General features: G+C 66.9%; 223 protein-coding genes and 2 tRNA genes (2 of these 225 only partly in view). 110 read left to right on the top strand and 115 right to left on the bottom strand.

Translation table 11 applies throughout. The features are described 5' to 3' along the window. From KV697_RS13435 to KV697_RS13425, 3 genes are all read right to left on the bottom strand, one after another. Positions 1–1,072, bottom strand: the 5' portion of a protein-coding gene (locus tag KV697_RS13435; RefSeq protein ID WP_219018618.1) for a TonB-dependent receptor domain-containing protein. It extends 1,322 nt beyond the left edge of the window; 1,072 of the gene's 2,394 nt are visible here — the first part of the coding sequence; the start codon lies at positions 1,070–1,072; its stop codon lies beyond the left edge, outside the window. A gap of 13 nt (positions 1,073–1,085) precedes the next feature. Further along, complete coding sequence (locus KV697_RS13430) at positions 1,086–2,096, bottom strand: FecR family protein (protein ID WP_219018617.1); 1,011 nt, start codon at positions 2,094–2,096, stop codon at positions 1,086–1,088. Between the two features lie 103 nt (positions 2,097–2,199). After that, on the bottom strand, positions 2,200–2,727 hold the full coding sequence (locus KV697_RS13425; RefSeq protein WP_219018616.1) for an RNA polymerase sigma factor: 528 nt from the start codon (positions 2,725–2,727) through the stop codon (positions 2,200–2,202). 246 nt (positions 2,728–2,973) lie between these two features. On the opposite strand from KV697_RS13425, the gene KV697_RS13420 reads away from it, so the two are divergent. The 3 genes from KV697_RS13420 to KV697_RS13410 all read left to right on the top strand — a co-directional run bounded on the left by KV697_RS13420 (position 2,974) and on the right by KV697_RS13410 (position 6,292). Further along, on the top strand, positions 2,974–3,813 hold the full coding sequence (locus tag KV697_RS13420) for an outer membrane protein (RefSeq protein WP_219018615.1): 840 nt from the start codon (positions 2,974–2,976) through the stop codon (positions 3,811–3,813). Positions 3,814–3,964: 151 nt separating this feature from the next. After that, entirely contained in the window at positions 3,965–5,842 is a 1,878-nt protein-coding gene (locus tag KV697_RS13415; protein ID WP_219018614.1) for a DUF6055 domain-containing protein, read from the top strand. A gap of 141 nt (positions 5,843–5,983) precedes the next feature. After that, positions 5,984–6,292 carry a hypothetical protein gene (locus KV697_RS13410; protein ID WP_219018613.1) on the top strand — a complete coding sequence of 103 codons (309 nt, stop codon included), beginning with the start codon at positions 5,984–5,986 and terminating at the stop codon, positions 6,290–6,292. 271 nt (positions 6,293–6,563) lie between these two features. On the opposite strand, the gene KV697_RS13405 is transcribed toward KV697_RS13410, so the two are convergent. The 9 genes from KV697_RS13405 to KV697_RS13365 all read right to left on the bottom strand — a co-directional run bounded on the left by KV697_RS13405 (position 6,564) and on the right by KV697_RS13365 (position 19,970). Continuing rightward, entirely contained in the window at positions 6,564–7,211 is a 648-nt protein-coding gene (locus KV697_RS13405; RefSeq protein WP_219018612.1) for a glycoside hydrolase family 11 protein, read from the bottom strand. 115 nt (positions 7,212–7,326) lie between these two features. Further along, positions 7,327–7,485: a hypothetical protein gene (locus KV697_RS13400; RefSeq protein WP_219018611.1), complete on the bottom strand. Its 159-nt coding sequence runs from the start codon at positions 7,483–7,485 to the stop codon at positions 7,327–7,329. A 2-nt stretch (positions 7,486–7,487) separates the two neighbouring features. Beyond that, the gene (locus tag KV697_RS13395; RefSeq protein ID WP_219018610.1) at positions 7,488–13,604 is read right to left on the bottom strand and encodes a DUF3320 domain-containing protein; all 6,117 of its coding nucleotides are present in this window, start codon (positions 13,602–13,604) and stop codon (positions 7,488–7,490) included. A 552-nt stretch (positions 13,605–14,156) separates the two neighbouring features. Then, on the bottom strand, positions 14,157–14,936 hold the full coding sequence (locus tag KV697_RS13390) for a nucleotidyl transferase AbiEii/AbiGii toxin family protein (RefSeq protein ID WP_219018609.1): 780 nt from the start codon (positions 14,934–14,936) through the stop codon (positions 14,157–14,159). Next, complete coding sequence (locus tag KV697_RS13385) at positions 14,914–15,180, bottom strand: hypothetical protein (RefSeq protein ID WP_219018608.1); 267 nt, start codon at positions 15,178–15,180, stop codon at positions 14,914–14,916. Before KV697_RS13385 ends, KV697_RS13390 begins: the two co-directional genes overlap by 23 nt. 56 nt (positions 15,181–15,236) lie before the next feature. Continuing rightward, on the bottom strand, positions 15,237–17,255 hold the full coding sequence (locus tag KV697_RS13380) for an AAA family ATPase (RefSeq protein WP_219018607.1): 2,019 nt from the start codon (positions 17,253–17,255) through the stop codon (positions 15,237–15,239). A gap of 134 nt (positions 17,256–17,389) precedes the next feature. Beyond that, positions 17,390–18,358, bottom strand: coding sequence for an HNH endonuclease (locus KV697_RS13375; RefSeq protein ID WP_219018606.1), 969 nt, complete (start codon positions 18,356–18,358; stop codon positions 17,390–17,392). Next, positions 18,351–19,184: a DUF5677 domain-containing protein gene (locus KV697_RS13370; protein WP_219018605.1), complete on the bottom strand. Its 834-nt coding sequence runs from the start codon at positions 19,182–19,184 to the stop codon at positions 18,351–18,353. Before KV697_RS13370 ends, KV697_RS13375 begins: the two co-directional genes overlap by 8 nt. Before the next feature lie 3 nt (positions 19,185–19,187). After that, positions 19,188–19,970, bottom strand: coding sequence for a hypothetical protein (locus KV697_RS13365; RefSeq protein ID WP_219018604.1), 783 nt, complete (start codon positions 19,968–19,970; stop codon positions 19,188–19,190). A 518-nt stretch (positions 19,971–20,488) separates the two neighbouring features. Between KV697_RS13365 and KV697_RS13360 the strand changes: the two genes are divergently transcribed. The 4 genes from KV697_RS13360 (at position 20,489) to KV697_RS20135 (ending at position 24,606) form a co-directional block, all read left to right on the top strand. After that, on the top strand, positions 20,489–22,678 hold the full coding sequence (locus KV697_RS13360; protein ID WP_257575332.1) for a S8 family serine peptidase: 2,190 nt from the start codon (positions 20,489–20,491) through the stop codon (positions 22,676–22,678). Between the two features lie 34 nt (positions 22,679–22,712). After that, on the top strand, positions 22,713–23,360 hold the full coding sequence (locus KV697_RS13355) for a lipoprotein (protein WP_219018603.1): 648 nt from the start codon (positions 22,713–22,715) through the stop codon (positions 23,358–23,360). Positions 23,361–23,368: 8 nt separating this feature from the next. Next, positions 23,369–24,121 (top strand): hypothetical protein, encoded by a 753-nt coding sequence (locus KV697_RS13350; RefSeq protein ID WP_257575331.1) that lies wholly within the window; start codon positions 23,369–23,371, stop codon positions 24,119–24,121. A 224-nt stretch (positions 24,122–24,345) separates the two neighbouring features. Continuing rightward, the gene (locus KV697_RS20135; RefSeq protein WP_257575330.1) at positions 24,346–24,606 is read left to right on the top strand and encodes a hypothetical protein; all 261 of its coding nucleotides are present in this window, start codon (positions 24,346–24,348) and stop codon (positions 24,604–24,606) included. Positions 24,607–24,853: 247 nt separating this feature from the next. On the opposite strand, the gene KV697_RS13340 is transcribed toward KV697_RS20135, so the two are convergent. Next, entirely contained in the window at positions 24,854–25,990 is a 1,137-nt protein-coding gene (locus tag KV697_RS13340; RefSeq protein WP_219018601.1) for a hypothetical protein, read from the bottom strand. A 518-nt stretch (positions 25,991–26,508) separates the two neighbouring features. Between KV697_RS13340 and KV697_RS13335 the strand changes: the two genes are divergently transcribed. Together KV697_RS13335 and KV697_RS13330 are read left to right on the top strand one after the other, a co-directional pair. After that, positions 26,509–26,871, top strand: a complete 363-nt coding sequence (locus KV697_RS13335; protein WP_219018600.1) for a hypothetical protein — start codon at positions 26,509–26,511, stop codon at positions 26,869–26,871. A 90-nt stretch (positions 26,872–26,961) separates the two neighbouring features. After that, positions 26,962–27,915 carry a 3'-5' exonuclease gene (locus KV697_RS13330; protein ID WP_219018599.1) on the top strand — a complete coding sequence of 318 codons (954 nt, stop codon included), beginning with the start codon at positions 26,962–26,964 and terminating at the stop codon, positions 27,913–27,915. 277 nt (positions 27,916–28,192) lie between these two features. On the opposite strand, the gene KV697_RS13325 is transcribed toward KV697_RS13330, so the two are convergent. The 8 genes from KV697_RS13325 to KV697_RS13290 all read right to left on the bottom strand — a co-directional run bounded on the left by KV697_RS13325 (position 28,193) and on the right by KV697_RS13290 (position 33,803). Next, positions 28,193–28,381, bottom strand: coding sequence for a hypothetical protein (locus KV697_RS13325; protein WP_219018598.1), 189 nt, complete (start codon positions 28,379–28,381; stop codon positions 28,193–28,195). Between the two features lie 438 nt (positions 28,382–28,819). Next, positions 28,820–29,593, bottom strand: coding sequence for a hypothetical protein (locus tag KV697_RS13320; RefSeq protein WP_219018597.1), 774 nt, complete (start codon positions 29,591–29,593; stop codon positions 28,820–28,822). A 276-nt stretch (positions 29,594–29,869) separates the two neighbouring features. Continuing rightward, on the bottom strand, positions 29,870–30,196 hold the full coding sequence (locus KV697_RS13315; RefSeq protein WP_219018596.1) for a hypothetical protein: 327 nt from the start codon (positions 30,194–30,196) through the stop codon (positions 29,870–29,872). A 158-nt stretch (positions 30,197–30,354) separates the two neighbouring features. Beyond that, positions 30,355–31,485 carry a DUF6791 domain-containing protein gene (locus tag KV697_RS13310; protein ID WP_219018595.1) on the bottom strand — a complete coding sequence of 377 codons (1,131 nt, stop codon included), beginning with the start codon at positions 31,483–31,485 and terminating at the stop codon, positions 30,355–30,357. Between the two features lie 37 nt (positions 31,486–31,522). Next, positions 31,523–31,837: a hypothetical protein gene (locus KV697_RS13305; protein WP_219018594.1), complete on the bottom strand. Its 315-nt coding sequence runs from the start codon at positions 31,835–31,837 to the stop codon at positions 31,523–31,525. 84 nt (positions 31,838–31,921) lie between these two features. Next, positions 31,922–32,884 carry a hypothetical protein gene (locus KV697_RS13300; RefSeq protein WP_219018593.1) on the bottom strand — a complete coding sequence of 321 codons (963 nt, stop codon included), beginning with the start codon at positions 32,882–32,884 and terminating at the stop codon, positions 31,922–31,924. Further along, positions 32,884–33,519 (bottom strand): hypothetical protein, encoded by a 636-nt coding sequence (locus tag KV697_RS13295; RefSeq protein WP_219018592.1) that lies wholly within the window; start codon positions 33,517–33,519, stop codon positions 32,884–32,886. Before KV697_RS13295 ends, KV697_RS13300 begins: the two co-directional genes overlap by 1 nt. A gap of 210 nt (positions 33,520–33,729) precedes the next feature. Then, positions 33,730–33,803 (bottom strand) — tRNA-Gln (locus tag KV697_RS13290). Positions 33,804–33,973: 170 nt separating this feature from the next. Here KV697_RS13290 and KV697_RS13285 point away from each other — a divergent pair. Beyond that, on the top strand, positions 33,974–35,017 hold the full coding sequence (locus KV697_RS13285) for a Ppx/GppA phosphatase family protein (protein ID WP_219018591.1): 1,044 nt from the start codon (positions 33,974–33,976) through the stop codon (positions 35,015–35,017). Then, positions 35,014–35,706 carry an RlmE family RNA methyltransferase gene (locus KV697_RS13280; protein WP_219018590.1) on the top strand — a complete coding sequence of 231 codons (693 nt, stop codon included), beginning with the start codon at positions 35,014–35,016 and terminating at the stop codon, positions 35,704–35,706. Before KV697_RS13285 ends, KV697_RS13280 begins: the two co-directional genes overlap by 4 nt. Before the next feature lie 36 nt (positions 35,707–35,742). Here the strand turns inward: KV697_RS13280 and KV697_RS13275 are convergent, their stop codons facing one another. Together KV697_RS13275 and KV697_RS13270 are read right to left on the bottom strand one after the other, a co-directional pair. Then, a complete protein-coding gene (locus KV697_RS13275) occupies positions 35,743–36,219 on the bottom strand; it encodes a YcxB family protein (protein WP_219018589.1) in 477 nt (158 codons plus the stop codon). Between the two features lie 224 nt (positions 36,220–36,443). Further along, positions 36,444–36,806, bottom strand: coding sequence for a response regulator (locus KV697_RS13270; protein ID WP_042488334.1), 363 nt, complete (start codon positions 36,804–36,806; stop codon positions 36,444–36,446). A gap of 64 nt (positions 36,807–36,870) precedes the next feature. Between KV697_RS13270 and KV697_RS13265 the strand changes: the two genes are divergently transcribed. The 4 genes from KV697_RS13265 (at position 36,871) to KV697_RS13250 (ending at position 39,595) form a co-directional block, all read left to right on the top strand. Next, positions 36,871–37,113 carry a DUF3572 family protein gene (locus KV697_RS13265; protein ID WP_219018588.1) on the top strand — a complete coding sequence of 81 codons (243 nt, stop codon included), beginning with the start codon at positions 36,871–36,873 and terminating at the stop codon, positions 37,111–37,113. After that, on the top strand, positions 37,110–37,736 hold the full coding sequence (locus tag KV697_RS13260) for an HAD family hydrolase (protein WP_219018587.1): 627 nt from the start codon (positions 37,110–37,112) through the stop codon (positions 37,734–37,736). Before KV697_RS13265 ends, KV697_RS13260 begins: the two co-directional genes overlap by 4 nt. Positions 37,737–37,782: 46 nt before the next feature. Continuing rightward, on the top strand, positions 37,783–38,247 hold the full coding sequence (locus KV697_RS13255; RefSeq protein WP_219018586.1) for a RidA family protein: 465 nt from the start codon (positions 37,783–37,785) through the stop codon (positions 38,245–38,247). Between the two features lie 217 nt (positions 38,248–38,464). Next, positions 38,465–39,595 carry a GNAT family N-acetyltransferase gene (locus KV697_RS13250; protein WP_219018585.1) on the top strand — a complete coding sequence of 377 codons (1,131 nt, stop codon included), beginning with the start codon at positions 38,465–38,467 and terminating at the stop codon, positions 39,593–39,595. A gap of 24 nt (positions 39,596–39,619) precedes the next feature. On the opposite strand, the gene KV697_RS13245 is transcribed toward KV697_RS13250, so the two are convergent. Beyond that, positions 39,620–41,281 (bottom strand): hypothetical protein, encoded by a 1,662-nt coding sequence (locus tag KV697_RS13245; protein WP_257575329.1) that lies wholly within the window; start codon positions 41,279–41,281, stop codon positions 39,620–39,622. Between the two features lie 120 nt (positions 41,282–41,401). Between KV697_RS13245 and KV697_RS13240 the strand changes: the two genes are divergently transcribed. Continuing rightward, positions 41,402–42,613: a glycosyltransferase family 87 protein gene (locus KV697_RS13240; RefSeq protein WP_219018584.1), complete on the top strand. Its 1,212-nt coding sequence runs from the start codon at positions 41,402–41,404 to the stop codon at positions 42,611–42,613. Here KV697_RS13240 and KV697_RS13235 read toward each other — a convergent pair. After that, a complete protein-coding gene (locus KV697_RS13235) occupies positions 42,561–43,781 on the bottom strand; it encodes an argininosuccinate synthase (RefSeq protein WP_219018583.1) in 1,221 nt (406 codons plus the stop codon). The genes KV697_RS13240 and KV697_RS13235 overlap by 53 nt on opposite strands. A gap of 149 nt (positions 43,782–43,930) precedes the next feature. Between KV697_RS13235 and KV697_RS13230 the strand changes: the two genes are divergently transcribed. Continuing rightward, positions 43,931–44,296, top strand: a complete 366-nt coding sequence (locus KV697_RS13230; protein WP_219018582.1) for an EF-hand domain-containing protein — start codon at positions 43,931–43,933, stop codon at positions 44,294–44,296. A 240-nt stretch (positions 44,297–44,536) separates the two neighbouring features. Here the strand turns inward: KV697_RS13230 and KV697_RS13225 are convergent, their stop codons facing one another. Then, a complete protein-coding gene (locus tag KV697_RS13225) occupies positions 44,537–45,904 on the bottom strand; it encodes an ammonium transporter (RefSeq protein WP_219018581.1) in 1,368 nt (455 codons plus the stop codon). 16 nt (positions 45,905–45,920) lie between these two features. After that, positions 45,921–46,259, bottom strand: coding sequence for a P-II family nitrogen regulator (locus KV697_RS13220; protein ID WP_042488306.1), 339 nt, complete (start codon positions 46,257–46,259; stop codon positions 45,921–45,923). 226 nt (positions 46,260–46,485) lie between these two features. Between KV697_RS13220 and KV697_RS20130 the strand changes: the two genes are divergently transcribed. Continuing rightward, positions 46,486–46,812 (top strand): formate/nitrite transporter family protein, encoded by a 327-nt coding sequence (locus KV697_RS20130; protein ID WP_257575328.1) that lies wholly within the window; start codon positions 46,486–46,488, stop codon positions 46,810–46,812. 133 nt (positions 46,813–46,945) lie between these two features. Here KV697_RS20130 and tldD read toward each other — a convergent pair whose 3' ends face one another. Continuing rightward, positions 46,946–48,376, bottom strand: coding sequence for a metalloprotease TldD (gene tldD, locus KV697_RS13210; RefSeq protein WP_219018579.1), 1,431 nt, complete (start codon positions 48,374–48,376; stop codon positions 46,946–46,948). Positions 48,377–48,562: 186 nt separating this feature from the next. After that, positions 48,563–48,796: a zinc-finger domain-containing protein gene (locus KV697_RS13205; RefSeq protein ID WP_219018578.1), complete on the bottom strand. Its 234-nt coding sequence runs from the start codon at positions 48,794–48,796 to the stop codon at positions 48,563–48,565. Positions 48,797–48,894: 98 nt separating this feature from the next. Between KV697_RS13205 and KV697_RS13200 the strand changes: the two genes are divergently transcribed. Further along, positions 48,895–49,827: an ABC transporter ATP-binding protein gene (locus KV697_RS13200; RefSeq protein WP_219018577.1), complete on the top strand. Its 933-nt coding sequence runs from the start codon at positions 48,895–48,897 to the stop codon at positions 49,825–49,827. Positions 49,828–49,970: 143 nt separating this feature from the next. On the opposite strand, the gene msrA is transcribed toward KV697_RS13200, so the two are convergent. The 3 genes from msrA to pabB all read right to left on the bottom strand — a co-directional run bounded on the left by msrA (position 49,971) and on the right by pabB (position 54,172). Then, positions 49,971–50,612: a peptide-methionine (S)-S-oxide reductase MsrA gene (gene msrA / locus KV697_RS13195; RefSeq protein ID WP_257575873.1), complete on the bottom strand. Its 642-nt coding sequence runs from the start codon at positions 50,610–50,612 to the stop codon at positions 49,971–49,973. Positions 50,613–51,169: 557 nt separating this feature from the next. Beyond that, a complete protein-coding gene (locus tag KV697_RS13190; protein WP_219018575.1) occupies positions 51,170–52,369 on the bottom strand; it encodes a pyridoxal phosphate-dependent aminotransferase in 1,200 nt (399 codons plus the stop codon). Positions 52,370–52,423: 54 nt separating this feature from the next. Beyond that, positions 52,424–54,172 (bottom strand): aminodeoxychorismate synthase component I, encoded by a 1,749-nt coding sequence (gene pabB, locus KV697_RS13185; RefSeq protein WP_257575327.1) that lies wholly within the window; start codon positions 54,170–54,172, stop codon positions 52,424–52,426. A gap of 83 nt (positions 54,173–54,255) precedes the next feature. On the opposite strand from pabB, the gene KV697_RS13180 reads away from it, so the two are divergent. After that, a complete protein-coding gene (locus KV697_RS13180; RefSeq protein ID WP_219018573.1) occupies positions 54,256–54,927 on the top strand; it encodes an MBL fold metallo-hydrolase in 672 nt (223 codons plus the stop codon). A gap of 96 nt (positions 54,928–55,023) precedes the next feature. Here KV697_RS13180 and KV697_RS13175 read toward each other — a convergent pair whose 3' ends face one another. Together KV697_RS13175 and KV697_RS13170 are read right to left on the bottom strand one after the other, a co-directional pair. Then, entirely contained in the window at positions 55,024–56,664 is a 1,641-nt protein-coding gene (locus KV697_RS13175; protein ID WP_219018572.1) for a M28 family metallopeptidase, read from the bottom strand. Continuing rightward, a complete protein-coding gene (locus KV697_RS13170; protein ID WP_219018571.1) occupies positions 56,664–57,098 on the bottom strand; it encodes an MAPEG family protein in 435 nt (144 codons plus the stop codon). Before KV697_RS13170 ends, KV697_RS13175 begins: the two co-directional genes overlap by 1 nt. Before the next feature lie 204 nt (positions 57,099–57,302). On the opposite strand from KV697_RS13170, the gene rpmF reads away from it, so the two are divergent. The 5 genes from rpmF to KV697_RS13145 all read left to right on the top strand — a co-directional run bounded on the left by rpmF (position 57,303) and on the right by KV697_RS13145 (position 60,256). Beyond that, the gene (gene rpmF, locus KV697_RS13165) at positions 57,303–57,482 is read left to right on the top strand and encodes a 50S ribosomal protein L32 (protein ID WP_042488281.1); all 180 of its coding nucleotides are present in this window, start codon (positions 57,303–57,305) and stop codon (positions 57,480–57,482) included. Between the two features lie 40 nt (positions 57,483–57,522). Then, the gene (plsX, locus tag KV697_RS13160) at positions 57,523–58,551 is read left to right on the top strand and encodes a phosphate acyltransferase PlsX (RefSeq protein WP_219018570.1); all 1,029 of its coding nucleotides are present in this window, start codon (positions 57,523–57,525) and stop codon (positions 58,549–58,551) included. Then, entirely contained in the window at positions 58,548–59,516 is a 969-nt protein-coding gene (locus KV697_RS13155) for a beta-ketoacyl-ACP synthase III (RefSeq protein WP_219018569.1), read from the top strand. Before plsX ends, KV697_RS13155 begins: the two co-directional genes overlap by 4 nt. A 91-nt stretch (positions 59,517–59,607) precedes the next feature. Further along, the gene (locus KV697_RS13150) at positions 59,608–59,907 is read left to right on the top strand and encodes an integration host factor subunit alpha (protein WP_219018568.1); all 300 of its coding nucleotides are present in this window, start codon (positions 59,608–59,610) and stop codon (positions 59,905–59,907) included. Further along, positions 59,891–60,256, top strand: a complete 366-nt coding sequence (locus KV697_RS13145; RefSeq protein ID WP_219018567.1) for a MerR family transcriptional regulator — start codon at positions 59,891–59,893, stop codon at positions 60,254–60,256. Before KV697_RS13150 ends, KV697_RS13145 begins: the two co-directional genes overlap by 17 nt. A gap of 167 nt (positions 60,257–60,423) precedes the next feature. Here the strand turns inward: KV697_RS13145 and KV697_RS13140 are convergent, their stop codons facing one another. The 5 genes from KV697_RS13140 to pheS form a co-directional block, all read right to left on the bottom strand. Then, positions 60,424–60,936, bottom strand: coding sequence for a hypothetical protein (locus tag KV697_RS13140; protein ID WP_219018566.1), 513 nt, complete (start codon positions 60,934–60,936; stop codon positions 60,424–60,426). Positions 60,937–60,994: 58 nt separating this feature from the next. Then, positions 60,995–62,521, bottom strand: a complete 1,527-nt coding sequence (locus tag KV697_RS13135) for a peptide chain release factor 3 (RefSeq protein ID WP_219018565.1) — start codon at positions 62,519–62,521, stop codon at positions 60,995–60,997. 257 nt (positions 62,522–62,778) lie between these two features. Beyond that, positions 62,779–63,660, bottom strand: coding sequence for an aldose 1-epimerase family protein (locus KV697_RS13130; protein ID WP_219018564.1), 882 nt, complete (start codon positions 63,658–63,660; stop codon positions 62,779–62,781). Continuing rightward, positions 63,653–66,016, bottom strand: coding sequence for a phenylalanine--tRNA ligase subunit beta (pheT, locus tag KV697_RS13125; protein WP_219018563.1), 2,364 nt, complete (start codon positions 66,014–66,016; stop codon positions 63,653–63,655). The genes KV697_RS13130 and pheT overlap by 8 nt, the downstream gene beginning before the upstream one ends. After that, on the bottom strand, positions 66,013–67,089 hold the full coding sequence (gene pheS / locus KV697_RS13120; RefSeq protein WP_219021402.1) for a phenylalanine--tRNA ligase subunit alpha: 1,077 nt from the start codon (positions 67,087–67,089) through the stop codon (positions 66,013–66,015). The genes pheT and pheS overlap by 4 nt, the downstream gene beginning before the upstream one ends. A 264-nt stretch (positions 67,090–67,353) precedes the next feature. Here pheS and KV697_RS13115 point away from each other — a divergent pair, with 264 nt between their 5' ends. Continuing rightward, the gene (locus tag KV697_RS13115; RefSeq protein ID WP_219018562.1) at positions 67,354–68,496 is read left to right on the top strand and encodes a GGDEF domain-containing protein; all 1,143 of its coding nucleotides are present in this window, start codon (positions 67,354–67,356) and stop codon (positions 68,494–68,496) included. 71 nt (positions 68,497–68,567) lie between these two features. Here KV697_RS13115 and KV697_RS13110 read toward each other — a convergent pair whose 3' ends face one another. Then, positions 68,568–69,779, bottom strand: a complete 1,212-nt coding sequence (locus KV697_RS13110; RefSeq protein WP_219018561.1) for an LL-diaminopimelate aminotransferase — start codon at positions 69,777–69,779, stop codon at positions 68,568–68,570. A 120-nt stretch (positions 69,780–69,899) separates the two neighbouring features. Here KV697_RS13110 and KV697_RS13105 point away from each other — a divergent pair, with 120 nt between their 5' ends. From KV697_RS13105 to KV697_RS13065, 9 genes are all read left to right on the top strand, one after another. Then, complete coding sequence (locus KV697_RS13105; protein WP_219018560.1) at positions 69,900–71,615, top strand: PHA/PHB synthase family protein; 1,716 nt, start codon at positions 69,900–69,902, stop codon at positions 71,613–71,615. 85 nt (positions 71,616–71,700) lie between these two features. Beyond that, complete coding sequence (locus KV697_RS13100; protein ID WP_257575326.1) at positions 71,701–72,603, top strand: phasin family protein; 903 nt, start codon at positions 71,701–71,703, stop codon at positions 72,601–72,603. A gap of 316 nt (positions 72,604–72,919) precedes the next feature. Then, positions 72,920–73,240 carry a hypothetical protein gene (locus KV697_RS13095; RefSeq protein ID WP_257575325.1) on the top strand — a complete coding sequence of 107 codons (321 nt, stop codon included), beginning with the start codon at positions 72,920–72,922 and terminating at the stop codon, positions 73,238–73,240. Positions 73,241–73,254: 14 nt separating this feature from the next. Further along, positions 73,255–74,196, top strand: coding sequence for a bifunctional diaminohydroxyphosphoribosylaminopyrimidine deaminase/5-amino-6-(5-phosphoribosylamino)uracil reductase RibD (gene ribD / locus KV697_RS13090; protein ID WP_219021400.1), 942 nt, complete (start codon positions 73,255–73,257; stop codon positions 74,194–74,196). 1 nt (position 74,197) lies between these two features. After that, on the top strand, positions 74,198–74,800 hold the full coding sequence (locus KV697_RS13085; protein ID WP_219018558.1) for a riboflavin synthase: 603 nt from the start codon (positions 74,198–74,200) through the stop codon (positions 74,798–74,800). Beyond that, a complete protein-coding gene (gene ribB / locus KV697_RS13080) occupies positions 74,790–75,941 on the top strand; it encodes a 3,4-dihydroxy-2-butanone-4-phosphate synthase (protein ID WP_219018557.1) in 1,152 nt (383 codons plus the stop codon). Before KV697_RS13085 ends, ribB begins: the two co-directional genes overlap by 11 nt. Then, positions 75,941–76,360, top strand: coding sequence for a 6,7-dimethyl-8-ribityllumazine synthase (gene ribH / locus KV697_RS13075; protein WP_219018556.1), 420 nt, complete (start codon positions 75,941–75,943; stop codon positions 76,358–76,360). The genes ribB and ribH overlap by 1 nt, the downstream gene beginning before the upstream one ends. Continuing rightward, on the top strand, positions 76,357–76,905 hold the full coding sequence (locus KV697_RS13070) for a GNAT family N-acetyltransferase (RefSeq protein ID WP_219018555.1): 549 nt from the start codon (positions 76,357–76,359) through the stop codon (positions 76,903–76,905). Before ribH ends, KV697_RS13070 begins: the two co-directional genes overlap by 4 nt. Beyond that, on the top strand, positions 76,902–77,324 hold the full coding sequence (locus KV697_RS13065; RefSeq protein WP_219018554.1) for a hypothetical protein: 423 nt from the start codon (positions 76,902–76,904) through the stop codon (positions 77,322–77,324). Before KV697_RS13070 ends, KV697_RS13065 begins: the two co-directional genes overlap by 4 nt. Positions 77,325–77,626: 302 nt before the next feature. Here the strand turns inward: KV697_RS13065 and KV697_RS13060 are convergent, their stop codons facing one another. Next, entirely contained in the window at positions 77,627–78,721 is a 1,095-nt protein-coding gene (locus KV697_RS13060; RefSeq protein ID WP_219018553.1) for an alkene reductase, read from the bottom strand. 65 nt (positions 78,722–78,786) lie between these two features. Here KV697_RS13060 and KV697_RS13055 point away from each other — a divergent pair, with 65 nt between their 5' ends. From KV697_RS13055 to KV697_RS13030, 6 genes are all read left to right on the top strand, one after another. Beyond that, complete coding sequence (locus KV697_RS13055) at positions 78,787–79,761, top strand: DMT family transporter (protein WP_219018552.1); 975 nt, start codon at positions 78,787–78,789, stop codon at positions 79,759–79,761. A gap of 4 nt (positions 79,762–79,765) precedes the next feature. Further along, positions 79,766–80,440 carry a COQ9 family protein gene (locus KV697_RS13050; RefSeq protein ID WP_219018551.1) on the top strand — a complete coding sequence of 225 codons (675 nt, stop codon included), beginning with the start codon at positions 79,766–79,768 and terminating at the stop codon, positions 80,438–80,440. Positions 80,441–80,702: 262 nt separating this feature from the next. After that, on the top strand, positions 80,703–80,954 hold the full coding sequence (locus KV697_RS13045) for a FeoA family protein (protein ID WP_042488197.1): 252 nt from the start codon (positions 80,703–80,705) through the stop codon (positions 80,952–80,954). A 16-nt stretch (positions 80,955–80,970) separates the two neighbouring features. After that, positions 80,971–82,830 carry a ferrous iron transporter B gene (gene feoB / locus KV697_RS13040; protein ID WP_219018550.1) on the top strand — a complete coding sequence of 620 codons (1,860 nt, stop codon included), beginning with the start codon at positions 80,971–80,973 and terminating at the stop codon, positions 82,828–82,830. Positions 82,831–82,850: 20 nt separating this feature from the next. Further along, positions 82,851–83,450, top strand: a complete 600-nt coding sequence (ssb, locus tag KV697_RS13035) for a single-stranded DNA-binding protein (protein ID WP_219018549.1) — start codon at positions 82,851–82,853, stop codon at positions 83,448–83,450. Positions 83,451–83,555: 105 nt separating this feature from the next. Beyond that, a complete protein-coding gene (locus KV697_RS13030) occupies positions 83,556–85,088 on the top strand; it encodes a sensor histidine kinase (protein WP_219021399.1) in 1,533 nt (510 codons plus the stop codon). 112 nt (positions 85,089–85,200) lie between these two features. Here the strand turns inward: KV697_RS13030 and KV697_RS13025 are convergent, their stop codons facing one another. The 3 genes from KV697_RS13025 to metX all read right to left on the bottom strand — a co-directional run bounded on the left by KV697_RS13025 (position 85,201) and on the right by metX (position 87,411). After that, entirely contained in the window at positions 85,201–85,593 is a 393-nt protein-coding gene (locus KV697_RS13025; RefSeq protein ID WP_219018548.1) for a response regulator, read from the bottom strand. Between the two features lie 67 nt (positions 85,594–85,660). Then, positions 85,661–86,254 carry a methionine biosynthesis protein MetW gene (gene metW / locus KV697_RS13020; protein ID WP_219018547.1) on the bottom strand — a complete coding sequence of 198 codons (594 nt, stop codon included), beginning with the start codon at positions 86,252–86,254 and terminating at the stop codon, positions 85,661–85,663. Further along, positions 86,251–87,411 carry a homoserine O-acetyltransferase MetX gene (gene metX / locus KV697_RS13015; protein ID WP_219018546.1) on the bottom strand — a complete coding sequence of 387 codons (1,161 nt, stop codon included), beginning with the start codon at positions 87,409–87,411 and terminating at the stop codon, positions 86,251–86,253. Before metX ends, metW begins: the two co-directional genes overlap by 4 nt. Before the next feature lie 64 nt (positions 87,412–87,475). Here metX and hisC point away from each other — a divergent pair, with 64 nt between their 5' ends. Together hisC and KV697_RS13005 are read left to right on the top strand one after the other, a co-directional pair. Next, positions 87,476–88,594 (top strand): histidinol-phosphate transaminase, encoded by a 1,119-nt coding sequence (gene hisC, locus KV697_RS13010; protein WP_219018545.1) that lies wholly within the window; start codon positions 87,476–87,478, stop codon positions 88,592–88,594. After that, the gene (locus KV697_RS13005) at positions 88,594–89,505 is read left to right on the top strand and encodes a prephenate/arogenate dehydrogenase family protein (protein WP_219018544.1); all 912 of its coding nucleotides are present in this window, start codon (positions 88,594–88,596) and stop codon (positions 89,503–89,505) included. Before hisC ends, KV697_RS13005 begins: the two co-directional genes overlap by 1 nt. Before the next feature lie 97 nt (positions 89,506–89,602). Here KV697_RS13005 and KV697_RS13000 read toward each other — a convergent pair whose 3' ends face one another. The 4 genes from KV697_RS13000 to ftsE are packed head-to-tail and all read right to left on the bottom strand — an operon-like array spanning position 89,603 to position 92,474. After that, on the bottom strand, positions 89,603–90,313 hold the full coding sequence (locus KV697_RS13000; protein ID WP_219018543.1) for a lysophospholipid acyltransferase family protein: 711 nt from the start codon (positions 90,311–90,313) through the stop codon (positions 89,603–89,605). Next, positions 90,310–90,843: a YdcF family protein gene (locus tag KV697_RS12995; protein ID WP_219018542.1), complete on the bottom strand. Its 534-nt coding sequence runs from the start codon at positions 90,841–90,843 to the stop codon at positions 90,310–90,312. The genes KV697_RS13000 and KV697_RS12995 overlap by 4 nt, the downstream gene beginning before the upstream one ends. Beyond that, on the bottom strand, positions 90,844–91,743 hold the full coding sequence (locus tag KV697_RS12990; RefSeq protein WP_219018541.1) for a cell division protein FtsX: 900 nt from the start codon (positions 91,741–91,743) through the stop codon (positions 90,844–90,846). Then, on the bottom strand, positions 91,740–92,474 hold the full coding sequence (gene ftsE / locus KV697_RS12985) for a cell division ATP-binding protein FtsE (protein WP_219018540.1): 735 nt from the start codon (positions 92,472–92,474) through the stop codon (positions 91,740–91,742). Before ftsE ends, KV697_RS12990 begins: the two co-directional genes overlap by 4 nt. A 162-nt stretch (positions 92,475–92,636) precedes the next feature. On the opposite strand from ftsE, the gene KV697_RS12980 reads away from it, so the two are divergent. Further along, positions 92,637–93,398 carry a zinc-ribbon domain-containing protein gene (locus KV697_RS12980; RefSeq protein ID WP_219018539.1) on the top strand — a complete coding sequence of 254 codons (762 nt, stop codon included), beginning with the start codon at positions 92,637–92,639 and terminating at the stop codon, positions 93,396–93,398. A gap of 96 nt (positions 93,399–93,494) precedes the next feature. On the opposite strand, the gene KV697_RS12975 is transcribed toward KV697_RS12980, so the two are convergent. Further along, positions 93,495–94,850 (bottom strand): MATE family efflux transporter, encoded by a 1,356-nt coding sequence (locus KV697_RS12975; protein ID WP_219018538.1) that lies wholly within the window; start codon positions 94,848–94,850, stop codon positions 93,495–93,497. 282 nt (positions 94,851–95,132) lie between these two features. On the opposite strand from KV697_RS12975, the gene KV697_RS12970 reads away from it, so the two are divergent. Continuing rightward, a tRNA-Leu gene (locus tag KV697_RS12970) sits at positions 95,133–95,219 on the top strand. Between the two features lie 65 nt (positions 95,220–95,284). Here the strand turns inward: KV697_RS12970 and KV697_RS12965 are convergent. Beyond that, the gene (locus KV697_RS12965; RefSeq protein WP_219018537.1) at positions 95,285–95,875 is read right to left on the bottom strand and encodes a PilZ domain-containing protein; all 591 of its coding nucleotides are present in this window, start codon (positions 95,873–95,875) and stop codon (positions 95,285–95,287) included. A 219-nt stretch (positions 95,876–96,094) separates the two neighbouring features. Here KV697_RS12965 and KV697_RS12960 point away from each other — a divergent pair, with 219 nt between their 5' ends. Next, a complete protein-coding gene (locus KV697_RS12960) occupies positions 96,095–98,299 on the top strand; it encodes a transglycosylase domain-containing protein (RefSeq protein WP_257575324.1) in 2,205 nt (734 codons plus the stop codon). On the opposite strand, the gene KV697_RS12955 is transcribed toward KV697_RS12960, so the two are convergent. Genes KV697_RS12955 through KV697_RS12945 form a run of 3 tightly spaced genes read right to left on the bottom strand, consistent with a single transcriptional unit; the run spans position 98,275 to position 99,972 of the window. Beyond that, positions 98,275–98,943, bottom strand: coding sequence for a M48 family metallopeptidase (locus KV697_RS12955; RefSeq protein ID WP_219018536.1), 669 nt, complete (start codon positions 98,941–98,943; stop codon positions 98,275–98,277). The genes KV697_RS12960 and KV697_RS12955 overlap by 25 nt on opposite strands. Beyond that, on the bottom strand, positions 98,940–99,368 hold the full coding sequence (locus KV697_RS12950) for a YcgN family cysteine cluster protein (protein WP_219018535.1): 429 nt from the start codon (positions 99,366–99,368) through the stop codon (positions 98,940–98,942). The genes KV697_RS12955 and KV697_RS12950 overlap by 4 nt, the downstream gene beginning before the upstream one ends. Before the next feature lie 13 nt (positions 99,369–99,381). After that, positions 99,382–99,972 (bottom strand): SCO family protein, encoded by a 591-nt coding sequence (locus tag KV697_RS12945; protein WP_219018534.1) that lies wholly within the window; start codon positions 99,970–99,972, stop codon positions 99,382–99,384. Positions 99,973–100,041: 69 nt separating this feature from the next. Here KV697_RS12945 and KV697_RS12940 point away from each other — a divergent pair, with 69 nt between their 5' ends. Next, a complete protein-coding gene (locus tag KV697_RS12940) occupies positions 100,042–100,641 on the top strand; it encodes an ankyrin repeat domain-containing protein (RefSeq protein ID WP_219018533.1) in 600 nt (199 codons plus the stop codon). Between the two features lie 135 nt (positions 100,642–100,776). Here the strand turns inward: KV697_RS12940 and KV697_RS12935 are convergent, their stop codons facing one another. Beyond that, the gene (locus tag KV697_RS12935; protein ID WP_219018532.1) at positions 100,777–101,181 is read right to left on the bottom strand and encodes a DUF1489 family protein; all 405 of its coding nucleotides are present in this window, start codon (positions 101,179–101,181) and stop codon (positions 100,777–100,779) included. Between the two features lie 126 nt (positions 101,182–101,307). Here KV697_RS12935 and KV697_RS12930 point away from each other — a divergent pair, with 126 nt between their 5' ends. The 3 genes from KV697_RS12930 to KV697_RS12920 are packed head-to-tail and all read left to right on the top strand — an operon-like array spanning position 101,308 to position 102,716. Next, positions 101,308–101,607, top strand: coding sequence for a PadR family transcriptional regulator (locus KV697_RS12930; RefSeq protein WP_374011364.1), 300 nt, complete (start codon positions 101,308–101,310; stop codon positions 101,605–101,607). Further along, the gene (locus KV697_RS12925; RefSeq protein WP_219018531.1) at positions 101,604–102,236 is read left to right on the top strand and encodes a hypothetical protein; all 633 of its coding nucleotides are present in this window, start codon (positions 101,604–101,606) and stop codon (positions 102,234–102,236) included. Before KV697_RS12930 ends, KV697_RS12925 begins: the two co-directional genes overlap by 4 nt. A gap of 21 nt (positions 102,237–102,257) precedes the next feature. Then, positions 102,258–102,716, top strand: a complete 459-nt coding sequence (locus tag KV697_RS12920; protein WP_219018530.1) for a nuclear transport factor 2 family protein — start codon at positions 102,258–102,260, stop codon at positions 102,714–102,716. A gap of 78 nt (positions 102,717–102,794) precedes the next feature. Here the strand turns inward: KV697_RS12920 and rplT are convergent, their stop codons facing one another. Both rplT and rpmI read right to left on the bottom strand, forming a co-directional pair. Continuing rightward, positions 102,795–103,160 (bottom strand): 50S ribosomal protein L20, encoded by a 366-nt coding sequence (gene rplT / locus KV697_RS12915; RefSeq protein ID WP_042488147.1) that lies wholly within the window; start codon positions 103,158–103,160, stop codon positions 102,795–102,797. A 21-nt stretch (positions 103,161–103,181) separates the two neighbouring features. Beyond that, complete coding sequence (gene rpmI, locus KV697_RS12910; RefSeq protein WP_007406658.1) at positions 103,182–103,385, bottom strand: 50S ribosomal protein L35; 204 nt, start codon at positions 103,383–103,385, stop codon at positions 103,182–103,184. A gap of 166 nt (positions 103,386–103,551) precedes the next feature. Here rpmI and KV697_RS12905 point away from each other — a divergent pair, with 166 nt between their 5' ends. Next, positions 103,552–105,669 carry an AsmA family protein gene (locus KV697_RS12905; protein ID WP_219018529.1) on the top strand — a complete coding sequence of 706 codons (2,118 nt, stop codon included), beginning with the start codon at positions 103,552–103,554 and terminating at the stop codon, positions 105,667–105,669. A gap of 90 nt (positions 105,670–105,759) precedes the next feature. Here KV697_RS12905 and purH read toward each other — a convergent pair whose 3' ends face one another. From purH to KV697_RS12885, 4 genes are all read right to left on the bottom strand, one after another. After that, positions 105,760–107,379 carry a bifunctional phosphoribosylaminoimidazolecarboxamide formyltransferase/IMP cyclohydrolase gene (gene purH / locus KV697_RS12900; RefSeq protein WP_219018528.1) on the bottom strand — a complete coding sequence of 540 codons (1,620 nt, stop codon included), beginning with the start codon at positions 107,377–107,379 and terminating at the stop codon, positions 105,760–105,762. 223 nt (positions 107,380–107,602) lie between these two features. Continuing rightward, positions 107,603–109,345 carry a heparinase II/III family protein gene (locus KV697_RS12895; protein ID WP_219018527.1) on the bottom strand — a complete coding sequence of 581 codons (1,743 nt, stop codon included), beginning with the start codon at positions 109,343–109,345 and terminating at the stop codon, positions 107,603–107,605. Positions 109,346–109,361: 16 nt separating this feature from the next. Then, positions 109,362–110,018, bottom strand: coding sequence for a ribulose-phosphate 3-epimerase (gene rpe / locus KV697_RS12890; protein ID WP_219018526.1), 657 nt, complete (start codon positions 110,016–110,018; stop codon positions 109,362–109,364). 33 nt (positions 110,019–110,051) lie between these two features. After that, the gene (locus tag KV697_RS12885; RefSeq protein ID WP_374011363.1) at positions 110,052–111,398 is read right to left on the bottom strand and encodes an RsmB/NOP family class I SAM-dependent RNA methyltransferase; all 1,347 of its coding nucleotides are present in this window, start codon (positions 111,396–111,398) and stop codon (positions 110,052–110,054) included. Between the two features lie 68 nt (positions 111,399–111,466). Between KV697_RS12885 and KV697_RS12880 the strand changes: the two genes are divergently transcribed. After that, positions 111,467–111,628: a DUF1674 domain-containing protein gene (locus KV697_RS12880; protein ID WP_219018525.1), complete on the top strand. Its 162-nt coding sequence runs from the start codon at positions 111,467–111,469 to the stop codon at positions 111,626–111,628. A gap of 210 nt (positions 111,629–111,838) precedes the next feature. On the opposite strand, the gene argB is transcribed toward KV697_RS12880, so the two are convergent. Both argB and KV697_RS12870 read right to left on the bottom strand, forming a co-directional pair. Then, positions 111,839–112,738: an acetylglutamate kinase gene (gene argB, locus KV697_RS12875; RefSeq protein WP_219018524.1), complete on the bottom strand. Its 900-nt coding sequence runs from the start codon at positions 112,736–112,738 to the stop codon at positions 111,839–111,841. Positions 112,739–112,796: 58 nt separating this feature from the next. Next, the gene (locus KV697_RS12870; RefSeq protein ID WP_219018523.1) at positions 112,797–113,450 is read right to left on the bottom strand and encodes a queuosine precursor transporter; all 654 of its coding nucleotides are present in this window, start codon (positions 113,448–113,450) and stop codon (positions 112,797–112,799) included. A gap of 239 nt (positions 113,451–113,689) precedes the next feature. On the opposite strand from KV697_RS12870, the gene KV697_RS12865 reads away from it, so the two are divergent. From KV697_RS12865 to KV697_RS12855, 3 genes are all read left to right on the top strand, one after another. After that, on the top strand, positions 113,690–115,087 hold the full coding sequence (locus KV697_RS12865) for a M20/M25/M40 family metallo-hydrolase (protein WP_219018522.1): 1,398 nt from the start codon (positions 113,690–113,692) through the stop codon (positions 115,085–115,087). Between the two features lie 67 nt (positions 115,088–115,154). Beyond that, on the top strand, positions 115,155–115,670 hold the full coding sequence (locus tag KV697_RS12860; protein WP_219018521.1) for a hypothetical protein: 516 nt from the start codon (positions 115,155–115,157) through the stop codon (positions 115,668–115,670). 51 nt (positions 115,671–115,721) lie between these two features. Continuing rightward, positions 115,722–116,036, top strand: coding sequence for a hypothetical protein (locus tag KV697_RS12855; RefSeq protein WP_219018520.1), 315 nt, complete (start codon positions 115,722–115,724; stop codon positions 116,034–116,036). Positions 116,037–116,113: 77 nt separating this feature from the next. On the opposite strand, the gene rpoZ is transcribed toward KV697_RS12855, so the two are convergent. Further along, positions 116,114–116,458: a DNA-directed RNA polymerase subunit omega gene (rpoZ, locus tag KV697_RS12850; RefSeq protein ID WP_042486773.1), complete on the bottom strand. Its 345-nt coding sequence runs from the start codon at positions 116,456–116,458 to the stop codon at positions 116,114–116,116. A 148-nt stretch (positions 116,459–116,606) separates the two neighbouring features. On the opposite strand from rpoZ, the gene KV697_RS12845 reads away from it, so the two are divergent. Beyond that, positions 116,607–117,794, top strand: coding sequence for a phospholipase D-like domain-containing protein (locus KV697_RS12845; RefSeq protein ID WP_219021395.1), 1,188 nt, complete (start codon positions 116,607–116,609; stop codon positions 117,792–117,794). Positions 117,795–117,926: 132 nt separating this feature from the next. Here KV697_RS12845 and KV697_RS12840 read toward each other — a convergent pair whose 3' ends face one another. Next, complete coding sequence (locus KV697_RS12840) at positions 117,927–118,541, bottom strand: class I SAM-dependent methyltransferase (RefSeq protein ID WP_056438713.1); 615 nt, start codon at positions 118,539–118,541, stop codon at positions 117,927–117,929. A gap of 148 nt (positions 118,542–118,689) precedes the next feature. Here KV697_RS12840 and KV697_RS12835 point away from each other — a divergent pair, with 148 nt between their 5' ends. Beyond that, on the top strand, positions 118,690–119,010 hold the full coding sequence (locus KV697_RS12835) for an antibiotic biosynthesis monooxygenase family protein (RefSeq protein ID WP_219018519.1): 321 nt from the start codon (positions 118,690–118,692) through the stop codon (positions 119,008–119,010). A 137-nt stretch (positions 119,011–119,147) separates the two neighbouring features. On the opposite strand, the gene KV697_RS12830 is transcribed toward KV697_RS12835, so the two are convergent. Next, positions 119,148–121,439, bottom strand: coding sequence for a CDC48 family AAA ATPase (locus tag KV697_RS12830; protein WP_219018518.1), 2,292 nt, complete (start codon positions 121,437–121,439; stop codon positions 119,148–119,150). A gap of 262 nt (positions 121,440–121,701) precedes the next feature. On the opposite strand from KV697_RS12830, the gene KV697_RS12825 reads away from it, so the two are divergent. Beyond that, the gene (locus tag KV697_RS12825; protein ID WP_219018517.1) at positions 121,702–122,592 is read left to right on the top strand and encodes a LysR substrate-binding domain-containing protein; all 891 of its coding nucleotides are present in this window, start codon (positions 121,702–121,704) and stop codon (positions 122,590–122,592) included. Between the two features lie 253 nt (positions 122,593–122,845). Here KV697_RS12825 and rpmG read toward each other — a convergent pair whose 3' ends face one another. Then, complete coding sequence (rpmG, locus tag KV697_RS12820) at positions 122,846–123,013, bottom strand: 50S ribosomal protein L33 (RefSeq protein ID WP_007407030.1); 168 nt, start codon at positions 123,011–123,013, stop codon at positions 122,846–122,848. Between the two features lie 181 nt (positions 123,014–123,194). Between rpmG and KV697_RS12815 the strand changes: the two genes are divergently transcribed. The 3 genes from KV697_RS12815 to KV697_RS12805 all read left to right on the top strand — a co-directional run bounded on the left by KV697_RS12815 (position 123,195) and on the right by KV697_RS12805 (position 124,714). Continuing rightward, positions 123,195–123,545 carry a hypothetical protein gene (locus tag KV697_RS12815; protein ID WP_257575321.1) on the top strand — a complete coding sequence of 117 codons (351 nt, stop codon included), beginning with the start codon at positions 123,195–123,197 and terminating at the stop codon, positions 123,543–123,545. An 11-nt stretch (positions 123,546–123,556) separates the two neighbouring features. Beyond that, on the top strand, positions 123,557–124,114 hold the full coding sequence (locus tag KV697_RS12810) for a TMEM165/GDT1 family protein (RefSeq protein ID WP_219018516.1): 558 nt from the start codon (positions 123,557–123,559) through the stop codon (positions 124,112–124,114). A 102-nt stretch (positions 124,115–124,216) separates the two neighbouring features. After that, the gene (locus tag KV697_RS12805; protein ID WP_374011362.1) at positions 124,217–124,714 is read left to right on the top strand and encodes a Dps family protein; all 498 of its coding nucleotides are present in this window, start codon (positions 124,217–124,219) and stop codon (positions 124,712–124,714) included. Positions 124,715–124,787: 73 nt separating this feature from the next. Here the strand turns inward: KV697_RS12805 and KV697_RS12800 are convergent, their stop codons facing one another. Next, complete coding sequence (locus tag KV697_RS12800; protein WP_219018514.1) at positions 124,788–125,516, bottom strand: Crp/Fnr family transcriptional regulator; 729 nt, start codon at positions 125,514–125,516, stop codon at positions 124,788–124,790. Between the two features lie 185 nt (positions 125,517–125,701). Between KV697_RS12800 and KV697_RS12795 the strand changes: the two genes are divergently transcribed. Together KV697_RS12795 and KV697_RS12790 are read left to right on the top strand one after the other, a co-directional pair. Continuing rightward, a complete protein-coding gene (locus KV697_RS12795) occupies positions 125,702–125,887 on the top strand; it encodes a DUF1328 domain-containing protein (RefSeq protein ID WP_007407044.1) in 186 nt (61 codons plus the stop codon). 6 nt (positions 125,888–125,893) lie between these two features. Further along, the gene (locus KV697_RS12790) at positions 125,894–127,486 is read left to right on the top strand and encodes a cisplatin damage response ATP-dependent DNA ligase (RefSeq protein WP_219018513.1); all 1,593 of its coding nucleotides are present in this window, start codon (positions 125,894–125,896) and stop codon (positions 127,484–127,486) included. Here KV697_RS12790 and KV697_RS12785 read toward each other — a convergent pair. Continuing rightward, on the bottom strand, positions 127,483–128,010 hold the full coding sequence (locus tag KV697_RS12785) for a DUF2306 domain-containing protein (RefSeq protein WP_219018512.1): 528 nt from the start codon (positions 128,008–128,010) through the stop codon (positions 127,483–127,485). The two genes, KV697_RS12790 and KV697_RS12785, sit on opposite strands and share 4 nt — an antisense overlap. Positions 128,011–128,162: 152 nt before the next feature. Between KV697_RS12785 and KV697_RS12780 the strand changes: the two genes are divergently transcribed. After that, complete coding sequence (locus KV697_RS12780) at positions 128,163–128,924, top strand: LytTR family DNA-binding domain-containing protein (protein ID WP_257575868.1); 762 nt, start codon at positions 128,163–128,165, stop codon at positions 128,922–128,924. Positions 128,925–129,071: 147 nt separating this feature from the next. On the opposite strand, the gene murA is transcribed toward KV697_RS12780, so the two are convergent. Beyond that, positions 129,072–130,352, bottom strand: coding sequence for a UDP-N-acetylglucosamine 1-carboxyvinyltransferase (gene murA, locus KV697_RS12775; RefSeq protein WP_219018510.1), 1,281 nt, complete (start codon positions 130,350–130,352; stop codon positions 129,072–129,074). A gap of 158 nt (positions 130,353–130,510) precedes the next feature. Between murA and KV697_RS12770 the strand changes: the two genes are divergently transcribed. Continuing rightward, positions 130,511–131,251 (top strand): Crp/Fnr family transcriptional regulator, encoded by a 741-nt coding sequence (locus KV697_RS12770; RefSeq protein WP_257575320.1) that lies wholly within the window; start codon positions 130,511–130,513, stop codon positions 131,249–131,251. A gap of 145 nt (positions 131,252–131,396) precedes the next feature. Here KV697_RS12770 and KV697_RS12765 read toward each other — a convergent pair whose 3' ends face one another. Then, entirely contained in the window at positions 131,397–131,741 is a 345-nt protein-coding gene (locus KV697_RS12765) for a thiol-disulfide oxidoreductase DCC family protein (RefSeq protein ID WP_219018509.1), read from the bottom strand. 57 nt (positions 131,742–131,798) lie between these two features. Further along, a complete protein-coding gene (gene katG / locus KV697_RS12760; RefSeq protein WP_219018508.1) occupies positions 131,799–134,060 on the bottom strand; it encodes a catalase/peroxidase HPI in 2,262 nt (753 codons plus the stop codon). Positions 134,061–134,412: 352 nt separating this feature from the next. Between katG and KV697_RS12755 the strand changes: the two genes are divergently transcribed. The 4 genes from KV697_RS12755 (at position 134,413) to KV697_RS12740 (ending at position 138,641) form a co-directional block, all read left to right on the top strand. After that, positions 134,413–135,345, top strand: coding sequence for an NAD(P)/FAD-dependent oxidoreductase (locus KV697_RS12755; protein WP_219018507.1), 933 nt, complete (start codon positions 134,413–134,415; stop codon positions 135,343–135,345). Between the two features lie 182 nt (positions 135,346–135,527). Next, on the top strand, positions 135,528–136,787 hold the full coding sequence (locus tag KV697_RS12750; protein ID WP_219018506.1) for a NupC/NupG family nucleoside CNT transporter: 1,260 nt from the start codon (positions 135,528–135,530) through the stop codon (positions 136,785–136,787). 378 nt (positions 136,788–137,165) lie between these two features. Further along, positions 137,166–137,312: a hypothetical protein gene (locus KV697_RS12745; protein WP_157013673.1), complete on the top strand. Its 147-nt coding sequence runs from the start codon at positions 137,166–137,168 to the stop codon at positions 137,310–137,312. Positions 137,313–137,327: 15 nt separating this feature from the next. Continuing rightward, positions 137,328–138,641: a carbohydrate porin gene (locus KV697_RS12740; RefSeq protein ID WP_219018505.1), complete on the top strand. Its 1,314-nt coding sequence runs from the start codon at positions 137,328–137,330 to the stop codon at positions 138,639–138,641. Between the two features lie 135 nt (positions 138,642–138,776). Here KV697_RS12740 and KV697_RS12735 read toward each other — a convergent pair whose 3' ends face one another. Beyond that, a complete protein-coding gene (locus KV697_RS12735; protein ID WP_219018504.1) occupies positions 138,777–139,646 on the bottom strand; it encodes a 3-hydroxyacyl-CoA dehydrogenase NAD-binding domain-containing protein in 870 nt (289 codons plus the stop codon). A 111-nt stretch (positions 139,647–139,757) separates the two neighbouring features. Between KV697_RS12735 and KV697_RS12730 the strand changes: the two genes are divergently transcribed. Both KV697_RS12730 and KV697_RS12725 read left to right on the top strand, forming a co-directional pair. Then, complete coding sequence (locus KV697_RS12730) at positions 139,758–140,777, top strand: DUF1176 domain-containing protein (RefSeq protein ID WP_219018503.1); 1,020 nt, start codon at positions 139,758–139,760, stop codon at positions 140,775–140,777. Between the two features lie 11 nt (positions 140,778–140,788). Continuing rightward, a complete protein-coding gene (locus tag KV697_RS12725) occupies positions 140,789–141,409 on the top strand; it encodes a YbhB/YbcL family Raf kinase inhibitor-like protein (RefSeq protein ID WP_219018502.1) in 621 nt (206 codons plus the stop codon). 359 nt (positions 141,410–141,768) lie between these two features. Here KV697_RS12725 and KV697_RS12720 read toward each other — a convergent pair whose 3' ends face one another. After that, complete coding sequence (locus KV697_RS12720) at positions 141,769–142,821, bottom strand: GGDEF domain-containing protein (protein WP_219018501.1); 1,053 nt, start codon at positions 142,819–142,821, stop codon at positions 141,769–141,771. Between the two features lie 66 nt (positions 142,822–142,887). Beyond that, positions 142,888–143,421 (bottom strand): peroxiredoxin, encoded by a 534-nt coding sequence (locus tag KV697_RS12715; protein ID WP_219018500.1) that lies wholly within the window; start codon positions 143,419–143,421, stop codon positions 142,888–142,890. Between the two features lie 94 nt (positions 143,422–143,515). Between KV697_RS12715 and KV697_RS12710 the strand changes: the two genes are divergently transcribed. After that, complete coding sequence (locus KV697_RS12710; protein WP_219018499.1) at positions 143,516–144,340, top strand: inositol monophosphatase family protein; 825 nt, start codon at positions 143,516–143,518, stop codon at positions 144,338–144,340. 131 nt (positions 144,341–144,471) lie between these two features. Here KV697_RS12710 and mgtE read toward each other — a convergent pair whose 3' ends face one another. Continuing rightward, the gene (mgtE, locus tag KV697_RS12705; RefSeq protein WP_219021392.1) at positions 144,472–145,884 is read right to left on the bottom strand and encodes a magnesium transporter; all 1,413 of its coding nucleotides are present in this window, start codon (positions 145,882–145,884) and stop codon (positions 144,472–144,474) included. 116 nt (positions 145,885–146,000) lie between these two features. On the opposite strand from mgtE, the gene KV697_RS12700 reads away from it, so the two are divergent. Further along, the gene (locus KV697_RS12700) at positions 146,001–146,456 is read left to right on the top strand and encodes a peptidylprolyl isomerase (protein ID WP_056436311.1); all 456 of its coding nucleotides are present in this window, start codon (positions 146,001–146,003) and stop codon (positions 146,454–146,456) included. A gap of 215 nt (positions 146,457–146,671) precedes the next feature. Here the strand turns inward: KV697_RS12700 and KV697_RS12695 are convergent, their stop codons facing one another. Further along, positions 146,672–147,454, bottom strand: a complete 783-nt coding sequence (locus KV697_RS12695; protein ID WP_219021391.1) for a crotonase/enoyl-CoA hydratase family protein — start codon at positions 147,452–147,454, stop codon at positions 146,672–146,674. Between the two features lie 60 nt (positions 147,455–147,514). On the opposite strand from KV697_RS12695, the gene KV697_RS12690 reads away from it, so the two are divergent. Then, entirely contained in the window at positions 147,515–147,925 is a 411-nt protein-coding gene (locus tag KV697_RS12690) for a PaaI family thioesterase (protein ID WP_257575317.1), read from the top strand. Beyond that, complete coding sequence (locus KV697_RS12685; RefSeq protein ID WP_257575316.1) at positions 147,922–148,338, top strand: PaaI family thioesterase; 417 nt, start codon at positions 147,922–147,924, stop codon at positions 148,336–148,338. The genes KV697_RS12690 and KV697_RS12685 overlap by 4 nt, the downstream gene beginning before the upstream one ends. Here KV697_RS12685 and KV697_RS12680 read toward each other — a convergent pair. The 7 genes from KV697_RS12680 to KV697_RS12650 all read right to left on the bottom strand — a co-directional run bounded on the left by KV697_RS12680 (position 148,317) and on the right by KV697_RS12650 (position 157,002). Further along, the gene (locus KV697_RS12680) at positions 148,317–149,075 is read right to left on the bottom strand and encodes an SGNH/GDSL hydrolase family protein (protein WP_219018497.1); all 759 of its coding nucleotides are present in this window, start codon (positions 149,073–149,075) and stop codon (positions 148,317–148,319) included. The two genes, KV697_RS12685 and KV697_RS12680, sit on opposite strands and share 22 nt — an antisense overlap. After that, a complete protein-coding gene (locus KV697_RS12675; protein ID WP_257575315.1) occupies positions 149,072–152,518 on the bottom strand; it encodes a glycosyl hydrolase 2 galactose-binding domain-containing protein in 3,447 nt (1,148 codons plus the stop codon). Before KV697_RS12675 ends, KV697_RS12680 begins: the two co-directional genes overlap by 4 nt. A gap of 193 nt (positions 152,519–152,711) precedes the next feature. Beyond that, positions 152,712–153,959: an adenosylmethionine--8-amino-7-oxononanoate transaminase gene (locus KV697_RS12670; protein WP_219018496.1), complete on the bottom strand. Its 1,248-nt coding sequence runs from the start codon at positions 153,957–153,959 to the stop codon at positions 152,712–152,714. Next, positions 153,956–154,576 (bottom strand): dethiobiotin synthase, encoded by a 621-nt coding sequence (gene bioD / locus KV697_RS12665; protein ID WP_219018495.1) that lies wholly within the window; start codon positions 154,574–154,576, stop codon positions 153,956–153,958. The genes KV697_RS12670 and bioD overlap by 4 nt, the downstream gene beginning before the upstream one ends. After that, entirely contained in the window at positions 154,573–155,682 is a 1,110-nt protein-coding gene (locus tag KV697_RS12660) for an 8-amino-7-oxononanoate synthase (RefSeq protein ID WP_219018494.1), read from the bottom strand. The genes bioD and KV697_RS12660 overlap by 4 nt, the downstream gene beginning before the upstream one ends. A gap of 158 nt (positions 155,683–155,840) precedes the next feature. Beyond that, positions 155,841–156,569, bottom strand: coding sequence for a class I SAM-dependent methyltransferase (locus KV697_RS12655; protein ID WP_219018493.1), 729 nt, complete (start codon positions 156,567–156,569; stop codon positions 155,841–155,843). Positions 156,570–156,573: 4 nt separating this feature from the next. Next, the gene (locus tag KV697_RS12650; protein WP_257575314.1) at positions 156,574–157,002 is read right to left on the bottom strand and encodes a GtrA family protein; all 429 of its coding nucleotides are present in this window, start codon (positions 157,000–157,002) and stop codon (positions 156,574–156,576) included. Between the two features lie 74 nt (positions 157,003–157,076). On the opposite strand from KV697_RS12650, the gene KV697_RS12645 reads away from it, so the two are divergent. Further along, positions 157,077–158,846, top strand: a complete 1,770-nt coding sequence (locus tag KV697_RS12645; protein WP_219018492.1) for an AcrB/AcrD/AcrF family protein — start codon at positions 157,077–157,079, stop codon at positions 158,844–158,846. Between the two features lie 318 nt (positions 158,847–159,164). Here the strand turns inward: KV697_RS12645 and KV697_RS20340 are convergent, their stop codons facing one another. The 4 genes from KV697_RS20340 to KV697_RS12630 all read right to left on the bottom strand — a co-directional run bounded on the left by KV697_RS20340 (position 159,165) and on the right by KV697_RS12630 (position 160,790). Beyond that, positions 159,165–159,260, bottom strand: coding sequence for an IS1/IS1595 family N-terminal zinc-binding domain-containing protein (locus KV697_RS20340; protein WP_445190556.1), 96 nt, complete (start codon positions 159,258–159,260; stop codon positions 159,165–159,167). Between the two features lie 89 nt (positions 159,261–159,349). After that, positions 159,350–159,823, bottom strand: a complete 474-nt coding sequence (gene msrB, locus KV697_RS12640) for a peptide-methionine (R)-S-oxide reductase MsrB (protein ID WP_219018491.1) — start codon at positions 159,821–159,823, stop codon at positions 159,350–159,352. 22 nt (positions 159,824–159,845) lie between these two features. Continuing rightward, entirely contained in the window at positions 159,846–160,502 is a 657-nt protein-coding gene (locus tag KV697_RS12635; protein WP_219018490.1) for a DsbA family oxidoreductase, read from the bottom strand. A 78-nt stretch (positions 160,503–160,580) separates the two neighbouring features. Then, complete coding sequence (locus KV697_RS12630) at positions 160,581–160,790, bottom strand: hypothetical protein (protein WP_219018489.1); 210 nt, start codon at positions 160,788–160,790, stop codon at positions 160,581–160,583. Between the two features lie 194 nt (positions 160,791–160,984). On the opposite strand from KV697_RS12630, the gene KV697_RS12625 reads away from it, so the two are divergent. Then, positions 160,985–161,734, top strand: a complete 750-nt coding sequence (locus KV697_RS12625; RefSeq protein ID WP_219018488.1) for an SDR family NAD(P)-dependent oxidoreductase — start codon at positions 160,985–160,987, stop codon at positions 161,732–161,734. Here KV697_RS12625 and KV697_RS12620 read toward each other — a convergent pair whose 3' ends face one another. Continuing rightward, complete coding sequence (locus tag KV697_RS12620; protein WP_219021387.1) at positions 161,735–162,217, bottom strand: GNAT family N-acetyltransferase; 483 nt, start codon at positions 162,215–162,217, stop codon at positions 161,735–161,737. 42 nt (positions 162,218–162,259) lie between these two features. On the opposite strand from KV697_RS12620, the gene KV697_RS12615 reads away from it, so the two are divergent. Beyond that, the gene (locus KV697_RS12615; protein WP_219018487.1) at positions 162,260–162,682 is read left to right on the top strand and encodes a VOC family protein; all 423 of its coding nucleotides are present in this window, start codon (positions 162,260–162,262) and stop codon (positions 162,680–162,682) included. Between the two features lie 73 nt (positions 162,683–162,755). Here KV697_RS12615 and KV697_RS12610 read toward each other — a convergent pair whose 3' ends face one another. The 6 genes from KV697_RS12610 to hemC all read right to left on the bottom strand — a co-directional run bounded on the left by KV697_RS12610 (position 162,756) and on the right by hemC (position 168,448). Then, positions 162,756–163,490 (bottom strand): hypothetical protein, encoded by a 735-nt coding sequence (locus KV697_RS12610; RefSeq protein ID WP_219021386.1) that lies wholly within the window; start codon positions 163,488–163,490, stop codon positions 162,756–162,758. A 102-nt stretch (positions 163,491–163,592) separates the two neighbouring features. Then, on the bottom strand, positions 163,593–164,207 hold the full coding sequence (locus KV697_RS12605; protein WP_219018486.1) for a response regulator transcription factor: 615 nt from the start codon (positions 164,205–164,207) through the stop codon (positions 163,593–163,595). Next, positions 164,207–165,808, bottom strand: a complete 1,602-nt coding sequence (locus KV697_RS12600) for an ATP-binding protein (protein WP_219018485.1) — start codon at positions 165,806–165,808, stop codon at positions 164,207–164,209. The genes KV697_RS12605 and KV697_RS12600 overlap by 1 nt, the downstream gene beginning before the upstream one ends. Before the next feature lie 104 nt (positions 165,809–165,912). Next, a complete protein-coding gene (locus tag KV697_RS12595; RefSeq protein WP_219018484.1) occupies positions 165,913–166,851 on the bottom strand; it encodes a hypothetical protein in 939 nt (312 codons plus the stop codon). Then, complete coding sequence (locus KV697_RS12590; protein WP_219018483.1) at positions 166,848–167,531, bottom strand: uroporphyrinogen-III synthase; 684 nt, start codon at positions 167,529–167,531, stop codon at positions 166,848–166,850. Before KV697_RS12590 ends, KV697_RS12595 begins: the two co-directional genes overlap by 4 nt. A 5-nt stretch (positions 167,532–167,536) precedes the next feature. Beyond that, entirely contained in the window at positions 167,537–168,448 is a 912-nt protein-coding gene (hemC, locus tag KV697_RS12585; protein WP_219018482.1) for a hydroxymethylbilane synthase, read from the bottom strand. 65 nt (positions 168,449–168,513) lie between these two features. Here hemC and tsaD point away from each other — a divergent pair, with 65 nt between their 5' ends. Both tsaD and KV697_RS12575 read left to right on the top strand, forming a co-directional pair. Next, positions 168,514–169,539, top strand: a complete 1,026-nt coding sequence (tsaD, locus tag KV697_RS12580) for a tRNA (adenosine(37)-N6)-threonylcarbamoyltransferase complex transferase subunit TsaD (protein WP_219018481.1) — start codon at positions 168,514–168,516, stop codon at positions 169,537–169,539. Continuing rightward, complete coding sequence (locus KV697_RS12575) at positions 169,536–170,513, top strand: NAD(P)H-dependent glycerol-3-phosphate dehydrogenase (RefSeq protein ID WP_219018480.1); 978 nt, start codon at positions 169,536–169,538, stop codon at positions 170,511–170,513. Before tsaD ends, KV697_RS12575 begins: the two co-directional genes overlap by 4 nt. A 144-nt stretch (positions 170,514–170,657) precedes the next feature. Here the strand turns inward: KV697_RS12575 and KV697_RS12570 are convergent, their stop codons facing one another. Further along, the gene (locus KV697_RS12570) at positions 170,658–172,502 is read right to left on the bottom strand and encodes an AsmA family protein (RefSeq protein WP_219018479.1); all 1,845 of its coding nucleotides are present in this window, start codon (positions 172,500–172,502) and stop codon (positions 170,658–170,660) included. 119 nt (positions 172,503–172,621) lie between these two features. On the opposite strand from KV697_RS12570, the gene KV697_RS12565 reads away from it, so the two are divergent. From KV697_RS12565 to ribA, 8 genes are all read left to right on the top strand, one after another. Continuing rightward, positions 172,622–172,933 carry a YggT family protein gene (locus KV697_RS12565; protein WP_056438920.1) on the top strand — a complete coding sequence of 104 codons (312 nt, stop codon included), beginning with the start codon at positions 172,622–172,624 and terminating at the stop codon, positions 172,931–172,933. Beyond that, positions 172,933–173,235 (top strand): DUF167 domain-containing protein, encoded by a 303-nt coding sequence (locus KV697_RS12560; RefSeq protein WP_219018478.1) that lies wholly within the window; start codon positions 172,933–172,935, stop codon positions 173,233–173,235. The genes KV697_RS12565 and KV697_RS12560 overlap by 1 nt, the downstream gene beginning before the upstream one ends. After that, on the top strand, positions 173,232–174,110 hold the full coding sequence (gene folD, locus KV697_RS12555) for a bifunctional methylenetetrahydrofolate dehydrogenase/methenyltetrahydrofolate cyclohydrolase FolD (RefSeq protein WP_219018477.1): 879 nt from the start codon (positions 173,232–173,234) through the stop codon (positions 174,108–174,110). The genes KV697_RS12560 and folD overlap by 4 nt, the downstream gene beginning before the upstream one ends. A gap of 4 nt (positions 174,111–174,114) precedes the next feature. Then, positions 174,115–174,738 (top strand): MarC family protein, encoded by a 624-nt coding sequence (locus KV697_RS12550; RefSeq protein ID WP_219018476.1) that lies wholly within the window; start codon positions 174,115–174,117, stop codon positions 174,736–174,738. Positions 174,739–174,845: 107 nt separating this feature from the next. Further along, a complete protein-coding gene (locus KV697_RS12545; protein ID WP_219018475.1) occupies positions 174,846–176,246 on the top strand; it encodes a carbohydrate porin in 1,401 nt (466 codons plus the stop codon). Positions 176,247–176,313: 67 nt separating this feature from the next. Continuing rightward, positions 176,314–176,946, top strand: a complete 633-nt coding sequence (locus tag KV697_RS12540; RefSeq protein ID WP_374011361.1) for a LolA family protein — start codon at positions 176,314–176,316, stop codon at positions 176,944–176,946. Positions 176,947–177,322: 376 nt separating this feature from the next. Then, on the top strand, positions 177,323–178,105 hold the full coding sequence (locus tag KV697_RS12535; protein WP_219018474.1) for an exodeoxyribonuclease III: 783 nt from the start codon (positions 177,323–177,325) through the stop codon (positions 178,103–178,105). Next, entirely contained in the window at positions 178,102–179,151 is a 1,050-nt protein-coding gene (gene ribA / locus KV697_RS12530) for a GTP cyclohydrolase II (RefSeq protein ID WP_219018473.1), read from the top strand. Before KV697_RS12535 ends, ribA begins: the two co-directional genes overlap by 4 nt. Positions 179,152–179,297: 146 nt before the next feature. On the opposite strand, the gene holA is transcribed toward ribA, so the two are convergent. From holA to KV697_RS12510, 4 genes are read right to left on the bottom strand one after another with little or no spacing between them, the layout of a single operon-like run. Next, positions 179,298–180,317 carry a DNA polymerase III subunit delta gene (holA, locus tag KV697_RS12525; RefSeq protein ID WP_219018472.1) on the bottom strand — a complete coding sequence of 340 codons (1,020 nt, stop codon included), beginning with the start codon at positions 180,315–180,317 and terminating at the stop codon, positions 179,298–179,300. Between the two features lie 13 nt (positions 180,318–180,330). Beyond that, the gene (gene lptE, locus KV697_RS12520) at positions 180,331–180,858 is read right to left on the bottom strand and encodes an LPS assembly lipoprotein LptE (RefSeq protein WP_219018471.1); all 528 of its coding nucleotides are present in this window, start codon (positions 180,856–180,858) and stop codon (positions 180,331–180,333) included. Further along, positions 180,855–183,356, bottom strand: a complete 2,502-nt coding sequence (gene leuS / locus KV697_RS12515) for a leucine--tRNA ligase (protein ID WP_219018470.1) — start codon at positions 183,354–183,356, stop codon at positions 180,855–180,857. The genes lptE and leuS overlap by 4 nt, the downstream gene beginning before the upstream one ends. A 12-nt stretch (positions 183,357–183,368) precedes the next feature. Then, positions 183,369–183,803, bottom strand: coding sequence for a DUF3576 domain-containing protein (locus tag KV697_RS12510; RefSeq protein WP_056439008.1), 435 nt, complete (start codon positions 183,801–183,803; stop codon positions 183,369–183,371). A gap of 218 nt (positions 183,804–184,021) precedes the next feature. On the opposite strand from KV697_RS12510, the gene KV697_RS12505 reads away from it, so the two are divergent. Next, positions 184,022–184,732, top strand: coding sequence for a hypothetical protein (locus tag KV697_RS12505; RefSeq protein ID WP_219018469.1), 711 nt, complete (start codon positions 184,022–184,024; stop codon positions 184,730–184,732). Between the two features lie 38 nt (positions 184,733–184,770). On the opposite strand, the gene KV697_RS12500 is transcribed toward KV697_RS12505, so the two are convergent. Further along, entirely contained in the window at positions 184,771–185,250 is a 480-nt protein-coding gene (locus tag KV697_RS12500) for a hypothetical protein (protein ID WP_219018468.1), read from the bottom strand. A 25-nt stretch (positions 185,251–185,275) separates the two neighbouring features. Continuing rightward, positions 185,276–185,794, bottom strand: a complete 519-nt coding sequence (locus KV697_RS12495; RefSeq protein ID WP_219018467.1) for a thiamine phosphate synthase — start codon at positions 185,792–185,794, stop codon at positions 185,276–185,278. 52 nt (positions 185,795–185,846) lie between these two features. Here KV697_RS12495 and KV697_RS12490 point away from each other — a divergent pair, with 52 nt between their 5' ends. Next, entirely contained in the window at positions 185,847–186,506 is a 660-nt protein-coding gene (locus KV697_RS12490; RefSeq protein WP_219018466.1) for a YggS family pyridoxal phosphate-dependent enzyme, read from the top strand. Further along, positions 186,503–187,171: an HAD family hydrolase gene (locus tag KV697_RS12485; protein WP_056438800.1), complete on the top strand. Its 669-nt coding sequence runs from the start codon at positions 186,503–186,505 to the stop codon at positions 187,169–187,171. The genes KV697_RS12490 and KV697_RS12485 overlap by 4 nt, the downstream gene beginning before the upstream one ends. A 197-nt stretch (positions 187,172–187,368) precedes the next feature. On the opposite strand, the gene KV697_RS12480 is transcribed toward KV697_RS12485, so the two are convergent. From KV697_RS12480 to KV697_RS12455, 6 genes are all read right to left on the bottom strand, one after another. Continuing rightward, positions 187,369–188,295: a ParB/RepB/Spo0J family partition protein gene (locus KV697_RS12480; protein WP_219018465.1), complete on the bottom strand. Its 927-nt coding sequence runs from the start codon at positions 188,293–188,295 to the stop codon at positions 187,369–187,371. Further along, positions 188,292–189,083 (bottom strand): ParA family protein, encoded by a 792-nt coding sequence (locus KV697_RS12475; protein ID WP_219018464.1) that lies wholly within the window; start codon positions 189,081–189,083, stop codon positions 188,292–188,294. Before KV697_RS12475 ends, KV697_RS12480 begins: the two co-directional genes overlap by 4 nt. After that, entirely contained in the window at positions 189,080–189,694 is a 615-nt protein-coding gene (gene rsmG / locus KV697_RS12470) for a 16S rRNA (guanine(527)-N(7))-methyltransferase RsmG (RefSeq protein WP_219018463.1), read from the bottom strand. The genes KV697_RS12475 and rsmG overlap by 4 nt, the downstream gene beginning before the upstream one ends. Continuing rightward, positions 189,691–191,526: a tRNA uridine-5-carboxymethylaminomethyl(34) synthesis enzyme MnmG gene (gene mnmG, locus KV697_RS12465; RefSeq protein ID WP_219018462.1), complete on the bottom strand. Its 1,836-nt coding sequence runs from the start codon at positions 191,524–191,526 to the stop codon at positions 189,691–189,693. Before mnmG ends, rsmG begins: the two co-directional genes overlap by 4 nt. A gap of 81 nt (positions 191,527–191,607) precedes the next feature. After that, complete coding sequence (mnmE, locus tag KV697_RS12460; RefSeq protein WP_219018461.1) at positions 191,608–192,894, bottom strand: tRNA uridine-5-carboxymethylaminomethyl(34) synthesis GTPase MnmE; 1,287 nt, start codon at positions 192,892–192,894, stop codon at positions 191,608–191,610. 8 nt (positions 192,895–192,902) lie between these two features. After that, positions 192,903–193,127: a DUF6489 family protein gene (locus KV697_RS12455; protein ID WP_175311136.1), complete on the bottom strand. Its 225-nt coding sequence runs from the start codon at positions 193,125–193,127 to the stop codon at positions 192,903–192,905. Positions 193,128–193,197: 70 nt separating this feature from the next. On the opposite strand from KV697_RS12455, the gene KV697_RS12450 reads away from it, so the two are divergent. Then, positions 193,198–193,899: a dienelactone hydrolase family protein gene (locus tag KV697_RS12450; protein WP_219018460.1), complete on the top strand. Its 702-nt coding sequence runs from the start codon at positions 193,198–193,200 to the stop codon at positions 193,897–193,899. A gap of 167 nt (positions 193,900–194,066) precedes the next feature. Here the strand turns inward: KV697_RS12450 and KV697_RS12445 are convergent, their stop codons facing one another. Further along, on the bottom strand, positions 194,067–195,641 hold the full coding sequence (locus KV697_RS12445; RefSeq protein ID WP_219018459.1) for a lysine--tRNA ligase: 1,575 nt from the start codon (positions 195,639–195,641) through the stop codon (positions 194,067–194,069). 374 nt (positions 195,642–196,015) lie between these two features. On the opposite strand from KV697_RS12445, the gene KV697_RS12440 reads away from it, so the two are divergent. Beyond that, a complete protein-coding gene (locus tag KV697_RS12440; protein WP_219018458.1) occupies positions 196,016–198,757 on the top strand; it encodes an ATP-dependent DNA helicase in 2,742 nt (913 codons plus the stop codon). Beyond that, positions 198,754–199,287 (top strand): SixA phosphatase family protein, encoded by a 534-nt coding sequence (locus KV697_RS12435; RefSeq protein WP_219018457.1) that lies wholly within the window; start codon positions 198,754–198,756, stop codon positions 199,285–199,287. The genes KV697_RS12440 and KV697_RS12435 overlap by 4 nt, the downstream gene beginning before the upstream one ends. A gap of 72 nt (positions 199,288–199,359) precedes the next feature. Here the strand turns inward: KV697_RS12435 and KV697_RS12430 are convergent, their stop codons facing one another. Next, positions 199,360–199,887, bottom strand: a complete 528-nt coding sequence (locus tag KV697_RS12430; RefSeq protein WP_219018456.1) for a YceD family protein — start codon at positions 199,885–199,887, stop codon at positions 199,360–199,362. After that, a complete protein-coding gene (locus tag KV697_RS12425) occupies positions 199,884–200,417 on the bottom strand; it encodes a ubiquinol-cytochrome C chaperone family protein (protein WP_219018455.1) in 534 nt (177 codons plus the stop codon). The genes KV697_RS12430 and KV697_RS12425 overlap by 4 nt, the downstream gene beginning before the upstream one ends. Positions 200,418–200,565: 148 nt before the next feature. On the opposite strand from KV697_RS12425, the gene KV697_RS12420 reads away from it, so the two are divergent. Beyond that, entirely contained in the window at positions 200,566–201,057 is a 492-nt protein-coding gene (locus tag KV697_RS12420) for an outer membrane protein assembly factor BamE (RefSeq protein WP_219018454.1), read from the top strand. Positions 201,058–201,400: 343 nt separating this feature from the next. Here the strand turns inward: KV697_RS12420 and rho are convergent, their stop codons facing one another. From rho to hemE, 3 genes are all read right to left on the bottom strand, one after another. After that, positions 201,401–202,657, bottom strand: a complete 1,257-nt coding sequence (gene rho, locus KV697_RS12415) for a transcription termination factor Rho (RefSeq protein ID WP_007405231.1) — start codon at positions 202,655–202,657, stop codon at positions 201,401–201,403. A 304-nt stretch (positions 202,658–202,961) separates the two neighbouring features. Next, positions 202,962–203,423: a CopD family protein gene (locus KV697_RS12410; protein ID WP_219018453.1), complete on the bottom strand. Its 462-nt coding sequence runs from the start codon at positions 203,421–203,423 to the stop codon at positions 202,962–202,964. Further along, positions 203,420–204,388, bottom strand: coding sequence for a uroporphyrinogen decarboxylase (gene hemE, locus KV697_RS12405; protein ID WP_257575863.1), 969 nt, complete (start codon positions 204,386–204,388; stop codon positions 203,420–203,422). Before hemE ends, KV697_RS12410 begins: the two co-directional genes overlap by 4 nt. Positions 204,389–204,760: 372 nt before the next feature. On the opposite strand from hemE, the gene KV697_RS12400 reads away from it, so the two are divergent. From KV697_RS12400 to KV697_RS12350, 11 genes are all read left to right on the top strand, one after another. Further along, on the top strand, positions 204,761–205,579 hold the full coding sequence (locus tag KV697_RS12400; protein WP_219018452.1) for a pyruvate, water dikinase regulatory protein: 819 nt from the start codon (positions 204,761–204,763) through the stop codon (positions 205,577–205,579). After that, on the top strand, positions 205,576–206,163 hold the full coding sequence (locus KV697_RS12395) for a Maf family protein (RefSeq protein WP_219018451.1): 588 nt from the start codon (positions 205,576–205,578) through the stop codon (positions 206,161–206,163). Before KV697_RS12400 ends, KV697_RS12395 begins: the two co-directional genes overlap by 4 nt. After that, positions 206,163–206,975, top strand: coding sequence for a shikimate dehydrogenase (aroE, locus tag KV697_RS12390; protein ID WP_219018450.1), 813 nt, complete (start codon positions 206,163–206,165; stop codon positions 206,973–206,975). The genes KV697_RS12395 and aroE overlap by 1 nt, the downstream gene beginning before the upstream one ends. Further along, complete coding sequence (gene coaE / locus KV697_RS12385; RefSeq protein ID WP_219018449.1) at positions 206,972–207,565, top strand: dephospho-CoA kinase; 594 nt, start codon at positions 206,972–206,974, stop codon at positions 207,563–207,565. Before aroE ends, coaE begins: the two co-directional genes overlap by 4 nt. A 7-nt stretch (positions 207,566–207,572) precedes the next feature. Continuing rightward, the gene (gene dnaQ, locus KV697_RS12380; protein ID WP_219018448.1) at positions 207,573–208,268 is read left to right on the top strand and encodes a DNA polymerase III subunit epsilon; all 696 of its coding nucleotides are present in this window, start codon (positions 207,573–207,575) and stop codon (positions 208,266–208,268) included. A 56-nt stretch (positions 208,269–208,324) separates the two neighbouring features. After that, on the top strand, positions 208,325–208,915 hold the full coding sequence (hpf, locus tag KV697_RS12375) for a ribosome hibernation-promoting factor, HPF/YfiA family (protein ID WP_219018447.1): 591 nt from the start codon (positions 208,325–208,327) through the stop codon (positions 208,913–208,915). A gap of 64 nt (positions 208,916–208,979) precedes the next feature. Further along, positions 208,980–209,450, top strand: a complete 471-nt coding sequence (locus KV697_RS12370; RefSeq protein WP_219018446.1) for a PTS sugar transporter subunit IIA — start codon at positions 208,980–208,982, stop codon at positions 209,448–209,450. Then, on the top strand, positions 209,434–209,892 hold the full coding sequence (locus tag KV697_RS12365; RefSeq protein WP_257575310.1) for a PaaI family thioesterase: 459 nt from the start codon (positions 209,434–209,436) through the stop codon (positions 209,890–209,892). Before KV697_RS12370 ends, KV697_RS12365 begins: the two co-directional genes overlap by 17 nt. A gap of 3 nt (positions 209,893–209,895) precedes the next feature. Beyond that, positions 209,896–210,222 carry a DUF1491 family protein gene (locus tag KV697_RS12360; protein WP_219018444.1) on the top strand — a complete coding sequence of 109 codons (327 nt, stop codon included), beginning with the start codon at positions 209,896–209,898 and terminating at the stop codon, positions 210,220–210,222. Between the two features lie 191 nt (positions 210,223–210,413). After that, the gene (locus tag KV697_RS12355) at positions 210,414–211,031 is read left to right on the top strand and encodes a cell wall hydrolase (RefSeq protein WP_306822633.1); all 618 of its coding nucleotides are present in this window, start codon (positions 210,414–210,416) and stop codon (positions 211,029–211,031) included. A gap of 85 nt (positions 211,032–211,116) precedes the next feature. Then, a complete protein-coding gene (locus KV697_RS12350) occupies positions 211,117–211,605 on the top strand; it encodes an MmcB family DNA repair protein (RefSeq protein WP_219018442.1) in 489 nt (162 codons plus the stop codon). 161 nt (positions 211,606–211,766) lie between these two features. On the opposite strand, the gene KV697_RS12345 is transcribed toward KV697_RS12350, so the two are convergent. After that, the gene (locus tag KV697_RS12345; protein ID WP_257575309.1) at positions 211,767–213,257 is read right to left on the bottom strand and encodes a glycoside hydrolase; all 1,491 of its coding nucleotides are present in this window, start codon (positions 213,255–213,257) and stop codon (positions 211,767–211,769) included. 206 nt (positions 213,258–213,463) lie between these two features. Between KV697_RS12345 and KV697_RS12340 the strand changes: the two genes are divergently transcribed. From KV697_RS12340 to KV697_RS12325, 4 genes are all read left to right on the top strand, one after another. After that, complete coding sequence (locus KV697_RS12340) at positions 213,464–216,658, top strand: glycoside hydrolase family 2 TIM barrel-domain containing protein (RefSeq protein WP_219018441.1); 3,195 nt, start codon at positions 213,464–213,466, stop codon at positions 216,656–216,658. A 56-nt stretch (positions 216,659–216,714) separates the two neighbouring features. Then, positions 216,715–218,280 (top strand): alpha-N-arabinofuranosidase, encoded by a 1,566-nt coding sequence (locus tag KV697_RS12335; RefSeq protein ID WP_257575308.1) that lies wholly within the window; start codon positions 216,715–216,717, stop codon positions 218,278–218,280. Then, positions 218,280–219,629: a family 43 glycosylhydrolase gene (locus KV697_RS12330; RefSeq protein ID WP_219018440.1), complete on the top strand. Its 1,350-nt coding sequence runs from the start codon at positions 218,280–218,282 to the stop codon at positions 219,627–219,629. The genes KV697_RS12335 and KV697_RS12330 overlap by 1 nt, the downstream gene beginning before the upstream one ends. Positions 219,630–219,966: 337 nt before the next feature. Beyond that, positions 219,967–220,944 (top strand): alpha/beta fold hydrolase, encoded by a 978-nt coding sequence (locus KV697_RS12325; RefSeq protein WP_219018439.1) that lies wholly within the window; start codon positions 219,967–219,969, stop codon positions 220,942–220,944. Here the strand turns inward: KV697_RS12325 and KV697_RS12320 are convergent. Further along, positions 220,907–221,194: the 3' portion of a GIN domain-containing protein gene (locus KV697_RS12320; protein WP_219018438.1), read on the bottom strand. It continues 387 nt past the right edge of the window; 288 of the gene's 675 nt are visible here — the last part of the coding sequence; its start codon lies off the right edge, out of view; it ends in the stop codon at positions 220,907–220,909. The genes KV697_RS12325 and KV697_RS12320 overlap by 38 nt on opposite strands.

Raw genomic sequence — 221,194 nt, 5'->3', positions numbered from 1 at the left:
GGGCGTCTCGATGGTCGATCCGCTGAAAGGCTCCACCCGCTTCTATCGACCAGTCGCCGGCCAGTCGCGCTTCGACGACGGCGCGGCCACCCAGGATGCGGGATCGGCCCACGGCATGCAGGCCACGTTGGGTATCGTCCACCAGGCCCGGCGTCGTCCCTCCGTATGCGACGACCCGCGTCGCCACGTCCGTACCCAAGGGCACGTTCAGGACGCCAGCCAGGTCGCTGCCGATCCTGCCGTTCGCCGCAGCCGCCACGCTCGACAGGACGCTTCCCTCCCATCTGCCATGCACCGGACGGTTGGGCACGAGACGCAGGATGCCGCCGAGCGCTCCGGCCCCGTATAGGGTGGCCTGCGGCCCCTCCAGCAATTCGATACGGGAGAGGTCGTACAGCGCGAGACTCGGGTCGGGGGTGTTGTAGTTGAGGCGGACTTCGCCCAGATACTGGCCCACTGCAGCCTGCGTCGTGCCCGTGAAGCTGCTGTCGGCGATGCCGCGTACGAACAGCTTGTCCCTCCCAGGACCGAGCCCCGTCGACGCCATGACGGGTAGCTGGTCGACGATGGCCCCCGTGCCGCGTCCCTCGGTGTTGCGCATGCCGGCCTGATCGAGGTCGAGCACCTGCACGGTCCCGCTGAATGCGGCCAGCGGCTGCGGCAGCTTCGATGCGGTCACGACGATATCGGCGTCTGTGGCAGGGTGCTTCGGCGTGCGGGGGACAGGAGGTGCAGCGCGGGGGTCGGATCGTCTCGCTGCCTGTCTGCTCCGCCGTACGACGTATGTCGCGGCGTCGATCCTGATCGCCTCGAAACCGCTTCCCTGAAGCATCGCCCGCAAGGCTGCATCGATGGTCGGAGCGGCGCGCACCGCGCGGACGTGAACCTGCGCCGCGCCGGCTTCGCTGGTCGCGATGGTGACGCCGGCCTGCCGCGCCAGCGTGACGATCGCACGTGGCAGGGGACCGGCGGGCACGTCGAAACGCCCGCCGGCTCCATCCAGCGCTTCTGCCGGCGACGTAGCGGCGATCGCCAGTCCGATCGACGTCATCCCGGCCAGGATCGGCCTCACAATCTTCCGCAACCTATCTCTTGGCGATCTCACGCCCAGTCGAGGTCCTGACGATACGCACCGGCAGCAGTTCTTCAAGCTGACGGATGAGGTCGTTCTCGTCCCGGGCTCTGACGACGCCCGAGATGCGCAGCCGCGCGACGTCGGGAGCGACCGAGACCGGCTTGCCGATGTAGCGCTCGTAATCCCGCGCGACCGTTCCCAGGTCGCTGTCGAGGTACACCAGCCGTCCGTCCTTCCAGGCCAGCGCGTTGTCCGGATCGAAGCTGACGATCTGATCCCGGTCCTGGCCCGGCAGGCGAAGCAGCGCCCTTCCGGCAGGCAGCTTCACGTCGTCGCCGGGAGCCTTCGATTGGGACACCGAAACCAGTCCTCGACTCACCGAAACGCCGAAGGCGCCGTCTCGTGTCATCACGTCGAACGCGGTTCCGAGGACCCGGACCTGACGACCGCCGGCCGCGATGGTGAAGGGGCGGGTGGCGTCATGTCGTACGTCGAAGGCCACCTGGCCGGACGCCAGCACGACTGAACGCTCGTTGCCTTCGATTCGCACCGTTGCTTCGCTGTTCCGGTTCAGCGTCATCACGGAGCCGTCCGCCAGGACGACCTCACGCGTGCCTCTCGCATCGGTGCGGTAGACCGTCCCGGACGAAGGGAAGATGCCATCGATCTGCGGAACGGCGACCATGGCGACGAGCGCCGCGGCGACCGCCGTCGGAATCCAGACCATCGCGCGTCGGCGGGTGACGGCAGCCCGCCTATCCGCCAGATCGACCACGGTCCCGGACATGCCAGCCTCGTCCTGATGTGCCGTGATCTCATTCGACGAAGCGACGTGGGCCGGCAACGCCTCGGTTTCGATCCAGACACGCTCGACCGCCGCGTAGGCCGCTGCGTTCGCAGCGTTCGCTTCCAGCCAGTCCCGGTGGGCGATCCACGTCTCCTCGTCGTCGCAGTCCTGGAGGCGTAAGAACCAGGCGATCGCCTGGTCCTCACAAGACTGGATCTCGTACTCGTCGTTCATAGATCATTCACCCCGCCATCGAGACGTTTCGTCGTCAGGGACGAATTCATCGGCTCGGCACCGCAATCATCGCGCAGAATGCCTGGCATGCGATCGGATCGGATCATTCCGGCACCGACATCAGATGGCGCAGCGCTCGCATCATGTGCTTCTCGACGAGACTCTGCGAAACACCGAGACGGCTCGCCACCTCGCGGTGCGAGAGTCCCTCGATCTTGTGCATGTAGAACGTCCGTTCGACCGCTTCGGGCAGTTCTTCCAGGGCACGGCGAAGACGCTCCAGGCGATCACGGCTTATCAGCACTCGATCCGCTGGAATCGCATCGTCCATGTCCTCCCCCGATGCCGTCCTCGTAACGGTTGCGGAATGCCATCTTCCTTCCCGCGCTCCGCGTGCACGTGACTGGCGCAAACGATCGAGCATGATGTTGTTGGCGAGCTGATAGAGGTACGCAGAGGGCTTGCGGATCTCCAGCTTCGGATCCGAATGCACGATGCGCAGGTAGGTTTCCTGGACGAGGTCGTCCGCATCGTCACCTCCGACCCTTGCGGCGAAATAGCGGCGGAGGTCGGACCTCTTCTCGAGAAAGGCAGCCGTCAGCAGGTTCGGTTCCGTCATCAGCACCATCATCGTCAAAGGCCCTGTCAACAACTTGCCGAAGGTCCCGCCCGGACGGAGACGAAGTCGATCGGCCACGTCCTCAATCCCGACCGAAAAATTTGCGTTCGCCTTCGGTCGCGTTAGGCGCAGAGCGCGATCAGCACGAAAATGTCGTAATCCCTTGAGGTATCGCAGGCCTGGGTTCGTCCTCCGTTCATCGCCTGGTTGGCGACAGCCGATCCGGTGCGAGCCACTACTTGTAGAGCGGGATGACCCATGATTTCGATATTCCATTCGGGCGTGCCCATTCGCCGTGACGCACGGCGGACCAATCCGATCCTGATCACTGCCGCAGCGGTCGCATCGATGGTGTCCGTCGCTGGACCGGCGTTCGCTCAGGAGGTTGGTGCGCCTGGTGCCTACGGCGTCGTTCGCGCCGGCGCCCAACTCGATTCGGACCTCAAGTTCCCCAAGCAGCCGGCCTCGCCGGCAGCGAAGCCCGGCACGACACCGCCCCGCTCACCCGCCCGGACCGTCCCCCCTGGCTTTTCTCGCGATGTCGACGCCAAGGCCGCGTTCACCGGCGAGCTCGGCGCCGGTTACGACTTCGGCGGCTTCCGGTTGGAAGGCACCGTCGGTTACGGCAGTGCGAAGATCGATGCGTCGACGCTCGGCGACCGCGCGAACGTCGCAGCCGGACGGGTAAGGTCTCTCGATCTCGGGATTTCGGGCTACGCCGACCTGAATCCCGGTGGTCGTCTCAATCCCTTCGTGGGCGGCGGCATCGGCGCCTCGCGCGTCGATGCGAGCGTCACCCGTGTCGCTAACCCGACGACCCCGGCGACACCGGCCGCCCGTCGACCCGGCACCCGTCTCAACGATCGTGACTGGGGCTTCCGCTGGCATCTCGACGCGGGCCTCGGCTATCAGTTGAACCCGGCGACGACGCTTGAGCTCATGGGCCGCTATTCGCGGACGTCGGCGCTGTCGTTCGACGCGAAGTCCATCGCGGTGACGGGCACGGGTGCGTCCGCGACGGCGACGACCACGACGAGCAGCTACAAGCCGAAGCTTTCGTCCGCCTCGCTGATGCTGGGACTGCGTCAGAAGTTCTGACGAGGAATCCGGTCGACCTGCCCGATCGTGCTGTGGCTCCCGCTCCCTTGGGGCCTAGCGCGGCCTCCCCGAAAGCGCTGGCGCTCCGATCAACAGGTCGGCTGGGCGCGCGGGTACCCAAGCGGTACCCGCGCGCAACCGCGTGCGGTCGATGAGCCAAATCTTCTGCGAGAAGAGAGTGAGGCTCTCGGTGCACCGCTTCGTCCTGGCCGCAAAGGAGCACCTGATGAAGCGTGGAACAATGATCGTCTCGATCTCCCTTGCACTGAGCGCCTGCGGCGGCGAAGGTGCAGCTGGCACTTCGCCATCGTCATCGCCGCCGACTTCGGCGCCGGGAACGGTGCCCGCAGTCTCGGCCGATCCAGGAACGGGCTGTCAGGCGGTGTCCACGCGATATCCGTGGGGCAAGGCGGAGTTGCGGACCTGGTCTCCACGTTCGTCGGCAGCGCCGCAGCCCTCTGACAAACCTGGGGTCGCGACGGGCAGTCCCTTCGAAGCGAGGATGATATGGTCGTACGGACAGGACTCGGCATTCTCCAGCCGGACCGTGGAGCTCGAACTGACGGATGGCTGCCGGCGACGTTTCCGCGTGTCGTCCTTCTCCCCGAACGACGTCGCGCTGATCGATGCCGCAGTAGCAGCACATCCGCTCGAACCGGATCGCGCCTCCTATGCGGTGGACTATCGGGAGGGGCGTGCGACGCAGGCCGCCTTGGCCGCCCGGACGCTCGGCAAGTACGAGACGCAGCATTTCACGTTCTGGTACGGGACGAAGACCGAAGGCGAATCCTACAAGTGGCTGCAGGCCAGGAACGTCGCCCTGCCGCGCTTTCTGGTGGATGCCGGCGATTGGATGGAGAAGATCTGGCTGTTCGATCGGGAGCTGCTCGGTGCACCGATGCCGTACGCGAACGTGGCCGATCGCCGGAAGATCAACATCTACATCTGCGGTACGGGATTGGCCTTCGCCGAGGACGGCGGGTTGAAAGCTTGCGGAGCGAGCGCTTCGGATGCCGTCTGGATCGATCTGGAGGATCTTCAGTTCGGCTCGACGACCGCCATCCATGAGTTTGGTCACGTCATCCAGTACTACACCGGCGGCTTCCGCGACCGACCGGATGCCGGACCGATCTGGGAGACCGGGGCGGAATGGAACTCCTTCGTACTGAGTCCGGACTATTCGGGCTTTCTGCCGGTGTACCTCAACAATCTGGAGAACGGACCGCTCTGGTCGAATGCGCGGTACGCCGCGCACCCGTTCTTCTCCTTCCTCTACGAACAGGACCGTACCCGTCCGTTCTTCTGGCGCGCCTGGACGGAGAATCTCCGCAACCCCGACGGCAGTTCGAAGGAGGACTTCCTACAGGCGTTCGTCAGGCTCGGGCAGACGGCTGGCATCTATCCGAACGGCTTCGCCTCCTTCGCCGACGACGCGGGATGGTTCGGCGCCCGCCTTGCCGCGATGGACTTCATCGATCAGCGCGCGCTGCTGGACGTTCAGGCCGCCGCAGGCGGTCGGACTCTCATCTCGCACCTCGACACCCCCTTGCAGCAGGGCGGCTCCGGCGCTGAGTATCTGTCGCCGCCGGCACGACCTCTGTTGGAATTCGGTACTCATCTGGTTCGGTTGACCCCCACCGGAGGAACGGTCCGGGTCAGCCTGAGCGGCGCCACCGCCGCCAATCAGGCGGCGTGGCGTTTCGCACTGGTCTCAGTCGGCGATGACGGCCGGGTGCGATACTCTCGTTTGGGTGCGGCGAATGGGACCGGCGGAGGCGATGTCGCATGGACTCCTCCGACCGGCGGAAAGCTGTACCTCGCCGTGACCGCAACCCCTGGCGTGTATGAGACGCTCGGATGGCAGCCGCCCGGTCCGGTCAAGGGTACGCGCTTTCCCTATCGGGTCAGGATCACCGGCGCGACCCCCAGGACCGGCGATCCTGCCCGATGCGCTGCCAACCTCGAACCCGGCGTGACGTCCATCAACTACAACACCAACGGAAACTCGCAAGAAGGAAGGCCATGCTGATGGATGCCGGCGACTGACGATCACTCCTCTACAACTTTATGGACTTGGATGCGTTGAGCCGCTCTCGAGCGACCCATCGCTTCTTGGCGCAACCCGGTGCCGAGGCCGGCACCTTCAAGGAACATCACCATGAGACGTGTCATGCTATCGTTTGCCCTCCTCCCGCTGCTCTGCCTTGCAGCGCCGGTGGCCGCGCAGGAGGTCAACCAGAGTGACGGCGACTACCTGCAGGACCGTGCCGCCTCGTTGACCAGCCGTATCGATGGCGCGGTGACGAGGCACGAACTGTCGAGAAAGACGGGCGCTAGGCTGCGCCTGTCGGTCAGAAAGGTGCAGGTCCGCGCCGGCAACCTACAGACGCGAAACGGCACGATAGGCAAGGCGGAAGCAGACCGGATGAATCAACAACTGACAGACGTTGAGAGGACGCTCACCCACCAGCCGGACTGAAGGGTTGCTCCCGAATGCTCGCAACTGGGAGCGTCAATTCGGCAGGTTTCGGTACCGCACAGACGGAATGACGGAATGGTCCTCGGATCGGTAGTGCCGCCGGTCGGCAACCGTCGACTTGGCATGGTTGGGCGGGCACCTTGAGCATCGTCATCGGTGATGCTGCAGACGGATCCTCTTTCCTGTGGGTCCGTCTGATGGCTCAAGGCACATCGGTCGCCGCAAAACCAACGCGCGGCGATGAAGCGCATGCGGGACTGACCGACTCCGTTCAGTGGTTGTCCGGCGACCGGTTTTCCCTGCTCTTCCAGAGGTCGATAGTCGACGCTCCCGTGCTGCCGAAGCCTTCCGTCGCCAGGACCTGATAATCCAGACGGCCGAGCATCAGCCCGAGCCGCCGCCATGCGGCGACATGGTTCGAGAAGGTGATGGTGCTCACCGGCCCGATAGGCCTTCTATCAGTTCGGACGCTCCAGTACTGCTCGAACGTCGCGGTGCCTGCGATCGACGGCTGCCCGATCCGGCGGGCCCTGTAGATGCGGTACGTTCCGCCGTCGCTGCGCACTGTGCCCAGCGACACTGCGTCGGAGCCTGGCGGCTCGAATCCGCCCCAGGAGTCCACGACGTAGTATTCCACCAGTGGGTTCTTGGACCAGCCGTACAGCGCGAGATAGCCATTGCGTCCGGGCTCGAAGCGGCGGGCACGGTAGTGGACGATGCGATTTGTCGATCCATGCCTCCAGCCACGGCCGGCTACGAGGTTCCCGCCCGGCTCGAGGTCCCAGCCGGTGTCGTAGCCGCCTCTCCTGAGCGTCAGATGCCCTTGTCCTCCGTCATGCCAGAACGTGTGGAAGAACCCACCATGATCGCCGGTGGCGTTGCGGCGGATGTTCACGCCGGGCACGGCTGCGGTCAGCATGATCGCTGCGAACGCGGGCAATCCTGCCCTTCTCATGGATCGCATCGCTCGGATCTCGTGTACCTTCGACTGCACCATGCCTTGATCGCGAGCGACGTCGCAGCAGATCCCTCCGTCAGGCTGCGATCACCCCGGCATCCGCCTCGATGCGGGTCTGCGCCATGCCGCCCGCCGGGTCCGACGACATGGCCCGGCCGGGATCGGGGAGTTTCCTTCCCTCCCGACGGACGACGACGGTTCCGGAGGGAAGATTGCTGCGGTTGGGCCAACCCACGATCAGTTCCGCCTGGGGAAGCGCTGTCCGACATAGAGATGCATCTGGCTGGGCGTGAGCTCCTGGGTGGAGTTTCCCGACCTGACGAAGAAGCGCTCCGCGACGCTGCCGCCCCTGTCCGGCAACGACACGAACTGAGCCTCGACGGCAGGACCGACCTCGATCCGGCACACGTCGAGACCTTCGTGCTGTGGGAAGGTCACGCCGATCCTCGCCGCCCGAAAGGCCGATCCGAAGTGCTTTCCGAGCAGATTTGTCAGGTGTAGCTCCAGCTTGTCCCGATTGCCGCCGAGACAGGCGTAGTCGCGATCCAGCCCCTTGACCATGCCGTCGTCGGCGACGCCGACCAGGAGAGTCCCACCACTGCCGTTGGCGAAGCCCGCGATCGTCTTCACGACGACGTCCTCCAGCTTCTTGTTGAGGGCGTTCGTGGCGACGTCCCAGCGCAGCGTCTCCTTGAACTCCACCCGCTCGCTCTCGCCCGCCGCGATCAGCTGGAAGAGCGGACTTGGCGTCCGCACCGGTCCGCTGTCGTTCGCCGCCGCGGGACCGACCACCAGCATACCATTGCGGCGGGTCAGCCGTTCGCCCGACACCGCCGCTGCGATGACCTCCGCGAGTAGGTCCCGCAGCTGCCCGCTCGTCGCTTTGAAGCCAACGGCGCGGGCAGCAGCCTGCACTACCTGATCGTCGGTCGCACCGTAGTTCTCCCGCACCACGCCGAGGATGGCGGCCTCGAGTTCCGACGGTGGCAGGCTGTCGCACTTGCGGAGGGAGGCCGACCGCACCTCGCTGCGGTCCCGCACGCGAGGAGCCCTGCCCGGGATGGTCAGGAAGTCGCCGTCCTCGGCCAGCCTGCCCTCGCGCACAGAAACCTCGACGGCCCTCTCGACCGCCTCCTGAATGCGACCGCCAGCCCGCTTCAGCCCCCAAGCGTCGCGAATGCGGTTCACCACCTCGCAGACGTGAACGGGACCCTCGATCCCCACCACCTCTTCGGCAAGCGCCGACAAAGCGCCGCGCGGCGCCTCGTGGAGTTCGCAGACGAGGTGCCGGGGGCGCTCGATCATGGCCTCCTCGTAGAGGGCTGTTGCGGGTAACGCTTCTGCTTCCACAAGGCCCACCTCGGTGTGGCCTTCGCGTTCGACGGTGACGATCTCGACATGGCTTCTCCGACGGGCGGAGACGCCTTGCGCCTCGGCGTCGTGCTCGGCCTTCGCCGCCTCGATACGGGCAACGACGAGATCAATCTGCTCCTTGGGACGCTGGAACCAGTCGGTGCTCCATATGCGATGGATGGTCCACCCATGGCTTTCCAGCACCGACTGGCGCAGCCGGTCGCGATCGCGCGCGGAGCGGGCGTCGTGGTAGGAAGCGCCGTCGCACTCGATTCCGATCAGGTAGCGGCCGGGCCGGTCCGCGTCGGACACGGCGAGGTCGATGAAGAAGCCGGCCAGGCCGACCTGGCGGTGCACCTGATAGCCCCGCGCCTGCAGCGCCTTCGCCACCTGCTCCTCGAAGACGCTGTCGTGGTCGCGACCGGTGCTCTCTGCCATCGTCATGCGGCCGGTGCGGGCGAAGTGAAGGAAGAGCTTGAACGCAAGCACGCCCTTGCGCGTCGACGCGAAGTCGGGATCGATGTCCTCGTCGGACATGGACGCGAACACTTCGCAGCGTTGCTTGGCGCGGCTGATCAGCACGTTCAGTCGCCGCTCGCCGCCGTCCGTGCCCAGCGGTCCGAAGCGCATCGGCACCTTGCCGCCGGGGGCGGGAGGGCCATAGCCTACCGAGATGAAGATGACGTCGCGCTCGTCACCCTGGACGTTCTCCAGGTTCTTGACGAAGAACGGTTCGGCGGGATGCGACTGGAAGAAGGCCTCCGTCTCTGGCGGCAGACCGCGCCGCAGAACCTCGAGCTGGTCGAGGATCGCGCGCCGCTGGGCCGCGGAGAACGCCGCCACGCCGAGCGACAGTTCGGGATGCTCGCGCACGTGCGCGACGATCGCCTGCGCGACGATCTTCGCCTCGACCTGGTTCGTGCGCGTCCCCCCCGCGTCGAACACGCCCTGCGGCACGCGGTGGAAGCGCAGGCCCATGCCGGCCTCGGCAGTGTAGGGGCTGGGCACGATGAAGAGTTTGTTCTCGTAGAACTGCCGGTTGCTGACGGCGATCAGCGACTGGTGCTTGCTGCGGTAGTGCCAGCGAAGCATCCGCATTGGCAGACCTCGGGCGGTGAACAGGCCCAGGATGCTTTCGATGTCGGCGACGCGCGTGCCCCCGTCATCGTCGTCCTCCGGGGCCCCGCCGGTCATCTTGGAGAAGAACGCCGTCGGCGGCAGTTGCTTCGGATCGCCGACCACGACGACCTGCTTCGCACGGGCGACCGCGCCGAGGGCGTCGACGGGCTGAATCTGGCTGGCCTCGTCCATGACGAGCAGGTCGAAGTCGAAGATACCGGGAGTGAGGAACTGCGCCACCGAAAGCGGGCTCATCATGAAGACAGGCTTGAGCGCCTGAACAGCGGGGGCCGCTTTCTCCATCAGCCGCCTGATCGGCATGTGACCGCGCTTCCTGGCGATCTCGGCACGGAGCACGCCGAGCGGCCCGACCGAACCGCCATCGCGCGCCGGCACCTTCTCGTGATGTGCCCGGACGACCTCGAAGCTCGCACTCGCGATGCGTTGCCGGTCCATGTCGGCGAATTCGCGAGCCAACCTGCCGTGGAGCGTGCCGTCGAAGGTGCCGAGTTCCGCATCGGCGCGGATCTGATCGGCGTAGACGGCCTCGTAATATGCCATCTCGAACGCGGACACCGCGCCGTCGGTCGTGAGCCGTCCGTCACCAAGCCTAACGACGACGTCCTCGCATCCGAGCGTGATCGCGCGCCCTGAGCGATCGCGATAAGCGGTCCACTGGAAGAGCTGCTCTCCGGATGTCCGCCAGCGTTCCATGTGGCGGCTCAGCGCTTCGAGCGGAACTTCGGCGAAGGTGTTCGCCGCCAGGGCCGCGGCCATATCAAGATGAAGATCATCCGCCAGGGACTGCAGGTCCGCCCCCAACGACGAGGCCTCGGCACCGAGCTTCGCGGCCGTATCGGCTGCGGCCTGCCGGTCGGGAACTCGGCTGGCGAGCAGGCGGATGTCGTCGTTTGCGCTTATCCAATCGGCGGTGGACCGGAGGTCGCTCCAGTCGGACGACGTGCTGCGCCATGCCGTGCCGAAGGCGGACGTGCCGAGGTCGTGCAGATCGCGCAGCTTCGCCGCCTTCGATTGCAACTCGTCGAGTTCGGCCAGCCGCGCTCTACGAAGATCGAGGTCGTCCGGCACTTTGACGAACGTCGCCTCCGTGGCGGAGTCGGCGGAACGGATACGGACGACAAAGGTGAGTAGGGCAGGGAGATCGGCGCGTTCGGCCGCGAGGGCATCGCCGAATGCGATCGGCTGCGCGGAACCCAGCGCTGCCCACAGCCGCTCGACGGGCGGAGAAACCTGATCCAACAGGTCGGCCGCGCGCTTCGCCCGGATACCCACTTCGGTCCTGTCCGGCCGCCGAGCCGCTACGAGACGCGGCTCGTCCCCGAGTCCGCGTAGCGAGCGCATCCAGTCGACGATGTGACGGAGCGGTCCCGCAGTTGATCTAATGCCGCGCCAATCCGACCCGAACGCAGAGCGTGCGAACGTTTCCTCTCCCTCGATCGTCCGCCTGGCGGCCTGCCCGGCTGCAAGGGCGTCTAGAAGGACCAGAGTATCAGGGAGGGGCGTGCTTTGTTCGGTCATGACCGAGCGCACGAGGGCGTTGGCGCGACGCCAGTCGCCGCTGAAGAATCGGAAAAAGCCGGTGCCGTGCGAGGCCAGGGTCGACCGGGCGGCAGACAGATCGAGATCCCAGGACGCAACGGTGAGCTGGCCCTCGACGGTTGAGACCGCCTCCTCGTGAGCCGCCACGGCGTCGACGAGGTCGGACGCACGTTCCAGGCCGGCGATCCAAACGTCGGATGCGAGGGCCTCGGCGTCGCCTTCGGGTGCTTCGGCGACGCGTTCCGCCACGGCGGCCGTGCGGCGTGCGCCGTCCAGCGTATTCGGCGTATCCCGCGTCATGGAACGGGCGAGCGCCTCCGCCTCGGCCTGCAGCCGCGGCAGGAGATTGGAGAGCGTCTCCACGTCGCGGAAGTCTTCCGGCGAGAAGCCGGACGGCAGGATCGCGAGGGCGGCGATGGTTTCCGCGAGGTCTGCGGTCCAACCGGCCTCCAAGACGAGGTCCGCCAACTGACTTTGAAGATAGGAGTGCCGCTGTCCTGACGCGATCAGCCTTTCGATGTCGTCCACGCGGTCGGCCCACACGGCTTCGGCGAGCGCGGCGGCGTCCAAGTCCGGTGCACCGGCCACGCGTTCGGCCAGCGTCAGCAGCGGCTCAAGGTCAGTGAGGGACCGCGGTGGCGAGGTTTCCATGGTCGAAGCGAGCACAGCCCCGGCCTCATCGAAGGACGTCAGGCGGGCGAGAGTGGCGGCGATCCGATCCTCGAGGCGCTCCACGTCGGTCGGCAGGATCGACGACAGGCCCACGCCGCGCCAGGCATGATCCGCAGGCCGACCGATCACGTCGATGCGCTCTGCCAAGTCGCGGATCACGTCATGTCGCTCGGCGAAATCATCGGCGGACCAGGTTTCCGGTTCGATCAGAATGATGTCGTTGGGCTTCTCGCCGTCGAGGCGGAGTCGGCTGAGCTGACCGACGACCTGGAACGGCGTCAGGCCCGATGCCTGGTGCGGCGCGTGCATGCGCCTGGCGTGGTCGTTCAGACGGTCGCGCGCGGCGGTCAGCCGCGCATGAAGGCTACCGGGATCCTGGTGTCGGGGTGCGCCGAGCTCCCACGTGCGCCGCAGCTCCTCCAGCAGCGCCTTCTTATTGGCCTTGTTGCTGTGGAGTTCGAGGCAGGCGTCACCAACGCCGGTCGCGTCGAGCCTGCGCTTGACGACCTCCAGCGCCGCCATCTTCTCGGCAACGAACAGCACGGTCTTCCCGTCCGCCACGGCGGAGGCGACGATGTTGGCTATGGTCTGGCTCTTGCCGGTGCCTGGCGGCCCCTGGATGACGACGTCCCGCCCGCGCCGGACCTCGTGCACGGCGAGCGCCTGTGAGCTGTCACTATCCACGATGTGGAGCATTTCGGACGGCGGGATGAACGGATCAATGTTCGCGTCCTCGGGCACCATGCCCTCGGCCCCCGCGAATCCGTCCGACAGAAGGCCGCGCACGAGATCCCGGTCAGTGATCCTGCCCCCCTCCGGCCAGGTCTGCGGATCCAAGTCGCGATACATCAGGAACTTGGCAAAGGAGAAGAAGCCGACAGCGACGACGTTGGGCTGGACCTCCCATCCAGGCTTTGCCGACACGGCGTCGGCGACCTCGGCGAAATAGGCGCCGGGATCGAAAGTGTCGCCCGGCTCGAACGCGGGAAGCCGGATGCCGTGAACGCGATCGAGGAACGCCTCGAGTGAGAGGTTGGAGGCATAGTCCTCCTGCCGCATGCGCAGCTTGAACTTCTCGCCGGCGTTGCCGCGTTCCAATCGGACGGGGACGAGGACAAGTGGTGCGAACCGCACGTTCGCCGCATTGTTGGGATCGATCCACTTCAGCGCGCCGAGCGCGAGATAGAGGATGTTGACGCCCTGTTCCTCCTCCAAGGTCCGCGCGTCGAAGTAGAGTTCGAGCAGCCTCTTCTGCAGACCCTTCGGCGTCAGGCGGGTCTGGAGGCGAGTGTCGGCGTGCCGGGAGAAGACGCCGCGATCGTCGGCGACGTCGTCATCGGGTTGCGCCAGGTCCGCGATCTCGTCGACCTCGTCGACGGGAAGCTCGTCGCTCGCGGCCGCTTTGCCGGCCAAGAAGGTGAATGGACGCCCTTCGCTCACCAGAAGCCGAAAGATCTCCGTGCTTACCTCGTCTACGATCTCGACCGCTTTCGAACCTTTCGACGAGCGCGGCATATTCAGGAGTCGGTTTCGTGCGGACAGGTCCAGCAATTCGGTGCGAGCCCGGTCCAGCTTTTCGTCGAGCGGCAGATCACTCTGGAAGATCGAAGCCGGGATCTCATCCTGCTCCGTGATCGGACTCGTCGCCACCTGAAATCCCCTAAAGCATTTGTTTGAAGCGGATTAGGCGCGATAACTTCTTCCGTGTCTAGTCGGTCTCACTATGAGAACGTCTTCGAACGCAGTCCTGCCCTCTGGTTGAGCAGTCGGCATCCTACTCGAGTGGAAGCGTCATACAGTCGTCGGTCTTTCTGCAATGCGACCGCGGTCGATCAGGTGCCCCTTTCACGCCGATGTGCCGTGAGCAAGCAACAGGGCATTGCGGGCGTCGGGAGCGACGATCAATCGAGCGGCCTACGGGCGCGCCTGTTCGCACTCCATGGACCTGACCCGAGTGACGCACATTCGTCCAGGTGGTCGATTGACCGCAGGTATGAAGCGACGCACTTCATCACCACGTCTCCCACCCGGCGTGTCCGCGCCCCTATGTCAACTTCGACCAGAACGGATCGGCGGTTGAACGTGCGATCAGGACGCCTTCTATGCATGTCAGCCCTCCCCCCTCGTGGAATGAACACCGGAGCGGCGTTTGGATGGGCGAGTAATCGCACGGCAATCGTCATCTCATAGCGTCAACGACGCCTATCGGCCTCGGTCATCCCGGTCCTTCGGTAGTTCAGGGCCCTTCGGAGAATGCGAGAGGGCTGCGATCCGTGAAGCCATCTTCCGCCGATGATCCCATATGAGACCATTCACACGAACGACGAGTTCTGCCACGTTCTTGGGAGCCGAGGGGTCGGCATGCAGGAAGCCTGGATCGCCCTTCTTGAAAGGCTTGCCCCCGATCAGTCGCAGCCGGGCATCGAGGCCGTAGTATGGCAGCTTGGCTTCGAGTAGCCGATCGACGTCGGCGATCGACTTTCCCCGCCGTTCGATGAAGTGCCAGATGTCGAACAGGTCACGACTGGTGGTCCGCTCGGCGAGGACCATCGACTTCAGCTTGAACAGTGTCTCCGGATCGGCGACGCGAACGGCACCGTAGTTTGCCGGATCGGCGGCCTTCAGCACTTTCAACTCGTCGTCCTTCCACGGGCAGAAGAACGTCAGCTTGACGCCATCGACCTCCCAGTCCTGATGGACGTCCTCCAGGTCGAAGCCCTCGTCTGTCGTGATCTGGGCGGCAAGCGAGTTCGTGATCAACCGCGGAGGACGGATCGGTTGGATGGCCGTGAGTATTCTGCCGATCCGCGGCTTGTCCAACTGCGGGCCGAACTGCACGAAGTCGAGATCATCACTCGCACGATGTCCGTCGTGTAGCGTAAGGGCGCTGCCCCCGACGAGCAGATCGGGGGAGATTTCCGATATCTTCTTGATCCTGTCGAGCAGGTCCGAGGTCTTGCTAGGCAGCGAGGAGGTGAGCATCGCGCACTCCTTCACGAACCGGATCGTACATGAGGCTCAGCACACGGTTCTCCGCCTCGCTCCTTTCCGAAGCGGTGGCTGCTCGCACCGCGTCGACCCGGTCGATGCCCCAGAACAGCACCGCCTGGATGAGATCGAGCGTCGTCGGATCGTTGAGGATCAAGGCGATCATGACGTCGGGATCCGACAGGGCGCCATTCGACCACCAGCGGTTCTTCTCGAAGATCGGCAGTGCAGCAGTCATGACCCGTCCTCCTTTCCTCCGTGTTCCTGAGGCCACCCGATCGTCGTATCCAACGTCTACTTCAGTGCTCCGTTTATTCCTGCGATCAGCTTCTGCCATGATCCTCGTTCTTCATCGGTCAGGTCCGAAGCCGAGTGCTCCCGCGACCACCGCAGGAACGCCTTCGCGAGCTTGTACTTGCTGAACGTTCGATCGGCCTTGGCAAGCATGTCGATCAGCGGCTGCTGTCGTCGGTCTACAGCGGTCTGCACCACGTCGATCCCGAGTTCGTCACGTGCGATGATCGAGAGGGTCGTGCGCAGCATGTCCTCGATCTCTGGCTTGGAGACGCCCTCGACGTAGTCCTTCGTCCTGAGGATGCCCTTCGCACCCAAGGAGTGAACGAGTGTGTCCTGGCTAGCGGCGTTGTCGCCGGCAGCGTCGGAGTCGAGAAGTGCGGCGACCTTGAGGCTGTGCGAGGTGAGGATGGTCGCGAAGTAGACGACCTTGCCGGCCGAACTCGCGGTGACGAGCGAGATCTTGTCGTTCAGCGTTGCGAGGTCCGCCTCCTTCAGCAGTGCGGCCACCGCCTCCACGTACCAGGCGTCAGTGAGTCCTTCGAGCACGAGATTGCGCTGGGTCGCGAACAGGCTCTGCGCCAGGTCGTAGCCCAACGCCTCCTGCAGCGGCAGCAGGGCGGCCGGATCGCTCGACGTGATGGTGGTGTGGACCTTCGTCCCCTCCGAACGATCGTTCAATTCGACGACCCGCACGAGATCCAGTTCGTCGGTCCCGACGAGGAAGGGCGAGTGGGTCGTGTAGATCGTCTGGTTCTTCTTCGCGAGGCGTGAGAGCGTATCGCGGAAGTCCCGCTGCTTCAGGGCATGCAGGCTCATGCCCGGCTCGTCGAGCAGCAGGATGGCGTTTTCGTGCGCATCCATCGCCTCGGCGAAAAACACGACGAAGAACGACACCAGCCACTGGAATCCCTCGGACCGCTGGTCGAGTTCGACCTCCACGCCGAGATCGTCCTCGACGACGACCTTGAGGTACTGACCGTCGGCGACGACACGCAGACGATCGGCTTCCGGGCGGCTGCTACTGGGATGCCAGACGCCGCGTATTTCATTCGTCAGTCGAACGCTTGCCGCGTTGAGCTGGTAGGACCGGCTGTCGAGCTGGTCTCGAACGTTCTGCAGCTGCGTCTTCTGGTCGGCGGTCGGCTCGCTGACGTGACCAAGCGCTGAGAGGTCCTTCGCGGTGAAGCCGAGCAACTTGAGGAGACACGAGTTCCCGTAATCGTACTGGTCGTCGTCGAGGACATTCGTCGCCAATCGCTGGGCGAGATGCGCGAGGTGTATGAGGGGACGGACGCGGAAGTAGTTGCTGAACAGCACGAACACCGGGACGCGCCCATGCAGATAGTCGAGGGCTTCGTCCCGCTCGACGCCCTTTCGCACCGCGGCGTTCAGCCGATCAAGCCGTTCGTCCTGGGCGGTTTCAGAATCATCGATGAGCGTCACTGCGGCGGTAAGCCACACCCGGAGCTCCTTGGTCAGCGGCGCGGTGAGACGCGTGGTATCACGCCAACCTTGGGTCAATGCTGCGATCTTCGAAGCCTGCGTCGTGGAGGCGGGCTGACCTTCAGCGACCGCCGTTCGGCCGTCGATGTGAGCGGCGAGCCGCTGGAGATCCTTCGAGATCAGCGAGAAGGTCGGCAGTTCCGGAGCACCGACGAGGTGGTGCCTGGCTCCGTTGTCCAGATTCCGCGTGAGGCTGTAGCCCACGTCCCGAAGATCCTCGGGAAGTTCGGCACGCTCATCCTCATCGAGATCGAAGACTGCGGTCGCTACCGGTACGTCCTCGGGCTTCACCTTTTCGGTGGTGATGTCATTGTAGAGCGCCCGCGGATAGTCGCGTAGTGCGTGGAACCCCTTGGTGCCTTTCGGAGCATTGATCCGCTGCAAGGCCTGAAGAACCGCCGTCTTGCCAGCCTCGTTGGGCCCGACCATGATCGTCTTGTCGCGTTCGACATCGAATACGCCCGTGTCCCGGACGCTGCGATAGTTCTGAACGCGAGCGGATCGCAGACGCATCGGATTCCCTTCAGAAGAACAGTTACATCATGGCGAACATAGCGCGAACAGACTTCCTGGCCAAGACCCCTCCTCCGGGTCGCGCCTGATCAGCCTTAAGATACAGATGACCGGTATTCGCGTTCTTAGTCACCTCATGACTTTCTATCGGTCTTGTTCGACCGCCAGTGAGGCGACGAATGTGGCCGCTCGGTAAAATCTTCCGGAAGGTCGAACAGGATGTCGTCATCATCCTGGATCGGCGTGTCGACGCGCCAGGCGAAACCGTTGGTGGTATCCCCCCAGCTGAAGTCCGCGTGTACCTTCGGGATCGTGGCTACGAATTCCTCGCGCGCTTCCGCTGCACCGTGCAGTCCGAAGATGCGCAGTCGTCCGTTCCACTCGAGTGCCCACGATCGAAGTTCCAGCGTCGGGTGCTTCCTCGAGACATGGCGGAAGTATCCATCAGCCAGGACGGCGATGCAGATCGGTTCCCAGACGGCCGTCTCGTTCATGAAGTGGAGGAGGCGCGGATTCCCCCAGTCGGCGTCGATCAGATGCCCGAGCATGAGGAAGTCGCCAGGCTCGATCCAGCTGCCGCGCCGCAGCTCGGCGTTGAATGTGCCGAAGAATCGGAAGCCCTGCACGTGATAGTAGGCGAGACGTGCTACTCGCTGCTCATCGAGTGACGGCATCGCCGTGCCCGAGTAGGACAACGACACGCCGCCGCCGAGCGGCATGCTGGCATCGAAGCTGTTGTAGCTCTCTGCCGCAAGTCGCCTAGTCGCTGTACTGATCGATCCTCGCGACTTCCTCGCCACCGTCCGCCGCAGTCGCTCGTCGTCGCGAACGAGGTCACCGGCAGTGTCGGGAAGCATCGTGATCATCGAGATGTCGTCCTCGAGCGCAGCCTTCCGGTCGTTGCAGGGCCTGCAGGCCTTCACCTGCAGGAAGAAACCTGAGGCCAAGGTGCCTTCGGGGACGAAGTTGCGCGCGACCACGTGGTCGTTGGTCGACGAACGCCTATCCAGCGATTTGCCGCAGTAGGCACAGTACCGGTTCGGCAGACTGACCGGCTTGTCCGGATCAAACGCCGACATGTCATCCGCCGACATGTCATCCATCGCGGTTCTCCGACGCCGGGTCCTCGATGCCTTCTGCTTCAGCGGTGTCGGCAGCAGATGAAATCGCGGCGAGAAGGCGTTTACGAGCTGAAGGCGCACCACGATCCAGTCCGAACGTCGACGAGAAGACGGACAGCGATTTGTCCCAGTACTTGGCCGCCAGCAGCATGTAGGAGACGTCTGGCTCAAGGTCGGGGCTCATTGGAAGGCGGTGATGGCGGTGGAGCGGGTTGCCGCACATTTCCAGATTGTATGCCGCCACATGTTGCCACATGGAATGGGCGCATCCGCTGAACGGCGTATAGACGTAGTTGTAGAAGTCGATGCAGTCGGCCTCTCTAGCCATGTCCCTGACCGAAAGTCCCGACCACTTCCCCAGATCCACATCCTGAAGGAATGTCGCTCGCTGACTGTCGATCCACTGCTCCAACCCATCCATCATCGCGGCTTCCTGATCGGTGGGGTCTCTTCCTTCCAATTGGGCACGTCTGTGTTCGAGTTCGAGCTTCGCCTGTCCCAGCCCGAAGGAGATGTATTTCAGACACCGTGCAGGGGGATCCAGCATCAGCCAGGCGAGATTGATGTGCACGTCCGCCATCGCGCGCAGCAGGATCGGCGCGGTGTGGCCGTTCCATGTTGACGGCGCGGCAGCGATCTCCTTGGCCAACGTCGCCTGACGTGCCAGCATTCCGCCGATGACCTCATGAACCTGGATGTGCGTGAAGTCGGGAGGCCAGAGAGCCAGAGAAGCCTGAATTTCTTCGTTCACGTTGTCCAGATACGACAGGAGGACGTCCTCCAGCGTCGATGGCGCTTCAGTCGTCATGGTTCACTCGCATGGTTCGAGTTCGATGCCCCGGTTCCAGAATGCCGGAGCCCACGTACCATCGGATGCCATGGGTCCGTCGTCGCCGAAGAACATGTTCAACGTCGATCTGATCGATGCTCCCACCCGAACGGAGATCTCCGTGGATGGATATTCCTCGATCCTCGGAAACCGCGCCAACGCCAAGCCTCGGGCGACCTTGAGGATGCCGGCATCGAACGCCAGCCATGTGGCTGTTGCCTGGACCATCATCGGCCCGCGAGCCGATCGGTCGAACATCGACGCGACGAGCTGCTTCAGATGCAGGAGGCCCGCTTGGGTGGGCACGGGACCATCTCCTGCATAGATGCCGTTCAGCGGATGTGCCGGATACCACGACGCCAGAGGCGCTAAGGCCGCACGCAGGTCGTCAGCATAGGTTGCGGTTGTCCCGATGTCGCTGAGACTGGTGCCGGGCAGATCCGTGTATCTTCCTGCCGCTGCCCAGATGGACTGAGATGCCTTTACTGAGAGAGCCCTGACATCGCGGGTGAAGGCGGTGACGATTTCGACAGCCCGAGCATCCCCGTACGCATCGTGTAGGAACGCGATCCAGAGCAGTTCCGGTATCATGGTGTTGATCCATGACACGTCCTTCGTTCCGCCGAATATGTTGTTGAACGGAGTGACGAGTTTGGATCGAACTCGCTTGTGATCACTCAGGACGGATCTCTGAACTTTCACTGCCTTGCTCGCCCCGTCGGTGTCTGATGATGCAATGCCGACGATACCATTCTTGATCGTCACGGCACATCCGAAGACGGTGCTGGAAGACGTGTTTCTGTCGAATCCGAACGGCACCAGCAGGGTGCGAGCGGATGGCGGGTGAGCCGATGTTCTCCCCATTTCTTGCGAAAACGTTCGCGTCCGGATTGATCGTGTCAACACTCTCCGCGTAAAGCAGGTCCGTTCGCCAGCAGGCGGACCGAGGCGTGACAACCTCGTCGGTAAGTAGCCGTAAGCCCGGCCCGAATCTCTTCGGCCGGGAAGCGGGCGTGCATGTCCAGGGCTCCTTCGGGGGCCTAAAGACGCTCGCGCCTGTCTTACCGCAGGTTGTCACCTCCCGGCTCATGGGCCGGCACCGCCTCGTTTTTCACATGGGGCGGTGCCGCCGGCTGGGATCAGCTCGCTGGTACCGCGCGAACGGGGGTTCGGGCGTGGGTGCATACGACGGTTGCCGCAGCAGGCGGCTTGCCATCATCAGGAATTCGACTGCGGCAACGGCGGCGCTGTTGCTTGCCGCATGCGGCGGAGGCGGCAGTGGCGTGAACACGCCCGGCGGGAATGCGCCGCCAACCGGTTCGCCTTCACCAACTCCGGCTGCAACGCCGACACCATCACCTTCTCCCACGCCAGCGCCGACGCCGACGGCTGCCGATAGCGCCGAGTACAAAGCGTCAGCCGCCGTCGTCAGCGCGAAGGCGGCCTATGCTTATGATCGCGGGATCACCGGCAAGGGCGTGACGATCGCGGTCATCGACAGCGGCATCGCGCGGTCCTCGCCCGAGTTCGCCGGTCGCATCTCGGCCGACAGTACCGGCTTCGAGCAGCGCATCGCCCGCTGCGCGACCTGTCCGGGCGAGACGGTGCCGCGCTTCGCGATCGACGACAATGATGGCCATGGCAGCAAGGTCGCCTCGATCGCCGCGGCGGCGCGCAACGGTACGGGCATGCAGGGAATGGCCCCGGGTGCGACTATCCTCGCGCTCAAGGTGACGGGGCCGGACCTGGACGGCGTGACGGCGGGCAGCACGACACCGATCCGCGAGGGCATGCAGCCGAACGCAGGTCTGATTGCCCCGGCGCTGCGCGAAGCCGTCGCCAAGGGCGCGTTCGTCACGGTGATGTCGCTGAACGGCTTTGGCGGCGGACAGGTCGCGACAGAACAGCGCGCGGCGATGGATGGCTTGCGCGCCGCCGACCGGCTGCTGGTCGAGTCCGTTGCGAATGAGACCGGCAAGGACAGCTTCGCCGGCCAGTTTGCCGAGACCCTCGTCGGCAGCGACCGCGCCAACGCCGACTGGTTCCTGTTCGCGATCGGGGTGGACGCCAACGGCAACCCCCGTTCCGCCAATGGCAACGCAGGCGTGCTCGCCGATCGCATGATCGCAGCGGTGGGGGTGAACGTGCATGTGGTCGACAAGGACGGCAGCATCACCATCGTCACCGGCAACAGCTTCGCGGGGCCGGCGGTCGGCGGGGCGGCGGCGCTGCTGAAACAGTACTGGCCGCAGCTCGGCGGCAAGGCGATCGCCCGCATCCTGCTCGACACCGCCACCGATATGGGCGCCCCCGGTGTCGATCCAATCTATGGCGCAGGGCTGCTCAACGTCGAGAAGGCGATGCAGGTGCAGGCACCGGCGTCTTCGTTCGCGGCGGCCCAGGCGGTACTCGCCCGCTATTCGTCGCTCGACGTGTCCGCACCGTTCGGTGGGTCGGCGACAGCGTCGATGCTCGCGACGGCGGCAGGCAGCATGACGGTGTTCGATCGCTACGGCCGCAACTTCGCGATGATGGGCACGACGGGTATCCGCGCACGGTCATCGGGCTTGCTGGCAGGCGGCATGACCGGGTCGGTTGATCCGCTGCCCGTCCGCAGCTGGTCGGCGAGCGAAGCACGGCTGGGCTTCTTCGGGCAGGACGTGGTCGGCCCGTGGCAGGGCGCGACAACAAACCGACCGGCGGTGGCGAGCTTCTCGCCCGCAGTCGGGCAGACGGTGACAATCGGCGCGAACACCGCAGTCGGCGGTGGCTTCTCGCTCACCGGCTCCCCCCTACGCGGCGTGGTCGGCCAGCCCATTGGCCTGTGGTCGTCGTGGAGCGGCGGCGGCTGGTCGGCATCGTTCTCATCCGGGTCGTCGCGCGACCGCAGCGCGGACCTGCGCGGTGTCACCTTCGCCACCCCGTTTGGCATCGGCCTGCAGGTGACCGACCTCACCGAATACGGCCGCGTGCTAGGGTTCGGCGGTGGCGTTGCTGCATCGGGCTTGCGTGGCGGTCGGACGACGCTCGCCACTCTCGTCGCCAACCGCACCGTGGCGGGCGTCTCGCTGACCGCGCGTGCTACGACGGGTACCACCAGCGTCGACAGTGGCGGCGATGGTCCGATCCGTTTCGACGGTCGCATCGTCAGCACCGCCTTCGCGGTGGAGGGTGCGCGTCCACTGCTCGGCGGGCTGGCGACGCTCGGCCTGTCGTCGCCCCTGCGCGTCGAACGGGCGCGGGCGTCGCTGATGGTGCCTGTCGCCTATGACCTGATGTCGGGCGCACTCACCGAAGAGCGCCGGACCTTCGATCTGTCGCCAGCCGCGCGGGAGCTTGATCTCGAGCTCGGCTGGTCGACTGCGCTGGCATCCACCTCGACGCTGCGGCTCGGCGTCGCCCGTGCCTTCGACGCCGGCCATGTCCGCGGTGCGTCCGATGTCGCCGCCTTCTTCAATCTCGTCGTCCGCTGAACCGCAAGGAACACTCATGTCCAGATCCATGCCCATGTCCGCCGCTGTCCTGCTCATCGCCACTGCCAGCGGCTTGAGTGGGTGCGGCCAATCCAAAGGCCCGACCAAGGAGGCGTTCGCCACTGCGCTCGAACCCGTAGTCCGCGACGTCTTCTGCCATCCCATCGACGTGATGCGGTACGATATCAAGGGCGAGTCTGGCGGATTGGGGTTTCCGATCGTCACCTCACCGAGGGCGCCGATGGCAGGACCGGGTTCCGACGGAAAGGCGGTCGCGATGCTGGATGGTCTGGCTGGCGTCGGGCTCGTCACGCGCACGACGTTCGAGAAGCCGGCGCGGTGGAGCGGGTCCACCAACGCGTTCGTGCGCCAGCCGTTGACCTCCTACGCGCCGACGTCAAAGGGCGCGCCCTATCTGCATACGGTCGAGCGCAAGGCAACGAGCGGCATGGCTTCGGTGCCGTCCTTCTGCCTTGCAAAAGGCGAGGTTGTCGACGTGGTGCGCTGGACCGAGCCGACCGACATCGCTGGACATCGGGTAAGCCGGGTCACCTACACCTATCGCGGCGTAGATTCGATTCCGGTCATGCCGCCGGAGGAGCAGACGCGCATCGCCCAGCCGAAGGAGGCGACAGTGCCGTTCGAGCTGCAGAGCGACGGCTGGCGACCGATGCCGCGCTGACGATCGACGTGACCGTCACCATCCCATCCATTTCGACCGACACCGTGACCCGGGCGCCGAGCGCCGGGTCGTCAAGGAACACCATGATGAACATGACCAAGGCTGCTGCCATCGGTGCCATGATGGCGCTGTCGCTCCCCACGGCTCCCGCCATGGCACAGAAGGCACGAATCGCCGCGCAACCCGCGTCTTCCACGGCCAAACCACTGGTGATGGACGTCGCCGGCGTCCGCCTCGGCATGCCGCTGGCTGCGGTACAGGCGGCGCTAGCAGGGACCTACCGGTGCTCGACTTACCAGGTGGCCTCGTTCCGACAACTCGTCGAGCGAGAAGTCCGTAAGCGCAAAGGCATCCCCGACGGCTTCGGCCCCGATGGCACTGCCGTCGGTGAACTGACGTGCGAGGGTCCCGCCGGCGAGCATCTCCGCCTGTTCATGGCGCAGACGCCGGCGGGGGAGATCGTCGACCGGATCGACCTGACAGTGTCGACCAACCGCGTCGATCTGGCCACGCTCGTCGGCCAAGTCGAGGGGAAGTACGGGCGGCCGACCGAGGGCATCCCAGCGAACGGATCGTGGTGCACGGGACGATGCGGCGGCGATCTGACGATGGAGCCCAATCCGCGCATCACCGTCAGGTCCGACGCCTGGTCCCTCAAGATACTCGGCACCCGGGGACGCAACGCGCGCCTCGCCGATGAGGCGGCAGTGAAGGCGGCAGCGGCCCGCGAAGCCCCGGCTGCCGCGCGCGGCGCTTTTTGAGGTCGGGCATGAACACGGCCATGGTATCGCTACTCGTGCCTGTCGCCGCGGCGTCGCTCGTGACTGCCCTGCCAACAATGGCGACCACGCCAGCAGGCGTGGCGCGGAACGGCGTTCAGGCGACTCTGCCTGTGCTACCGCTACGGCGGCTCTCGATGGCGATGGTCATGAAGGCAGGAGCCGCCGGGACCGGCTGCTCGTGGTCGCTGGCGAAGGATAGGCGCATGCGCTTCGCCGCGGCCGACGACCGCGCCGTGGTCCGTCTCGACAGCGGCATCGTGCATCTTCGGCCTGCAAGAGGCGCTGGCGACCTGTTCCCGTTCACCCATGATCGCTGGGCGAGGGACGGCCTCACCGTGACGGTGCTGCCTGTTGGTCCAGCAAGGTGGAAGGGGACCGAGGTGAACGAGGGGGCCGCCGACATCGAGGTTCACATCGGCGATGCCCGGTGGATCGCACGGGGACGCCTGACCTGCGGTTCGTGATCCGCGATGCGTCCGTGGGAAGGAATGGTCCTTTTGGTCGAGCAGACATGCTCGGCTGGTCTGCGCCGGAGGATGCCATCCGGATGCGCGAGGAAGTTTTGAAAGGAGCGCTTCGCCAGCTCCGTACCTATACCGGAGACGCTGTACGTTCCTTCAGTGCAGATCGCCCCGTCTGGCGACGGGGGCGGTGCTCACTCGGAGTCGTCTTCGATGCGGAACATGTGTCTCATCCCTCTCACGATCCATACTACAAAGGTTCGAACGATACGTAAACCCGCGATCCCGCTGGAAGGTTCTCCAGCCTCACGGGCTGCCTCTGACGATCACCCGAAGCGAGATCCACCTTCCTCAGCAGCTTCTGGGGACCGGACCCGATCGACTGGTAGATGGACACCCTGAGGTCCCTCTTCAAGCTGTTCGTCACCATGACCCTGACCTCGTCCCAATGCTTGGAGACGTTGAACTTGTAGCTTCCGGGGTCCGGTCTCACCGGGCCCATCCTGTCGGCCGCAGGCACGGGCGGGCCGTCGTAGAGTAGCTGCCAGCCCCTGAAACGCGTCCGGAACTCACGGGCGGCAGACGGCTCGATCGTGAGCGGCCGCGGATCCGAATCAAACCGCTCGCTGGAGCCCAAATCGCCTCCCGGATGGAGAAGCTCGTCGTCTGTGGCGTTGCGCCATTCTCCGTCGGATGCACGGGTCAGAGTTGCGGAATAGGACGGATAGACCGTCATCGCCACCGGGCGTGATGGAATCGCATCGGAGGCAATCCTCAGCCGCCAGTCGTAGACTGCGCTTTCGTCGGACAGGTAGTTCGCGATGAGCCAGTTCCTCATGACGTCGATCTCGACCAGTCCCTCCGTCGTATCGTGGTCGACGACGTCGATGGCCACCTCCATGGATTGGCAGTCCGCGCTGATCCTCCTGAGCTCGTCCCGCAGGAACGACGACTCGCCGCTGCGTAGCTGCTTGGCGTTGAAGAGCAGGTCCAGCCGGTCGTCCAGGCCGCGGTTCCGATCGGCTTCGCGCCGCTGTACGATCAGCAGGCCGAAGCCGAGCAGCGAGAAGAAGATCAGGTTCTCGACGAGGGACGCGAACACGTTGGCCGCCGCGGTCGCCCAGAAGTCTCCACCCGCCCCGGCAGCGCCATCGGCGTAGAAGCCGAGAAGCGCCGCGAGGCCACTCAGCGCCAGAAAGCACCAGAGGACCGAGCGATAGTCCTTCCAGACGGTGGCGACGACGGCGCCGATGGACCGCCGCTGGATCACGGCGACGATCGCGCACACCGCGGTCAGGATCAGCAGCAGATATCCCGCAGCGACGGTCTGGGAGACGCCGATCAGCGGCAGAGTGGAATTCGTGGCTTCGGCGACCGCGTTGTGCATGGACTATCCCTGCCGCGTCGTGACGCGTCTCGGCAAGCCGTCATCTACGGTCGATGCCGAAAGCGTGACATGGCCGCTCGATCCGCTGCATTTGAATGACCCGTCTCATGCCTGGGTGGCGGACGAAATACTGCGACGAAGCTCGAGGGTTCGATCGCTCGTGCGGATCGTCTGGGTGCCCGGAGCTGAATGGGGGGGCGTGTACCCAACACTTCATCTTCTCCCAGGTCTAGGCGTGCGCAGCAGATGAATGTCGCCTTCTTCCATCCTCCCGTGGCGGACCATGGCGGCCAGCCGCTGCGTCGGCAGTCGCGATCTGCAGCCGATCGGTCTCATCTGACAGGAGGTGGATCAGGCTATGCTCTCGCGGTGCTGCGGTCTCGCGCGAAGACGCGCTGGACGACACCGAGCGTGACAGATTTGTCACGTAAGCCTGCATACTTTCAGCTGTAATCATCACCTAATGAACAAACTTGATTTTTCGTTCATTGTTGGTATCGCATAGCCGGAGGCTCAAGATGATCCAGACGCAAGACGATTCCATGTTGGTTCGGACGCCGACGAGCTCTGCGGACCAAGAGCGTGGACGGGCCGGGTTCTTCTCCGCGCGGACGGTCGTGACGGATGGGAACACATTCGTGGCCGCTTTCGCGGCGGCCGTTTCGGTCGGCGAAGCGGATGTCCGGGATCTGCTGCGTTCCCGGGTCGGAGCCTCCGACGCTGAAATCCATGTCGAAGAGGGATTCGACGACAGGGATCCATTCGTTCTGACCATGATCCCCGCGGCGATCCTCGAGGAGATGGTCCGGGTCGGCGCCGCCCCCACGCATGTGGCTCACCGGGGCTATCGCATGTTCACCGAGCGCCGTTTCACCGTCTGACGTGGATCCGCCCACGTGACGGCCTGGGTGCAGCATTTTCGCCGGTCAGACTCCCCACCACCATTCCAGAGAGACGAAGGAGGACGGGCGATGTCCGGTTCGCACGCCGGAGCGCCGCGCGCTCCGGAATTTCATATCGACTCGAGGCATCGTGAGGTGCTGGCGGCATGCGGAGGTCCCGAGGTCGCCGCCGCCGCTCTCGATGGCCATCCCGACTTCCGCGTGCTTCGTCGACTGGTCCCGGATCGTCCTCGTCGATCGTTCGGCGGCAGCGGAGCCGCCGCGACGTGGCACGGGCTCGCGTTGGACGTGGAGACCGAAGGGCTCGATCCGCACCGCCATGGCGTCATCGAGCTCGCCATGCAGCGCTTCGTCGCGGACGAAGACGGGCGCATTCTGCAGGTTGGTCGGTCGAGGAGATGGCTCGAGGATCCTGGCAGGCCTCTGGCGCCGGAGATCACCCGTCTCACGGGCATCTCGGATCTGGACGTCGCCGGCAGGTCGATCTGCGATGCGGAGGCGACCAGCGTCATGATGGACGTCGACTTCGTGGTCGCCCACAACGCGAGGTTCGACCTTCCCTTCTGCGAACGCCGTCTGCCCGATGCCGCGGGACGCCCCTGGATCTGTACGCTCGCGGAGGTCGACTGGCGATCGATGGGCTTCGAGGGGCGATCGCTGCCCAATCTGCTGATGCAGGCGGGGGTGTTCTACAGCGCGCACAGCGCGGCCACTGATGTCGCCGCCCTCATCCGCCTGCTCGAGCACGTCCTGCCGACTGGGCGATCCGTGCTGGACGTGGCTTTGAGCTCCGCGCGGCGTTCGTCCTGGCGGATCGAGGCCTCTGACGCCCCGTTCTCGGCACGGGAGAAGCTGAAGGAGCGCGGGTACGGGTGGAACGCCACGCGACGCTCGTGGTGGCGTGACGTCCCGTACGACGCTCGCGAACTCGAAGTGGAGTGGGCGTGCTCCGAAGTCTACCGCGGACGCGGCGCACCCACTTGCCGCGCTATCGACTGGACCAACAGGCACGCCGGTTCCTAACCCTGCGGGCGGCGCTAGGCGGGAAGCATCCGGCCGGGACGCGCATCGTGGCGACAATTGATCCGTTCGGACGTCGCGATCCGTCCCGGAGACGCCGTGATGTTTCTGCCGCTGACGACTACCGCTCTCGCTTCCATCCGTCCGAAGATGGATTTCGGCAGCATGCGACTGGTTCGGAATGGAATGCAGGGAGCAGCTAGGCGGCCATAGTGGATCTGTTGGGGCGACATCAGGTCCACCGCGTCTCGTCGGGACCCTCGTCGCGATACCCGCCTCCTCACCATGTGATGGTGGACAAAAGGGTCGGCTTCCAGTCGAACACGTGGAAACGCGTGCCCCGCTTCAGACGCCTTCGCTGGGACGGGCTTGCGTACATCGCGTACGGCGATGAGGAGGCATCGAAGCGACGTTGAGTCAGGAGAAGTTCGCCAAGCGCATCATCGCCGACGAACAGACCGCCGTCCACATGGCAACCTGACAGATCACGCGAGAGTTCGTGCCGATCACGCTGCCATTGAGGCATCCGAGAAAGACACCGCGGGTGAAGGCTCCAAACGGTGGTCGCCGTCAACTACGGCGTCACCGACCGTCGTGCTGGAGAGACGGTCACCGAGCGCCTGCAGCCTTCCTCCACGGGTTGATGCCATGTGCCCTCCCGATGGAACGGGCCGGGTGGGCGCAGGTGCAGATCGGTCGCGATGCGGGGGAGCAAGGCTGCATCGGATGGGTGGACGGAGCTCCCTACACTAGAGTGGAGCCATCCGGTTCGGGTCGGTTTCGCCTTGAGAGGTTCCTGGCCCACTGGGGAAGCCATGGGTCAGCTCGCGCAGGCTATACGCGGACGATGGCGGTTCGATATAGCATCGCGTCACGCTCCGATCAGCTTCGTCTTGCGACGCGGTGATCATGATGCCGCAAGGGCACCTATCGACGCGAGGGCCAATGCCGCCACGACCACCGCGACCAGTCTCATCCGATGGGTGGTCGCCAGTCGTAGCACGGCCAGGGAGGCCCCCAGCGTCGCGCCGGCCAGCACGATGACGAGAAACCTGATCGCAAGACGTTCACCTGCAGATGTCCCTTCGTCAGACGGACGGGATTCACGATGATGGACTATTCGCCTCTTCTCACTGCGCTGCTCGCTCTCGCCACGGCACTCATCGCCTACACAGGAGTGATACAGAAGGAGCGCGAACATGGAAGGCTGCGGCCTTTGTTCTCGGTTCGCGTGACGCATATGTCCGATGGCGGCTTCGGGTTCACCGTCACCAACGAAGGCGGCCAGCCGGCGCTCGGCGTTCGCATCGAAGGCTGCGGGCATCCAGTGCGTTTGGACGTCATGAAGGTCGGAGAGCATGTCGACCTGCGTTCGGAGAGCGGGTCCGAAAGCACGCTGACCATCCACTACCGTGGACTGTCTGCTCCCAAGCGCATTGCCGTCCGTCGCTTCGCGCAGGCTCCGACCGGTGACATCGAGTACGTCGGCGGTCACGATCAGGCTTGCGGACTGCTCAACCGCTTGCGGGTGATATACTGATAGCGGCATGGAGCATACCGGCGCGGAAGAGGTCGCCAGCAGGGCGACGGCGCAGAAGTTGATCCTTGCCTTCAGCCACTTCCACGTCGCCACGCCGCGTTGTTCGATCGGGTGGTTCGCGATCGGATCTTGTACTGGCATGACTTGTTCCTCCAACGGATCTGGTACCTCCACATTTCGACTGACGGCCGCCCGTCATCTCCTGCACCTCCATCCCTTCTGGGCCGGTCCTATGGCTCGTCTCGGATCACTCGACCAAGAGGCCCCTCCTCCCAGGCGTCGCGAGGCTCGCACGATCGTGAGGCAGCATCTTCAAGCATATGGCCACTTGGTTCGGGCGGGCGGGCTCGCACATGCACGGTCCTCCATCGCGACGTGCGACGGCGCGTTCTTCGCAAGGCTCGCGTACGATCGGCCTCACCGACGTTTCCCTATGCGGGTCACGACCGCAGCCGACAGCAGGCCGGCGAAGTCGGCAAGCAGGTACCGCGCGGCGGCGGCGCACATCGCCTCGTCCAAGCCCCCATCGCCTCCGGCTACCCCCCATCGACGCACCAGCCACCAGACGTCCGCCCTTCCCGCCGTGATCACCGAACGGATCCGACGAAAGGATGTGAACGTCCGAATATCGAAGAACCGTAGTTCGACGGCGGACTCGCCTTCGAAGCGGCGCTCCTTACGCGCTGCAAGGTAGGGCTGCACGGCCGCTTCGGCGTGGATGGACGCGATCTCGATCGCTTCCATCGTGAACTGGTCCTCCAGCCGCCAATCGAGGAAGGGGCGTGCCCAGATCGGAGACGATCCGTATCGCGCGGCAGGGCCCAGATCCCGCTTCGGTCCATGAGGACCGGACCCGGCAGGATGCCAGTGATGACCATCGCGGCCACCGCCCAACGGTCTGTTCACGCTTCTCCACCCTTTGGATCGGCTTCCTCGCCGTACAGCCTTCCCTCCTCGACGACGTAGACGCCGTTCCCTTCGCGACGGTTGGACGCGTAGAAGCCGCACGCCCGCTTCCACGCGATCACCGCCAACGCCGCATTGAGCGCGTTGAGTTCGCAGGTCTGGATGTTCGTGGCGTAGACTCCACCAGGGTGCCCGACGGTGGGGATGCGGCTGACCGTCGACTGATCGCCCGGTTCGACGAGTGTAGTCCTGACCGCGCCGCCGACGCCGCGATCAGTCGCATGGAGACCCATGCCGACATCGACGAAGGGTATCCCGCGTTCGGCGAGACGTCGCAGGATGGGAGGCTTCGCTTCGGCATCGTCAATGCAGAGGAAGACGAAGTCCAGGGGATCGAGGAGCGGAAGCGTCCCCGGCTCCATCCGCACCGCGTGCGAAAAGACGTGCCGGTGGATGCTGCGATAGACCGATGCGTAGTGGTCGGCCTTCCGGCACCGGCTACGGAGGTCGTCGATCGTCGCGGCACCGGGTGCGCGGAAGGCCGAGTGCTGCTCGAACACGTCATCGTCGAAGAGGTGGATCGCGTCCACCGCGCACTTGCTCACGAGGTCGAGCACGTAAGAGCCGGTACCACCGAGACCGATGATGCCGATGCTCTGACCCTTGACGGCGGCGTTGACCGCGCCGAGCGCCGCTCGCGACGAAGCCGTGTCCGCATAGGCGAAGGGACCGACGTCCGTCGCCATTGGCAAGGGTCTCCTTCGCGTGCATGCGGTGGCCCTCGGGTCCAGGGCGGCGGCGGGTGCGCCGAGGAGTGCCACGTAGGTCGCCACGAACTCGAGATGGTCGCGGAACTCGCGGCCACGTATCCGCCCGCAGAGCATCATAGCCGGCGGCATGCCTGCGACGCACGCGCGGGCGACGTGCTGGATGGAGACCCCCTTCAGCGGGCCGCCGTCGGCCTCCTTCGGCGCGCTGCCGGTCCACCACGCCTGGTGCTCGCGGGGCGCGACGACGCGACCGCCCTGCATGGCGAGGGGGACGAGCAGGTCTGCGCGGCCGACACTGCCCGCCGCCCGCACGTACGGGACGTGCGAGATGACCAGCGTGCCGTCGAGGAGGGCCACCGAATAGCCCTCCTCGGTCAGCCGGCGGACCTCGTGATCAGGACTTGTCACAGACGCTGACGCTGAAGGTCTGCCCGCTGAGCACTCGGGTCGTCCGGCCGCTCGCGAGGAGCCCGTGGCGGGCGCCCTCGGGTCCATTGTCGTAGGCGACGGTCAGAGCGCTGTCGCCCCCCACGCCGAGTGCGGGAAACGCGAGGCGGGCGAGTTCGCCGCACCCGATCTCGTCGCCCACGAAGGCGTGCTCGCGTCCGTTGACCACGATCGTCTTCCGGGCGCCACCGTTCGTGTCGGCGACCGTCAACGAACGGCCGGGAGCCGTGTCGGTGCTGTCGTGTTCGGTGCTGTAGTTCATGTCTGCTTCCTTGCTTGAGACGAGGATTGTCATCTTCGCGCATCCGAGGCGGAGCCCGAGCACGTTGCCGGTGGAGACATTCGCTCATGGAAGATCATCGGTGCCGAGATGGCGGGAGAGCGCCCACTTCGCTGCGCTGACGAGGTCACCGAAGGCGGAATGGTGGGGCCAGGGCTTTTTGACCTCCAGCAAAGCGGCATGCACGTCGGCCACTGCTTCGGGATCCGTCACCATCGAGGCGGCGCACACTTCGATCGCGACGTCCAGCACGCGAAGATCGCTGACGTCGCGGGTCGCTTCGAGGCGGAACATGGCGCCCCAGGCCTGGATGAGCGTTTCGAGCCGCGGTGGAAGGACGGCCTCGATTACGGGCGGCTCGTCCTGGTTCCGCACTCCGCCGTGGGGGAACCGCCGGCCCCGCACCTCGACGACCCACGAGACTTGGCTCAGGTCGAGGATCGTCTGCTGATCCCGATCGATCCACCGCGAGTTGACGCGAGGGTCGATCATCGACTCGAGGGTACGTTCGGTTTCGTCGGAGATCGGCTTGTCGACGTCGAGCTCGAGCACGATGAGCGGGTTGGCGCAGCGGGCGGAAGCCATGGCGACGACCGGCAGCAGCGGGATCCTCCGCTCGACGTCCTGGCCGGCGGAGGGCTCGTTGCGGAAGTCGGCACCTACCGGCACCCGGAAGAGCGGGACGCCGGCGTTGCGCGCGATCCAGTGGGCCACGAAGCCCTTGCCGACGCCGTTCTGACCGAGGAGCGCGAGCGGCGGCTGGTGGTAGCCGTCGAAGCCACTCAACGAACGGCGCCGACATGCCTCCGCGACGAACTGCCTCAGCCCGGGGACGTGATCGATCCCCAATGCGGAGGGCATCCCGGATGGGGCGAGCCTGTGGCCCCCACCGAACAGGGCCAGCGGGCGATCGAGGCCGAGCGGTACGCCGTGATCGCCCATGGGATGTGCCACCATCATGGATGGGTACTCCGCGATCATCAGCTGCTGCGCATCGGCGATGCTCGGCCCCATCGGAGCGACGACCATCAGAGTTCTCCCCGCCAGAAGCGGAGGGGGCGGCGACCGCCGGAGCCGAGGCCCTGCTTCTTCACTGACTGCTCCGTGACGAGCATCTCGCGCAGCAGCTTGCGTTCGAGATCGAGGCGGGAGCCGTCCCGCATGAACTCGGCGAACTCCTCGAAGCGTTCGCTCTGCCAGCCGAGCCAGTCCCAGAAGCGGTCGCGCTCCCAGGATTCTTCGAAGCTGATGGACCAGACAGGTTCCGCCTCGTTGCTACCGCGCTCGAGGGTGAGGAGGTAGGTGCCCTTCTTCTCTCGGAAGTAGACGGAGATGCTGGTCTCGGCCTCCTGCTCCTCCTCCAGTCGGACGCGTTCCTTCTCAAGCTCGCGTGCGACGCGCTCGCGTTCCTGGTTACGCTGCCAGATGAACTCCTCGACCATGCCGGTCGTAGCCTGGGTCACCCACTCCGGACCGAAGACCAGGGCGCCGACGCTCCAATAGGAGAATTTGTCCTCGCGAGAGCTCAGTGCCTCATGCGTATCGGCAGCCTGCTCCAGGCTATCATATGAGCTGCGCCAGGCCTCGACCTCAACGACGGACTCGCCACCGCACTCGATGGCGCGGATCAGGCGGACGACGTCGCCGACGAGGTCGAGACGCACGACTACCTCGGGTCGAATACCATCAGTTTGCGGCCAAGCCTCTCGATTGGCAGTCTCAGCGCTCGCGGCACATGTTTCAACGACTGACTTTCGCATCATGAGCTCCTTTGCGAGCCCGAGATGGAGTAGGGTCAGTGGCGTGTGCTAGGCTGCTTCGAAGCCAAAAGGATTGTCAGCACGGCCTCTGCTTATTGGCAGAGGACAAAAATCTGGATGCCCCGTGAGGATTCGAACCTCAATTAACGGAGTCAGAGTCCGTGGTCTTACCTTTAGACGACGGGGCATCGAACAGGGGCGTGCCTCTAGGCGGGCGAATCACTGGTGTCAACCGATTTCCGCATCGCGGGCGGCGGTGCGTCTTGTCGTGGCGGTGCCGACTCGCTACCTTGATGTTCAAGCACCGGCGAACGCTCATGTTCGTGACGGATAGAACAGAATAAAGCGAGATACGGCGATGGGGGATGTTCCCACCCGAAGGCCGTACCGGCAGGCCAAGCCCCCTGCCCGTCCGGCACCCCCCCGGCCCCAGCGTGGCCGGTGGTCCGATGCGCAGGCCTATGCCGCGCTCGACTTGGGTACCAACAATTGCCGCCTGCTAATCGCGCGGCCGCAGGGCGGCGGCTTTGCGGTCGTCGACGCCTTTTCGCGAATCGTCCGGCTGGGCGAGGGGCTGGCGACGACGGGCCGCCTGTCCGACGCCGCGATCGACCGCACCATCGCCGCGCTGCGCGTGTGCGCCGACAAGCTGAAGCGCCGCAACGTCACGCTGTCGCGCGCTGTCGCGACCGAGGCGTGCCGCCGCGCCGCCAACGGCCCCGCCTTCATCGCGCGCGCGCTGGCCGAGACGGGCATCCATCTCGACATCATCTCGGCCGAGGAAGAGGCGCGGCTGGCCGTGCTGGGCTGTCATGCGCTGATCGAACCGGGCGAAGACCCCGCACTGATCTTCGACATCGGCGGCGGCTCGACCGAGCTGGTCCTGGTCGACACCCATGGCCCCAGCCCGCGCATCCTCGACTGGCATTCGGCGCCCTGGGGCGTCGTCTCGCTGACCGAGAGCGCGGGCGGCGGCGAGGGCGAGGCGGGGCGGCTGGCCGCCTATGCGCGGATGCGCGGGATCGTCGCGGACAGCTTCGCCGACTTTGCCGCGCGCCTGCCCAGGAACCTGAAGCGCCCCCGGCTGCTCGGCACCAGCGGCACGGTGACGACTTTGGGCAGCGTCCATCTGGGGCTCAGCCATTACGACCGCGCCGCCGTGGACGGGCTGATCGTGCCGACGTCCGCAATGCGCGCGATCAGTGCCGACCTGTCGCGCAAGAGCCTGGCCGCGCGCGGCAAGGTGGCGTGTATCGGCCCCGAACGCGCCGATCTGGTGGTGGCGGGCTGCGCCATCCTGGAGACGATATTGGACCTCTGGCCCGCCGAGCGGCTAGGGATCGCCGACCGTGGGATTCGCGAGGGAATCCTGCGCCGTTTGATGGGAATCGCCAGACCGTGAGCAGAGGCAATTCAGGGCTGCACCAGCGCGTGCGCACCGCCCGGAACCGCACCGCCCAATCCACCCGTTGGCTGGAGCGCCAGCTGAACGACCCCTATGTCCGCCGCGCCAAGGCGGAGGGGTATCGCAGCCGGGCCGCGTACAAGCTGATCGAGCTGGACGAACGCTTCGGCTTCCTGCGCGGCAAGAAGCGGATCATCGATCTCGGCATCGCGCCGGGCGGCTGGAGCCAGGTGGTCCGGCGCAAGCTGCCCAACGCCAGCGTGGTCGGCATCGACCTGTTGCCCGTCGACCCGATCGACGGCGTCACCATCTTCGAGATGGACTTCATGGACGACGCCGCGCCCGATCGCCTGATGGAAGCGCTGGGCGGCGCGCCCGACCTCGTCATGTCCGATATGGCGGCCAACACCGTCGGCCACCCGCAGACCGACGCGCTGCGCACCATGGGGCTGGTCGAGACGGCCTTCGCCTTCGCCTGCGACGTGCTGTCGCCGGGCGGGGTGTTCGTCTCGAAGGTCTTTGCGGGCGGCGCCGATTCGCAGCTGGTCGCCGAGATGAAACGCCACTTCACCACCGTGAAACACGCCAAGCCGCCGTCGAGCCGCAAGGGTTCGGTCGAATGGTTCGTCGTGGCTCAGGGGTTCAAGGGGCGGAAGGCTGCGGTGGTGGATGATTCGGAGGGGTAAGGACGGGACGGTGAGCTCCGAAACGCCACCGTCAGATCAGGTGCGATGGACCATTATACTTGCCACGTCATCGGCAGACAGCACTCGTTTAGGAATAAAGTTGAATAAGGCATCACTCTGAAGAAGTATGATAGCATTTCGATTCTCAGCTATCCGAATGAAATCACTCCAAGCGAATTTTGAAGAGCCCTTTTCAGATTGGAACGATACGCCCCCATCGCCCCACTGAAGCGCTACTTCGTTATGCAGATTTTTCTGCTGCGCGAATATACGTCGGGTACGCCGAGGAAGAAGTACATAATTTATTGACAAAAAGATGCCCAGGAAAAAGGTCCATAATAGAACGCCGCCGAGAAAGGCAATAACCTTGGCTCCCGCCGGCTCATTCCAAGCAAACCCGACTGACATCAAGCCGAATATGAAACCGCCAACTGCGTAGCTTCTCAACATGCGACGCGTTCGCAATGACGCCCAAAAATAGGCGCGGTTTGCAGCAATCAGATCACTGACCATCGGCTGAAATGTTACTGACGGCATTCCCGATTATCGCCCTCAATTCGCGTAATGTAACGTCTACTATCCAATCAAAGCAGACAGCCGATTTACCACTGCCTGTGCCCTCCGTTCAGCCTGAGCGAAGTCGAAGGCCACGGGATGACGCGCGTGGCATGGGTTCGGGGCGTTCACTTCGACTTCGCTCAGTGCGAACGGATGTAGGGGGCCAACCACCGCTCCCCTCACAACAACGCGTTCACCGCCTCCATGAAGCGCATCAGGCTGATCGGCTTGGACACGTAGGAATCCGCCCCCGCCGCGCGGATACGGTCCTCGTCGTCGCGCCCCGCATAGGCGGTCACCGCCATCACCGGGATGCGCCGCAGCTCCTCGTCGGCCTTCAGCTCCAGGATCAGCTCGTATCCGGTCACATGCGGCATCTGGATGTCCATGATGATGAGGTCGGGCTGAACCTCCCGCGCGCGCGCCACCGCTTCGCGCCCATCGCGCACCGGCTCGGCGATGAAGCCGTGCACGCGCAGCAGGTCGCAGAAGAGTTTCAGATTGAGTTCGTTGTCCTCGACAACGAGCACCTTTCTTGTCACGCGGTCTCCACCATTACGACGGACACGATAGGCAATGCCCGGACCGGATACAATCGAAGCCAATATGGCCCTGGCGTTACAGGCGCTCGTGTGGACGCTGCAAAGCCCTTCGCGCGCTGAAAGGCTGCTCGCGCTGACCGGCCTGTCGGTCGAGGAGCTGCGCGGCGGGGCGGGAGAGCCGGGCGTGCTGGCGGCGATCCTGTCGTTTCTGGAGGGGCATGAGGCGGACCTGATCGCTTGTGCCGAGGATTTGGACGTTCGACCCGAGGCGCTGGTTGCCGCCCGCCGGACGTTGGAGACCGCATGAAGCCCTTATTGATCTGCGATTGCGACGAAGTGCTCGTTCACATGGTCCGCCATTTCCGCACCTGGCTGGACGAGGCGCACGACATGGACTTCGCGCTGGATCGGCATGATTTCTTCGGCGCACTGACCCGGCGGAACGGTGGCCCGGAGTTGAGCCACACCGAGGCCTGGGACCTGCTGCACGGCTTCTTCCCCGGCCAGATGGACCGCCAGACGCTGGTGCCCCATGCCGCCGAGGCGCTGGCGGCGCTGGGCGCCCAGGCCGACATCGTCATCCTGACCAATCTGGTCGAGGAATGCCGCACCGCGCGCATCGAGCAGCTGGCACGATTCGGCATCCATCACCGGGTCCAGTGCAATTCGGGCGGCAAGGGCGAACCGGTCGCGCGACTCGTGGCCGAGCATGGCAACCCCGTCACCGTCTTCGTCGACGACCTGGCGCAGCATCACGCCTCGGTCGCCGAACATGCACCGCAGGTCCACCGGCTGCACATGGTATCCGAGCCGGAGATGGCCCCGCACGTTCCGCCCGCTCGGCACGCCCATGCGCGGATCGACGACTGGCGACAGGCAAAGGACTGGATCGGGGCGCGCTTCGCCGAGGGACAGCCTGCCGCCACCTGATCCGATAGCTTGACGGAATCGGGGCGAGCGCGCCATGTCTCGCCCCATGACCACCCATATCGATCGCGCGCTCGAGCAGCTCGGCCTCACCCTGCCGGAGGCTGCCGCCCCCGTCGCCGCCTATGTCCCCGTCGTCGAGGCGGGCGGGCTTCTCCACATTTCGGGCCAGCTGCCCTTTATCGACGGCCAGCTCGTCACCGGGCGGTTGGGCGACGGCGTCTCGCTGGAAGACGGGCAGAAGGCGGCGCAGGCGTGCGGCTTGATGCTGGTCGCCCAGATCAAGAAGTATCTCGGCGGCGACCTGACCCGCGTGAAGCGGATCGTGAAGCTGGGCGTGTTCGTGAACTCTGCCGGTGACTTCACCGATCAGCCCAAGGTCGCCAATGGCGCGTCGGAGCTGATGGTGTCGCTGTTCGGCGAAGCGGGGCGTCATGCCCGCTCGGCGGTCGGCGTGCCGGTGCTGCCGCTGGGTGCGGCGGTCGAGGTGGATGCGATCGTTCAGTTGGGGTGATTTTCTGGGCGGGTCGCTCGCGGCCCTGCCCTCCCCCACCCCCTCCCGCCTGCGGGAGGGCGTGTTGTTTGACTGACGTGGGACTCCAGCATGAGCCTCTGGCCGCTCCCCTCCCGCAGGCGGGAGGGGATGGGGGAGGGCCCGCTTCCACAAGCGAGCACCTCGCGAACCGCCCGCCCCTTGTCCCACCCCACCCCACACCGCATATCCCACCGCGATGACCACCGCCGTCGCGCGTATCCTGTCCGGCGTCGCCGCCCTGTCCCCCGACCAGTGGGACGCCTGCGCGGGCACGGCCAATCCGTTCGTCTCGCACGCCTTCCTGACCGCGCTGGAGGAGTCGCACAGCGTCGGCGGCCGCTCCGGCTGGACGCCCGCCCCCATCGTTATCGACGGCCCGGACGGACAACCCGCCGCGATCGCGCCCGCCTATCTCAAGGCGCATAGCCAGGGCGAATATGTGTTCGACCATGGCTGGGCCGATGCCTGGGAGCGTGCAGGGGGACGCTATTACCCCAAGCTCCAGATCGCCGCGCCCTTCTCACCCGTGCCTGGCCCCCGGCTGCTGCTGCGCGACCTCGCGCTCGCGCCCGCGCTGATCGCGGCAATCGAGGCGGTGACCGACCAGAACGAGCTGTCCTCCGCGCACGTCACCTTCGTCGCGGCCGATCAGCTGCCGCATTTCGAGGCGGCGGGCTGGCTGATCCGCGAGGGCGTGCAATTCCACTGGCGCAATGACGGCTATCGCAGCTTTGACGATTTCCTGGACGCGCTCGCCAGCCGCAAGCGCAAGGCGATCCGCAAGGAACGCGCGGCCGCCGTCGCGGGGCTGACCATCCGCCACCTGACCGGCGACCAGATCCGCCCCGAGCATTGGGATGCCTTCTGGGTCTTCTATCAGGATACGGGCAGCCGCAAATGGGGCCAGCCCTATCTGACGCGCGCCGCCTTCGACCGGATCAGTGAGTGGCTGGGCGACAAGGTGCTGCTGATCCTCGCCGAACGCGACGGCGTGCCGATCGCGGGGGCGCTCAACCTGATCGGCGAAGACACGCTCTATGGCCGCTATTGGGGCGCGGTCGAGGAGGTGCCCTTCCTCCATTTCGAGCTATGCTATTATCAGGCGATCGACGCGGCCATCGCACGCGGGCTGTCGACGGTCGAGGCGGGCGCGCAGGGCGAACACAAGCTAGCGCGCGGCTATGTCCCCGTGCCGACCTGGTCCGCACATTACATCCCCCACCCCGCCTTCCGCCGCGCGGTCGCCGAGTTCGTCACGCGCGAGCGGCAGGCGATCGAAGCGGAAAGTGAGTATCTCGGCGAGCTGACCCCGTTCCGCCGGGGTTAGCGTCTCCGCTCAGTCGTCCCGGGCTCAGTCGTCCTGGTCGGCCGTCGCCTTGCGCCGGGCGGGGGCGCGCTTGTCTTCCTCGGGCGAGGGGCGGCTGAGCAGTTCATAAGCCGCCGGGTCGATGATCGGGCGGCGATCGTCGATCCGATAGAGCACGCTGTCGCCCTCGCGCCAAATCGGCGTCAGCCCGCGTGTCAACGCCTCGTCATAGCGCGGCGCATGAACCAGCCAGACATAGTCGAACGCATCGCGCGGCAGCAGCTTCAACGCGGTGTCGACCGGCCGCCACCATTGCCCGCGACAGCGCCGCTGGGTCACGATCTCGGACGGGTCATGCGCGAACCGCTTGGCGGGGGCATAGCGCACCGTCAGCAGCTGCCCGCCCGCCATCGACCACTGGTCGTTGGCATAGGCCAGCTTGCGCTCCAGCGCGAGGCCCGCGACATGCTCCAGCCGGCTCGACGGCCAGACATCGGCGCAATATTGGCGGCCGACAAAGGTCAGCAGGCGCGCGCGCGGCGGCACATGATCGAGCGCGCTCAGCACCCGGTCATAGTCGTTGCTGTACATCACATAGCTGACCGTGGTCGCCGCGATCCGCACGCCGAAGAACGTCAGCCCCACCACCGCCAGCGTCGAGGCGCCGCGCAGCGACAGCCCGCGCCGGGGCCTGAGCGCGATCAGCGCGATGGCGAGAACATAGGGGGCGAGGCGCATATCGGCATAGGCCGAGCCGAACACGACGCGCGGCAGCAGCAGATAGACGACGAACAGGAACGCCGCCGACAGCACCAGATTGCGCGAATATTCGACCCGCTCGTCGCGCACGCCCTTGAGCAGGACGAGGAACAACACCGTGACCGAGGCGAGGTCGAACGCCATCCAGCGATCGCGCAGCACCATCGTCACCCAGTTGATCTTCCAGCGCCAGTTGAACCAGTCGCCGGTCTTGCCGGTCACGTCCGCGCCCGAGCGCCACAGCACCATCAGCACCATGGGCAGCGCCAGCGGGATACAGCCCAGCCCGGCATGGAAGGCCGACTCGGCCCAACCCTTGATCCCATGCGCGCCCTTGGCCCGCCGAATGTCATGCTGGCGGATCAGCTCTGCCGAAAAGGCCAGCACGCCCAGCACGCCCCAGCCAAAGGTGTGCGCGACCCACAGGATGCAGGACAACGGCACGAAGACGATCGCGCGCAGCCGCACCGCATGCAGCCGCCCCATGCGCAGCCACAACGCGAACAGGTTCAGCGCCAGCGCCATCGCCAGCGCGAAGTTTACGAATCCGAACTGGAACGGATAGCTATAGGCCAGCGGCAGCGCGAACAGCGCGGTCGCCGGGATACGCCCCTGCACCTCCCGCGCGATCCACAACAGGCCGGTGACGGTCAGCACCGGAATGGCGATGACGATCAGCTTGACCGCCAGCTCCAGCCCGAAGATCGGCGCCAGCGGCTCGATCAGCAGGTCGATGCCCAGATTGCCGATCATCTGCCATTCGAAGCGATACCACTGCGCCAGCCAGGGCTGGTTCGCATATTCGAGCTGGACGCGATACCGCCCCATATGCCCCGGCAGGTCGACCAGCGGCGGCACGGTGGGCCAGAGCAGCGGCACGGCGGCGAGCAGCGCCATCGCCGCCACGAACCACCGCGTCTGCCACCAGTTGAGCTTTCCCCCATTCATGCCGATCGGCCTAGCGGATCGAAGGGGGCTTGGACAAGCATCGGTCGCCACGAACACGACGGACAGCGGAATCGGCTGCGCATCAACCGTTCCTCAATCGGTCGGTCGTACCGCACAGCCATGGACGAGACGCCCGCCACGCGACTGCCGCACCCCCATTCCATCATGCCCTCGCCGGTGATCTGGGTCTTTGGCAGCCTGATCGTGATGATGCTGTTCCTAGGCGACTGGCAGGCATCCGATCACGGGATCATCGGACGTACGGACCTGTGGGGTCGCGATTTCGCCAATGTCTGGACAGGCGGCAAGCTGGCGCTGAACGGACGGCTCGACATTCTGTACGATGTCGATCGCTACCGCGCTTTCGAGCATGGACTGTACGGCACGATCGGCAACCATAATTACTCCTATCCGCCGATCGCGCTGTTCCTCGACATTCCCTTTGCGCTGATGCCGTACGGCGTGGCGCTGATGCTGTGGCTGGTCGGGACGGGCGTGCTGTTCGCGCTGGCGGCGCGGCCGTGGTTGCCGGAGGGGCGTTCGTCCTGGCTGATACTGCTGACCCCGGCGGCGTTGATGAACATCTGGGCGGGGCATTACGGATTTCTGATGGGCGCGCTGTTCCTGGCGGGCTGGCACTGGCTGCCGGATCGGCCGCGCTGGGCGGGGGTCTGTTTCGGGTTGATGGCGCTCAAGCCGCATGTCGCGGTGCTGGTGCCCATTATCCTGCTGCTGCGCGGCGACTGGCGCACCATCGCGACGGCGGCGCTGACCGTCGGCCTGCTCGTGCTGTTCAGCGCGCTCGCCTTCGGGCCGGAGCTGTGGGTCCAGTATCTGACCGTCACCTCGGGCGTGCAGGCACGGATGATCAATCCGGGCCAGGAATTTTACGGGCTGATGTCGACCTCGCTGGCCAGCGCCCTGCTGCGCCAGCATGTGCCTGCCGCCATCGCCTATGGGCTTCAGGGGACCGCCATGATCGGGGTCGCCTTCGGCATAACGATCGCGACAGTACGCGGGGCATCGCCCGCCGTGCTGGCGCTGCTGGCCGCGACGGGGACGTTCGCGCTGCTCCCCTATGCGTTCAACTACGACCTGACGGTCGTTATGCTGGCTGCGCTGGTCGCCTATGGCCGCATCGATGCCTCACCAATGGAAAAGGCGGTCGCCTTGACCGCCTTTCTGATCCCGCAATGGGGGATGGTGGCCAGTGCGATCGGCGTGCCCTTGACGCCGATCGCACTGATCGCACTCTTTGCCGTCGAACTGCGCCGACAGGTCAGTCGCGGTCGCGACGTCCCAGCAGGCGCAGGCGCAGCGCGTTCAGCTTGATGAAGCCCGCCGCGTCGCGCTGGTCATAGGCGCCCTGATCGTCCTCGAAGGTGACGACCTTTTCCGAATAGAGCGAATAGGGCGACTTGCGGCCCGTGACGTTGCAGCTGCCCTTGTACAGCTTCAGGCGGACGGTGCCCGTCACCTTCTCCTGGCTGTAGTTGACGGCGGCCTGCAGCATCTCGCGCTCCGGCGAGAACCAGAAGCCATTATAGACCAGCTCGGCATAGCGCGGTGCCAGTTCGTCCTTCAGATGCGCGGCACCCCGGTCGAGCGTGATCTGCTCGATACCCCGGTGCGCCAGCGCATAGATGGTGCCGCCCGGCGTCTCGTACATGCCGCGGCTCTTCATGCCGACGAAGCGGTTCTCGACCAGGTCGAGGCGGCCGATGCCATGCTTGCGGCCCAGTTCGTTGAGCTTGGTCAGCAGCGTGGCGGGCGAGCACGCCTCGCCGTTCAGCGCGACGCCGTCGCCCCGCTCGAAATCGATGGTAATCGTCTCGGGCTGGTCGGGCGCGTCTTCCGGATTGACGGTGCGCGAATAGACGTAATCTGGGACCTCATCCCACGGGTCCTCCAGCACCTTGCCCTCGGACGAGGTGTGCAGCAGGTTCGCGTCGGTCGAGAAGGGCGCCTCGCCGCGCTTGTCCTTCGACACCGGAATCTGGTGGGCCTCGGCGAATTCGATCAGCTTGGTGCGGCTGGTCAGGTCCCATTCGCGCCAGGGCGCGATGACCTTGATGTCGGGGTTCAGCGCATAATAGCCCAGTTCGAAGCGGACCTGGTCGTTGCCCTTGCCGGTCGCGCCGTGGCTGACCGCGTCGGCACCCACCATCTTGGCGATCTCGATCTGGCGCTTGGCGATCAGCGGCCGCGCGATCGAGGTGCCGAGCAGGTACAGCCCCTCGTACAGCGCATTGGCGCGCATCATCGGGAAGACGTAATCCTTGACGAACTCCTCGCGCAGATCGTCGATGAAGATATGTTCGGGCTTCACGCCCGCCATCTCCGCCTTCTTGCGCGCGGGCTCCAGCTCTTCGCCCTGGCCCAGATCGGCGGTGAAGGTCACGACCTCGCAGCCATAATGCTGCTGCAGCCACTTGAGGATGACGCTGGTGTCGAGGCCGCCCGAATAGGCGAGGACGACGCGCTTGATATCTTCGCTCACGGCAAAGTCCTTCGAGGATAGGGGATGGATTTGCCTCGCGCCCTATGCGCTGCGGCGTTCCCACGCAACCTTCGCTTGGCCTCGTTCATTGCGCGGACAGGCAAAGGCCGTCAGGAGCGGCCGCGAAGTTCCGTATTGGAGTCCCGTGCATGACCCGTTTCCTCGTCGCCGGTCTGATCGCCGCCACGCTGGCCACCCCTGCCCTGGCGCAGGACACCCGCGCATCCGCCGCCGCCAAATTCTCCCGCGAGTTCAAGGCGCGTGACACCAATCACGACGGCGTGCTGACCAAGGCCGAGGTAAAGGCCGCGATCATGAAGATGGGCAATGGCAAGAAGCAGATCGACGCCGTCCATGCCCAGCGCCTGACCGACCTGTGGTTCGACAAGGCCGATGCCAACAAGGACGGCAAGGTGACCGAGGCCGAAGCCCAGGCGCTGCTGTCGCGCACCTTCGACGAATATGAGGCCGCCAAGGCGGCGCAGGCGCAACAGGCGGGACCGAAAGGGCGGTAAGCCCTCCCCGCCTTCGTCCCACCTACCCCAACATCCGTTCAGCCTGAGCGAAGTCGAAGGCCACGCCCCGCCCTATCGGCGAGCGATCCCCGTGCACTTCGACTTCGCTCAGTGCGAACGGATGTTGGGATTCCGCCCTCCCATACACAAAAAAGGCCCGGTGCGTTGCCGCACCGGGCTTAGGTCGTCCGCAGGAGGAACGTCGTGGGGTGCGGGGGTTCTTGGCGCCCCCGCTCCCGATCAGTTGTAGGCGCGCTCGCCGTGCTCGCCGAGGTCGAGGCCTTCCTGCTCGACTTCCTTCGAGACGCGCAGGCCGGTCAGGGCCTTGGCGACATACATGGCGATGACGGTGCCGATGGCGGCCCAGACGATCGTGGTGGCGACCGCGCCCAGCTGCACCAGCAGCTTCGAGCTCATGACATAGTCTGCCGCACCCGGACCGCCCAGCGAGGGGGCATAGACCACCGCGGTCCCGATCGCGCCGATCATGCCGCCGATGCCATGGACACCGAAGGCGTCGAGCGCATCGTCATAGCCGAGCTTGGGCTTCAGGACCGAGACCGCATAGAAGCAGATCACGCTGGCGATGGCGCCCAGCACGATCGCACCGAACGGACCCGAGTTACCAGCGGCCGGAGTGACCGCGACCAGACCCGCCACGATGCCCGAGCAGAAGCCCAGCGCCGAACCCTTATGCCCCGCCAGACGCTCGGCGAGCATCCAGGACAGGCCGCCGCTCGCGGTCGCGACGAAGGTGTTGATCATCGCCAGACCCGCTGAGCCATTGGCCTCCAGCGCCGAGCCGGCGTTGAACCCGAACCAGCCCACCCAGAGCAGGCCGGTGCCCACGCCGGTCAGCGTCAGCGAATGCGGAGGCATCGGCGTGGTCGGATAACCCATGCGCTTGCCCAGGATAAGTGCTGCGACCAGCGCCGAGACACCGGCGTTGATGTGCACCACCGTACCACCGGCGAAGTCGAGGGCGCCCGCCTTGAAAAACAGGCCCGACGATGCCCACACCATATGCGCGATCGGGAAATACACGATGGTCAGCCACACCGCGGTAAAGGCCATGACCGCCGAAAACTTCATCCGCTCGACCACCGAACCCAGGACCAGCGCGGCGGTGATCGCGGCGAAGGTCATCTGGAAACAGATGAAGACATATTCGGGAATCTCGACGCCCGCCGTGAAGGTCGCCGCCTGGCTGGCGGGCGTGACGCCCTTCAGGAACGCCTTGCCCAGCCCGGAGATGAAGTTGGACGCGCCCCCCGACACGTCCGGCCCGAAGGCCAGGCTATAGCCGTACATCACCCAGATCAGCATCGCGAGGCAGGCCGCCGCGCCGATCTGCGTCATGGTGGACAGCATGTTCTTGGCGCGGGTCAGACCGCCATAGAACAGCGCCAGGCCCGGCAGGATCATCATCATGACCAGCACGGTCGAGGTGAGCATCCAGGCGGTATCGCCCTTGTTCACCGTCGCGGCGGGCGCGGCGGTGGCGGGCGATTGGAGCGCGGCGGCGTCCTGTGCCCAGGCGGGCAGCGCGACGAACAGCGTCAGGCCGAGGCCTGCGGCGCCGCTCGCCATCTTGGTGATGTGCTTCATCGAAATCCCCCCTTGCTCAGAGCGCCGATTCGTCGGTTTCGCCGGTGCGGATGCGCACGGCCTGGCCGACATCGAGCATGAAGATCTTGCCGTCACCGATCGCGCCGGTGTTCGCGGCGGCCTGGATCGATTCGACGACGCGGTCGGCGATCTCGGACGCGCAAACGACCTCGATCTTGATCTTGGGCACCATGTTGGTGCTGTATTCGGCCCCGCGATAGATTTCGGTCTGGCCCTTCTGCCGCCCGAAACCCTTCACCTCGGTCACCGTCATGCCCGCCACGCCCAAAGTGGTCAGCGCCTCGCGCACCTCGTCGAGCTTGAACGGCTTGATGATAGCGATGATCAGCTTCACCTGTGCCCCCTTTGCGTTTCCCGACGACTGGCTTCGCAAGGGGTGTGCCAATTTACCTTTTCGTTACTTTTCCGGGCAAACTCGACTGGGAGCGTGCCGGAAGCCCCACGATCGAACATCAAAAATTCAGCATACCACCGCCTGTGCCCAAATTTTGGGCAGAGAATGGAGCAAAAGCGGTCCCCCTCCTGTTGGCGTTCCAGGCAGAGCCACGGAGGAGCGGATCATGGCGGACCTATCCGGCGACCCGCTGGCCACCGGCATCGCCGATACGCTGGTGTGTCTCGCCGTCTGGATGGCGAGCGGTGCGGAGACGGTCGCGGGCATGATCGTCGCGGTAACCGCGCCGGTCACGCTGTTCGTCGCCGCCGGTTCCCAACATTCGGTCGCCAACATGGCGCTGCTGCGGCTTGGTTGGGCACTTGATCCGGCAGGCGTGCCGCTCGCGGGCATCGTTCATAATCTGGCGTTGTCGACGCTGGGCAACCTAATCGGGGGCGGCGCGATCGTGCTGTTGCTCGGCGCAGTGCATGGGGCGTTGAAGCATCGCTGATCCTCCCCGGCCCCGGGGAGGGGGACCGCCGCAAAGGGATGATGGAGGGGGGACGCTGCATAGGGCATCCCGCGCCGAAGCCCCCCTCCGTCAGCGCTTCGCGCTGCCACCTCCCCATGCTGGGGAGGATTGTCTACGCCGCCAGCGCCGTCCCGCCGACCGTCAGCCCCTCGACCAGCAGCGTCGGCTGGCCCACGCCCGCGGGTACGCTCTGCCCGCCCTTGCCGCAGACGCCGACGCCCTCGTCCAGCGCGAAGTCGTTGCCGATGCCCTTGACCCGCGTCAGCACGCTCGGCCCGTCGCCGATCAGCGTCGCCCCCTTGATCGGCGCGCCGAGCTTCCCGTTCTCGATCCGGTACGCCTCGGTGCAGGAAAAGACGAACTTGCCCGACACGATATCAACCTGACCGCCGCCGAAGGACTTGGCGAAGATGCCGTTCTTCACCCGCGACAGGAGCTCGGCGGGATCGTCCTGCCCGCCCTTCATGAAGGTGTTGGTCATGCGCGGCATCGGCGCATGGGCGAAGCTCTCGCGGCGGCCATTGCCGGTCGGCGCGACGCCCATCAGCCGCGCGTTGAGCCGGTCCTGCATATAACCCTTCAGGATGCCGTCCTCGATCAGCACGACCTCGCGCGTCGGCGTGCCCTCGTCATCGATCGACAGCGAACCGCGCCGGTCGGCCAGGCTGCCGTCATCGACCACGGTGACGCCGGGGGCCGCGACCCGCTCGCCGATGCGCCCCGAGAATGCCGAGGTGCCCTTGCGATTGAAGTCACCCTCCAGCCCGTGCCCGATCGCCTCGTGCAGCAGCACGCCCGGCCAGCCCGGCCCGAGCAGCACGGTCATCTCGCCCGCCGGTGCGGCGACCGAGTCAAGATTGACCAAAGCCTGGGCGAGCGCGACATCGATGCCGCGCTCCCAGGTCTCGCGCGCGATCAGCCGGTCGTACAGGTAACGCCCGCCGATACCGAAGCTGCCCGTCTCGCGCCGCCCATTCTGCTCGACCACGACCGAAATGTTGAGCCGTACCAGCGGCCGCACATCGGTGGCGACGAAGCCGTCGGCCCGGACGATCTCGACCACGCTCCAGCTGCCCGACAAGCCGACCGACACCTGCACCACGCGCGGATCGCGCGCACGGGCGGCGGCATCAATGGTCTGGCAGAGCGAAACCTTCTCGACGAAGGGGATCAGGTCGAGCGGATCGGTCGCGGTATAGAGATGCCGGTTCGTCCCCTGCGGCGGGGGCGCGGCGGCGCCCTTGGCGGGGTCGATCAGCGCCATGGTCTGCGCGGCGCGCTGGATCGCGGCCTCGGACAGCTCGTTGGCATGGGCGAAGGCGGTCATCTCGCCCGACACCGCGCGCAGGCCGAAGCCGGAGTGGGTGTCGTAGCTGGCCGTCTTCAGCCGCCCGTCGTCGAAGCCGAACGCTTCGGAGCGCTTATATTGGAGATAGAGTTCGCCATCGTCCGCGCGGGACAGGGCGTTGGCGGTGAGGCGTAGCGCCGCGTCGGGGTCCAGCGTGTCGCGGTACAGGAACGAGCGGGGATCGGTGGCGGTCATCCAAGGGGATATAGGATGCCCAGCCGAGGTTTGAAATCGCCCGACGGTATTTCCTTCTTCTCCCCTCCCGCAGGCGGGAGGGGTCGGGGGAGGGCATGGGGTCTCACCGAGACCAACGCTTGCGGCAAAACCCTCCCCATCCCCTCCCGTTTACGGGAGGGGCGTGAGTCTCATTCGCGTTGGGGTTTAGCGCCCGGCGCCGTCGCCGTGATCCGGGAGGGTCGCCTGATCCGCGCCGTCCGCCGGGCCACCGATCAGCACGAAGCGGCGATCGCAATAGCCGCAATCGACATAGCCGGTCTCGTCGATCTGCAACCACACCCGCGGATGGCCAAGGGCGGCACCGCCGGGAATGTCGGTGGCACCGTCGCAAGCGACGCGGGTCTGGGTGACGCGGGTGGTTTCGGGCGGCGGCAACATAGGCTCGCGCGATAGCAAGGCGTGGCCTCGCGTGCAATTACCCAAAGAGGGGCAAAACCGGCTTGGCCTGTCCCCCGCACGGGCCTATCGCTACCCCCATGACCGCATCCACCGAAGCCGCCATTTCGATCCAGGGCATCGCCAAGACCTATCAGGGCGGCAAGCGCGCGCTCGACGGAGTCAGCTTCGATGTGCCGCGCGGCCAGATCTTCGGGCTGCTGGGCCCCAATGGCGCGGGCAAGTCGACGCTGATCAACATCCTGGCCGGGCTGGTGATGAAGACCGAAGGGTCGGCGTCGATCTGGGGCTTCGACATCGACCAGCATCCGCGCAACGCCAAGGCGTCGATCGGCATCGTCAATCAGGAAATCCTGTTCGACCCCTTCTTCACGCCGCTGGAGACGCTGGAAATCCAGGGCGGGCTGTACGGCGTGCCCAAGGCGCAGCGGCGCTCGATGGAATTGCTGCGCGCGGTCCATCTGGAGGACAAGGCGAACGCCTATTCGCGCACTTTGTCGGGCGGCATGAAGCGCCGCCTGATGGTCGCCAAGGCGATGGTCCATTCGCCGCCCGTGCTGGTGCTCGACGAACCGACCGCGGGCGTCGATATCGAGCTTCGCCAGCAGCTCTGGGCCTATGTCCGCCAGCTGAACGACCGGGGCGTGACGGTGGTGTTGACCACGCATTACCTCGAAGAGGCCGAGGAGCTGTGCGACCGGATCGCGATCATCAACCATGGCCGCTTGGTCGCCAACGAACCGACCCGCGAACTGGTCGGCAAGGCGCAGGAAAAGGTCGTCGCGGTGACGGTCGACCGCGACGTCGCGGCGGTGCCCGACCATGCCAGCTTCGGCAAGATCGTGCTGAAGGGCACGCGCACGCTGGAAATCACCTATGCCAAGGACAAGGTGAATGCGGGGCAGGTTCTCGCGGCGGTGCAGGCGGACGGATATGGGATCGTCGACGTCTCGACCAAGGAAGCCGATCTGGAAGACGTGTTCCTGTCGCTCACGCGGAGTGTGAGCGTCTGACGATCAGTTCCTCCCCGGTACGGGGAGGTGGCAGGCCACAGGCCTGACGGAGGGGGGCTTCCACATAGGACACCCCTTGCGGCACGCCCCCTCCACCATGCTTCGCATGGTCCCCCTCCCCGTATCGGGGAGGATCAGGTAGCTCACCCCGCTCGCGCCAGATCCGGGAAACCAGCACGGAAGCCCGCGACCTTTGGCTTGTCCCAGCGCACGATATAGGGGTGCATCGGGTTGCGATCGTAGAAATCCTGATGCTCGGCCTCGGCCGGGAAGAAGCTGCCCTGCTCGATCCGGGTCGTGATCGGCCGGGGGAAGGCATGGGCACGGGTCAGCTGCGCCATATAGTCGCGCGCGACCCTGGCCTGTTCGGGCGACTGCGCGAAGATCGCCGAGCGATAGCTGGGACCGCGATCGGGGCCCTGCCCGCCGACCTGGGTCGGGTCATGCGCGATCGCGAAATAGACGCGCAGCAGCGTGGCGTAGGAGACCTGGGCCGGGTCGTAGGTGATGCGGATCGCCTCGGCATGGCCGGTCCGCTCGGTCGAGACGGCGGCGTAGTTCGCATCCTCGCGGCGCCCTCCGGCATAGCCCGCCGTCACCGAGCGCACGCCCTTCACCCGCTGGAACACCGCCTCCATGCCCCAGAAGCACCCGCCCGCCAGAACAGCCACCTGCGGGCGCGGCGACACGGGCACATCGACCGTCGCTTTCGGCAGCGGCACGGCGCGCTCGGCGCTGGCGGGAAGGGAGGACAGGACGACCGCTCCGAATGCGGTCGCGGCCATGGCGATGCAGAGGGTGTTGCGCATCGCTGGAATATGGGATGTTTTCGGGGTTCGGCTAGTGGTTGAGCGTCGGGCGTGGGCTTCGACTTCGCTCAGCCTGAACGGCGGTTAGTAAGGCCTCTTCTCCCCCGCTCCGTTCAGCCTGAGCGAAGTCGAAGGCCAAGGGAATCCGCCTTAACGAACCGCCTCGACCGGCGCCGAACCGTAACGGCTGGGTGCTTCCGCCGGGTGAAGGACCACGAGGCCGAGAGCGCCAAGCGCAAATCCGCCGGCAAACTGCCACACGAAGCTGGACTTGAGGAGGGCACGCATCGTTCACTTCACCTGTCTTAGCGGGTCGCTCCCCGGTCGGGCGAGCGATCATCCGGGCGCCATCTGGTCGATAGTCGCCGTTCCGACAATGGCGTTTATAGAAACGCTGCATTAACGGCACGTGGACGTGTCGTTCATGCCACAGTTAAGCCATATTGCTGCGGCGCACCCAGCGCCATAAAAAAGCCAGCCAATCCGGCATCTTGACCGGATCGGCTGGCTTTCGCGACCGTTTGAGCGGCAAATTATTTCAGCGCGGCGCAGGCCGTCTGGATGCGGGTGCATGCCTCGCGCAGCAGCGCATCGGACGTCGCATAGCTGATTCGCATCGCGGGCGAGAGGCCGAACGCCGCGCCCTGCACCGCCGCCACCTTCGCATCGTCGAGCAGATAGCCGACAAGCGCCTCGTCGCTGTCGATCAGGCGGCCCGAGGGCGTCGACTTGCCGATCAGCGGCGCGAAGGAGGGATAGACATAGAAGGCGCCTTCGGGCGTCGGGCAGGTCATGCCGTCGATCTCGTTCAGCATCGACACCACCATGTCGCGCCGCGCCTGGAACGCCTGGTTGCGTGTCGAGAGGAAGCTCTGGTCGCCGGTCAGCGCCGCGGTCGCCGCCGCCTGCGCCACCGAACAGGGGTTGGAGGTCGACTGCGACTGGAGCTTGGCGATCGCCTTGATCAGCCAGGGCGCGCCGCCCGCATAGCCGATGCGCCAGCCGGTCATGGCATAGGCCTTGGAACAGCCGTTCACGGTCAGCGTGCGCTCGTACAGTTCGGGGCAGACCTGCGCGATGGTGGCGAAGCGGAAGCCGTCATAGACAATATGCTCGTACATATCGTCGGCGAAGACCCAGACATGCGGGTGCTTCAGGATGACCTCGCCCAGCGCCTTCAGCTCGTCGGCGGTATAGCCCGCGCCCGTCGGGTTGGACGGCGAGTTGAGGATGACCCACTTGGTCTTGGGCGTGATCGCGGCGTCGAGCGCTTCGGGGGTCAGCTTGTAACCCTGTTCCGGGCCCGCCTTCACGATCACCGGTACACCGCCCGCAAACTGCACGACGTCCGGATAGCTGACCCAATAGGGCGCCGGGATCACGACCTCGTCGCCCGCATCGATCGTCGCGACCATCGCGTTGAACAGGGTGTGCTTGCCGCCGACATTCACGCTGATCTGATCGGCCTTGTAGGTCAGGCCGTTGTCGCGCGCGAACTTGGCCGCGATCGCCGCCTTCAGCTCGGGGGTGCCGTCGACATTGGTGTATTTCGTCTTGCCGTCGCGGATCGCCTGGATCGCCGCCTCTTTCACGAAGTCCGGCGTGTCGAAGTCCGGCTCACCCGCGCCCAGGCCGATCACGTCGACACCGGCACGCTTCAGCTCCATCACGCGGCTGGTGATGGCAAGCGTGGGGGACGGGCTGATACGGCCGAGCGCGGCGGAGGGCTGCATGAAACGGAACCTTTGCGTCAGGAGAGTGCGCGTGGCCCTTAGCCCCTCAGCGGCTCAATCCGCAACCATCTCCGCACGAAACAATCCGCGAAGCGCATTGCCAAGCAAGAATCCGTCTCGAAGATCGGGCCGCGTGAGCGGCCCCTCGATCGCGCGGCCCGTCTCGATCAGATGCGCGCGCAGCACGCCGGGCAGCAGCCCCAGTGCCAGCGGCGGCGTCACCAGAACGTCGCCGCGCGGCACGAACAGCGAGGTATAGCTGCCCTCGGTCAGCAGGCCGTCGGGCGTCTCGAACACCACTTCCCCGGTCCCCGCCGCGGCCCGCGCCGCGTCATAGAAACCGCGCGCACTGGTCTTGTGCCGCAACCGCAGGTCGAGCGGCGAGACGGGCAGCGGCACGACCCGCACCGGCATCACGCCGTCGAAGCGGGCGGGCGCAGGCCCGACCTCGACCACCAAAGCCCCGCTGCGCGCCAGCAGCAACCGGATGCGCCGTACATCGCGCAGGCGGAAGGTCGCCGCCTGCAACTCGTTGCGCGCATCATGCCGGTCGAAGCGGAAGCCCAGCGCGATGGCGCTCGCCTTCATCCGCGCGAGATGCACTTCCAGATGCTGGATACCCTCGAGCGGATCGAAGGCCATGGTCTCGATCAGGTCGAATTCCGGCCGCCCCCCGGCGAGGAACGCCGCCTTTGCCAGGCACTCGTCCCATTCGTCCGCCGCCACCGAGTCGGCCACTACGCCAGATCCAATGCCCAGCGTCGCCTGGGCCTCACCCTCGGGCCAGACCAGGGTGCGGATCGCAACGTTGAACATCGCATCGCCATTGGCATCCAGCCGCCCGATCGCGCCGGTATAGAGGCCGCGCGGCGAGTCCTCGATCTCCGCGATCGCCTGCATCGCGCGAATCTTGGGCGCGCCGGTGATCGAGCCGCAGGGGAAGAGCGCCGCCAGCACGTCCAGCGCATCGCGCCCCTCGGCCAGGTCGGCGGTGACGGTCGACACCATCTGATGCACCGTCGGATAGGGTTCGACCGCGAAGAGCTCGGGCACCGCGACGCTGCCCGCCCGCGCGACCCGCGACAGGTCGTTGCGCATCAGGTCGACGATCATCAGATTTTCGGCGCGCTGCTTGGGATCGTCGCGCAGGGCTTTGACCGCACGCGCATCGGCGGCAGGGTCCTCCTCGCGCCGCGCGGTGCCCTTCATCGGCCGGGCGGTCAGCTTCCCCCCTTCGAGCGCGAAGAAGAGCTCGGGCGAGAGCGACAGGATCGTCGCATCGCCGGTCGCCACCACCGCGCCCCAGCCCGCACGCGACCGGGCGCGCAGGCCCGAATAAAGCGCCAGCGGATCGCCGAGCACCGGCGCGGTCGCGCGGAAGGTCTGGTTGACCTGATACAGGTCACCCGCCTCGATCAGCGCCTGGACGGCGGCGAACTGCTCGGCATGGCGCGCGGCGTCCAGTTCGGGCACCATCTCGCCGATCCAGCCGCCCGCCGGATCGGGGAGTATCGCCTCCGGCTCGACGGTCGCATAGCCGTCGAACAGGCCGAACCACAGAAGCGGGCCGTCGATCGCGCGGGGCGGCACGCCGGGCTCGAACGCCGCGCCCGCCTCATAGGCCAGATAGCCGACCGCCTCGAGCCCGCGCGCCCTTGCCGCGCGCAGGGCGTCGAGCGCCGCCGGAACCTCGTCGACCCGGTGCGCGGTGACGATGCCGACCGGCCGCGTATAGAGACGCGCCGCCGCTCCCCCGTCACGGGCGTCGTCGAGCAGGACGAAGGGAGGAAGGGGACGCGCCATCAAGGGACGATCCATGCACGGCGCGTGGGGCCACATGCAAGTATCGATTGGCCGGGAGCGTCCCAGTCCCTATTTCCGGCTGCATGACCGAAACCATTCCGCCTCCGCTCCGCGCCGCGATCGTGCCCGTCACCCCGCTCCAGCAGAATTGTTCGATCGTGTGGTGCACCGCGACGATGAAGGCGGCGGTGGTCGATCCCGGCGGCGACCTGCCGCGTATCCATGACGCCATCGCCAAGACCGGCGTGACAGTGGAGAAAATCCTGTTGACCCATGGCCATATCGACCATGCGGGCGGGGCCAAGGCGTTGTCCGATGCATTGTCGGTGCCCGTCGAGGGGCCGCAGGAAGAGGATCGCTTCTGGCTGGCGCGACTGGACGAGGACGGCCAGGCTTACGGCATCCCCGCCCAGGTGCTGGAACCGACGCGCTGGCTGTCCGAAGGCGACACGGTGACGATCGGCGAAATGACCCTGGATGTGTACGAGACGCCGGGCCACACGCGCGGGCATGTGATCTTCCACCACGCCCCGTCGCATTTCGCGCTGGTCGGCGACGTGCTGTTCCAGGGCTCGGTCGGGCGCTCGGATCTGCCCGGCGGGGATCACGACACGCTGATCCGCTCGATCGTCGAGAAGCTCTGGCCGCTGGGGAACGAGACCGCCTTCATTCCGGGCCATGGCCAGCCCAGCACCTTCGGCCATGAGCGGCAGAGCAATGCGTTCGTGGCGGACCGGGTATTGGGATTGGGGTGAGGGTTTTGCGTGGGCTTCGACTTCGCTCAGCCTGAACGGGGGTTGGGTCTAAACCCCAAACCCCGTTCAGCCTGAGCGCCGTCGAAGGCCAAGGGCTTACCGCCGTTCCGCAGCACTCTCCCCGCGAATCGCCTTGAACTCCGACCCCGCGCGCCACTCGGGCCAATCGCGGGACGAAGCCAGATCGCGCCCGATCCCGTATAGCAACCCGACATCCGCCGCCGCCCCGCGCAGATCCCAGCCCGCATCCCACGCGTCACAAGTCTGGTGATAACAGCGCATATAGCCGTCCAGCCATGCCTGCCCCGCCGGACGCCCGCCCGCGACCAGATCGGGCGCGCCGCTGATCGCCATCAGCAGCAGCGTCGGGACGCCGCGCCGCGCGACCGAGAAGTGATCGGCGCGATAGAACAGCCCGCGCTCGGGCAGCGCCTCGGGCGTCACCGTGCGGCCTTGCGCGGCGGCGGCGGCCTTCAGTCGGTCCTCCAGGTCGTTCTGCCCGTCGCCGACCAGCATCACGTCCCTGGCCGGTCCCGCCGTCTGGAGAATGTCGAGCGTCAGGTTCGCGACCGTCTTGGCCAGCGGATAGACCGGCTTCACCGCATAGGTCTCCGACCCCAGCAGTCCGCGCTCCTCACCGGTCCACAGCGCGAAGACCAGGCTGCGATCGGTCGGCGGAGCGGTCTTGAATGCCCGCGCCAGTTCGAGGACACCCGCGACGCCCAACGCATCGTCATTGGCACCGGGGCGGATCGTACGGCCCTGCGCATCCGCCTTGCCCTTGCCATAGGCATCCCAATGCGCGCCGAACATCACCACCTCATCGGGGCGCGTCTTGCCGGGCAGCTTGGCCAGCACGTTGCGGCTCTCGGCACGCACCGTCGTCACCGGCAGGTCGGCGGAGAAACGCTGCCCCTTCAATTCCACCGGCCGGAAGTCCGCGCGCCGGGCACGCGCACGCTGCTGCGCCAGGTCCAGTCCGGCAGCAGCGAACAGCTTGCCCGCCGACTCGCCCGACAGCCAGCCCTGCAACAGGATACGCGAAGTCGGGTCGCTGCGGACGATATCGTAATTCTCGCCCGCCGGGGCCGTCACCGTCGCCCAGCCATAGCCCGCCCCGGCCGTGTCATGGACGATCAGCGCGCCGATCGCCCCCTGTCGTGCGGCTTCCTCATATTTATAGGTCCAGCGGCCATAATAGGTCATGCGCCGGTCGCCGAACCTGCCCTTGGCATCGTCGCCAGCCACCGCCTCGAAATCGGGGTCGTTGACCAGGAAGACGGCGATCTTGCCCTTCAGGTCGACGCCCTTGAAATCGTCCCAGCCGCGCTCGGGCGCGTGGACGCCGTAACCGACGAACACCATCGGGGCGTCCTTGATCGCCACCCGGTCGACGGGGCGCACGGTCGAGACATAGATGCCCTGCCCCTGGACCAGCGGCATCGCGCCCGCCTGCATCGTCCCCTTCCCGATCTGGGTGCGAATCAGCGGCACGGCTTGCGTCCATTGCCCGTCCGGCCCGCCGGGTTGCAGGCCCATCGCCTTGAACTGCGCGACCAGCCAATCGACGGTCTTCGCCTCGCCGGGCGTCCCCGGTGCGCGGCCCTCGAAAGCATCGGAGGCGAGCGTCTTCACATCGGCCGACAGACGCTGCGGCGAAATCGGATCGGGCGCGGCGGCGGTCAGCGATACCGTCAGCATCAGGGCGGCAAGGCCGATCAGGGGCAGGCGAGTCATCAGCGGTCGATCCTTACGACGGTCGTTGTCGGCGCAGGAACGGCCTGCGTCGCATAGACGATCCCGATTCCCCACCCCGCCAATAGCGCCAGGATGGCCCAGGTGCCGATCGCACCCCCGGCCCGCCCGATATTGGGTGCCGGTCGCATCATGCCCCAGCCATGGCCGATCCGCGCGAGGATGAACGCGCCGCCCGCGATCCACAGCCAGAAGGACGATCCGCCGCCCAACTCGATCAGGCCCATCAGGATCAGGACGAAGGGCGCATATTCGACGAAGTTCGCCTGCGCCCGCATGCCCGCCACGAGTCGCGAATCGCCGCCGTCGCCGAGAATGACCTTGCCGCGGAATCGCCCCATGACGATTCGCAGGGCCAGCCACAAATTGACGATGGCGGCCGCCGCCGCGATGCTGAGCGTAACGGGCAGGACCATAAATGCCGTCTTTCCTGTAAATTGCCGGATGCCGGGGAGTGCCATTTGGCGCCCGCGCTTGCAACATCGGCAAAACTCGCTATAGGCGCGGGGCTTCGCGATGCGTCCGGCTGGGTGCTCACGCGGCCGGGTCGTCGATCCGGGCGCGCAATGGGTGCTGACCGTGGCGTATTCCACCCATTGTTCGATTGATAAGGTGCCGCAATGGCCGTCCCCAAGAGAAAGACTTCGCCCTCCAAGCGCGGCATGCGCCGTGGCCACGACTCGCTGACGGTCGCGGCATTCCAGGAATGCCCGAACTGCGGCGAGCTGAAGCGTCCGCACAATCTGTGCACCGCCTGCGGCCATTATAACGGCCGTGAGGTCGTGTCGGTCGAGGGCTGACCCCCTCTACCTTCACCTGAACGACCGTTAGAGGATACCCATGGCCGATAACGCCTGGATCGCCGTCGATGCGATGGGCGGCGACGACGGGCTGGCCGTGATGCTCGCCGGTGTCGCCAGAGCGCGACGCCGTTTCGAGGGCATGCGGTTCTTCCTGGTCGGTGACGAGGCGCAGATTGCGGAGGGGCTGAAGTCCCACCCCAATCTGTCCGCCGCGTCCGAAATCGTTCACGCGCCCGAGATCGTCGGCTCGAACGAAAAGCCGAGCCAGGCGATCCGGCGCGCGCGCACGACATCGATGGGCATCGCCATCGATCTGGTGAAGCAGCGCCGCGCCGCCGCCGCCGTCTCGTCGGGCAATACCGGCGCGTTGATGGCGATGGCCAAGCTGTCCTTACGCACCCTGCCCGGCATTGACCGGCCCGCGCTGGCGGCCCCGCTTCCCACGCTCGGCGACAATGACGTGGTCATGCTCGACCTCGGCGCCAATACCGAGTGCGATGCGCGCAACCTCGTCCAGTTCGCCGTCATGGGCGCGGCCTATGCCCGCATCCTGCTGGAACTCGACAATCCGCGCGTGGCGCTGCTCAATATCGGGTCCGAGGACCAGAAGGGCACCGACGAGATTCGCGACGCCGCCGCTGTGCTGCGCGGGCAGAATCACCTACCGCTGAACTTTACCGGCTTTATCGAGGGCAACCAGCTCGCCCGCGGCGAAGTCGATGTGATCGTGTGCGACGGCTTTGCGGGCAATATCGCGCTCAAGACTGCCGAGGGTACCGCGCGTTTCGTCGGTGACCTGCTCAAGCGCGCCTTCCGATCCTCGACCCGCTCGAAGATCGGCTTCCTGATCTCGCGCCCGGCGACGCAGCTGCTGCGCGACCATCTCGACCCCAACAACCATAATGGCGCGGTCTTTCTGGGCCTGAACGGCGTGGTGGTGAAGAGCCATGGCAGCGCCAACGAACTGGGCGTCGCCACCGCGATCGGCAATGCGGCCAAGATGGTGCGCGCCGACCTGACCCGGCGTATCGCCGAGGATCTCCTGAACTTCGAGGACGCCGCATGATTCGTTCGATCGTCACGGGTACGGGTTCGGCACTTCCAACCCGGCGGGTGTCGAACGAAGAACTGGCGCAGGAGGTCGACACCTCGGACGAGTGGATCGTCGAGCGGACCGGCATCCGCTTCCGCCATATTGCAGGCCCCGAGGAAACGACCGCGACGCTGGCCGCCGACGCCGCCAAGGCCGCGATCGCCGCGGCCGGCCTGTCGGCGCAGGATATCGACCTGATCGTGCTGGCGACCGCCACCCCGGACCAGACCTTCCCGGCGACCGCCACCAAGGTCCAGGCGATGCTGGGCATCAACGACTGCGTCGCGTTCGACGTCGCCGCCGTCTGCTCGGGCTTTCTCTATGCCGTGCAGGTCGCCGACGCCATGCTGCGCTCGGGCGTGCAGCGCCGCGCGCTGGTGATCGGCGCGGAAACCTTCAGCCGCATCCTCGACTGGGAGGATCGCACCACCTGCGTCCTGTTCGGCGACGGCGCGGGCGCGATGGTGCTGGAAGCGCGCGAGAGCGACGATGCGGGCGGGCGCGGCATCCTGGCGACCAAGCTCCATGCCGATGGCCGCCACAACGGCCTGCTCTATGTCGATGGCGGCCCGTCGACCACCGGCACCGTCGGCAAGCTGCGGATGAAGGGGCGCGAGGTGTTCCGCCACGCCGTCGTCAATCTGGCGCAGGTGATGGAAGAATCACTGGGTCTGGCGGGCCTGACCTCGGCCGATGTCGACTGGGTCGTGCCGCATCAGGCCAATGCCCGGATCCTAGACGCGACCGCGCGAAAATTGAACCTTCCGGCCGAGAAGGTGGTCGTCACCGTCGACCGCCATGCCAACACGTCGGCGGCCTCCGTACCCCTCGCTCTGGACACCGCCGTGCGGGACGGTCGCATTCGTGAAAACGACATTCTGGTGCTGGAAGCGATGGGTGGAGGCTTCACCTGGGGTGCAGCCGTGATCCGCTTCTGAACAATCGATTGACATTAACCGAGATAAATCCCTTTCGGTCCCATCGGGCGGTATGATAACCGGATCGCCTGACACCATTGGGGGATGGCAAATGAGCAACGCTGGAACTTTGACCCGTGCCGACCTGGCAGAATCGCTGCATCAGGAAGTGGGGCTTTCGCGCTCGGACTCGGCTGACGTGGTCGAGCAGATTCTCGTCGAGATGTGCGATGCGCTGTCGCGGGGGGAGAATGTTAAGATTTCGGGGTTCGGAACCTTCGTGCTGCGTGACAAGGGCGAGCGGATCGGCCGCAACCCCAAGACCGGGGTGGAGGTGCCGATCGCGCCGCGCCGCGTGCTGACCTTCCGCGCCAGCCAAATGATGCGCGATCGCATTGTCGCGGCGGGATAGACCCGAACGGCCCTTGGATGGCGGCAAGACCGATGGTGCCCTACGCACCATCGGGGAGGTTTCCCGTGAGACCGGCGTGGCGCAGCATGTCCTGCGTTACTGGGAAGGCCGCTTTCCGCAACTCAAGCCGGTCCAGCGTGCGGGCAATCGCCGCTATTACCGGCCCGAGGACATGGCGCTGATCCGGCGGATCGACCAGTTGCTCAACCAGCAGGGCTATACCGTGCGCGGCGTGCAACAGCTTCTGGAGGCCGAGTCGCGGGGCAAGGACGATCCGGCCGCGATGCTGCGCGCGATCCGGGATTCGCTGGCCGAGGGGCTGGCCTGGGACAATCGGGCCGAGCGATAGGCGTCGAGGCGTGGCCTTCGACTTCGGCGCGACGCGCCGAAGTTTATCCTGAGCGGCTGGCTCGCCAGCCAGCCGAAGGGCTCAGGCTGAACGGAAGTTAGGGCTACGGTTCACTTCAAACAGCCGTTCAGGCTGAGCGAAGTCGAAGCCCACGCCCCGAACCCTGATCACGCAGGCTGAACCACTTCACCCAACAGCAAATCCCGACACGCCCGGTTATAGGCGTGCGCCTTCCACCAGAACCAGCCGCCATTGCCGACGCCCCAGGCCGCCACGCCCAGCGCCGCCCAGGGCAGGCCCCGTGCCGCACGCCCGCCACGCGCCGCCACCCGGCCCGCCGCCATGCCGCCCTGGCCGATCTTTCGTGCGGTCTTGGCCAGCCGCCCGGCCGCCTTGGCCTGCGACAACAGCCCCGATCCGCCGCGCAGGTCGCGGAAAATGGCGGCGGGACCGACAAAGCCCTTGAGCTTGCCCATCACCGCCTGCGCCTCGATCGCCATGCCTGGCTCCAGCTGGCGTCGTTGCGCCCCCGTCAGGCCATAGGCGTCGCCGATCGCGTCGATCGTCTCGGCCAGGCTTTCGGTGCCGATGGTCAGCGCCTTGGCCCCGGCCTTCAGCGCACGGCGGCGGATCAGCTTTTCATTGGCCTCGAAGGTGGCTTCGATCGCGGCGCGGTTCATGGGCATTCCCTGTTCGATCATGCGCCATGAAGCCGCGACACGGGCCTCCGGTTCCGTCTCAGCGCTCGCGCGTGGCGAGGAAACGGACCTTGGGATAGCGATCGGCGACGTAACCCACTTCCCAGGCGCTCTTGGCGAGGAACACGGGATTGTCGTCGCGGTCCTTGGCCATGGCGGAGCGGTTCAGGTCCATGAACGCCTTGAGGTCGGCGGGGTCCTCGGCGGTGATCCAGCGCGCGGTGTCGAACGGCGCAGGCTCCAGCCCCGCCGCGACCTTATATTCCGCATCCAGCCGCGACAGCAGGACGTCGAGCTGGAGCTGTCCGACGACGCCGATGATCCAGTTCGACCCGATCTCGGGATAGAAGACCTGGGTCACGCCCTCCTCGGCCATGTCGTCCAGCGCCTTGCGCAGCTGCTTGGTCTTGGTCGGGTCCTTCAGCGCGACGCGGCGCAGGATTTCGGGGGCGAAGTTGGGCAGGCCGGTGAAGCGCACGTCCGCCCGCTCCGACAGGGTATCGCCGACCCGCAACGTGCCGTGGTTCGGAATGCCGATGATATCGCCCGGAAACGCCTCGTCCGCGACTTCGCGATTCTGCGCGAAGAACAGAATGGGCGAGTGGACCGCGATCGGCTTGCCATGGCCCGTCGGGGTCAACTTCATGCCGCGCTTGAAGGTGCCCGAGCAGAGCCGCATGAATGCGATGCGGTCGCGGTGCTGCGGGTCCATATTGGCCTGCACCTTGAAGATGAAACCGGTGACTTCCTTGTTCTCAGGCGCGACGGCCGCAGGCTCGGCGGGCTGGGGGCGTGGGCTCGGCGCATGGCGGCTGAGCGCGTCGATCAGTTCGGCGACCCCGAAATCCTTGAGCGCCGAGCCGAAATAGACCGGAGTCAGATCGCCGTTGCGATAGGCTTCCCCATCGAACGGGGCATAGCCTGCCTGCGCCAGCTCGACCTCTTCGGCGACGTAATCCGGCAGCGTCGGCGACTCGTCGACCTTGCCCAGAAAGGCGCGGCTGTCGCCTTCAGGACGGCTGATCGTATTGGTCGTCAGGTCGAGCACGCCCTCGAACAGCCCGCCCATGCCGACCGGCCAGCTCATCGGCGCCACGTCGAGCGCCAGGATGTCGGCGATCTCGTCGAGCAGCTCGAAGGGCGGACGCCCCTCGCGGTCGACCTTGTTGATGAAGGTGATGATCGGCACCGAGCGCAGGCGACACACCTCGAACAATTTCCGCGTCTGCGCCTCGATACCGCGCGCCGCGTCGATGACCATCACGGCCGAGTCGACGGCGGTCAGCGTGCGATAGGTATCCTCCGAAAAGTCTTCGTGGCCCGGCGTGTCGAGCAGGTTGAAGGTCACGCCGTCCTTTTCGAACGTCATAACCGAGGACGTGACCGAGATGCCGCGCTGCTGCTCGATCTTCATCCAGTCCGACCGCGCGCGCCGATTCTGCCCGCGCGCCTTGACCTCGCCCGCCAGGTGGATCGCGCCGCCGAAGTACAACAGCTTTTCGGTCAGCGTCGTCTTACCGGCGTCAGGGTGCGAGATGATCGCGAAGGTACGGCGGGGGGAAGTCATGGGCGGCTCTGTCGAATAGGGAAATGGCGCGTCCGAGCGCCCGAGATGCTGCGCCTGTTACAGCAAATTGTGGCACAAGACAGGCCCCGGATTGCAGCGGCACTCAGTACCGCCGCTCCTCCATCCGGCCCACCCCGGCGAAGGCCGGGGTCCAGGTGCCAGAAGGCCCATGGTGCACGCGAAGGCCTCGATCTTAAAGATCGTGGCAACTGGGCCCCGGCCTCCGCCGGGGTGGTATCAAGGAGTGGAGGGCGCCCTTACCCCGCCAGCGTCACCGTCATCTGCATCACCTTCTCACCGCCGACCGGCACGATGAAAACGCCGGGCTTGTCGGTGAACTCGCCGTCATACCCTTCCGGGTCGGCAATGCCGTGCCAGGGTTCGACGCAGACATAGGCCGCGCCGGGCTTGGTCCAGATGCCGAGCTTGTCGGTATCCGGAAAGGCGATGCGCAATTGCGGCGCGCCGTCGGCACCATAGGCGACGCTGCGGCTCTCGACCGGGTCCCACACCAGCGCGTCGTTGGTGAACAGATCGTCCGCCAGGTGCAGCACGCGCCCGTCGAGCGGGCTGTCGCGGCGAGCTTCGGCGATCAGGCCGTTGGGGGCGATCTCACGCAGGCGGCTCGGCTCGTCCTTTTCGAAGACGATGCGGTGGTCGGCGCGGGGCTTGCCGTAGGGCAGCGGCCAAGCGAAGGCGGGGTGGAAGCCGAAGCTGGCGGGCATCGGCACCTCGCCGCGATTAAGGACGCGGACCTCCACGGCCAGCGTGGCGTCCTCCAGCCGGAACTCCACCTCCAGACGGAAGGCGAAGGGGTAGGAGGTCCGCGTCTCCTCACTGTCCCCCAGCGAGAAGACCGCGCGAGTCGCCTCCTGCGTCACCAGCTCGAAGGTCGAGTGGCGGGCAAAGCCGTGCTTGGCCATCGGATAATGCCGACCGTTCAGGCGGATGCCGTCACGGGTCACGCCGATCACCGGGAACAGCAGCGGCGCGCGGCCGGTCCAGAAAGCCGGGTCCGCATTCGTCATCAGTTCGCGGCCCTCGGCGTCCTTCAGCGACGACAGCTCGGCGCCGAACGGATTGATCGCCGCCGACAAATGATCGTTGCCGATACGGACCCAGTTTTCCTCATTAGCCACGGAGTTGTGCTCCCTGCTTGGCGGCCGCCGCGACGATCTTGTCGGCGATGGCCTTCAGTTCCTCGTCGGTGAAGCTCTTCTGCGCGGGTTGCAGCAGTACTTCGACCGCGACCGACTTATGCCCCTCGGGTACGCCCTGCCCGGCGAACACGTCGAACACGCGCGCGGCGGTGATCGCGGCCTTGTCCGCACCCCGCACCGCCCGGATCAGCATGTCGGCGGCCAGCGTGTCGGGCACCAGGAAGGCGAAGTCGCGCTTGACGGACTGCAACGCCGGGGGCGTGTAGGCCGGGCGCATGAAGCCCGTCGCCCGCTTGGGCGGGATCGCGTCGAGATACAGCTCGACCGCCGCCACCGCGCCGTCGAGATCGAACGCCTTGAGCACCGTTGGGTGGACCATGCCGAACGCCGCCAGCACCGTCTTCGGGCCGAGGCGCAGCGTCCCCGACTGGCCGGGATGCCAGGCGTCGCCTGCCTCGCCCATCACCTGCAAGTTATCCACAGGCGCACCGGCCTGGGCGAGCAGCGCGATCGCCTCGGCCTTGGCGTCATAGGCGTCATAGGCTTGCGCCTTGCCCGAGCGCCAGTTGCGGGGGCTCTTGTCGCCCGCCAGCACGACGCCCAGCGTCGGCCGCTCGGCCTCCTCCAGATAGCGGCGGCCGATCTCGAACAGCCGCACGGCAGTCGCGCCGCGCTTGATGTTGCGCTCGGTCGCGGCGAGCAGGCCGGGGAGCAGCGAGGGCCGCATGACCCTCAAATCCTCGCTGATCGGGTTGGCGAGCGTGAACGCGCCGCCGCCGAAGGGCGCCGCCTGCGCCTCGCTGATGAAGCTCCACGTCACCGCTTCGTCCAGGCCGCGTGCGGCGGCGGCGCGGCGGGCGCGACGCTCCAGCTTCTGCTGCGGGGTGGCGGTGGGACGCGCGACGCCGGGTGCCCGGGGCAGCGCCACCGGGGGAACATGGTCGATCCCCTCGATGCGGATGACTTCCTCGACCAGATCGGCGGGGCCGTCCACGTCGCGACGCCAGCTGGGGGCCGTGACATGCCAGTCGCCGGTGACGGTGAAGCCCAGCGACTCGAGGATCGCCTTTTGACGGTCTGCCGCGATGGCGAGCCCACCCAGCGTTTCCGCCAGATCGGGGTCATAGGCGATCGTCTTGCCGACGACCGGCGGCTGCCCCGCACGCGTGACCGCACTCGCCTTGCCGCCGCAGATATGCTGGACAAGGAAGGTCGCGATGGCCAGGCCGTCGTCCAGGAACGCCGGGTCCACGCCGCGCTCGAACCGGGTGCGGGCATCGCTGGTCAGCGCCAGCTTCTGGCCCGTCCGCGCGATCGCCTCGGGCGCGAAATAGGCGCATTCGATGATGACATCGGTGGTCCTCTCCGACACGCCCGAATGCTCGCCGCCCATGATGCCGCCGATATCGTGCACGCCCGTATCGTCGGCGATGACGGTCATGCCCTCGGACAGGGTATAGGTCTTGCCGTTGAGCGCCTCGACCGTTTCGCCCTCGCGCGCTTTCCGCGCAACCAGACCGCCCGACAGCTTGGCCTTGTCATAGACATGGAGCGGACGGCCGAGATCGACCGTCATATAGTTGGTGATGTCGACCAAGGCCGAGATCGGCTTCTGCCCGATCGAGGTCAGCCGCTGGCGCATCCATTCGGGCGCCTCGCCATTGGTCAGGCCGGTTACCTCTTGCGCATAGAAGGCCGGGCAGCCCTCGGCATCCTCGATACGGACGTCGGGACCAGCGCCCTCGCCCTTCACCTCCGGCACGGTCGGCGCGATCAGCGTGCCCAGCCCGGCGGCGGCGAGGTCGCGCGCGATGCCATGGACGCCCATGCAGTCCTGGCGATTGGGCGTGATCGACACGTCGATGACCGGATCGTTCAGCCCCGCATAGTCGGGGAAGGACGTGCCGATGGCCGCATCCTCGGGCAATTCGATGATGCCGTCATGGCCCTCACCGATCTGCAACTCGCGCGCCGAGCACATCATGCCGTTCGACTCGACGCCACGGATCGCCGCGACCTTCAGCGTCACGTCGAGGCCGGGGACATAGGCCCCCGGTGCGCCGAACACGCCGACCAGCCCTGCGCGAGCGTTGGGCGCGCCGCAGACGACCTGCATCGGGCCGTCACCGGCATCGACCGACAGGACCTGCAGCTTGTCCGCCTGCGGATGCCGCTCGGCCGACAGGATGCGCGCGATGCGGAACGAGGCCAGCGCCTCGCCCGGATTGTGGACGCCCTCAACCTCCAGGCCGATACGGGTCAGCCCCTCGACGATGGTGTCGAGGTCGGCATCGGTGTCCAGATGGCTCTTCAGCCAGCCCAGGGTGAACTTCATGCGCCGACTCCTCCCGACAGCGTGGGTACGTCGAGGCTCGCGAACCCGTAATGCTTCAACCAGCGGATATCGCCGTCGAAGAAGGCACGCAGATCGTCCATGCCGTATTTCAACATGGCGAGGCGATCGATGCCGCAACCGAAGGCAAAGCCCTGCCACTCGTTCGGATCGAGCCCGCACGCCTCGATGACTTTCGGATGGACCATGCCGGAGCCGAGTACCTCCATCCAGCCCCCACCCGAGCCACCGATGACCCGTTTGCCCTTCTCGATGGTGTAGCCGACATCGACCTCGGCGCTCGGTTCGGTGAAGGGGAAATAGCTGGGGCGCAGGCGCAGGACGATATCGTCGCGCTCGAAGAACGCCTTCAGGAAGGTCTCCAGCGTCCATTTCAGATGGCCGAGCGTGATGCCCTTGTCGATCACCAGCCCCTCGACCTGATGGAACATCGGCGTGTGGGTCGCGTCCGAGTCGGAGCGATAGGTGCGGCCCGGCGCGATGATGCGGATCGGCGGCTTCTGGTCGAGCATGGTGCGGATCTGCACCGGCGAAGTGTGGGTGCGCAGCACGCGGCGCACGGTGCGTTCATCGCCACCCGGCTCGACCCCCGCCAGATAGAAGGTGTCGTGCATCGCGCGCGCCGGATGCGTCTCGGGAATGTTGAGCGCGGTGAAGTTATGCCAGTCGGTCTCGACCTCCGGGCCGGTCGCAACCGCGAAGCCCAGATCGGCGAAGATTTCGGCCAGTTCGTCCATCACCTGGGACACGGGATGGACCGTACCGAAGCTGGCGGTTTCGACCGGCAGCGTCATGTCCAGCCGCTCGGACGACAGCCGCGCGTCGAGTGCCGCCTGCTCCAGACCCGCCTTGCGGGCGGTCAGCGCCTCGGTCACCGCCTCGCGAAGCCCGTGGATGCGCGGCCCCTCGACCTGGCGCTCCTCCGGGCTCATCTTGCCCAGCGTCTTGAGCAGCTGGGTGATCCGGCCCTGCTTGCCCAGCGCATCGACGCGCACCGTCTCCAGCGCGTCCAGCGCGGGCGCGGCGGCGATGGCGGCAAGCAGATGCTCGCGCATATGTTCGACTTCGTTGCTCACTCTTCACTCCGTCGGCCGCTGCGCACCCCCGACAAGGGGAACCGGCCGGTTTGCGGGTCTCTCCTCCGCCGTAGCGGCTAGGGAGGCTCCGGATCAATCCTTGAGACGCAGCCGGTGCAGCGCCGTCGCGATCGAGCCGGATCGGATCCATTCGAGGCCGGATCGAAACCATCTCGTAACTTATACTATATTAAGTGGATTTGCGCTGGTCAGGGGGGCCCGCCGAGACTGCGGGACCGTAGCATGATACTAGATATCGCCAGCCTTCAGGTGGTGGCCGCGCTGGGCAGCATCCTGTCCGGGCTGCTCCATTTCTTTCCCGGCCTTGCCAGCCGCGGCTCCGGTCGCTGGCCGCATTGGTGGGGGACCGGCAAGATCATCATCGGCATGACCAATGCCGCCGGGCTGTGCTTCGACGGGACCCGGCTCATGCCGCTGGAGCGGATCACCGACGTGCTGCTGCTAATCGGGCTGTGCCTGTGCATCCATGCCATGTCGATCTTCGCCCGGCGACGGCCGCCGACCGCGATCCTGGTCCTGCTGGCAGTGATGGTTTCGCTAACCGTACCGTTCGTCCTGTTCGGCGACCGCGACGCGCGCCTGTCGGTCATGATTATGGGCGGCACCCGGACGCTGTTCAACTTCACCGCCGCATGGATGCTGATCCATATCGCGCGGACGGAGAATATCCGCACCGCCTGGGTCATGGGGCTGTTGTTCGCCGCCTCGGTACCGTTGTTCCTGACACGCACCGCGCTGCTGGTGGTGGCATGGGGCGATCCGGTCTGGGAAAGCACCGCGCAGGTTACCGCCGACTGGAGCGTCGGCATCGCGATCATCCTGGTGTCGCTCAGCCATCTGGCGCTGCTGCTGATCGATGCCGAACGAGTCCAGCGCGCCTTGTCCGAACAGGCCAGCCGCGACTGCCTGACCGGCGCGCTCAACCGGTTCGGGTTGAAAGGGATCGAGGCCGGGCTGCATGGCCCGGTCACACTGCTGCTGATCGATATCGACCGGTTCAAGGCACTGAACGACACCCAGGGCCACGGGGCGGGTGACACGGTGCTGCGGCTGCTCGCCGACCTGGCGCAGCGCGAGATCGGCGCGCGGGGAACGGTGGCGCGGATCGGCGGCGACGAATTTCTCTGCGTGCTGCCCGATTGCGACGAGGTGGCGGCCCACGCGATCGCGGCCGTGCTGGCCGACCGTTTCGACCGCGCCGTCGGGGCACTGGTCGACGGGCCGTGCTACCCCGCGCTCAGCATCGGACTGGCGCGCGGGCCGGTGGCGGGATCGCTCAACGCACTGATCGCGCAGGCGGACGGCGCGATGTACGCGGTCAAGCGCCAGCGCCAGGCCCATGCCCGGACCGTCCGCGCGGCGTGACGGGTATCGAAGCGCGACCCTACGCCTGAACGACGACAGGGTGCGATGGCCGGGCCACCGCACCCCGCGCCTTACACCGCCTTGGCCGAGCCGGGCGTGTTGACGCCCATCGACTGGAGATAGCGCTTGATGTTGCGCGCCGCCTGACGGAGTCGCTGCTCGTTCTCGACCAGCGCGATGCGGACGAAGCCTTCGCCATTCTCGCCGTAACCGACGCCCGGCGCGACCGCGACCTTGGCCTCGGTCAGCAACTGCTTGGAAAACTCCAGGCTGCCGAGATGCGCCAGCGCCGGGGGCAAGGGCGCCCAGGCGAACATCGAGGCCTTAGGGCTCGGGATGTCCCAGCCCGCCCGGCCGAAGCTCTCGACCAGCACGTCGCGGCGCTTGTGATAAAGCTGGCGGTTTTTCTCGACGATGTCCTGCGGCCCGTTGAGCGCGGCGCAGGCCGCCGCCTGGATCGGCGTGAAGGCGCCGTAGTCCAGATAGGACTTCACCCGCGTCATCGCCGCGATCAGCTTCTTGTTGCCGACCGCGAAACCGATGCGCCAGCCCGCCATCGAATAGGTCTTGGACAGCGACGTGAACTCGACCGCGACGTCCTTGCCGCCCTTCACCTGAAGGATCGAAGGCGTCGGATTGCCGTCATAATAAAGCTCGGAATAAGCGAGGTCGCTCAGCACCCACAGCTCGTGCTTCTTCGCGAAGGCCACGAGTCGTTCGTAGAAAGCGAGGTCCACCGTCTCGGCGGTCGGGTTGGACGGGTAGTTGACCACCAGTACCGAGGGGCGCGGCACGGTGAAGTGCATCGCCCGCTCCAGGCTTTCGAAATAGGCTTCGTCGGGCGTCGTCGGCACCGCGCGGATGGTCGCGCCCGCGATGATGAAGCCGAAGGTGTGGATCGGATAGGAGGGATTGGGCGCCAGGATCACGTCGCCCGGCGCGGTGATCGCGGTCGCCAGCGACGCCAGCCCTTCCTTCGATCCCATGGTGACGACCACCTCGGTCTCGGGATCGAGGTCGACGCCGAAGCGGCGGCCATAGTAATTGGCCTGGGCGCGGCGCAGGCCGGGAATGCCCTTGGACTGGGAATAGCCGTGCGCGTCGGGCTTTTGGATCACCTCCATCAGCTTTTCCAAGACGTGCGGCGGCGGCGGCAGGTCGGGATTGCCCATGCCCAGATCGATGATGTCCTCGCCGCCCGCGCGCGCCGCCGCCCGCATCGCGTTGACTTCGGCGATGACATAGGGCGGCAGGCGCTTGATGCGGTAGAACTCTTCGGACATGGGTCCCTCTGTGTAACGATTTGGGACCCGGACCTTAGCCTCTTTCGTTTCCCGATGCGACCCGACATGACGGCGCAATATCCTGACGCTAAGACGGGCTCATACGAACGAGAGGATGCGATGACGGCCGCCCCCGCGACAGCCCCCACCCTTCCCACGCTGGAAGAGTTGCAACACTGGACCTGGGTGATGGGCCGGGCGCAGCAGATGATGATGGAGGCCGCGCTCTCGCCGCCGCCGGAGGGCATGCCGGTGGTGCCGGGCTTCAACGACCCGGCCACCATGGGCCGGGTCCGCGACTTCTGGTCCGATTCGATGGCGCTGTGGCAGCGCTTCGTCGACCCCGCCGCCGAGCCGAGCGTGGCCCCCAAGCCCGATCGCCGGTTCAAGGCCGAGCAGTGGCAGTCGCCGCTCTTCGACTGGATTCGGCAAAGCTATCAGATGATCTCCGACCATATGCTTCGCGGGGTCGACGCGCTGGAGGGCGTGGACCCGAAGCAGAAGGAACAGATTCGCTTCGCCGCGCGCGGGTTCATCGACGCGATGAGCCCGACCAACTTTCCCGCGACCAACCCGGAGGTGCTCGACAAGATCGTCGAGACGCGCGGCGAGAATCTGCTCAAAGGCCTGCAGAACATGCTGGCCGACCTGGGTCGCGGGCAGCTGACCCACAGCGATTCGCGCGCGTTCGAGGTGGGGCGCAATCTCGCCGCCACGCCGGGCAAGGTGGTCAAGCGCACCGACCTGTACGAGCTGATCCACTATACCCCCACCACCGAGCAGGTGGCGGCGGTGCCGATCGTGATCTTTCCGCCCTGGATCAACCGCTTCTACATCCTCGACCTCGCGCCCGAGAAGAGCCTCATCAAATGGCTGGTCGATCAGGGGTTCAGTGTCTTCATGGTGTCGTGGAAGTCCGCCGACGCCACGATGAAGGACGTGATCTGGGACGATTACGTTACCGCGCAGGTCGAGGCGATCGATACGGTGCGCGATCTGCTGGATGTCGAGTCTGTCCACACCGTCGGTTACTGCGTGGCGGGCACGACGCTGGCCGCGACGCTGGCTTGGCTGTCGGCGAAAGGCGAGGCGGAGAAAGTCGCCAGCGCCACCTTCTTCACTGCGCAGGTCGATTTCTCCAAGGCGGGCGAGCTGCTGCACTTCGTCGATGACGAGCAGCTGAAGATGATCGCCGCGCTGTCGCCCGAGGGGTATCTGGACGGCCGCTATCTGGCGATGACGTTCAACCTGTTGCGCGGGCGCGACCTGATCTGGAACTACGTCACCAACAACTATCTGCTGGGGCGCGATTATGTGCCGTTCGACCTGCTCCACTGGAACGGCGACGTCACCAACCTGCCCGCCAAATGGCACCTCGCCTATCTGACCGACCTGTACCGCGACAATCTGTTGATGACGCCCGGTGCGATGAGCGTCGGCGGCGTCGCGCTCGACCTGACCAAGGTTTCCACCCCCGCCTATGTCCAGGCGGGCCGCGAGGACCATATCGCCCCACCCGAAAGCGTGTGGAAGATCACCGAGGCGTTCAACGGCCCCTTGCGCTTCGTGCTGGCCGGGTCGGGCCATATCGCGGGCGTGGTGAACCCGCCTGCGGCAGGCAAATATCAATATTGGACCAACGACCAGCCCGCCGCCACGTTGAGCGAGTTCGTCGCGGGCGCGACCGAGACCAAGGGAAGCTGGTGGCCGGACTGGGCCGCCTGGCTACGCCAGCGCGACTCCGCGACCGTCGCGGTCACGGGTGCGCGGGTGCCGGGCGAAGGCGCGCTGCCCGCCCTCGACGAAGCGCCCGGACGCTACGTCAGACAGCGTTAGTTTCGGTTTTGTTGCACTGCACAATAGACTTGATTCCGTTGCCGCGAATCGCTATTGTGCAGCGCAACAAATCGGGAGAGTGCTGTTGGACAAGGACAAGCCGACCGTTCCCGCCGCCAAGGCGGTGGCCAAGCCTCGTCGCGTGACCAAGCCGGTCGCCGCCAAGACGCTGCCCGGTCTCCCCTCCGATCCCAAGCCTGCGGTCACGCCGCCCGTCGCCAAGACGGTGGCGCCCGCCGCATCGGCCAGCCCCGGCCTGCCGCTGACCTCTACGGCCAGCGCCGCCGAAAAGTCCGCCGCTCCGGTGGCCGCCCCCGTGGTCGCCAAGGTGGCGAAGCCCGCTCCGGCGCCCAAGGCTCCGGCCAAGCCGGTAGTCGAGGCTCCTGCCCCCGCGGCGAAGCCGGTCGAGGCGGCCAAGCCCGCCGCGTCGGTCACGCAGCCTGTCGCTCCGGCGGCTGCCGAACCGGCCAAGCCCGAGATTTCTTCCCCGACCGCCGCGGTTTCGGCGGACTCAAAGCCCAAGGACATCATCATGGACGCCACGAGCACCATCGAAAACGCCGCCAAGGACACCGCCGCCAAGACCCAGGCCTTCTTCGGCGACGCCCAGGCCCGCACCCAGGCCGGCATGGAAAAGAGCGCCAAGCTGTTCGAAGACATGATCGCCTTCAACAAGGCCAATCTGGAAGCCGTCGTAGAATCGTCGAAGATCGCCGCCAAGGGCGCCGAGACGCTGGGCCAGGGCGCGGCCGACTATGCCAAGCGCACCTTCGAGACCGCGACCCAGACGCTGCAGACGCTGTCGTCGGTCAAGTCGCCGACCGAGTTCATGAAGCTCCAGTCGGACTTCGCCCGCTCGGCCTTCGACTCGATGGTCGCCGAAACCTCGCGCTCGACCGAGCACATGATGAAGCTGGCCGGCGAGATCGCCCAGCCGCTGAGCAACCGCGTCGCGGTCGCCGCCGAGAAGATGAAGACCGTCGCGTAATTCGCGCAGGTCCTTTGTGGAAAGGAAGGGGGCGGTCGCGATGCGGCCGCCCTTTTTCGTGCCGTTCGATGGGGCATCGCCTGGGGCCCTGCCCTCCCCCATCCCCTCCCGCCTGCGGGAGGGGAGCGGCAAGATCAAAGGGTTCGATCAATTCGTGAGCGCGGCTCTTGGCGCGCCCCTCCCGCCAGCGGGAGGGGATGGGGGAGGGAAAGGAGTCTCACCGAGACCACCTCCCAAGATCAACCCAACCCCACTGGCATCCCACGCCCGCAACGCCTACATTCCCCCCATGTCGTTCTTCGGCCGCTTCTCCCCCATGCGCGCGATTCGCGACCTGCGGTTCTTCCTGTCGCAGCGCCAGCCCTATGAGCTGGTGTTCCTGATGATCGCGGTCGGGATCACCGGCTTCTTCATCTACGCCTTTGCGCGCGACGATTATGTGCCGGTGCCGTACAAGCCCAACATCATCTATGTCGAACAATGGCCCGCCGACCGCACCGATGTGCAGATCAGGGCGCAGCAGAAGATCGACTATGTGAAGAAGAAGGAGCGGCTGGCCGAGGAAAAGGCCGCGCAGGATCAGCGCCGCGCCGAGTTCAAGAAGGTCGACGACGCGCTGACCAAGTGGGGCTTCTGACCGACCATCGCTGGATGGGGGCCGCGCTGGCGCTGGCGGATCACGGCGTCGGGCGGACCGCGCCCAATCCCAATATCGGCTGCGTGATCGTCCGTGGGGGCCGGGTGGTCGGGCGCGGCTGGACGCAACCCGGCGGCCGTCCCCATGCCGAGGCGATGGCGCTGGCCGAAGCGGGCGAGGCGGCACGCGGGGCCACCGCCTATGTCACGCTGGAGCCTTGCGCCCATGTCTCGCCCCGTGGCCCCGCCTGCACCGACCTGCTGATCGCCGCCCGAGTCGCGCGCATCGTCGCGGCGATGGGCGATCCCGATCCGCGCACCGATGGCATCGGCTTCGCCCGCGCCCGCGCCGCCGGCATTGCGGTGACGACCGGCGTGCGCGAGGCCGAGGCCCGCGCGATGATCGCGGGCTTCCTGACCCGCCGGGCCAGGGGCCGCCCCTTCGTCACGCTGAAGCTCGCCACCTCGCTCGACGGGCGGATCGCCCGGCCCGATGGCGAAAGCCGCTGGATCACCGGCCCCGAAGCGCGCGCCCACACCCATCTGGAGCGCAGCCGCCATGAGGCGATCCTGGTCGGGCGCGGCACGCTGGAGGCGGATTCGCCCCGGCTCGACGTTCGCCTGCCCGGACTGGAAAGCCGCTCGCCGCGCCGCATCCTGCTTTCCCGCACCGCCGAACCGGGCTGGGAGACCATCCCCTCCCCCGCCGCCACCGCCGATCTGGCCGGCGTCGACCGGCTGATGGTCGAGGGCGGCGCGAAAACCGCCTCCGCCTTCCTCGCCGAAGACCGGGTCGACCGGCTGCTCCTCTACCGCGCGCCGATCCTGATCGGCGAAGGACGCGCGGCCCTGGGGGATATCGGGCTGACCCGGCTGGCGGAGGCGCATGGCCGCTGGCGGCTGGCGGATTCGCGGATGCTTGGCAGCGACCGGTTGGAGGTCTACGAGCGCGACTGATATGTTTACCGGGATCGTCACCGACATCGGCTCCGTCACCAGCGTGGAAACGCGCGGCGACACGCGAGTCGTCATCGCCACCGCCTATGATACGGCCAGCATCGAGCTGGGCGCGTCGATCGCCTGTTCGGGCGTCTGCCTGACCGTGGTCGAGAAAGGCCCCGGCTGGTTCGCGGTCGACGTCTCGGCCGAGACGATCGGGCGGACCGCCGACCAGTGGACGATCGGCCAGCGCCTGAACCTCGAACGCGCGATGAAGCTGGGCGACGAGCTGGGCGGGCATATCGTCACCGGCCATGTCGACGGCGTCGGCCATGTCGTGTCGGTCGCCGAGGAAGGCGGATCGCACCGCGTCTTCGTATCCGTGCCTGCCGACCTTGCCCCCTTCATGGCGACCAAGGGCTCGGTGACGGTCGACGGCGTCTCGCTGACCGTCAACAGCGTCGAGGACGGCGCTGATGGTACGGTCTTCGGCCTGAACATCATCCCCCACACCGCCGCCGTCACCACGCTGGGCGGCATCACCGAAGGCCAGCGCGTCAATATCGAGATCGACGTGCTCGCCCGTTACCTGCAGCGCATGGAGCATTATCGTGGCCGCTGATCCGAACGCCCTGGCCGGTCTGCGGCGCGGTTTCCTCTCCAGCCCCGAAGAGATCATCGACGAGGCGCGGAACGGCCGCATGTTCATCCTGGTCGATGACGAGGACCGGGAGAATGAAGGCGATCTGGTCATCCCCGCCCAGATGGCGACGCCGGAAAAGGTCAACTTCATGGCGCGGCACGGGCGCGGGCTGATCTGCCTGGCGATGACGCGCGAGCGGGTCGACACGCTCGGCCTGCCGCTGATGAGCCCGAAGAACGGGACGCGCCACGAAACCGCCTTCACCATCTCGATCGAGGCGCGCGAAGGCGTGACGACCGGCATCTCCGCCGCAGACCGCGCGCGGACGATCGCGGTGGCGATCGACTCGAGCCACGGCGCCGATGCGCTGGTGACGCCGGGCCATGTCTTCCCATTGGTCGCGCGCGACGGCGGCGTGCTGGTGCGGGCCGGGCATACCGAGGCGGCGGTCGATGTCGCGCGGCTGGCGGGCCTCAACCCTTCGGGCGTGATCTGCGAGATCATGAACGAGGACGGGACGATGGCGCGCATGGACGACCTGGTGTCGTTCGCGCAGCTCCATAACCTGAAGATCGGGACGATCCGCGACCTGATCGCCTATCGCCGCCGCTACGACCATCTGGTCGAGTTGCAGTCCGAAGCCACGTTCGAGAGCGAATGGGGCGGCACCTGGACCGCGCGCGCCTATCGCAACAAGGCGACGGGGACCGAGCAGGTCGCGCTGGTCAAGGGTAAGCTCGACACCGACCAGCCGGTGCTGGTGCGGATGCACGCCCTGTCGCCCTTCGCCGATGTCTTCGGCGAGGCGGGCGCACGTGGCGCCTTGCTCGCCAAGTCGATGCGGATGATCGCCGAGGAAGGCTCGGGCGTGATCGTCGTCATCAACCGCCCGCGCACCGACGCCTTCACCACCGCCGTCCGCCTGAAGGCGGGTGAGGAAGTGCAGATCGATATGGAGGAACTGCGCGATTACGGCGTCGGCGCGATGATCCTGGCCGAACTGGGCGTGCAGGACATGGTGCTGCTGACCAACACCCATCACACGCTGATCGGACTCGACGGCTATGGCCTGTCGATCGTCGGCGAACGTCGTATCGAGAATTTTGAGGGAGACGCCTGATGGCGCATGTGTTGATCGTCGAGGCGCGCTTCTACGAGCATCTGAACGACCTGCTGCTGTCGGGCGCACGCGCTGCGATCGAGGAAGCGGGCCACAGTCATGAGACGATCACCGTCCCCGGCGCGCTGGAAATTCCTGGCGCGGTCGCGATGGCGGCGGATACGGGGCGCTACGACGCGTTCGTCGCGGTCGGCGTGGTGATCCGCGGCGAAACCTATCATTTCGAGATCGTCTCGAACGAGAGCGCGCGCGGCCTGATGGCGCTGACCATGGACGGCCTGCCCATCGGTAACGGCATCATCACCACCGAGAACGAGGCCCAGGCGCTGACCCGCGCCAAGCCCGACGAGAAGAACAAGGGTGGCGAGGCGGCCAAGGCGGCGCTCGCCATGCTGGCGCTGAAGGGCCGGTTCGGGTGACATCGCCCGTCCTCCAGACCGAGCGGCTGACCTTACGTCTCCCCTCGGCGGAGGATTTCGAGGCGTGGGCGGCGTTCCATACCGAGGAAGACACGATGCGCTTCCTCGGCGGCGTCCAGGCACGCGGGGCGGCATGGCGCGGTCTTTGCACCATGGTCGGCGCGTGGAGCGTGCGTGGCTTTGCGATGTTCTCGGTGATCGAGCGCGACACCGGCCGTTGGGTCGGGCGGATCGGCCCGTGGCAGCCCGAGGGCTGGCCGGGGCGCGAGATCGCCTGGGGGGTAGCGCGCGAATTTGCCGGACGCGGCTATGCCCATGAGGCGGCGTGCGCGGCGATGGACTATGCCGTCGATGTGCTCGGCTGGGACCATGTGATCCACACCATCGACCCCGAAAATACGGGCTCGATCAAGCTGGCACAGCGGCTGGGATCGGTGAACGAGGGGCCGGTGAGCCTGCCCGCTCCGCTGGAGAGTTTCCGCGTCGATGCCTGGGGCCAAAGCGCCGACCAGTGGCGGGCGCGGCGAGGAGCACGCGCGCAGTGACCGACATGCCGCCCACCCGCTTTCGCGTCGTCGAGCGGGGTCGGCGGCTGGAGGTCATCGACACCCAGGCGGGCAAGACGCCATCTGCGCGCCGGACCGAGACGCCGCGACCGATGGACGGGAAGACGCCGCGCTTCAAACTCCCCGAAAAGGTCCGCTTCGATGGCGGCGGATCCTGGACGACCGATGGCTTCTACGACGCGAAGGGGCCGCGTACCGTGACGCTGGACGCGGGCGCGATGCGGAGGCTGCGCTATGCGGGCGTCGGATTGGTGGCGGTGGTGATCGTGTGGGCGGCGCTGGGCTTTGCGATTCCGGTCGTGTGGGGGGCACCGCTGCTGCTGCTCAATCCGAAGGTCCGCGAAACGGTACGCGGGCAGGTGACGACCTTCATCGACGGGTTGGATAGCGGGGCATAGCTCGCGCCTCCGTTTCGGGAGGATGGATAGGCACAGTACCCCACCTCCGTTCACGCTGAGCGAAGTCGAAGCGCGCGTTCCGCGTTAGCCGCCAGGGTTTCCCTTGGCCTTCGACTTCGCTCAGGCTGAACGGAAGTAGGGAAAGAAATGCGCTCCCAACGGACGTCTCCCCGGCGGAGGCCGGGGTCCAGATGCCGCCAAGTCTGTTGCTCAACGCGGCCCGTGTCTTCGACAGCGCACGCAACTGGACCCCGGCCTTCGCCGGGGTGGTTGGGGGGCGGGGAGAAACCCCCGCCCTCCCCTCACGCCGCGCGTGCGGCTTCGTCGAGCGTGGGATAGTCGATATACCCCTCCGGCCCCTGGCTATACCAGGTCTTCATATCGCTCTCGTTGAGCGGCGCGTCGGTGCGCAGCCGCTCGGGCAGGTCGGGGTTGGCCAGGAAGGTCCGGCCGAACGCGATCCCGTCCGCGACACCCGAATCGAGCGCGGCCTGCGCCTTTTCACGGCTGTCATAGTCGCTGTTCAGGATCAGCGGCCCCTGGAACACCTTGCGGATTTGCGGCGAAAGCTTGGGCACGTCGCTCGCGCCATAGGTGCCGTCCGGCCCCAGTTCGCGCAGTTCGAGGAAGGCGATCCCCAGATCCGACAGCATCTTGGCAGCGGGCACGAAGACCGAGGCGGGATCGCTGTCGTCCACACCCTGGCTGTCGCCGTTGGGCGAGAGGCGGACACCGACCCGCTCCTTGCCCGCGACCGAGATCACACGCTCGGTGATCTCGCGGAGCAGGCGGATGCGGTTTTCTGGCGAGCCGCCATATTCGTCCTCGCGGTGATTGGCCCCGTCGCGCAGGAATTCGTCGATCAGATAGCCGTTGGCCGCATGAATCTGCACCCCGTCGAACCCGGCGGCCAGCGCGTTGCGCGTCGCCAGTTCGTAATCATCCAGCAGGCGCGGGATTTCAGAGAGTTCGAGCGGACGCGCCGTCTCGAAATCCTGCTTGCCCTCGAAGGTATGCGCCTGCCCCTCGGTGCGGGTGGCCGAGGACGAAACCGGCTGCATCCCCGTGACCGAGCTGTGCACCTGGCGGCCCATGTGCCACAGCTGAGCGACGATCCGACCGCCCGCCTTGTGGACGGCTTGCGTGACGGGCTTCCACCCTTCGACCTGCTCGTCGGTCCACAGGCCCGGCGCATAGGGCCAGCCCAGCCCCTCGCGGCTGATGCCGGTCGCCTCGGAGATGATGAGGCCCGCGCTGGCGCGCTGCGCATAATATTGCGCCATGATCGGCGTCGGCACCGCCTCGCGCGTCGCGCGGGCGCGGGTCAGCGGGGCCATCAGGATGCGGTTGGGGGCGTGGATCGCGCCCAGGTCGATGGGGTCGAAGAGCGTTGGCATCAAAATCAAATCCTTCTGCGGCCTTTCCGGCCTGACGCAACGCAGATAGGGCGTTAAGGGAGCCCATGCCCGTGTCCCGCCCCCCAAGAAAAAGTGAACGGTCTGAAAGCGATGGTCTTTCGGACCGGAGCGGCACCAGTACGACGCCACCGCTGGCCTTCGCCGCGGTCATCCTCGCCAATGTCGCGCTCGCCTTCGGGCCGCTGCTGGTGCGCATGGCGGATACCGGCCCGGTCGCCTCGGCCTTTTGGCGGATCACGCTGGCCGCTCCGGTGCTGGCGCTGGTCGCACTGATCTCGCCCGCGCGGCCGCGTGTGCCGGGCAAGGGGCAGGCGGGGCTGTGGGCGCTGCTGCTGATCGGCGGAGTCGCCTTTGCGGGCGATCTGGGCACCTGGCATATCGGCATCCGCCAGACGACGATGGCCAATGCCACGCTGTTCGGCAATTCGGCGACCTTCATCTTTCCGCTCTATGGCTTCCTCGTGGCGCGCGCCTGGCCCTCGCGGACGCAGGGTATCGCGCTGATCCTGGCGGCGGTCGGCGCGGGGCTGTTGATGGGGCGCAGCTATCAGGTCGATCCGCGCCATCTGGTCGGCGACCTGCTGTGCGTACTCGCCGGGCTGCTCTACGCGGTGTATTTCATCCTGATGTCGCGGGTGCGGACGTCCATGCCCCCGGTCCCGGCGCTCGCCTGGTCGACCATGGCCAGCATCGTGCCGCTGTTCGTCTTCGCCACCCTGCTGGGCGAGCGGGTATGGCCCGATCACTGGAGCGCCCTGATCCTGCTCGCGCTGGGGAGCCAGATCATCGGCCAGGGGTTGATGATCTATGCGCTGGGGCTGCTCAGCCCGCTGGTCGTCGGTCTGGCGCTGCTGGTCCAGCCGATGGTGGCGACGGCGATCGGATGGCTGGTCTATGGCGAGACGCTGGCGCTGCCCGATCTGGTGGGCGTCGCCATGGTCGCCGTCGCGCTGGTGTTGGTCCGGCGCGGATCGACCAGCAAGGCGGTTGCCAAGTCGGGCGATAAGGACGACGGATAAGGATATGACCGAGGCTGCCATGACCGATGTTCACGACCTGACTCTCGACGAGGTGCGCGTCGCGCTGGCCGAGGGGATCGCCTCCAACGCCGCCTTCGACGGCTGGGGCGACGAGGCGCGCGACATGGCGGCGGATGCTTCGGGCATCGACCGCGACATTGCGCGACTCGCGTTCAAGGACGGCGCGGTCGCGATGATCGACGCCTGGTTCGCCGCGATCGACGCCGCGATGGTCGAGGCCGTCCCGGTCGAACACGCCGCGCAGATGAAGATTCGCCAGCGCATCACCGCGCTGGTCGAGGCGCGTCTGGCCGCCGTCGCCCCGAATCGCGAGGCGCTGCGCCGCGCGCTGACCATATTGGCGATGCCGCAGAACGCCGCGACCGGCGCGCGGCTGGGCTGGCGGACGGTCGATACGATCTGGGCGCAGGCGGGCGATACCGCGACCGATTACAACCACTATACCAAGCGCGCGACGCTGTTCGCGGTCTATGCGTCCACCATCGCGGTGTTCCTGAACGACGAGAGCGAGGATCATGCCGACACCCGTGCCTTTCTGGCGCGGCGGATCGAGGGGATCATGCGGTTCGAAAAGTGGAAGGCCGGAGTCGCCAAGCGGGGCGAGAATATGCCGAGTCTGTCGCGGTTTATCGGGCGGCTGCGGTATCCGGCGGTTTGAGGTGATCCCCTTGGCCTTCGACTTCGGCGCGATGTGCCGAAGTTTATCCTGAGTGGCTGGCTTGCCAGCCAGCCGAAGGGCTCAGGCTGAACGGAGCCGGGGAATGGCTGAACCGGGCGAGATATCGGGTCTGGGTACCAACCTCCGTTCAGGCTGAGCGAAGTCGAAGCCCACGCCCCAGCCCCAGCCCCAAGCTCAAACCCGACACCCATTTCACGAACAGGTAATTGATAATCAATCGCACCGGCGTTATGTAGTCCGCATGGCGATGCTCAGCAGTCTCGAAACCCTTCCCCGGCGGCAACCGGCGACCGTGGCCGCGATCGACTGGACCCAGCTGGCGTTGCCCGAAGCGCGCCGTCTGCGCGAACTGGGCTTCGACGAGGGCGTGGGTGTAGAGGTGCTGCACCGTGCGACGCTGGGCGGCGGGCCGATCGCTTGCCGGATCGGCCGGATGACCGTGGCGCTGCGTCGCCGGGTCGCCGCCTCGATCCGCGTCGCGACCGGCGCTTGAGGTCTATCCCAGCATAATGAACGCCGCACCGCTGGTTGCGCTCGTCGGCAATCCCAATGCCGGCAAAAGCGCCCTGTTCAACGCGCTTACCGGCGCGCGGCAGAAGGTGGGCAACTATCCCGGCGTCACCGTCGAGCGTCATTCGGGCCGACTCGTGCTCGAGGATGGCCGCCCGGTCGAGCTGGTCGACCTGCCTGGCGCCTACAGCCTTGACCCCGGCAGCCTGGACGAACAGGTCACGCGCAACGTCGTGATGGGGTCGCAGACGGGCGAGCGCCGTCCCGACGCGCTGGTCGTCGTGGTCGATGCCGCCAATCTCGACAACCACCTGCGCTTCACGCTCCAGCTGATCGCGCTCGGCCTGCCGGTCGTGGTCGCGCTGAACATGGTCGATCTGGCCGAGCGCGACGGGCTGACGCTCGACGCCGACATTCTCGCGCGTGAGCTGGGGGTGACGGTCATCCCGACGGTCGCGGTGCGTCGCCGCGGCCTCGACACGCTGAAGGCCGAGATCGATCGGCTGGTCAGCCAGGAGCGCGCGCATCCGGTCGAGGCCGCCGACCGGATCGACGACATCGTCACGCTGCAGCGCCGCGCGCGGCAGATCGCGGCGACCGCGACCGTGGCCGAGACGCCGACGCGCCGCTGGACGCACATGCTCGACTCGGTCGCGCTGCACCCCATTTTCGGGCCGATCCTGCTGGTCGGGCTGCTCTTCATCATGTTCCAGGCGGTCTTCGCCTGGTCGGAAGCCCCGATCAGCTGGATCGAACAGGGCTTTGTCTGGTTGGAGGCGCAGGTCGGCGCGACCCTGCCCGAGGGCTGGTTCCGCAGTCTCATCACCGACGGCCTGATCGCCGGTGTAGGCGCGGTCATAGTCTTTCTGCCGCAGATCCTGATCCTGTTCCTGTTCATCCTGGTGCTGGAGGCGACCGGATATATGGTCCGTGCCGCCTTCCTGATGGACCGGCTGATGGCGCAGGTCGGGCTGTCGGGACGCGCCTTCATCCCGCTGCTTTCCTCCTTCGCCTGCGCAGTGCCGGGTATCATGGCGACCCGCACCATCGACGACGAGAAGGACCGGCTGACCACCATCCTGATCGCGCCGCTGATGACATGCTCGGCGCGGCTGCCCGTCTATACCATCATCATCGGCGCCTTCATCCCCGAGCGGCAGGTTCTGCCCTTCGTCGGCTTGCAGGGGCTGGTGCTGCTCGGCCTGTATCTGATGGGCATCGTCGGCGCCTTCGTCGCAGCCCTTCTGCTCCGCCGCACCGTCACCAAGGGCGCGTCCTCGGGCTTCATGATGGAGATGCCGAAGTATCAGTGGCCGCATATCCGGGACGTACTCCTGGGCCTGTGGAGCCGCGCGCTGATCTTCCTGAAGCGGGCAGGCACCACCATCGCGCTGACCACCGTCATCCTGTGGGCTCTGCTGTCCTTCCCCAAGCCGCCCGAGGGGTCGGGCATCTCGCCGGTCAATTATTCGATCGCGGGCCGCATCGCGAGCGGGATCGAGGTCCTGGTCCGCCCGATCGGCTTCAACCGCGACATCGCGCTGGCCCTCGTCCCCGCCATGGCGGCGCGCGAAGTCGCCGTGGCCGCCATCGGCACCGTCTACGCCATCGACGATACCGAGCATGAGGGCGGACAGAAGGCGATGACCGACAAGCTCAAGCGCAACTGGTCGCTGCCCACCGCGCTCGCCTTCCTGATGTGGTTCGTCTTCGCGCCGCAGTGCATTTCGACCATCGCGGTGACGCGCCGGGAAACCAATGGCTGGAAGTGGCCCGCCTTCATGGTAGGGTATCTCTTCGTGACCGCCTATGTCATGGCGGGCATCACATACTGGCTGGCCATATTCGCCGGCCTCTAGGCAAGATACAGGACTGATACATGGCGGGCAGCGTCAACAAGGTGATTCTCGTCGGCAATCTGGGACGCGATCCCGAGAGCCGCTCCTTCCAGAATGGCGGCAAGGTGGTCGAACTGCGCATCGCCACGTCGGAATCGTGGAAGGACCGCAACAGCGGCGAGCGCAAGGAAAAGACCGAGTGGCACACGGTCAAGATCTTCAACGAAGGTCTCGCCAATGTCGCCGAGCGTTTCCTGCGCAAGGGCTCGAAGGTTTACATCGAAGGCGCGCTGACCACTCGCAAGTGGCAGGATCAGCAGGGTAACGACCGTTACTCGACCGAGGTGACGCTGCAGGGCTTCAACTCGGTGCTGACCATGCTCGACGGCCCCGGCGGCGGTCAGGGCGGCGGCGGTGGCCGCGGCGGCAGCGACTTTGGCGGCGGCGATGATTTCGGCGGCGGCGACTTCGGCGGCGGGTCGAGCGGTTATGGCGGCGGCGCGTCGGGCGGCGGCTATGGCGGCGGTAACCGTGGTGGTAATTCCGGCGGCGCAAGCTCGGGCGGGAACGGCGGCAACCGTGGCGGGTTCGGACAGGGCGGCGGCTTCGCCGACGATCTGGACGACGACGTTCCGTTCTGATCGCGCAGGTTTTTTCCCCGAGGGGCGGAGATGGACAAGACGCTGGAAGACGATGCGACGGCGTGTCATGGCGTGAGCGTGGCGGATACCCCCGCGCCTTCGTCCATGACCGAGGCCGAACGCGCCGCCGTCATCCGCGCCTATGATCTGGCGGGCTATCGCGCCAGTGGCCAGCTCGACGATCTGGCCGCCTTCGCCGCCGAACTCTGCGGCACCCCGATCGCGCTGGTCAGCGTGGTCGAGGAGGAAACCCAGCAATTCCTGGCGACGATCGGCATCGACGCCGCGCAGACGCCGCGCGACACGTCCTTTTGCGCGCATGTGATGGTCGGGCGGGCGGAGACGATGGTCGTCCCCGATGCGCGCAGCGATGTGCGTTTCGCCGATTATTCGCTGGTGAAGGGCCCGCCGCATATCCGCTTCTATGCGGGCGCCCGGCTGCTGTCGCGCGAGGGCGTGCCGCTGGGCGCGATCTGCGTCATCTCGCCCGAGCCCCGGCCCGAGGGGCTTACCCCGTTCCAGCATCGCGGGCTGGAGGTGCTGGCCACCGCCGTCATGGGCCGGTTGCAGGACCGCCGCGCGCGGCGCGAGCATGAGCAGGCGGTCGAGGCGTCCGAGGCCCGCGTCGCCGACAGCGAACAGCGGTTCCGCACGCTGGCCGACACCATGCCGCAAATGGTCTGGTCGACGCTGCCCGACGGCTTTCACGACTATTACAATGCCCGCTGGTATGAGTTTACCGGGGTGCCCGACGGCTCGACCGATGGCGAAGGCTGGAACGGGATGTTCCATGCCGAGGACCAGGATCGGGCCTGGGCGCGGTGGCGACACAGCCTGGCGACCGGCGAGCCCTATCAGATCGAATATCGCCTGCGGCACCGCGACGGCACCTATCGCTGGGTGCTGGGCCGCGCGCTGCCGATCCGCGATGCCGACGGGCACATCACCCGCTGGTTCGGCACCTGCACCGATATCCATGAGCAGAAGCTGGCGCTGGAAGAGCGCGAGATCGTCAGTCAGGAACTCAGCCACCGGATCAAGAACATCTTTGCGGTCATCTCCGGCCTGATCGCCTTTGCCGCGCGCAGCCATCCGGGATTCAGCGGGATCGCCAGCGACCTGCGCGACCGGATCACGGCGCTGGGCCGCGCCCACGACTTCGTCCGCCCGCACAGCCCGCAGTCCAAGCCCAAGGCGCGGCAGGACTCGCTGCACGGCCTGCTCAGCGACCTGTTCGAGCCGTATCGCGGCGAGGAAGACGATTCGCGCATTCGCGTCACCGGTGACGATGTGCCGGTCGACGACCGTTCGGCGACGCCGCTCGCGCTGCTGTTCCACGAGCTGGCGACCAACGCCGCCAAATATGGCGCATTGTCTGTGCTGACCGGCCATGTCGAACTGGCCGTCCGTCGTGAGGCGGACGATATGGTGTCACTCTGCTGGCAGGAGTCGGGCGGGCCGAAGCTGGACTCGACGCCCGACCATGCCGGGTTCGGCTCGCAGCTCGTCGAACTGTCGGCTGTGCGGCAATTGGGCGGCAAGGTCCGCCGCGATTGGCAACGGGACGGGCTTGTCGTGACGATCGAGGTGCCGCTGGCGGCGTTCAGTCGCCCGCCGGGCACTGGGCCTTGTCGCTGAGGCAGGCGCTCTATTCTGATGATAATGCGATAATCTCGGCTAGCCCCTGCCCTGAAGGGGAGAGGTGATTCTATATCGCGTCATCCCACTTTAAATTACACCGATCCCCATCTCACATCGCGATGCTGAGCGGGATCACGTCCTCGGGTGCGGCCTGCTCCGTGCCGGTCGCCAGCGCGGCGGCGGCCAGGATGGCGCGTTCGCTGAACGGCTTGCGGATATAGCCGAGCGCTTCGACGCCCGTACCGATCTGCGACGGGTTGGCCGTGACGAACACGATCTTCACGCCATAATCCTCGGCGATGCGGCGCGCGATCTCGGGACCCGTCGCACCGTCGCGCAGGTTCACGTCGACAAAGGCGAAGGTGCAGCCCGGTGCGCATTCGATCGCGGTGCGGCTATCCGCCGCGATTCCGGCCACATTATAGCCGGCATCGGTCAGGATGCGCTCCAGATCGAGGGCCACGAAAATTTCGTCTTCCACGATCAGGGCAGTTTGGCTCATGTCAAATTCCCGTCACTTTCGGGGTCAACACGCTTGATCCAGATAAAGTTCCGCTTCTGATGTCGTTTCACCGACGCAACAGAAAAACCGCATGTTCGGCCCGGAAATTGGCCGCCGCCGCGCTGGTCGGGCGACCGCGCGACAGGAACCAGCTGCCCTCCACCGTGATTCGCCGCTGACGGACGAAGGCGCGGAAATCGTCGATCGTCACATGGTGGATATTGGGCGTGTCATACCATTGTTCGGGCAGCAGCGGCGTCACCGGCATCCGCCCGCCCCACAGCAGCGACATCCGCACCCGCCAATGCGCGAAATTGGGGAAGGACACGAAGGCGCGCTGGCCGATCCGCAGTAGATGGTCGAGCACCTGATCGGGCGCGCGCGCGGTCTGCAGCGTCTGGCTGAGGATCGCATAGTCGAACCCCTTGTCGGGATAGCCCGCCAGGTCGACATCGGCATCGCCCTGCACCACCGCCAGCCCGCGCGCCACCGCCGAGGCGACATTGGCCGGATCGATCTCCAGCCCGCGCGCATCCACCCCCGCCTCGTCACGCAGCGCCGCCATCAGCTGTCCGTCGCCGCAGCCGATATCCAGCACGCGGGCGCCCCGCGCGACGTGGCGCGCGATGATCGCCAGATCGGGACGCAGCGTCTCGCTCATGGCTCGGCCCGCAGAAAGCCGTCGATCACCCGGTTCATCTCGGGCGCTTCGAGGAGGAAGGCGTCATGGCCGTACGGGCTGGACAGCTCGACGAAACTCGCCGCCGCGCCCGCCGCATTCAAAGCCTGCACCACGGCGCGCGACTCGGAGGTCGGATAAAGCCAGTCGGTGTCGAAGCTGACCAGACAGAAGCGCGTGCCTGTCCCCCGGAACGCGTTCGCCAGCAGTCCGCCATGTTCCTCGGCCAGATCGAAATAATCGAGCGCGCGGGTGATGTAGAGATAGGAGTTGGCGTCGAACCGGTCGACGAAGCTCAACCCCTGATGCCGCAAATAGCTCTCGACCTGGAAATCCGCGTCGAAACCGAAGCTTTTCGCGCCGTCCGGCCGGTCGGGTCGCGCCTGGAGCCGCCGCCCGAATTTCTCAGTCAGCCCCGCCTCGGACAAATAGGTGATATGCGCCGCCATCCGCGCGACGGCCAAGCCTGCGGCGGGGGGATCGTTCGACTCGTAATAAGCGCCGCTGCGCCATTTCGGGTCGGCCATGATCGCCTGCCGCCCGACCTCGTGGAACGCGATATTCTGCGCCGAATGCCGCGCGGTCGAGGCGACCATGACGCAGGCGCGCACGCGGTCCGGGAAGGTCGCGGCCCAGCTCAGCGCCTGCATCCCGCCCATCGATCCGCCGACCACCGCCTTCAGCTGCCCGACGCCCAGATGGTCGAGCAGCATGGCCTGTGCGCGCACCATGTCGCGGATGGTGATGACCGGGAAGCGCATCGCCCAGGGCTCGGCGGTCGAGGGGTCGATGGTCGCCGGGCCGGACGACCCCATGCAGCTGCCGATGACGTTGGAGCAGATGATGAAATGCCGCGCCGGGTCGATTGGCTTGCCCTCCCCCACCAGGCGCGTCCACCAGCCGGGCTTGCCGGTGCGCGGATGGGGCGAGGCGACATGCTGGTCGCCGGTCAGCGCATGGCAGATCAGGATGGCGTTGGAGCCATCGGCGTTCAGCGTGCCATAGGTCTCGTACCCGATCTCGACCGGGGACAAGAGCCCGCCGCCGTCGAGCCGTAGCGGCCCCGGCAGCACGACATGCCGCGACAGACCGAAACGCTGGTCGTCGCTGTGGGATAAAGCGGAAACGGAAGCGGCCATGGAGCGATATCCGCTAGGCCGCGATGCTTGGCAACGCAAGGCCATGGCCGCTATGGCGTTCGCCATGACCGAGCTTAAAGCCCCCGAACCGATCTCCTGGGTCCAGGCCATCGCACCTTACGTCCCCGGCCGCGCGACGACCGATGACGGGCGCAAGGTCATCAAATTGTCGGCCAATGAGAATCCGCTGGGCACCAGCGAGAAGGCGCGCGCCGCCTTCGCCGCCGCCGCCGCGCATCTGGAGCGCTACCCCGATCCGGGCGCGACCGCGCTGCGCGAGGCGATCGGCGCGGTGCATGGTCTCGACCCGGCACGGATCATCTACGGCACCGGCTCGGACGAGATCCTGCACCTCGCGGCGGGCGCGTTCGCCGGACCGGGGGATGAGGTCATCCATGTCCGCTACGGCTTTGCGGTCTATGAGATCGCGACGCGTCGCGTCGGCGCGGAGCCGGTGGTGGTCGCCGATCATGACTATGCCACCGATGTCGACGCGATCCTGGCGGCCGTGACGGAAAAGACCAAGGTCGTCTTCGTCGCCAACCCCAACAACCCGACCGGCACCTATGCGGGCGCGGACGAGATCGCGCGGCTGCACGCGGGGCTTCCTCCTCATGTCCTGCTGGTCCTTGATCAGGCCTATGCCGAATATCTGGAGCCGGGCGAGGACGATGGCGGGCTCGCGCTGGCCGAGCAGGCGGGCAACGTGCTGGTGTCGCGCACCTTCTCCAAGATTCACGGCCTCGCTGCCGAGCGGATCGGCTGGGGCTATGCCGCCGCCCCCATCATCGACGCGCTGCACCGCATCCGCGCGCCGTTCAACGTGACCATCGCGGGCCAGAACGCCGCGATTGAAGCGATCCGTGACCGCGGCTTCGTCGAGGCGTCGCGCGCGCACAATGCCCAGTGGCTCGGCTGGTTCGAGGAGCAGATCGCGAGCCTCGGCAATGCGGGCCTGCGTTGCGTGGCGTCCAAGGCGAACTTCTCGCTGGTACTGTTCGAGGGTCAGCTGAGCGCCGAGCGCGCCTATCACGGGCTGATGGACGCCGGCTATATCGTCCGCTGGCTGCCCAGCCAGGGACTGGGTCATGGCCTGCGCATCACCATCGGCACCGAAGACGAGGTGAAGGGCGTCGTCGCCGCGCTGCGCGCCATGGTCGAGTCGGAGGCGAAGGGGGCCTGATGCTGCCCTTCGCGCGGATCACCATTATCGGGCTTGGCCTGATCGGCTCCTCGGTCGCGCGGGCGACGCGGAAAGCCATGCCGACCGCGCGGATCACCGCCTATGACGCCGACCCGGCGGTGCGCGAGACGGTGCGTGCGCTCGATCTGGCCGATGACGTCGCCGATACGGCGGGGGCGAGCGTGATCGACGCCGACTTCGTGATCCTGTGCGTGCCGGTCGGCGCGATGGGCGTCGTGGCGGCCGATTTCGCCGACGATCTGCCCGAGTACGCGATCGTGTCCGACGTGGGCAGTTGCAAGGGTTCGGTGCTGGCCGCGCTGACCGATGCGCTGCCCGGTGCAACGATCATCCCGGCGCATCCGGTCGCGGGCACCGAGCGCAGTGGGCCGGAGGCGGGCTTCGCCACGCTGTTCCAGAATCGCTGGTGCATCGTCACGCCACCCGAGGGCGCGGACGCGCTGGCGGTCGAGCGGGTGGCCGAGTTCTGGCGGCGGCTGGGAGCGGATGTCGAGTTGATGGCCCCCGATCACCACGACCGGGTGCTTGCCGTCACCAGCCATCTGCCGCACCTGATCGCCTATACGATCGTCGGCACCGCCAGCGATCTGGAGGAAGTGACCCAGTCCGAGGTCATCAAATATTCCGCCGGTGGCTTCCGCGACTTCACCCGCATCGCCGCGTCGGACCCGACCATGTGGCGCGACGTGTTCCTCACCAACCGCGAGGCGGTGCTGGAGATGCTCCAGCGCTTTTCGGAGGATCTCAGCCAGCTGCAACGCGCGATCCGCTGGGGCAAGGGCGACGAGCTGTTCGACCTGTTCAGCCGCACCCGCGCCATCCGCCGCTCGATCATCGACCAAGGCCAGGACGATGCGCGCGAGGATTTCGGACGGAGCCACGAGGGATGACTCATTCCTCCCCGGCACGGGGAGGGGGACCAGCGAAGCTGGTGGAGGGGGTTCACCGCGAGGGACGACCTGTGTGGAAGCCCCCCTCCGTCAGGGCTTACGCCCTGCCACCTCCCCGTGCCGGGGAGGATTCCAGCGCATTCATCGCCGCATGGACCCTGGCCTCCGCTTCCTCGCGCGGCAGGCCGGGCGGAATCACCTCGCCGAAGCGCAGCGTCACCACCCCCGGCCGCTTCAGGCCCTTGCGCGGCCACACGATCCCCGAATCGGTCGCCACCGGCACCACCGGCAGACCCAGCATCCGGTAGAGCCCGGCAAACCCCGGCTTCAGCGGCGGCGTCTCGCCGGGCTTTACCCGCGTGCCTTCGGGGAAGATCATGATCGCCCGCCCCTGGTCGACCGCCACCTTCGCATCGCGCATCATGCCGCGCATCGCCTTGGCCGAGGCCGAGCGGTCAACCACGATCGCGCCGTACTTGCGCACCGTCCATCCCCAGACCGGGATATTGGCCAGCTCACGCTTCAACACCATGGCCGGGCCGTTCAGCAGGCGTTGCAGCTCCATCGTCTCGAACATCGCCTGATGCTTGGCGGGGTAGAGCGCCGGGGTGGTCGGCCGCGTGCCCTCCACCTTCACGCGGATACCCAGGATCCAGCGGGTGCACAGCCGGTGAAATGTCGTCCAGCCCGTCGCCCAATGGACCACGGCATGACGCCCCCCCACCGCGACCAGCGGCGACAGCAGCGCCATGATCGCCGACACCGGATAGAAGATCGCGACAAACACGATGTTGCGAAGAAGAATCACGCGCCAATCCCCGTCCAAAGCGCGACCCTGCGCAGGATCAGCTTGTTATATTCATTGATCAAAGTGCCCATGCGCGGCTCGGACGGCACGCCGTCGCCCAGCACCAGCACCTGTTTGCCGAGCGCGGCGGTCAGCTCCATCCTGGCGCGCGGCAGATGCCAGTCGGAGGTGACGAGCCGTACCGTGCGATAGCCATGCTGGCGCACCCAGTTCGCCGTCTCCTCGGCATTGGAGCGGGTGTCCACCGCCTCGCCGCCCAGGTCGATGCAGCAGGAAAACAGCGAAGGGGAGGTGCGATAGGTGCGCGCCAGATCGATCGGCCGCACGCCGGGTGCGACGCCCGTGACGAGCATCCGCTTGGCCTGATGCGCCTTGAGCAAGGCGATGCCGCGATCGATCCGACCCGGCCCGCCGGTCGGCACCACGATCGCATCGGTGGTGTTGTTCTCCAGCGGGTGCGGCAGGGTCAGCATGAAAGCCGCGAACCCCAGGCACCAGGCGAGCGCCGCCAGACCGATCAGCCGCAGCATCTACAGCATCCGCCGCATCTGGCGCAGCACCGCCAGCCGCGCCGCGCCCACCGCCAGCCCGACAAAGCCGAAGGGCAGCGCGATCAGCATCGCCATGTCCAACAGCCCCAACCGCATCCCGCCGAGCAATTCCGAATCGAGCGTCGCCACCTGCCCCGCGATCAGCAGGATCGCGCCCCCGGCCAGCACGCCGCCCGCCACCGCGCCGATCCCGGCGTCGAGCGCGATCCGCCGCTGGAACAGCCGCGCGACCTGCCGGTCGGTGGCGCCGAGCATATGGATGACCTCGATCGTGCCGCGATGCGCCTCCAGCCCGGCGCGTGCCGCCAGCATGACGACCGCCGTGGTCGCAACCAGCATCAACAGGATGATCGCCCCCGCCAGCCAGGCGGCGGTATCGAGCAGCCGCCCGACCGGGCCCAGCCAGGTGGCGTGCGCATCGACCCGCGCCGCCGGGCTGGCCCGCGTCACGGCGCTGCGGACACGGGCGATGGCAGCACCGTCGTCGCTGGTCAGGTCGACATCGATCAGCGCGGGCACGGGCAGGCCCGCCGCCTCCGCATCCTGGCCCAGCCACGGTTGCAGCATCCGCGCCAGATCGGCCTGCGGCACCGGCACCGCGCGCGCGACATCGCGCTGCGTCCGCAGCACCGCCAGCACCTGCGCGGCGGCGGCATCGCGACGCTGAGTCTCGCCCTCGACGATCTGAACGGTCAGGCGGCCCGCCATCTGGCGGTCGAGCGCCCCCGCCGCCCGCGCGGTCGCAAGGCCCGCCGCCCCCGCCAGCAGGGTCAGGAACAGCATGATCGCGATCACCCAGCTCATGACATGCGCGCCGCCGCCATCATCGAGCGCGCGCGCTTCCGCGCCCGTCGCGCGGGGTTTGCGCCCACGCTTCACAGCCCGCTCCGCACGATGGTCGACGGCTTGGCTTCGGGACGCGATGGTTCGGTTGGGGGCGGATCGGGATCGACCAGCCGTCCGCGCTCCAGATGCAGGTGATGCGCGCCCGGCAGGCGTTCGATCAGGTGCCAGTCATGCGTCGCCATGACGACGGTGGTGCCCAGCCGGTGGAGCGAGTTGAACAGGTGGAGCAGCCGATCGGCCATGGCGGGATCGACATTGCCCGTCGGCTCGTCGGCGACCAGCAGCTCGGGCCGCGCGATCACCGCCCGCGCGATCGCCACACGCTGCTGCTCGCCGCCCGACAGGGTCGCCGGCCGCGCGCCCGCGCGCTCCGATAGGCCGATCCAGTTCAGCATCTCGCGCACCGCGCGCGCGATCTCCGATTCGGCCATGCCCGCGACACGTAAGGGCAGTGCGATATTGTCCGCCGCCGACAGATGCGGGATCAGGCGGAAGTCCTGGAACACCACGCCGATCCGTCGCCGGAAACCGGGCAGGCGACCGCGCGGCAGGATCACCGCATCCTCGCCGAACAGCCGGATGATGCCCCGGCTGGGCCGCTGCGACAAGTATAGCAGGCGAAGCAGCGAGGTTTTCCCTGCGCCGCTGGCCCCAGTCAGGAAATAGAACTGCCCCGAGCGCAGCGTGAAGCTGACGTCGCACAGGGTCTCTTCCCCGACGCCGTAGCGCAGGCCGACATTCTCGAACTGGACGATGTTCGCCATGCCCGCATGGCCTTGGCATGGGCGGGCGCGCGCTTCAAGTTCCGCGCTTCACGCTTGCCACGCCTAGGGGCGGCGTGCTTACTGGACCATCAAGGGGGCCTGACTGATGAGGGATGGCCCTGTCCGTCCGTCGACCCGTCCTGTCCTGAAGTGCCCCACCGCATGATCCTCGAATGCCCTGAGTGCCGCACCCGCTATCTGGTGCCCGACAGTGCGATCGGGCTGGAGGGGCGAACCGTGCGCTGCGCCAATTGCCGGCACAGCTGGTTCCAGTCGCCGCCCGAACTGGAGCTGGAGCCGCAACCCGAATTGCCGCTGCCACCGATGGCCATGGCTCCGACCGCGACAGCGCCGGTGCATGAGGACGCCAGTGCGGCCTTTGCCGAACCGCCGCCTCCCCCGCCGCCGGTCATCGTGCCGCCGCCCGCACCGCCGATCCTGGACCGGGACGATTCGGGCTTCGACGCCTTTGCCCATCGCCCGCCCTTCCGCGCGCGGCGCAATCCGGTGCGGCGCTGGACCATCGGCGCGGTGCTGGCGGGGCTGTTGATGCTGGTCGCGACGGCGGCGATCCTGTGGACCGGGATGCCGGGCATCGGCGGCTGGTTCGGCGTCGGCAGCACCGAATCGGCGCTGGAGCTGCGGTCCAACCCGATCGAGCGGCGCGAGCTGGAAAACGGGTCGGAGCTGTTTGCCATTTCGGGACAGATCATCAACCCGTCGGCCACCGCACAGCGCGTGCCCGACCTGCGTGCCGAGCTGAAGGACGCGCAGGGCCGCACCGTCTTCTCCTGGGCGATCGCGCCGCAACAGCGGACGCTGGGCCCCGGTGCGTCGATGGACTTCAACTCGGCCAAGCTGGACGTACCGCCGAGTTCGAAGCGGCTGGACCTGAGCTTTGCGGGTGAGGGCAGCGCGAACTGACCCTTGGCCTTCGACTTCGCTCAGGCTGAACGGAGGTTGGTATCAGGCCCCATTCCCTCACGCCGTTCAGGCTGAGCGAAGTCGAAGCCCACGCGACTACCCACGCAACCGCCGCGCGATGACCCCGAACCGCGCCCCGTGCAGCAGCGCCGCGACCAGCATCCCCACCCCCGAAGCCCAGGCCAGCGCAGGCGCTCCCCAGCCGCTCGCGACCAGCCACCAGCCGACCCCGCCGGTCACGACGAAATAGGCGATGATGCTGTTGATCCCCGCCGCGACCTGATCGTTCAGCGAGCGCAACGCATAGACCAGCACCACCTGCACCCCGTCGAACAGGATGAAGGGCGCCCAGATCATCAGCATCGCCACCGCCGCCGCATGTGCCTCCGGCAACGCGGGAAAGGCGCCGACGATCGCCTCGGGCATCGTCCATAGCACCAGGCTGCACGCGCCCATGGCCAGCGCGGCGATCCCGACCGCGAGCAGCGTGCGCGACACCGCCGCCGGGGTCTCGCCCTCGCCCACCGCATTGCCCGCGCGCACCCCCGCCGCCGATCCCAGGCCGATCGCCAGCGCGAAGGTGACGTTGTGAATCGAGAAGACGATCTGGAAACCATGCGCGGTCGCATCGCCCAGCCGGGTGGACAGCGCGATCAGGATCGCGAACCCCGCCAGCTCCAGTCCCGAGGCGATGGCGGGCACCAGGCCGAATCGCGCCAGTCCGGCCGCTCCCGCCAGCGTCGGGGCCCAGGCGGCACGGTCCAGCCGCCGCACGCCCCGCTGCTCGCCGCGCGGCAACCGCATCGCGCTGGCCACCATCGCCACCGCGCCCAAGGCCGAGGCGATCACCGTCGCCAGTGCCGCGCCAACCGCGCCGAAGGCGGGCAAGCCCATCTCGCCCCCCGCCAGCGCCCAGGCGAGCAGCGCATTGATCGGCAGGATCGACAGATTGACCATCGTCACCCGGCGCGGGCGGCTGATCCCCTCCAGAAAGAAGCTGGCCGCGATCATCACCATCTGGAACGGATAGCCCAGCGCCATGACGGCCACGACCCGCGCGCCCGGCTCGACCAGCGAGGGTGCGACGCCGATCCCGGCGAGCAGGCTCGTGCCGCCCAGCCCCAGGATCAGCATCGCCGCCACCCCCAGGATCAGCCCCAGCACCATGCCGTCACGCAGCGCCTGGCCCGTTTCGGGCAGGTCGCCCGCTCCGTCGGCCCGCGACGCGCGGACCAGCACGCCCGACAGCCAGGCCAGCCCGGTGACGATCGCAACATAGGTCAGCGACCGGCTGGCCGACAATGCGGCGACCTCATGCTCGCCTACCCGGCCGACTACGATCACATCGGTGACGTGCAGGATCGTCCAGTTGAGGCTGGTCAGCATCACCGGCCAGGCAAGGCCCAGCAGGCGGCGCGCCTCGGCACGGTCGGGACGAAGGGAAAAACTCATGTCCCGTTCCTAGAGTCCGATCCGTTGACGTGGAAGCGGCACCGGCCCACTCCCCCACCCGACCGCCCATTCAGGATACGCTGTGGGCGGTCGGGTGGGGGAGCGGGCCGGTGCCGCGCTGATCCAGCTTTGCGGGATCAGACTCCAAACCCCGAAGCCGCAGAAAGAACCCGTCCCGCCGACAATTTGCCATTCCCGACGAAATGCGTTGCGCTACCCGTATCGCTTTGCTAGGGGCACCCGCCTACCAGCCCTCCGGCTTGCCGGTGGTGACTATCGAGTGCGGTCGTGGCGGAATTGGTAGACGCGCAACGTTGAGGTCGTTGTGGCCGAAAGGCCGTGGAAGTTCGAGTCTTCTCGACCGCACCAGATTTTTCAGGAAAGCTTCTGAAACCAGCCCCGAGCGACAGGATCGCCGGGTGGCTGGGCCGCGCTCAGCGCAACCCGACGATCGCCGCGAGCGAGTCCATCGACAGCGGCGAGACGAATCGGAAGCCGAAACGGCCGTCCTGCACCCAGCAGACGGTACCCGAAATCACGGTGCCCAGCGGCTTCACGACGATATGCCCCGCCAGCCCCGGCTGGACCGGCCCTTCCGCCACCAGCTTTGCCCCGCCCGCCGATATGTCGAGCATCGCAGTCGTGAACTTGTGGGTGCCCAGCCGGACATCGGCGGTCAGCGAGACGGGAAAGCGCGGAGGACGCGGAACCGTGTCGTCTTCATTCTCGTGCGAGAAAATCTGCTCATAGGGCTGCGGCGAATCGAACTGCATGCCCGCCTTGCGCCCTTCGACCCAGCGGACGGTCCCGGACACGGGCGGCAGGCCGCGCACTTCGATCGTGATCGAATCGCCCACCCTGGGCACATCGACGAAGCGCGCCATCAGGCCGGTGGCGGAGATATTGTGGACCAGGCAAACGCCGGGAACATCACCACAAACCTTGCCGAGAAGAAGGACGGCCGAATGCCGCTTGCCCGTCCGGCGTTCCGCCGTCGTGCCCTGCTGCTGTTCGACCTGTTCCATCCCTGCCCTTTCCACCGATCCCGTCCAATATCCCGCTTGGTCTGTATTCGGCTTCCTATGCTTTAATAGCCGATCCCGTATAAAAGACTAACGGCTTTGCCCCTCAATCTTTGCTTTCGCGACTTGGCATGGGCGCGCCGGTTCAGCACAGCGCAAGACGCGATGCGGCATCGGCCGCTTGTGGTCATGTCCAAAGCCTTGTAATTCGCGATCCGTCCCATGCCTCGCGCGTCGTCTTCCCGGTCCACCCGGCCCCGCTCCTCCAAGCCCCGCTCTCCCTGGCGGCGCCGGATCGTCGTAACCCTGCAGGTCCTGATCGGGCTCGCCGTCCTGGCGGTCGGTGCGCTGCTCATCGCGGTCTTCGTCGCCAAGTCGCAGCTGCCGAGCTTCGAGGAGCTGAAATCCTCGCCCAACGGCCAGATGATCCGCGTCCATGCCGCCGACGGCACGGTGATCGTTTCGCTCGGGCCGAGCTATGGCGAGTGGCTGTCCTATGACAAGATTCCGATCGTCATGCGCGACGCGACCATCGCGGTCGAGGATCGCCGCTTCCGCCAGCATCCCGGCGTCGACCCGATCGGCATCGCCCGCTCGGTCGAGGTCCGGCTGGAAAAGGGCCGCTGGAAACAGGGCGGCTCGACCATCACCCAGCAGATCACGCGCACCATCTTTCTGAACAACCAGAAGAAGTTCGGCCGCAAGTTCCGCGAGGCGATCCTGGCGCTGGCGATGGAGCTGAAATTTTCGAAGAACCAAATCCTCGAGCTGTATCTAAACAAGGTCTATTATGGCGGGGGGGCATACGGCATCGACGCCGCCAGCCGGAAGTTCTTCGGCCACGGCGCCGAGCATCTGAGCCTGTCGGAAGCCGCCGTGATCGCCGGACTGGTCAAGGCGCCGTCCAACTATTCGCCGACCGCCGATGCCGAGGCCGCCGTGGGCCGCGCGGGCGTGGTCATCCAGCAGATGGAGCGCAACGGCTTCATCACGCCGGGCCAGGCCGCCAATGCCGATCCCCAGGCGCTGAAGCTCGCGCCCGAGCCGAAGCAGAATTCGGTCCGCTATTTTACCGACTGGGCGCTGCCCCAGCTCGACACGCTGATCGACGAGCAGAGCGCGCCGCTCGACGTGTGGACGACGCTCGACCTCAATATGCAGCGCGCCGCCGATGCCGCGATTCGCAAGGACGCGCCTCCGGGCACGCAGGGCGCGCTGGTCAGCCTGGACCGCGACGGCGGGGTGCGCGCGATGGTCGGCGGTCTGGACTATGTCTCGACCAACTATAACCGCGCGACGACGGCGGTCCGCCAGCCGGGTTCGGCCTTCAAGCTGTTCGTCTATCTCGCCGCGCTGGAGGCGGGTCACAAGCCCGAGGATCAGGTGGTCGACGAACCCGTCACCATCGACGGCTGGTCCCCGCGCAACGATTCGCGCCGCAATTCGGGCAGCGTCTCGCTTCGCACCGCCTTCGCCTATTCGCTGAACACGGTCGCGGCGAAGCTGGGTCAGGAAGTGGGCTTCCAGACGGTCGCCGACATGGCACGCCGCTTCGGCATCACCACCCCGGTCAACACCCATCCCTCGATGGTGCTCGGCACGTCCGAGGTGCGGGTGATCGACATGACCAGCGCCTTTGCCAGCATCGCCAACAAGGGGGTGAAGGTGACGCCTTACGGCATCACCAAGGTCGTGGCGAACGGCCAGACCATCTACACGCATGAGGTGGACCGCAGCCATGTGCTGGTCGCCCCCTATATCGCCGCCGAGATGACCGATTTGCTTCAGACCACGGTCAACACCGGCACGGGTCGCGCCGCACAGATCGGACGGCCGGTCGCGGGCAAGACGGGGACCACGACCAGTTCCAAGGACGGCTGGTTCCTGGGCTTCTCCAGCGGGATCACCACCGGCGTGTGGATGGGTCGCGACAATGGCAAGCCGGTCGTAGGCCTCCATGGCGGCACCGCGCCCGCCAAGGCTTTTGCCGATTATATGCGCGTCGCCGTCGCCGACCGCCCGATCGAGCAGTTCGACACCCAGGTCACGCTGCCCGAATGGCAGTTGGAGCCGGATGAGGAGAGCTATTTCGGTCAGCCCGACAATGGCGTCTCGGCGGTCGACGCCGACGGCAATCCGCTGCCCCCGCCCAGCGCGGGTGCGCCGGAAGACGGTAGCGAGGCGGTCGAGATTCCGACCCATCGCGAGCCGGGTGTCCCCGCGCCGATCCAGCAGCCGCAGCCCGGTGCTCCCGTCCAGCAACAGCCGCCCGCCCAGCCCCCCGCTCCGCAGCAGCGGCTGGACCAGGCCTGGATCGACCGGGTGACCGGACGTGGGGCTGGCGGGGCGACGCGCGAACCGCGCGTGCCCGGCAACCCGCCCCGCGGCTCAACCCGCGAGCGTCAGGACGACCGACCGAACCAGTGAAGCCCCGCGCCATGCTGCCGCAACCAGGCGGTGGCGGGCGCGGGGTCCTCGCCCAGCAGCTCGGCGACGAGCGCGTGGAAGGCGGGGGCGTGGTTCATATGGACACGGTGCGCGACCTCATGCGCCACCGTCGCGCGGCGGACATAGCCGGGCGCCAGGATCAGCCGCCAGCTATAGCGGATCGCGCCGGTCGAGGCGCAGCTCCCCCAGCGCGCCTTGGGATCGGCGACGCTGACCTTGGAAACGGTGACGCCCGCCGCGCGCGCGACCTCCGCCGTTTCGCGCGCCAGCGTCTCCAGCGCCTGCCGCTTCAGCCAGGCCTCGACCCGGCGACCCAGCGTCTCGATCGGCCCGGAGGCGATCAGCCGGTCGCCGTCGCGCTGAATGACGCGGGCGCGCCCCTCTTCCCATTCCAGCGTCAGCACCGTGTCGCCGAACGGGATCGCCCCACCCGGCACGAAGGGGCGCGGATGCGGCAGGCGCGCGCGCTGCGCGGCGATCCAGTCCTTCTTGTCCTCCGCCCAGGCCAGCGCCTTTTTCAGCCCCGCCCGCTTGGGCACGACCAGCCGGGCGGTGCCGGTGGCGGGATCGACGCTGAGGCGGATGGTTTTGGCAGTCGGATGACGGACGACTTCGTCGATCACAATTCCCGGTCCACGATATGGTTTTCGAAATCGCCCGCATCATCCTCGCTGATCGTCCAGCCGCGCACCGACTGCCCGGCGCGGTGCACCGCCTCGCGGTCGCCGCTGATCAGATAATGCCAGTCGGGCAGCGGCTCGTTCGCGGCGCGCAGGCGATAGGCGCATGTGGTGGGCAGCCAGTCGATCGACCGGACATTGCCCATGGTCAGCCGCACGCACTCGGACACATAGGCGCGACGGTGGCGATAGTTGGAGCATTGCCCGCTGCGCCGGTCGAGCAGGCGGCAGGCGACGTTGGTCGGCACCAGCTCGCCCGTCTCCTCATCCTCCAGCTTGTGGATGCAGCATTTGCCGCAGCCGTCGCACAATGCCTCCCACTGCGCGCGGTCGAGGCTTTCGATCGGCTTTTCCCAGAACCGTTCCATCAGCACCGTTCCATCAGCGGACCCACTGGTCGAGCGACCTGGCAACCGCCTCCGGCCCCTCATCGGCGGGGACCAGCGCCAGCGGCTTGTTCGACGGGTCCATCAGATAGACCTGGCGGCTGTGGTTCACCAGATAGCCGCCACCGGGCGATTTGTCGCCCTTGGCCGCCCAGACGGCATAGGCTTTCTTCACCGCCTCGATCTGGGCAGGCGTGCCGGTCAGGCCGACGATGCGCGGGTCGAAGGCGGCGGCGAAGCGGCCGACCACGGCGGGCGTGTCGCGCTCGGGGTCGACGGTGATGAAGAGGGGCGCGATCTTGTTCGCCTTGGCGGGCGCGCTCTTGTCGAGCAGCTTCAGGCCCGCCGCGATCGCCTGCATATCGGTGGGGCAGACATCGGGGCAGAAGGTATAGCCGAAATACATGACCCGGTACCGCCCGGCGAAATCGCGGTCGGTGACGGTCTTGCCCCGGGCGTCGGTCAGCTGGAACGGCCCGCCGATCTTCGTCCCCGCCAGCGGCGCCTGCGCCTCGGGCTGGGAGGGGCCGCAACCGGCCAACATCAACCCCAGCGGGGCCAGAACGGACAGGAACAATCGGGTCATGACGCCGACAGCCTTGCTGTGATAAATCGCTTGGCGCAAGCCATGCTCCATTGCTCAGGATCTCGTTTCATGTCCCTTCGCCCCCTGCTCGCCGCCGCGCTGCTCGGCGCCCTCGCCATGCCGGCCGCGGCGCAGATGATGCAGTCGGAAAGCTACAAATTCCTTCAGGCCGTGCGCGAGGCCAAGGGCAACGACGTCACCAACATGCTGGACCGCCCCGGCGCCAGCATCATCAACACCCGCGACGTGACCAGCGGCGAGGGCGCGCTGCACATCGTCATCAAGCGCGGTGACGAGACCTATCTGCGCTTCCTGCTCCAGAAGGGCGCCGATCCCAACCTGCGCGACGGGCGCGGCAACACGCCGCTGCTGCTGGCGGTGGCGGGCGGCCAGCCCGACATGATCCGCATCCTGACGGCGGCCAAGGCCAACCCCAACATCGGCAACGCGAGCGGAGAGACGCCGCTGATCCGCGCGGTGCAGCGCCACGACATCGGCATGGTCCGCGAGCTGCTGAACGCCGGAGCCGATCCCGACATGGCGGATAGCGTCGCCGGTCTCTCCGCCCGCGAATATGCTTCGCAGGACGCCCGCAACACCGCGATCGCCAAGCTGTTCGCCGACACCCCGAAAAAGACCCGTGCCGCCGTGGCGGGTCCGAAGTTCTGATATCTTCAATCCTCCCCGGCACGGGGAGGTGGCAGGCCGAAGGACTGACGGAGGGGGCTTCCACATAGGACGTACCTATCTGCACTTCCCCTCTACCATGCTTCGCATGGTCCCCCTCCCCGCAAGCGGGGAGGATCAAATCAGCCCCAGTTCGACCAGCTTGCCGACCAGCGCCGGCGGCATCACATCGATCCCCGATGCCGCCCCGCCCAGATCGGGCGGCGCATCCGCCGCCTCCAGATAGCGCCAGCCCTGATGCGCGCGCCGGGGCAGCGCCTGGACCAGCACCAGTTCGGGATCGATATGGATCGCACAGCGCCCGCCCTCGGCCTCGCCGAAGGACAGGATCGGCGAGCGTGCGATCAGCTGATGCTTCAAGATCCAGAACAGCGAGCCCTGCCCCGCCACTTCCTCATGCCGCTTGGGCAGATAGCGCGTCGTCAGGAACACCGGCCCCTCCTGCGCCCGCATCTTCAGTCGTTCGGCCAGGTGATCGATACTGGCCGCCCCGAACGCGACCTTGGTCAGATGAAGCGCCATGTCGCGGGGACATGTGGGGGCGGTGACGGCCAAAGGCTAGGGCTGAAAAGACAGGCCATGTCGGCCGCACATTCATTCCAACGTCTCGCCATTGACTCATAACTCTACATATGTGACGTTAACGCTATGAAGCGAGCCCGCCGTCCTTCGCCGCAAATGCTCGCGCTGCTGACCGCATTGGCACAACGGGGCGAGCAATGGTGGCATGGCTATGACCTCATGAAGGAAACCGGCCTCCAGTCCGGGACCCTCTACCCCTTGCTGATGCGGATGACCGAACAGGGGCTGATCGAGGCGGAATGGCGTGAACCGAGCCAGCCCGGTCGACCGCCGCGCCATGCCTATCGCCTCACGGCGGCGGGCGTCGCCTATATCCGGGCGCAGGCCATCCCGGTCGGCTCGAGCCTGGGCCTGGTCGGGGCGTGACCGGCGTGGCGGCCCGCGCGATCATGTCGCTGGCCATCTTGCTGATGCGCGAGCAGGAACGTGCCTGGGCCTGGGCCATGACGATCGAGTTCGACGAAGCCGGACGCGACGGCCATGGCCTGAGCTTCGCCATCGGGTGCATGACGGCGGCGATGCGACGCCTGGCCTGCTCCTCGGCCGGTTGGCATTTCCTGACGCGCTATGCGTTTTCGCTGGGTGTCCTGCTGCCGCTGACCCTGTTCCATCTGAGCTGTGCCGGTCGCGGCCTCTCCTATCGGCTGGCCGCCACCGATCCTTATCTGGCGACGCTCGCGGCCGGGGATGCACGGCAGCAGGCGATCGCGACAGTCTATCAGACCCTGTCACCTGTCATCATTCTGCTTCTGGCCGCGCTCGGAGCCGTCCATCTGCTGATCGCCTGGCGGATCGTCGCCTGTGACTGGCGGCGGGTCTGGCACGCGATGCTCGCGGCGGTCGGGATCGTCGCTGGCTTGCTTGCCTGTATCATGGCCATCCGGCCGACCGCAGAAGGAATGCTTCTGCAAGGCATCGCGCTGGCCGCCGAGCTGCTGTCCGTTCCGATCCTCGCCGCGTGGCATGCGCGGCGCCACCCCTCTCCCACGCTTTAACCACCAACAGGGACACCCATTATGATTCACCACCCGCTGACGGGATGGCTATGCCTGACAGCTGCCATCCTGCCGCTGTCGGCCGCCTCTGCTCGACCGGCGCCGCAACAGTCTACGCCGCGCGCGCTGGTGGAACGGTTCGAGGCCGCCCGCCGCGATTTCGATCCCGCAACGCTCGCCACCACATTGGCCCCCGATTTCGTGGAGATTTCTCCGCGCGGCGAAGTCGATCCCCGCGACAAGGTTCTCGGCTTCTACGATCCCCGCCTGAAGCACCCGGCCCCGCCGATCGAGAGCGACGAGGTTACGATCCGATCGGTCGGCGATACCGCGTTGGTGACGCAGCGCCTGTCCTTCACCTTGCCGGGCGCGACGTCCCGTCGGTCGGTGCGCGTACTCTATGTCGCGCGGCGCGTCGGCGGCGGCTGGCAGCTGCTCTCCGCCCAATATACGCCGATCCCGCCCGAACTCGCCAAATAGGACGCAAACAAAAAGGGCGCCGGTGGAATCCCACCGACGCCCTTTCCTGATTTCCGGCGCTTAACCGTCAGTCGCTGTTCAAGCGGCCTGCGGCAGAGCGGCCTTTGCCTGAGCGACGATCGCCTTGAAGGCCTCGCCCTCGTGCATGGCGATGTCGGCCAGGACCTTCCGGTCCAGTTCGACGCCCGCCAGCTTCAGGCCGTGCATGAACTGCGAATAGGTCAGGCCCTCGGCCCGGACACCGGCGTTGATGCGCTGGATCCACAGACCACGGAAGGTCCGCTTCTTAACCTTGCGGTCGCGATACGCATATTGACCGGCCTTTTCGACGGCCTGGCGAGCGATGCGGATGGTGTTCTTGCGACGGCCGTAATAGCCCTTCGCCTGATCCAAAATCCGCTTATGCTTCGCCTTGGTGGTCGTGCCCCGCTTGACGCGTGCCATATCTCTCTATCCTTCCAGAAATCAGTTCAGGCCGTAAGGCGCCCAGGCCTTCACGGTCTTGGTGTCGGCATCGGACAGGACCGAGGTGCCGCGGTTCTGGCGGATATACTTGCCGTTATGGCTGATCAGGCGGTGGCGCTTGCCGGCAACGCCGTGCTTGAGCTTGCCGGTCGCGGTGAGCTTGAAGCGCTTCTTGACGCCGCTCTTGGTCTTGAGCTTGGGCATTTTTTTCCTTTCGCTAGAGCTAAGGCAGAAACGGCCGCGGCAGCCCTGATGGCCGGGCCGTTCGTGACACCTCGCTCGGGAAGCGCGCCGCTTAGACGAAGCGGGCCAGGAATGCAACCGGTAGCCCATCGGGAACCAGCGCTTCGCTTGCGCGCTTGGGGTTTCCATGGATCAGGCGCCTGCGGCCGACAATCCCGCGACTTCGTCCGCCGCCCGCAAGGGCTGGCGTCGCTGGGCGATTCGCATCGCCATCGGGCTGCTGACCGTCATCGCCGCGATCTGGCTGGTGCTGTTCGTCACCAAGGGGCGGTTCCTGCGCCACCCCTTCGAGTCGATCGTCGGAAGGCTGACCCATCGGACCGTCAGCGTGGGCGGCGACTTCCAGCTCTATTTCGCACCGTGGCGGATCAAGTTCGTCGCCGAAAAGATCGCCATCTCCAACCCCGGCTGGGCGACGCGGCCCAATCTGTTCACCGCCGACCGGATCGATTCGCGGATCGCCCCGCTGTCGCTGCTGTTCGGCAAGCGGCGCTTCACCTGGCTGGAGCTGACCAACGGCGCGGTCGATCTGGAGTGGACGCCCGACCATCGCACCAACACATGGACCTTCAGCGACAAAAAGGGCGGCAAGCGGCTGGAGTTTCCGCGCATCGACACCGCCGTCGTGAACGGCACGACGGTCCGCTATCGCGATCCCCGGATGCGGGTGACGGCAGACCTGGCGCTGGCCGATTTCCAGTCGCAGGATGCCCGGATCGGTCGTGCGGTCGGCGTGCGCGGCAAGGGCGTGATCCGCGAAACCCCCTTCGTCATCAACGCGCAGCTGCTGTCGCCCGACGCCACCGCCAATCGCGGCAAGAACCAGCTGGTTGCGCGGATGCGGGCGGCGGGCAATATCGTCGATGTCACCGGCACCCTGCCCTCGATCGCCGATGTCGAGAATGTGCCGTTGCGCACGCGGGCGCGGGGCAAGGACCTGTCGACGCTGCTGGATGTGATCGGCGTCGTCATCCCGCGCACCCGCACCTATGACCTTCATGCCCAGCTGGTGAAGGATGGCGACGTCTATCGCTTCACCCGCATGAAGGGGACGTTCGGCGACAGCGATCTGGCGGGCACGCTGACCGTCACCCATGGCGAGCGGCTGCACCTCGACTCGACGCTGACGACCGACAAGCTCGACATCATCGATGCCGCGCCCTTTATCGGCTACAACCCCGATATCGTCGCGACCAAGGGCGCCGAGGCCGCCGCCGCCGCGACCGGCGTGGGGCCGCAGCGTCTGCTGCCCGATGCCGCGCTGCCGATCGCGACGATGCAGCGGTTCGATGCCGACCTGAAATGGACGATCCGCACCGTGCGCTCGCGCCGGGTGCCGATCTCCAACGTCGACCTGACACTGGCACTGGATCGCGGCAAGCTGACCCTGTCGCCGCTGAATTTCGCGATGGCGCGCGGTGACGTATCGTCCGACCTGCTGTTCGACACGCGCCAGCGGCCCAGCCTGGTCCGCTACGACATCCGCCTGTCGCCGACGCCGCTCGGGCGGTTGCTGGCAGGCTGGGGCGTGGCGGAGGCGGGCACCACCGGTACGGTCAAGGGCCGCATCCAGCTGACCGGGCACGGCGATACGATCCACGACTCGCTGGCGAACGCGAACGGGCGCATGGCCTTCATCCTGCCCGCCGGATCGCTCTGGACCCGCAACGCGCAGCTCGCCGAGCTGGACATCGGTACCTTCGTTCAGAAGATGTTCGAAAAGGAATTGAAGGAGCCGGTGCGGATCAACTGCGGCCTGATCGCCTTTACCGTGCGCGGGGGCGTGGCGGCGGCAGACCCGATCCTGATCGACACGTCGAAGAACGTCATCACCGGGCGCGGCGGCTTCAGCTTCCGCAACGAGGCGCTGGACCTGGCGATCCGCGCCGATGCCAAGACGTTCAGCCTGTTCTCCGGCCAGTCGCCGGTCGGCATCACCGGCAGCTTCGCGCATCCCAGGATCGATCCGATCAGCGGTGACCTGCTGGCGCGCGCGGGGGCGGGGTTGGGGCTGGCGGTGGTCGCGACGCCGTTGGCCGGGGTGCTGGCCTTTGTCGATGTCGGCGATGCCAAGGCGGCGGCGTGCGGCCCGGTGCTGTCGGGCGCGCGGGCCAGTGCGCAGCGGACCGTGAAGGGCGATCCGCGCAACGATGTCGGGCGCGGCACCACCGCCAAGTCGGAGGACGGGCGAAGCAAACCCGGCGAGGCCAAGGCGCAGCGCAAGAAATTCCTGGGAATCTTCTGATCCGCCCGACGTGCGGGCCGGATCGTGCGGCGGGAGGGGTGTCACGCCCGCCATAGCGTGACACCCTCGGCCAGCCGCCCCTTGCGGGGATCAATGCCGGAAGTGGCGCATCCCGGTGAACACCATCGCGAGGCCGGCTTCGTCCGCCGCCGCGATGACCTCGTCGTCGCGGATCGAGCCGCCCGGCTGGATCACCGCCGTCGCGCCCGCCTCGACCGCCGCAAGCAGGCCGTCGGCGAAGGGGAAGAAGGCGTCCGACGCGACCGCAGACCCGATGGTGCGGGGTTCCGCCCAGCCGGCCTTTTCGGCGGCGTCCTTGGCCTTCCACGCGGCGATCCGCGCCGACTCCAGACGGTTCATTTGCCCTGCGCCGACACCGGCGGTCGATCCGCCCTTGGCATAGACGATCGCGTTCGACTTCACATGCTTGGCCACCGTCCAGGCGAAGCGGCAATCCGCCAGTTCCTGCTCGGTGGGCGCACGCTTGGTCACGACCTTGAGCATATCGTCGGTCAGGCGGCCATTGTCGCGGCTCTGGACCAGCAAGCCGCCCGCGATCGACTTCATCATCAGGCCGGGGCGCGCCGGGTTGGGCAATTCACCCGACAGCAGCAGGCGCAGATTCTTCTTCTTGGCGAAGATCGCACGCGCTTCCGGCGAAGCATCCGGGGCCACCACGACCTCGGTGAAGATGCCCGAGATCGCTTCCGCCGTTTCGGCGTCGAGCGGACGGTTGCAGGCGATGATGCCACCGAACGCCGACACCGTGTCGCAGGCGAACGCCGCCTGATAGGCATCGAGCAGCGTTGCGCCGCTCGCGACGCCGCAGGGGTTGGCGTGCTTGACGATCACCACGGTCGGCGGGCCGTCGATGAACTCGCTGACCAGCTCCAGCGCGGCATCGGCGTCGTTAAGGTTGTTGTAGCTCAGCGCCTTGCCCTGCAACTGCTCGGCCTGGGCAATGCCCTGACCGCCCTTTTGCGGCAGATAGAGCGCGGCGACCTGATGCGGGTTCTCGCCGTAACGCAGGATTTCGGGGTGCTTGGTGAAGGCGAGCGGCAGGGTCGCCGGGAACGCCTCGCCCTGGTCGACGAAGCCGAACCACTGCGCGATCGCCGAGTCATAGGCCGCGGTGGCGGCGAAGGCCTTGGCAGCGAGGCGCTGACGGGTCTTCAACGTCGAGGCGCCGTCATTGGCCGCCAGGTCGGCGAGGAAATCAGCATAGTCGGCGGGATCGGTCAGAATCGAGACATAGCCATGATTCTTGGCCGCCGAGCGGACCATGGACGGGCCGCCGATATCAATATTCTCGATGATCTCGGGGCGCTCGGCACCCTTCGCTACGGTCTGCTGGAAGGGGTAGAGGTTGACGACCACCAGATCGATCGCGCCGATGCCATGCTCGGTCATTGCGGCGGCATGGGCGGGGTCGTCGCGCACCGCCAGCAGGCCGCCATGCACCATCGGGTGCAGCGTCTTGACCCGGCCGTCCATCATCTCGGGGAAGTTGGTGACCTCGGAAATGTCGCGCACCGGCAGGCCCGCATCGCGGATCGCCTTGGCGGTGCCGCCGGTCGAGACGAGGTCGACCCCGCGCTCGGCCAGCACACGGGCCAGGTCGATGACGCCGGTCTTGTCGGACACCGACAGCAGCGCGCGGCGAACCGGCACCAGATCGACGGAGGGAGCGGTGGGGAGCGAAACGGCCATCGGGCAGCGGGTCCTGATACTGGGAGGAGTTTGCGGACCCGATAGACTCCGATTCGCGGAAGCGCAAAATGTTCCTCCCCGGCATGGGGAGGTGGCAGGCCGAAGGCCTGACGGAGGGGGGCTGCCTCATAGGGTGCCCCTTGCGGCACTCCCCCTCCACCATGCTGCGCATGGTCCCCCCCCCCGTGCCGGGGAGGATTTTTGGTTCACGCGGAGATACCGCTCAGAGCGCCCGCTTGAACGCCCAGCTAACATGCGCGCCGCCCGCGGGCGTTTCGCCGGTCACGACCAGCTGCTGCGTCGCCACCGGGCGGCCGGTGCCGTCGATCCACAGCGACTCCTCGATGGCCAGCGTACCGCCGCGACAGCGGAACTGCCACAGCGCGCCGTCTTCCAGCCGCAGGATCGCCTGACCGCTCTCCGCCGTAACCATGGCCTCGACCCCATCGCCGAGGTGGAAACGGAGCGCGAAGTTGGTGCTGCCCGCCTGCCGCTTGCGACCTTCCGGCAGCAGCGCATCCTCGCCGCGCAGCTCGCGGCCGTCGCCGGTCAGCAGCAGCTGGCGGCGATGGTTGAAGCCATAGCGGCGCACATAGCCGTCATGGCTCGCCTCGATCCGGCTGGCCGCGTCCGATTCTTGACGGCTCAGCTCGACCTGGGCAACGCCGCGCCCCAGCGTGCCGTCGGCATGGATGGCGGTAGAGTTGCTGTCGCCCAAAGTCAGCGTCGAATGCGCCGCCGTGGTGCGCAGGCCATGGGCCAGGCTGGCGGGCACCTGCGCCACGGTCGCGCGGGCGCCGCCGCAATTGACGACGATCCGCTGCGCGCCGTCCGAAAATTCGAAAGCCAGGGTCGAGGCGCAACCGCCCTCGATCGCGCGCGCGATCGGCGGGGGGGCGGCGTCCATGACGAGCACCGCCTGCGCCGCCGCGAGACGCTGATAGCCCCAGTCGCCCGCCTGGCGCAGCGGTCGGGTGCGCACGCCCGATGCTTCGATCACGGCCGCGATCCGCTCCGGTGTTTCGGGGCCGGAGCCCTGCCAGCTCGACAGCGCCCGGTCGCCATGCATGACGCCGAGCAGCGCCGAGATCATCCGCTGCAACCGCGTCTGGAACGGATCCGGGAAGGGCAGACCCCGCGCGTCATAGACTTCGCGCATCATGGTCAGCAGCATCACCGCGTCGAGCTGCACCGCAGGACTCCGCGCGATGACGCCGCCATCGGGGAACAGCCCGGTGTCGAGCGCACGCGCCAATCCAGCCTCGCCGAACGCCTGACGCGGGTCGCCCCCCGCCAGCAGCAATCCGGCCGCGATCACCCCGCACCATGCCGCGATCCGCGCCACGCCCGGCGGTGCCTTGTCCGCGCCGCGATCCAGATGCCGGGCACCGCGCGCCATCGTGTTGAGCACGCGCGAGCGATAGACGAGGTCGTTGGACGACAGGATCAGCGGCGCATGCGCGGTCCAGAACAGGATGCGCCGCCCCCACAGATCGGGGCGCCAGGCGGTGGCATCCACCGTCTCGGCAAAGGCATCGAGCCAGCGGCCCATGAGATATTCGGCGATCGGCGCACCCTGTTGCCGGGTGGCGACGGTCGACAGGTCGCGCAGCCATGCGAAGCTGTGCAGATGATCGGCGAACCCCGTCGACCAGTCGGGCCGAGCGAAATCGATCGATTCGACCCCACGCTCCTCGCCGCGCCAGTCGAGCACCCCGCCAAGCAGCGCATGACCGCGCTCGATATCGCCCAGGACCGGGTCCTCGGGCACCGCCATCAGCTTCAGCGGATGCCGCCCCTTCAGCCGCAACGAATGCAGCGGCGTGCGCCAGGTCAGCCGGTGAAGATGCTCGCTCAACCGATCGGCGAGCGACAGGCCACCGGTCTGGACGCGGACGAGGCGTTTGCCTTCCTCGATGCTGTCGGCGGCGATACGGGCCTCTTCGGCCCCCATGCGATCGCGCATTTCGGTCAATGTCCGCTCAGCCGCGCAGGGCGGCGATATTGGCGGCGTAATGCTCCGGGCCACCCCGGAAAGCGGCGGTGCCCGCGACCAGCGCATCCGCCCCGGCCTCGATACAGCGCTTGGCCCAGGCCGGATCGACCCCGCCATCTACCTCCAGGTCGATGGCGCGGCCCGAATGCTCAATCATATTGCGGATCGCCGAAATCTTCTTGAGCTGGCTTTCGATGAAGCTCTGCCCGCCGAAGCCGGGGTTCACGCTCATCACCAGGACCAGATCGACCATGTCGATCAGGTAATCCAGCATCTTGGCGGGCGTCGCGGGGTTCAGGACGACACCGGCGCGCTTGCCCAGCCCCTTGATGTGCTGGATCGTGCGATGGATGTGCGGCCCCGCCTCCGGATGCACGGTGATCGTGTCCGCCCCCGCCTCGGCAAAGGCATCCAGATAGGCGTCGATCGGCGCAATCATCAGATGCACGTCGAACGGCTTGGTCGTGTGCGGGCGCAGCGCCTTCACCACCGCCGGGCCGATGGTGATGTTGGGCACGAAATGCCCGTCCATCACATCGATATGAATCCAGTCGGCGCCTGCGGCGTCGATGGCCCGGACTTCTTCGCCCAGCTTGGCGAAATCGGCGGACAGGATGGAGGGAGCGATACGCACAGGAAGCATGGTTTTCACCTGTAACCGGATATCGCGCCCAAGTCAGCCTTTGCGTTGCAACATCGCGATGAAGAACCCGTCGAGCCGCCCTTCCTTTGCGAGCATCGTCGGCAGGGTGCGGATCGTGCCCTCGGTCGTGATGCCCGGCCAGTCGCCGGTGATCGGGACCAGCGCGTAATCGGGGCGCGCCTCCAGGAAGGCGGCGATCTGCGCCTCGCCCTCCTCCGGCTCCAGCGAGCAGGTGGCGTAGACCATCGTGCCGCCGGGCTTCAGCCAGTCGGCGGCGCGGGTCAGGATCAGCCGCTGCAGCTCCGCCATCTCGGCGATGATCGCCGGGCGGACGCGGTAGAGGACATCCGGGTGGCGGCGGAAGATGCCGCTGGCGCTGCACGGCGCATCGACCAGGATCGCGTCGGCCTGCTCCTTGGGCGCCCATTCGCGCAGATCGGCGGTGACGACCTCGGCCGACTGGTTGGTTCGCTCCAGATTCTCGTTCAGGCGGCCCAGCCGCGACTCGGACTGGTCGATCGCGGTGACGGTCCAACCGGCGGCCGCGAGCTGCAGCGTCTTGCCCCCCGGCGCGGCGCAGAGGTCGAGCACATGCCCCTTGCCCTCGCCCAACAGACGCGCGGGGATCGAGGCGGCGAGGTCCTGTACCCACCAGGCGCCCTCGTCGAAACCCTGCAACTCCATGACCGCGCTGCCCGAAGGAAGGCGGACATGACCGGGCAGCAGGCTGACCCCGCCCAGCTTTTCCACCCATTCGGCGGTGGCGGCGGGATCGGCCAGCGTCAGGTCGAGCGGCGGCGGCGCGGCGATGGCGTGCGCGGCGGCCTCGACCATCTCCTCGCCCCAATTCTCTTCCCAGCGCGCTTCGGTGGCGTCGGGCAGAGCGGGGATTTCGGGGAGCAGCACGCCGCTCTTGGTGATCGTGCTGAAGACGCCGTGCACCAGCTTGCGCGGGCCGCCATCGACCAGCGGCAGCACGGTCGAGATCGCGGCATGCGGCGGCGTGCCCAGCGCCAGCACCTGCACCAGCGCAATGCGCAGCGCGAAACGCGCCTTGGCATCGTCGGGCAGCCGCTGCTTGGTCGCCGAGTCGATCAGCGCGTCGAGATCGGGCAGGCGGCGCAGCGTCTCCGCCGCGATGGCATGGGCAAGACCTCGATCGGGTCCGCCTGGCAGCGAACGCGTCGCCGAGGCCAGCGCGGCCTCCAGCGGCTCGCCCCGGCGCAACACCGCGTCGAGCAGGCGAATGGCGGCGCGGCGCGCGGCGGTGCCCAGCGGCTCGGTCGGGCGCTGCTGCCGCCCGCGCCGGTCCTCGCCCTTGGGGCCACCACCGCGACGATCGGGGCGGCCACGGGTCGGCGATTGGGGAGGACGTGTCACTTGGCAAAACTCCTGTCAGCCCCGACATGGGCTGCAATATCCCGCCCCTTTAGTCGAAAGGACCGCCCATGGGCCAGCGCCCCGACCATGTGAAGCCGCCCGCCTACCTGTCGCCGAATCCGCCGGTGCCGGAACCCGAGGTGAAGCCGGAGCCGCAGCAGGACCCGTTGGGGAAGAATCCGGTGCGATATGGGGATTGGGAATTGAAGGGCGTGGCGGTCGATTTTTGATCTGAGGCCCCGCCCACTTTTAAAGCCCCTCCCGCAGGCGGGAGGGGTTTGGGGAGGGCAGGGAGCCTCGCAGAGTTTATCGCTTGGGGCTTGCCCTCCCCCATCCCCTCCCGCCTGCGGGAGGGGAGCGGCTAGAGGCTAGGGTTCACTAACCCAACCCTGTTCAGGCTAAACGAAGTCGAAGGCCACGCGCCGACTCCACCCCGCGCATCACCGGCGGACCAAAGTCCCCGCCCCCTGCTTGGTGAAAATCTCGAGCAGCATCCCGTGCGGCACCCGCCCGTCCAGGATCACCGCCGCATCCACCCCGGCCTCGACGGCCGAGACGCAGGTTTCCAGCTTGGGGATCATGCCCCCCGAAATCGTCCCGTCGGTGCGCAGCTCGGCGATCCGCGCCGGGTTCAGGTCGGTCATCAACTCGCCCTGCTTGTCGAGCACGCCCGCGACATCCGTCAGCAGGAAGAAGCGCGACGCGCCCAGCCGCGCGGCGATCGCGCCCGCCATGGTGTCGGCGTTGATGTTATAGGTGTTGCCGTCCAGCCCGATCGCGACCGGTGCGATGACCGGGATGATGCCGTCGGCGCACAGACTTTCGATCAGGCGCGGGTCGACCGCGACCGGCTCTCCGACGAAGCCCAGATCGACATGCCGCTCGATCCCCTTCAGCGGATCGGCCTCGCGCCCCTGAATCTTCTCGGCGATGACGAGGCCCGCATCCTTGCCCGAGATGCCGACCGCGCGGCCCCCGGCGGCGGAGATCCAGCTGACGATTTCCTTGTTGATCGATCCCGCCAAGACCATTTCGGCGATCTGTGCGGTTTCGCGGTCGGTCACGCGCAGGCCGTTGACGAACTGCGACTCGACGCCCAGCCGCTTGAGCATCGCGCCGATCTGCGGGCCGCCGCCATGCACGACGACCGGGTTGATGCCGACCGCCTTCAGCAGCACCATGTCCTCGGCGAAGTCGCGCTGCCGCTCCGGATCGCCCATGGCGTGGCCGCCATATTTGACCACGAAGGTCTTGCCCGCGTAACGCTGCAGATAGGGCAGCGCCTCGGTCAGCGTCTCGGCCTTGGCGAGCAGGGCGGCGTCGGGATCGTGGTTGGTCATCCCCGCCCTTTATCGCGGCGCGGCGGCGGGGAAAACCGGCAATATGTCGCCCTGGACTTCAGGCGCGGTCCAGCTTGCGACCGATGCCGACGAACACATAGATCAGCGGCGGCACCAGCACGGCCGACAGCGTGACCTTGGCGATCATCTGTCCCACCAGCAGCTGACCGATCGGGAAGGCTCCGTAAAAGGCGATGGTCACGAACAGCAGCGTGTCGACCACCTGGCTCAACATGCTGGCGATCGCCGCGCGCAGCCAGAGCAGCTTGCTCCCCTCCTTGCCCTTCAGCGCCGCAAAGATGGTGACGTTCAGCGTCTGCGACACACCATACGCGACGATCCCGCCCAGCCAGATCCGCCAGGTCGACCCCAGCACCAGCTGGATCGCGTCGCGATTGGCCGGGATCATCTCCGGCGAGGCGGGCAAGGTGTAGACGATGAAGGACAGCGCCAGCGACACCAGCAGCGGCACGAAGCCCACCCGCACCAGACGCCCGGCGGTCGCAGGGCCATGCAGCTCCGCCACCGCGCTCGACGTGACGACCAGCAGCAGGAAGGCGAAAATCCCCGCCTCCACCGCGAGCGGCCCCAGCGCCACCTGCTTGTTGCCCAGCACGCCCGCGATACAGACCATGCCGCCATAAAAGATCGACAGGGCGAACAGCGAGGGCGAGATCAGGCGGGGGCGAGCGGAAATGTCGGGCTGGTCCATCGGCGACTGCTAGCGCGAAAACGATCCGGGGCAAAGGATTAGGCGAACCCCATTCCTGCCCTGGAAGGGGAGGTGACAGGCCGTCAGGCCTGACGGAGGGGTGTCGCGCTATCGGGAGGGGGAAACCCCTCCGACGCGCCATGCGCGCCACCTTCCCTTCCAGGGGAGGAAAATTCTGTCGCTTGCACCGCGTCCCCCGACACGCTCTATTCCCCGCCGACACAAAACAGGGGGATCATATGCGGTTGGCAAAATGGCTTGGCGGGGTGGCCGCGACGCTTGCGATGATGCCCGGTCTCGCGGCGGCGCAGGATCGCCCCGACCAGAAGGCGTTCTTCGACCTCTACAAACAGCTGGTCGAAACCAACACCAGCCTGTCGGTGGGCAGTTGTACCCAGGCGGCCACGCAGATCGCCGATCGGCTGAAGGCGGCGGGATACAAGGACGCCGACATCACCCTGTTCTCGGTCCCCGAGCATCCCAAGGACGGCGGCATCGTCGCGGTCCTGCCCGGCACCGACAAGAAACTGAAGCCGATGCTGCTGCTCGGCCATCTCGACGTGGTCGAGGCCAAGCGCGAGGACTGGACCCGCGATCCGTTCAAGCTGATCGAGGAGGACGGCTTCCTCTATGGCCGCGGCACCGTCGACGACAAGGCGATGAGCGCGGTCTGGGCCGACACGCTGATCCGCCTGAAAAAGACGCCCCCCAAGCGCACCATCAAGATGGCGCTGACCTGTGGTGAAGAGACGACCTTCGCCTTCAACGGCGCGGAGTGGCTGGCCAAGAACAAGCCCGACCTGATCGCGGCCGAGTTCGTCCTGAACGAAGGCGGCGGCGGGCGGCTCGACTCGGACGGCAAGCGTGAACTGCTGGCGGTGCAGGTCGGCGAGAAGGCAGCGCAGAACTACACCTTCCTCGCGACCAATCCGGGCGGCCATAGCTCGCAGCCGACGCCCGAGAATGCGATCTACGAACTCGCCGATGCGGTGAAGGCGGTGCAGGGTTACGAATTCCCCGTCCATCTGACCGACACCACCCGCGCCTTCCTGACCGCCACCGCGCAGAAGGTCGGCGGCCAGCTTGGCGATGCGATCACCCGGCTGCTCGCCAATCCGGAGGACAAGGCCGCCGATGCGATCGTCAGCCAGGACAAGGCGCTGCACTCGACGCTGCGTACCACCTGCGTCGCCACGCTGCTTCAGGCGGGCCATGCCGAAAACGCGCTGCCCCAGCGCGCCACCGCCAATATCAACTGCCGCATCTTCCCCGGCGAGACGGTCGAGGGCACGCTGGCGAAACTGAAGGAACTGGCGGGGCCGAAGATCACCGTCACCGCCAACCAGCCGGTCCGCCCGACCGCGATTCCGCCCAAGCTCGATCCGAAGATCATCGGCCCGATGAAGACGCTGGCCGCCAAGCATTTCCCCGGCGTGCCCTTGGTCCCGATGATGTCGACCGGCGCCACCGACGGCATTTTCTTCCAGGCGATCGGCATCCCCGTCTACGGCGCGCCGGGCATCTTCATCGAGAAGGACATGTCGGGCATCCACGGCCTGAACGAGCGCATCCGGGTCAAGTCGCTCTATGACGGCCGGGATTATCTCTACGATCTCGTCCGGGCCTATGCCTATTGAGTGAGGCGTCGCCGCCCGTGCGTTGCGGGCGGCGGCCCCATCCGGTCGCGGGTATCGGGAGAGGATCATGAACCCTTCGCTTGCGACCCGCCTGCAGAATCTGTGCCTCATTCTGCTCGGCATCGTCGCCTTTGTGGCGATGGGCGAGGCCTTGCAGGACCGGTTCCACATTCCGTTCGACACCACCTACCGCGTCGCCTGCGCGCTGGCCTGTCTGGCGTTCATCGCGAAGCTGGGATGGGATTCCTCTGGGGAGACATGGCCCTGGATCGGACTGGGGCTGGCGGCGCTCGTCAACATCGCCCTGTTCTTCACGCCGATACGTCACCAGCCGGCCTCGCGCGGGGAGCTCATGATATTCGCGCTGCCCGACCTCGTGGTCGTGCTGGCGGCGCGTATATGGGATTATCCCGTCGCCGACGATCACCAGCGCGCCGTGCGGCAGCAACTTGTCATGGGCCTCATCATTGCCATCGCCGTCAGCGCCTTGCTTCTGGCGACCATATTCATTCCGGATCGCCCCCGGCATCGCGGGCATCCTGCCAATTCGCTGAACGCCGCCGCCACGCTCCATTCAGGGTAAACGGAGCAATATCCTCGCCATACGGGAGATTATGGTTCTGAGGCTATTGCCATGAAGATGCTCAAGACCGGATTGCTGGCGGCCCTTGCCGGTGGGGCCATGCTGACCGCCACGGCGGCCAGTGCGCAGGATTGGCGTTACGACGAGTATCGCGCCCATCAGGCCGCGCGCGGGGCCGAGGTTCATGCCTATCAGGCGGGACGCGATCAGCGGGCGGCGGACACGGCCGCCTATTATGGCGATTACCGGGCCGCCGATGCCTATGCCCATGCCGCCGCCGTCCGTCGTCACGAGGCGCGGCGCGATGCGCGTTTCGCCCGGCATGAGAGCCATGCCGCGCGGTGGGATTATTGGCGAGGCTATTGAGCCGCCATCCCCAAAACGAAAAGGGCCGGTGCGAGCGGATCGCACCGGCCCTTTTTCATGGGTCGACGAACGGCCGATCAGCCGTCGTAATCGGCACCCAGATTCTGATTGCGCGGCGGGGCGGCGGCGGTCAGGCGCAGCGCCTCGGCCGAGGCCTGCAAGCTGCCGACATCGTCCGCCTCGTCCTCGTCGTCGATCTGGACGCGCTGCAGGCTGTTGACCACGGCTTCTTCCAGATGGGTCGGACGAACCGTTTCCTCGGCGATCTCGCGCAGCGCGACGACCGGATTTTTATCGCGATCGCGATCGACGGTCAGATCCGCCCCGCCCGAAATCTGACGGGCCCGCTGCGCCGCGAACAGCACCAGATCGAAACGGTTGGGAATCTTGTCGACGCAATCTTCGACGGTGACGCGCGCCATGCGTGTGTCCTTCGCAAATAATGCTGGGATGAAAGCGTGCCGCCTAACAGCAAAGGGCGGACAAGTCAAAAGCCTTGGGGCTTGCAACGCCTCCGTCGTCTCGATCGTTACGTTTTCGACAGGATATCATACGCCGAGGAGCCACCGCATTTCCGCCCCCCATCCGCCCGAGCAGCCCGGTTTCCAAGTCGACGGCAACCGGCTGACCCTGCTCGATACCGGGCCAAGGCGGCTGGAGGCGGTACTGGCGCTGATCGAGGGCGCGCGGACGAGCTTGCGTATCCTCTATTATATCTATGCCGACGACACGACCGGGCGGCGGGTACGCGATGCGATGATCGCGGCGGCGCGGCGGGGCGTGGCGGTGTCGGTGATCGTCGACGGTTTCGGCGCGGGGGCGGACGAAGCGTTCTTCCGACCGCTGATCGAAACGGGTGCGCGGCTGTCGCGCTTCGAGCCGCGCTTCGGCCGCCGCTACCTGCTGCGCAACCATCAGAAGCTGGCGCTGGCGGATGCCGAAGGACCCGCGCCCTCGATCATTATCGGCGGCTTCAATATCGAGGATGACTATTTCGGCACCCCCGCCGAGCAGAGCTGGCGCGACCTGGGGCTGCTGGTCGAGGGTCCGGCGGCGGCGCGGATGGCGGGCTATTTCGATGCGCTGTTCGCCTGGACCGAAGACCCCAAGGGGCGCCTCCGCGACCTGAACAAGGCGCTGGCGCATTGGAGCGAATCGACCGGGCGGCTGCGCTGGCTGATCGGCGGGCCGACGCGGCGGCTGTCCCCTTGGGCGCGGACGGTGCGCGACGATATGCGGCGCGGGCGGCGGATCGACGTGATCGCGGCGTACTTCACCCCCAGCCCCACCATGCTGCGCCGCCTCGACCGGGCGGGGCGGCGCGAGGCCGAGGTGCGGATCGTGACGGCGGGCAAGTCCGACAACGAGGCGACGATCGCCGCCGCGCGCTTCACCTATGCGGGCCTGCTACGCAAGGGCGTGCAGATCTTCGAATATCAGCTGACCAAGCTACACACGAAATTATACGTCATCGACGATGCGGTGCATGTCGGCTCGGCCAATTTCGACATGCGCAGCCTATTCGTCAATCTGGAGCTGATGCTTAGGGTGGAGGACGCCGCCTTTGCAGCCCATGTCCGCGCCTATATCGACGGCGAGGTCGCCCGGTCGGAGGCGATCACGCCGGACTGGTACAAGCGGCATACCGGCTGGTTCCAGCGGCTGCGTCAGTTCGCGGCGTACCTGCTGATCGCGGTGATCGATCCGTCGGTATCGCGGGGACTGAACTTCAGGATCGAGGCGCCGGACGGGGAATGATCCTCCCCGCTCGCGGGGAGGGGGACCATGCGAAGCATGGTGGAGGGGGATCGCCGCTGGGCGTGTCCTCTGTGGAGGCCCCCCTCCGTCAGGCCTTTGGCCTGCCACCTCCCCGTGCCGGGGAGGAGTGATTCAGTCCTTCCAGGCCCAGTAGAGCTGCGCCGGGGGCACGTTCCACCATTCCATATCGTGGTCGATGTTCGACCAGTGCGGGACCAGGAAGTCCTTCACCTTCGGGCTGAACTGATAGACCAGGAACGCGCCGCCGGGGCGCAGCACGTCATGCGTGCCTTGCGCAATCGCCGGGCCGACGCCGGGCGGCAGGGTGGAGAAGGGCAGGCCCGACAGGACATAATCGGCATGGTCGAAACCATGGTCGCGCACGATCTTCTGCACGTCCGCCGCCGATCCGTTCACCGCCTTGAAGCGGGAATCGATGATCGTGTGGCGCAGATAGTCGCAGAAATCGGCATTGGTATCGATCGCGATCAGCGTCGCGTCGGGCGCCATGCGCTCCAGCACCGGGCGGCAGAAGGTGCCGACGCCGGGACCATATTCCACGAACAGCTTGGTATTGGCCCAGTCGACAGGCGCGAGCATCTTGCGGATCAGCTTGCCCGACGAGGGAATGATCGAGCCCACCATCACCGGATGCTTCAGGAACTGCTGAAAGAACATCTGGCCGGGCGACGGATAACCCGTGGCATCGGTGCGGGACTTGCGCGCGGCGGTGGTCGAGCTGGGCATCGAGTTCCTGTCGTTCGTGATCCCCGCGTAAGGGACGCGCGAGGGAAACCCCCTCGTCGCACAGGTGCCGAACGACTTTCAAGCTATTGGGTTGCGGCCGGGTGCTGCATTCCGTCGCAAAGCGGACTCGATCGACGGGGGATTTGGCATGGATCGGACAGGGCAGATCGCGGTGATTTTCGTGTCGACGCGGACGGAGAGCGATACGGCGGGCTATGCCGCGGCGGCGGAGGCGATGGATGCGCTCGCCGCCGGGCAACCGGGTTATCGTGGCGTCGACAGTGCGCGCGGGGCGGATGGGGTCGGGATCACCGTCAGTTGGTGGGCAGATGAAGCCAGCGCGCTGGCGTGGCGGGCGCACCCCGAACATACGGCGATCCGGGAGCGGGGGCGGGCGGAATGGTATTCGCGGTATGAGGTGGCCGTGGCGCAGGTTGGGCGGAGTTATGCGTGGGGCAATAAATCCTAAACATCGACCTTGCCGCTCCCCTCCCGTAAACGGGAGGGGATGGGGGAGGGAAAGGGGTCTCACAGAGACCGTCGCTTGTGGCCCTGCCCCCACCCCAAACCCCTCCCCCCTGCCGGGAGGAGGGGCTTAAGCTTCGGCTACGGCTGCTTGTCCCCTCGCGGCGTCAGCATGCCCGGCGCGATGAAGCCGATCGGCTGGATCGCCGCCGCGTCCTGCTTGAGCTTGGCGGCGATCTGTTCGTAATCGCGCTCCATCTCCGGTGTCACGCTGGCGCGCGCCTCGGTCAGCGCCTCGTCAAAGGCCGCCATGTTGACCTGGGTGGCGCCCAGTGACTTGCGCAGCGCGATCAGGCCCGCGCGGCGCACCACGTCGCCCAGATCGGCGCCGGTGAACCGATCGGTCCGCGCCGCCACATCGTCCAGGTCCACGTCCGACGCCAGCGGCATCTTGGCGGTCTGGATGCCCAGGATTCGCCGACGCCCCGCCTTGTCGGGCACGCCGACATAGATGAGTTCATCGAACCGCCCCGGCCGCAGCAGCGCGGGGTCGACGAGGTTGGGCCGGTTGGTCGCGCCGATGACGACGACCGACTGGAGTTCCTCCAGCCCGTCCATCTCGGCGAGGATGGTGTTGACCACCCGCTCGGTCACCTGCGGCTCGCCCAGCCCGCCGCCCCGCGCCGGAACCAGCGAGTCCAGCTCGTCGATGAAGATCACGGTCGGTGCGACCTGCCGCGCACGGGCGAACAGCCGGGTGATCTGCTGCTCGCTCTCGCCATACCATTTGGACAGAAGATCGCTCGACTTGGTGGCGATGAAGTTCGCCTGCGCCTCGCGTGCGACCGCCTTGGCCAGCAAGGTCTTGCCGGTGCCCGGCGGGCCATAGAGCAGGAAGCCCTTGGCGGGCCGGATGCCCAGACGCCGGAACGCGTCCGGGTCCTTCAGCGGCAGCTCGACGCCTTCCTTCAGCTTCATCTGCGCGGTGTCCAGCCCGCCGACATCCTCCCAGCGCACGGTCGGCGCCTGCACCATCACCTCGCGCATCGCCGAGGGCTGGACGCGCTTCAGCGCCTCCAGGAAATCCTCGCGCGTCACCGACAGCGTGTCGAGCACCTCGGCGGGGATGGTCCGTTCCTCCAGGTTCAGGCGCGGCATGATCCGCCGCACCGCCTCGATCGCCGCCTCTCGGGTCAACGCGGCCAGATCGGCGCCGACGAAGCCGAAGGTGGTACGCGCCAGCTCGTTGAGATCGACCTTGTCGCCCAGCGGCATGCCGCGCGTGTGGATGCCCAGAATCTCGCGCCGACCGCGCTCGTCGGGCACGCCGACCACAATCTCGCGGTCGAAGCGACCCGGCCGCCGCAGCGCCTCGTCGATCGCCTCGGGCCGGTTGGTCGCGGCGATGATGACGAGATTCGCGCGCGCTTCCAGCCCGTCCATCAGGGTCAGTAACTGCGCGACGAGCCGCTTCTCCGCCTCTCCCTGCACGCGGTCGCGCTTGGGCGCGATCGAGTCGATTTCGTCGATGAACACGATCGAGGGGGCGGACTTGGTCGCCTCCTCGAAAATCTCGCGCAGCCGCTGCTCCGACTCGCCATAGGCCGAGCCCATGATCTCGGGGCCGTTGATGAGGAAGAACTGTGCGTCCGACTCGTTGGCCACCGCGCGGGCGAGTCGCGTCTTGCCGGTGCCGGGCGGGCCATGGAGCAGCACGCCCTTGGGCGGCTCGACGCCCAGCCGCTCGAACAGTTCGGGGTAACGCAAGGGCAGCTCGACCATTTCGCGCAACTGGTCGATGGTCGAGGCCATGCCGCCGATATCGTCATAGGTGACATCGGCGCGCCGCGCCTCGCGCGGTTCCTCATATTCGGGACGCAGCTCGACCTCGGTATTCTCGTCGATATGGACGACCCCCTTGGGGCTGGCCGCGACGACCGCGAGGCGGATTTCCTGGAGCGCATAGGCGGGCGCGTTCATGAACTGCGCGACGCCCGGCGGCATGTTGGTGACACGCTGCTGCCCCGCCGTCGCCACCACATCGCCCTGACAGAGCGGGCGGTTGAAGAAGGTGCGCTTGAGCGCCTGCGCCGAGCCTTGCAGCCGCAGGTTTTCCTGCGCGGGGGCGAAGACGACGCGGGTCGCGGGCTTGGATTCGACCCGGCGAACCTCGACGAAATCGCCCGAGCCGACGCCCGCATTGGCACGCTGGAGCCCGTCGATGCGCAACAGGTCCAGCCCCTCATCCTCGGGATAGGGCGCGACGGCGCGCGCGGGTGTCGCCTGCTTTCCGACGATCTCGATCACGTCGCCCTCGGTGATGCCCAAAGCCGCCATCAGGCTGCGCGGGACATGGGCGAGACCCCGGCCCGAATCCTCGGGGCGGCTATTGGCCACCTGTATCTTGCGGGTCGGCGCGTCGCTGTCGGCCATGATCGTCCCTTGGCAAAGTGTCTGAAACACGAAAGCGCGGGACTTGGGGGCGGGTTCCGGTCCGCAAAAGGGCGGGCGGCCCAGCCGAGGCAAAAAAAAGGGCCGATCGAAACGACCAGCCCGTGAAAGTTTTTAGGAGAGGATGCCTGAAAGGCCCGTTCCTTTTGCGGTGCGACACGTTATGTTGCAAGTGCGAAAAGCTTGGTTATGATTGCAGTTTGTGCAATCCTCTGCCCAATAGGTCAACGAGTACAGGTACGCCATGCGCAGGCTCCCCCCGCTGGGTGCGATCGAAGCATTTGTCCAGGTCGTGCGTCTGGGCTCCATCAAGGCGGCGGCCGAGGAATTGGCGCTGTCCGCCCCCGCGCTCAGCCGTCGGGTGCAGACGCTGGAGCGCTTCGTCGGCAAGCCGCTGTTCGCCCGGCGGCATCAGGCGATGGTGCCCAATGACGAGGGGCAGCGTCTGATGGAGCAGATCGCGCCGTTGCTCGACCAGCTTTCCGACGCGGTGGAGGCGATGACCAGCGGGCAGGAAGTGCTGCGCCTGCGACTCGGCGTCCTGCCGCTCTATGCGTCGCAGCGCTTGTTTCCGCATATGGGCCTGCTCCGCGCGGCGCATCCCGAACTGCATCTCGACATCGATACCGCCGGGCATGGCATCGCGCGGCTGGGCGAAGGGCTGGACGCGGTGATCGCGCTGGGCCGCGACATCGACCCCTCGCTCTACGCCAAGCGACTCGATCGCAACAAAGTCTATGTCATCGGCGCCAAGCGGCTGCTGGAAGGTCCCAACCCGCTACTTCGCCCCGAGCAGATGAACGGCATGACCGCCTTGCTGCACCGCGAAATGCCCGACGCCTTCACCGCCTGGTGCCAAGCCGCGGGACTGACCGAGATCAAGCCCAAGGCAATCGACTTCTTCGATTCGGGCGGCCTGATGCTGGAAGCGGTGGCGCAGGGGCTGGGCATCGCCTTCATGCACGCCAGCCATTTTGAGCATGCACACGACCCGCGGCTAGTGCGGCTGTTCAATATCGAAGTCGACAGCCCGTACAGCCACTGGTTCGTCTGCCGCCCGCGCGCGCTTCAGCAGAAGTCGGTGAAGCTGTTCCATGACTGGCTGATCGCCACGCTGTACCCGGAAGCGGCATAGCCCCCTTTTAAAGCCGTGTGATTCACACTTGCTGCCAGCCCAGAGCACGCCCCTCCCGCAGGCGAGAGGGGATGGGGGAGGGAAAGCCACGGGCAATGGTCTCCATGAGACCCCCAGCCCTCCCCCCAGCCCCCTCCCGCCTGCGGGAGGGGGAGAGGAAGAAACAACGACAAAAAGCCGCGCGTCCTGTCGGACGGCGGCTTCACGCCTTCAAGCATTCACGGGACGACGCGAACGGCCGCCCCCGCGCGAATTACTTGATCTTGGCTTCCTTGAACTCGACATGCTTGCGCACGACGGGGTCGTACTTGTTGAAGCTCAGCTTCTCGGTCTTGGTGCGCGGGTTCTTCTTCGTGACGTAAAAGAAGCCTGTATCAGCCGAGCTGACGAGCTTGATCTTGACGGTGGTCGGCTTGGCCATGACCTGGTTCCTGTATGCGTGAAAAAGCGAAAGCGGCAGCCGGAGCCGCCGCTATATAAGGGCCGCCCATGGCCCATGCCCCCGCGTGAGTCAAGCATTTCACCCGATTTAAGCCCCTCTTTACGGCCAAGCCTCTATGGAAATGGCGCGACTTCCCGCTATCGGGACGCGCATGAGAGGGATGACCATCACGATGGAGCCGGGCGAATCACCCCATGGGAGCATGGCTGCCGCCGAGATTCGCGACCAGCTCTGGGCCAGGATCGCCGCGCTCGACGTGTCCGCGCCCTATGCGCGGGCGGCCGAGCTGCTCGACGGGATAGAGGCGATTCGCCGCATCGCCCATCGCCATGGCCTCGTCCCGGCGGTCACCGTCACCCATTTCATCGACCGCGCGCTGATGCGCGAGCAGACCGGGGTGCCCGTCCATGGCTGGTTCGCGATCCTGAGCGACGCCATCGCCAGCGAGCGACAGGACTGGCAGACCGCGAACGACTTTGCCGAGGCCTGTTCGGTGCGTCTGGCCAGCTGATGGATGGGTTGATGATCGTTCTGGTCGCGACCCTGCTGTCACAGGCGGGCGGGCGGCTGAGCGGTTTTACCGAGCGGCTGGCGGAACGGACCGGCCGGTCGGCCCCGGTGCTCGGCGGGGTCATGCTCGCGCAAGGCGTGCTGGCGGCGGTGGCGATCCGGATCGGGATGCTGCTGGGGCCGCAGGTGACGCCCGAGACGCGCAGCCTGTTGCTGGCGGTCGCGCTGGTATTGGTCGGTATCGGCATGATGGGGCGACTGCCGCGTGCCGGTTCGTCCTTCGGCTCGGTTCGGCTGGGCGTCTTCGGTACCGCATTGCTGGGGGCCGGATCGATCCTGCTGATGGACTCGGGGTTGGCGCTGGTCGCGATCGCGGCCGCGCGGTCGCCTCTGCCCTGGGCGGCTTGGCCCGGTGCAGTGCTCGGGCTGCTCGGCGCGTTGCTGCCCGCGATCCTGCTGGGGCCGCGCGAGTGGCGGCGGCTGCCCTGGCGGCCGATCCGCATGACGGGCGGCGCGATCATGATCCTGATCGGCATCGTCATCGCGCTTTCGGCCAAGGGATTGATCTAGGCAGTCGATCAGACAGCGCGGGCTTAGTACATGGACAGCGGGGGAGCCATTGCGCCATCGGATCGTTTACGCAACGATTCCTCAGACAGCGGGAGCATGTCCATGTCCGATATCAACCCGGCGCTCGATACGCCGACCGACCTCAACCGCAACGCCACTGCCAGCGTCGCCGACGCGCTGAACGGAGCGCTGGCCGATTGCTATGCGCTGTACCTGAAGACGAAGAATTTCCACTGGCACGTCTCGGGCCCGCATTTCCGCGACTATCACCTGATGCTCGACGATCAGGCCACGCAGATCCTGGGCGTGACCGATGCCATTGCCGAGCGCGTGCGCAAGACCGGCAACGTCACGCTGCGCTCGATCGGCGACATCGCGCGCCGCCAGACCATCGTCGACAATGACCGCGAATTCGTGTCCGCCGCCGACATGCTGGTCGAGCTGCGCGACGACAATCTGAAGCTCGTCGAGCGTTTCCGCGCGGTCAAGGACGCCGCCGAGGACGCCAAGGACAATGCCACCAGCGGCATCGTCGACGAATGGACCGACCAGGCCGAGGAACGCGCCTGGTTCCTGTTCGAGGCGGGTCGCAAGGGCTGATTGCCCGGCCCGAGCCGATAGGAAAAGGCCCCGGTCGACGCCGGGGCCTTTTCGTTTGCGCTTGGAGGCTGTTTCAAACCGACGCGGGCAACCAGGTCGGCTCGAACTGCGGACGCCGGGGCGGCAGCGGCGAAAGGTCGCGGAGTGCGGGCAGGTCGAGCAGGCGGACACGGTGCCCCTCGCGCGAGATCAGCCCCTCGGCTTCCATGCCGCGGATCGTGCGATTGACGTGCACGGCGGTCAGGCCGAGCAGGTCGCCCATCACCTCTTGGGTCAGCGGCAGGTGGAAGCTGTTGTCCTGCACCATCCCGATCGGGGTGAGCCGCACATGGAGATCGACCAGCAACCGCGCAAGCTGCTCGCGGGCCGAGGCGTTTCCGGTGACGGCCAGCACGTCCATCAGCGCCAGCCGCTCCATCTGCACCGCCACCATGAACAGCGCCGCCAGACGTGGCGCCCGGGTAAAGAACTGCCCGACACGTTCATAGGGAACGAAGGCGGTGACCGCCTCGGTAATCGCGGTCAGCGTGTCGGCGGCCTGGGGCAGCACCATGCTGGGCGTGCCCAATATGTCGCCGGGCAGATGGATCTTCTGGATCAGCCGATGGCCGCTGCGCAGCAGGATCGACGAGCTGATCCAGCCGCGCAGGTGCAGGTGAAACCCGCCCAGCACATCGCCTTCCCGCTGAAAGGTCTCGCCGCGCCGTCGCACGACCTCGGCATCGCCCAGGGTCGTCAGCTGATGTTCTTCGGCGGGAGTCAGGCGGCACATCGCCTGGAAACGGTGGATCGGATAGGGCATGATGACAGGCTCTTCACACGGGTCCGGCGCGCTTGCCAATGACTTGGCATAAGATCGGAAAATCGATGGCGACGCCGATGCCCCCGATCGAGGCCGCATCCCATCCCCGTTTCATCGATCAACCGTAACCGGAACACCAACCCTCCCCGCCAGTTAACCCCCTATCAGGTCAGGAGGATTGCCCCATGCTCAAGCTCGCCATCACGTTCCTCGTCGTCGGATTGATCCTCGGCGCTCTCGGTTTCGGCGGCATCGGCGGTGCGTTCGTCGGGATCGCCAAGATTCTGTTCTTCATCGCGATCGCGCTGTTCGTGATCTTCCTCGTGCTTGGGCTGGTCGCGGGCAAGTCGGTGAAGAACGCGATCGACTGATCCCCCATGCGCGAATTCGCGGGGTTGCTCGACGCGCTGATCTACACGCGTTCCCGCAACGCCAAGCTGAAGCTGGTCGCGGATTATCTCGCCGCCACGCCCGATCCTGACCGGGGTTGGGCGATGGCGGCGTTGACCGGCGATCTCGACCTGCCCGGCGTCAAGCCCGCGCTGATCCGTGCGCTGATCGAGCAGCGGGTCGACCCCGTCCTGTTCCGCATGAGCCGCGACTATGTCGGCGACACCGCCGAGACGGTCGCCCTGCTCTGGCCCGCGCCCGATCGGCCGCTCGATCCCGAACCGCTGTCGGTCAGCGATGTGGTCGAGCGATTGCGGCATCTGTCGCGCTCCGACGCGCCCGCCGTGCTGGCCGACATGCTCGACCGGTCGACTGCCGAGGAGCGGTTCGCGCTGCTCAAGATGGCGACCGGGGGCCTGCGCATCGGCCTGTCCGCACGTCTGGCGAAGACCGCTTTCGCCCAGCATTTCGGGCTGGACGTCGAGGCGGTGGAGGAGGTCTGGCACGGCCTGTCGCCCCCCTATGCCGAGCTGTTCGCCTGGGGAGAAGGCACCGGCGCGCAGCCGACGCCCGCCGATGTGCCGGTCTTCCGCCCCTTCATGCTCGCCCATCCGCTGGAGGATCTGCGGGTCGACCTGACCGACTATGCCGCCGAGTGGAAATGGGACGGCATCCGGGTGCAGATCGTCCATGTCGCAGGGCAGACCCGGCTCTACAGCCGCACCGGCGACGATGTGACCCACGCCTTTCCCGATGTGGCGAGTGCTTTCGACGCGATCGGCGCGGTCGATGGCGAGCTGTTGGTCAAGGGCGAGCATCAAGGTGGCACGCTGGAGGATGGCGGCGGTGCGGCCAGCTTCAACGCGCTGCAACAAAGGCTGGGGCGCAAGACGGTGTCGGCCAAGATGCTGGCCGACTATCCCGCCTTTGTCCGGCTCTACGACATTTTGGTCGACGGGACAGAGGATGTCCGCGCTTTGCCCTGGACCGAGCGGCGCAAGAGGCTGGAGGGGTTCGCCGCCAAGCTCGACCCCGAGCGGTTCGACGTCAGCGCGGTGATCGAGGCGGAGGACTTCACCGCGCTGGAAGCCTTGCGCGCCACCGCGCGCGATGCCGCGATCGAGGGGGTGATGCTCAAGCGTCGCGATTCCCCCTATAGCGGCGGGCGGCGGGTCGGCCTGTGGTACAAATGGAAGCGCGATCCGCTGACGGCCGATTGCGTGATGATGTACGCGCAGCGCGGCAATGGGCGCCGGTCTAGCTATTATAGCGACTATACCTTCGGCTGCTGGACCGATGAGGGCGAGTTGTTGCCCGTCGGCAAGGCCTATTCGGGGATCACCGACGAGGAACTGCGTGCATTGGACCGCTTCGTGCGCGCCCATACCGTCCACCGCTTCGGCCCGGTGCGTGAGGTGGAGAAGACGCTGGTGCTGGAGATCGCGTTCGATTCAATCCACGATTCGAAGCGGCACAAATCCGGCGTCGCCATGCGCTTCCCCCGGATCGCCCGCATCCGCACCGACAAGCCCGCCGCCGAAGCCGACCGGGTGGAGACGCTCAAGCGGCTGGTGACTTAACCGAACAGCCATGTCCCCATCACCCGGCCGGGCAGGAAGGCGAAGGAGCCCGCTCCGATCAAACCGGTGAGATACAGGCTGACCATCACCTTGCGATGCGTGTCGATCCGCCCGGCCCGCGCCGCCGTGATCGCGCGCCACAGTCCGATCAGCGTGACGGGCACGAAGATGTGGATGAAGCTGAAATGCCCATGATTCAGGTCGCGCAGCGCCAGGGCGGAAAGGGCCGCGACCACCATCAGCATCGCCCAGACCTTGCCCAGCATCCGGTGCCGCGCATCCCCTTTGCGCGCCAGCAGGACATAGAGTCCCAGCGGCAGGGCGGGCAGGACCGAACCGAGATGGATCAACACCGCCACGTCGTGCACCCGCGCCAGGGTCGGTGACAGACCGAGCGCGCCACGCGCCATCGCGACCACCGCCATCACCGACAGCGTGCCACCGCCGATCAGGATCGCGGCGCGCGGGGCGGGCGACAGGTCGGACGGGCGGCGGCTCGGCCCGGAAAGGGAAAGGCTGGTCATCGGTGCGGGTCCTGATCGGAAACGAGTTGCCCCTTTCCTGACGCCGCATCGTTCCTGCGCCAGCGGACTTGCGTGGATCGGCGGTTTCCCTTCGTGGATCGGCCGATTTGCCATTTCGCAAAGCGCCAATTGGCCATAGGCACGGGGCCGTGATGCCCCGCTCCCGCCGCATAGTGATCGATATCGCGCTGATGGTCGGCGTCGGGCTGCTGCTGGCGGTGCTGGGGCCGTTCGGGACGTTCGGGGCGAGCTTTGCGTACCGGCTGATCTATTGGATCACGTTGATGCTAGCGGGCTACGCGCTTTACAAGCCGATGATGGCGGGCTCGCTGGCCTTGGCGGAGAGGCTCCATTTCCCCGAAGTGGCGGGCTGGGCCACGGCGGCGATTCTTGCCAGCGTGCCGATGAGCGTCATCGTCTGGTGGGTCGAGCAGCTTGGCCAACCGCTGCGCTGGCCCGACGCGGATCGGGCGCTGCTCCTCTATGGTAATGTGCTGGTGATCGGGGGATTGGCCAGTCTGTTGCTCTGGTATGGGCAAAAGCGACGGCGTGTTACGTCGGAGCCGGCCGCCCCCGAACCCGCCCCGCCCGTTGTCGATCCTCGCCCTGCCCTGCTCGATCGCCTGCCACCCGGTTTCGGCCCGGATATCATCGCGCTGGAGATGGAGGACCATTATCTGCGCGTCCATGGCGCCTATGGGTCGGAACTGATCCTGCTGAGGATGCGCGACGCGGTGCAGGAGGTCGCACCGCTGGTCGGGGCACAGGTGCATCGCAGCTGGTGGGTGGCACGGGATGCCGTCCGCGAGACGCATCGCGAAGGGCGCGGGCTACGACTGGTCCTGACCGGCGGGGTCGAGGCGCGGGTGTCGCGCGCGATGGTGCCGGTGCTGGAGGCCGAGGGGTGGTGGTAGCGACTTGAAATTCCTCCCCGGCACGGGGAGGGGGACCGCCGCGTAGCGGTGGTGGAGGGGGCGTGCAGCAAATGCCATTCCTTGAGGAAGCCCCCCTCCGTCAGGCCTTCGGCCTGCCACCTCCCCGTGCCGGGGAGGATTGAACGATCAGTCGCCGACGCGCTCGATATCCGCGCCGACCGCCGACAGCTTCTCTTCCAGCCGCTCGTACCCACGGTCGAGATGGTACACGCGCGACACCGACGTCTCGCCCTCGGCCGCCAGACCGGCGAGGATCAGGCTCATCGAAGCGCGCAGGTCGGTCGCCATCACCGGCGCGCCGGTCAGCTTCTCGACGCCCTTCACCATCGCGGTGCGGCCATGGACTTGGATGTCCGCGCCCATCCGCGCCAGCTCGGGCACGTGCATGTAGCGGTTCTCGAAGATCGTCTCGGTCAGGGTGCTGGTGCCCCCCGCCATGCACAGCATCGCCATGAACTGTGCCTGCATGTCGGTGGCGAAGCCCGGATAGGGCGCGGTCGACAGGGTCAGCGGCTGAAGCGGGCCATGGGCGGTGACGCGGATCGAATCGCGCTTCTCCTCGACGGTCACGCCCGCCTCGGTCAGCGCCGAGAGCGTCGCGCACATATCCTCGGCACAGGCACCGACCAGCTCCAGATCGCCGCCGGTGATCGCGGCGGCGCAGGCATAGCTGCCCGCTTCGATCCGGTCGGGCATCACCGAATAGGTGGCGCCATGCAGCCGGTCGACACCCTCGATGGTCAGCGTTTCGGTGCCGACACCGTCGATCCGCGCACCCATCGCGATCAGCAACCGGCACAGGTCGACGATCTCCGGCTCGCGCGCGGCATTGCCCAGCACCGAGGTGCCCTTGGCCGTCACGGCGGCCATCAGTGCATTCTCGGTCGCGCCGACCGACACCACCGGGAAGGTATAGCGCCCGCCCGACAGACGGCCGCCCGGCGCGCTGGCTTTCACGTAACCGGCGGTCAGCTCGATCTCCGCACCCAACGCCTCCAGCGCCTTCAGGTGCAGGTCGATCGGGCGATTGCCGATCGCACAGCCACCGGGCAGCGACACCCGCGCCTCGCCCATACGCGCCAGGATGGGGCCGAGCACCAGGATCGATGCGCGCATCTTGCGCACGATGTCATAGGGCGCCTCGGTCGAGAAGAGCTGGCCCGCACGGATCGTCATGACCCGGCCGAAATCCTCCGGCCGTGTCCCCTCGACACGGGTCGACGCGCCGATCTGGTTCAGCAGATGGCCGAACCCGTCGACATCGGCGAGGCGCGGCAGGTTGCGCAGCGTGACCGGTTCGTCGGTCAGGATCGCGCAGGGCATCAGGGTGAGCGCGGCGTTCTTTGCGCCCGAGATCTTCAGGCGGCCCGACAGCCGGTTGCCGCCGCGAATAAGGATACGGTCCATAGACCGGTCCTCCTAGCGGACGTGGCGCACATCGCCAAGGGTCCCGCCTCGCCACTCCGGGCAAAGCGACCGAAAAACCAAGAAAAGGACCGGTTGATCGATATTAATGCGTAGTCGCACCCTTGGTGGCTAAGGCGTTCGTCCGCTCGGGGGATGAGGTGTCAGTGTCAAATTGCGGGCTTGCTGATCGCCTGAACAAATGGGTTTCGCTGACCCCGGCCGAACGCGACGCCCTGGCACGGCTGGAAGATCGGCCAAGGACGATCCGGCGCGGCGCGGTGCTGATGGAAGAACAGGCGCGCAGCGACGAACTGTTCGTCGTGCAGCAGGGCATGTTGATGTGCTATGTCCTGCTCGACGACGGCAGCCGCCAGGTCGTGCGCTTCCTGTTCCCCGGCGATCTGTTCGCGCTGTCGGCACTGGTCTATGCCCGCTCGCCCGATACGGTGGTGGCGGTGTCCAACGCGGTCGTCTGTCCCTTCGACCGGGGCCAGATCGCCAAGCTCGCGACCGAGCATCCGCGCCTGTTCAGCCTGATCCTCGTGCTCAACCAGATCGAGCGGGTCATCACCACCGACCGGCTGGCCGGGCTGGGCCGCACCTCGGCACGGGTGCGGGTGGCGACGCTGCTGCTGTCGCTGCGCGGCCAGATGCGCCATGCGGGCATGGAGGTCGGCACCTCCTTCGCCCCCGGCCTGACCCAGGAGGAGATGGGCGATGCGATCGGCCTGACCGCCGTCCATGTCAACCGGATGCTGCGCCAGCTGGAAGACGATGCGCTCATCAAGCGCGAAGGCGGTCGCGTCCACCTGCTGGACGAGGCGCAGCTGGCGCGCGAGGCGGGCTATATCGACCGTTTCGAGGGGCTGGACCTGAGCTGGCTGCCGCCGGGACGGTAAACCTCCCCAGTCCTCCCTGCAAGGGGAGGTGGCAGCGCGTAAGCGCTGCCGGAGGGGTGTCACGGTTGAACATATTGCGAAAAACGGGCGGTTACACCCCTCCACCAGCTTCGCTGGTCCCCCTCCCCTTGCAGGGGAGGAATGTTCAAGAAGTGGCCCAGCGCTGCAAACGCGGCCGGACCTTCAGGAACCGCAAATAAGCCCGCTCCAACAAGGCCAGTACGAGGGGCGAACGGGCCGCCAGCCCCAATGGCCGCAGCAGCGGGATCGCCCGCCACATCGCGGCGAAGGCCGCCGCGCCCGACAGCATCCGCCCGTCCTCGCGCGCATGGAAGCGGGCGAGCAGCGTATCGCGGTCGATCGGGCACTGGTCCGCCCCCTCGCCGTCGACCGCGATGAAGGCGATCCGCTTATGCCGATCCAGCCGTCGCATCACCGCGATCTCGCGGCGACACAGCGGACAGGCGGCATCATACCAGACGGTGACCATGGTTATGCCCTTTCTCCGGTAAAGCGGCGGCCCGGTCCTTCGAGCCGCCGCCCTCCGTCAGAAAAGATCGGCGGTCATCACCTTGTTCCACACCGTCACGAAGTCGCGGACCATGCGGGGATGGCCATCCTCGGCGGCGTAGAATTCCGCGATGTTGCGCAGCTGCGAGTTCGCCCCGAAGATCAGGTCGTTGCGCGTGGCGCTGTAGCGCGTCTCGCCGCTGTCCCGGTCGTCCAGCGTGAAGCGAAGCCCCGCCTCGTCCTGCTTGGTCCAGACATAGTCCATGCTGGTCAGCACGCGGAAGAAGTCGTTGCTCAACACGCCCACCCGGTCGGTGAACAGGCCCGCCTCGCTCTCGTCCCAATTCGCCCCCAGCGCGCGCAGGCCGCCGGTCAGCACCACCCATTCGGGCGCGCTGAGCTTCAGCAGCGCCGCCTTGTCGAGGAACAGCTCCTCGGGCGCGACACGGCCCGCCGTCACCTCGGCGAAGTGATCGTCGACATAGTTGCGGAAACCGTCGACCACGGGCTTCAGCCATTCGAAGCTGTCGGCATCGGTCAATTCGTCGGTGGTGTCGCGACGCCCGGCGGTGAACGGCACCTCCAGCGCTACGCCCGCATCCGCCGCCGCCTTTTCGACCGCCGCCGTGCCGCCCAGCACGATCAGGTCGGCCAGCGACACGCGCTTGCCGCCGTTCGCCCCGTCGTTGAACGCCCCCATGATCTCGCGCAGTTTTGCAACGACGGGGACGGTACGACGGTTGACCGCCCAGTCCTTTTGCGGAGCGAGGGCGAGGCGCGCACCATTGGCGCCGCCGCGCTTGTCGCTGTCGCGATACGGAACGGCGGCGGAAAAGGCGGTGAAGGCCAGGTCCGACACCGACAGGCCGCTGTCGAGAATCCGCTGCTTCAACTGAGCGATGTCGGCGGTGTCGACCAGTTCATAGTCGCGCTCGGGGATCGGGTCCTGCCACAGCAGGTCCGGCTCGATCGTGACCTCTGGCCCGACATAACGCTCGCGCGGCCCCATGTCGCGGTGCGTCAGCTTGTACCACGCCTTCGAGAATTGCTCGGTGAAATAGTCGAAGTCGGTCAGGAACCGCTCGCAGATGGGGCGATAGACCGGATCGACCTTCAACGCGATGTCGCTGGTCATCATCATCAGCGCATGGCTCTTGCCCTCGATATGCGCATCGGGGGTGCGCGGCGCCTCACCGCTGACCGGGGTCCATTGCAGCGCACCCGCCGGGCTGCGCGTCTGTTCCCATTCCAGGCCCAGCAGATTTTCGAGATAGCTGTTGTCCCACTGGGTCGGGTTCTGGGTCCAGCTTCCCTCGATGCCGTTGGTCATGGTGAACTCGGCATTGCCGGTGCCTTCGGGGTTGTGCCAGCCCAGCCCCATCTCTTCGATCGCGGCGATCTCGGGCGGGGCGCCGATGCGGTCGGCCTTCACCATGCCATGGCTCTTGCCGAAGGCATGGCCGCCCGCGATCAGCGCCACCGTCTCCTCGTCGTTCATCGCCATCCGGGTGAAGGTGATGCGGATGTCGCGGGCCGAGGCCATCGGATCGCCGCTGGCGTACGGGCCTTCGGGGTTCACATAGATGAGCGACTGGTGCGAGGCGGCGAGCGGCTGCTCCAGATCATAGTCCGCATCGCCATTCTGCCCGCGCCAGCGCTTGTCGCGATTGACCATCTCGTCGAAGGAATCGACCTTGGTCATGTCGAAGACCTCGGGGCCCCAATAGGTCGCGTCGTCGGCCTCCCACGCATCCTCGCGCCCGCCGCCGAAACCATAGGTCGGCAGCCCCATGATCTCGAGCGAGCAATTGCCGGTCAGGACGATCAGGTCGGCCCAGGACAGCGCGGCGCCATATTTCTGCTTGATCGGCCAGAGCAGGCGACGCGACTTGTCGACATTGCCATTGTCCCACCAGCTGTTGATCGGCGCGAAACGCTGCATCGCCTCGCCCGCGCCGCCGCGCCCGTCGGCGATGCGATAGCTGCCCGCCGAGTGCCACGACATGCGGATCATCTGAGGCCCGTAATTGCCATAGTCGGACGGCCACCACGCGACCGAACTGGTCAGGAAGCGCTTGATCTCCGCCTTCAGCGCATCGAGGTCGATCTTGGCGAATTCGGCGCGATAGTCGAAATCGTCCCCCAGCGGATTGGCGCGCGGCCCGTGGCGATGCAGCTGTTCGACCCGCAGCCGGTTGGGATACCAGTCCGCCAGCGTGGGCGGCGTGGTGAAGGCGCCGCCGATCCGGTCGCCGCCAAAGGGGCACTTGCCTTCGAGTACCGTCTTATAGTCTTCCATGCCGCAAGCTCTCCGGATCATTCAGGTAAAAAGGCTGGACGCACAAAGACTTGGCGAACCACAGGCTCACCGGCACGCCCATCGGGCGGGATCATGTCGCGTTTGTCATGAACATCTGCGGCGTGTGGTCGTCCCTGGAGCGGAAGGAACCGCCGCTCGTCATCGCCAACAACGTCGGGTGCTGCCGGTCGATCCTTCAAGGCGTCACCCACGACCCAAAAATTTTAGCATGGATCAGGACCGTTACTTGGACCGATGCGCGGGGCGGTTCACCGATGAGACGGATCGTTCGGCGGCATCGGGCGTAACGACGGATTACGCCCGGCATGGGCGAATCGCGAGGGAACGGGATATGGCCGGATCGGCGGCGATCATCGGCGCAGGGATGGCGGGTCTGGCCTGTGCCGCGCGGCTGGCGGAGGCGGGATGGCGGGTCACGCCGTTCGACAAGGGACGCGGGCCCGGCGGCCGCATGGCGAGCAAGGTCGTGACGGCGCAAGGGCTGTGTTTCGTCTTCGATTACGGCGCGCAATATCTGACCGCGCGCGATCCCGGCTTCGTCGCGCAGGTCGAGGATTGGGGACGACAGGGCGTCGCCGCACGCTGGCCGGCGGCGGGTGACGATACCTGGGTCGGGATGCCGGGCATGAACGCGGTGGTCGCGCACATGGCGGCTGTGCTGGATGTCCGCTGGTCGACCCATATCCGCACCTTGCGGCGCGACGCGGACGGGTGGTGGCTGACCCATGACGCCATGACGGAGGGACCGTTCGACGCCGTCGTGCTCGCGCTCCCCGCCGAGCAGACCGCCGATCTCGCCGAACCGAGCGATACCGCGCTGGCCCGACTGGCACGCGCCAATCCTTCCGAACCGTGCTGGACCGTGCTGCTCGGCTTCGACACGGCGGTTTCGGCCCCCGACATCCTGTCTGCCGCCGACCCCATCGACTGGGCGGCGCGCAACGGCGCCAAGCCGGGGCGCGGCGGCGGCGAAGCCTGGACCATCCACGCGACGCCCGACTGGTCGCGGCGGCATGTCGAGAGCGAGCGGACGTCGGTGACCGCCTCGCTGCTCCGGGCGCTGGAGGAGCGGGTCGGTACTTTGCCCGTGCCGGTCCATGCGACCGCGCACCGCTGGCGCTATGCCCGGTCGGGCAAGGCGGGAATCGGGGCCTATCACCGGCCCGACATCGCGCTGGCGGCGTGCGGCGACTGGCTGATCGCGCCGCGCGTGGAAAGCGCCTGGCTGTCCGGGCGGCAGGCCGCGGAGATGCTGCTCGCGTGAAGCGCGCGGTAGCGCGATGCCGCCCCCCGAGCCGGGTCGGTAGGGGTTGGAATCGCGTCGAATCCCCCCTGCGATCAAAACTATGGCGGTCGCCCGGCGCCATGCTTATGATGCACCCCCGCGCAGCCGGGGGGCCGCGTCGTGTCCACCACCCGACAATGCGGGATAGTTAAGCAGCGCGCATGAATCGTTTCGCCATCGGTATCGCCGGCATTCTCGTCATTCTGGGCATCGCCGTTGCCCTGTCCACCGACCGCCGGGCGATCCGCCCGCGCGTCGTCGGCGCGGCCTTTGCGTTGCAGGCGGGGATCGCGGTCCTCGTCCTCTATGTGCCGTGGGGCAAGCGGGTGCTGCAATGGCTGTCGGGCGGGGTCGCCGGGCTGCTCGGCTATGCGAATGAGGGGACCAAGTTTCTGTTCGGGGCACTGGCGTCCGATCCGCTGGGCCGCAACTTCGCGATCCAGGCGCTGCCGGTCATCATCTTCTTCGCCGCGCTCGTCTCGATCCTCTATTATCTGGGGATCATGCAGCTGGTCGTGCGCTGGCTGGGCGGCGCGATCGAGAAGGTGATCGGCGTGTCGAAGGTCGAATCGCTCTGCGCCGCCGCGAACGTGTTCGTCGGCCAGTCCGAATCGCCGCTCGTCATCCGCCCCTATCTGGCCGGGCTCACCCCGGCGCAGCTGTTCACCGTGATGACCAGCGGCATGGCGGGCGTGGCGGGTACGATCCTGGCGGCCTATGCCTCGATGGGCATCTCGATCGAATATCTGCTCGCGGCCAGCTTCATGGCGGCGCCCGGCGGCATCCTGATGGCCAAGATCATCATGCCCGACCGGATCGAGCCACCCGCCGGGCAGCTGCCGCTGGGCGACGTGATCGAGGACGAAAAGATCGCGCTGGCCGAGGCCACGCATGACGAGGAAAAGCCCGCCAACATCATCATGGCGGCCGCGCAAGGGGCGCAGACCGGCGTGAAGCTGGCCGTGGCGGTCGGCGCGATGGTGCTGGCCTTCGTCGCGCTGGTCGCGCTGGCCAACGGGCTGCTGGGTGGCCTGGGCAATTTGATCGGTATTCCGGGGCTGAGCTTCCAGGCGCTGCTCGGTTATGTCTTCCAGCCGATCATGGCGCTGCTCAACGTGCCGTGGAAGGAAGCGGGCATTGCGGGCGGCTTGTTCGGCGAGAAGATCGTGCTCAACGAGTTCGTCGCCTATATCGATCTGGGCAAGCAGGCCGCGCAGCTCTCGCCGCGCACCGTCGCGGTCATCACCTTCGCGCTGTGCGGTTTCGCCAATTTCTCGTCGATCGCGATCCAGATGGCGGTGACGGGCAGCCTGGCCCCCAATCAGCGTCCGACCATCGCGCGTCTGGGCGTCCGCGCGCTGATCGCGGGGAGCCTGGCCAATCTGATGTCGGCGGCGCTGGCGGGTCTGCTGATCGCATAAATTCCTCCCCTGGAAGGGGAGGTGGCAGGGCGAAGCCCTGACGGAGGGGTGTCACCCCTATCGAGAGCGGGACACCCCTCCACCAGCTTCGCTGGTCCCCCTCCCCTTACAGGGGAGGAATATCACCTTTACGGGGTTGATCCCCTTCACAAGCGCGCTATGGGCGCCCTGTCGACCGCAGACGTGGCCGACTCACGCATAGGATCACAATGCCCCGATCTAGTCCCTTGTCCGGCGACGAGGACAGTAGACGCATCCGCGTCCACGTTCTTGCCGACCGTCTGACGGGCCTGACGGGGTCGACGGTGTCGGCCCGCTAGAGCCGTTCCTCGCCGACCTCCGCCGGGCTCGACCACACGAACCCGAAGGAGGTCTGCCATGACCCGTACCCTGTTCCGCGCGCATGTCCGCGCCCATTCCCTCGCCACCGTGATGGCGAGCGTCCCGCGCGAGCGCGCCCGGCTGCTCCGCCTGGTCGCGTCCACCCGTCCGCAGGCGATGCGCCGCCCCCGCGCCAGCGCCTGATCCGGGAATAACGTCATGATCCGTATCGTTTCGCGGGCCGCGCTGTGCGGCCTGTTCCTCGTCGCGCGCGCCGCTTTTGCGCAGGACAGCCAGCCGGAGGATTTCGCGATCCACGGCCAAGCGACGCTGGTCGCCCAGGGCGTCGGCGGCTTTGCCTCGCCCTATACGGGCCCCAACAGCCTGGCCCCGCGCCAATTGAAGGAAACGGCCGACGTCACCGCCTTTATCGGCGCGCGTCCCTGGGCCGGGGGTGAGCTGTGGGTGAATCCGGAGATCGACCAGGGCTTCGGCCTGTCCAACACGCTGGGCGTCGCGGGCTTCCCGAGCGCCGAGGCCTATAAGGTCGGCAAGAGCGAACCCTATTTCCGGCTGCAACGCGCCTTTTTCCGCCAGACCTTCGGACTGGGCGGCGCGCGTGAAGCGGTGGCGGGCGTCGCCAACCAGCTGGGCGGATCACGCTCGGTCGACCGGATCGTGCTGACCATCGGCAAGTTCGGGGTCGGCGACATATTCGACACCAACCCATACGCCCACGACCCGCGCGGCGATTTCCTCAACTGGTCGGCGGTCGATACCGGCAGCTTCGATTATGCCGCCGATGCCTGGGGCTATACGACCGGCATCGCGGGCGAGCTGTATCGGGGAAACTGGACGCTCCGCACCGGGCTGTTCAACCTGTCGACCGTCCCCAATGGCGAGCGGCTGGAACATGGTTTCAGCCAATATCAGCTCGATGCCGAGATCGAGCATCGCCACCAGATCGCTGGGCGGCCCGGATCGGTGCGCTTCGGGTTTTTCCGCAACCGAGGCAATTTCAGCCGCTTCGACGAGGCGCTGGCCTATGCCGCCACCACCGGGGGTGCGGTCGATCCGTCCTTTACCCGGCGACGGATGACGCGGGTCGGCGGCTATATGAACATGGACCAGGCCCTGACCGATACGCTCGGCCTGTTCGCGCGGGTCGGGGTGAGTGATGGGTCGATCGAGCCTTACGACTTCACCGATATCGACCGCACGGCGCAGATCGGGGGATCGCTGAACGGCAAAGGCTGGGGCCGGGCGCAGGACCGGGTCGGGCTGGCGCTGATCGCCAACGGGATCTCGGCCGAGCATCGCCGCTATCTGGCGGCGGGTGGACTGGGCGTGCTGGTCGGCGACGGGAAGCTGCCGAATGCGGGCGCGGAGGAGATTGCCGAGGCCTATTACGACGTCGCGCTCACCCGCGCGCTCGCAGTGACGCTGGATGCACAATATGTGGAGAATCCGGGGTATAACCGCGATCGCGGGCCTGCGGAAGTGTTCGCGCTGCGCGTCCACGGCGCGTTCTAAAATCCTCCCCGGCACGGGGAGGTGGCAGGCCGAAGGCCTGACGGAGGGGGCTTGCCACATAGGTCATCCCTATCGGCGATCCCCCTCCACCATCCTGCGGATGGTCCCCCTCCCCGTGCCGGGGAGGATTGGGAATTACCGCGTCGGCACCGGCTCGGCGCCGGTATAGTCATAGAAACCGCGCCTGGTCTTGCGGCCATACCAGCCCGCTTCGACATATTTGATGAGCAGCGGCGCGGGCCGGAACTTGGGATCGCCCGTTCCCTCGAACAGGACACGCGTGATTTCCAGGCATGTATCCAGCCCGATGAAATCGGCCAGCGTCAGCGGACCCATCGGATGGTTCAGCCCCAGCTGGCACGCCGCGTCGATGTCGGGGATCGTCGCTACGCCCTCGCCCAGCGCGAAGATCGCTTCGTTGATCATCGGCATCAGCACGCGGTTGACGATGAAACCCGGCGCGTCATTGGCGTGGACGACGCGCTTGCCCAGTTCCTGCGCGAAGCTCTCGACCTTCGCGACGGTCTCGTCCGAGGTGGCGAGGCCGCGGATCAGTTCGATCAGGCCCATGACGGGCACCGGATTGAAGAAGTGCACGCCGACGAAACGCCCCGCATCGGGGGCGGCCTGCGCCAGCCGGGTGATCGGGATGGACGAGGTGTTGGTCGCCAGGATCGCGGTGTCGGACATCCCCTTGCCGACTTCCTCGAAGATCGCGCGCTTGATGGCCTCGCGCTCGGTCGCGGCCTCGATCACCAACTCGCAATCCGCCATGGCGGACAGGCTGCCGACCGGCTCGATCCGGCCGAGCAGGGCGTCGGCGTCCTCGCGCGTCGTCTTTTCCTTCGTCACCAGCCGGTCGAGCGCCTTGGCGATGCCCGCCTTGCCCGCTTCGGCCCGCTCGGCGGAAACATCGGCCAGCTTCACTGCATAGCCCGCCGCCGCCGAGACTTGCGCGATGCCCGCGCCCATCTGGCCGGCTCCGATCACGCCCACTGACTTCATCAATACTCTCCTATTTTCCGGCCCGTATCTCTGCCACAAAGCCTGTTGGAACGCGCCCTATCCGGTTCGGAACGGGATCGCCAGCCAAGGGGTTGATCGGGTATGATTCGCATGAGCCTTGCCGTGAGCGTCGCGCTGATCGCCACCACGGCGACCACCGCCACGCCGGACACGCCCCGGCCCGGCAAGCTGAAGCTGTTCCACGACTGGATCGTGGCCTGCGACAATGGCCGGGGATGCGAGGCGGCTTCGCTGGCGGCAGAGGAGTCGGCGCTTCAGGATGTCGGGCTGATCGTGACGCGCGATGGCCCAGGCCGGGTGACGGTGCGCATCCGCGACATGACCGGCAAGGCGAAGACGGCCAGCGTCCGGGTCGACGGGCGCACCGTTGCCTCCACCCCGCTGGACCGGGACGGTGAGGGCGAATGGCAGGGCGCCTCCGCCAGCGCGCTGGTCGCGGCCATCGCCAGGGGCAAGCGCGCCACGCTGCTGACCCCGGCCGCGCATCCGCTCGCCCTGTCGGGCGCGGCGGCGGCCTTTCGTTATATGGACGACCGGCAGGGGCGCGCGGGCACGACCTCCGCGCTGATCGCGCGCGGGGCGAAACGCTATCGCGGCACCGCACCGGCGCTGCCGGTGGTGCAGGTCGTCACCCCGCCCCCCGGCCCTGCCCCCGTCATCCCTGCCACCGCGATCAGCGAGGCGCGGCGGCGCTATGGCTGCGTGATCGACGATGGCAGCCCGTTCAGCGCCGACGCCCACCGGCTCGACCGGCGCAATACGCTGGTCCTGATGTCGTGCGGCGCGGGGGCGTATAACTATCTGGTCAAGCCGCTGATCTGGCGCGACGGCCGGTTGAGCCCCGCCGCCTTCGATTTCGCCTATCATTTCGGCGAGGAGCCCGATTCCGGCCAGCCCGAGATCCTGGTCAATGTGGAATGGTCGCGCGACGGTCGCCTGTCGAGCTGGGGCAAGGGCCGGGGCCTGGGCGATTGCGGCGATGCGCAGCAATTCGGCTGGGACGGCACCCGCTTCCGCCTGCTCCACGCCGCGCAGATGACCGAATGCCGGGGCGCGATCGACACGCTGACCGTCTGGCGCACGCGGGTCGTGCCCGTGAAACCACGATAGAGGAGACAGGGATGCTCGAACATCTGCCCGCCTGGCTGGGCAAGGCGATGAGCGGCTGGCGCGCCGGGGTCGAATCGATCGCGGTCGTCCGCCCCGAACTGGCACCGCCTGCCGCGATGGCGCTGCACAGCCCCGCCTTTGGCGATATGGCACGGCTGCCCGAGCGCTTTACCGCCGATGGCGAGGGCGTGTCGCCGCCGCTCTATTGGGGCGATCCGCCCGAGGGGACGGCAATGCTGGCGCTGATCGCCGAGGATGCCGATGCCCCCACCCCGCAGCCCCTGGTCCACGCCATCGTCTGGAAGTTGCCGCCCCAGGCTGGCGAACTGGCCGAGGGGGCGATCGTCGCGGACGGCGCGGGCACGCCTGAGGGCGGCGATGTCGGGCGCAATTCATACTTGAGCGAAGGCTGGCTGCCGCCCGATCCACCGCGCGGGCATGGCGAGCATCGTTATGTCTTCCAGCTCTTCGCGCTGGATGCGGTGGTCGAGATCGGCGGACAGACGCCGGGTCGCGGCGCGCTGGTCGAGGCGATGGCGGGACATGTCTTGGCCGCCGGGGTGCTGACGGGCACCTATTCGCGCGAGGAGGAAGCGCCGGTCGGCCCGGTGGGCGCAGGCGCTTTGGCCTGACGCGGGAGAGAAGGACGGCCGGGTGTCAGGACAGGACGGCCCGGCCGCCGGAAGGGGTCAAGGCGATCACGCTCAGGCGATCGGGAAGATCGGGGCGGCGGTGGTGATGGCCAGCCCGGCGAAGACGAAAGCGCCGAGGACCGAGACGAGGATCTGGCGAGCCTGGAACGAAGCGAACATGGTGAAATTCCCTGAATGATCCGCCGGTCGGACCGTCCAACCGGCGATATCAGGGACATTGCAGAGAGCGTGCCAGTTTCAGAATTGGCGGTTTTTCGGGCTTTTCCGAAAGACGCCAAGGATGTTTGGGAAATTCCGCCACCACCCCACGGGACTTTCCGCCACAGGGTGGCGGAAAATCAGCCGTCGCTATAGGCCCGGTCGCGGCCTTCCTTTTTCGCCCGGTAAAGAAGCGCGTCGGCGCGGGCGAACAGCGTCTCCTGCGTGTCGCCGGGACCCATCGCGGTGATCCCGGCGGAGAAGGTGATCTCGCCCACCGGTTCGCCCGTCTCGCGCACCCGCATACGGCGGCTGCGGACCGCATCGCGCGCCCGCTCGACCAGCGCCACCGCCTGATCCGCCGTCAGACCGGACATCAGGATGGTGAACTCCTCGCCACCATGACGGCAGACGAGATGCCCCTCGCATTCCTCGGCCAGGATCTTACCGATCGAATGCAGCACCCGGTCGCCGGTGGCGTGGCCCAGTTCGTCGTTGATCCGCTTGAACCGATCGACATCGCACAGCGCCAGATGGCAGCTGTCCGACGCCTGGAAACACTGGCCCAGCGCCTCGGAAAAGGCGAGGCGGTTGGCCAGGCCGGTCAGCGGATCGCGCCGCGCCGTCACTCGCGCCTCGGCCAGCTTCTCGCGCAGCGTATCGGCCTCCGCCGTCGCCTGTTCCAGCCGCCGCTCGGTCGCGTTGATCCGCTCCAGCATCTCGCCGGTCAGCGTCGCCAGCGTCGGCAGGTCGATCCCGCCGTCCCGGTTCATCTCCGCCACGTTGCGCGCCAGATTGACGCCGAACGCCGTGGTGTCCGCCTGGAAACTGCGGATCACGGTCATGAACGCCGCGACCTGATTCTCGGTCTGCTCGGCCAGCGCGTCCGATCGCGCCTCCGCCTCGGGCAGCACGATCCGCTCGGCCGGTGTTTCGCGGGCCGCTTCGGATTCGGCGGCGGGGGCCGGCTCGGGCATTGGACGCGACTCACCGACAGGGCCGCCCAGCCGGACGATGTCGTCCCGGTGCAGACGCACGCCGCCATCGATCAGCAAGGCGACCGCGCGCGCCAGGCTGCCATTGGGTTCGGTCAGGATGGCGTGGACGAAGGCGTAATGGGCGGGATCGGGCGACAGCCGGTGATCCTCCAGAAACTGCCCGATACGCTCGTACAAACTAGCAGGCGTCGTCATCGCGCGTTGCGGCTCCGCCTCCGCCATTTCGCCCCATCCCCTGTAAAGCCCCATGACACGCCCCGGTCAGCGACGGCTTTGCAGGTCACGCACCGCGGCCAGCGTCGTGGCGACATGCTCCGCGGGGTTCATATCGTCGTGAACGAAGACGACGCGACCGTCGCGGCCGATGACATAGCTGGTGCGCGAGGTGATGTCGCGGCCCTCGATCTGACGGCCGAGCGCGACGTCATAGCCCTTGACGATCGCGGGACCGGCGCTAGCGACCGGGAACTTGCCCGCGCATTCGGCCTTGGAAAAGGCGGCGAGCTTGTCGACCGGGTCGGCCGACATGCCGATCACGCGCGCACCGGCGGCGCGAAAGGCGTCGATCTTCTCGGCAAAGGCGCGTGCCTCGGCGCTGCATCCGCTCGTGAAGGCGGCGGGGAAGAAATAGAGGACGACCGGGCCATGGCGCAGCTGTTCCTTGAGGTGCAGCGTGAAGACCTTGCCCGCCACCGCGCCGCGCGTGGTGAAATCGGGCGCCGCCGCGCCGGGGCGCAAGGCCGCTGCGGCCGGTACCGCCGCCATTGCCAGGAGAACGCCCAACACTGCCCTCATCGCCCTATTCCTTATATCAAGATAGTTAACGCCTATCCCGTCGCGATCATGGCGTCCATTGCTGATCGTACAGACCTATCCTATCCGGGTTAACATGTCCGTACACGCCGCTGATATTCAACTGGCCCTTCGACTGGCCGATGCCGCCGGAGCCGCCATCCGCCCCTATTTCCGCCGCGAAATGGGGCTGGAGATCAAGGAGGACCGCTCGCCCGTAACGCTGGCCGACCGCGAGGCGGAGGCGGCGATGCGCCGTATCCTGGAGGCGGAGCGCTCGGGCGACGGCATTCATGGCGAGGAATATGGCGTCAAGGACGGCGTGACGGGGCGTCAATGGGTGCTCGATCCCATCGACGGCACGCGTAGCTTCACCGTCGGGCGGCCCATCTTCGGCACGCTGATCGCGCTCGTCGAAAATGGCTGGCCGGTGCTGGGCATCATCGACCAGCCGATCGCGCGCGAACGCTGGCTGGGCGTGGCGGGGCGGCCGACCCTGTTCAACGGACAGCCGACGCGCACCCGCGCCTGTCGCGAGCTGGACGGCGCCACCATCGCGACCACCAGCCCGCATCTGTTCGACGACGAAGACGTGCCGCACTTCATGGCGCTGGTCGCGGCGGTCAGCGGCCAGTCGCCACGCCAAGGGCCGGTATATGGCGGCGACTGCTATAATTACGGGCTGCTGGCGAGCGGCCATATCGATCTGGTGTGCGAATCGGGGTTGAAGCTGCACGACTTCGCCGCGCTGGTCCCGGTGGTCGAGGGCGCGGGCGGGCGGATGTGCGACTGGAACGGCGATCCCCTGACTGCCGACAGCGCGGGCCACGTGCTGGCGATCGGCGACCCGGCCCGCACCGACGAGGTGCTGGAAGCGCTGCGCAACGTGCCGCACGACCACGGGCACGACCATGATCACTGATCCTCCCCGGTACGGGGAGGGGGACCAGCGAAGCTGGTGGAGGGGGGCTTCCACACAGGTTATCCTATGCGGCTCGCCCCCTCCACCACCGCTTCGCGGCGGTCCCCCTCCCCTTGCAGGGGAGGAATAGCTCAGCCCGTCAGGCCCGCCGCCGTCGCCAGGCCCAGGAACGCCAAAAACCCGATCGAATCGGTGGTCATCGTCACGAACACCGACGACGCGACCGCCGGGTCGGCGTCGAACCGGTCCAGCGTCACCGGCACCAGCACGCCCGCCAGCCCAGCGACCAGAATGTTGGTCATCATCGCCGCCGCGATCACCAGCCCGAGCGCAGGATTGCCGAAGACCAGACTCACCCCCACCCCGATCACCGCCGCGACCGTGACGCCGTTCATCATCGCCACGCGAATCTCGCGCATGATCGCGCGCGCGGTGTTCGACTGGGTCAGCTGGTTGGTCGCCAGCGCGCGCACCGTCACGGCCAGCGTCTGCGTCCCCGCATTGCCGCCGACGCCTGCGACGATCGGCATCAGCGTGGCCAGCGCCACCATCCGCGCGATCGTCCCCTCGAACGCGGCGATCACCGAGGAGGCGACCATCGCGGTAATCAGATTGGCGAGCAGCCAGCGCACGCGGCTCTTGTAGCTGTCCAGGATCGGCTCGTTGATGTCGCCCTCGCCCGCGCCCGACAGGCGCAGCACGTCCTCGCCCGCCTCCTGCTGGATGATGTGGACGATGTCGTCGACGGTAATCATGCCGACCAGCCGCCCGCTGCCATCGACCACCGCGGCCGAAATCAAAGCATATTTCTGGAAGCGCAGCGCGACCTCTTCCTGGTCCATATCGACCGGGATCAGCGTCTGTTCGCGCTTCATCACGTCGCCGATCACGATCTGCCCCGGCGCGCGCAGGATCCAGGAGAGCTGGCAGGTGCCGATCGGCCGGTGGCCCGGATCGACGACGAAGATTTCCCAGAAATCGGTGGTCAGTTCCTCGTCGTCACGCAGGAACTGGATCGTCTCGGCCACCGTCCAATGCTCGGGCACCGCGATCAGCTCGCGCTGCATCAGGCGGCCGGCGGACTCCTCGGGGAAGGACAAAGCCTCCTCGATCGCGGCACGGTCGTCCGGGTCGAGCGCGCGCAGCACCGCGCGCTGCTCGTCCTCGTCCATGTCCTCGATGATCGCGACCGCGTCGTCGGTGTCGAGTTCCGAGGCGATGTCGGCGACTTCATGCGGTTCGAGCGCCTGGATCAGCTGCTCGCGCACATAGTCGTTCATCTCGGCGAAGACGTCGCCGTTCAGCAGGTCCGCGACTGCGCGCGCCAGGTTGACGCGCTCCTCGTCCCCGACCAGCTCGAACAGGTCGGCGATGTCGGCGGGGTGCAGCGGCTCGACCAGCGCGCGCGCACCCTCGTCGTCGCCTGCCTCCAGCGCGTCGAGCACGCTGCGCACATATTCGGGCTTCAGCCGGTCGTCTTCGTCCAACTGCGTCTCGGGCGGCAGGACCTCGGCTTCGAGTTCGGGGAGTTCGGTGTCGCTGATCTCGGCCTCCCTCGATCGATCATGAACGCTGTGTCACGCCTCTAAACTGCGACGGCGGCATTTGCCAGCGGGCACCGGAATGCCTACCTGCGGGGCATCAACCAAGGAAGACCCTTATGGCCGAGACTTTTTCCAAGCTGACCCTGACGCTCGAGAGCGGCGATGTCGTCATCACCCTGCGCCCCGATCTGGCGCCCGAGCATGTCGCGCGCATCGGCGGCCTCGCCAATGAAGGCTTTTACGACGGCGTCGTGTTCCACCGCGTCATCCCCGGCTTCATGGCGCAGGGGGGCGACCCCACCGGCACCGGCATGTCGGGTTCGGACAAGCCCAACCTGAAGCAGGAATTCAACGCCGAGCCGCATGTGCGCGGCACCTGCTCGATGGCGCGGACCAACGATCCGAACTCGGCCAATTCGCAGTTCTTCATCTGCTTCGACGACGCGCGCTTCCTCGACCGCCAGTACACGGTCTGGGGCCAGGTCGAGAGCGGCATGGAGCATGTCGACGCGCTGCCGAAGGGCGAGCCGCCCCGTAACCCGGGCAAGATCTTGAAGGCGACCGCGGAGTAATTTCTGCGAGCCGGACGAAGGGGGAGTCTCGCAAGAGGCTCCCCCTTTTTTTGTTTGAGCGATTCATCCGCCACCGGCACGCCCCTCCCGCAAGCGGGAGGGGATGGGGGAGGGCACAGGGTCTCATAGAGACCAGCCTTCGTGGCCCTTGCCCCTCCCCAACCCCTCCCCCTGCCGGGAGAGGGGCTATCGTTTGGGGAGAGGTCGCGTGCCCCTCAAACGTCCCGAAACACCGGCCGCCGCCGCTCCATGTTCGCCACGACCGCTTCCCGGTGGTTCGGCCCTTGCATCAGCGCCAGCTGCTCGGCGCTCTCCATTGCCAGCATCGCGGCCGGTTCACTTCCCATCGCCCCGAACAACCGCTTGGCGCTGCGCACCGCATCGGGGCTGCGCTCGGCGATTCTGCGGGCCAGCGCTAGCGCCTCGGCGCGCGGGTCCTCCGCCAGCCGCGTCACGAACCCCGCCGCCACTGCTTCGGCCGCGTCGAATTCGCGCGCGGTATAGACCCATTCGCGAAGCACATCCTGGCGCACCCCGTCCCACAGCGCAAAGCCCCCCATGTCGGGGACGATGCCCCAATGCACCTCGCGAATCGCGAAACGGGTGGCGGGATGGGCCAGCCTAATATCCGCGCCGCCCATGATCTGGGTCGCTCCGCCGAACACCACGCCGTGGACGGCTGCGATCACCGGCACCGGCAGCGTCCGCCAGCCCCACGCGACCTGCTGTACCAGATTGGCCGAGCCATGGCTGCGCGTCGACAAATCCAGCCCCGCCAGCTCGCCGCCCGCCATCGCCGCCATGTCGAGGCCGGAGCAGAACCCCTCCCCCTCGCCGGACAGCACCACCGCGCGCAGGTCGGGCTTCTCCGACAGGGTATCGATCGCCTCGGCCAGCGCGTCGAACATCGCGCGGTCGATCGCGTTCAGCTTCTCCCCGCGCGCCAGCCGGACATCGGCCACGCCGTCCGTCACCGCGATCATCACCCGGCCGTCCATATCTCTCTCCTTTTGCGGCAGCGCGTTGGTCGTGTAGACCATCCGCCTATGGGGTTCGACATGGAACGCTTCGTCGCGATGGGCGGCCTGGGTGGCGGGCATGGCCAGCATCTGGGCATCGCGTACCGCGCGCACGGGGAAGACTGGGCGGAGCTGGCCCTGCCTTACGATGCACGGCTGATCGGCGATCCGACTAGCGGCGTCATTGCCTCCGGGCCGATCGTCGCGATGATGGACATGGCGACCAGCGTGGCCGTCTGGCTGAAGCGGGACAAGTTCGAGGCGCATGTGACGCTGGACCTGCGGGTCGATTATCTCCGCCCTGCCGTGCCCGAACGGACGGTGATCGGGCGCGGCGAATGTTACCGGCTGACACGCAGCATCGCCTTTGTCCGGGGGATCGCACATGACGGCGACCCCGACGATCCGGTCGCGCATGTCGCGGGCACCTTTATCGGCATGGCCGCATGAGCGCGCCCAGAACCGCGATCGGGCAGGTGATGGAGCTGCCGCCCTATGCCGAATGGCTCGGCTGTTCGATCGACTGGGTCGAGGGCGATCCGCAACTCGTCATGCCGTTCGGCGAGCATGTGATGGGCTGGCCGGGACTGCTTCAGGGCGGCGCGATCGCCGGGCTCTTGGAGGTCGCGGGGATCGCCGCCCTCACCCACCGGCTGGCGGGCGACGGCGCGGCCCGGATAAAGCCGGTGACGATCACCACCAATTACCTGCGCACCGGGCGAGACCGGCATCCGACGCGTGCGGTCGGCGTCATCCTGCGCCTCGGCCAGCGCACCGCCAATGTCGAGGCGGTCGCCTGGCAGGAGGATCGCGACCAGCCGATCGCAACCGCCCGGCTGAACTACCGTATCCTGCGCGGCTGAGGCTTGGCCAGCGCCTGCTTGATCGCGGCATCGGCGACCGGCGCCATCGCGGCATAGCCCGCCGCATTGGGATGCACCCCGTCAGTGCCGTAAGCGGGGTTCAGCGCGTCGCCGACATGTAAGGCAGACCAGTAATCGGCATAGGTCGCGCCGACTTGGGCCGCGTAATTTTTCAACCACGCATTGAGCGTCGCGATGCGCGGGGCGGTGGCCAGGCCCGGCTTCCACTCGAAATGATCAGCGGGCGGGATCGAGGCCAGGATCACGCGAATGCCGTTGGCCTGCGCCAGCTGGACCATCGACATGATATTACCCTGAACCTGCGCGTCGGTCGTCGGGCCGGTATTGCCCGCAATGTCGTTGGTGCCCGCCATGATCTGCACCACCGCCGGATGCAGGTCGATCACGTCCTGACGGAAACGCAGCAGCATCTGCGAGGTTGTCTGCCCGCTGATCCCGCGTCCGATCCGACCGGGGGTGAAGAATTGCGGCATCTTGCCGACCCAGCCCTCGGTGATCGAATCGCCCATGAAGACCACACGCGGCTGCCCCGCGACCGGCGCGGACAGCTTCGCGTTGTCGTCGCGGTAGCGCGCCAGATAGGCGAAGTCGTTGTGCAACCGCTCCTCCCATTCGCGGGTCCAGCGCTGTGCATCCGTTTCCTTCGGCGCGGTCTGCGCAACAGCCGGTCCGGCGAGGGTCAGCGCAGCGAGCGCGGTCAGGATCACCCGGCTCACGGGCGCAGGTCCGTGGCGGTCGCGGTGACGTTCCAGCCGCGCACATTCACCATCGGCTTGTCCGCCTTGGCCGTGGGGTAGCGAATCTCGATCACGCGGGTCTCTCCGGGCATCAGGGTGACGTAATTGTCGCTGAAATAGGCGGGCAGCACCTGGCTGCCGTCGGCATTCATCACGGTCAGCTTGGTCTCGATCGCAGGGACGGTGCCGCCATTGGTCAGGGTGACGCTGGCCAGCGTCTCCTCGCCTTGCGCTTGCGTCGTCGCGGTCGCGGTGACGGGGGCCGGAGCCATGGCGGTCAGCGCACGATAGCCCGCATCGTCCGCCGCTTCCCAATAGCTGTTGGTCGACAGCAGCTGCCCGCCCGCATCCATCGCCTCCAACCGGACCAGCACCGGCCCGCGCTTCATCGCGGGCGCGAGGTCGAGGGTGAGCACGGGCATCACCCCCTCGGCACCCGCGACGATCTTCGCTTCCTGCTCGCTTTCGGTCCGGCCATCCAGACCGACGATCTTCGCGCGCACCTGCACGCCCTTCAACGCATCACGGGTGTTGTTGACCAGCACGACGCGGTGGTCGGGCAGGTTCATCTGGACATGGATCGGCTCGGCGGCCTTCTTTACCCCGTAGAAGGCGGCGTGGGTGTCATAGTCGGACGAGAATATCTGCCATGCCGAGGACGGCCAGGCGGGCTGGGTCATCCACAGCATCCGGCCCGAATTCTCGGTCCAGAGCCCGGCATTCATCCCCTCGAAGATGGCGCGATAGGATTCATACTCCATCATCTGCGCCTTGCGCTCGAAATCCTCCAGCCCGGTGGCGGGGCCGAAGCGGCGTTCGAGCACGTCCATATAGGTCTTTACCGCGCCGTTCCCGGTCTGGTGCCAGTCATGATAGGCCCAGACGTCGCCGATCGGCCAGCGATCCGCCTCGGCCGGGATGGTCCGCTTCCACGATTCCAGCGTCGGCATCGAGGGCGTGCCGACCTCGACCGAGAAACCCTTGGCATGGGTGGTGAAATACTCGACCGGCGGCCGCCAGTTATAGGGGCCGGAGCCCTGGAGATTCACCGCGTTGGACGAGGGCATATAGAGCCGCGTCCCGTCCTCGGTGCGCAGCAGCGTGTCGAGTCCGCCATTCAGGATCGGCTGCGGCACGCCCTCGTTGCGGCCGAACCAGGCGACGATCGAGGGATGGTTGCGATAGCGGCGCACCACGTCGGCCGCATTGGCGAGGAACAGCTGCGGGTCCTCGGCCTCCATATTGTAATCCTGGGTCGACTCCCAGAAGTCGGACAGGACCATCAGGCCATATTCGTCGGCCAGGTCGAAGAAGCTCTCCTCGGTATTCTGGCCCACCCAGTTGCGCACGATGTTGAGATGCGCGTCGCGGTGCAGGCGGAAAAACGGCTCCAGATGCGCGCGGTCGACGCGCTTCATGAAATCGTCCATGCCGATATTGCCGCCGCGCGCCGCGATCCGCACGCCGTTGACGCGTAAGGTCAGATAGGGGGCGAGGCGCGGATCGTCGGTCGGCTTGGCGACCGCCGCCGACTGGTCGCCGCCGGGCATGAAGCTCATCGCCCAGCCATTGCCCGTCTTGCGGATGCCCGCATGGCTGGTGTCCACCACCTTCGGTCCGCCGCGCACCCGGTTGAGGTCCAGCGTCACCCGCTCCAGATCGCCGTCACCGTCGAACAGCGACAGGTCGTAGGTCACCTGCCGCATCCCGAAGCGAAGCGCCTTGCTGTCCGACAGCGCCCCGTCCACCGCCGCCGTGATCGCCAGATCGTGCAGCGCCGGGTCGCCATAGCCATTGGGCCACCAAAGGCGCGGGTTCTTCACCGAAAGCTGCGGGAACTCGGATGGGGACAGGACGGCGCGGATCGTCTGGCCCGGCGCGACCGTCACCGGCTTTTCGACGACCACATCGTCGAACACCGCGCGCACGGTCGTCGTCACCGGCGTCTGGCCGTTGTTGGTGACGGGCACCGCGATCTCGACATCGGCGACCGAATTGTCGGGCTTGGGCAGGGTGGTCACCACCTGCGGGTCGCCGATCACCGCTGGGCCGGTCGCGGCCAGCGTCACGCCCTGCCACAATCCGGTATTGCGGTCGCGGACGCTCGGAATCCAGTCCCACCCTTCCGTCGCGACGAAGGTCGGGCCGTCCATCATCTGGACGCCGCCATTCTCGCCCACGCCCGCCGTCATCGATTCCTCATGCGCGATGCCGGGGTGCGGCGGCGGCGAGACGCGGACCGCGACGGCGTTACGCCCCGCCGACAGCGTCACGGGGAAGCGGCCACGGATGAAGGCACCCTTCATCGTGCCCATCATCCGGCCATTGACCCAGACTTCGGCCGAATAGTTCACGCCGTTGAAGGTCAGCCACATGGTCCGCCCGGCGGCCTCGGCAGGCGTGTCGAACTCGGTGCGATACCAGTAATCCTGCCGCGCCAGCGTCTCGGGGATGGCCAGGTTGTTCAGCCCGACCGAAGGATCGGGATAGACGCCGCGATCGACCAGCGTCGTCAGCACGGTGCCGGGCACGGTCGCGGCATACCATTTGCTCGCGTCGAAATTGCCCTGCGACAGGTCCGCGCCGCCGGGACCGACCTTGGCCGCCTCGATCAGCCGCCAGCCATTGACCGCCCATTGGCCGGTCGCGGTGGGAACCAGCGCGGGGTCCTTGGGCTCGGGCTTGGCGGTGCCGCTGGTCGGGATCGGGGCCTTGGACTGGGGGAGCGTCCAGGCGTCCTGCGGTGCCGTCTGCCCCTGCATCTGGCGGGTCTGATAGGGCCAGCTCGGGCTGCCGGTCTGGAGCGCTATCTTTGCCGGATCGGGCGCGCGCCGGGCGGCGACGCGGATGGCGAGCGGGTCGACCGCCTCGCGCACCATGCGGAAGTCGATGATCTTGCCCGCAAAGACCGGCTGGTAACTGCGGGGGGCCAGCGTCGCGACGCCGATGACGGGCTCCAGCGACAGGCCGCGCTGCACCACCTGGCGGCCGTTCACGAACAGCCGGACAATCTTTCCGTCATAGCTGGCGGCGATATAGGTCCATTTGTTGCGATCGGCGGAGCCGCCGCCCTGGACCACGCCCGCCTCGGTGACGAGCGCGGGCTGGCCGTCGACCAGCGCCAGATAGCGGCGCGGGCCGGTGACGGGATCGCCGAAGCCACCGATCAGCATCGTCGTGCCCTTGCCCATCACGCTGCGCGGCTGGACCCAGGCGGACAAGGTCCAGTTGGGTGCAACGACCGGCGTCGTGACGATGGCGCGAGCGTAGGAACCGCCACCGGGCGGCAGGTCGGCGTTGATCGGACCCAAAGGCGTGGCGGGCGGATTGGCCGGAGCCGTCTGCGCCGCAGCGGTCATGCCCCAGACCAGCGCCGTCACTGATGCCAGAGCCCCCATCGCTCTTGCCGCCGCCACGCTCATGCCTGCTCCTTTTGAATCGCCGCGGGATAAAGCAAATGAAAAGCCCTAAAGTCAAAGGGCGCACCCGATATTCCTCCCCTGTAAGGGGAGGTGTCGCGCGAAGCGTGACGGAGGGGTGTCCCCTTATCGAGGGCCGGACACCCCTCCGTCAGGCCTGCGGCCTGCCACCTCCCCTGCAAGGGGAGGAATAGGTTCAACCTCCAAAGCGCTCGATCGCCTCGCGGATGACGGTCCAGACTGTACCGAGCTGTTCCGGTGTGATGGAGTAGGGCGGCATCACATAGATGGTGTTGCCCATCGGCCGGACGAGCAGGTCGCGCTCCCGGAAATGCGCCAGAAGCCGGGGGGCGAGATCGGAGAGGTAATCCTGCCCCGCGCCCAGCTCGAACGCCGCGATGGTGCCGAGCTGGCGAGGGCTGTGAACCGACGCTTCGCTTGCCACCGTGGCCAGATGCCGCGCCTGCGCCGCCGCCAGAGCATCGATCCGTGCCTGTACCGGCTCGTCGCGCCAGATCGCCAGATTGGCCGCCGCCGCCGCGCAGGCGATGGGGTTGGCGGTGTAGCTGGACGAGTGGAAGAACTGTCTGGACCGATCGGTCTGCGACCAATGCGCCTGGAAGATCGGCTCGGTCGCCAGCGTCACCGCCAGGGGTACCGCGCCGCCCGTCAGCCCCTTGGACAGGCAGAGAATGTCGGGCACCACCCCCGCCTGCTCACAGGCGAAGAGCGTGCCCGTGCGGCCCCAGCCGGTCATGATCTCGTCGGCGATGAACAACACGCCGTGGCGGGCGCAGATGTCGCGCATCGCCGCCAGCGTCTCGGGCGCATAGAGCAACATGCCGCCCGCGCCGAGCACCAGCGGCTCGACGATGAACGCCGCCGCGCCCGCCCGGCACTCCGCCTCCAGCGCATCGAGCGTGGCCTGCACGTCGGTGGGAAAGGGAATGGTGCCGACATCGAAGAGCAGCGGCGCATAGGCACGGTTGTAGACGCCCCGCGCCCCCACCGACATCGCCCCGATCGTATCGCCATGATAGCTGTGTTCGAGGACGAGGATGCGGTGGCGCGGCTCGCCCCGGTGGAGCCAGTAGCCCAGGGCCATCTTCAGCGCGACCTCGACCGCCGTCGAGCCGGAGTCGGAGAAGAACACCCGCGTCAGCGCGGGCGGGGTGATCCGCACCAGCTCGGCAGCGACCTCCTCGGCGGGTTCGTGGGTCCAGCCGGCGAAGATGATCTGGTCGAGCTTGCCAGCTTGGTTGGCGATGGCGGCGCTGATGCGCGGATGGTTGTGGCCGTGCGTCGTCACCCACCAGCTGGAAATGGCGTCGATCACCTCCCGCCCATCGACCGTGGTCAGCACCGCGCCGCTGGCGGTCGCGACCTTGGGGATCGGCTCGCCCAGCCCATGCTGGGTGAAGGGATGCCAGACCGGCGAGGTCATCGGAAATCCTCGATGTCGAAGTTCGCGGCGAACGCCTCGGCCAGCGTCTCGCGGGTCAGCTCGGCGAGGCGCGGCAGGCGACCGAGCCGCTTCACCCCGGCGATCGCGGCGATGGTCGCCTCGCTATCCTCGACACCCTCGCCGACGAATGCGATGCCCAGGATCGGCACGCCGCGCGACCGCAAGGCCTCGATCGACAACAGGCTGTGGTTGATCGTGCCCAGTCCGGTCCGCGCGACCAGCACCACCGGCCGGCCCCAATGCGCGAACAGATCGGCGAACAGCATCTGGCGCGTAACGGGCACCAGCACCCCGCCCGCGCCCTCGGCGACCAGCGGGCCATCGACATTCGGCAATGCCAGCCGCTCGCGGTCGATCGTCACCCCGTCGATCTCGGCGGCGCGATGTGGCGAACAGGGGGTTTTCAACCGATAGGCGGAGGGCAGGACCGGGCGACCGCTGAGCGATGCCACCGTTTCGGCATCGCCATGCCCTTCGTCATCGGTTCCCGCCTGGACCGGCTTCCAGTAGCTTGCTCCAAGTGCGCCGGTCAGCGCGGCGGAAAAGACGGTCTTGCCGATTTCGGTATCGGTGCCGGTGACGATGATGGCGCTCATGCCAGAACCTCGTGCAGTGCTTCGTCGAGGGCGAGGATGTCCGCCGCCTCGACATTGAGGGTGATCGACAGCCGCAGCCGCGCCGCGCCCACCGGCACGGTCGGCGGGCGGATGCCGCGAATATCGAAACCACGCGCCTGCAACGCCTCGGCGGCGCGCATGGTGCGCCCATTGTCGTGCAGGATCAGCGGCATGATCGGCGTGCCGTTCGCCAGCGCGCCGTGACGCGCCAGCCGCTCGCCCGCCAGCGCGATCCGCTGGTGCAGCGCGGCGCGGCGCTCGGGCTCGTCGGCCAGGACGCAGAGCGCCTCGCGCACGCCCCGCGCCATCAGCGGCGAGGGTGCGGTGGAGAAGATGAACCCTCGCCCGCGATTGACCAGATAGTCGCGCACGATGCGCGGCCCTGCGACCAGCGCGCCCTCGCACCCCAATGCCTTGCCGCAGGTGTGGAGGGTGACGACCCGCTCGCCCGGCGTCGCAAGCCCCTGTCCCCGGTCGCCGAAGACGCCGGTGGCATGCGCCTCGTCCACGATCAGCATCGCGTCGTGCCGCGCGGTCACCGCCATCAGGTCCGCCAGCGGCGCGGTGTCGCCGTCCATCGAATAGAGGCTTTCGACCGCGATCCAGGCCGTGCCCTTGCCGCCCTGCGCCCGCCACGCGCCGATCGCGTCGTCGAACGCCGCCGGATCGTTATGCGCCACCGAGACGGCCTGCGCACGGGACAGCTTCATCCCCTCATGCATGCTGGCATGGACCAGCGCGTCATGGACGATCAGGTCGCCGCGCTGCGGCAGCGTCGCCAGCAGCGTGGCGTTGGCGGTATAGCCGGAGGAGAAGTACAGGCTCGCCTCGGCACCGAAGAAGACGGCGGCTTCGGCTTCCAATACTTCATGCTCGGGGTGGTTGCCGCGCAGCAGCCGCGATCCACCCGAGCCGACGGGGATGCCCTCTGCCACGCCCTGCGCGATGGCGGCGGCGAGACGCGGGTGGCTCGCCAGGCCAAGATAGTCGTTGGAGGCGAAATCCATGCCCCTTTGCGGGGCCAGCCCCCGCAATCGGTCCCGCGCGGCCAGTCGGGCCAGATCGGCGCGATGAAAGTCCAGCATGGGGGCTTCCCTAGCCAGACCGGCGGGGGAGCGGAACCATGTTTGTGAGGGATTCCCGTGGCCTTCGACTTCGCTCAGGCTGAACGGAGCGAGTTGGCTGACTCCCCAAACCTCCGTTCAGCCTGAGCGCAGTCGAAGGCCACGCCCCAACGCCAGCCTCAAACAGGCTCCGCCAAGGTCACGATCGAAACCCCCGGCGTCATCGGCACCCGGCCGACCAGATGCCGCTCCAGTCGGAAGATCGCCTCGAACGCCTTGTTCAGCGGTGCGGGCGGGGGCGAGTCGTCGCTGTCGTCGCGGCCGGTGATCCGCCCCGCGATCCGCGCCGCCGCCGCCAGCGGGAAGAGCAGCGAGTTGAAATAGCCGAGCTTGCGCGGGCGCAGCCCCGCCTTCTCGATCGCCGAGACCAGGGTACCCTTGGAATAGCGGCGATGATGGTGGTTCACCACGTCATGCGCCGACCACATCCACTGATGCGCAGGAACGGCGATCAGGATCTTGCCGCCCGGCTTCAGGCAGGACTTCATCGCGGCGAGCGCGGCGACATCGTCCTGGATATGCTCGACCACGTCGAGGACGGCGATCAGGTCGTATGCGCCCCGCTCGATCCCCGGCAGTTCGGGCAGCGGCGCGGCCTGGACCGGCTTGCCCAGACGCTGCGACGCGATCTCGCGCGCGGCCGGATCGATCTCGATCGCGTCGACCGTGCCGAAGCTCGCCAGCATCGGCAGATTATGCCCGGTGCCGCAGCCGATCTCCAGGATGCGCGCATCGGCGGGCAGCTTGCCGTAGCGGGTCAGATAGTCCGCCAGGATGTCGCGGCGTGCGCGGTACCACCAATGGGTGGAGTCGTGCGCGGCCATGCGGTCGTAAACGATACGGTCCATGAACTTATCCGAAGACCCATTGGCGGTTGAGCGCGAAGGTCGCGATCGGCGTGACCGTGACCACCGGGATCAGCGCGACCCAGGGTTGTTGATGCAATAGCCCCGTCACGATCCAGGTGAACAGCGCATTGAGCGCCAGTCCGAAGCCCTGGACGACGAGGAATTTCAAATGCTGCCGGCCGCTGGAGTCGCGGGTGCCGTGCCCGCGAAAGCTCCACGCGCTGTGCAGGAAGAAGCCGACGATCACCGCGACCAGAAAAGCGGGCGGCACCGCAAGCACGGCCTTGTCGTGCGGCAATACCCAATAGGTCAGCGGCAGATAGACAGCGGAATAGACGACCGTCGACAATCCGCCCGCAATGCCAAAGCGGATGATCTGGCCCAGCATCCCGCTGGACCGCCATCGATCGATCTGGTGCTGCAGAGTCGCCATAACCCCAACCTTGCCCTTTGCGCCGCCCGCGATAGAGCGGCGCTCAAGTCCTGCGCCTTAGGCTGCGGGCGGGTATGAGGGAAGCGTCTTTGGAACGTCTGCAGCGTGAGATCGACCGCAACTGGCAACGCTGGGTGCTGGTGGCGTGGGCCGCGATCACCGTCTGGTACATGTACGACCGCTGGGGCCAGATACGCTGGTGGTCGCTGGGCGACACCGACGACAATATGCGGCTGATGCAGGTCCGCGCCTGGATGGCGGGGCAGGACTGGTATGATCTGCGCCAGTATCGGATGAACCCGCCGGTCGGCTTCGACATCCATTGGAGCCGCATCGTCGACCTGCCCATCGCGGGACTCATCCTGTTCTTCCGCCTGTTCACCACCCCCGCCTGGGCCGAACGACTCGCCTGCGGTCTGGCGCCGCTGATCCCGCTGTCGATCACCATGACCGCGCTGGCGGTGACGCTGCGCCGCCTGATCGGGGTGCTGACCTGGCCGGTGGGGCTGGCGCTGCTGCTGTGCGCCCATGCGACGCTGCTGATGTATATGCCGATGCGCATCGACCATCACGGGTGGCAGCTGGCCATGCTGGCGGTCACGGTCGCGGGTCTGTGCGATCCGGCGGCGCGGCGCGGCGGCGCGCTGGTCGGGCTGGCGAGCGCGGTGTCGCTGGCGATCGGACTGGAGATGCTGCCCTATGCCGCGATGGCGGGCGCGATCCTGACGCTGCGCTGGGTATGGGACCGGGCGGAGGCCGACCGGCTGGCCGTCTATGCGCTGACCCTGGGCGGGGGAAGCGCGGCGGGGTTCGCCGCCTTTGCCTCCAACGCCAATTACGCAATGCGCTGCGACGCGCTGACCCCGGTGTGGCTGTCGGTGACGGTCGCGGCGGGGGCGCTGCTGTTCGTGCTGGCGCGGATCAACCCGGCGTCGCGCGGTGCGCGGCTGGGTCTGGCAGTGGTCGCGGGTGCGGTGATCGCGGGCGGTTTCGCCAGCCTGTTCCCGCAATGCCTGACCCGCCCCGAACAGGTCAGCCCCGAGTTGCAGCGCAACTGGCTGAACAATGTCCGGGAGGCCAAGCCGATCTACAAGCATCCCTTACGCGTCGCGCTGCCCATGGCGATCATGCCGGTGATCGGGATGATCGGGGCGATCGTCGCGGCGTGGCGGCGGCGGACGATCGGCTGGACGGCGGTGGCGCTGTTCACGACCTTCGCCTGCCTGATGCTGTTGTGGCAGGCGCGTGCGGCCCCGGCGGCGCAGATGCTGGCGATCCCCGGCATCGCGGCGCTGTTATGGATGGTCGTGCCCTGGCTGACGCGGCTGCGCTCGCCGCTGCTGCGGGTGCCCGCCATCGTGCTGGCGGTGCTGTTACCGACGGGGATCGCGGCGAGCTGGATCGTCAACGCCCTGCCCGCCACCCAGCCGAGCGCTTATGCCAACCGGGTCAATCGTGCGACCGGGCAATGCGTGCGGACCTCTGTGCTGACGCGGGTGAATGCCTATCCCAAGGCGACGGTCTTCACCTTCGTCGACCTGGGGCCGCGGCTGATCGTGACGACGCATCACGACGCGATCGCGGGGCCGTATCACCGCAATGGCGACGCGATCCTGGACGTACAGCACGCCTTTCAGGGCAGCGAGGCGCAGGCGCGCGCGATCATGAAGCGGCACGGCGCGACGCTGTTGCTAATCTGTCCCGATATGGCCGAGTCGACCAACTATCGCGCGCGGGCGCCGGGGGGATTTTACGACCGGATGGCGCGCGGCTGGACGCCGAACTGGCTGACCCCGCTGCCGTTGCCCAAAGGGTCGCCGTTGCGGCTGTATCGGATCAGTTGATCCTCCCCGTCACGGGGAGGTGGCAGGCCGTTAGGCCTGACGGAGGGGGCTTCCTCATAGGGCGTAGCTAGCGGCACACCCCCTCCACCATCCTGCGGATGGTCCCCCTCCCCGTACCCGGGGGGAATGTTCACATTGGACACTTCAGGCGTTTTTTGGCGAGGAAGATGTCGAGGGTGACCTCGAGCATGTGTTGGGTCTTGGAGGCGCGCTTGGTTCGGCGATGGAAGCTGGCCAGCATGTCGCGGAACGAGGCGGTTGACGATTCGATCAGATGCGCCTGCGCCTCTCAACACTGAATTTGGGCTGGCTGTCGGTTCAGTATCGACCGCACGCCCGGCATACATAGCGCTGGTGGCCAGCCTTCCGGCCCCGCTTGATCAGGTCAGTCCCATCACATTGTGGACAACGCATCCCATCCTCCCCGTCCCCAATCACAGGAAACGAAGAACAGGCCAAAAAGCTGTCCGTGTAGACAGCCCTCCGTGCCGGGGAGGATCGGGTCAGCCCTGCTCCGCCGCGCGGACCTGATCCACGTAATCGCCATAGCCTTGCGCCTCCATATCCCCCAGCGGCACGAAGCGCAGCGAGGCGGAGTTGATGCAGTAGCGCAGGCCGCCGCGATCGCGCGGGCCGTCGGGGAAGACATGGCCGAGATGGCTGTCGCCATGTGCCGAGCGGACCTCGGTACGGATCATGCCATGAGTTGTGTCGCGCAACTCGTTGACATGGGCGGGTTCGATCGGCCGGGTGAAGCTGGGCCAGCCGCAATGCGAATCGAACTTGTCGGCCGAGGCGAACAGCGGCTCGCCGGAGACGATGTCGACATACAGACCCGGCTCGCGGGTGTGGAGATATTCCCCGGTGCCGGGACGCTCGGTGCCGCTCTGCTGCGTCACATAATATTGCTCGGGGGTCAGCTTCGCGAGCGCGTCCTCGGTCTTGGCATAACGGGTGTCGGGGCGGGTGTCGGCCATGGGGACTGTCCTTTCCGTGAAATCAGGCAGCAGAAGGTTCGGCGGCGATCTGGCGCAGCGCCTGCTCGAAGGATTCGGGCGGCTGTCCGCCCGAGATGAGATAGCGGTTGTCGATCACGATGGCGGGCACCGACTGGATGCCGCGCCCCTGCCACAGCCGCTCCGCCTCGCGCACTTCGGCGCCGTAGCGGTCGGAGGACAGGATCGCGCGGGCCTCGTTGGTGTCCAGCCCGGCGCGGCTCACGGCGGCGAGCAGCACGTCATGCTCCGCGATATTCTGCCCGTTCGTGAAATAGCTCTCGAACAGCGCATGCTTCAGCGCGGCCTGCCCCCCCTCGACCTCCGCCCAGTGGAGCAGCCGGTGCGCGTCGAAGCTGTTATAGATGCGCGCATCGTCTCCCATCGCCATGGTGAAGCCGACCGAGGCCGCCCGCTCGCGGATATTGGCGCGGTTGGCGGCGGACTGTTCGGGCGTCGCGCCATATTTGCGGCCGATATGCTCGACGATATTCTCGCCCTCGGGCGCCATGGCGGGGTTCAGCTCGAAGGGCTGGAAATGAATGTCCGCTTCGACCGTATCGCCCAATCGTTCCAGCGCGATCTCCAGCCCGCGCAGCCCGATGATGCACCAGGGGCAGGAAATGTCGGAGACGAAGTCGATACGCAGGCGGCGGGGCATGGGTGATCCTGGCTGAAGCGGCCCAAGGCGGCCGCCCCGCTTATGTGGGAGGGCGATCCGGCCCCCGCAACCATAAGCCTACCAGCGGACCCGGACCCAGCCCTCCGCCACGTCATCACCGGGCGTGGGGCGGGGATAGACCGCGCGGACGGTCGCGGGATCGTCTGCCTCCGCTGAGACCATGGTCAGCGCGGGCCGGAAATCGCATTGCCCGCCCTGTGCGCGCGGAAACGGACCATGCGTATGGCTGGTGGCGATTCGTCGCGGCTGGCCCAGCCGATAATCCATGCCTTTCCTCTCCCGACGCCGACCATGCCGTCGCCCGCTCCACCCGGCTATCCGGGAAAAGTCCTGTATTTCCTATACTTGGATGAGGGGCGGGAACAGGGGCAAGTCTCGCGGCCTTATGCATCCCGCACGCTTTGCCATCTTCGGCCCCGCCGGATACCAGCATCGCGAACCGTTTCAGAGGAGATAGACGGATGACGAAGACTGTCCTGGTGACGGGCGCGACCGCCGGAATCGGTGCGGGCACCGCGCGCGCCTTTGTCGCGGCCGGATGGCGGGTGATCGGGACGGGGCGCCGTGCCGACCGGCTCCAGGCGCTGGCCGACGAACTGGGCGCGGCCTTCCATCCGCTCGCCTTCGACATCACCGACGAGGACGCGCTCGACGCCGCGCTGAACGGCCTGCCGCCGGAATTCGCCGAGATCGACCTGCTCATCAACAATGCCGGCCTCGCGCTGGGCACCAAGCCCGCGCAGGACAGCGATCTGGCCCAGTGGCGCACGATGATCGCGACCAATATCGACGGCCTCATCACCATCACCCACCGGCTGCTGCCGCGCCTGATCGCGCGGCGCGGGGGGATCATCAACCTGTCCTCGGTGGCGGCGAACTATCCCTATACCGGCGGCAACGTCTATGGCGGGACCAAGGCGTTCGTGAAGCAATTCTCGCTGAACCTGCGCGCCGACCTGCACGGCAAGGGGGTGCGCGTCACCTCGATCGAGCCAGGCATGGTCGAGACCGAATTCACCACCATCCGCACCGGCGGCGACCAGGCGGCATCGGATGCGCTCTATGCCGGTTCCGACCCGATGACGGCGGAGGATATCGCCGCGACGCTGCTCTGGGTCGCCGAACTGCCGCCGCACCTCAACATCAACCGGCTGGAGCTGATGCCGGTCAGCCAGTCCTTTGCGGGCTTCCAGGTCGCCAGAGCCGGATAATCAGAGCGGTCGGTGCATCACCAGCGCATCGACCGGCCCCAGACGCGGGTGCCGGAACGCCCCCGGTACCCGTCCGACCGTGGCGAAGCCCAGCGCCGTCCACAGATGCACGGCGGCCTCGTTGCTGGCGACCACGAAGTTGAACTGCATCGCGGCGAAACCCAGTCCACGGGCTTCGTCGAAGGAATGCAGCGCCATCGCCCGCGCGACGCCACGCCCGCGCGCGGCGGGGCTGGTCATGTACCCGGCATTTGCCACATGATCCCCGCCACCCGCCTGATTGGCGCGCAGATACAAGGTGCCGAGGATGACGCCCTCCTCCTCGAACACGAAGACCCTTTTGCCATCGCCGAACCAATAGGCCAGCGCCGCCTCCGGCGTCATCGCCGGGTCGAGCGCATAGGTCTCGCCCGCCCGGATCACCGGCATGAGGATCGCGGTGATGGCGGCATGGTCCTGGGGAAGGGCGGGGCGGATGGGCATGGCGAAACTATAGGCTGGGATCATCGACAAGGAACGAGCGCAATGGGCGTCACAGGTGTCAATCATATAACGTTCGCCGTCACCGATTTGGAGCGGTCCATACTCTTTTATCGGGACATACTGGGATGTTCGGTACGCGCATTATGGGGGGATGGAGCGTATTTGGAGGCAGGCGCGCTGTGGCTCTGCCTTTCCCGGGACGAACATGCTCGCACTGCGCCGCATCCGGATTATACCCATATCGCGTTCAGCGTGTCCGATGCTGATTATCCCGCGCTCAGTGATCGCCTGAAACGATTTTGCGTGATCTGGCAGGAGGATCGCAGCGAGGGCGCCTCGACCTATTTCCTCGATCCAGACGGTCACAAGCTCGAAATTCATATCGGGACGCTCGAATCGCGACTGCGCCATTATCGGGATCACCCCGAGAAAGGCGTGAGAGTCCTCGAAGAGGGACAGGGGTAATGGCTGGCGTGGAGACGTCTGCCGATTGAGGCCACGGAACCCGACTTGTGTCACGCTGAACGCAGGGAGACGTTCAGGCCCCGGCGGGCTTCAGCGTCGCCGAATCGATGTGCCACCGCAGCTGCTCGGCACTCGCGCCCGGTACGTCATTGACCCGTCGCACCACATATTGCCCGACGAAGCGTTGCCGCCGCCCGTCGTCAAGTTGCGCGTCGACCGTCACCGGGACGGTGGCATAGACCGACCCCGCCGCGCCTTCGCTGGGCGGCATCGCGCCGATCGTCACGTTGGTCGCGCGGGTCTGGGCAAAGCCCTTCTGGAAATCGGCGAAGCGCTGGCCGGGGCGGCCGTTATTGCCCCACTGGATCCAGGCGGTGCCATAGTCGTGCGCGTTGATCGCCGAATAATAGCGGCGGACCACATCGGCCGCCGCGGCGTCGCTTTTGGGATCGACCGAGCAGCCCGGTGTCCCGGTCGCATCGTCGCCCATCAGCGCGCAGGACCGGGCGATCTCGTCCTCGATGATCGCGCAGCTGTTGACGGCGTTGCACGGCGGATGGGTCGCAGGCGAAACCGAGGTGCAGATCTTCACCAGCTTTTCCGCCGCCGCCTGCCCGCGTTCCGCCGAGCAGGACAGGATGGATGCGGGCTTACTCTGGCCGCCGGTCTTGATCGGCGCGGGAAGGTTGCTGCGGACCGGCTGGGAGGTCGGGGAGGGCGCGGCCGTCACCATGTTGCGATCCGGCTCGCCACCGCCCCCACAGGCGGCCAGCGGCAGGAACAGCGCGCCCGCCAGCCAGCGGGTCATGCGGGGGGCGGGACGAATCACGGCAAGGCCTCCGACAATATCCATGCCCGTCAACGCTTGCCCCCGACGCCCGGCTCCTCGCTTCACCGCAAGGCGGAGGCGTCAGCGGGACAGCGCGATCAGCTGCGCCACGCTTTGCGTCCGCGTTTTCAGGAAGACGGCGGCACGGTGATCCTCGATCGTCTTGGGCGACAGGCCGAGCAATCCCGCCATCGCCTTGTTGCCATGACCCTGCACCATCAGGTCGAACACCTGCCGTTCGCGCGGCGACAGGTCGCCCAGCCGGTACGCCGCCGCACGCCGCTCCATCGACCAAGCGACGCCCTCGCGCAGCGAGGCGCAGAGCCGCGCCTCGTCGATCGGCTTGTCGAGATAATCGACCCCGCCATGCAGGCGGACCGAATCGACCGCATGGGCGGCGCTGGGCCAGGCGGTCATGAACAGGATCGCGACATGCGGATCGAGCGCACGCAGCCGTTCGGCAAAGTCGAAACCATGCCATTCGCCCATCATCACATCGGTGACGACGGCATGGGCGGTTCGGCCGGGATAGGCGGCGAGCAACGCGACGGGATCGTCGAAGGCGTGGGCGGCGAAGCCCTGCCGCGCCAGCATCCGCGCCACCGCCGCGCCCAGATCGGCATCGTCGTCCAGCACATGGACGATGGCGGGCGATTCGGTGCCGGATGCGATGGGGGCAAGCGAGCGAACGGGCATCAACGCGACTCGATCAGGGGAAGCGACAGCGCGGCATGGACCATGCCGTCCTCGCGGCGGATGCGGGTCAGGGTGCCGCCATGCGCCTCGACGATGGCGCGCGCGACATGGGTGCCGATCCCCATGCCATCGCGCGCGACCGGGCGGGCGGGGGCGCGATTGGCGACATGGATGACGACCTGCGTCTCGTCGGCGGTGACGTCCAGCAGGACGCCGCCGGGCGCGGCATCGCCCTGCACCGCCTGTACGGCGTTGCGGACCAGGTTCATCACCGCCTGCGCCAGTTCGACCTCCTGCGCCATCACCTGCCAGCCGGGATCGACCGGCGCGATGGTCATGGCGACCCCCGCCTCGCGCGCCTCCGGCTCGGCCAGCGTCGCCACCATGTCGATCAGCGCGGTCAGCGTCAGCGGCTGCGGCGCGCCCTCGGCATGGCCGCCGAACCGGCGCAGGCGGCGGATCAGCGTCGCCAGATGCTCCGCCTTGCGATCGATCAGCGCTGCGCCGTCCGCAATCTCGTCGCCGCGCCCGGCGGTCAGCTGATGCAGGTGACGCGCCTCGATCGCCAGGGTGGACAGCGGCTGGCTGACCTCATGGATCACCGCCACCGACATGGCGCGCAGCGTCTTGAGCCGTTCGGCCTGGAAGAGCAGCCGGTCGCGCCGCTCCAGCATGGCGCGCGCGGTCGCCTGCGCATCGGCGAAGCTGCCCGCCAGATAGCCGGTGACGACGATGGTCGCGAGCGCCAGATGCCGCTGCAACCGCTCGGGCGTGTCCATCGCGCCCGCCGTGTCGGGCAGGACGCGCAACACCACGACCAGCAGCGCACCCCAGGCGGCGGCGCGTCCGAAGCGCAACCCGATCCACGCCACCGCGACCAGCACCGGCGCGGGCTGCATCCCCAACCCCGCCCGATCAAGCAGCTCGGCCAGCCCCAGGCCGAGCACCAGCACCCCCGCCGTCTCCAGCCCGGCGAGCAGAGAGGGCAGCGGCCAGCGCCAGTGCGCCCGGCCCGACACCGCATCGGCGATCCACAACAGCGGCGGCGCGATGAACAAGGTGCCCAGAAGATCGCCGACCGCAAAGGCGGCGAGCGACACGACCACTTCGCGCGGGTTCGACACACCGGTCAGCTCGGGACTGGTCAACGCCTGCGGCACCGCGCTCAGTGCGGCGGCCAGCGGGGCGAGCACCAGCGCCAGCCCCAGCGGCATCGGCGCGGTCAGCAGCGCAGCCCCCCGCCGCTCCGCCAGCCAGCCGATCGCGGCGATCGTCGCGCCGTAGGCCAGCACCGGGCGCGCAATGCCCCAGATGGCGACCGTCCAGGGCATCCCCGCCAGCACCGCCGGGGTCAGGGTGACGTCGACCGCGATCTCGACCAGCGCGATCGCCGGGGTCAGCCGCGCGCCCCGCCGCCAGAGCAGTGCCAGCCGCAGCCCGGCCGCCGGAAACCAGAGCGAATAAAAGCCGCTGCCGCCCCAATAGGCGGCCAGCCGATGCATGGCGGCGAACCCTACCGCATAAAGCGCCAGCGCCAGCCAGTCCGGCCGACGGGGCAGAAAGACGCGCGGGTCGAACCGCACCACTGCCACGGGGACCATCGGTCGGGCCGATAGGGAAGGGCTAAACGACGCCGTCATCACGATAATCCCTGTACCGCGTCAGCGCGGAACGGCATCCGGGAATTTCCCGGATGGACAGCGATTCAGATGGTCGGCGCGGCGGCGGGCGCGGGGCTGTTGTGCGGCGTGGCCTGGGCGGTCGTGGCCTCAGGTCCGTCGGCGGGCGGGGTGCCCGGCACCGGGGTCGTCACGATGGGGGCGGGCGGGGCCGCAGGCGGGGTGACGAGCGCGGCATTCTCGATCAGGTCGAGCGCCTGGCGCGCGCGGACATAGCGAAGCGCGGCCTGTTGCCAGGCTTGCGCGGCGGCGGCACCGGGCAGGCGCGCCACCTCGGCCCGTGCGGCATCCACCTGACCGCCATCGAGCAGGCGACGGACCCGCGCCAGCCGCTCGCTGGGGTTGGTAGAGGGCGCGCTGGCCTCCCGAATGACGATCAGGCGGCCGATCTCCTGCCGCAGCCCTTCCCACCAGCCATTGCTGCCATCGACCACCAAATCGGGGGCCAGCGTGTCGAGTCCCTGGCGCAGCGTCTCCAGCGTGACCGGCTGGCGGGCGGTGACGATCAGCACGGCGACGGCGCGCGGCTCGCTGGTGCCGAAGCGGGTGCGGAGCTGCTCCTCCAGATAGCCGAGTGGCTGGCCGCGATCGACCGCGCGGCGTGCGGCGGCGGCGACCAGGATCGATTCGGCGCGGCCCGCCTGCGCGCCCGCCGCCGTCGCGTCGGTGGCCAGCGTCGCGGCGCGCGTCTCCAGCGCGGCGAGTTGCGCGGCCAGTTGCGCCTCGCGCGTGGCGAGCGCCATCGGATCGGTGCGGGTGGCTTCCTTGGGCGTCCCGATGGTGCCGCCGGGCTTGGCGGTGACGGCCTGGGGCGCGGTGCCGGTCGCGTCGAACCAGGACAGGTTGCGCATCGCATAGGCCATCAGCAGCAGCCCCGCGACAAAGGCGATCAGGACCAGCGCGACGGTCGCGCCCTTTCGGGGGCCGCGCGTCGGCGGTCGGTCGGAAGGCGCGAAATTGTTCATACCCCGCTTATCCCCGTGGCGGCGGCTCGGGTCAACGCCTGCGCGGCGGCGACCATGGCATCGTCGCGCGGTGCCTCGGCAATGGCGACGGTCCGCCAGTCCGACCCTGCCGCCGTCGCCGCATTGGCGCTGATCGCGACCAGCGCGACGGCGGCGCGGGGCAAGGCCGCCCGATCGACCAGTTCGGCCAGCCGCGCGGCGGCCCGTGCCGAGTGGATGAGGACGATCTGCCCCGCCAGCGCAGCGACCGCGTCCGGCGCAACGGCCACGGGATCGGCGGCATAGACGATGCGGGCCATCGCCCCCGTCTCCACCCGATCGCGCCCCGCCAGATGGAGCAGCCGCTCATATCCTTGCGCTTGGGCTTGCGCGACGACCGTGGCGGCGTCGGCGGCGCCGGTCAGCGCAACCGCCAGCCCCGCCTCCCGCGCGGCGGCGGCGGTCGCGGGGCCGACCGCGATCACGGGCTTGTGACGGATCGGATCGAGTGCCGATCCGGCCAGCCGCACGCCTTGCGCGCTGGTGAAGAGCAACGCGTCGACCGTGTCGGGTTCGGGCGGCGTCCAATCGACCGCGCGCGCCGAGAACAGCGGCAGCGACCGCGCCTCCAACCCCACTTCTTGCAGAGCGGCGATCGTCGCGGCGTGGCCGGGCTCGGGCCGGACGACGACAACCGCCATGCCGGTCAGCCCCCGGCGAACAGGCGGCGCACCTCAGGCGCGGCGCGTTCGAGAAGATCGACCGCCAGCCGTGGCCCGAGGTCTTCATCCAACGCCCCCTCGACCCAGCCGCTGACCCGCGACGATCCGTCCTCGGCCAGCAATTCGGCGCGCAGGGTCAGCATCTCGCCCGCCAGCGAGGCGAGCGCGGCGACCGGGCTGTGGCAATCGGCGGCGAGTGCCGCGAGCAGCGACCGCTCGGCCATGACGCAGGCATGGGTCTCGGCATGGTCGATCGAGGCGATCAACATGGTCGCGGCGGCATCGTCGGCGCGCGTCTCGATCCCGACCGCCCCTTGCGCGGGGGCGGGCAGCATCTGGTCGGTCGGCACCGCATGGCCGACCTCGCGCCCGAGTCGGTCCAGCCCGGCGGCGGCGAGCAGCGTCGCGTCGACCTCGCCGTTCGCGACGGCGGCCAGGCGCGTGTCGACATTGCCGCGCAGCAGCGTGATGGTCAGGTCGGGCCGGTGCGACAGCATCTGCGCGCGGCGGCGCGGGCTGCTGGTGCCGATCACCGCGCCGGGCCGCAACTCGGCAATGGTCTCCGCGCCGATCAGCCGGTCGCGGACATCGGCACGCGGCAGCATCGCGGCGATGCGCAGCCAGTCGGGGCGGATCGTCTCGACATCCTTCATCGAATGGACCGAGGCGTCGATCTCGCGGTCGTACAGCGCGCGGTCCAGCTCCTTGGTCCACAGCGCCTTGCCGCCGATCTCAGCCAGCGCGCGGTCCTGCACCCGGTCGCCGGTGGTCTTGATCGGCACGATCTGAACCGCGTCCTCGCTCCACCCCTGCGCCGCCGCCAGTGCCGAACGCACCATATGCGCCTGGGTGAGGGCCAGCGGCGAACCGCGCGTACCGAGCCGGAAACGAACCATGCGTCTGCCTTTGCCGCATCAAGCCCCCCTTCGACAAGTTGGCAACGGACGGGTATGGGGAAGTCATGCTGATCCTGGGACTGGAATCCTCGTGCGACGAGACCGCCGCCGCGCTTGTCACCGATGACGGCCGTGTGCTGGCGCACCGGCTGCTCGGGCAGGAGGCCGCGCATGCCCCCTTCGGCGGCGTCGTCCCCGAAATCGCGGCGCGCGCCCATGTCGAGGCGATGGAGCCGCTGGTCGCCGCCGCCTTTGCCGATGCGGGGGTGACGCTGGCCGATGTCGATGCGATCGCGGCGACGGCGGGGCCGGGGCTGATCGGCGGGGTGATGGTGGGCCTCGTGACCGGCAAGGCGCTGGCCCATGCGGCGGGCAAGCCGCTGATCGCGGTCAACCATCTGGAGGGCCATGCCCTGTCGCCGCGCCTGTCGGATCGCGAACTGGCCTATCCGTACCTGCTGCTGCTCGTCTCCGGTGGGCATTGCCAGCTGCTGCTGGTCGAGGGAGTCGGGCGGTATCGGCGTATGGCCACGACCATCGACGATGCGGCGGGCGAGGCGTTCGACAAGACCGCCAAGCTGCTGGGGCTTGGCTATCCCGGCGGTCCGCGCGTCGAGGCGACGGCGCGGGAGGGCGATCCCCATGCGGTGCCGCTGCCCCGGCCGTTAAAGGGGGCGGCCGAGCCGCATTTCTCCTTTGCCGGACTGAAGAGTGCGGTAGCGCGTGCGATCGGGCATCATTCGCCCGAGGACATTGCCGCCTCCTTTCAGCAGGCGGTGGTCGACTGCCTGCTCGATCGCACCCGCCGTGCGCTGGCCAATGTGCCGCCCGTCACCGCTCTGGTCGTCGCGGGTGGGGTCGCGGCCAATGGCGTGATCCGGGTGGCGCTGGAGGCGCTCGCCGCCGAGCATAGCCTGCGCTTCGTCGCGCCGCCGCTCTGGCTGTGCACCGACAATGCCGCGATGATCGCCTGGGCGGGCGTGGAGCGGTTCCGCGAAGGGCTGACCGATCCGCTCGACACGCCCGCACGGGCGCGCTGGCCGCTCGATCCGGCGGCGGAAGCGGTGCGCGGCGCGGGGGTGAAGGCATGAGGATCGGGGTGATCGGCGCGGGCGCCTGGGGCACCGCGCTGGCGCAGGTCGCGGCGCATGGCAACCGGCCGGTGCGGCTCTGGGCGCGCGATCCGGCGGTGGCCGAGGCGATCAACGCGACGCACGCCAACCCGCTCTACCTGCCGAACATCGCATTGTCGCCGAGCATCGAGGCGGTCAGCGACCCGGCCGCCATGGCCGGGATGGATGCGCTGCTGGTCGTCACGCCCGCGCAGGCGGTGGGGGCAGTGTTGGCGACGATGCCGGTGGGGCCCAAGCCGCTGGTCCTATGTTCCAAGGGGATCGAGTCGGGCACCCGGCGGCTGGTCGGCGAGGTGGCGCGGGCGATCCACCCCGACGCGCCGATCGCGGTGCTGTCCGGCCCGACCTTCGCGCATGAGGTGGCAGCGGGGCTGCCGACGGCGGTGACGCTGGCGTGCGAGGAACCGGAGTTGCGCAAGGCCCTGTCCGCGCGCCTCGCGGCGCCGCATTTCCGGCCCTATGCCACCGACGACGTGACCGGCGCGGAGATCGGCGGCGCGATCAAGAATGTCCTCGCCATCGGCTGCGGCGTGGTCGAGGGCGCGGGTCTGGGCCAGAATGCCCGCGCCGCGCTGATCGCACGCGGCTTTGCCGAGATGACGCGGTTCGGTCTGGCGCGCGGCGGCCGGGCGGAGACGCTGGCGGGCCTGTCGGGGCTGGGCGATCTGGTGCTGACCTGCTCGTCGACCGCCTCGCGCAATTTCTCGCTGGGTGTCGGGCTGGGGCAGGGGCGGTCCGCCGCCGAGCTGCTGGCCGATCGGCGGACGGTGGCGGAAGGGGCGTTCACCGCGCCGGTCCTGCGTCAGGCGGCGGTGGAGGCCGGTGTGGACATGCCGGTATGCGAGGCGGTGTGCCGGTTGCTGGAGGGGGCCGCGGTCGGCGAGGTTATCGGGGCGTTGCTGGCCCGCCCGCTCAAGTCCGAGGGTAACTGACCCCTACTCCCCCCTTCTCTCCCCCGCTCCGTTCCGCCTGAGCGTAGTCGAAGGCCACGCCATGACCTTTGCCAAGAGGGACGCTTGGCCACTGGATTCCCTTGGCCTTCGACTTCGCTCAGGCTGAACGGAGGTAGGGGAGAATTACCGCAACACCTGCCGCGCCAGCGCCCCGCAGGCCGCATTCTGCGCCTTCGGCCCGGTATCGCCGGTGATCGCGCGGCCGATCGACTTGAAGATATTGCCGACCGACTTCACCTCCTTGGGGATCACGAGGTCGGGCTTTTCCAGCGTGCCCGTTACCGTGGCCGCGCCCGCGAGCCTCAGCGTCGCGCCTTGCTTCGGCGCGCCGGTCAGTCGCAGCGCCAGCCGCTCGTCGGGAAAGTGGACCGTCCCCGTTCCGTCCAACCGACTGCGCGAGGTGTCGACGATCAGCGGATCGGCGCGGCCGGTGCCGTTCGTCATGTCCACCCCCAGCACCAGACAGCGCAGGGTCGCCTTGCCGCTGTCACCCATGAACGCCGCGCCCGCGTCGAAGCCCAGCGCCGTCGCATAGCGATCGGGCAAGGTCCCGTTGGCGACGACCAGCCCGATTCGCCCATGCGCGCGCCCGATCGCCGCGCGCACCGTCTCGCCCACGCCCGCCAGCTTGGCGCGCGCGCCGACATGGCCGGTGATCCGCGTCTCGCCCGAGAGCGACAACACGCTCGCCCCGCGCAGCCGCAGGTCGACCGACAGTTTCGGCACCTTCGCGCCGTTCCGCTGGTCGATCACCGCCTGGCCCGTCACCACGCCTTCGCGCAACGCCATGCGGATGTCGCCGATGGTCAGCAACTGACGGTCCATCGTCATCCGCCCGGCCAGCCCGGTGATCGGCGAGGGACCTTGTGCGCTGACCACCCGGCCGACCTCGAAGCGGATGGTGCCGTCGGTCGTGTCGATCTTGCCGATATCGATCCGCGTATTGGGCACCAGTCGCGGTCCGATCCGGCGTTCGAGCGCGGCGGCCTCGGCGCGGCCTTGCGCGGAGGACAGATCGTCGAAATCGAGCTGTCCCGCCGTCACCTCGCCGTCCAGCCGCGTGCGGCCTTCTTTCTTGTCGACGGTCAGCCGCCCGGTCAGGTCGGAACGGCCGATCCGCCCCTTCAGGTCGGTGATGGTCCAGCGCGGGCGTTCGTGGCGGACATGCGCGGTCAGCTGGACCGGCCGGGTCTGGAACAGCCCCGCCTCGATCACCGCATCGATCCGCTTCAGGTCGTCGGCCTTCGCCGTCAGGTCCAGCGTCATCGCATCGGTGTCGAGCGGTCGGTCCATCGTGCCGACCGCCTTCATCACCAGCTGCTCGCCGGTGATATCGGCGGTGAAGGGCCAACGGCCGGGCTTCACCGCCGCGCCGATAAAGGCGATGCGGACGGGCGCACCGCGCACCCTGCCCTCACCCTCGGCCCGGACACCGTGATCCGGGTCAGCGGCGACGTTCAGCACCGCCTGCCGATCCTCTTTGGCGTCGCGATAGCTCACGACGCCGTCGGTGACGGTCAGCCCCTGCAGATCAGTCGCGCTGCCGCCCTCTTCCGGCGCGCCGGGGCGTGACCAGTTGGTGCGGCCCTGCTTGTCGCGGACCATCGCCAACCGCAGCCCGGACACGCGAATATCCTCGGGCACGAACGCCCCGCGCAGCAACGGCCAGACCGAGAAGCGGATTTCCGCTTTTGCCACTCGCGCGAAATCGCCCTGGCCCGCCCAACCGGCCTGCGGGATCTTCAGGTCCTCGACCGCGATGGTGGGATGAAAGCCGATCGTGTCGACCCGGTGGACCGAGCCGATCGTCACTGGCCGCCCGAACCGCTCGGTCGCCGCGCGGCACACCGCGTCGCGCAGGAGCCCCCAGGGAAACACTGCCAGGATCAGCAGGAAAAGCAGGGGCAACCCGATCAGCAGCGCCACCACGCCCCGCGTCCAGCGCGGCCATCCCCTATCCTGTGTCATGACGATGGGACGCGCGACCGGAGCCTTCGTTCCGCCTGCGTCAGGATCGCCCCGCACGATTGTTGCCCCAGAGGCTCCCGCGCCCTAGATATGGCCGAATTGCAAAGGAGCTTCCGGCGTTGGTCCTCATCCTTCAGATTCTTCAGATACTGCTCAACGTCGTCTGGTGGATCATCATCGTGCAGGCGATCCTGTCCTGGCTGATCGCGTTCAACGTCATCAACACCTCGAACGACTTCATTCGGTCGGTCTGGTACGCGCTGCAGAAGATGACCGATCCGCTCTATCGCCCGATCCGGCGCATCCTGCCCGATTTCGGCGCGCTCGACCTGTCGCCGATGGTCGTGCTGCTCGCGGTCATCATCCTGGGCAAGATCCTGGATACCGCGATCGCCAATGCGATGTACGGGGGCGCGGTCGTCGTCGGCTGATGCCCGCCTGGGGTTGTTGCGATGACGGGATACGGATCGCCGTCCGGGTCACGCCGCGCGGCGGTCGCGATGCGCTGAGCGCCGGGACGGAGGAACATTTCGCCGCCCGCCTGTCGGCCCCGCCGGTCGACGGCGCAGCCAATGCGGCACTCATCCCGCTGGTCGCCAAGCATTTCGGGGTGCCCAAGCGCGCGGTGACGATCATCGCAGGCGAAACCGCGCGATTGAAGCGACTGCACGTCGCGGGTGACCCGCACATACTGGCGCGCATCGCGCAGGCGCTTTATGGCAGTGCGTCATGACCAGCGCCACGATCATCGACGGCAAGGCGTTCGCCGCCGGCCTCCGCACCCGCATCGCCACCCAGGTAGCCACGTTCCGCGAGCAGGCAGGCCGCGCGCCCGGCCTGGCGGTCGTGCTGGTCGGCGAGGACCCCGCCTCCAGCGTCTATGTCCGCTCCAAGGGCAAGGCAACGCGCGAGGCCGGCATGGAGAGTATCGAGCATCGCCTGCCCGTCGACACCGACCAGGCGACGCTGCTGGCGCTCGTCGAACAGCTCAACCAGGACCCGACCGTCGACGGCATCCTTGTCCAGCTGCCGCTGCCGGGCCAGATCGACGCACAGGCGGTGATCCAGGCGATCGACCCCGACAAGGATGTCGACGGCTTCCACCCGGTCAACGCCGGGCGGCTGGCGACGGGTAGCGAGGGCTTCGTGCCCTGCACCCCGCTGGGCTGCCTGATGCTGCTCAAGAGCATCCACCCCAGCCTGTCGGGCATGGACGCGGTGGTCGTCGGTCGCTCCAACATCGTCGGCAAGCCGATGGCGCAGCTGCTGCTCGGCGAAAGCTGCACGGTGACGGTGGCGCACAGCCGCACGCGTAATCTCGCCGAGGTGGTCGGTCGCGCCGATATCGTCGTGGCGGCGGTCGGCGTGCCCAGCCTGGTCAAGGGCGAATGGATCAAGCCCGGCGCCAGCGTCATCGATGTCGGCATCAATCGCACCGAGACGGGGCTGGTCGGCGATGTCGAATATGACACGGCGGCGCAGCGTGCGGGCGCGATCACCCCGGTGCCGGGCGGCGTAGGGCCGATGACGATCGCGGTCCTGCTGCGCAACACGCTGGTTTCGGCGGGGCGTCGCGAAGGCATCGCGATCGACCAGACGGCGCTGTAAGGCCGTGCTCGAACTCTATATCTCCTCGCTGATCACCTTCTTCGTGGTGATCGATCCGCCGGGTTGCGCCCCCATTTATGCGGGCCTCTCGGCGGGGGCGACGCCGCAGCATCGCCGGGCGATGGCGATCCGCGCGGTCATGGTCGCCTCGGTCATCCTGTTCGTCTTCGCGCTGTTCGGCGAGGCGCTGCTGCATGGCCTGGGCATCGAAATGGCGGCGTTCCGCATCGCGGGCGGCATCATGCTGTTCCTGATCGCGCTGGAGATGGTGTTCGAAAAGCGCACCCAGCGGCGTGAGGACCGCGCGGCCAAGGTCGCCGACGATCCGCACGAGGCGGAGGATGTGTCGATCTTCCCCATGGCGATGCCGATGATCGCCGGGCCGGGCTCGATCGCGACCGTCATGCTGCTGATGAGCCGCAATTCGGGGCTGGAGGCATCGATCGTCGTGCTGGCGGCGATGGTGACGATCCTGCTGCTGACGCTGGTTGCGCTGCTGGCGGCGGGTCCGCTGATGCGACTGCTCGGCGCCAAGATCGAGGCGGTGATCACCCGCGTGCTGGGCGTGTTGCTGGCGGCGCTGGCTGTGCAGTTCGTGATCGACGGGGTGACCGCCAGTTTGAAGTGATTTTGTTCCTCCACCCGCGGGGGAGGAACGCGGATTGACGTTTACGGCACCTTTTGCCCATCCGATCGTTTGGCTCGCGCAACGATAAGGTTCGGGAAACAGGGGCAATGCTGACGACGATGATCTGGACGCCACTGCTGATGGCGGCCCCGCTGGCGCCTCAGCAGACCACCGATCCCGTGCCGACCGCCGCCCGTGTCACCCCTGATGCCGCCACCGGGGATACACAACGCACGCCGACCCGCCGCCGCCCGGTCCGCCCCTCCGACAGTGCGCCCTCGGCGATCACCGCCGACACGCGCCGCACGCCGCCGCCGGGGATCATCGGCGACTGGCACGACGTCCGCTCCCGCCTGAACGAACGCGGCATCACCGTCACCGCGCGTTACGCCTCGGAAAGCGCCGCCAACGTCACCGGCGGCCGCAAGACGCTGTTCCGCGAGACGGGCCAGTTCGACGCGGGCGCGCTGTTTGATCTGGAAAAGGTGATGGGGCTGAAGGGCGGGGCGTTTCAGGCCACCCTCACCTATCGCCGGGGCCGTAACCTCAGCGACGATGCGAATCTCGGCACGCTGCAACAGGTGCAGGAGGTCTATGGTCGTGGCCAGACGCTGCGCCTGACGCAATTCTGGTACGAACAGCGGATCGGCGAGCGGTTCGAGCTGAAGCTGGGTCGCACCAATCCGGGCGAGGATTTCGCGATCTTCTCCTGCCACTTCATGAACTTGAGCTTTTGCGGCGCGCAGCCGGGCAATCTGGTCGGCGACTATTGGCAGAATTGGCCGGTCAGCCAATGGGGCGCCCGGCTGCGCTACGAACCGCGCGACGACCTGTATGTCCAGGGCGCGGTCTATGAGATCAATCCGCGCAACCTCGACAATGATTTCTTCATCGGCCATTTTAAGGGCGCGACCGGCGTGCTGGTCCCCGCCGAAATCGGCTGGATCCGCAATGCCAGTGCCGGGCGGATCGGGTCGTACAAGCTGGGCGGCTGGATCGCGACGGCCGATGCGCCGGACGTGTTCCTCGACGTGAACCGCAGACCCGTGGCGATCACCGGCCTGGCTCCGCTGGAACGCAGCAGCCGCTACGGCGTGTACGTCAACATCCAGCAGCAGCTGACCGGCGAGACCAAGGACGGCAAGGCGGAAAACGGCCTCAGCGTCTTCCTCAACGCGACCCAGGCGGATCACGCGACCAGCGTGACCGACAATCAGGTCGCGGCGGGCCTGTTCTACAAGGGGCTGGTCCCCGCCGTGCCGGGCGACGTGCTGGGATTCGGCGTGGCGCGGACCCATGTGAACGGGCGCGTCGCGGACGGACAGCGGCTCGATCCCACCCGGCCCGCCGTACAGGGCTCCGAATATGCCGCCGAAGTCTATTACAGCATCCACCCGGCGGAGTGGCTGGAGATGCGGCCCAACGTCCAGTTAGTCCACCATCCCGGCGGCTATGCGCAGGCGGATGACGTCACCATATTGGGGCTGAAGGCCGCCTTCACCCTGTAACGCCCCTGATTCACGGCCCGTTCAATAGGCGGCGCGCAAGGACAGGCGTGCCCAAAGGAGTGATTTGATGATCCGTTCGATGATGGCGTCCGCCCTGCTGGCGCCGACCGCCATGGCGATGGTCGCCGCCCCCGTGCCCGCCCTGGCGCAGGCCAATGGCGATCTGGCGGCGGTGCAGCGTCACCTGCAATCGGTGCAGACGATGACCGCCGACTTCTCCCAGACCGACCGGGCGGGCAAGGTGCTGACCGGCACGCTGACCATGAAGAAGCCGGGCAAGATCCGGTTCCAATATGAAAAGGGCGTCCCCCTGTTGATCGTCGCCGATGGCGGCGCGCTGACCTTCATCGATTATTCGGTCAAGCAGGTGCAGCGCTGGCCGATCAAGAACTCGCCGCTGGGCGTACTGCTCGATCCCAGCCGCGATATCGGCCGTTATGCCAAGGTCGTGCCCAGCGCCGACCCGCGCCTGCTCTCGGTCGAGGCGAACGATCCCAAGCATCCCGAATATGGCAAGATCACCCTGGTCTTCGCCCGCGATGCCGCCGCGCCGGGCGGACTGATGATGCAGGGCTGGGTCGCGCTCGACAGCCAGAACAACCGCACGACGATTCGCCTGTCCAACCAGCGTTTCGGCGTGCCGGTGGACGACAAGGCGTTCCGATTCAACGATCCCCGGAGGACGGCGGCGCGTAACTGAACGCTGGCGGACCGTTTCATTCATCCGGGCGACAGGTTCGCTGCCCTATCAAGGCGTTGCGGCTGAGGGGCCTTCGAGATTCCCCCCTGTTGCTCGGACGAGCACCCTCATCCCGCCTGCGTGACGAACGCTAGGTCGGCCCTCGCTCCATGCCCCCGGAGCGGGGGCCTTTCCGTTTTCGAACTTATTCCTCCCTGCAAGGGGAGGTGGCAGGCCGAAGGCCTGACGGAGGGGTGTCCCCGCTGGATGGACAACCTTCCCTAACAATTGGGGACACCCCTCCACCATGCTGCGCATGGTCCCCCTCCCCTTACAGGGGAGGAATGCGGAGCAGGTAATCTTGTCTCACCCCCCTGCCCCCGCTACATCGGCCATCGTGAAAATCGCCTCCTGGAACATCAATTCGGTGCGTTTCCGCGCCGCGATCGTCGAGCAATTCCTGAAGGAAGCCGCGCCCGATGTGCTGTGCCTGCAGGAGACGAAGGTCGTCGATGACGACTTCCCCTTCGATCTCTTCCGGTCGCTCGGCTACGACCACATCATCATCCATGGCCAGCGCATGCACCACGGCGTCGCGATCGTGGCGAAGGTGCCGATCACCGAGGACGACCGGCTCGACTGGCAGGCCAATGCCGAGGCGCGGCATGTCGGTATCCGTCTGCCGAACGGCGTGCGGCTGGAGAATGTCTATATCCCGGCGGGCGGCGACGTACCCGACCGTGAGGTGAACCCGAAATTCGGCCAGAAGCTTGATTTTCTCGGCCGCATGATCGAATGGTCGGGCCAGCTCGACTGTCCGACGATCCTGACCGGCGACTTTAACATCGCGCCGCTCGAATCGGACGTGTGGAGCCATAAGCAGCTGCTCGACGTGGTCAGCCATACGCCGATCGAGGTGGAGACGCTGGCGAGGTTGCAGGCGTCGAACGACTGGGTCGATCTGGGCCGCCACTTCATTCCCGCGCCGCAGCGGCTCTATACCTGGTGGAGCTACCGCGCGAAGGACTGGGCGGCGTCGGATCGCGGGCGGCGGCTCGACCATATGTGGGCGACGCGCGACGTGGCCGACAAGGCGGTGTCGCATCAGGTGTTCGAGGGGTGCCGCAGCTGGCTGAAGCCCTCCGACCATATCCCGATCATGACGGAATTCGATTTTTGAGCGCCGATCCCAAAGCGGCGGCCCGCGCGATCGATGCGCTACGCCGGGGCTGGCCGATCGCGATCGCGGGCCAGCCGCTGCTGGCGGTCGAGACGGCCGATCCGCTGCGCCTTGCCGCCTTCGATCCGGAGGGCCAGGCGCCCGTCCTGATCTCGGCGGGGCGCGCCGCGACGTTGAAGCTGACCAACCAGTTGGAGGCCGCCGATCCCGACGCCGCCGTGCTGGTCGAGCGTGCGCCCTGGGTCGACTTCGCCGCCGCGACGGCGCTGGCCGATCCACAATTCGACCTCGCTACGCCTTTGAAAGGACCGTTCCGCGCCCTCCCCCTACCCGACCCGGCGGTTGCGGCAGCGGCGATCCGGTTCGCGCGGATTGCCGGGATGCTGCCCGCCTTCTTCGTCGGCGGTATCGGTGTCGAAGCGGAGATTTCGCTCGCCGACATCGCCGCGCATGAGGATGCCGAGGCGCTCGCCATCGCCACCCGCGCGCGCCTGCCCGTGGCGGGGGCGGAGGAGGCCGAGATCGTCGCCTTCCGCTCGCCCCATGCGGCGGGCGAGCATGTCGCGCTGCTGATCGGTCAGCCCAACGGCCAGCCGCCGCTGGTCCGGCTGCACAGCGAGTGCCTGACCGGCGATGTGCTCGGCAGCCTGAAATGCGATTGCGGGCCGCAGCTTCATGCCGCGATCCATGCCATTGCCTCATCGGGCTGGGGCATATTGCTCTATCTGCGGCAGGAGGGGCGCGGGATCGGCCTGGTCAACAAGCTGCGCGCCTATCAGCTTCAGGATCAGGGCTTCGATACGGTCGACGCCAATACCCGGCTGGGCTTCGCCATCGACGCGCGCGACTTCGGCGTGGCGGCGCGGATGCTGACCCTGATGGGGCAGGACAAGGTGCGGCTGCTGACCAACAACCCGGCCAAAGTGGCGGGGCTGAACGCGGCGGGTGTGCAGGTGATCGAACGGGTCGCGCACAGCCTGCCGCCCAATCCGCATAACGAACGCTATCTCGCGACCAAGCGCGATCGGACGGGGCACCAACTTTAACCTTCCTCCCCTGTAAGGGGAGGTGGCAGGCCGAAGGCCTGACGGAGGGGTGTCACCGTCGGCGAGAGCAGGCTGTTGTCGCAAGCGGTGACACCCCTCCACCAGCTTCGCTAGTCCCCCTCCCCTTACAGGGGAGGAATTGGGCGTTACCCCCGCCGCGCGATCCCCTGGGCGATGATCGTCGCCTCCGCCTCGGCCAGCACCGATCCGGCATTGCCGGGCGCCATCACCGCGCGTTCGGCCGCACGGATACGCGCCATCGCGCGGGCCAGCATGGCGGGGGTCCAGCGGCGCAGCGCACGGGCGGTCTTCGCTTCGTCGCGGAAGAAGACGCGGTGGCGCTTCATCACCGCGTCGACCGGCTCACCCGCATCGACATCGGCGCGCATCTCGGCCAGCGCCACCAGCCGCCGGGCCAGCGCACGCAACCAGGGAATGGGCGAGGCCCCGCCCTCATCAAGCAGCGCCAGTTCGCCGCCCAGATCGCCCACGCGGCCCTCGACCACCGCCTCGACCGCATCGCCCATCTCGACCTCGCCCAGATCGGCGCCGATCGCATCCATCGCGGCGTGATCGACCTCGCGCGGGCGATCGGGCGCGGCATCGAGATAAAGCGCCAGCTTCTCCAACTCGCGCATCATCACCGACCGGTCGGCGGCCGCCGCTTCGACCAGTCGCGTCGGCACGCCCGCCGCCAGCCGCAAGCCCATCTCGCCGCCGATCGTCGTCGCCAGTCGCTCCGCATCGGCGGCGGTGGGCGCATAGCAACCGAACGCCATCGCGCGCGGCGAGTCGAGCGCCAGTTTCACGATCTTGGCGGTCGTCTTGACCGTGGGGGCGATGGCGACGACCGGATTGCCCGCCGAATCGGCTTCCAGCAGCGCGGTGAACGCCGCCAGCCCCTCCTCGCCGACGCTGGCGATACGGATATGGCGCGGGCCGCCGAATAGCGACATGGCTGCCGCTTCGTCGGTCAGGCGGGCCGGATCGCTTTTGAGCGTCGCCGAATCCAGGTCGATCCGCTCGGCATCCTGCCCCATCGCCTTGGCGAGGATCCGCGCCAGTTCGCCCGCCCCCGCCTCGTCGGGGCCATGGAGCAGGTAGAGGCGGATATCGGCGGAGGGACGCCCCAGCGCCTGTCGGATCTGGTTGGCGTTAGCCTTCACGACCGATGCGCTTTCACGGGCGGGCGGGTACCATCGCCTCGCCGGGCCGCGACCGGGCATAGGTGGCCAGCCGCGCGACGATCTCGTCCGCGACAATGACCGACAGCCGCTCCAAAGCGGTGTTTTCCGCCGCGATGGTCGCATATTCGGAGCGGACCACGTCGATCCCGGCATCCGATCCGGCAGTGGAATCGACCAGCACCGCGTTGCTCGTCTGGTCGACCAGCTGATAGCGCGCGCGCAGGATACGGCGTTCACGCACCACCGAGTCGTCGCGCCGCACGCCGAGCCCGCGAATCTGGTCGTCCAGCTTCACGTCGAGCCGATAGCGCGCTGTGCCCGTCTTACCGCCCAGCCGGTCGTTCAGCGCATTGGCCATCAGCCAGCCCGCCTTCCCCTGAATCGGCGCGACCTCGATCTGCGACAGGGCATTCGCGACCGGACCCGAGCCGCCGCCCGCATAAAGCGGATGCAGCCCACAGCCCGACAGACCCAGCGTCAGCGCCAGACCGGCAGCGATCAGGGGAAGAGTGCGGCTCATGCGACGATGTTCACCAGACGGTCGGGCACCACGATCACCTTCTTCGGGGTCGCGCCGTCGAGCGCGCGGACGATCTTCTCGGACGCCAGCGCGGTCGCCTCCAACTGATCCTTGGGCAGCCCCTTGGCGACGGTCAGCGTGTCGCGCAGCTTGCCGTTGACCTGTACCGCGACGGTGACTTCGTCTTCGACCAGCAGGCTTTGGTCGACCGCCGGCCAGGCGGCATCGGCGATCAGGCCCTCCTGACCCATGCCCGCCCAGGCTTCCTCGGCCATGTGCGGGACCATCGGTGCGACCAGCAGCATGGTGGTGCGGATCGCGTCGTTGCGGGCCGCCGACGGCTTGGCCTTTTCGATGGCGTTGACGAGTTCGTACAGCTTGGCGACCGCCTTGTTGAAGGCCAGTGCTTCGATATCTGCCGCGACGCCAGCGATAGTCTGGTGCAGCTTGCGAGAAAGCGCCTTGTCCTCACCCTCGGCCGCTTCCGACCCGTCGAATAGACGCCACAAGCGCTGGACGAAGCGCCACGACCCCTCGATGCCCGATTCCGACCAGGGCAGGTCGCGCTCGGGCGGGCTGTCGGACAGCATGAACCAGCGCACCGCATCCGCGCCGTACTGATCCACGATGGGCTCGGGATCGACGGTGTTCTTCTTGGACTTGGACATCTTCTCGACGCGGCCGACGGTGATCGGCTGACCGGTCGCGATCTCGATGCCGTCGCGAATCTCGCCGGGTGCGAGCCAGCGGCCTTCCGAAGACTTGTAGCTCTCGTGCGTGACCATGCCCTGCGTGAACAGGCCAGCAAAGGGCTCCGCCACGTCGATCAGGCCGATATGCTTGAGCGCACGCGTCCAGAAGCGGGCATAGAGCAGGTGCAGGATCGCGTGTTCGACACCGCCGATATATTGGCCGACGGGCAGCCACTGCTTCACCACCTCGGGATCGAACGGACGATCCTTGGGCTGGCTGGCGAAGCGGATGAAATACCAGGACGAATCGACGAAGGTGTCGAGCGTGTCGGTCTCGCGTCGGGCGGGCTTGCCGCAGGTCGGGCAGTCGACATGCTTCCACGTCGCATGGCGATCGAGCGGATTGCCGGGGACGTCGAAGGTCACGTCCTCGGGCAGAGTCACCGGCAGCTGGTCCTTGGGGACCGGTACCGCGCCGCAATCATCGCAATGGATGATCGGGATCGGCGTGCCCCAGTAACGCTGGCGGCTGACGCCCCAGTCGCGCAGGCGGTACACGATCTGGCCCTGCCCCCAGCCCTCGCTCTCGGCGCGGGCGATGACGGCGGCCTTGGCGGCCTCGACATCCATTCCGTCGAGCGGACCGGAGTTCACCAGATGCCCGGTGCCGGTAAAGGCGGTGTCGCCCTCAAACACCGGCGCGGTGACATCGCCATCGGCGACGACGCGCGTGACGCTCAAGCCGTACTTCCGCGCGAAGTCCAGGTCGCGCTGGTCATGCGCGGGCACGCCCATGACGGCGCCGGTGCCGTAATCCATCAGCACGAAGTTCGCGATATAGACCGGCAGGGTCATGCCCGAATCCATCGGATGCTGCATCCGATAACCGGTGTCGAAGCCCAGCTTTTCCTGGGTTTCCAGTTCGGCCGCGGTCGTGCCGCCCGCCTTGCAGCGTTCGATGAAGGCGGCAGCGTCGGGATTCGACTCGGCCAGTTCGCGCGCGATCGGGTGATCCGCCGCGATCGCGACGAAGCTCGCCCCGAAGATGGTGTCGGGACGGGTCGAATAGACCTCGATCGGCGTCGCGAAGGGCGCCACGGGGGCGAAGCGGAACTGAAGGCCCTTGCTGCGACCGATCCAGTTCTCCTGCATCAGCTTCACCTTGTCGGGCCAATGCTCCAGCGTCGTCAGACCCTCCAGCAGCTCGTCGGCGAAGTCGGTGATCTTCAGGAACCACTGGTTCAGCTTGCGCTTCTCGACCAGCGCGCCCGAGCGCCAGCCACGCCCGTCGATCACCTGTTCATTGGCCAGCACGGTCATGTCGACCGGGTCCCAGTTGACCGCCGATTCCTTCCGGTACACCAGCCCGCCTGCGTACAGGTCGAGGAACAGCGCCTGCTCATGCCCGTAATAATCGGGCTCGCAGGTCGCGATCTCGCGCGTCCAGTCGAGCGCGAAGCCCAGCCGCTTCAGCTGCGCCTTCATCGTCGCGATATTGTCGCGGGTCCAGCCGCCCGGATGGACGCCCTTTTCCATCGCGGCATTCTCGGCGGGCATGCCGAACGCGTCCCAGCCCATCGGGTGGAGCACCTCATGCCCGATCATCCGGCGATAGCGCGCCAGCACGTCGCCCATCGTATAGTTGCGGACATGCCCCATATGGATGCGCCCCGACGGATAGGGAAACATCTCAAGGACATAGGACCGGGGCTTGGGGCTGTGGTCGTCGGCGGCGAATGTGCGCCGTTCTTCCCAGATCCGCTGCCAGGTCGAATCCGATTTCAGGGCATTGTAACGCGAGGCCATTCGGGTGGTCTTTTACTTCGTGATCGAGGCGCGGCGCAGGTCGCGCGCCTTGGTGAGGATGATGTCTTCCAGCTTCTGGATGGTCGCCGCCTGCACTGGCGCCTCCACCCACTGGCCGCCGCGATTGACTTCGCGCAGGGCGGTGACGCGCAGTGCATCGGCGCGCAGATCCTGGTCGAGGATGGTGACGGTGACCTTCATCCGCTCGGTCGGGACCTGCGGGTTGACGTACCAGTCGGTGACGATGACGCCGCCATTGGAGTCGGTCTCGGCCAACGGCATGAAGCTCAGCGTATCGAGGCTGGCACGCCACAGATAGGAATTGACGCCGATCGTGGTGATCTTCGACGCGGCCAGATCGCCCTGCGGGCGTTCCTTCTTGCCGGCACAGGCGCCGAGCGACAAAGCGGCGATTACCGCGAACGCGGTGGCGGAACGGCGAAGCATCGGCATTATCCTGACTGGCAATAAGGGTTGCCTATCGCCTCTACAGGGGTGCCGACACCCCGGCAAGCGTCGGGACATCATCGGGCGTGCGACCGAATCTGTGGAAGTTGCGCAACACTCCGACAAGATTCGCGATTGCCTGCGTAACAATGGGATCGCTCCCGCCCGATTCCATGTTAGGAGCAATCTTGCAAAGGGTCTCATAAAAGGGGTGGACCGTGTCGTTCGGGCGTGTGGTGATCGGAATCGCAATCGGGGCGCTTGCCGCCACGACGGCGATGGTCGCGCCCGCCATCGGCGCAGTCGATCAGAACAAGCACCCGGTCCGGGCTCGCGGACTCAGCCTTCTCGGCCGTGGCGGCTTTACCCCGGCGGCGGCGGACCCCCGGCTCGCGGCGATCTTCGCCAAGAGCGGACTGGATGCAGGCGACCTGCGCTTCACCCCGGCGGAAAGCCAGCGCGGTGCCAACCGCCCGGTCGCCGTCGCGGTCCGCGCGCAGAGCAGCCGGACCAACGAGGAACGGGCCGCGGCCGATACCGCGCCGACTGTTGGCCTGGCCCCGATCTCCTATAATCTGGGCGTCTCGGTTGGTTGGAAGCGGGTCGCGCTGTCGGGCGACATCGCCCGCGTCGATCTGGCCGGTCTGCCGGGCAGCCGCGAGAGCGCCGATGTGGCGGTCAGCTATACCGCGAATCGCTTCACCGGCCGCGTGAAGGCGTCGACCGACCGTCCGCTCGACAATGCGCCGAAGATGGTCGACATGCCCGCCAGCTATTCGCTGGACATGGGCGGGTCCTATTCGCTGACCCGCAACCTGGATGTGACGGCGGGTGTCCGCTATCGCTCGGATCGCGAGCGTCTGGCCCGGATCGACGACGATCGCCGCAACAGCCAAGCGGTCTATCTGGGAACGGCCTTCCGTTTTTGATTCCCGCTGTCAATCGCGGACTCGGCATGGATTTTCCGTCAGTCTGATTTGACGTCGATCACGGTTACTCCCGCTGGCTCTCGCCCCTTCAAGCGTCGAGTGGGCGCGACGCTCGGGTTCGTCGGATAGCTTTTCCCATCGAAGCGCAAGCGCACGCGATAGCCGGGCAGGATGCCGCCGCCGCTGGCCAGCACGCTCAGATCATGCCAACCCTTCGTACTGCTGTTCAGAACGCGGATGGGCGGACGCGTGATGCTGATACTGGATATAGCCTGATAGTCGGTCGGGGTCAGTGTCAGGATCGTCAGATTGCACCCACCCGAGCCACATAAGCTGACATCCTGCCCATCCTCGCGTCCTTGCCAAGCATAGACTAACGCCTCGGGTCGGCCGTCGCCGTTCAGATCACGGAGCGCGTAATCATACCGGGTGAGCTTCCGGTCGCGCACATAGGCGGCCAGCCCGGCAGGAATCGGCGTCGGCTCGGCCAAGGCGGCCAGAACCAGCAAAACCATCATGACGTTCCTCCTCGCTCGACAACCATCACGAATCTGCACGACCGCTTGATGACGAGCACATGGGATAGGATGAACTCCAGGCATCGATCGCGGCCCAGCCCTGAAAGACCCCGCGCAACTGGCGGAAGCGCTGTTCATTCATCCCGCCCAATGCGATTCGCGGCAGACCGAGCCCGCGTCCGATTCGCATTGCTCTTGCCAAGCCCAATGCCGGAGCACTCGGATGCGAGCGCGTGGGAAAGACCGGCGAGACGAACAAAAGGTCGGCCCCGGCCTTCCATCCCGCCACCGCTTCCGCCCGATCATGCGCAGGCCAGCTTCTCAGCCCCCTGCCCCGCCTCGCCTTATGTACACCATCGCCGGGCAAACCGCCTCCCGCAATCAGCAGAACCAGCCCCCGCGCTATGGCGATTCGCCGGACCCGGCGGTGAATCGCACGCCGCTCGGCCGGGGGCGTCGCGTGGTGACGGAACACCACCCCCGATCCCGGCGGCAGCCTGCGCAGCACGGTCCAAAGCCCCTCCCCCAGCCGCTCGTCGGTCATCAGCCATGTCACGGGGTATCGGTCGGCCATCATGGGCATTATAGCGCCGGGCATGACCGACGACAGCGTTTCCCGCCTTGCCACCGTCTCCGCCCAGCTTCAGCACGCCGCGAAGCTCGGGCAGCACGCGACCCCGACCCTGATCGCGGTGTCGAAGACGCATGATGCCGACACGATCCGCCCGCTGCTGGAGGCTGGACACCGCGTCTTCGGTGAAAACCGGGTGCAGGAAGCCGCCGCCAAATGGCCCGATCTGTGCGCGGCCTATCCCGGCGTCGAACTCCATCTGATCGGCCAACTTCAGTCGAACAAGGCGGCCGACGCGGTCGCGTTGTTCGATGTGATCCACACCGTCGACCGCTCCTCGCTGATCGCCGCGCTGGCCGAGGCGATGGACAAGAGCGGAAAGCGGCCCGACTGTTTCCTTCAGGTCAATATCGGCGACGAAGACCAGAAGGGCGGCTGTGCTATCGCCGAGGCCCCTGCGATGCTGGAGGCGGCCCGTAGTGCTGGCCTTCCCATCATCGGCCTGATGGCGATCCCGCCGCACGGGCTGGATGCGGCCCCCTATTTCGCCCTGCTCGCCAAGATGGCGCGCGAACTGGGGCTGGCGAAGCTCAGCATGGGCATGTCCGAGGATTATGAGGTCGCCGCGATGCTCGGCGCCAGCCATGTCCGCATCGGCAGCGCCTTGTTCGGAGCGCGCGCATGAGCCGTTTCGCCGCGCTGCTGTTCGACTTCGACGGTGTCCTGATCGACAGCGAATATGAGGGCAATCGCCACCTCGCCGAATGGCTGACCGCCAACGGCCACCCGCATTCTCCGCAGGAAGCGATGCACCATTATATGGGGCTCGCGGGCAAGGACTTCATTGCGACGATCGAGGGGCGAATCGGCCACACCCTGCCCGAGAGTTTCTACGAAGCGCGCCGGGCCGAGGATGTGCGCGCCATGGCAGAGGGCGTGGCAGCAATCGGCGGCGCGGTGGCGTTCGTGAAGTCGCTTCCCGCCGATTTTCCCAAGGCGATCGTTTCGTCCAGCCCGACCGTCTGGATCGACCAGCATCTGCGCCATATCGGCCTGCGCGACCTGTTCGGCGAGCATATCTATAGCGGCCGCGAGCATGTCACGCGCGGCAAGCCCGCCCCCGACCTCTATCTCCATGCAGCCGAGCAGCTCGGCGTACGGATCGAGGATTGCGCGATCCTGGAGGACTCCCCGGTCGGTGCGACCGGCGCGGTGGCCAGCGGTGGCCATGTCATCGGTATGTGCATGGGCACCCATTGCGCCATCGGCCATGACCAAAGACTGCGGGACATCGGCGTCGCCGCGATCGCGCAGGATTATGAGGATGTCCGTCGCGAACTGGGGTTCTAAGGCCCCTCCTCCACCCTCCGTTCACGCTGAGCAAAGTCGAAGCGCATGTTCCGCGCTGAGCCACAAAGGCCATTCCCATGGCCTTCGACTTCGCTCAGGCTGAACGGAAGTTCCGGAGTGGGGTTCAGGCGAAACCCACTCACTCAAAAATCAAAGGAAAATTGCGCCGGTCCCAACAGGATGCTGGCGTATCCCTTTCAAATCCCCTCACCGGTCAACCGCTGACACACCATGTCGAGCTGATCGAGCGTGGAATAGCTGAGGGTCAAAGTCCCCCCCTTCTCGCCATGCGCGATACGCACCGACAGGCCGAGCAGATCGGCGAGCTGGCCCTCCAGCGCGGCGATGTCGGCATCAGGGGCATCCTGGCCGCCCGATCCCTTGGCTGCGTTCTTCTCGCCGCCCTCCGAAGCCTTGCGACCGCCACCCTTGGCTTCTCGGGTCAGCTTCTCGGTTTCGCGAACGCTCAGGCCGCGTGCGATGACCTGATCGGCCAGCGCCTCGACCTCGTCCGCGCCGAGCAGCGCGCGCGCATGGCCCATCGACAGCGCCCCGCTGACCACCTGCCCTTGCACCGTGTCGGGCAGTTCGAGCAGGCGCAGCAGATTGGCGACATGGCTGCGCGACTTGTGGACGATCTTGGCCAGCGCCTCCTGGGTATGGCCGAACTCGCCGGCGAGGCGCTGATAGGCCTGCGCCTCTTCGATCGCGTTCAGGTCCTGCCGCTGGATATTCTCGATCAGCGCGACTTCGAGCGTCTGCGCGTCGTCGAAGTCCCGGACGACGACCGGTACCTCATGCAACCGCGCGCGCTGGGCCGCTCGCCAACGGCGTTCGCCCGCGACGATCTGATAGTCCTTGCCGTGCGGACGAACGACGATCGGCTGGATCAGCCCGCGCGCGGCGATCGAGGCGGCGAGTTCGTCGAGCGCGGCTTCCTCGAAATGGCGACGCGGCTGGTCGGGGTGCGGCTGGAGCGAGCCGACGGGCAGCATCCGTACGCCACCCGGCGTCTGCTGATCACCCGGCCGGATCGGTGCCTCGCGCGCGATATCGCCGAGCAGGGCGCCCAGACCGCGGCCGAGACCAGGACGCGGGCGCTTGGCGGTCGTGTCGCCGCTCATGCCGCTGCCGCTCCCGGCTGAGTTCCGAACGGCAGGCGCGCGATCATCTCACGGGCGAGTGCGATATAGGCCTGACTGCCGACGCAGCGATGATCATAGATCAGCGCCGGCAGGCCATGGCTGGGCGCCTCCGACAGCCGGACGTTGCGCGGAATCACCGTATCGAACACTACACCCCCCAAAACGGCGCGCACATCGGCCGACACTTGGTCGGTCAGCCGGTTGCGCCGGTCATACATCGTCAACGCCACGCCCAGAATAGCGAGGCCCGGATTGAATCGCGCACGGATCCGCTCGACCGTCGTCAACAGCTGCGACAGCCCCTCCAGCGCGAAGAACTCGCATTGCAGCGGCACGAACAGCGAGTCGGACGCCACCATCGCATTGATCGTGAGCAGCCCCAGCGAGGGCGGGCAATCGACCAGCACGATGTCCCAATTGCCCTGCGTCCGCCGCAGCGCATGGTCCAGCCGGTGCGTCCGATTCTCAAAATCGACCAGCTCCAGCTCGGCCCCCGACAGATCGACGGTGGCAGGTACGACGTCGAGACGCGGGACCTGGCTATGCACCACCGCATCGTCGATCCGCGCCTCGCCCAGCAGCACATGGTAGCTGGAGAATAGTCGCTGGCTGTTGGGAATGCCCAGACCTGTCGACGCGTTACCTTGCGGATCGAGGTCGATCAGCAGGACGTTCAGCCCCGTCGCCGCCAGCGCGGTGGCGAGATTGATGGCGCTGGTGGTCTTGCCCACCCCACCCTTCTGGTTCGCGATGGCAACGCAGATCATCGGGCCTCTACTCGGTCGAGGATCACGATCGACGATTCCGCCGAGGTGATGCTATGTTCCACGTGAAACACGAAGCGCCATTGCCGCTTGAGGGTCTTGATTTCGCGCTCGTCCAGGCGGCCGCGCGGGAGCAGCCACCGCGTTTCCTGTTTGCCGCAGTGGACGGCCGCGCGCAAAAGATTTTCGACTGTCGCCACCGCGCGAGCAGAAATAATGTCCGCCTTGATCGGCACTGCCTCGATCTTCGAGGCGTGGACCGTCACCCGGTCCCCCATGCCCAGCCCGTCGACGCATTCCTGCAGGAACTCCGCCCGCTTCTTGCGCGGCTCGACCAGCGCCACCCGCCCGGGCCAGGCGATGGCGACGATCATGCCTGGAAAGCCACCGCCGGTGCCGATATCGATCCATTGGCCATCCGCCCGGTCGGCCAGAGGAATCAGCTGCGCCGAGTCGACCGCATGGCGGCTCCAGATCGTGCCAATGGTGGAAGGCGAGATCAGGTTCTGCTGGTCGTTCTCCACCACCACGCGGTCGAGGAACCAGTCGATCCGCGACGCCGCATCCTCCCCAAAGCGCTGCACCGCCCAGTCGCGGGCCTGATCCTCGTTCATGCGGCGACCTTTCGAGCGTAGAGAAGCACTGCCGACAGGGCAGCAGGCGTGATGCCGCGAATACGCGATGCCGCCGCCAAGGTGGCAGGTCGCGCAAGGCTGAGTCGGTCGATCATCTCCTGCGACAGGCCGGGGATGGCGGCATAGTCGAGCGCGGGCGACAACAGGATCTGCTCATCGGCTCGGAGCCGGGCAACCTCCTCCGCCTGCCGTTCGACATAGGGCGCATAACGCGCATCCTCCAGCGTTTCGGCTACCACCGCCGGATTGCAACCCTCGGCTGCGTCGGGCGCGACATGCGCCAGCGTCACACCGTCGAAACGCAGCCATTCATAGGCCGTCCGCCGCGCGCCATCCTGCGCGATCGCGGCACCGCTGCGCGACAGATCGGACGCGGTACGCACCACGGACAACCGCTCGCGCAACATTGCCTGCTGTTCCTGCCGCCGCCGCCGATGGGCCAGCCGCTCCTCCGAGAGGCACCCGGCCGCTTCCGCGATGCCGCCTAGACGCGTCTCGGCATTGTCGGCACGCAGCGACAGCCGGTACTCGGCGCGCGCGGTCAGCATCCGGTACGGCTCGGTCACGCCCTGCAACACCAGATCGTCGATCATCACGCCCAGATAGCTGGACGCGCGATCGAGGATGACCGGCGACAGGTCGCAGGCATGGGCCGCCGCGTTCAACCCGGCAATCAGCCCCTGCCCCGCCGCTTCCTCATAACCGGTCGTGCCGTTGATCTGCCCGGCGCAGAACACGCCCGCCAGCGCCCCCAGCGCCAGCCGGGCATCGAGCGCACGCGGATCGATATGGTCATATTCCACCGCATAGCCGGGCAGCGTGATGACCGCGCGTTCCAGCCCCGGCATGGAGGCGATCATTGCCTCCTGCACATCCGTCGGCAGCGAAGTCGACAGGCCATTGGGATAGACCAGAGGATCGTCCAGCCCTTCCGGCTCCAGGAAAATCTGATGGCTGTCGCGGTCGGCGAAGCGCTTGATCTTGTCCTCGATCGACGGACAGTAGCGCGGACCGTTCGCCTCGATCGCTCCGGTGAACAGCGGCGAGCGGTGGAAGGCCGCTGCAATGATCGCATGGGTCTCCTCGGTCGTCCGGGTGATCGCGCAGGCGATTTGCGGCAGCGGCCGACCCGCCGTCATCGGCGACATGGTCCAGGGATCGGTATCGCTGGGTTGCTCGTCCAGCTTCGCCCAATCGATGGTGCGACCGTCGAGGCGTGGCGGCGTGCCGGTCTTCATCCGGGCCATCGGCAGGCCCAGCGCGCGGAGCTGCTCAGCCATAAGGATCGCTGCCCGCTCGCCGATGCGGCCACCGAGATGTCGCTCCTCGCCCCGGAACAGCCGCCCGCCGAGAAAGGTCCCGGTCGCCAGCACCACCGCGCGTGCCGACAGAATGGTGCCGTCTCCAAGCTGCACACCCGCGACGCGATCGCCGTCGAGCACCAACGCCTCCGCCTCACCCTCGACGATGGTCAGCTTCGACTGCGCCGCCAGCATCGCCTGGATCGACCCGGCGTAGCGCCGCCGGTCGGCCTGCACGCGCGGTCCCTGAACTGCGGTGCCCTTGCTCCGGTTGAGCATCCGATAGTGGATCGCACCCATATCCGCCGCGCGGCCGATCAGCCCGTCAAAGGCATCGACCTCGCGCACGATATGGCCCTTCCCCAATCCGCCGATAGCGGGATTGCAGGACATGGCGCCCAGGCCATGACGATCGAAGGACAAAAGGGCCGTCCGCGCACCCCGGCGCGCAGCCGCTGCAGCGGCCTCGGTTCCCGCGTGACCACCACCGATCACTACGACATCAAACATGCCCCCGCCCTACCGGAAGGACCGGGCAGCGTCAAAGCGATCCCCATCAACATTCTATGCTTAACGTTCCACGTGGAACAATCATTTCCCAAGGCAAAAGCGCCCGAACAGTGCATCGAGCATCGTCTCGGTCGCACTGACGCCCAGCACTTCCGCCAGCGCGTGTCGTGCCACCCGCAATTCCTCCGCCATCAAGAGAATGTCATCGGCCGGTGCGGCGATCAGCGCATTGGCGGCGCGGCGGCATTGGTCCTGCTGATGCCGCTTGAATCCGATCGTATCTTCGCGCGGCAACAGCCCGGTGGCGGTGTCCGCAATCGCGTCCCAGACACCGGCAACACTGGCCGCATCATCACGCCGCACCGCCAGCCGCCGTCCCTCGGGCAGCCCCTCCCTCCCCGGCAGATCGGCGCGTGTATGGAGCCAGATCGCGTCACCACGCGGCGGAGGCGTGTCGGCCATCCACAACAGGATGTCCGCCTGAAGGATCGCCTCCTGCGCACGCGTGACGCCGATCGCCTCGATCACGTCATCGGTATCCTCGGCCAGTCCGGCGGTATCGGTCAGCACATAGGCCACCCCGGCGCGCACCACGCTCGCCTCGATCCGGTCGCGGGTCGTGCCCGCGATCGGCGAGACGATGGCCGCCTCACGCTCGACGAGCAGGTTGAGCAAGGTCGACTTGCCGCTATTGGGCGGCCCGGCCAGCACCACGCGGATACCGTCGTGAAGCCGGTCGACCGGCGGCCGCTCGACCACCTCCAGCATGGCGATAGCCAGATCGTGCATCTCGCTTTTGATCCGTGCCACCGCCGCCTGATCGAGCGGCACGTCATCCTCTTCGGCGAAATCGAGCATCGCCTCGATCATCGCCGACAGCATCGCCAGCCGATCCAGCCAGCCGCGCACCGCCTGGCTCACCCGCCCCTCGACCGCACCGATCGCGGCACGGCGCTGGCGTTCGGTCTGTGCTTCGAGCAGATCGGCCAGCCCTTCCGCCTCGGCCAGATCGATCCGGCCATTCAGCAAAGCGCGACGGGTGAATTCGCCCGGCTCGGCACGGCGAACGCCCGGCTGTTCTGCCAAGGCCCGCTCGACCGCCGCGACCACCGCGCGACCGCCATGGCAGTGCAGCTCGACCAGATCCTCGCCGGTAGCCGTCGCCGGGCCGGGAAAGGAGAGCAGCAGTGCCGAATCCAGCACCGCTCCCGCCCCATCCTTCAACGTCCGCAGGCTCGCGCGACGGGCCTCGGGCAACCGTCCGCCCAGCCGCTCGGCGGCTGCGAAGGCCGCCGGGCCGCTCACGCGGATCACCGCGATGGCGGCGGGCGGCTGTCCGCTGGAGACGGCGAAGATTGTGTCGGTCATGCTCAGGGTCAGCCCTTCTGCCCCTCGAACATCCGGCGCCACATGGTCATGCCCGCCTCGCCCATCGGTGCCCAGTTGCGCATCATCGCCTCGATCATCTCGGGCTTCACGCCGGACTGCATCGTGTCGAGCATCATCTGGACATAGCGTTCATGGATCGGCGTCAGATCGGGCAGGCCCATGGCGCGGCGCGCCTCTTCGGGCGTGCAGTCGATTTCCACATTCACTTTCATGCGCCATTCTCCATCACGCGACCAAGTGAGGCATAAGGCGTTATCGTCGCGACGACCACAGGAGACCCGCATGACTGCCACCAAGACCATCGCCGCACAGAACGGCGAAGGCCAGTTCAACGCCTATTATGCCGAGCCGGAAGGTCAGCCGACCGCCGCGATCATCGTCATCCAGGAGATCTTCGGCGTGAATGCCGGTATCCGCCGCAAGTGCGACACACTGGCCGAGGCAGGCTATCTGGCCGTCGCCCCCGATCTTTTCCACAAGATCGCCCCGGGCATCGAGCTGGACCCCGACATTCCCAACGAGATGCAACAGGCGCTCGACCTGATGGGCCAGTTCGACCAGGACGGCGGCATTCGCGACATCGAAGCGACGATCAAGGCGATCCGCGACGAGCATGGCGCGGACTTCAAGGTCGGCGTCGTCGGCTATTGCCTGGGCGGGCGACTGGCCTTCATGACCGCGGCGCGCACCGATGTGGATGCCAGTGTCGGCTATTATGGCGTCGGCATCGACGGCCTGCTGGGTGAGAAACACGCCATCGCCAAGCCGGTCCTGCTCCATATCCCGGAAGAGGATCACTTCGTCGACAAGGACGCGCAGAAGCGGATGCATGAGGGGCTCGACGATCACCCCAAGGTCACGCTCTATGATTATGCCGGTGAGGATCACGGCTTCGCGACCGAGTTCGGTCAGCGTCGGTCGGATGAGTCCGCCAAGCTGGCGGACGAGCGCACCATGGCGTTCTTTGCGGAAAACCTCCGCTAAATAGGAACCACCCTCACCCTTCCCACCCGCGCTGTGGGCGGGCCCAGTGTTGGGAGAACAGCGCCCTGCGCTGTTCAGTCCATGCCGGGGGCATGGACGACCCAACACTCCTCTCCCATTGGGAGAGGGAGGGAGGCGCGAAGCGCCGGAAGGGTGAGGGTGTATCCTTACGCCGCCTTGGCCAGCGCCTCGGCGATCAATTTGCGGCTGTTATCCACACCGTAGAGTGCGATGAAGCTGCCCATGCGCGGCCCTTGCGCCGAACCCAGCAGCGTCTCGTACAGCGCCTTGAACCAGTCGCGCAGCGACGGGAAGGCGTCGGTCTTGCCGATCTCATAGACGATATTCTGGATGTCCTCGGCGGTCGCGCCCTCGGGCAGCGCCGCGAGTTGTGCATCCAGCTGGCGCAGCGCCTCCGCCTCATGCGGCTCGGGCGCGCGGCGCTGGAGCTTGGGCGCGACGAAATCGCGGGCATAGGCCAGCGCATGGTCGATCAGCCGGTCGAGTTCCGGGTACTTCTCTGCCGACGCTTCCGGAACATAATTGGCGAGATAACCCCAGACCTGTTCCTTGGTGGCCTCACCCATCACGCCGACCAAGTTGAGCAGCAGCCCGAAAGTCACCGGCAGTTCGCCCTCGGGCAGCTTGCCGTCATGGATATGGTGGACCGGATTGCCCAGCTGCTCCTTGAGCGACTGGTTGGGGTAGTTCACGCGGAACTGCCAATATTCGTCCACAGCCCGCGGGATGACGCCCATGTGGAGCTGCTTGGCCTTTTTCGGCTCGCGATAGGCGAAGAAGGCCAGGCTCTCCTCCGGCCCATAGGTCAGCCACTGGTCGAGGCTGAGGCCGTTGCCCTTGGACTTGGAGATCTTCTCACCATGTTCGTCGAGGAACATTTCATAGTTGAAGCCCTCGGGCGGACGGCCGCCGAGCACGCGCGCGATCTTCGACGACTGAGTGACCGAGTCGATCAGGTCCTTGCCCGCCATCTCGTAATCCACGCCCAGCGCCACCCAGCGCATCGCCCAGTCGACCTTCCATTGCAGCTTGGACAGGCCGCCCAGCGCGGACTGGACGATCCGCTCGCCTTCATCCTCGAACGCGATCAAACCGGCTTCGGCGTCGATCACCTCGACCGGCACCTGCAACACGATGCCCGACTTGGGGCTGATAGGCAGGACCGGCGAATAGGTGGCGCGACGCTCGGCACGCAGCGTCGGGAGCATCACGTCCTGGATGCCCTGGAAATGCTTGAGCACCAGCCGCAGCGCATCGTCGAACCGGCCGGACGTGTAGTATTCCGTCGACGAGGCGAACTCGTAATCGAAGCCATAGCGGTCGAGAAACTGGCGCAGCAGCGCGTTGTTGTGCGCAGCGAAGCTGTCGAACTTCTCGAACGGGTCGGGCACCTGAGTCAGCGGCTTGCCGAGATGCTTGCGCAGCATTTCCTGGTTCGGCACATTGTCCGGCACCTTGCGCAGGCCATCCATATCGTCCGAAAAGGCGATCAGCCGGGTCTTCTGATCCGACAGCGCGTGGAAGGCATTGCGGACCATGGTAGTGCGCAACACTTCGTTGAACGTGCCGATATGCGGCAGGCCCGATGGGCCATAGCCGGTTTCAAACAGGATCGGCTCACCGCCCGGCTTGCCCTCGGGATAGCGTTTGAGGAGCTTGCGAGCCTCCTCATAGGGCCAGGCCTTGGACTCTAGAGCGGTGGAGCGGAGTTCGTCTGTCATGGATTTGCCTCTGGCAAGCCGGGGCGCGATGCACAATGGGTTTTGCATTATGCACGGGTTGTGCACGTCGTTATCCACAGGGAGCGTGTTCCACGTGGAACAACTCGAGCGTGGTCCTGCGTGGCCTTCCCTCCCCCATCCCCTCCCGCCTGCGGGAGGGGCGTGCTTCGTTGAAGCGTCACACCCGCCCCACGCGGTTAGCCCCTCCCGCAGGCGAGTTTCAGGTCGGTCATGCCCCAGGCATGACCTAAACGATGCGGGGCATCGTTTACCCGAAACTGGGTTTAGGGAGGGCATCGCCCCAAGCTATTTGTTCAATGAGCCGCCCCAAATCTCCCATCCCCGTTGCCAACCTGTTCCCACTCCCCGATATCATGACAGTGACTTCACTCCCCCACCCCGCCCTTCATGCCAGCCATAGCGGCGTGTGGTTCTCCACCGGGGGACAGACCCGCGCCGTCTCACGCGGCGAGGCGATCGGGTTGGCGTCGGAAACGCCGGTCATCCTGCTCAACGCGCCGTTGATCGGCCAGCGACTGGGCTATGCCGAACTCTCCGGGCTCGACATCCTCGAACTCTTCGCCTTTCTGCGCCCCGCCCAATTCGCGGTCCCGACCCCGCACGGCCTCGCCCGCGCCTGTGGATTGGAGCCACCGGAAAGCGATGCGGACGTGGCCGCCTTTCTGCTTCGGGCGACCGAAAAGCTGCTCGCCATGCCGGACGGTGCATGGGCCGAGCGCGAAGGGGCTTGGACGGCTGCACAAAGCCTTGCCCGGCTCCGCTGGCCCTGGGCGCCGCTGATCGGCCCGCGCCTCACCCGGCCGGAGCGCAACGAGCGTTGGCTGTTCAGCGCGCTGCCCGAATGGGAGGAGGACGCCCCCCGTCCCGCCCCGCGCATCATCGACCTGCCGCCGCAGGATTCGGAGGAGCGGCTGCGACGCCTGACCGGCGACGGGGCCGAGGAACGTCCGGGGCAGCGCGCCTATGCCGCCGCCGTCACCGCCGCCTTCGCACCGCGCGCAGTGCGGGACACACCGAACATGGTGCTGGCCGAGGCTGGGACCGGTATCGGCAAGACGCTCGGTTATCTCGCCCCCGCCAGCCTCTGGGCCGAGCGCGCAGGCGGCGCGGTGTGGATATCAACCTATACCAAGGCGCTGCAACGCCAGTTGAGCGGCGAAACCGCGCGCATCTTCCCGGATGCCGTGCTGCGCAAGGAACGCGTCGTCACCCGCAAGGGCCGCGAGAATTACCTGTGCCTGCTCAATCTGGAGGATGCGCTGCAAGGCGGGTTTGCCGGACGCGCGGCGGTGTTGGCGCAACTGGTCGCGCGCTGGGCGGCCTATACCGCCGATGGCGATATGGTCGGGGGTGACCTGCCCGGCTGGCTGACCACCTTGTTCCGTCGCAACGGCTCGGCCGCATTGACCGACCGGCGCGGGGAGTGCGTCTATGCGGGCTGCCCGCATTACCGGAAATGCTTCATCGAGCATGCGGCGCGCGCCTCGGTGCAGGCGGACATCGTCATCGCCAATCACGCACTGGTCATGGTCAACGCCGCACGCGGTCGCGAGACGCAGACGCGGCCGACGCGCTACGTCTTCGACGAGGGCCATCATCTGTTCGACGCGGCGGACTCGATGTTCGCCACCGCGCTGACCGGATCCGAGACGATCGAACTGCGCCGTTGGATACTGGGCCCCGAAGCTGAATCGCGCGGCCGTCGCCGGGGCCTCGCCGCGCGGCTGTCCGATGTCGCCAGCTATGACGAAGGCGGCAACCGCGCGATCGGCGATGCGGTGCAGGCGGCGCAGGCGCTGGCGAGCGAAGGCTGGCTGGGGCGACTGGCGGAGGGCCAGCCCTTCGGCCCGATCGAGACCTTGCTGGCGGCGGTGCGCGGCCTGGCCTTTGCCCGCGCCGAACAAACGGGCGATGCGGGTTATGGCCTGGAGACTGAACTGGCCGATCCCTCGCCCGCACTGATCGAGGCCGCCGGGCCCGCCGCCCATGCGCTAGACGCGCTGCTGCGACCGCTCGTGACCTTGGGCCAGCGGCTGGAGGCGGTGTTGCAGGAAGCCCCCGACTGGCTCGACGGCCAGGCACGCGCGCGGGTGGAGGGTGCGATCGCCTCGATCGCATGGCGCGCGGAGACGGTCGCCGCCTGGCTGTCGCTGCTCGCGCGGATCGGCGGGCCGGTCGATCCCGATTTCGTCGACTGGCTGGCGGTCGATCGGGTGGAAGGTCGCGAGTACGATATCGGCCTGCACCGCCATTGGCTCGACCCCACCCGCCCCTTTGCGGAGATCGTCCTGAAACCGGCGCATGGCGCGGTCGTCACCTCGGCGACCTTGCGCGCCGGGGGAGACTGGGATGTGGCGGAGGCGCGGACGGGGGCGCCGCATCTGGTGCGTGGCCCCGCCCATTTCGTTGCGGAAAGCCCGTTCGATTATCCGACCCGCGCGGAAGTGCTGATCGTCACCGATGTGAAGCGGGGTGATATTCCACAACTCGCCAATGCCTATGCGCGGCTGATCGCGGCGGCCAAGGGCGGGACGCTGGGGCTGTTCACCGCGATCCGGCGGTTGCGCGGTGTGCATGGCCGGATCGCCGACCGATTGGCGCGTGACGGGCTGGCGCTGCACGCGCAGCATGTCGATCCGATCGACACCGGGACCCTTGTGGATATCTTTCGCGACGATCCGTCCGCCTCGCTGCTCGGCACCGATGCGCTTCGCGACGGGGTAGACGTACCGGGCTCGTCGCTCCGGCTCGTGGTGATGGAGGGCGTGCCCTGGCCCAAGCCGACCGTCCTTCACGCCGCGCGCAAGCTGGCAGGGGGCGGCAGCGCCTATGACGACCGGATCGTGCGGGCGCGGCTGGCACAGGCGTTCGGGCGGTTGATCCGGCGCGCCGACGATCGCGGGGCGTTCGTGCTGCTGTCCGCCGCCATGCCGTCACGGCTGCTCGACGCCTTTCCACCGGGCGTGGCGATTTCCCGCGTGACCCTCGACGAAGCGGTCGCCCGGGTCGCGGGGCGGCTTTCCTCCGACGCGCCGATAGGGCATGGGGATAGCCAAATCCTGCCAGCCGCCGCGACGGAGTTTCCGGATCGATGAAGACGCTGACGCTCCTTCGCCATGCCAAGTCGAGCTGGGACGATCCCGTCGCCCGCGATTTCGATCGGCCACTCAATGCCAAGGGACGGCGCGCGGCGGCGATGATCGGGCGGCATCTGAAGGCGGAGGGGTTCGCCTTCGACCATGTCCTCGCCTCCCCGGCCGTCCGCGTGATCGAAACGCTGGACGAAGTGTGGAGCGGTTACGGCCAAAAGCTGGAGCCGGTCTGGGACCGCGCGCTCTATCTCGCCTCCGCCGCCAGCCTGCTCGATTTGGTCCAGGCGCTGCCGGACGAGGCGGACCATGTGATGATGGTCGGGCATAATCCGGGGCTGGAGGATCTGGTCCTCAACCTGACGCTCGACAATGAATTGCGCGAACGGGTAGAGGACAAATACCCGACCGCGACGGTGGCACAGATGACGCTGCCGATCACCCGCTGGGCCGAGGCGCAGGCGCATGGCGCGACGCTGGTCGCGTTCATCCGCCCGCGCGATCTGGACCCGACGCTGGGGCCAGATACGCCCTAGACCGCCTGCCCCTCCACCACCGGGCTGGCACCCGGCGGTCCCCCTCCCCAAGCGAGCTTGGGGAGGAATAGGTCACTTCTTGCCTTCGAGCATCGCTTTCAGCCCCGATAGCGCGCCGAGCGGCCCGGCTTCGTCCTCGCTGATGACGCCCGCTTCCTTCAGCGTCGCGGCTGCGGCGGGGCTGCGCGGGAAGGGATCGAGCGACAGCGCCATGGTTTCGGCCGCCGCTTCGCCCAGGTCGATCGTGCCGCCTTCGATCTCGATCGTGTCGAGCGAATCCTCGGACAGCTCGATTTCCTCATCCGCACCGTGCCCGGTGGGTTCGACGAAGCGCAGGGCGACCGGTTCGTCGACCTTGGCCGGGACCGGGTCGCCCGTCACGGAACAGGGCTGAACCACCGACCCGCGCACCGTGCCGGTGACCAGGATGCCCGCCGCATCGCGCCGCACGACCAGATCGGCCGACAGCGCATCGACCGAGAGCAGCGCGAACCGCCCAGCCAGCGCCCGGCGTTCGTCCGCAGTCGTGTCGATCGAGACGGGCTTTTCGCGCTCACCGATCGTGTCGATCTTTTCGGGGCGGCTCCATTCGGGGGTCACGGCAGGTCTCCAAGGGTAAGGCGAGCGAGTGAAACGGCCGCCAGCCGCTCATGTAGGGTGGAAAGTCGCTCGCGAACATGGGCAACGGCATCCGTATCCGCGGGTGCCGCGCCGCGATACAGGTTGCGGATCAAGGCGGCGTCCATCACCGCCTTATCCCCGGCCAGCCCCTCGCGATAGGCAGTCAGGCGCCCTCCCAGCATCGCCATCATCTTGCCGATATGCTTGCCGACCACGATGTCGCCGATGCCGAGTTCGCGAAGCTGTCCGTCCATGTCGGTGACGAAGCGCTCGGTCAGCCGTGCAGCGGGCGCCACGCCCTCGGGATCGGCCTCCAACCGGATCAGCACCACCGACAGGACCGCCGCGATCATGTCGAACCGGCCATCGACCGTATCGGGCACCGCCCCGTCGAGATACCAATGCTCCGCTCGCGCGCGCAGCACGACGGCATTGTACAGCGGCAGCGCCGCATCCGCGTCACGCCCGAAATAGCGGGCGATCCCCTGCTTGAGCCAGCCCCAGGCCATGTGCCCCTCCCCTTCCTGCCCGCACGACCGGTTGCGCGCGAATTGCTTGTATGCGCCTTTCCCTTGGCATATCGAGGGGGTGACGGTCGAGCGGATCGACTGCCTGTATAGCTGCCTGTGCGGCCGGTCGTCCGGCCCGGAGATAATGATGAGCGTTTCTTCCACCCGCGCCCTCGGGCTGGGCCTGATCATGGCCCTGACGGCGTCGGCCTGTACGCCGCTGCGGTCGCATCAGGGTTATGTGGTCGATGTCGATCTCGTCAACTCGATCCAGCCGGGTGTCGACAACCGCCAGTCAGTGCTCCAGACGCTAGGTACGCCGACGATTACCAGCCAGTTCGGCGGTGGCGACTGGTATTATGTCGCGCGCGACAGCCGCAATCTGGGCTATACTCTGCCCCATCCGGTGTCGCAGATCACCTTGCAGGTCAGCTTCGACCAGGCGGGCAACGTCACGACGATCCGCCGCGCGGGCATCGATCAGGTCGCCGACATCTCGCCCTATGGCAAGACGACGCCGACCCTGGGCCGCCAGCGCGGCTTCTTCCAGGATCTGTTCGGCAATATCGGCGCGGTCGGCGCGCCGGGCGCCGGTGGCGGCCAGGGCGGCGGCATGGGCGGCGGGCGTACCCGGCCGTAAGGGGCTGGGGTAGCCATTCCCCGAATTCCCAACCTCCGTTCAGCCTGAGCGAAGTCGAAGGCCATGGGAATCCCTTGACGAGTGATGGGGCGTGCACTTCGACTTCGCTCAGTGCGAACGGAGGTTGAGGTGGCTGGGTTTGGGTTGATACCCCACCCCCGTTTGGCCGCGTCGCGTGTTAAGCAACGACGCGGCCGTGCCGTGCTTGGACCGGCACGATCCCGAAAGGGGGTGGGATCGGGCCTGCTAACGCCCCAAAACGAAAATGGGTTCGCAAGCGGGCCTATTTCCCCATGCGAACCCATCAAACCGTAACGTCGGTGGGGGACTGAGCCCCCGGCCCTTACTGGTTCATCGAGTCGAAGAAATCCTCGTTGGTCTTCGAGTTCTTCATCTTGTCGAGCAGGAACTCCATCGAGTCGATAGTACCCATCTGCATGAGGATGCGGCGCAGCACCCACATCTTGGACAGCTTGTCCTTCTCGACCAGCAGCTCTTCCTTGCGGGTGCCCGACTTGCCGACGTCCATCGCCGGGAAGATGCGCTTGTCCGCCACCTTGCGGTCGAGGACGATTTCCGAGTTGCCGGTGCCCTTGAACTCTTCGAAGATGACCTCGTCCATGCGGCTGCCCGTGTCGATCAGCGCGGTGGCGATGATCGAGAGCGAACCGCCCTCCTCAATGTTACGCGCCGCACCGAAGAAGCGCTTCGGCCGCTGGAGCGCATTGGCGTCGACACCGCCGGTCAGCACCTTGCCCGAGGACGGGACCACGGTGTTGTAGGCGCGGCCCAGACGGGTGATCGAGTCGAGCAGGATGACGACATCCTTCTTGTGCTCGACCAGGCGCTTGGCCTTTTCGATCACCATCTCGGCGACCTGGACGTGGCGCTGCGCCGGTTCGTCGAAGGTCGAGGACACGACCTCGCCGCGCACCGAGCGCTGCATGTCGGTGACTTCTTCCGGGCGCTCGTCGATGAGGAGGACGATCAGGAAGACTTCGGGGTGATTGTCGGTGATCGCCTTGGCGATGTTCTGCAGCATCACCGTCTTGCCGACGCGCGGGGGTGCCACGATCAGCGTGCGCTGGCCCTTGCCCTGGGGCGACACGATGTCGATGACGCGCGCCGACTTGTCCTTCTGGGTCGGATCGGCGGGATCGAGGATCAGCTTCTGCTCGGGGTAGAGCGGCGTCAGATTGTCGAAATTGACGCGGTGGCGGACGGCTTCCGGGTCATCGAAATTGACCGAGGTCAGCTTGGTCAGCGCAAAATAGCGCTCGCCGTCCTTGGGTGCGCGGATCTCGCCTTCGACCGTATCACCGGTGCGCAGGCCGTGCTTGCGGACCTGGTTGGGCGAGACATAGATGTCGTCCGGCCCGGCCAGATAGTTCGCTTCGGGCGACCGCAGGAAGCCGAAGCCGTCGGGCAGCACCTCGATCGTGCCCAGGCCCATGATCTGGTCGCCCTGTTCGGCCTGTTCCTTCAGGATGGCGAACAGCAGGTCCTGCTTGCGCAGCGTGGACGCGCTCTCGACCCCCAATTCCTCGGCCAGCTGCACGAGGTCGGCGGGGGTTTTCTTCTTGAGGTCTTTCAGATGCATGATCGGTCCGGATGGTCGGAGGGCGTCGGTCGGCGAGGATCGCGGCGAAACGAGGCTGTCGATAAGGAAGCGTACCCGACGCGAGGACCGCGCCGTACGGGCACGGAGTTAGGATTCGGGGGAGCCCAAGTCAATGGGGAAAGGAGGCGCGGTAAGCCCTTCCCGCAGGCGGGAGGGCTGCTCTTCTTACTCCCCTCCCGCAGGCGGGAGGGGTTGGGGGAGGGCATGGTGTCTCACAGAGGCCATCGCCTGCGGCTTTCCCTCCCCCCGCCCCTCCCGCCTGCGGGAGGGGAGTAAGAAGCGATCAGAACGGCTTGATGACGACCAGCACCACGATGATCGTCGCCGCCAGCGCGGGCACCTCGTTGATCATGCGCAGCTGCTTGCCGCTGAGCGTCATCTGCCCGCGCGCCAGCTTCTTGGCATAGCCGACCATCCAGCCATGATAGCCGCTGAGCAGCAGCACGAAGAACAGCTTGGCATGGAGCCAACCCAGGCCGGGAACGCCCGAGAACAGTCCGAGCGAGCCCGCCAGCAGCAACCCCAACACCCATACCGCGATCAGCGCCGGGGTCAGGATGATGGAGCGCAGCTTGCCCTCACGCTCGACCCAGCGCGCGGCATCGGTGGCGTCGCCCGCGACCAAAGCTTCCTGATGATAGACCAGATAGCGCGGCATCATGAACAGCCCGGCCATCCAGAAGATCACGAAGATGATATGCGCCGCCTTCACCCATTCATAGGCGGCGCCCAGCAATCCGATCATCGCTCTTTCCTCACACGGGCGATCAGCCGCTCGACATGCGCGATCGGCGTGTCGGGCAATATACCATGCCCCAGATTGAAGATATGCGGCCGGTCGGTGAAGGCCGAGAGGATGCGATCCACCGCGCCGTCCAGCGCCTCGCCGCCGGCGATCAGCGCCAAGGGATCGAGATTGCCCTGCACCGGCAAGCCCTTTGGCAGATAGGTGCCCGCCCAGACCGGATCGACCGTCTCGTCCAGCCCGACCGCGTCCACCCCCGTCTCGCGGGCATAAGCAGGCAGCTTGCCCCCTGCCCCCTTGGGAAAACCGATCACCGGCACGCCCGGACAGCGCGCGCGGAAACCTTCGACGATCGCCGCATTGGGCGCGATCACCCAGCGCTCGAACTGCGCGGGGCTGAGAGAACCCGCCCAGCTGTCGAACAGCTGCACCGCCTCCACCCCGTTGGCGACCTGTCCCGCCAGATAGTCGATGGTCATGGCCACGATCGCATCGATGATCGCCCCGAACCCCGCCGGGTCGGCATAGGCGAAGCGCCGCGTCTCGCCCTGATCCTTCGACCCCTGCCCCGCCACCATATAGGTCGCGACCGTCCAGGGAGAGCCCGCAAAGCCCAGGAAGCTGGTCTGGGGCGGCAATTGCTCCGCGACCCGTGCCACGGTGGCATAGACCGGGTCGAGCCGCTCAGGGACGCGCTCAAGGGCATTCAGCGCATGATCGACCAAGGCAGGGGCCAGACGCGGCCCCTCCCCTGCGCCGAAGCTGAGGTCCTGGCCGAGTGCCCAGGGGACCATCAATATGTCGGAGAACAGGATCGCGCCGTCGAAACCGAACCGGCGGATCGGCTGCACCGTCACCTCCGCCGCGGCTTGCGGATCGGTCGCCAGGGCCAGGAAGCCCCCCTTCTGCGCCCTCAGCTCGCGATACTCCGGCAGATAGCGACCCGCCTGCCGCATGAGCCACATGGGCGGTGTCGCCAGCCGCTCGCCCGACAGCACGGAGAGCAGGGGCTTTCGAATCGCAACGTCGGTCAGGAGACCCCCCTTCTTCTATTAAAGAAGATTCTAAGAATGGATTGTTGAAGTGGTTGGCACGTTGGTTGTCGGGATTATGCGGCTCTCCCCGATATGCCAACACGTTGACTCAAGGGGAATCGCCGATTCAACGGGATTCGGATTCATCGCCCCCATAACTCACAGGCTGTGGAAAAGAATCGGGCCTGTGGGATTCGATGTGGACGAATCATCGCTTATCCACCGCCCAACCTCCGCTTGGCCGGTCGGCGAAGTTACGCTACCGATTCTCGCCATGTTATCCACAGAGTCATGCCCGTGCCGATGACGACACGGCTCCACCTGCACCTGCTGTCCGATTCCACCGGCGAAACGCTGGAGAACATCGCCAAGGCGGCGCTGGCGCAATATGACGATGTGGAAACCGTCCGGCATTTCTGGCCGATGGTCCGCACCGAAAGCCATCTGGAGCGCATCCTTCAGGAGATTGCGCAGAATCCGGGGCTGGTGATCTATACGCTGGTGAACCCCGTGACCCGGCGCGTGCTGGAGAGCCGCTGTCATGCGCTCGGCCTGCCGACGGTGGCGCCGCTCGACCCGGTCAATGCCGCGCTGTCGGGGCTGCTGGGTGTGCAGGCCAAGATGCGGCCCGGTCGCCAGCACGTCCTCGACGCCGCCTATTTCGCGCGCGTCGATGCGATCCAGTTCACCATCGCGCATGACGACGGCATCGCGTGGGAGGAATGGGAGGAGGCCGATATCGTGCTGGCGGGGGTCAGCCGCTCGTCCAAGACGCCGACCTCCATCTATCTCGCCAATCGCGGGTACAAGACGGCCAACATCCCGATCGTGGTCGAAAGCCCCCCGCCCCCCTTTCTGTTCACGCTGAAAAAGCCGCTGGTCGTGGGGCTGACCACCAGTGCCGACCGGCTGATCGCGATCCGGCGCAACCGGCTGCTGTCGCTCAACCAGGCGCCCGACACCGATTATGTCGAGCAGGAGGCGGTGAACCGCGAACTGACCTTTGCCAGGCGTATGTTCGCCGACAATGACTGGCCCGTGATCGACGTCACCCGCCGCTCGATCGAGGAGACGGCGGCGGCGATCATCTCGCTGGTGAATCAGAGAAAGGCCGAGGCATGATTATCCTGGCGTCGCAAAGCGCCTCGCGCCGGGCGATGCTCGACGCGGCAGGCGTGGCCTATGAGGCGCTGCCTGCGCGCGTCGACGAGGCGAGCGTCAAGGCGGCGATGACGGGTTCGTCCCCGCGCGACCTGTCCGATGCGCTGGCGGAGATGAAGGCGGTGAAGGTGTCGGCGAATGCCGGGCCGGTGCCGGTGCTGGGGTCGGATTCGATCGTGGCGCTCGCCGACGGCACGTTGCTGGACAAGCCCGAGAGCCGCGAAGAGGCGGCGGAGCATCTGGCGCGGATGAGCGGGGGGAGCCACGAATTGTGGAGCGCCGCCGTCATCGCCGAGCATGGCCGCCCCGTCTGGCGGCATGTCGAGCGCGCAAAGCTCCATGTTCGTCCGCTTTCGGGCGCGTTCATCGACCGCTATCTCGATCAGGAATGGCCCGAAATCGCGGGCTGCGTCGGCTGTTTCCGGATCGAGGGGCCGGGGGTGCAACTCTTCTCACGGATCGAGGGGAGTCACTTCACCATTCTCGGTATGCCGCTGCTCCCAGTGCTGGGCTATTTGCGCGAACGCGGCTGGATGCCCGCCTGATGGCATTGCCTTATGCGGAAGTGATCGGCGATCCGATTGCCCATAGCAAATCGCCGAAAATCCACGGTTTCTGGCTGAAGGCATTGGCGATCGAGGCGGAATATCGTGCCACCCATGTCCTCCCCGAGGCGCTGCCTGCCTATTTCGCCGAGCGGAAGGCGGACCCGGACTGGCGCGGCTGCAACATCACCGTGCCGCACAAGATCGCCGCGCTCGAGCATGTCGAGGATCGCGAGGATGTGCGGACCTCGATCGGGGCGACCAACACCGCCTTTCGCGATGCCGATGGCGCTTTGGTCGGGACCAATACCGATGCGGCGGGCTTTGCCGCGCCGCTCGCCCGCTTCGATCTGACGGGCAAGCCGGTGACGGTGATCGGGGCAGGGGGCGCCGGGCGCGCGGTGCTCTATGCGCTGGCGGGGATCGGCGTCGGGCCAGTGACCCTGTTCAACCGTGATGTGGAAAAAGCGACGGCGTTGCTGTCCTCCTTCGGCCTCGAAGGACAGGCGCTGCCGATCGGACAGGCGGTGCCGCCCAGCGCCTTGGTGGTCAACGCGACTAGCCTGGGCATGACCGGGCAGCCGCCGCTCGACCTCGACCTGTCGGCGCTGCCGGAGGACGCGGTCGTGTATGACATCGTCTATGCGCCGCTCGAGACCGGCTTGTTGGCGGCGGCGCGGGCGAGGGGATTGGCCACAATCGACGGGCTGGAGATGCTGATCGGCCAGGCGGCGGTCGCGTTCGAGCGGTTCTTCGGCGTCGTCCCGCCGCGCGAGCGGGACGGCGAATTGCGCGACATCCTGCTGAAATGATGATCCTCGGCCTGACCGGCTCGATCGGCATGGGCAAGTCGACCGTCGCGCAGATGTTTCGCGACGAGGGTGTGCCGGTCTTTGACGCTGATGCCTGTGTGCATCAACTGCAAGGACCCGGCGGGCGGCTGGTGCCGACCATCGAATCGGCCTTTCCCGGTACGACGGGGCCGGAGGGCGTGAATCGCGCCGCACTGGGGCAGGCGGTGCTGGGCGATGATGCTGCGATGCGTAGACTGGAGGCGATCGTCCATCCGGCAGTACAGTCCGAGCGGACAGCCTTTCTCGCCACCCATGCCGACGCTTCGATGGTGGTTGTCGACGTGCCCCTGCTGTTTGAAACCGGCGGTGATAAGGCTGTGGATAAGGTGTTGGTGGTTTCGGCAAAACCGGACGTACAAAGGGCACGGGTGTTGAAAAGGCCGGGCATGACCGAGGCCAAATTCGATGCCATCCTGGCCCGCCAGATGCCCGATGCGGAGAAGCAGGCGCGCGCCGATCACGTCATCGCAACCGACATTCCGATCGCCGAAACCCGCGAAAAAGTGCGGGCTTTGATCGCTTGCATCGCCGCATCCGAAGGCCGATAGTCGGGGCATGAGAGAGATCGTTTTCGACACCGAAACGACAGGGTTCAAATTTTCGGAAGGCGACCGGCTGGTCGAAATCGGCTGTGTCGAACTGGTCAACCGGGTCGAAACCGGCCGCACCTATCACGCTTATTTCAATCCCGAACGCACGATGCCCGCCGAGGCGCAGGCGGTCCATGGGTTGTCCGACGCCTTCCTGAAGGACAAGCCGGTCTTTGCCGCCGGGGTCGCCGAGTTTCTGGACTTCATCGGCGACGCGCCGCTGATCGCGCACAACGCGACCTTCGACTTCGGCTTCATCAATGGCGAGCTGGGGGCGCTGGGCTTCCCGCCGGTCTGTGAAAAGACGCGGATGGTCGACACGCTGGCGATCGCGCGCAGCAAGCATCCCGGCGCCAAGCACACCCTAGACGCGCTCTGCTCGCGCTATGGCATCGACCGCTCGCACCGTGTCCTGCACGGCGCGCTGCTCGACGCGCAGCTGCTGGCGCAGGTCTATGTCGAGCTGATGGGCGGGCGGCAGATCGGCCTGGGCCTGCTCGCCGAGACGAGCGAGGATACCGGGCCCACGATCGTCGCCCGCGCACCCGCCCGCGTCCGTCCGCCGCGCCATTTCCGTCCCAGCGAGGCGGAACTTGCCGCCCATGCAGCGTTTCTAAAGGGGATCAATGATCCGATTTGGGGGGCCGAGGCGTCCGGTTGACGCCACGGGACAGGCCAAAAGGACCGTCCCATCTGAGTGCATCTAAGGAGAAGACGATGGATATCCGGATTTCTGGTCATCAGGTCGAAACGGGCGACGCGCTGCGGACCCATGTGACGGACCGGCTTCAGGGTATCGCCGAGAAATATTTCGCCCGCGCCATCTCGTCGGAGGTGACGTTCGGCAAGGGGCCGCATGACGTCGGCTTCAAATGCGATATCGTGATGCACGTCACCCGCGGCCTGGTGCTGAAGGGCCGCCACGAAGCGCAGGATGCGCACCTCGCCTTCGACGGCGCCGCCGCGAAGATCGAAAAGCAGCTCCGCCGCTATTCGCGCCGCCTGAAGGACCGCAACCAGGGCCAGGCAATCGAACTGGCCGAGGCGGGGGCCTATGATGCGGGCTATACGCTGTTCGCCGAACAGGTCGATGAGGATGAGGCAGGCGATGCTCCCCTGATCATCGCCGAAACCCGCGTCGATATTCCCGATGCCAGCGTGTCGGACGCGGTGATGATGCTCGACCTGCGCAATACTGCGGCCCTGTTGTTCAAGAATTCGGGCACCGGGTCGTATAACATGGTCTATCGCCGGGGCGACGGAACCATCGGCTGGGTCGAGCCGCAGCGCGGCGGCACGGCCGGATAAGCTCTATCGTTCTTCCGCGTGGCCCGTTAATAGGCGGGCCGCGCGGGGGCGCACCGGAAAGACCATGAACGACTTCAGCGATCTGTTGCGCCACGACACGGTGCTGGCGGGCGTCAGCGCCGCCAACAAGAAGACTCTGTTCCAGGCGCTGGCGGTGGCCGCCGCCGGGCCAGCGGGGCAGGATGCCAAGCGGCTGACCGACGTGCTGCTCGAACGCGAGAAGCTGGGTTCGACCGGCTTTGGCGGCGGCGTCGCCATCCCGCACGGCAAGCTGGAGGGGCTGACCCAGATCGTCGGCGTTTTCGCGCGTCTGGCACAGCCGGTCGATTTCCAGGCGGTCGACGACATGCCGGTCGATCTGGTCTTCGCGATGTTCTCGCCCGCCGATGCGGGGTCGGCGCATCTGAAGGCGCTGGCGCGGATTTCGCGGCGGCTGCGCGACAAGGGCTTCGTCGCCAAGCTTCGCGGGGCGGGGTCGCCCGATGCGATCTGGGCGCTGCTCACCCAGGACGAGGCGCGTGACGCCGCGGCCTGAGGGCGAGGCCGCGCATTTCCGGGCGCTGGAGACGCTCTATGCCGCAGCCCCGATCAACCGCCTATTCGACTCCGCGCTGGAAATCACCGAGCCGGGTGTCGCGCGCATCCGCTTTCGGGTGGACGAGCGGCATTATCACGCGGCGGGCGCGGCGCATGGCACGAGCTACTTCAAGATGCTCGACGATGCGGCCTTCTATGCCTGCAACAGCCTGGTCACCGATCGTTTCCTGCTGACGACGCAGTTCAACCTGCTGCTCACCCGCCCGATGAAGGCGGGGGAGGTGGTGGCCGAAGGACGCTGGGTCAGCGGGCGGCGACGGGTGTTCGTCGCCGATGCGCGGCTGATCGATGCCAGCGGCGAGGAGGTGGCGCGCGGCACCGGCACCTTCATGCGCTCGCAGATCGCGCTGGCGGGCCTGCCCGGCTATCGGAACGGCTGAGCGATGGACGGCCGCCTGCCGAGCGGGATGCTGGTAACGGCTCTGCTGCGCCGGATGAACGACAGCGGCGGCATGGGCATGGTGTTGGCCAAGGGCGATCCGCAAGGCGGTGGCATCCTGGTCATCGTGATTGATGCCGATCGGCGCGAACGCGTGCTGGAGCGTGGGCTGGGCACCGATGGCAAAACCGCGCTGATCGAATCGACGCCTGCAAACGATATTTTAAGCTATTGGCAGCGTCGGCGGGCGCGCGATCCCGATCTGTGGGTCGTGGAACTGGATGGCGCTGCGGCGGAACGGTTCACCGCTGAAACGATCCTGCAACATTGACGAACCCGGCCGGATCGGCCACGAGCGCGCCATCGTAGTTTCGCGTTGTGCTTATCGGGTGCGATCCGGTGGGTTACGCAGTCGGGGGGAAGCCCGGACGAGCGCCTTTGGGCAATGCTCGGGTCCGTGATCCAACCGCATGTCTGTTCGAGTGAATGACCGTTTTCAAGCGAGTCGCGGCATCCGCTGCCATGGCTCTATCCCTGGCGGGTCTTCTCGCCACCAGCACCCCCAGCCTCGCGACCAACGTTGCCGGTGTTGCTGCCACTCCAGTCAGTGCGATGACTGTTTCCGGGATCAACGTCGCCGATGTTGCGATGGTTCCCCAGAGCGCCCGGGCCACCATGTCCGCGCTCCCCGATTTTTCCCAGGTTTCTGAAGGCGATGAGGACGGCGACTATGACTCGTTGGCCGACGCCGTGGCCGATCAGGACGAGATTGCGTCGAGCGAAGAGCTCCGCTGTCTGGCCGGTGCCATCTATTTCGAAGGTCGCGGCGAACCGCTCGCGGGCCAGCTCGCCGTGGCACAGGTCATCCTGAACCGCACCAAGTCGGGTCGTTTCCCCACCGACGTCTGCGACGTCATCAAGCAGCGCGGCCAGTTCAGCTTCGTGCGCCGGGGTGAAATCCCGTCGGTCAGCCCGTCGCGTAGCGCCTATCGCACCGCCGTCGCGGTCGCCAAGGTCGCGCTGGCCCAGGCGTGGGACAGCACCGCTGGCAAGGCCCTGTACTTCAACACCCCCGGCAACCGTCCGGGCGTGCGGGTGCAGAAGGTCGCCGCGATCGGCAACCACATCTTCTATCGTTGACGCCAAGGCCCTGATCCGGGGCCTGAATTATGTCCGAGCCCCTCGGGGCTTTGCATATGTTCGTCAAATGTTCTAAGCGGGTGGCATGTTGGACATGCCGCCCGCTTCGTGCGTCGACGATCCGCTATCCCCGCTCTGCGCCGCCGATGTCGCGCGGGGGGTGACCCGGATGCTGCTCCGCCACGACCTCATCACCATCCCCGAAGTCCCGCTGGAGGGTGGCCGCCGGGCCGACCTGATGGCGCTCGACGCGCGGGGGAATGTCGTGGTGGTCGAGATCAAGGTGTCGCGCGCCGATATGCTGGGCGACGGCAAATGGCCCGATTATTTGGCGCATTGCGACCGATTCTACTGGGCGGTGCCCGCCGGGTTCGACTGGTCGCCGCTGGAAAGCGCGGCGTTCCTGCCCGAGCGGACGGGGATCATTGTCGCCGACCGCTATGACGCGGCGATTATCCGCGAGGCGCATAGCGTGCCGCTGCCTGCGCATATCCGGAAAAAGGCGACGCTGAACTTCGCGCGAAGGGCAGGGCGGCGGATGATCGGGCTGACCGATCCCGATGCGGGGATGTGAGGGTGGTGGACCCAGCAGGATTCGAACCCGCAGCCTAGCGGTTCAGTGTGGCGAGGGTTTCCCGTGGCCTTCGACTACGCTCAGGCTGAACGGCGGTGGGGGGAGGGGGCCGATACAAACAGCCGTTCAGCCTGAGCGTAGTCGAAGGCCACGCTCCGCCTTCACCGCGTCAATATTAACGTCACCACCGACTGCGGCGGCGCGATATCCCCCGTGATATCCACGGACTTATGCACAGCGTCCGTCACGATCATCCGCCGCTGCCACCGTCCCGGCACCGCCACGCTCAGCGGTCTCGGCGACAAGCCCGGATTGACATGGACCAGTACCAGCCGCCGTCCGTCGGGTGACAGCGCGCCGACCGTGTCCATATCGTCCACCGGCACCAGCCGGTCGCCCGGCCGGATATAGCGGCTGAACTGCGCCATCGCCCAATATTTGCCCGTCACATGGATCGCATGGGGCTGGTCCGCCGCGCCCATCAGGTCGGCCTTGACAATGCCCCAGTTGGATCCCTTCTCGCCCTTGCGCGTGCTGAGATCCTCGACCGCCTGCCAGAAGACCCAGGCGGCGGGCTCAAGCCGTTTCAGGTCGCCGACGACATGCTCGGCAAAGGCCAGGGGCGTCGCCATGCCGGTAAAATCCTCAGGGTCACCCGACAGCGGCGTGTCGTTCTCGCTCATCCACAATTTGATGCCCGAGGCGCGGGCGATGTCGCGCACGGCGGTCTGGTGGACGGTACCATAGCTATGGACGTTGAGCTGCCCGATCGCGGCACAGGTGGCGGGCGGATAGGCGGCCCAATCTGCCACGAACAGGTTGGAGGCGGTCTCGTCCGGCGCCGCGACGACCGTGGACAGATGCTTCGCCTTTAGTGCGGCGGCGGTGGCGTCGATCATCTGCGCCTGCCGCGCCGGGCTCCAATGCGCGCCTTCCTGGGTGTTGGCGGCGAACCAATAGTTGGTGTTGGGCTCGTTGACCGGCGACAGGGTGCGGAAGGTCAGATGGTGCCGCCGCTGCAATTCGTCGGTGACGCGAACCAGATAGGTGGCGAAGGCGGCTTCCTGACCGGGGCGGAGATTGTCGTCGGTGCCCTTTTCCGCGCCCGATACCCGGCCGCTGACCGTCATGAACCAGGGCGGCGAGTTGGAGAAGGCCTCGAAGATCGGCTGCTTCACCCGTGCGGTGATGGCGTCAAGCCACCAGCGCTGGTTGGCGTCCTGCCCCCAGTCCCACATGGCGGGATCGTCGGCGCGCCACCAGTCCTTGCCCATCACCCCCGCCGGTTGCCGCCAGAAACCCGGCACCGCGCGCCCGACCTTCATATAGGGCGGGGTATCCGCCGCATTGCCGCCGCCGATATTGTAGCGCGCGATCGTCCAGCCCAGCCCCTTCGGGCCGTAGAACAGATCGGCCAGCCGCGTCCGCTCCGCCTCGGGCCAGCCGCCGGTGACATGCGCGAACCAGGCGAGCGCGGTGCCCCAGCCTTCGAACACCGTCGACGGGCGGTCGATGGCGGGGCGCAAAGTGACGGGGACCGGGCGGTCGGCGGCGGGGGCTGCGACCTGGGCTTGCGCCGCGCCCGAACCCAGGATCAACGCCAAGGCGGCGGCGGCCATGCGGCTGTTGCGAAGGATCGTCCCGTTCTTCACCCTGGCGTCTCCCCGCGCGGATCATATCAAACGTCAGACTATAGCCGAAGCGCCAGCGGGTCCGTCAACCGGGCACGGTGGCGCACATCAGCTGATCGCCCTCCTTGCCTTTTTCCTTGTCGCGCCGCTCAACGCGCCATAAAAATCAGACAAATATAGCCGTGATCCGGTCAGGGAATCATGGGCAATACACAAAGGGGAGTGCGATGAAGTGGCGTTTGGCGGCCGGTGCGGCCGTGGTGGCTCTGACGAGTCCGGCTTTGGCTCAGAACGGTCCGCAGGTCGCACCGGTACAGGTCGATCCCAGCCGACCCGATTGGGAGAATCCCGCCGTCAATGCGCGCGGCACCCGCCCCGCCAGCGCCACCGCCTTCCCCTATGAAAGCCGCGAACTGGCGCTCGCTGGCGATCGGGCTAGATCGAGTCGTTACATGAGCCTCGACGGCGACTGGTCCTTCGCCTTCTCCCCCTCGGTCGAGGCTGCACCCAAGGGGTTCGAGCGGCCCGGTTACGATGTGTCCAAGTGGAAGACGATAAAGGTCCCCGCGATGTGGCAGGCCGAAGGATATGGTCAGCCCAAATACAACAACATCACCTATCCCTTCCCCGCCAACCGGCCGCTGGTGCCGCATGACGATAACGAGACGGGGTCCTATCGCCGCAACTTCATCCTGCCCGAGGGGTGGCGTGGGCAGGACGTGATCCTTCAGATCGGCGCGGCGGGTTCCGCCTACCGCGTGTGGGTCAACGGGCAGGAGGTCGGTTACTCCGAGGACTCCAAGCTCCCGACCGAATATGACGTCACCCGGTTCCTCAAGCCCGGCCGCAACGTCGTGGCAATCCGCGTCCATCGCTGGTCGGACGGCAGCTATCTGGAGGATCAGGATTTCTGGCGCGTCTCGGGGATCGAGCGGTCGGTATATCTGCGGGCGGTGCCGAAAGCGCGAATCGACGATCTGTTCGTCCATGCCGGGCTCGACAAGAATTACCGCGACGGCACCCTGTCGACCGAGTTGACGCTGCCCGCGCTGCCCCAGGCGATGACCGCGCGCATGACGCTGCTCGACGGCGAGCGGGCGGTGGTGACGCGAGAGGTAGCACTGGCCCAGGGCGCCACCTCGGCCAAGCTGGATGCCGCCGTGCCCGGCGTGCGAAGCTGGTCGGCGGAGACGCCCCATCTCTACACGCTGCTGGTCGAACTGGTCGATGCGAATGGCCAAGTGGTGCAGGCCACGCCGCAGCGGATCGGCTTCCGCACCGTCGAGATCAAGGACGGGCAGGTCATGGTCAATGGCCGCCGCATCGTGATCCGCGGCGTCAACCGGCACGAGCATGACCCCGAGACCTTCCACGTCATCTCCGAAGCGTCGATGCGCCGCGACCTGGAGCTGATGAAGCGCAACAACTTCAACGCCATCCGCACCTCGCACTACCCCAACGACCCGCGTTTCCTGGCGCTGGCGGACGAATATGGCTTCTACCTGATGGACGAGGCCAATATCGAGAGCCACGCCTATATGGAGCAGGGTAACCGCAACGGCGATCAGCGCGGCAAATATCAGATCGGCTTCGACCCCGCCTGGGAGGGCGCACACGTCTCCCGCGTGATGAACATGGTCGAGCGGGACAAGAACCATCCCTCAATCATCTTCTGGTCGCTGGGCAATGAGGCGGGGATCGGCCCGAATTTCGAGAAGGCGGCGGCGGCGATCCGGCGGCGCGATCCGGCACGGCTGATCTCCTATCTCGGCTGGGGGACGCTCGACTGGAGCCATCAGCCGAACAACTATGTCGATATTTACGCGCCCATGTACGACGACATCGAAAAGATGGTCGACTGGGCCGAGGACCCGACCCGGACCCAGCCGATGATCCAGTGCGAATATGCCCATATGCAGGGCAATTCGGGCGGCAATTTCAAGGATTACTGGGACACCATCTACGCGCACCGCAAGCTGCAGGGCGGCTTCATCTGGGATTGGGTCGACCAGTCCATGTATCGCTATACCAAGGACGGTCGACGTTACTGGGGTGACGGCGGCGAGTATGGCCCCAATCCGGGCGGGGATGTCGAGTTCGGCGACGGGTTGAACCAGCCCGACCGGACGCCCAATCCGCAACTGTACGAGGTGCAGAAGGTCCAGTCGCCGATCCGCTTTGACGGTTACGATGCGAAGACCGGACGGCTGACTGTACACAACCGTCATGACTTTATCGATCTGTCGGGCTTCACCTTCGACTGGGTGGTCGAGAAGAACGGCGTCGCGGTGGCGACCGGGCAGCTACCCGTGCTGACGACGGCGGCCGGGCAGGTGCAGACGGTGGCGCTCGCCCCCAAGTTCGCGCGCGAGGCGGGAGCGGAATATGTCCTGACCGTCCGCGCCCATGCCAAGGACGGCACGATCCGCGCGGTGCCGGCAAATTACGTCGTCGGTTGGGAGCAGTTCGCGCTCACCGACGCCCCCGCCATGCCGGTGGCGGCCAGGGGGCAGGTCGCGGTCGCCGATAATGCCGACAGCGTCACCCTGTCGGCGAACGACGCGGAGTTGGTCATCGACCGCAAGACCGGGCTCGTTACGCGTTACGCGACAGGTGGCCGCATACTGGCCAAGGGCGGCCAGCCCAATTTCGTTCGTGCCGAAACCGACAACGACACCGCCAACGGCACCGTCGCCCAGCAATCGCCTTGGTTTACGATGAACGGCCGCTATCAGGTGCGGCGTGTATCGATCGGTCCCGACCGGAGCGTGACCGTCGATCACGAGATGGGGGCGGGCGCGGCGCGCTTCGTCACCCGCTACAAGATGGCAGGCGATGGTGCGGTCGATGTCGACGGGCAGTTCGTACCGCTGAAGGCCGACCTGCCGCCGCCGGTCCGTATCGGGCTGTGGTACACCATGCCCACCACCATGAAGACGGTCGAATGGTATGGTCGGGGACCGCATGAAAGCTATGTCGATCGCAAGAGCTCGGCCGCGATCGGGCTGTGGCGAGGGAGCATCGCCGAGCAGAATCACGATTACATGCGGCCACAGGATACCGGCAACAAGGTCGATGTCCGCTGGATGGAGCTGTCGGGCGAGGGGGCGGGGCTTCGCGTCCGCGCGCCCAGGCCGCTAATGATGCAGGCGCTCGCCTTCCCCTATGGCGACCTGTACCGCCGTGCGCCAGGGACGTGGAAGTCGACCGATATAGTGCCGCATGGCGAGACGACGCTGATCATTGATGCCGCGCAATGGGGTGTCGGCGGCGACACGACCTGGAGCCATGTCGGCCAGCCGCATCAGCAATATCGCACCGTACTCGCGCCGACGCGCGTTGCCTTCCGCCTGGAGCCCTTCGGCGGCGATGGCACCACCCCCGACAAAGCGAAGCCCGCCCGCGCGACGGAGGTGCAATAGGGCTGTTCTTTACTCGGACAATAAGCCATCATGCCGCATCAGGCAGAGGAGAATCCATGAAAAGGGCAACGAAATTCCTGTTCGCGGCGGCGGTCGCCACGCTGTTCGCGGGCACCGCAACGGCACAAACCACGCCCGCCGGTACCGCCGACACGGTCGAAGTGCATGCCGACCGTCCGGGTCCGGTCTATAACCGCCGCCTGTTCGGCCAGTTCGCCGAGCATCTGGGCACCGGCATCTATGGCGGTATCTGGGTCGGCAAGGGCAGCAAGATCCCCAACGTCAACGGCTATCGCCGCGACGTGCTTGACGCGCTGAAGGCGATCCGGGTGCCGGTGATCCGCTGGCCGGGCGGCTGCTATGCGGACGAATATCACTGGCGCGAAGGTGTCGGCCCGCAGGCCAAGCGCCTGACCAAGGTCAACACCAACTGGGGCGGCGTGACCGAGGACAACAGCTTCGGCACGCATGAATTCATGAACTACAGCGAGATGGTCGGCGCCGAGGCCTATGTCTCGGGCAATGTCGGCTCGGCCTCGCCGTCCGAAATGGCCGAGTGGGTCGAATATATGACCTTCCCGTCCAAATCGACCTATGCCGAGGAGCGCCGCAAGAACGGCCGCGACAAGCCCTGGAAGCTGGCGATGTTCGGCATCGGCAACGAATTGTGGGGCTGCGGCGGCAATATGCGCGCCGAATATGCCGCCGACGTCACCCGCCGCTATTCGACCTTCCTAAAGGTGCCCGCGGGCGAAAAGCTGATGAAGATTGCCAGCGGCGCCAACAGCGAGGATTATAACTGGACCGAAGTGATGATGCGCGAGGCGTCGGGCACGTTCGACGGCATCGGCGTCCATTATTACACCGTCCCCGGCCCCTGGGAAAAGAAGGGCGCGGCGACCGGCTTCGACGAGGAAAGCTGGGCGCGCACCCTGTCCAAGACGCTGAAGATGGAAGAGCTGCTGACCAAGCACTCGGCGATCATGGACAAATATGATCCGAACAAGCGGGTCGCGCTGCTCGTCGACGAATGGGGCACCTGGTATGATGTCGAACCCGGCACCAATCCGGGCTTCCTCTATCAGCAGAATTCGCTTCGCGACGCGATGGTGACGAGCCTCAACCTCGACATCTTCGCCCGCCACGCCGACCGCGTGCGCGGCGCCAACATCGCGCAGATGGTCAATGTGCTCCAGGCGATGATGCTGACCGACGGCGCGCGCATGGTGAAGACGCCCACTTACTGGGTGTTCGACATGTACAAGGACTATCAGGACGCGACCGTTCTGCCGGTCGACGTCCAGTCGCGCTGGTACAATAAGGACCAGTGGGTGATGAAGGCGGTCAGCGCCTCGGCCGTGCGTGACAAGGCGGGCGTGGTCCATGTCGGCCTGACCAATGTCGATCCCAACCAAGCGGCGACCGTCAGCGTGAAGCTGGACGGCGTGACCGCTGGCCAGGTGTCGGGTCGTATCCTGACCGGCACCGCGATGGATGCGCACAACACCTTCGACGCGCCCAACCAGGTCGCGCCGCAGTCGTTCAACGCCGCGACGCTGTCGGGCGGCACGCTGACCGTGCAGGTGCCCGCCAAGTCGGTCGTGATGCTGGACCTGCGCTGATGAAGGCCCGCGCCGGAGCGCTGCTCGCCGCCGTCCTTCTTACCGGGGCGGCGGGGTCTGCCGCGCCCCGGCGCGAAGCCATGTGGAATACGCCGGGGGCAGGCAATCCCCTGCTCCCCGGCTATTTCGCCGACCCCTCCATCGTGCGCGATGGGGGGCGTTGGTATATCTTCGCCACGATCGATCCGTGGGGCGATGACCGTCTGGGGCTGTGGACCTCGGACAATGGCCGCGACTGGACCTTCTCGCAGCCCAACTGGCCGACCAAACAGGCCGCGACCAGCCCGACCTCTGGCGATGCCAAGGTCTGGGCGCCCTCGGTGGTCAAGGCGCCGAACGGCCGCTGGTATATGTATGTCTCGGTCGGCAGCGAGGTGTGGGTCGGCTCCGCCCCATCCCCGGCGGGGCCATGGGCCGATGCCAATGGCGGCAAGCCACTGATCGCGCGGGACTTTGCGCCGAAATACCACATGATCGATGCCGAGGCGTTCGTCGATGATGACGGCCAGGCCTATCTCTATTGGGGATCGGGGCTGAACTGGGTCGACGGGCACTGCTTCGTCGTGAAGCTGAAGCCCGACATGGTCCACTTCGACGGCGAGCCGAAGGACGTGACCCCCGCGAATTATTTCGAAGGCCCCTTCATGGTGAAGGAAAAGGGGCGCTACCTGCTGACCTATAGCGACGGCAACACCACCAAGGATACGTACAAGGTCCGTTATGCGGTCGGCGCGTCGCCGATGGGACCGTTCACCGAAGCGGCGAACAGCCCGATCCTCGAAACCGATGCCGCGCGGCAGATCATCAGCCCCGGCCATCACGCGATCTTCGCCGACAAGGGCAAGTCGTACATCCTCTATCACCGCCAGGCGCTACCCTTCGTGATGGGATCGGAGCGGGTGCTGCGGCAGGTGTCGATCGATCCGCTGACCGTGCGCGCCGACGGCACGTTCGAGAAGGTTCGGCCGAGCCACGATCCGCTGATCCCGGCCTTTGTCGCGCATCGGGACCGAGGGCTGCGCTGGACCGGTAAGGGCGTGGATGCGCTGGCGGCGGACGACAATTACGCGACCGCGTGGCGGCCCGAAGCCGGGCAGGCGCCGGTGCTGACCGCCGATCTGGGCGGATTGCGGGACGTGCGCGAAAGCCGGATACGCCCGGCCTTTGCGGTCCAGCCGCAGGATCTGCGGATCGAGGCTTCGCCGGACGGGAAGAGCTGGCGCGAAGTCGCGGCCGAGACGGGGGTGAGTGGCTCACCGATCACGTTGCGTCATCCGGGCAAGGCCCGCTTCCTGCGCATGACGGTGACGGCGAAGGAGCCTGCGATCCTGGAGTGGTCGATCTTCTGATCTTAAGCCCCTCCCGCAGGCGAGTTTCAGGTCGGTCATGCCCCCGGCATGACCTAAACGATGCGGGGCATCGTTTACCTGAAACTGGGTTTGGGGAGGGGAGGGCCGCGAGCGATGGCCTCGGTGAGACTCTTTTCCCTCCCCCATCCCCTCCCGCCTGCGGGAGGGGCGTGCCTGGGGTGAGCGGCGCGTGTCCACACCCCCCCGTTCAGCCTGAGCGAAGTCGAAGGCCATGGGCAGACCTTTCCCCAAAATCCCACAACAACCGTAACACAGTGCGTGCTAGGACAGACCCGCATGGCGCCCCTGGCGGTCATGAGCGAGGGCAAGGAACGGCATGGCGACACACGCATCGAACCCGATGGCAGGCCTCCTCACGCCCTTCCTCTCGCACTGGACGGCCCCTGATGGCTGGGTCCATCGCCGCTATGACCGCCCGCACGAACCGGGCACGGCGCGGCGGGGGCGGTTGCTGTTCCAGACCGGCCGCGCCGACATGATCGAGAAATATGGCGATGCGATCGATCATTTCCGCGCACAGGGCTGGGACGTCACCGCCTTCGACTGGCGCGGGCAGGGCGGGTCGGGGCGGCTGACGGGCGACGGGACCGGGCATATCGATCGGCTCGATCGGCCGGGCGAGGATCTGGCGGCCTTTTATGCCGGGTGGGTACGACCGGGCGAGGGGCCGCATGTCGTGCTGGGCCATTCGATGGGCGGGTTCGCCACCTTGTCGGCGCTGGCCGGGGGCGGGATCACACCGGATGCGGCGGTGCTGGTCGCACCGATGTTGGCGCTGCGTTCGCCGGTCGGACAATGGGCGGGAGCGCGGTTCGCGCGGTGGCAGGTCGGACGCGGTGATCCGCTGCGCCCCGCCTGGCGGCGGCTGGAGACACCCGCCGCCGCCACCGCGCGGCAGAAGCGGCTGACGCACGACCTGACCCGCTTCGCCGATCAGCAGGCGTTTCGACAGGCGCAGCCCGAACTGTGTCTGGGCTCGCCCAGTTGGCATTGGGTGGCGGAGGCCTTTCGCGCGACGGCGGCATTGCGCGACGATCCGGCGCTGGGGCGGATCGCAACGCCGGTGCTGATGCTGGTCGCGCTCGCCGATCGGCTGGTCGATGCACGCGCGGCGGCGCGGGTGGCGCAGCGTCTGCCGCAGGGCGAGCTGGTCGCCTTCGGACGCGGCTGCGCGCATGAGATACTGCGCGAGGCCGATCCGATCCGCACCAATGCCTTTGCCGCGATCGGCGCGTTTCTCGACCGGCGGGTGCCGGTTACTTCACCCCGCAGCGAACCGCACCGCCACCCGTGACCCGGCATTTCGGCGTGCCCGCCACCGTCACCTTGCCCAGCCCGCCATTGGCGACCGCCGCCGTATAGCGCGCCCGTGCGGCAATCTCGCCGGGGCCGTCGAGCGTGACGGTCAGGTCGCCCGCCTCCAGCGTATCGGCCGCAATGCTCGCAGGCCCATTGGCCGCCAGCCGCACCTTGCCGACCCGTCCGCCCTCGATGGTGAGCCGGGCGGGGCCGAACAGCATCGCGGTCAGCTGATCGCCATCGGC

It is taken from the genome of Sphingomonas sanguinis, assembly GCF_019297835.1.
In the GTDB taxonomy this organism is placed as follows: Bacteria; Pseudomonadota; Alphaproteobacteria; order Sphingomonadales; family Sphingomonadaceae; genus Sphingomonas; species Sphingomonas sanguinis_D.
Note: the sequence above shows the minus strand (reverse complement) of the source record. Positions and strands in the feature narration are given on the sequence as shown.

What these genes read in the sequence shown, in the direction of transcription:
- KV697_RS13430 (WP_219018617.1), bottom strand. Translation starts at nt 2,096, where the DNA reads ATGAACGACGAGTACGAGATCCAGTCTTGTGAGGACCAGGCGATCGCC.
- KV697_RS13425 (WP_219018616.1), bottom strand. Translation starts at nt 2,727, where the DNA reads ATGATGGTGCTGATGACGGAACCGAACCTGCTGACGGCTGCCTTTCTC.
- KV697_RS13420 (WP_219018615.1), top strand. Translation starts at nt 2,974, where the DNA reads ATGATTTCGATATTCCATTCGGGCGTGCCCATTCGCCGTGACGCACGG.
- KV697_RS13415 (WP_219018614.1), top strand. Translation starts at nt 3,965, where the DNA reads ATGAGCCAAATCTTCTGCGAGAAGAGAGTGAGGCTCTCGGTGCACCGC.
- KV697_RS13410 (WP_219018613.1), top strand. Translation starts at nt 5,984, where the DNA reads ATGCTATCGTTTGCCCTCCTCCCGCTGCTCTGCCTTGCAGCGCCGGTG.
- KV697_RS13405 (WP_219018612.1), bottom strand. Translation starts at nt 7,211, where the DNA reads ATGCTGACCGCAGCCGTGCCCGGCGTGAACATCCGCCGCAACGCCACC.
- KV697_RS13390 (WP_219018609.1), bottom strand. Translation starts at nt 14,936, where the DNA reads ATGCTCACCTCCTCGCTGCCTAGCAAGACCTCGGACCTGCTCGACAGG.
- KV697_RS13385 (WP_219018608.1), bottom strand. Translation starts at nt 15,180, where the DNA reads ATGACTGCTGCACTGCCGATCTTCGAGAAGAACCGCTGGTGGTCGAAT.
- KV697_RS13380 (WP_219018607.1), bottom strand. Translation starts at nt 17,255, where the DNA reads ATGCGTCTGCGATCCGCTCGCGTTCAGAACTATCGCAGCGTCCGGGAC.
- KV697_RS13375 (WP_219018606.1), bottom strand. Translation starts at nt 18,358, where the DNA reads ATGGATGACATGTCGGCGGATGACATGTCGGCGTTTGATCCGGACAAG.
- KV697_RS13370 (WP_219018605.1), bottom strand. Translation starts at nt 19,184, where the DNA reads ATGACGACTGAAGCGCCATCGACGCTGGAGGACGTCCTCCTGTCGTAT.
- KV697_RS13355 (WP_219018603.1), top strand. Translation starts at nt 22,713, where the DNA reads ATGTCCGCCGCTGTCCTGCTCATCGCCACTGCCAGCGGCTTGAGTGGG.
- KV697_RS20135 (WP_257575330.1), top strand. Translation starts at nt 24,346, where the DNA reads ATGCGCTTCGCCGCGGCCGACGACCGCGCCGTGGTCCGTCTCGACAGC.
- KV697_RS13340 (WP_219018601.1), bottom strand. Translation starts at nt 25,990, where the DNA reads ATGCACAACGCGGTCGCCGAAGCCACGAATTCCACTCTGCCGCTGATC.
- KV697_RS13335 (WP_219018600.1), top strand. Translation starts at nt 26,509, where the DNA reads ATGATCCAGACGCAAGACGATTCCATGTTGGTTCGGACGCCGACGAGC.
- KV697_RS13330 (WP_219018599.1), top strand. Translation starts at nt 26,962, where the DNA reads ATGTCCGGTTCGCACGCCGGAGCGCCGCGCGCTCCGGAATTTCATATC.
- KV697_RS13320 (WP_219018597.1), bottom strand. Translation starts at nt 29,593, where the DNA reads ATGCCAGTACAAGATCCGATCGCGAACCACCCGATCGAACAACGCGGC.
- KV697_RS13315 (WP_219018596.1), bottom strand. Translation starts at nt 30,196, where the DNA reads ATGGAAGCGATCGAGATCGCGTCCATCCACGCCGAAGCGGCCGTGCAG.
- KV697_RS13305 (WP_219018594.1), bottom strand. Translation starts at nt 31,837, where the DNA reads ATGAACTACAGCACCGAACACGACAGCACCGACACGGCTCCCGGCCGT.
- KV697_RS13300 (WP_219018593.1), bottom strand. Translation starts at nt 32,884, where the DNA reads ATGGTCGTCGCTCCGATGGGGCCGAGCATCGCCGATGCGCAGCAGCTG.
- KV697_RS13285 (WP_219018591.1), top strand. Translation starts at nt 33,974, where the DNA reads ATGGGGGATGTTCCCACCCGAAGGCCGTACCGGCAGGCCAAGCCCCCT.
- KV697_RS13275 (WP_219018589.1), bottom strand. Translation starts at nt 36,219, where the DNA reads ATGGTCAGTGATCTGATTGCTGCAAACCGCGCCTATTTTTGGGCGTCA.
- KV697_RS13265 (WP_219018588.1), top strand. Translation starts at nt 36,871, where the DNA reads ATGGCCCTGGCGTTACAGGCGCTCGTGTGGACGCTGCAAAGCCCTTCG.
- KV697_RS13260 (WP_219018587.1), top strand. Translation starts at nt 37,110, where the DNA reads ATGAAGCCCTTATTGATCTGCGATTGCGACGAAGTGCTCGTTCACATG.
- KV697_RS13255 (WP_219018586.1), top strand. Translation starts at nt 37,783, where the DNA reads ATGACCACCCATATCGATCGCGCGCTCGAGCAGCTCGGCCTCACCCTG.
- KV697_RS13250 (WP_219018585.1), top strand. Translation starts at nt 38,465, where the DNA reads ATGACCACCGCCGTCGCGCGTATCCTGTCCGGCGTCGCCGCCCTGTCC.
- KV697_RS13245 (WP_257575329.1), bottom strand. Translation starts at nt 41,281, where the DNA reads ATGAATGGGGGAAAGCTCAACTGGTGGCAGACGCGGTGGTTCGTGGCG.
- KV697_RS13240 (WP_219018584.1), top strand. Translation starts at nt 41,402, where the DNA reads ATGGACGAGACGCCCGCCACGCGACTGCCGCACCCCCATTCCATCATG.
- KV697_RS13230 (WP_219018582.1), top strand. Translation starts at nt 43,931, where the DNA reads ATGACCCGTTTCCTCGTCGCCGGTCTGATCGCCGCCACGCTGGCCACC.
- KV697_RS13225 (WP_219018581.1), bottom strand. Translation starts at nt 45,904, where the DNA reads ATGAAGCACATCACCAAGATGGCGAGCGGCGCCGCAGGCCTCGGCCTG.
- KV697_RS20130 (WP_257575328.1), top strand. Translation starts at nt 46,486, where the DNA reads ATGGCGGACCTATCCGGCGACCCGCTGGCCACCGGCATCGCCGATACG.
- tldD (WP_219018579.1), bottom strand. Translation starts at nt 48,376, where the DNA reads ATGACCGCCACCGATCCCCGCTCGTTCCTGTACCGCGACACGCTGGAC.
- KV697_RS13205 (WP_219018578.1), bottom strand. Translation starts at nt 48,796, where the DNA reads ATGTTGCCGCCGCCCGAAACCACCCGCGTCACCCAGACCCGCGTCGCT.
- KV697_RS13200 (WP_219018577.1), top strand. Translation starts at nt 48,895, where the DNA reads ATGACCGCATCCACCGAAGCCGCCATTTCGATCCAGGGCATCGCCAAG.
- msrA (WP_257575873.1), bottom strand. Translation starts at nt 50,612, where the DNA reads ATGGCCGCGACCGCATTCGGAGCGGTCGTCCTGTCCTCCCTTCCCGCC.
- KV697_RS13190 (WP_219018575.1), bottom strand. Translation starts at nt 52,369, where the DNA reads ATGCAGCCCTCCGCCGCGCTCGGCCGTATCAGCCCGTCCCCCACGCTT.
- pabB (WP_257575327.1), bottom strand. Translation starts at nt 54,172, where the DNA reads ATGGCGCGTCCCCTTCCTCCCTTCGTCCTGCTCGACGACGCCCGTGAC.
- KV697_RS13180 (WP_219018573.1), top strand. Translation starts at nt 54,256, where the DNA reads ATGACCGAAACCATTCCGCCTCCGCTCCGCGCCGCGATCGTGCCCGTC.
- KV697_RS13175 (WP_219018572.1), bottom strand. Translation starts at nt 56,664, where the DNA reads ATGACTCGCCTGCCCCTGATCGGCCTTGCCGCCCTGATGCTGACGGTA.
- KV697_RS13170 (WP_219018571.1), bottom strand. Translation starts at nt 57,098, where the DNA reads ATGGTCCTGCCCGTTACGCTCAGCATCGCGGCGGCGGCCGCCATCGTC.
- rpmF (WP_042488281.1), top strand. Translation starts at nt 57,303, where the DNA reads ATGGCCGTCCCCAAGAGAAAGACTTCGCCCTCCAAGCGCGGCATGCGC.
- plsX (WP_219018570.1), top strand. Translation starts at nt 57,523, where the DNA reads ATGGCCGATAACGCCTGGATCGCCGTCGATGCGATGGGCGGCGACGAC.
- KV697_RS13155 (WP_219018569.1), top strand. Translation starts at nt 58,548, where the DNA reads ATGATTCGTTCGATCGTCACGGGTACGGGTTCGGCACTTCCAACCCGG.
- KV697_RS13150 (WP_219018568.1), top strand. Translation starts at nt 59,608, where the DNA reads ATGAGCAACGCTGGAACTTTGACCCGTGCCGACCTGGCAGAATCGCTG.
- KV697_RS13140 (WP_219018566.1), bottom strand. Translation starts at nt 60,936, where the DNA reads ATGAACCGCGCCGCGATCGAAGCCACCTTCGAGGCCAATGAAAAGCTG.
- KV697_RS13135 (WP_219018565.1), bottom strand. Translation starts at nt 62,521, where the DNA reads ATGACTTCCCCCCGCCGTACCTTCGCGATCATCTCGCACCCTGACGCC.
- pheT (WP_219018563.1), bottom strand. Translation starts at nt 66,016, where the DNA reads ATGAAGTTCACCCTGGGCTGGCTGAAGAGCCATCTGGACACCGATGCC.
- pheS (WP_219021402.1), bottom strand. Translation starts at nt 67,089, where the DNA reads ATGCGCGAGCATCTGCTTGCCGCCATCGCCGCCGCGCCCGCGCTGGAC.
- KV697_RS13115 (WP_219018562.1), top strand. Translation starts at nt 67,354, where the DNA reads ATGATACTAGATATCGCCAGCCTTCAGGTGGTGGCCGCGCTGGGCAGC.
- KV697_RS13110 (WP_219018561.1), bottom strand. Translation starts at nt 69,779, where the DNA reads ATGTCCGAAGAGTTCTACCGCATCAAGCGCCTGCCGCCCTATGTCATC.
- KV697_RS13105 (WP_219018560.1), top strand. Translation starts at nt 69,900, where the DNA reads ATGACGGCCGCCCCCGCGACAGCCCCCACCCTTCCCACGCTGGAAGAG.
- KV697_RS13095 (WP_257575325.1), top strand. Translation starts at nt 72,920, where the DNA reads ATGCGCGCGATTCGCGACCTGCGGTTCTTCCTGTCGCAGCGCCAGCCC.
- ribD (WP_219021400.1), top strand. Translation starts at nt 73,255, where the DNA reads ATGGGGGCCGCGCTGGCGCTGGCGGATCACGGCGTCGGGCGGACCGCG.
- KV697_RS13085 (WP_219018558.1), top strand. Translation starts at nt 74,198, where the DNA reads ATGTTTACCGGGATCGTCACCGACATCGGCTCCGTCACCAGCGTGGAA.
- ribH (WP_219018556.1), top strand. Translation starts at nt 75,941, where the DNA reads ATGGCGCATGTGTTGATCGTCGAGGCGCGCTTCTACGAGCATCTGAAC.
- KV697_RS13060 (WP_219018553.1), bottom strand. Translation starts at nt 78,721, where the DNA reads ATGCCAACGCTCTTCGACCCCATCGACCTGGGCGCGATCCACGCCCCC.
- KV697_RS13055 (WP_219018552.1), top strand. Translation starts at nt 78,787, where the DNA reads ATGCCCGTGTCCCGCCCCCCAAGAAAAAGTGAACGGTCTGAAAGCGAT.
- KV697_RS13050 (WP_219018551.1), top strand. Translation starts at nt 79,766, where the DNA reads ATGACCGAGGCTGCCATGACCGATGTTCACGACCTGACTCTCGACGAG.
- KV697_RS13045 (WP_042488197.1), top strand. Translation starts at nt 80,703, where the DNA reads ATGGCGATGCTCAGCAGTCTCGAAACCCTTCCCCGGCGGCAACCGGCG.
- feoB (WP_219018550.1), top strand. Translation starts at nt 80,971, where the DNA reads ATGAACGCCGCACCGCTGGTTGCGCTCGTCGGCAATCCCAATGCCGGC.
- ssb (WP_219018549.1), top strand. Translation starts at nt 82,851, where the DNA reads ATGGCGGGCAGCGTCAACAAGGTGATTCTCGTCGGCAATCTGGGACGC.
- KV697_RS13030 (WP_219021399.1), top strand. Translation starts at nt 83,556, where the DNA reads ATGACCGAGGCCGAACGCGCCGCCGTCATCCGCGCCTATGATCTGGCG.
- KV697_RS13025 (WP_219018548.1), bottom strand. Translation starts at nt 85,593, where the DNA reads ATGAGCCAAACTGCCCTGATCGTGGAAGACGAAATTTTCGTGGCCCTC.
- metW (WP_219018547.1), bottom strand. Translation starts at nt 86,254, where the DNA reads ATGAGCGAGACGCTGCGTCCCGATCTGGCGATCATCGCGCGCCACGTC.
- metX (WP_219018546.1), bottom strand. Translation starts at nt 87,411, where the DNA reads ATGGCCGCTTCCGTTTCCGCTTTATCCCACAGCGACGACCAGCGTTTC.
- hisC (WP_219018545.1), top strand. Translation starts at nt 87,476, where the DNA reads ATGACCGAGCTTAAAGCCCCCGAACCGATCTCCTGGGTCCAGGCCATC.
- KV697_RS13005 (WP_219018544.1), top strand. Translation starts at nt 88,594, where the DNA reads ATGCTGCCCTTCGCGCGGATCACCATTATCGGGCTTGGCCTGATCGGC.
- KV697_RS12995 (WP_219018542.1), bottom strand. Translation starts at nt 90,843, where the DNA reads ATGCTGCGGCTGATCGGTCTGGCGGCGCTCGCCTGGTGCCTGGGGTTC.
- ftsE (WP_219018540.1), bottom strand. Translation starts at nt 92,474, where the DNA reads ATGGCGAACATCGTCCAGTTCGAGAATGTCGGCCTGCGCTACGGCGTC.
- KV697_RS12980 (WP_219018539.1), top strand. Translation starts at nt 92,637, where the DNA reads ATGATCCTCGAATGCCCTGAGTGCCGCACCCGCTATCTGGTGCCCGAC.
- KV697_RS12975 (WP_219018538.1), bottom strand. Translation starts at nt 94,850, where the DNA reads ATGAGTTTTTCCCTTCGTCCCGACCGTGCCGAGGCGCGCCGCCTGCTG.
- KV697_RS12965 (WP_219018537.1), bottom strand. Translation starts at nt 95,875, where the DNA reads ATGGAACAGGTCGAACAGCAGCAGGGCACGACGGCGGAACGCCGGACG.
- KV697_RS12960 (WP_257575324.1), top strand. Translation starts at nt 96,095, where the DNA reads ATGCCTCGCGCGTCGTCTTCCCGGTCCACCCGGCCCCGCTCCTCCAAG.
- KV697_RS12950 (WP_219018535.1), bottom strand. Translation starts at nt 99,368, where the DNA reads ATGGAACGGTTCTGGGAAAAGCCGATCGAAAGCCTCGACCGCGCGCAG.
- KV697_RS12945 (WP_219018534.1), bottom strand. Translation starts at nt 99,972, where the DNA reads ATGACCCGATTGTTCCTGTCCGTTCTGGCCCCGCTGGGGTTGATGTTG.
- KV697_RS12940 (WP_219018533.1), top strand. Translation starts at nt 100,042, where the DNA reads ATGTCCCTTCGCCCCCTGCTCGCCGCCGCGCTGCTCGGCGCCCTCGCC.
- KV697_RS12935 (WP_219018532.1), bottom strand. Translation starts at nt 101,181, where the DNA reads ATGGCGCTTCATCTGACCAAGGTCGCGTTCGGGGCGGCCAGTATCGAT.
- KV697_RS12930 (WP_374011364.1), top strand. Translation starts at nt 101,308, where the DNA reads ATGAAGCGAGCCCGCCGTCCTTCGCCGCAAATGCTCGCGCTGCTGACC.
- KV697_RS12920 (WP_219018530.1), top strand. Translation starts at nt 102,258, where the DNA reads ATGATTCACCACCCGCTGACGGGATGGCTATGCCTGACAGCTGCCATC.
- rplT (WP_042488147.1), bottom strand. Translation starts at nt 103,160, where the DNA reads ATGGCACGCGTCAAGCGGGGCACGACCACCAAGGCGAAGCATAAGCGG.
- rpmI (WP_007406658.1), bottom strand. Translation starts at nt 103,385, where the DNA reads ATGCCCAAGCTCAAGACCAAGAGCGGCGTCAAGAAGCGCTTCAAGCTC.
- KV697_RS12905 (WP_219018529.1), top strand. Translation starts at nt 103,552, where the DNA reads ATGGATCAGGCGCCTGCGGCCGACAATCCCGCGACTTCGTCCGCCGCC.
- purH (WP_219018528.1), bottom strand. Translation starts at nt 107,379, where the DNA reads ATGGCCGTTTCGCTCCCCACCGCTCCCTCCGTCGATCTGGTGCCGGTT.
- KV697_RS12895 (WP_219018527.1), bottom strand. Translation starts at nt 109,345, where the DNA reads ATGCGCGATCGCATGGGGGCCGAAGAGGCCCGTATCGCCGCCGACAGC.
- rpe (WP_219018526.1), bottom strand. Translation starts at nt 110,018, where the DNA reads ATGCTTCCTGTGCGTATCGCTCCCTCCATCCTGTCCGCCGATTTCGCC.
- KV697_RS12880 (WP_219018525.1), top strand. Translation starts at nt 111,467, where the DNA reads ATGGGCCAGCGCCCCGACCATGTGAAGCCGCCCGCCTACCTGTCGCCG.
- argB (WP_219018524.1), bottom strand. Translation starts at nt 112,738, where the DNA reads ATGACCAACCACGATCCCGACGCCGCCCTGCTCGCCAAGGCCGAGACG.
- KV697_RS12870 (WP_219018523.1), bottom strand. Translation starts at nt 113,450, where the DNA reads ATGGACCAGCCCGACATTTCCGCTCGCCCCCGCCTGATCTCGCCCTCG.
- KV697_RS12865 (WP_219018522.1), top strand. Translation starts at nt 113,690, where the DNA reads ATGCGGTTGGCAAAATGGCTTGGCGGGGTGGCCGCGACGCTTGCGATG.
- KV697_RS12860 (WP_219018521.1), top strand. Translation starts at nt 115,155, where the DNA reads ATGAACCCTTCGCTTGCGACCCGCCTGCAGAATCTGTGCCTCATTCTG.
- KV697_RS12855 (WP_219018520.1), top strand. Translation starts at nt 115,722, where the DNA reads ATGAAGATGCTCAAGACCGGATTGCTGGCGGCCCTTGCCGGTGGGGCC.
- rpoZ (WP_042486773.1), bottom strand. Translation starts at nt 116,458, where the DNA reads ATGGCGCGCGTCACCGTCGAAGATTGCGTCGACAAGATTCCCAACCGT.
- KV697_RS12840 (WP_056438713.1), bottom strand. Translation starts at nt 118,541, where the DNA reads ATGCCCAGCTCGACCACCGCCGCGCGCAAGTCCCGCACCGATGCCACG.
- KV697_RS12835 (WP_219018519.1), top strand. Translation starts at nt 118,690, where the DNA reads ATGGATCGGACAGGGCAGATCGCGGTGATTTTCGTGTCGACGCGGACG.
- KV697_RS12830 (WP_219018518.1), bottom strand. Translation starts at nt 121,439, where the DNA reads ATGGCCGACAGCGACGCGCCGACCCGCAAGATACAGGTGGCCAATAGC.
- KV697_RS12825 (WP_219018517.1), top strand. Translation starts at nt 121,702, where the DNA reads ATGCGCAGGCTCCCCCCGCTGGGTGCGATCGAAGCATTTGTCCAGGTC.
- rpmG (WP_007407030.1), bottom strand. Translation starts at nt 123,013, where the DNA reads ATGGCCAAGCCGACCACCGTCAAGATCAAGCTCGTCAGCTCGGCTGAT.
- KV697_RS12815 (WP_257575321.1), top strand. Translation starts at nt 123,195, where the DNA reads ATGACCATCACGATGGAGCCGGGCGAATCACCCCATGGGAGCATGGCT.
- KV697_RS12810 (WP_219018516.1), top strand. Translation starts at nt 123,557, where the DNA reads ATGATCGTTCTGGTCGCGACCCTGCTGTCACAGGCGGGCGGGCGGCTG.
- KV697_RS12805 (WP_374011362.1), top strand. Translation starts at nt 124,217, where the DNA reads ATGTCCGATATCAACCCGGCGCTCGATACGCCGACCGACCTCAACCGC.
- KV697_RS12800 (WP_219018514.1), bottom strand. Translation starts at nt 125,516, where the DNA reads ATGCCCTATCCGATCCACCGTTTCCAGGCGATGTGCCGCCTGACTCCC.
- KV697_RS12795 (WP_007407044.1), top strand. Translation starts at nt 125,702, where the DNA reads ATGCTCAAGCTCGCCATCACGTTCCTCGTCGTCGGATTGATCCTCGGC.
- KV697_RS12790 (WP_219018513.1), top strand. Translation starts at nt 125,894, where the DNA reads ATGCGCGAATTCGCGGGGTTGCTCGACGCGCTGATCTACACGCGTTCC.
- KV697_RS12785 (WP_219018512.1), bottom strand. Translation starts at nt 128,010, where the DNA reads ATGACCAGCCTTTCCCTTTCCGGGCCGAGCCGCCGCCCGTCCGACCTG.
- KV697_RS12780 (WP_257575868.1), top strand. Translation starts at nt 128,163, where the DNA reads ATGCCCCGCTCCCGCCGCATAGTGATCGATATCGCGCTGATGGTCGGC.
- murA (WP_219018510.1), bottom strand. Translation starts at nt 130,352, where the DNA reads ATGGACCGTATCCTTATTCGCGGCGGCAACCGGCTGTCGGGCCGCCTG.
- KV697_RS12765 (WP_219018509.1), bottom strand. Translation starts at nt 131,741, where the DNA reads ATGGTCACCGTCTGGTATGATGCCGCCTGTCCGCTGTGTCGCCGCGAG.
- katG (WP_219018508.1), bottom strand. Translation starts at nt 134,060, where the DNA reads ATGGAAGACTATAAGACGGTACTCGAAGGCAAGTGCCCCTTTGGCGGC.
- KV697_RS12755 (WP_219018507.1), top strand. Translation starts at nt 134,413, where the DNA reads ATGGCCGGATCGGCGGCGATCATCGGCGCAGGGATGGCGGGTCTGGCC.
- KV697_RS12750 (WP_219018506.1), top strand. Translation starts at nt 135,528, where the DNA reads ATGAATCGTTTCGCCATCGGTATCGCCGGCATTCTCGTCATTCTGGGC.
- KV697_RS12745 (WP_157013673.1), top strand. Translation starts at nt 137,166, where the DNA reads ATGACCCGTACCCTGTTCCGCGCGCATGTCCGCGCCCATTCCCTCGCC.
- KV697_RS12740 (WP_219018505.1), top strand. Translation starts at nt 137,328, where the DNA reads ATGATCCGTATCGTTTCGCGGGCCGCGCTGTGCGGCCTGTTCCTCGTC.
- KV697_RS12735 (WP_219018504.1), bottom strand. Translation starts at nt 139,646, where the DNA reads ATGAAGTCAGTGGGCGTGATCGGAGCCGGCCAGATGGGCGCGGGCATC.
- KV697_RS12730 (WP_219018503.1), top strand. Translation starts at nt 139,758, where the DNA reads ATGAGCCTTGCCGTGAGCGTCGCGCTGATCGCCACCACGGCGACCACC.
- KV697_RS12725 (WP_219018502.1), top strand. Translation starts at nt 140,789, where the DNA reads ATGCTCGAACATCTGCCCGCCTGGCTGGGCAAGGCGATGAGCGGCTGG.
- KV697_RS12720 (WP_219018501.1), bottom strand. Translation starts at nt 142,821, where the DNA reads ATGACGACGCCTGCTAGTTTGTACGAGCGTATCGGGCAGTTTCTGGAG.
- KV697_RS12715 (WP_219018500.1), bottom strand. Translation starts at nt 143,421, where the DNA reads ATGAGGGCAGTGTTGGGCGTTCTCCTGGCAATGGCGGCGGTACCGGCC.
- KV697_RS12710 (WP_219018499.1), top strand. Translation starts at nt 143,516, where the DNA reads ATGTCCGTACACGCCGCTGATATTCAACTGGCCCTTCGACTGGCCGAT.
- KV697_RS12700 (WP_056436311.1), top strand. Translation starts at nt 146,001, where the DNA reads ATGGCCGAGACTTTTTCCAAGCTGACCCTGACGCTCGAGAGCGGCGAT.
- KV697_RS12695 (WP_219021391.1), bottom strand. Translation starts at nt 147,454, where the DNA reads ATGGACGGCCGGGTGATGATCGCGGTGACGGACGGCGTGGCCGATGTC.
- KV697_RS12690 (WP_257575317.1), top strand. Translation starts at nt 147,515, where the DNA reads ATGGAACGCTTCGTCGCGATGGGCGGCCTGGGTGGCGGGCATGGCCAG.
- KV697_RS12685 (WP_257575316.1), top strand. Translation starts at nt 147,922, where the DNA reads ATGAGCGCGCCCAGAACCGCGATCGGGCAGGTGATGGAGCTGCCGCCC.
- KV697_RS12675 (WP_257575315.1), bottom strand. Translation starts at nt 152,518, where the DNA reads ATGAGCGTGGCGGCGGCAAGAGCGATGGGGGCTCTGGCATCAGTGACG.
- KV697_RS12670 (WP_219018496.1), bottom strand. Translation starts at nt 153,959, where the DNA reads ATGACCTCGCCGGTCTGGCATCCCTTCACCCAGCATGGGCTGGGCGAG.
- bioD (WP_219018495.1), bottom strand. Translation starts at nt 154,576, where the DNA reads ATGAGCGCCATCATCGTCACCGGCACCGATACCGAAATCGGCAAGACC.
- KV697_RS12660 (WP_219018494.1), bottom strand. Translation starts at nt 155,682, where the DNA reads ATGCTGGACTTTCATCGCGCCGATCTGGCCCGACTGGCCGCGCGGGAC.
- KV697_RS12655 (WP_219018493.1), bottom strand. Translation starts at nt 156,569, where the DNA reads ATGGACCGTATCGTTTACGACCGCATGGCCGCGCACGACTCCACCCAT.
- KV697_RS12650 (WP_257575314.1), bottom strand. Translation starts at nt 157,002, where the DNA reads ATGGCGACTCTGCAGCACCAGATCGATCGATGGCGGTCCAGCGGGATG.
- KV697_RS12645 (WP_219018492.1), top strand. Translation starts at nt 157,077, where the DNA reads ATGAGGGAAGCGTCTTTGGAACGTCTGCAGCGTGAGATCGACCGCAAC.
- KV697_RS20340 (WP_445190556.1), bottom strand. Translation starts at nt 159,260, where the DNA reads ATGCGTTGTCCACAATGTGATGGGACTGACCTGATCAAGCGGGGCCGG.
- msrB (WP_219018491.1), bottom strand. Translation starts at nt 159,823, where the DNA reads ATGGCCGACACCCGCCCCGACACCCGTTATGCCAAGACCGAGGACGCG.
- KV697_RS12635 (WP_219018490.1), bottom strand. Translation starts at nt 160,502, where the DNA reads ATGCCCCGCCGCCTGCGTATCGACTTCGTCTCCGACATTTCCTGCCCC.
- KV697_RS12630 (WP_219018489.1), bottom strand. Translation starts at nt 160,790, where the DNA reads ATGGATTATCGGCTGGGCCAGCCGCGACGAATCGCCACCAGCCATACG.
- KV697_RS12625 (WP_219018488.1), top strand. Translation starts at nt 160,985, where the DNA reads ATGACGAAGACTGTCCTGGTGACGGGCGCGACCGCCGGAATCGGTGCG.
- KV697_RS12620 (WP_219021387.1), bottom strand. Translation starts at nt 162,217, where the DNA reads ATGCCCATCCGCCCCGCCCTTCCCCAGGACCATGCCGCCATCACCGCG.
- KV697_RS12615 (WP_219018487.1), top strand. Translation starts at nt 162,260, where the DNA reads ATGGGCGTCACAGGTGTCAATCATATAACGTTCGCCGTCACCGATTTG.
- KV697_RS12610 (WP_219021386.1), bottom strand. Translation starts at nt 163,490, where the DNA reads ATGACCCGCTGGCTGGCGGGCGCGCTGTTCCTGCCGCTGGCCGCCTGT.
- KV697_RS12605 (WP_219018486.1), bottom strand. Translation starts at nt 164,207, where the DNA reads ATGCCCGTTCGCTCGCTTGCCCCCATCGCATCCGGCACCGAATCGCCC.
- KV697_RS12600 (WP_219018485.1), bottom strand. Translation starts at nt 165,808, where the DNA reads ATGGTCCCCGTGGCAGTGGTGCGGTTCGACCCGCGCGTCTTTCTGCCC.
- KV697_RS12595 (WP_219018484.1), bottom strand. Translation starts at nt 166,851, where the DNA reads ATGAACAATTTCGCGCCTTCCGACCGACCGCCGACGCGCGGCCCCCGA.
- KV697_RS12590 (WP_219018483.1), bottom strand. Translation starts at nt 167,531, where the DNA reads ATGGCGGTTGTCGTCGTCCGGCCCGAGCCCGGCCACGCCGCGACGATC.
- hemC (WP_219018482.1), bottom strand. Translation starts at nt 168,448, where the DNA reads ATGGTTCGTTTCCGGCTCGGTACGCGCGGTTCGCCGCTGGCCCTCACC.
- tsaD (WP_219018481.1), top strand. Translation starts at nt 168,514, where the DNA reads ATGCTGATCCTGGGACTGGAATCCTCGTGCGACGAGACCGCCGCCGCG.
- KV697_RS12575 (WP_219018480.1), top strand. Translation starts at nt 169,536, where the DNA reads ATGAGGATCGGGGTGATCGGCGCGGGCGCCTGGGGCACCGCGCTGGCG.
- KV697_RS12570 (WP_219018479.1), bottom strand. Translation starts at nt 172,502, where the DNA reads ATGACACAGGATAGGGGATGGCCGCGCTGGACGCGGGGCGTGGTGGCG.
- KV697_RS12560 (WP_219018478.1), top strand. Translation starts at nt 172,933, where the DNA reads ATGCCCGCCTGGGGTTGTTGCGATGACGGGATACGGATCGCCGTCCGG.
- folD (WP_219018477.1), top strand. Translation starts at nt 173,232, where the DNA reads ATGACCAGCGCCACGATCATCGACGGCAAGGCGTTCGCCGCCGGCCTC.
- KV697_RS12545 (WP_219018475.1), top strand. Translation starts at nt 174,846, where the DNA reads ATGCTGACGACGATGATCTGGACGCCACTGCTGATGGCGGCCCCGCTG.
- KV697_RS12540 (WP_374011361.1), top strand. Translation starts at nt 176,314, where the DNA reads ATGATCCGTTCGATGATGGCGTCCGCCCTGCTGGCGCCGACCGCCATG.
- lptE (WP_219018471.1), bottom strand. Translation starts at nt 180,858, where the DNA reads ATGAGCCGCACTCTTCCCCTGATCGCTGCCGGTCTGGCGCTGACGCTG.
- leuS (WP_219018470.1), bottom strand. Translation starts at nt 183,356, where the DNA reads ATGGCCTCGCGTTACAATGCCCTGAAATCGGATTCGACCTGGCAGCGG.
- KV697_RS12510 (WP_056439008.1), bottom strand. Translation starts at nt 183,803, where the DNA reads ATGCTTCGCCGTTCCGCCACCGCGTTCGCGGTAATCGCCGCTTTGTCG.
- KV697_RS12500 (WP_219018468.1), bottom strand. Translation starts at nt 185,250, where the DNA reads ATGATGGTTTTGCTGGTTCTGGCCGCCTTGGCCGAGCCGACGCCGATT.
- KV697_RS12495 (WP_219018467.1), bottom strand. Translation starts at nt 185,794, where the DNA reads ATGACCGACGAGCGGCTGGGGGAGGGGCTTTGGACCGTGCTGCGCAGG.
- KV697_RS12490 (WP_219018466.1), top strand. Translation starts at nt 185,847, where the DNA reads ATGACCGACGACAGCGTTTCCCGCCTTGCCACCGTCTCCGCCCAGCTT.
- KV697_RS12485 (WP_056438800.1), top strand. Translation starts at nt 186,503, where the DNA reads ATGAGCCGTTTCGCCGCGCTGCTGTTCGACTTCGACGGTGTCCTGATC.
- KV697_RS12480 (WP_219018465.1), bottom strand. Translation starts at nt 188,295, where the DNA reads ATGAGCGGCGACACGACCGCCAAGCGCCCGCGTCCTGGTCTCGGCCGC.
- KV697_RS12475 (WP_219018464.1), bottom strand. Translation starts at nt 189,083, where the DNA reads ATGATCTGCGTTGCCATCGCGAACCAGAAGGGTGGGGTGGGCAAGACC.
- rsmG (WP_219018463.1), bottom strand. Translation starts at nt 189,694, where the DNA reads ATGAACGAGGATCAGGCCCGCGACTGGGCGGTGCAGCGCTTTGGGGAG.
- mnmG (WP_219018462.1), bottom strand. Translation starts at nt 191,526, where the DNA reads ATGTTTGATGTCGTAGTGATCGGTGGTGGTCACGCGGGAACCGAGGCC.
- mnmE (WP_219018461.1), bottom strand. Translation starts at nt 192,894, where the DNA reads ATGACCGACACAATCTTCGCCGTCTCCAGCGGACAGCCGCCCGCCGCC.
- KV697_RS12455 (WP_175311136.1), bottom strand. Translation starts at nt 193,127, where the DNA reads ATGAAAGTGAATGTGGAAATCGACTGCACGCCCGAAGAGGCGCGCCGC.
- KV697_RS12450 (WP_219018460.1), top strand. Translation starts at nt 193,198, where the DNA reads ATGACTGCCACCAAGACCATCGCCGCACAGAACGGCGAAGGCCAGTTC.
- KV697_RS12445 (WP_219018459.1), bottom strand. Translation starts at nt 195,641, where the DNA reads ATGACAGACGAACTCCGCTCCACCGCTCTAGAGTCCAAGGCCTGGCCC.
- KV697_RS12440 (WP_219018458.1), top strand. Translation starts at nt 196,016, where the DNA reads ATGACAGTGACTTCACTCCCCCACCCCGCCCTTCATGCCAGCCATAGC.
- KV697_RS12435 (WP_219018457.1), top strand. Translation starts at nt 198,754, where the DNA reads ATGAAGACGCTGACGCTCCTTCGCCATGCCAAGTCGAGCTGGGACGAT.
- KV697_RS12425 (WP_219018455.1), bottom strand. Translation starts at nt 200,417, where the DNA reads ATGGCCTGGGGCTGGCTCAAGCAGGGGATCGCCCGCTATTTCGGGCGT.
- KV697_RS12420 (WP_219018454.1), top strand. Translation starts at nt 200,566, where the DNA reads ATGAGCGTTTCTTCCACCCGCGCCCTCGGGCTGGGCCTGATCATGGCC.
- rho (WP_007405231.1), bottom strand. Translation starts at nt 202,657, where the DNA reads ATGCATCTGAAAGACCTCAAGAAGAAAACCCCCGCCGACCTCGTGCAG.
- KV697_RS12410 (WP_219018453.1), bottom strand. Translation starts at nt 203,423, where the DNA reads ATGATCGGATTGCTGGGCGCCGCCTATGAATGGGTGAAGGCGGCGCAT.
- hemE (WP_257575863.1), bottom strand. Translation starts at nt 204,388, where the DNA reads ATGTGGCTCATGCGGCAGGCGGGTCGCTATCTGCCGGAGTATCGCGAG.
- KV697_RS12400 (WP_219018452.1), top strand. Translation starts at nt 204,761, where the DNA reads ATGACGACACGGCTCCACCTGCACCTGCTGTCCGATTCCACCGGCGAA.
- KV697_RS12395 (WP_219018451.1), top strand. Translation starts at nt 205,576, where the DNA reads ATGATTATCCTGGCGTCGCAAAGCGCCTCGCGCCGGGCGATGCTCGAC.
- aroE (WP_219018450.1), top strand. Translation starts at nt 206,163, where the DNA reads ATGGCATTGCCTTATGCGGAAGTGATCGGCGATCCGATTGCCCATAGC.
- coaE (WP_219018449.1), top strand. Translation starts at nt 206,972, where the DNA reads ATGATGATCCTCGGCCTGACCGGCTCGATCGGCATGGGCAAGTCGACC.
- dnaQ (WP_219018448.1), top strand. Translation starts at nt 207,573, where the DNA reads ATGAGAGAGATCGTTTTCGACACCGAAACGACAGGGTTCAAATTTTCG.
- hpf (WP_219018447.1), top strand. Translation starts at nt 208,325, where the DNA reads ATGGATATCCGGATTTCTGGTCATCAGGTCGAAACGGGCGACGCGCTG.
- KV697_RS12370 (WP_219018446.1), top strand. Translation starts at nt 208,980, where the DNA reads ATGAACGACTTCAGCGATCTGTTGCGCCACGACACGGTGCTGGCGGGC.
- KV697_RS12360 (WP_219018444.1), top strand. Translation starts at nt 209,896, where the DNA reads ATGGACGGCCGCCTGCCGAGCGGGATGCTGGTAACGGCTCTGCTGCGC.
- KV697_RS12355 (WP_306822633.1), top strand. Translation starts at nt 210,414, where the DNA reads ATGGCTCTATCCCTGGCGGGTCTTCTCGCCACCAGCACCCCCAGCCTC.
- KV697_RS12350 (WP_219018442.1), top strand. Translation starts at nt 211,117, where the DNA reads ATGTTGGACATGCCGCCCGCTTCGTGCGTCGACGATCCGCTATCCCCG.
- KV697_RS12340 (WP_219018441.1), top strand. Translation starts at nt 213,464, where the DNA reads ATGAAGTGGCGTTTGGCGGCCGGTGCGGCCGTGGTGGCTCTGACGAGT.
- KV697_RS12335 (WP_257575308.1), top strand. Translation starts at nt 216,715, where the DNA reads ATGAAAAGGGCAACGAAATTCCTGTTCGCGGCGGCGGTCGCCACGCTG.
- KV697_RS12330 (WP_219018440.1), top strand. Translation starts at nt 218,280, where the DNA reads ATGAAGGCCCGCGCCGGAGCGCTGCTCGCCGCCGTCCTTCTTACCGGG.
- KV697_RS12325 (WP_219018439.1), top strand. Translation starts at nt 219,967, where the DNA reads ATGGCGACACACGCATCGAACCCGATGGCAGGCCTCCTCACGCCCTTC.